214 protein-coding genes, 6 tRNA genes, 1 other RNA gene and 2 pseudogenes are annotated in these 224,350 nt (G+C 64.0%); 134 read left to right on the forward strand and 89 right to left on the reverse strand.

Annotation, left to right across the window (positions count from 1 at the left end; translation table 11 throughout):
• Positions 1–261 precede the first annotated feature (261 nt).
• The 3 genes from tauA to FB598_RS09735 are packed head-to-tail and all read left to right on the forward strand — an operon-like array spanning position 262 to position 2,947.
• Entirely contained in the window at positions 262–1,257 is a 996-nt protein-coding gene (tauA, locus tag FB598_RS09725) for a taurine ABC transporter substrate-binding protein (RefSeq protein WP_141914908.1), read from the forward strand.
• Complete coding sequence (locus tag FB598_RS09730) at positions 1,254–2,078, forward strand: taurine ABC transporter ATP-binding protein (protein ID WP_141914906.1); 825 nt, start codon at positions 1,254–1,256, stop codon at positions 2,076–2,078. The genes tauA and FB598_RS09730 overlap by 4 nt, the downstream gene beginning before the upstream one ends.
• A complete protein-coding gene (locus FB598_RS09735; protein WP_141914902.1) occupies positions 2,075–2,947 on the forward strand; it encodes an ABC transporter permease subunit in 873 nt (290 codons plus the stop codon). The genes FB598_RS09730 and FB598_RS09735 overlap by 4 nt, the downstream gene beginning before the upstream one ends.
• Here the strand turns inward: FB598_RS09735 and FB598_RS09740 are convergent.
• Positions 2,922–3,806 carry a LysR substrate-binding domain-containing protein gene (locus FB598_RS09740; protein ID WP_141914898.1) on the reverse strand — a complete coding sequence of 295 codons (885 nt, stop codon included), beginning with the start codon at positions 3,804–3,806 and terminating at the stop codon, positions 2,922–2,924. The genes FB598_RS09735 and FB598_RS09740 overlap by 26 nt on opposite strands.
• 76 nt (positions 3,807–3,882) lie before the next feature.
• Between FB598_RS09740 and FB598_RS09745 the strand changes: the two genes are divergently transcribed.
• The gene (locus tag FB598_RS09745; RefSeq protein WP_141914894.1) at positions 3,883–4,902 is read left to right on the forward strand and encodes an MFS transporter; all 1,020 of its coding nucleotides are present in this window, start codon (positions 3,883–3,885) and stop codon (positions 4,900–4,902) included.
• Positions 4,903–5,057: 155 nt separating this feature from the next.
• Positions 5,058–5,213, forward strand: a complete 156-nt coding sequence (locus FB598_RS20715) for a hypothetical protein (protein ID WP_183405753.1) — start codon at positions 5,058–5,060, stop codon at positions 5,211–5,213.
• A gap of 21 nt (positions 5,214–5,234) precedes the next feature.
• Here FB598_RS20715 and epsC read toward each other — a convergent pair whose 3' ends face one another.
• Positions 5,235–6,173 (reverse strand): serine O-acetyltransferase EpsC, encoded by a 939-nt coding sequence (epsC, locus tag FB598_RS09750; protein ID WP_141914891.1) that lies wholly within the window; start codon positions 6,171–6,173, stop codon positions 5,235–5,237.
• Between the two features lie 367 nt (positions 6,174–6,540).
• On the opposite strand from epsC, the gene FB598_RS09755 reads away from it, so the two are divergent.
• Complete coding sequence (locus FB598_RS09755; RefSeq protein WP_141914888.1) at positions 6,541–6,777, forward strand: hypothetical protein; 237 nt, start codon at positions 6,541–6,543, stop codon at positions 6,775–6,777.
• Between the two features lie 35 nt (positions 6,778–6,812).
• Here the strand turns inward: FB598_RS09755 and FB598_RS09760 are convergent, their stop codons facing one another.
• Together FB598_RS09760 and FB598_RS09765 are read right to left on the reverse strand one after the other, a co-directional pair.
• Positions 6,813–8,543, reverse strand: a complete 1,731-nt coding sequence (locus tag FB598_RS09760) for a chloride channel protein (RefSeq protein ID WP_141914885.1) — start codon at positions 8,541–8,543, stop codon at positions 6,813–6,815.
• A gap of 209 nt (positions 8,544–8,752) precedes the next feature.
• Positions 8,753–10,498, reverse strand: a complete 1,746-nt coding sequence (locus tag FB598_RS09765; RefSeq protein ID WP_141914882.1) for an acid phosphatase — start codon at positions 10,496–10,498, stop codon at positions 8,753–8,755.
• Between FB598_RS09765 and FB598_RS09770 the strand changes: the two genes are divergently transcribed.
• Positions 10,497–10,703, forward strand: a complete 207-nt coding sequence (locus FB598_RS09770) for a hypothetical protein (protein ID WP_141914880.1) — start codon at positions 10,497–10,499, stop codon at positions 10,701–10,703. The genes FB598_RS09765 and FB598_RS09770 overlap by 2 nt on opposite strands.
• 271 nt (positions 10,704–10,974) lie before the next feature.
• On the opposite strand, the gene FB598_RS09775 is transcribed toward FB598_RS09770, so the two are convergent.
• On the reverse strand, positions 10,975–11,700 hold the full coding sequence (locus FB598_RS09775) for a Pr6Pr family membrane protein (protein ID WP_141914877.1): 726 nt from the start codon (positions 11,698–11,700) through the stop codon (positions 10,975–10,977).
• Between the two features lie 847 nt (positions 11,701–12,547).
• Between FB598_RS09775 and FB598_RS09780 the strand changes: the two genes are divergently transcribed.
• Positions 12,548–13,075 (forward strand): polymer-forming cytoskeletal protein, encoded by a 528-nt coding sequence (locus FB598_RS09780; RefSeq protein ID WP_141914873.1) that lies wholly within the window; start codon positions 12,548–12,550, stop codon positions 13,073–13,075.
• Between the two features lie 256 nt (positions 13,076–13,331).
• Positions 13,332–14,201, forward strand: a complete 870-nt coding sequence (gene purU, locus FB598_RS09785) for a formyltetrahydrofolate deformylase (RefSeq protein ID WP_141914870.1) — start codon at positions 13,332–13,334, stop codon at positions 14,199–14,201.
• Between the two features lie 174 nt (positions 14,202–14,375).
• Here the strand turns inward: purU and FB598_RS09790 are convergent, their stop codons facing one another.
• The 8 genes and pseudogenes from FB598_RS09790 to FB598_RS09825 all read right to left on the reverse strand — a co-directional run bounded on the left by FB598_RS09790 (position 14,376) and on the right by FB598_RS09825 (position 23,220).
• Entirely contained in the window at positions 14,376–16,016 is a 1,641-nt protein-coding gene (locus FB598_RS09790; RefSeq protein ID WP_141914868.1) for a fatty acid--CoA ligase, read from the reverse strand.
• Positions 16,017–16,173: 157 nt separating this feature from the next.
• The gene (locus FB598_RS09795; RefSeq protein WP_183405752.1) at positions 16,174–16,482 is read right to left on the reverse strand and encodes a copper-binding protein; all 309 of its coding nucleotides are present in this window, start codon (positions 16,480–16,482) and stop codon (positions 16,174–16,176) included.
• Positions 16,483–16,509: 27 nt separating this feature from the next.
• Positions 16,510–16,980, reverse strand: coding sequence for a DUF411 domain-containing protein (locus FB598_RS09800; protein ID WP_141914865.1), 471 nt, complete (start codon positions 16,978–16,980; stop codon positions 16,510–16,512).
• A gap of 63 nt (positions 16,981–17,043) precedes the next feature.
• Positions 17,044–17,556 (reverse strand): plastocyanin/azurin family copper-binding protein, encoded by a 513-nt coding sequence (locus FB598_RS09805; protein WP_183405751.1) that lies wholly within the window; start codon positions 17,554–17,556, stop codon positions 17,044–17,046.
• A gap of 50 nt (positions 17,557–17,606) precedes the next feature.
• Positions 17,607–18,962 (reverse strand): annotated as a pseudogene (locus tag FB598_RS09810) (multicopper oxidase family protein).
• Entirely contained in the window at positions 18,959–20,344 is a 1,386-nt protein-coding gene (locus FB598_RS09815) for a TolC family protein (RefSeq protein ID WP_141914862.1), read from the reverse strand. Before FB598_RS09815 ends, FB598_RS09810 begins: the two are co-directional and overlap by 4 nt.
• 83 nt (positions 20,345–20,427) lie before the next feature.
• Positions 20,428–20,880, reverse strand: coding sequence for a hypothetical protein (locus FB598_RS09820; RefSeq protein WP_141914860.1), 453 nt, complete (start codon positions 20,878–20,880; stop codon positions 20,428–20,430).
• 24 nt (positions 20,881–20,904) lie between these two features.
• A complete protein-coding gene (locus FB598_RS09825; protein ID WP_141914858.1) occupies positions 20,905–23,220 on the reverse strand; it encodes a heavy metal translocating P-type ATPase in 2,316 nt (771 codons plus the stop codon).
• Positions 23,221–23,303: 83 nt separating this feature from the next.
• Here FB598_RS09825 and cadR point away from each other — a divergent pair, with 83 nt between their 5' ends.
• Entirely contained in the window at positions 23,304–23,756 is a 453-nt protein-coding gene (cadR, locus tag FB598_RS09830) for a Cd(II)/Pb(II)-responsive transcriptional regulator (RefSeq protein WP_141914857.1), read from the forward strand.
• Positions 23,757–23,820: 64 nt separating this feature from the next.
• On the opposite strand, the gene FB598_RS09835 is transcribed toward cadR, so the two are convergent.
• The 4 genes from FB598_RS09835 to FB598_RS09850 all read right to left on the reverse strand — a co-directional run bounded on the left by FB598_RS09835 (position 23,821) and on the right by FB598_RS09850 (position 28,715).
• Positions 23,821–24,717, reverse strand: coding sequence for an alpha/beta fold hydrolase (locus tag FB598_RS09835; RefSeq protein WP_141914856.1), 897 nt, complete (start codon positions 24,715–24,717; stop codon positions 23,821–23,823).
• 152 nt (positions 24,718–24,869) lie between these two features.
• A complete protein-coding gene (locus FB598_RS09840) occupies positions 24,870–25,847 on the reverse strand; it encodes a Gfo/Idh/MocA family protein (RefSeq protein WP_141914855.1) in 978 nt (325 codons plus the stop codon).
• Positions 25,844–26,269: a Cu(I)-responsive transcriptional regulator gene (cueR, locus tag FB598_RS09845; protein WP_141914854.1), complete on the reverse strand. Its 426-nt coding sequence runs from the start codon at positions 26,267–26,269 to the stop codon at positions 25,844–25,846. Before cueR ends, FB598_RS09840 begins: the two co-directional genes overlap by 4 nt.
• A gap of 4 nt (positions 26,270–26,273) precedes the next feature.
• Positions 26,274–28,715: a heavy metal translocating P-type ATPase gene (locus FB598_RS09850; protein WP_141914852.1), complete on the reverse strand. Its 2,442-nt coding sequence runs from the start codon at positions 28,713–28,715 to the stop codon at positions 26,274–26,276.
• A 168-nt stretch (positions 28,716–28,883) separates the two neighbouring features.
• On the opposite strand from FB598_RS09850, the gene FB598_RS09855 reads away from it, so the two are divergent.
• Positions 28,884–29,084, forward strand: coding sequence for a heavy-metal-associated domain-containing protein (locus tag FB598_RS09855; RefSeq protein ID WP_141914850.1), 201 nt, complete (start codon positions 28,884–28,886; stop codon positions 29,082–29,084).
• 167 nt (positions 29,085–29,251) lie between these two features.
• Here the strand turns inward: FB598_RS09855 and FB598_RS09860 are convergent, their stop codons facing one another.
• From FB598_RS09860 to FB598_RS09870, 3 genes are read right to left on the reverse strand one after another with little or no spacing between them, the layout of a single operon-like run.
• Positions 29,252–30,421, reverse strand: a complete 1,170-nt coding sequence (locus tag FB598_RS09860) for a VWA domain-containing protein (RefSeq protein ID WP_141914847.1) — start codon at positions 30,419–30,421, stop codon at positions 29,252–29,254.
• 19 nt (positions 30,422–30,440) lie between these two features.
• A complete protein-coding gene (locus FB598_RS09865) occupies positions 30,441–31,028 on the reverse strand; it encodes a GNAT family N-acetyltransferase (RefSeq protein ID WP_141914845.1) in 588 nt (195 codons plus the stop codon).
• A gap of 24 nt (positions 31,029–31,052) precedes the next feature.
• Entirely contained in the window at positions 31,053–31,919 is an 867-nt protein-coding gene (locus FB598_RS09870; protein WP_141914843.1) for a MoxR family ATPase, read from the reverse strand.
• A 243-nt stretch (positions 31,920–32,162) separates the two neighbouring features.
• On the opposite strand from FB598_RS09870, the gene FB598_RS09875 reads away from it, so the two are divergent.
• The 3 genes from FB598_RS09875 (at position 32,163) to FB598_RS09885 (ending at position 35,438) form a co-directional block, all read left to right on the forward strand.
• Complete coding sequence (locus tag FB598_RS09875) at positions 32,163–34,412, forward strand: site-specific recombinase (RefSeq protein ID WP_141914840.1); 2,250 nt, start codon at positions 32,163–32,165, stop codon at positions 34,410–34,412.
• 334 nt (positions 34,413–34,746) lie between these two features.
• The gene (locus FB598_RS09880) at positions 34,747–35,067 is read left to right on the forward strand and encodes a cytochrome c (RefSeq protein ID WP_141914837.1); all 321 of its coding nucleotides are present in this window, start codon (positions 34,747–34,749) and stop codon (positions 35,065–35,067) included.
• 14 nt (positions 35,068–35,081) lie between these two features.
• Positions 35,082–35,438 carry a cytochrome c gene (locus FB598_RS09885; protein WP_141914835.1) on the forward strand — a complete coding sequence of 119 codons (357 nt, stop codon included), beginning with the start codon at positions 35,082–35,084 and terminating at the stop codon, positions 35,436–35,438.
• An 84-nt stretch (positions 35,439–35,522) separates the two neighbouring features.
• Here the strand turns inward: FB598_RS09885 and FB598_RS09890 are convergent, their stop codons facing one another.
• Together FB598_RS09890 and FB598_RS09895 are read right to left on the reverse strand one after the other, a co-directional pair.
• Positions 35,523–35,954: a DUF1841 family protein gene (locus FB598_RS09890; protein WP_141914832.1), complete on the reverse strand. Its 432-nt coding sequence runs from the start codon at positions 35,952–35,954 to the stop codon at positions 35,523–35,525.
• A 32-nt stretch (positions 35,955–35,986) separates the two neighbouring features.
• Positions 35,987–36,220: a hypothetical protein gene (locus FB598_RS09895; RefSeq protein ID WP_141914830.1), complete on the reverse strand. Its 234-nt coding sequence runs from the start codon at positions 36,218–36,220 to the stop codon at positions 35,987–35,989.
• A gap of 73 nt (positions 36,221–36,293) precedes the next feature.
• Between FB598_RS09895 and FB598_RS09900 the strand changes: the two genes are divergently transcribed.
• Positions 36,294–37,490 carry a branched-chain amino acid ABC transporter substrate-binding protein gene (locus tag FB598_RS09900; protein ID WP_255515759.1) on the forward strand — a complete coding sequence of 399 codons (1,197 nt, stop codon included), beginning with the start codon at positions 36,294–36,296 and terminating at the stop codon, positions 37,488–37,490.
• Positions 37,491–37,526: 36 nt separating this feature from the next.
• On the opposite strand, the gene nth is transcribed toward FB598_RS09900, so the two are convergent.
• Positions 37,527–38,177 (reverse strand): endonuclease III, encoded by a 651-nt coding sequence (gene nth, locus FB598_RS09905; RefSeq protein WP_141914825.1) that lies wholly within the window; start codon positions 38,175–38,177, stop codon positions 37,527–37,529.
• 76 nt (positions 38,178–38,253) lie between these two features.
• Positions 38,254–38,970: an electron transport complex subunit RsxB gene (rsxB, locus tag FB598_RS09910; RefSeq protein ID WP_141915025.1), complete on the reverse strand. Its 717-nt coding sequence runs from the start codon at positions 38,968–38,970 to the stop codon at positions 38,254–38,256.
• A 303-nt stretch (positions 38,971–39,273) separates the two neighbouring features.
• Between rsxB and opgC the strand changes: the two are divergent.
• Positions 39,274–40,410: pseudogene (gene opgC / locus FB598_RS09920) on the forward strand (OpgC domain-containing protein).
• Positions 40,411–40,489: 79 nt separating this feature from the next.
• Here the strand turns inward: opgC and FB598_RS09925 are convergent.
• The 3 genes from FB598_RS09925 to fdxA all read right to left on the reverse strand — a co-directional run bounded on the left by FB598_RS09925 (position 40,490) and on the right by fdxA (position 43,633).
• Positions 40,490–41,725 (reverse strand): polyhydroxyalkanoate depolymerase, encoded by a 1,236-nt coding sequence (locus FB598_RS09925; protein ID WP_141914819.1) that lies wholly within the window; start codon positions 41,723–41,725, stop codon positions 40,490–40,492.
• Positions 41,726–42,087: 362 nt separating this feature from the next.
• Positions 42,088–43,161, reverse strand: a complete 1,074-nt coding sequence (locus FB598_RS09930) for an NAD(P)/FAD-dependent oxidoreductase (protein ID WP_141914817.1) — start codon at positions 43,159–43,161, stop codon at positions 42,088–42,090.
• A 148-nt stretch (positions 43,162–43,309) separates the two neighbouring features.
• A complete protein-coding gene (fdxA, locus tag FB598_RS09935; protein ID WP_050467130.1) occupies positions 43,310–43,633 on the reverse strand; it encodes a ferredoxin FdxA in 324 nt (107 codons plus the stop codon).
• Between the two features lie 390 nt (positions 43,634–44,023).
• Between fdxA and FB598_RS09940 the strand changes: the two genes are divergently transcribed.
• The 4 genes from FB598_RS09940 to FB598_RS09955 all read left to right on the forward strand — a co-directional run bounded on the left by FB598_RS09940 (position 44,024) and on the right by FB598_RS09955 (position 49,244).
• Positions 44,024–45,268: an ABC transporter substrate-binding protein gene (locus FB598_RS09940; protein WP_255515760.1), complete on the forward strand. Its 1,245-nt coding sequence runs from the start codon at positions 44,024–44,026 to the stop codon at positions 45,266–45,268.
• Positions 45,269–45,448: 180 nt separating this feature from the next.
• The gene (pncB, locus tag FB598_RS09945) at positions 45,449–46,624 is read left to right on the forward strand and encodes a nicotinate phosphoribosyltransferase (protein ID WP_141914816.1); all 1,176 of its coding nucleotides are present in this window, start codon (positions 45,449–45,451) and stop codon (positions 46,622–46,624) included.
• 169 nt (positions 46,625–46,793) lie between these two features.
• Positions 46,794–48,206, forward strand: a complete 1,413-nt coding sequence (locus FB598_RS09950; RefSeq protein WP_141914815.1) for a sodium:proton antiporter — start codon at positions 46,794–46,796, stop codon at positions 48,204–48,206.
• A 57-nt stretch (positions 48,207–48,263) separates the two neighbouring features.
• On the forward strand, positions 48,264–49,244 hold the full coding sequence (locus FB598_RS09955; protein WP_141914814.1) for a D-glycerate dehydrogenase: 981 nt from the start codon (positions 48,264–48,266) through the stop codon (positions 49,242–49,244).
• 110 nt (positions 49,245–49,354) lie between these two features.
• Here the strand turns inward: FB598_RS09955 and FB598_RS09960 are convergent, their stop codons facing one another.
• Both FB598_RS09960 and FB598_RS09965 read right to left on the reverse strand, forming a co-directional pair.
• A complete protein-coding gene (locus tag FB598_RS09960; RefSeq protein WP_141914813.1) occupies positions 49,355–49,612 on the reverse strand; it encodes an acyl-CoA-binding protein in 258 nt (85 codons plus the stop codon).
• A gap of 20 nt (positions 49,613–49,632) precedes the next feature.
• Positions 49,633–49,989 carry an FKBP-type peptidyl-prolyl cis-trans isomerase gene (locus FB598_RS09965; RefSeq protein ID WP_141914812.1) on the reverse strand — a complete coding sequence of 119 codons (357 nt, stop codon included), beginning with the start codon at positions 49,987–49,989 and terminating at the stop codon, positions 49,633–49,635.
• Positions 49,990–50,242: 253 nt separating this feature from the next.
• Here FB598_RS09965 and FB598_RS09970 point away from each other — a divergent pair, with 253 nt between their 5' ends.
• From FB598_RS09970 to FB598_RS09990, 5 genes are all read left to right on the forward strand, one after another.
• Positions 50,243–51,226: a cytochrome D1 domain-containing protein gene (locus tag FB598_RS09970; protein WP_141914811.1), complete on the forward strand. Its 984-nt coding sequence runs from the start codon at positions 50,243–50,245 to the stop codon at positions 51,224–51,226.
• Between the two features lie 26 nt (positions 51,227–51,252).
• Positions 51,253–52,101: a polysaccharide deacetylase family protein gene (locus FB598_RS09975; protein ID WP_141914810.1), complete on the forward strand. Its 849-nt coding sequence runs from the start codon at positions 51,253–51,255 to the stop codon at positions 52,099–52,101.
• A gap of 47 nt (positions 52,102–52,148) precedes the next feature.
• Entirely contained in the window at positions 52,149–53,135 is a 987-nt protein-coding gene (locus FB598_RS09980; RefSeq protein ID WP_141914809.1) for a sterol desaturase family protein, read from the forward strand.
• A complete protein-coding gene (locus tag FB598_RS09985) occupies positions 53,135–54,001 on the forward strand; it encodes an EI24 domain-containing protein (protein WP_141915019.1) in 867 nt (288 codons plus the stop codon). The genes FB598_RS09980 and FB598_RS09985 overlap by 1 nt, the downstream gene beginning before the upstream one ends.
• A gap of 100 nt (positions 54,002–54,101) precedes the next feature.
• On the forward strand, positions 54,102–54,908 hold the full coding sequence (locus tag FB598_RS09990; RefSeq protein ID WP_141914808.1) for a molybdopterin-binding protein: 807 nt from the start codon (positions 54,102–54,104) through the stop codon (positions 54,906–54,908).
• A gap of 435 nt (positions 54,909–55,343) precedes the next feature.
• Here FB598_RS09990 and FB598_RS09995 read toward each other — a convergent pair whose 3' ends face one another.
• Positions 55,344–55,907, reverse strand: a complete 564-nt coding sequence (locus tag FB598_RS09995; RefSeq protein ID WP_141914807.1) for a phasin family protein — start codon at positions 55,905–55,907, stop codon at positions 55,344–55,346.
• 509 nt (positions 55,908–56,416) lie between these two features.
• On the opposite strand from FB598_RS09995, the gene FB598_RS10000 reads away from it, so the two are divergent.
• Together FB598_RS10000 and FB598_RS10005 are read left to right on the forward strand one after the other, a co-directional pair.
• Complete coding sequence (locus tag FB598_RS10000) at positions 56,417–57,274, forward strand: histone deacetylase (protein ID WP_183405784.1); 858 nt, start codon at positions 56,417–56,419, stop codon at positions 57,272–57,274.
• Positions 57,275–57,310: 36 nt separating this feature from the next.
• A complete protein-coding gene (locus tag FB598_RS10005; RefSeq protein ID WP_141914805.1) occupies positions 57,311–58,210 on the forward strand; it encodes a DMT family transporter in 900 nt (299 codons plus the stop codon).
• A 5-nt stretch (positions 58,211–58,215) separates the two neighbouring features.
• On the opposite strand, the gene FB598_RS10010 is transcribed toward FB598_RS10005, so the two are convergent.
• Positions 58,216–59,037, reverse strand: coding sequence for a helix-turn-helix transcriptional regulator (locus tag FB598_RS10010; RefSeq protein WP_141914804.1), 822 nt, complete (start codon positions 59,035–59,037; stop codon positions 58,216–58,218).
• A gap of 155 nt (positions 59,038–59,192) precedes the next feature.
• Between FB598_RS10010 and FB598_RS10015 the strand changes: the two genes are divergently transcribed.
• Entirely contained in the window at positions 59,193–59,954 is a 762-nt protein-coding gene (locus FB598_RS10015) for a class I SAM-dependent methyltransferase (protein ID WP_141914803.1), read from the forward strand.
• Between the two features lie 365 nt (positions 59,955–60,319).
• Positions 60,320–61,441 (forward strand): D-alanyl-D-alanine endopeptidase, encoded by a 1,122-nt coding sequence (gene pbpG / locus FB598_RS10020; protein WP_141914802.1) that lies wholly within the window; start codon positions 60,320–60,322, stop codon positions 61,439–61,441.
• 130 nt (positions 61,442–61,571) lie between these two features.
• Here the strand turns inward: pbpG and FB598_RS10025 are convergent, their stop codons facing one another.
• Positions 61,572–62,363: an IclR family transcriptional regulator gene (locus FB598_RS10025; RefSeq protein WP_141914801.1), complete on the reverse strand. Its 792-nt coding sequence runs from the start codon at positions 62,361–62,363 to the stop codon at positions 61,572–61,574.
• 427 nt (positions 62,364–62,790) lie between these two features.
• Here FB598_RS10025 and FB598_RS10030 point away from each other — a divergent pair, with 427 nt between their 5' ends.
• The 13 genes from FB598_RS10030 (at position 62,791) to FB598_RS10090 (ending at position 74,663) form a co-directional block, all read left to right on the forward strand.
• Positions 62,791–63,807, forward strand: a complete 1,017-nt coding sequence (locus FB598_RS10030) for a sulfate ABC transporter substrate-binding protein (RefSeq protein WP_141914800.1) — start codon at positions 62,791–62,793, stop codon at positions 63,805–63,807.
• A 109-nt stretch (positions 63,808–63,916) separates the two neighbouring features.
• On the forward strand, positions 63,917–64,507 hold the full coding sequence (gene ssuE / locus FB598_RS10035; protein ID WP_141914799.1) for an NADPH-dependent FMN reductase: 591 nt from the start codon (positions 63,917–63,919) through the stop codon (positions 64,505–64,507).
• Positions 64,508–64,630: 123 nt separating this feature from the next.
• Positions 64,631–65,617, forward strand: coding sequence for a sulfonate ABC transporter substrate-binding protein (locus FB598_RS10040; RefSeq protein ID WP_141914798.1), 987 nt, complete (start codon positions 64,631–64,633; stop codon positions 65,615–65,617).
• A 59-nt stretch (positions 65,618–65,676) separates the two neighbouring features.
• Entirely contained in the window at positions 65,677–66,843 is a 1,167-nt protein-coding gene (gene ssuD / locus FB598_RS10045; protein ID WP_141914797.1) for an FMNH2-dependent alkanesulfonate monooxygenase, read from the forward strand.
• A 7-nt stretch (positions 66,844–66,850) separates the two neighbouring features.
• Positions 66,851–67,708 carry an aliphatic sulfonate ABC transporter permease SsuC gene (gene ssuC, locus FB598_RS10050; RefSeq protein WP_141914796.1) on the forward strand — a complete coding sequence of 286 codons (858 nt, stop codon included), beginning with the start codon at positions 66,851–66,853 and terminating at the stop codon, positions 67,706–67,708.
• A 202-nt stretch (positions 67,709–67,910) separates the two neighbouring features.
• Positions 67,911–68,750 (forward strand): ATP-binding cassette domain-containing protein, encoded by an 840-nt coding sequence (locus tag FB598_RS10055; protein ID WP_141914795.1) that lies wholly within the window; start codon positions 67,911–67,913, stop codon positions 68,748–68,750.
• Between the two features lie 100 nt (positions 68,751–68,850).
• Positions 68,851–69,066, forward strand: a complete 216-nt coding sequence (locus tag FB598_RS10060; RefSeq protein ID WP_006464491.1) for a molybdopterin-binding protein — start codon at positions 68,851–68,853, stop codon at positions 69,064–69,066.
• An 86-nt stretch (positions 69,067–69,152) separates the two neighbouring features.
• Complete coding sequence (locus FB598_RS10065) at positions 69,153–69,983, forward strand: EAL domain-containing protein (RefSeq protein ID WP_141914794.1); 831 nt, start codon at positions 69,153–69,155, stop codon at positions 69,981–69,983.
• Positions 69,984–70,051: 68 nt separating this feature from the next.
• On the forward strand, positions 70,052–70,660 hold the full coding sequence (locus FB598_RS10070; protein ID WP_141914793.1) for an alpha/beta hydrolase: 609 nt from the start codon (positions 70,052–70,054) through the stop codon (positions 70,658–70,660).
• Positions 70,661–70,853: 193 nt separating this feature from the next.
• On the forward strand, positions 70,854–71,744 hold the full coding sequence (cysT, locus tag FB598_RS10075) for a sulfate ABC transporter permease subunit CysT (protein ID WP_141914792.1): 891 nt from the start codon (positions 70,854–70,856) through the stop codon (positions 71,742–71,744).
• A 1-nt stretch (position 71,745) separates the two neighbouring features.
• Positions 71,746–72,645, forward strand: a complete 900-nt coding sequence (gene cysW, locus FB598_RS10080) for a sulfate ABC transporter permease subunit CysW (RefSeq protein ID WP_141914791.1) — start codon at positions 71,746–71,748, stop codon at positions 72,643–72,645.
• Between the two features lie 12 nt (positions 72,646–72,657).
• On the forward strand, positions 72,658–73,737 hold the full coding sequence (locus FB598_RS10085; protein WP_141914790.1) for a sulfate/molybdate ABC transporter ATP-binding protein: 1,080 nt from the start codon (positions 72,658–72,660) through the stop codon (positions 73,735–73,737).
• Positions 73,734–74,663, forward strand: coding sequence for a CysB family HTH-type transcriptional regulator (locus tag FB598_RS10090; protein ID WP_141914789.1), 930 nt, complete (start codon positions 73,734–73,736; stop codon positions 74,661–74,663). Before FB598_RS10085 ends, FB598_RS10090 begins: the two co-directional genes overlap by 4 nt.
• A 100-nt stretch (positions 74,664–74,763) precedes the next feature.
• Here FB598_RS10090 and FB598_RS10095 read toward each other — a convergent pair whose 3' ends face one another.
• The 3 genes from FB598_RS10095 to FB598_RS10100 form a co-directional block, all read right to left on the reverse strand.
• On the reverse strand, positions 74,764–75,246 hold the full coding sequence (locus FB598_RS10095) for a GNAT family N-acetyltransferase (protein WP_141914788.1): 483 nt from the start codon (positions 75,244–75,246) through the stop codon (positions 74,764–74,766).
• A 133-nt stretch (positions 75,247–75,379) separates the two neighbouring features.
• Positions 75,380–75,556 (reverse strand): hypothetical protein, encoded by a 177-nt coding sequence (locus tag FB598_RS20720; protein WP_183405749.1) that lies wholly within the window; start codon positions 75,554–75,556, stop codon positions 75,380–75,382.
• Between the two features lie 276 nt (positions 75,557–75,832).
• Positions 75,833–76,678, reverse strand: coding sequence for a M15 family metallopeptidase (locus FB598_RS10100; RefSeq protein ID WP_255463903.1), 846 nt, complete (start codon positions 76,676–76,678; stop codon positions 75,833–75,835).
• 104 nt (positions 76,679–76,782) lie between these two features.
• Here FB598_RS10100 and FB598_RS20915 point away from each other — a divergent pair, with 104 nt between their 5' ends.
• Positions 76,783–77,157 carry a hypothetical protein gene (locus FB598_RS20915; protein ID WP_255463902.1) on the forward strand — a complete coding sequence of 125 codons (375 nt, stop codon included), beginning with the start codon at positions 76,783–76,785 and terminating at the stop codon, positions 77,155–77,157.
• Positions 77,158–77,531: 374 nt separating this feature from the next.
• Here FB598_RS20915 and FB598_RS10110 read toward each other — a convergent pair whose 3' ends face one another.
• Positions 77,532–78,344 carry a phosphodiester glycosidase family protein gene (locus FB598_RS10110; RefSeq protein ID WP_141914787.1) on the reverse strand — a complete coding sequence of 271 codons (813 nt, stop codon included), beginning with the start codon at positions 78,342–78,344 and terminating at the stop codon, positions 77,532–77,534.
• Between the two features lie 422 nt (positions 78,345–78,766).
• Between FB598_RS10110 and FB598_RS10115 the strand changes: the two genes are divergently transcribed.
• From FB598_RS10115 to FB598_RS10145, 7 genes are all read left to right on the forward strand, one after another.
• On the forward strand, positions 78,767–79,888 hold the full coding sequence (locus FB598_RS10115) for a branched-chain amino acid ABC transporter substrate-binding protein (RefSeq protein ID WP_141914786.1): 1,122 nt from the start codon (positions 78,767–78,769) through the stop codon (positions 79,886–79,888).
• Between the two features lie 98 nt (positions 79,889–79,986).
• Positions 79,987–80,913 carry a high-affinity branched-chain amino acid ABC transporter permease LivH gene (gene livH / locus FB598_RS10120; RefSeq protein WP_141914785.1) on the forward strand — a complete coding sequence of 309 codons (927 nt, stop codon included), beginning with the start codon at positions 79,987–79,989 and terminating at the stop codon, positions 80,911–80,913.
• Between the two features lie 31 nt (positions 80,914–80,944).
• Positions 80,945–82,171 carry a high-affinity branched-chain amino acid ABC transporter permease LivM gene (locus tag FB598_RS10125; protein ID WP_141915010.1) on the forward strand — a complete coding sequence of 409 codons (1,227 nt, stop codon included), beginning with the start codon at positions 80,945–80,947 and terminating at the stop codon, positions 82,169–82,171.
• 8 nt (positions 82,172–82,179) lie between these two features.
• A complete protein-coding gene (gene livG, locus FB598_RS10130) occupies positions 82,180–82,956 on the forward strand; it encodes a high-affinity branched-chain amino acid ABC transporter ATP-binding protein LivG (protein WP_141914784.1) in 777 nt (258 codons plus the stop codon).
• Positions 82,956–83,660 (forward strand): ABC transporter ATP-binding protein, encoded by a 705-nt coding sequence (locus FB598_RS10135; protein WP_141915012.1) that lies wholly within the window; start codon positions 82,956–82,958, stop codon positions 83,658–83,660. Before livG ends, FB598_RS10135 begins: the two co-directional genes overlap by 1 nt.
• Positions 83,661–83,814: 154 nt before the next feature.
• Entirely contained in the window at positions 83,815–84,648 is an 834-nt protein-coding gene (locus tag FB598_RS10140; RefSeq protein WP_255463901.1) for a transporter substrate-binding domain-containing protein, read from the forward strand.
• A gap of 116 nt (positions 84,649–84,764) precedes the next feature.
• Complete coding sequence (locus FB598_RS10145) at positions 84,765–85,010, forward strand: hypothetical protein (protein ID WP_141914783.1); 246 nt, start codon at positions 84,765–84,767, stop codon at positions 85,008–85,010.
• A 137-nt stretch (positions 85,011–85,147) separates the two neighbouring features.
• On the opposite strand, the gene FB598_RS10150 is transcribed toward FB598_RS10145, so the two are convergent.
• On the reverse strand, positions 85,148–85,924 hold the full coding sequence (locus FB598_RS10150) for an IclR family transcriptional regulator (protein ID WP_141914782.1): 777 nt from the start codon (positions 85,922–85,924) through the stop codon (positions 85,148–85,150).
• A gap of 258 nt (positions 85,925–86,182) precedes the next feature.
• On the opposite strand from FB598_RS10150, the gene FB598_RS10155 reads away from it, so the two are divergent.
• The 8 genes from FB598_RS10155 (at position 86,183) to FB598_RS10190 (ending at position 93,719) form a co-directional block, all read left to right on the forward strand.
• Positions 86,183–87,016 (forward strand): ABC transporter substrate-binding protein, encoded by an 834-nt coding sequence (locus FB598_RS10155; RefSeq protein WP_183405747.1) that lies wholly within the window; start codon positions 86,183–86,185, stop codon positions 87,014–87,016.
• 110 nt (positions 87,017–87,126) lie between these two features.
• Positions 87,127–87,825, forward strand: a complete 699-nt coding sequence (locus FB598_RS10160) for an amino acid ABC transporter permease (protein WP_141915004.1) — start codon at positions 87,127–87,129, stop codon at positions 87,823–87,825.
• Position 87,826: 1 nt separating this feature from the next.
• Positions 87,827–88,531: an amino acid ABC transporter permease gene (locus tag FB598_RS10165; protein WP_141914781.1), complete on the forward strand. Its 705-nt coding sequence runs from the start codon at positions 87,827–87,829 to the stop codon at positions 88,529–88,531.
• On the forward strand, positions 88,531–89,259 hold the full coding sequence (locus FB598_RS10170) for an amino acid ABC transporter ATP-binding protein (protein WP_141914780.1): 729 nt from the start codon (positions 88,531–88,533) through the stop codon (positions 89,257–89,259). Before FB598_RS10165 ends, FB598_RS10170 begins: the two co-directional genes overlap by 1 nt.
• A 59-nt stretch (positions 89,260–89,318) precedes the next feature.
• Positions 89,319–90,521: a pyridoxal phosphate-dependent aminotransferase gene (locus FB598_RS10175; RefSeq protein WP_141914779.1), complete on the forward strand. Its 1,203-nt coding sequence runs from the start codon at positions 89,319–89,321 to the stop codon at positions 90,519–90,521.
• A 27-nt stretch (positions 90,522–90,548) separates the two neighbouring features.
• Positions 90,549–91,235, forward strand: coding sequence for an RraA family protein (locus tag FB598_RS10180; protein ID WP_141914778.1), 687 nt, complete (start codon positions 90,549–90,551; stop codon positions 91,233–91,235).
• A gap of 3 nt (positions 91,236–91,238) precedes the next feature.
• A complete protein-coding gene (locus tag FB598_RS10185) occupies positions 91,239–92,276 on the forward strand; it encodes an amidohydrolase (protein WP_141914777.1) in 1,038 nt (345 codons plus the stop codon).
• Positions 92,277–92,342: 66 nt separating this feature from the next.
• Positions 92,343–93,719 carry an MFS transporter gene (locus tag FB598_RS10190; protein ID WP_141914776.1) on the forward strand — a complete coding sequence of 459 codons (1,377 nt, stop codon included), beginning with the start codon at positions 92,343–92,345 and terminating at the stop codon, positions 93,717–93,719.
• A 69-nt stretch (positions 93,720–93,788) separates the two neighbouring features.
• Here FB598_RS10190 and FB598_RS10195 read toward each other — a convergent pair whose 3' ends face one another.
• Both FB598_RS10195 and metG read right to left on the reverse strand, forming a co-directional pair.
• Entirely contained in the window at positions 93,789–94,268 is a 480-nt protein-coding gene (locus tag FB598_RS10195) for a GNAT family N-acetyltransferase (RefSeq protein ID WP_141914775.1), read from the reverse strand.
• Positions 94,269–94,307: 39 nt separating this feature from the next.
• On the reverse strand, positions 94,308–96,371 hold the full coding sequence (gene metG / locus FB598_RS10200) for a methionine--tRNA ligase (RefSeq protein WP_141914774.1): 2,064 nt from the start codon (positions 96,369–96,371) through the stop codon (positions 94,308–94,310).
• 174 nt (positions 96,372–96,545) lie between these two features.
• Between metG and apbC the strand changes: the two genes are divergently transcribed.
• The 9 genes from apbC (at position 96,546) to FB598_RS10245 (ending at position 101,581) form a co-directional block, all read left to right on the forward strand.
• Positions 96,546–97,634, forward strand: coding sequence for an iron-sulfur cluster carrier protein ApbC (gene apbC / locus FB598_RS10205; RefSeq protein ID WP_141914773.1), 1,089 nt, complete (start codon positions 96,546–96,548; stop codon positions 97,632–97,634).
• A gap of 82 nt (positions 97,635–97,716) precedes the next feature.
• Positions 97,717–98,142, forward strand: coding sequence for a DUF4399 domain-containing protein (locus FB598_RS10210; protein WP_183405746.1), 426 nt, complete (start codon positions 97,717–97,719; stop codon positions 98,140–98,142).
• Positions 98,143–98,292: 150 nt separating this feature from the next.
• Positions 98,293–99,693, forward strand: a complete 1,401-nt coding sequence (gltX, locus tag FB598_RS10215; RefSeq protein WP_141914772.1) for a glutamate--tRNA ligase — start codon at positions 98,293–98,295, stop codon at positions 99,691–99,693.
• A gap of 85 nt (positions 99,694–99,778) precedes the next feature.
• A tRNA-Ala gene (locus FB598_RS10220) sits at positions 99,779–99,854 on the forward strand.
• Between the two features lie 69 nt (positions 99,855–99,923).
• A tRNA-Glu gene (locus FB598_RS10225) sits at positions 99,924–99,999 on the forward strand.
• A gap of 61 nt (positions 100,000–100,060) precedes the next feature.
• Positions 100,061–100,136: transfer RNA gene (locus tag FB598_RS10230), tRNA-Glu, on the forward strand.
• 257 nt (positions 100,137–100,393) lie between these two features.
• Positions 100,394–100,469: transfer RNA gene (locus tag FB598_RS10235), tRNA-Ala, on the forward strand.
• 70 nt (positions 100,470–100,539) lie between these two features.
• Positions 100,540–100,615 (forward strand) — tRNA-Glu (locus tag FB598_RS10240).
• A gap of 174 nt (positions 100,616–100,789) precedes the next feature.
• On the forward strand, positions 100,790–101,581 hold the full coding sequence (locus FB598_RS10245) for an enoyl-CoA hydratase-related protein (RefSeq protein WP_141914771.1): 792 nt from the start codon (positions 100,790–100,792) through the stop codon (positions 101,579–101,581).
• 31 nt (positions 101,582–101,612) lie between these two features.
• Here the strand turns inward: FB598_RS10245 and FB598_RS10250 are convergent, their stop codons facing one another.
• The 6 genes from FB598_RS10250 to FB598_RS10275 form a co-directional block, all read right to left on the reverse strand.
• Positions 101,613–102,482, reverse strand: a complete 870-nt coding sequence (locus FB598_RS10250) for an SDR family oxidoreductase (RefSeq protein WP_141914770.1) — start codon at positions 102,480–102,482, stop codon at positions 101,613–101,615.
• 51 nt (positions 102,483–102,533) lie between these two features.
• A complete protein-coding gene (locus FB598_RS10255; RefSeq protein WP_255463900.1) occupies positions 102,534–102,836 on the reverse strand; it encodes a 4Fe-4S binding protein in 303 nt (100 codons plus the stop codon).
• Between the two features lie 2 nt (positions 102,837–102,838).
• Positions 102,839–103,180, reverse strand: a complete 342-nt coding sequence (locus FB598_RS10260) for a hypothetical protein (RefSeq protein ID WP_370454707.1) — start codon at positions 103,178–103,180, stop codon at positions 102,839–102,841.
• The gene (locus FB598_RS10265; RefSeq protein WP_141914769.1) at positions 103,180–103,740 is read right to left on the reverse strand and encodes an RNA polymerase sigma factor; all 561 of its coding nucleotides are present in this window, start codon (positions 103,738–103,740) and stop codon (positions 103,180–103,182) included. Before FB598_RS10265 ends, FB598_RS10260 begins: the two co-directional genes overlap by 1 nt.
• 191 nt (positions 103,741–103,931) lie before the next feature.
• A complete protein-coding gene (locus tag FB598_RS10270; RefSeq protein WP_141914768.1) occupies positions 103,932–104,513 on the reverse strand; it encodes a DJ-1/PfpI family protein in 582 nt (193 codons plus the stop codon).
• Positions 104,514–104,607: 94 nt separating this feature from the next.
• Positions 104,608–105,525, reverse strand: coding sequence for a LysR family transcriptional regulator (locus FB598_RS10275; protein ID WP_141914767.1), 918 nt, complete (start codon positions 105,523–105,525; stop codon positions 104,608–104,610).
• A 227-nt stretch (positions 105,526–105,752) separates the two neighbouring features.
• Here FB598_RS10275 and FB598_RS10280 point away from each other — a divergent pair, with 227 nt between their 5' ends.
• The 3 genes from FB598_RS10280 to mmsB all read left to right on the forward strand — a co-directional run bounded on the left by FB598_RS10280 (position 105,753) and on the right by mmsB (position 109,483).
• A complete protein-coding gene (locus FB598_RS10280; protein ID WP_141914766.1) occupies positions 105,753–106,982 on the forward strand; it encodes an ABC transporter substrate-binding protein in 1,230 nt (409 codons plus the stop codon).
• Between the two features lie 79 nt (positions 106,983–107,061).
• The gene (locus FB598_RS10285; protein WP_141914765.1) at positions 107,062–108,570 is read left to right on the forward strand and encodes a CoA-acylating methylmalonate-semialdehyde dehydrogenase; all 1,509 of its coding nucleotides are present in this window, start codon (positions 107,062–107,064) and stop codon (positions 108,568–108,570) included.
• A 10-nt stretch (positions 108,571–108,580) separates the two neighbouring features.
• Positions 108,581–109,483, forward strand: a complete 903-nt coding sequence (mmsB, locus tag FB598_RS10290; RefSeq protein ID WP_141914764.1) for a 3-hydroxyisobutyrate dehydrogenase — start codon at positions 108,581–108,583, stop codon at positions 109,481–109,483.
• Between the two features lie 213 nt (positions 109,484–109,696).
• On the opposite strand, the gene denD is transcribed toward mmsB, so the two are convergent.
• Positions 109,697–110,671, reverse strand: coding sequence for a D-erythronate dehydrogenase (gene denD, locus FB598_RS10295; RefSeq protein ID WP_141914763.1), 975 nt, complete (start codon positions 110,669–110,671; stop codon positions 109,697–109,699).
• 155 nt (positions 110,672–110,826) lie between these two features.
• On the opposite strand from denD, the gene FB598_RS10300 reads away from it, so the two are divergent.
• A complete protein-coding gene (locus tag FB598_RS10300) occupies positions 110,827–111,651 on the forward strand; it encodes a FadR/GntR family transcriptional regulator (protein WP_141914762.1) in 825 nt (274 codons plus the stop codon).
• A gap of 92 nt (positions 111,652–111,743) precedes the next feature.
• Here the strand turns inward: FB598_RS10300 and FB598_RS10305 are convergent, their stop codons facing one another.
• Together FB598_RS10305 and earP are read right to left on the reverse strand one after the other, a co-directional pair.
• Positions 111,744–112,319 carry an elongation factor P gene (locus FB598_RS10305; protein WP_141914761.1) on the reverse strand — a complete coding sequence of 192 codons (576 nt, stop codon included), beginning with the start codon at positions 112,317–112,319 and terminating at the stop codon, positions 111,744–111,746.
• A 114-nt stretch (positions 112,320–112,433) separates the two neighbouring features.
• Positions 112,434–113,621 (reverse strand): elongation factor P maturation arginine rhamnosyltransferase EarP, encoded by a 1,188-nt coding sequence (gene earP, locus FB598_RS10310; RefSeq protein WP_183405745.1) that lies wholly within the window; start codon positions 113,619–113,621, stop codon positions 112,434–112,436.
• Between the two features lie 169 nt (positions 113,622–113,790).
• On the opposite strand from earP, the gene FB598_RS10315 reads away from it, so the two are divergent.
• Entirely contained in the window at positions 113,791–114,264 is a 474-nt protein-coding gene (locus FB598_RS10315; protein WP_255463899.1) for a MarR family winged helix-turn-helix transcriptional regulator, read from the forward strand.
• Between the two features lie 209 nt (positions 114,265–114,473).
• Positions 114,474–114,908, forward strand: coding sequence for an organic hydroperoxide resistance protein (locus FB598_RS10320; RefSeq protein ID WP_141914759.1), 435 nt, complete (start codon positions 114,474–114,476; stop codon positions 114,906–114,908).
• 106 nt (positions 114,909–115,014) lie between these two features.
• Here FB598_RS10320 and FB598_RS10325 read toward each other — a convergent pair whose 3' ends face one another.
• The 8 genes from FB598_RS10325 to FB598_RS10360 form a co-directional block, all read right to left on the reverse strand.
• Positions 115,015–115,530, reverse strand: a complete 516-nt coding sequence (locus tag FB598_RS10325) for a DUF2867 domain-containing protein (RefSeq protein WP_141914758.1) — start codon at positions 115,528–115,530, stop codon at positions 115,015–115,017.
• Positions 115,531–115,585: 55 nt separating this feature from the next.
• Entirely contained in the window at positions 115,586–115,750 is a 165-nt protein-coding gene (gene cydX, locus FB598_RS10330; protein WP_141914757.1) for a cytochrome bd-I oxidase subunit CydX, read from the reverse strand.
• Positions 115,751–115,774: 24 nt separating this feature from the next.
• Complete coding sequence (gene cydB / locus FB598_RS10335; RefSeq protein WP_141914756.1) at positions 115,775–116,914, reverse strand: cytochrome d ubiquinol oxidase subunit II; 1,140 nt, start codon at positions 116,912–116,914, stop codon at positions 115,775–115,777.
• Between the two features lie 30 nt (positions 116,915–116,944).
• Positions 116,945–118,570: a cytochrome ubiquinol oxidase subunit I gene (locus tag FB598_RS10340; protein WP_141914755.1), complete on the reverse strand. Its 1,626-nt coding sequence runs from the start codon at positions 118,568–118,570 to the stop codon at positions 116,945–116,947.
• A complete protein-coding gene (gene cydP, locus FB598_RS10345; RefSeq protein ID WP_255463898.1) occupies positions 118,554–118,859 on the reverse strand; it encodes a cytochrome oxidase putative small subunit CydP in 306 nt (101 codons plus the stop codon). The genes FB598_RS10340 and cydP overlap by 17 nt, the downstream gene beginning before the upstream one ends.
• Positions 118,860–118,861: 2 nt before the next feature.
• A complete protein-coding gene (locus FB598_RS10350) occupies positions 118,862–119,488 on the reverse strand; it encodes a GbsR/MarR family transcriptional regulator (protein WP_255463897.1) in 627 nt (208 codons plus the stop codon).
• A 432-nt stretch (positions 119,489–119,920) separates the two neighbouring features.
• On the reverse strand, positions 119,921–121,384 hold the full coding sequence (locus FB598_RS10355; RefSeq protein ID WP_183405744.1) for a heavy metal sensor histidine kinase: 1,464 nt from the start codon (positions 121,382–121,384) through the stop codon (positions 119,921–119,923).
• The gene (locus FB598_RS10360; RefSeq protein ID WP_141914754.1) at positions 121,381–122,052 is read right to left on the reverse strand and encodes a heavy metal response regulator transcription factor; all 672 of its coding nucleotides are present in this window, start codon (positions 122,050–122,052) and stop codon (positions 121,381–121,383) included. Before FB598_RS10360 ends, FB598_RS10355 begins: the two co-directional genes overlap by 4 nt.
• Before the next feature lie 202 nt (positions 122,053–122,254).
• On the opposite strand from FB598_RS10360, the gene msrP reads away from it, so the two are divergent.
• The 4 genes from msrP (at position 122,255) to FB598_RS10380 (ending at position 126,483) form a co-directional block, all read left to right on the forward strand.
• A complete protein-coding gene (gene msrP, locus FB598_RS10365; protein WP_141914753.1) occupies positions 122,255–123,223 on the forward strand; it encodes a protein-methionine-sulfoxide reductase catalytic subunit MsrP in 969 nt (322 codons plus the stop codon).
• Between the two features lie 12 nt (positions 123,224–123,235).
• Complete coding sequence (locus FB598_RS10370) at positions 123,236–123,925, forward strand: sulfite oxidase heme-binding subunit YedZ (RefSeq protein WP_141914752.1); 690 nt, start codon at positions 123,236–123,238, stop codon at positions 123,923–123,925.
• Between the two features lie 79 nt (positions 123,926–124,004).
• On the forward strand, positions 124,005–124,709 hold the full coding sequence (gene msrA / locus FB598_RS10375) for a peptide-methionine (S)-S-oxide reductase MsrA (RefSeq protein WP_141914751.1): 705 nt from the start codon (positions 124,005–124,007) through the stop codon (positions 124,707–124,709).
• Between the two features lie 61 nt (positions 124,710–124,770).
• Positions 124,771–126,483: a lipopolysaccharide assembly protein LapB gene (locus tag FB598_RS10380; protein ID WP_141914750.1), complete on the forward strand. Its 1,713-nt coding sequence runs from the start codon at positions 124,771–124,773 to the stop codon at positions 126,481–126,483.
• A 25-nt stretch (positions 126,484–126,508) separates the two neighbouring features.
• On the opposite strand, the gene FB598_RS10385 is transcribed toward FB598_RS10380, so the two are convergent.
• The 3 genes from FB598_RS10385 to FB598_RS10395 form a co-directional block, all read right to left on the reverse strand.
• Positions 126,509–126,976 carry a GDP-mannose mannosyl hydrolase gene (locus FB598_RS10385; RefSeq protein WP_141914749.1) on the reverse strand — a complete coding sequence of 156 codons (468 nt, stop codon included), beginning with the start codon at positions 126,974–126,976 and terminating at the stop codon, positions 126,509–126,511.
• Positions 126,977–127,083: 107 nt separating this feature from the next.
• Positions 127,084–127,159, reverse strand: a tRNA-Lys gene (locus FB598_RS10390).
• Between the two features lie 145 nt (positions 127,160–127,304).
• Positions 127,305–127,580 carry a hypothetical protein gene (locus tag FB598_RS10395; RefSeq protein WP_141914748.1) on the reverse strand — a complete coding sequence of 92 codons (276 nt, stop codon included), beginning with the start codon at positions 127,578–127,580 and terminating at the stop codon, positions 127,305–127,307.
• Between the two features lie 57 nt (positions 127,581–127,637).
• On the opposite strand from FB598_RS10395, the gene FB598_RS10400 reads away from it, so the two are divergent.
• Positions 127,638–127,985, forward strand: a complete 348-nt coding sequence (locus FB598_RS10400) for a hypothetical protein (protein WP_141914747.1) — start codon at positions 127,638–127,640, stop codon at positions 127,983–127,985.
• A 32-nt stretch (positions 127,986–128,017) separates the two neighbouring features.
• Here FB598_RS10400 and FB598_RS20725 read toward each other — a convergent pair whose 3' ends face one another.
• Both FB598_RS20725 and FB598_RS10405 read right to left on the reverse strand, forming a co-directional pair.
• Positions 128,018–128,173: a hypothetical protein gene (locus tag FB598_RS20725; RefSeq protein ID WP_183405743.1), complete on the reverse strand. Its 156-nt coding sequence runs from the start codon at positions 128,171–128,173 to the stop codon at positions 128,018–128,020.
• Positions 128,174–128,232: 59 nt separating this feature from the next.
• Complete coding sequence (locus FB598_RS10405; protein ID WP_141914746.1) at positions 128,233–129,051, reverse strand: spermidine synthase; 819 nt, start codon at positions 129,049–129,051, stop codon at positions 128,233–128,235.
• A gap of 182 nt (positions 129,052–129,233) precedes the next feature.
• Here FB598_RS10405 and FB598_RS10410 point away from each other — a divergent pair, with 182 nt between their 5' ends.
• From FB598_RS10410 to FB598_RS10425, 4 genes are all read left to right on the forward strand, one after another.
• Entirely contained in the window at positions 129,234–130,049 is an 816-nt protein-coding gene (locus FB598_RS10410; RefSeq protein ID WP_141914745.1) for a MetQ/NlpA family ABC transporter substrate-binding protein, read from the forward strand.
• Positions 130,050–130,096: 47 nt separating this feature from the next.
• The gene (locus FB598_RS10415; protein WP_141914744.1) at positions 130,097–130,339 is read left to right on the forward strand and encodes a hypothetical protein; all 243 of its coding nucleotides are present in this window, start codon (positions 130,097–130,099) and stop codon (positions 130,337–130,339) included.
• A gap of 127 nt (positions 130,340–130,466) precedes the next feature.
• Positions 130,467–130,724, forward strand: a complete 258-nt coding sequence (locus tag FB598_RS10420) for a type II toxin-antitoxin system Phd/YefM family antitoxin (RefSeq protein ID WP_141914743.1) — start codon at positions 130,467–130,469, stop codon at positions 130,722–130,724.
• Positions 130,721–130,987 carry a Txe/YoeB family addiction module toxin gene (locus tag FB598_RS10425; protein WP_141914742.1) on the forward strand — a complete coding sequence of 89 codons (267 nt, stop codon included), beginning with the start codon at positions 130,721–130,723 and terminating at the stop codon, positions 130,985–130,987. The genes FB598_RS10420 and FB598_RS10425 overlap by 4 nt, the downstream gene beginning before the upstream one ends.
• Positions 130,988–131,041: 54 nt before the next feature.
• On the opposite strand, the gene FB598_RS10430 is transcribed toward FB598_RS10425, so the two are convergent.
• On the reverse strand, positions 131,042–131,596 hold the full coding sequence (locus FB598_RS10430; protein ID WP_141914741.1) for a DNA-deoxyinosine glycosylase: 555 nt from the start codon (positions 131,594–131,596) through the stop codon (positions 131,042–131,044).
• A 170-nt stretch (positions 131,597–131,766) separates the two neighbouring features.
• On the opposite strand from FB598_RS10430, the gene FB598_RS10435 reads away from it, so the two are divergent.
• From FB598_RS10435 to FB598_RS10445, 3 genes are all read left to right on the forward strand, one after another.
• Positions 131,767–132,516, forward strand: coding sequence for an SDR family oxidoreductase (locus FB598_RS10435; RefSeq protein WP_141914740.1), 750 nt, complete (start codon positions 131,767–131,769; stop codon positions 132,514–132,516).
• 41 nt (positions 132,517–132,557) lie between these two features.
• Positions 132,558–133,001, forward strand: a complete 444-nt coding sequence (locus tag FB598_RS10440) for a DUF962 domain-containing protein (RefSeq protein ID WP_183405742.1) — start codon at positions 132,558–132,560, stop codon at positions 132,999–133,001.
• A gap of 207 nt (positions 133,002–133,208) precedes the next feature.
• Positions 133,209–133,661, forward strand: coding sequence for a glycine zipper 2TM domain-containing protein (locus FB598_RS10445; RefSeq protein ID WP_050466195.1), 453 nt, complete (start codon positions 133,209–133,211; stop codon positions 133,659–133,661).
• Between the two features lie 275 nt (positions 133,662–133,936).
• Here FB598_RS10445 and FB598_RS10450 read toward each other — a convergent pair whose 3' ends face one another.
• From FB598_RS10450 to FB598_RS10470, 5 genes are all read right to left on the reverse strand, one after another.
• Positions 133,937–134,545: a GNAT family N-acetyltransferase gene (locus tag FB598_RS10450; RefSeq protein WP_141914739.1), complete on the reverse strand. Its 609-nt coding sequence runs from the start codon at positions 134,543–134,545 to the stop codon at positions 133,937–133,939.
• Positions 134,520–135,044, reverse strand: coding sequence for an FUSC family protein (locus FB598_RS10455; RefSeq protein WP_141914738.1), 525 nt, complete (start codon positions 135,042–135,044; stop codon positions 134,520–134,522). Before FB598_RS10455 ends, FB598_RS10450 begins: the two co-directional genes overlap by 26 nt.
• 72 nt (positions 135,045–135,116) lie before the next feature.
• A complete protein-coding gene (locus FB598_RS10460; protein ID WP_141914737.1) occupies positions 135,117–135,503 on the reverse strand; it encodes a DUF1090 domain-containing protein in 387 nt (128 codons plus the stop codon).
• A gap of 158 nt (positions 135,504–135,661) precedes the next feature.
• Positions 135,662–137,572, reverse strand: coding sequence for a molecular chaperone HtpG (htpG, locus tag FB598_RS10465; protein WP_141914736.1), 1,911 nt, complete (start codon positions 137,570–137,572; stop codon positions 135,662–135,664).
• A 126-nt stretch (positions 137,573–137,698) separates the two neighbouring features.
• Complete coding sequence (locus tag FB598_RS10470) at positions 137,699–139,225, reverse strand: PLP-dependent aminotransferase family protein (protein ID WP_141914735.1); 1,527 nt, start codon at positions 139,223–139,225, stop codon at positions 137,699–137,701.
• A 151-nt stretch (positions 139,226–139,376) separates the two neighbouring features.
• Between FB598_RS10470 and FB598_RS10475 the strand changes: the two genes are divergently transcribed.
• The 7 genes from FB598_RS10475 to FB598_RS10505 all read left to right on the forward strand — a co-directional run bounded on the left by FB598_RS10475 (position 139,377) and on the right by FB598_RS10505 (position 144,683).
• A complete protein-coding gene (locus FB598_RS10475; RefSeq protein WP_141914734.1) occupies positions 139,377–140,417 on the forward strand; it encodes a threonine dehydratase in 1,041 nt (346 codons plus the stop codon).
• The gene (locus tag FB598_RS10480; RefSeq protein ID WP_141914733.1) at positions 140,414–140,776 is read left to right on the forward strand and encodes a DUF2917 domain-containing protein; all 363 of its coding nucleotides are present in this window, start codon (positions 140,414–140,416) and stop codon (positions 140,774–140,776) included. The genes FB598_RS10475 and FB598_RS10480 overlap by 4 nt, the downstream gene beginning before the upstream one ends.
• A 1-nt stretch (position 140,777) precedes the next feature.
• A complete protein-coding gene (locus FB598_RS10485) occupies positions 140,778–141,374 on the forward strand; it encodes a LysE family translocator (protein ID WP_141914732.1) in 597 nt (198 codons plus the stop codon).
• Positions 141,375–141,407: 33 nt separating this feature from the next.
• Positions 141,408–142,328 (forward strand): DMT family transporter, encoded by a 921-nt coding sequence (locus FB598_RS10490; RefSeq protein ID WP_141914731.1) that lies wholly within the window; start codon positions 141,408–141,410, stop codon positions 142,326–142,328.
• 196 nt (positions 142,329–142,524) lie between these two features.
• Positions 142,525–142,983 carry a RidA family protein gene (locus tag FB598_RS10495; protein ID WP_141914730.1) on the forward strand — a complete coding sequence of 153 codons (459 nt, stop codon included), beginning with the start codon at positions 142,525–142,527 and terminating at the stop codon, positions 142,981–142,983.
• A gap of 163 nt (positions 142,984–143,146) precedes the next feature.
• Positions 143,147–144,343, forward strand: coding sequence for a PLP-dependent aminotransferase family protein (locus tag FB598_RS10500; RefSeq protein WP_141914729.1), 1,197 nt, complete (start codon positions 143,147–143,149; stop codon positions 144,341–144,343).
• 10 nt (positions 144,344–144,353) lie between these two features.
• Positions 144,354–144,683, forward strand: coding sequence for a DHCW motif cupin fold protein (locus tag FB598_RS10505; protein WP_141914728.1), 330 nt, complete (start codon positions 144,354–144,356; stop codon positions 144,681–144,683).
• Positions 144,684–144,988: 305 nt separating this feature from the next.
• Here FB598_RS10505 and FB598_RS10510 read toward each other — a convergent pair whose 3' ends face one another.
• Both FB598_RS10510 and FB598_RS10515 read right to left on the reverse strand, forming a co-directional pair.
• Complete coding sequence (locus FB598_RS10510; protein ID WP_141914727.1) at positions 144,989–146,131, reverse strand: MBL fold metallo-hydrolase; 1,143 nt, start codon at positions 146,129–146,131, stop codon at positions 144,989–144,991.
• Positions 146,132–146,438: 307 nt separating this feature from the next.
• Positions 146,439–146,822 carry a tautomerase family protein gene (locus FB598_RS10515; RefSeq protein WP_141914726.1) on the reverse strand — a complete coding sequence of 128 codons (384 nt, stop codon included), beginning with the start codon at positions 146,820–146,822 and terminating at the stop codon, positions 146,439–146,441.
• A gap of 190 nt (positions 146,823–147,012) precedes the next feature.
• Here FB598_RS10515 and FB598_RS10520 point away from each other — a divergent pair, with 190 nt between their 5' ends.
• On the forward strand, positions 147,013–147,858 hold the full coding sequence (locus tag FB598_RS10520; RefSeq protein ID WP_141914725.1) for a LysR family transcriptional regulator: 846 nt from the start codon (positions 147,013–147,015) through the stop codon (positions 147,856–147,858).
• A gap of 15 nt (positions 147,859–147,873) precedes the next feature.
• On the opposite strand, the gene FB598_RS10525 is transcribed toward FB598_RS10520, so the two are convergent.
• Both FB598_RS10525 and FB598_RS10530 read right to left on the reverse strand, forming a co-directional pair.
• Positions 147,874–148,326: a carboxymuconolactone decarboxylase family protein gene (locus tag FB598_RS10525; protein WP_141914724.1), complete on the reverse strand. Its 453-nt coding sequence runs from the start codon at positions 148,324–148,326 to the stop codon at positions 147,874–147,876.
• A gap of 106 nt (positions 148,327–148,432) precedes the next feature.
• Positions 148,433–149,884, reverse strand: a complete 1,452-nt coding sequence (locus FB598_RS10530; protein ID WP_141914723.1) for a PLP-dependent aminotransferase family protein — start codon at positions 149,882–149,884, stop codon at positions 148,433–148,435.
• Positions 149,885–150,013: 129 nt separating this feature from the next.
• Here FB598_RS10530 and FB598_RS10535 point away from each other — a divergent pair, with 129 nt between their 5' ends.
• From FB598_RS10535 to FB598_RS10545, 3 genes are all read left to right on the forward strand, one after another.
• Positions 150,014–150,499: a GNAT family N-acetyltransferase gene (locus FB598_RS10535; RefSeq protein ID WP_141914722.1), complete on the forward strand. Its 486-nt coding sequence runs from the start codon at positions 150,014–150,016 to the stop codon at positions 150,497–150,499.
• Entirely contained in the window at positions 150,496–151,113 is a 618-nt protein-coding gene (locus FB598_RS10540; protein WP_141914721.1) for an FMN-dependent NADH-azoreductase, read from the forward strand. The genes FB598_RS10535 and FB598_RS10540 overlap by 4 nt, the downstream gene beginning before the upstream one ends.
• A gap of 149 nt (positions 151,114–151,262) precedes the next feature.
• Entirely contained in the window at positions 151,263–151,718 is a 456-nt protein-coding gene (locus tag FB598_RS10545) for an Hsp20 family protein (protein ID WP_141914720.1), read from the forward strand.
• Between the two features lie 172 nt (positions 151,719–151,890).
• Here FB598_RS10545 and FB598_RS10550 read toward each other — a convergent pair whose 3' ends face one another.
• The gene (locus tag FB598_RS10550; RefSeq protein ID WP_183405741.1) at positions 151,891–153,591 is read right to left on the reverse strand and encodes a ShlB/FhaC/HecB family hemolysin secretion/activation protein; all 1,701 of its coding nucleotides are present in this window, start codon (positions 153,589–153,591) and stop codon (positions 151,891–151,893) included.
• A 271-nt stretch (positions 153,592–153,862) separates the two neighbouring features.
• Here FB598_RS10550 and FB598_RS10555 point away from each other — a divergent pair, with 271 nt between their 5' ends.
• The 6 genes from FB598_RS10555 (at position 153,863) to FB598_RS10580 (ending at position 163,996) form a co-directional block, all read left to right on the forward strand.
• A complete protein-coding gene (locus FB598_RS10555; RefSeq protein WP_183405740.1) occupies positions 153,863–161,326 on the forward strand; it encodes a hemagglutinin repeat-containing protein in 7,464 nt (2,487 codons plus the stop codon).
• A gap of 7 nt (positions 161,327–161,333) precedes the next feature.
• Positions 161,334–161,714: a hypothetical protein gene (locus FB598_RS10560; protein WP_141914718.1), complete on the forward strand. Its 381-nt coding sequence runs from the start codon at positions 161,334–161,336 to the stop codon at positions 161,712–161,714.
• 279 nt (positions 161,715–161,993) lie between these two features.
• On the forward strand, positions 161,994–162,623 hold the full coding sequence (locus tag FB598_RS10565) for a hypothetical protein (RefSeq protein WP_141914717.1): 630 nt from the start codon (positions 161,994–161,996) through the stop codon (positions 162,621–162,623).
• 198 nt (positions 162,624–162,821) lie between these two features.
• Complete coding sequence (locus tag FB598_RS10570) at positions 162,822–163,016, forward strand: hypothetical protein (RefSeq protein WP_141914716.1); 195 nt, start codon at positions 162,822–162,824, stop codon at positions 163,014–163,016.
• Between the two features lie 41 nt (positions 163,017–163,057).
• Positions 163,058–163,426, forward strand: a complete 369-nt coding sequence (locus FB598_RS10575) for a hypothetical protein (protein WP_141914715.1) — start codon at positions 163,058–163,060, stop codon at positions 163,424–163,426.
• Positions 163,427–163,516: 90 nt separating this feature from the next.
• Complete coding sequence (locus FB598_RS10580; protein ID WP_141914714.1) at positions 163,517–163,996, forward strand: hypothetical protein; 480 nt, start codon at positions 163,517–163,519, stop codon at positions 163,994–163,996.
• A gap of 134 nt (positions 163,997–164,130) precedes the next feature.
• Here FB598_RS10580 and parC read toward each other — a convergent pair whose 3' ends face one another.
• The 7 genes from parC to FB598_RS10615 form a co-directional block, all read right to left on the reverse strand.
• Complete coding sequence (gene parC / locus FB598_RS10585) at positions 164,131–166,446, reverse strand: DNA topoisomerase IV subunit A (protein ID WP_141914713.1); 2,316 nt, start codon at positions 166,444–166,446, stop codon at positions 164,131–164,133.
• 50 nt (positions 166,447–166,496) lie between these two features.
• The gene (locus FB598_RS10590) at positions 166,497–168,497 is read right to left on the reverse strand and encodes a DNA topoisomerase IV subunit B (protein WP_141914712.1); all 2,001 of its coding nucleotides are present in this window, start codon (positions 168,495–168,497) and stop codon (positions 166,497–166,499) included.
• Positions 168,498–168,747: 250 nt separating this feature from the next.
• A complete protein-coding gene (locus tag FB598_RS10595) occupies positions 168,748–170,100 on the reverse strand; it encodes an amidase (RefSeq protein ID WP_141914711.1) in 1,353 nt (450 codons plus the stop codon).
• Between the two features lie 104 nt (positions 170,101–170,204).
• On the reverse strand, positions 170,205–170,882 hold the full coding sequence (locus tag FB598_RS10600) for a DUF2848 domain-containing protein (protein WP_141914710.1): 678 nt from the start codon (positions 170,880–170,882) through the stop codon (positions 170,205–170,207).
• A gap of 92 nt (positions 170,883–170,974) precedes the next feature.
• On the reverse strand, positions 170,975–172,291 hold the full coding sequence (locus FB598_RS10605) for an MFS transporter (protein WP_141914709.1): 1,317 nt from the start codon (positions 172,289–172,291) through the stop codon (positions 170,975–170,977).
• Positions 172,292–172,665: 374 nt separating this feature from the next.
• The gene (locus FB598_RS10610) at positions 172,666–173,601 is read right to left on the reverse strand and encodes a LysR family transcriptional regulator (protein ID WP_141914708.1); all 936 of its coding nucleotides are present in this window, start codon (positions 173,599–173,601) and stop codon (positions 172,666–172,668) included.
• Between the two features lie 87 nt (positions 173,602–173,688).
• Positions 173,689–173,889, reverse strand: coding sequence for a hypothetical protein (locus FB598_RS10615; protein WP_141914707.1), 201 nt, complete (start codon positions 173,887–173,889; stop codon positions 173,689–173,691).
• 128 nt (positions 173,890–174,017) lie between these two features.
• On the opposite strand from FB598_RS10615, the gene FB598_RS10620 reads away from it, so the two are divergent.
• The 12 genes from FB598_RS10620 (at position 174,018) to FB598_RS10675 (ending at position 189,179) form a co-directional block, all read left to right on the forward strand.
• Complete coding sequence (locus FB598_RS10620) at positions 174,018–174,971, forward strand: MurR/RpiR family transcriptional regulator (RefSeq protein ID WP_221292287.1); 954 nt, start codon at positions 174,018–174,020, stop codon at positions 174,969–174,971.
• Positions 174,968–176,002 (forward strand): isoaspartyl peptidase/L-asparaginase family protein, encoded by a 1,035-nt coding sequence (locus FB598_RS10625; protein ID WP_141914705.1) that lies wholly within the window; start codon positions 174,968–174,970, stop codon positions 176,000–176,002. The genes FB598_RS10620 and FB598_RS10625 overlap by 4 nt, the downstream gene beginning before the upstream one ends.
• A gap of 26 nt (positions 176,003–176,028) precedes the next feature.
• Positions 176,029–177,882 (forward strand): dipeptide ABC transporter ATP-binding protein, encoded by a 1,854-nt coding sequence (locus FB598_RS10630; protein WP_141914704.1) that lies wholly within the window; start codon positions 176,029–176,031, stop codon positions 177,880–177,882.
• Positions 177,883–177,971: 89 nt separating this feature from the next.
• Positions 177,972–179,543, forward strand: coding sequence for a glutathione ABC transporter substrate-binding protein GsiB (gsiB, locus tag FB598_RS10635; RefSeq protein ID WP_141914703.1), 1,572 nt, complete (start codon positions 177,972–177,974; stop codon positions 179,541–179,543).
• A 136-nt stretch (positions 179,544–179,679) separates the two neighbouring features.
• The gene (gene gsiC / locus FB598_RS10640) at positions 179,680–180,600 is read left to right on the forward strand and encodes a glutathione ABC transporter permease GsiC (RefSeq protein ID WP_141914702.1); all 921 of its coding nucleotides are present in this window, start codon (positions 179,680–179,682) and stop codon (positions 180,598–180,600) included.
• A gap of 50 nt (positions 180,601–180,650) precedes the next feature.
• Positions 180,651–181,547 carry a glutathione ABC transporter permease GsiD gene (gsiD, locus tag FB598_RS10645; RefSeq protein ID WP_221292303.1) on the forward strand — a complete coding sequence of 299 codons (897 nt, stop codon included), beginning with the start codon at positions 180,651–180,653 and terminating at the stop codon, positions 181,545–181,547.
• Positions 181,547–182,581, forward strand: coding sequence for a P1 family peptidase (locus FB598_RS10650; RefSeq protein ID WP_141914700.1), 1,035 nt, complete (start codon positions 181,547–181,549; stop codon positions 182,579–182,581). Before gsiD ends, FB598_RS10650 begins: the two co-directional genes overlap by 1 nt.
• 20 nt (positions 182,582–182,601) lie before the next feature.
• Positions 182,602–183,450: a M55 family metallopeptidase gene (locus FB598_RS10655; RefSeq protein ID WP_141914699.1), complete on the forward strand. Its 849-nt coding sequence runs from the start codon at positions 182,602–182,604 to the stop codon at positions 183,448–183,450.
• A 925-nt stretch (positions 183,451–184,375) separates the two neighbouring features.
• Complete coding sequence (locus tag FB598_RS10660) at positions 184,376–185,863, forward strand: SulP family inorganic anion transporter (protein WP_141914698.1); 1,488 nt, start codon at positions 184,376–184,378, stop codon at positions 185,861–185,863.
• 162 nt (positions 185,864–186,025) lie between these two features.
• Complete coding sequence (locus FB598_RS10665; RefSeq protein WP_141914697.1) at positions 186,026–187,006, forward strand: fimbrial protein; 981 nt, start codon at positions 186,026–186,028, stop codon at positions 187,004–187,006.
• A gap of 173 nt (positions 187,007–187,179) precedes the next feature.
• Positions 187,180–188,238, forward strand: coding sequence for a fimbrial protein (locus FB598_RS10670; RefSeq protein ID WP_183405840.1), 1,059 nt, complete (start codon positions 187,180–187,182; stop codon positions 188,236–188,238).
• A gap of 278 nt (positions 188,239–188,516) precedes the next feature.
• A complete protein-coding gene (locus FB598_RS10675; protein ID WP_183405839.1) occupies positions 188,517–189,179 on the forward strand; it encodes a DUF1120 domain-containing protein in 663 nt (220 codons plus the stop codon).
• 189 nt (positions 189,180–189,368) lie between these two features.
• Here the strand turns inward: FB598_RS10675 and FB598_RS10680 are convergent, their stop codons facing one another.
• The 5 genes from FB598_RS10680 to FB598_RS10700 all read right to left on the reverse strand — a co-directional run bounded on the left by FB598_RS10680 (position 189,369) and on the right by FB598_RS10700 (position 196,872).
• Positions 189,369–189,872 carry a DUF1993 family protein gene (locus FB598_RS10680; RefSeq protein ID WP_141914694.1) on the reverse strand — a complete coding sequence of 168 codons (504 nt, stop codon included), beginning with the start codon at positions 189,870–189,872 and terminating at the stop codon, positions 189,369–189,371.
• A 52-nt stretch (positions 189,873–189,924) separates the two neighbouring features.
• On the reverse strand, positions 189,925–191,454 hold the full coding sequence (locus tag FB598_RS10685) for an efflux transporter outer membrane subunit (RefSeq protein WP_370454669.1): 1,530 nt from the start codon (positions 191,452–191,454) through the stop codon (positions 189,925–189,927).
• A gap of 18 nt (positions 191,455–191,472) precedes the next feature.
• The gene (locus FB598_RS10690; protein ID WP_141914693.1) at positions 191,473–194,697 is read right to left on the reverse strand and encodes an efflux RND transporter permease subunit; all 3,225 of its coding nucleotides are present in this window, start codon (positions 194,695–194,697) and stop codon (positions 191,473–191,475) included.
• An 80-nt stretch (positions 194,698–194,777) separates the two neighbouring features.
• The gene (locus tag FB598_RS10695) at positions 194,778–195,989 is read right to left on the reverse strand and encodes an efflux RND transporter periplasmic adaptor subunit (protein ID WP_141914692.1); all 1,212 of its coding nucleotides are present in this window, start codon (positions 195,987–195,989) and stop codon (positions 194,778–194,780) included.
• Between the two features lie 10 nt (positions 195,990–195,999).
• Positions 196,000–196,872: an alpha/beta hydrolase fold domain-containing protein gene (locus tag FB598_RS10700; RefSeq protein ID WP_255464009.1), complete on the reverse strand. Its 873-nt coding sequence runs from the start codon at positions 196,870–196,872 to the stop codon at positions 196,000–196,002.
• A gap of 306 nt (positions 196,873–197,178) precedes the next feature.
• Between FB598_RS10700 and FB598_RS10705 the strand changes: the two genes are divergently transcribed.
• The 4 genes from FB598_RS10705 to FB598_RS10720 all read left to right on the forward strand — a co-directional run bounded on the left by FB598_RS10705 (position 197,179) and on the right by FB598_RS10720 (position 200,960).
• Positions 197,179–198,198: a LysR family transcriptional regulator gene (locus FB598_RS10705; RefSeq protein ID WP_141914690.1), complete on the forward strand. Its 1,020-nt coding sequence runs from the start codon at positions 197,179–197,181 to the stop codon at positions 198,196–198,198.
• Between the two features lie 27 nt (positions 198,199–198,225).
• Positions 198,226–198,522 carry a hypothetical protein gene (locus FB598_RS10710; RefSeq protein WP_141914689.1) on the forward strand — a complete coding sequence of 99 codons (297 nt, stop codon included), beginning with the start codon at positions 198,226–198,228 and terminating at the stop codon, positions 198,520–198,522.
• Positions 198,523–198,830: 308 nt separating this feature from the next.
• Positions 198,831–199,835: an AraC family transcriptional regulator gene (locus tag FB598_RS10715; protein WP_141914688.1), complete on the forward strand. Its 1,005-nt coding sequence runs from the start codon at positions 198,831–198,833 to the stop codon at positions 199,833–199,835.
• A gap of 117 nt (positions 199,836–199,952) precedes the next feature.
• Positions 199,953–200,960 (forward strand): aldo/keto reductase, encoded by a 1,008-nt coding sequence (locus FB598_RS10720; protein WP_141914687.1) that lies wholly within the window; start codon positions 199,953–199,955, stop codon positions 200,958–200,960.
• Between the two features lie 72 nt (positions 200,961–201,032).
• On the opposite strand, the gene FB598_RS10725 is transcribed toward FB598_RS10720, so the two are convergent.
• From FB598_RS10725 to FB598_RS10735, 3 genes are all read right to left on the reverse strand, one after another.
• Positions 201,033–201,362 carry a hypothetical protein gene (locus FB598_RS10725; protein ID WP_141914686.1) on the reverse strand — a complete coding sequence of 110 codons (330 nt, stop codon included), beginning with the start codon at positions 201,360–201,362 and terminating at the stop codon, positions 201,033–201,035.
• Between the two features lie 282 nt (positions 201,363–201,644).
• Positions 201,645–202,397, reverse strand: coding sequence for an HpcH/HpaI aldolase/citrate lyase family protein (locus FB598_RS10730; RefSeq protein WP_141914685.1), 753 nt, complete (start codon positions 202,395–202,397; stop codon positions 201,645–201,647).
• A gap of 182 nt (positions 202,398–202,579) precedes the next feature.
• Positions 202,580–203,845 carry a D-amino acid dehydrogenase gene (locus FB598_RS10735; protein WP_141914684.1) on the reverse strand — a complete coding sequence of 422 codons (1,266 nt, stop codon included), beginning with the start codon at positions 203,843–203,845 and terminating at the stop codon, positions 202,580–202,582.
• A 242-nt stretch (positions 203,846–204,087) separates the two neighbouring features.
• Here FB598_RS10735 and rnpB point away from each other — a divergent pair.
• An RNA gene (rnpB, locus tag FB598_RS10740) (RNase P RNA component class A) lies at positions 204,088–204,421 on the forward strand.
• Positions 204,422–204,537: 116 nt separating this feature from the next.
• Positions 204,538–205,689, forward strand: a complete 1,152-nt coding sequence (locus FB598_RS10745; protein ID WP_141914683.1) for an enoyl-CoA hydratase/isomerase family protein — start codon at positions 204,538–204,540, stop codon at positions 205,687–205,689.
• Between the two features lie 92 nt (positions 205,690–205,781).
• On the opposite strand, the gene FB598_RS10750 is transcribed toward FB598_RS10745, so the two are convergent.
• Both FB598_RS10750 and FB598_RS10755 read right to left on the reverse strand, forming a co-directional pair.
• Positions 205,782–206,258 (reverse strand): nuclear transport factor 2 family protein, encoded by a 477-nt coding sequence (locus FB598_RS10750; RefSeq protein WP_141914682.1) that lies wholly within the window; start codon positions 206,256–206,258, stop codon positions 205,782–205,784.
• A gap of 332 nt (positions 206,259–206,590) precedes the next feature.
• A complete protein-coding gene (locus FB598_RS10755; protein WP_006465510.1) occupies positions 206,591–206,875 on the reverse strand; it encodes an HU family DNA-binding protein in 285 nt (94 codons plus the stop codon).
• Positions 206,876–207,574: 699 nt separating this feature from the next.
• Here FB598_RS10755 and mraZ point away from each other — a divergent pair.
• From mraZ to ftsA, 14 genes are all read left to right on the forward strand, one after another.
• Positions 207,575–208,003, forward strand: a complete 429-nt coding sequence (gene mraZ, locus FB598_RS10760) for a division/cell wall cluster transcriptional repressor MraZ (protein WP_141914681.1) — start codon at positions 207,575–207,577, stop codon at positions 208,001–208,003.
• Positions 208,004–208,014: 11 nt separating this feature from the next.
• Positions 208,015–208,980 carry a 16S rRNA (cytosine(1402)-N(4))-methyltransferase RsmH gene (gene rsmH / locus FB598_RS10765; RefSeq protein ID WP_141914680.1) on the forward strand — a complete coding sequence of 322 codons (966 nt, stop codon included), beginning with the start codon at positions 208,015–208,017 and terminating at the stop codon, positions 208,978–208,980.
• Positions 208,977–209,249: a cell division protein FtsL gene (gene ftsL, locus FB598_RS10770; protein ID WP_141914679.1), complete on the forward strand. Its 273-nt coding sequence runs from the start codon at positions 208,977–208,979 to the stop codon at positions 209,247–209,249. Before rsmH ends, ftsL begins: the two co-directional genes overlap by 4 nt.
• Positions 209,246–211,024, forward strand: coding sequence for a penicillin-binding protein 2 (locus FB598_RS10775; RefSeq protein WP_141914678.1), 1,779 nt, complete (start codon positions 209,246–209,248; stop codon positions 211,022–211,024). Before ftsL ends, FB598_RS10775 begins: the two co-directional genes overlap by 4 nt.
• The gene (locus FB598_RS10780; protein WP_141914677.1) at positions 211,024–212,559 is read left to right on the forward strand and encodes a UDP-N-acetylmuramoyl-L-alanyl-D-glutamate--2,6-diaminopimelate ligase; all 1,536 of its coding nucleotides are present in this window, start codon (positions 211,024–211,026) and stop codon (positions 212,557–212,559) included. The genes FB598_RS10775 and FB598_RS10780 overlap by 1 nt, the downstream gene beginning before the upstream one ends.
• Positions 212,556–214,025 carry a UDP-N-acetylmuramoyl-tripeptide--D-alanyl-D-alanine ligase gene (gene murF, locus FB598_RS10785; protein WP_141914676.1) on the forward strand — a complete coding sequence of 490 codons (1,470 nt, stop codon included), beginning with the start codon at positions 212,556–212,558 and terminating at the stop codon, positions 214,023–214,025. The genes FB598_RS10780 and murF overlap by 4 nt, the downstream gene beginning before the upstream one ends.
• 1 nt (position 214,026) lies before the next feature.
• Positions 214,027–215,196 (forward strand): phospho-N-acetylmuramoyl-pentapeptide-transferase, encoded by a 1,170-nt coding sequence (gene mraY, locus FB598_RS10790; protein WP_141914675.1) that lies wholly within the window; start codon positions 214,027–214,029, stop codon positions 215,194–215,196.
• 86 nt (positions 215,197–215,282) lie between these two features.
• Complete coding sequence (gene murD, locus FB598_RS10795) at positions 215,283–217,334, forward strand: UDP-N-acetylmuramoyl-L-alanine--D-glutamate ligase (RefSeq protein ID WP_141914674.1); 2,052 nt, start codon at positions 215,283–215,285, stop codon at positions 217,332–217,334.
• A complete protein-coding gene (gene ftsW / locus FB598_RS10800) occupies positions 217,331–218,605 on the forward strand; it encodes a putative lipid II flippase FtsW (protein WP_141914673.1) in 1,275 nt (424 codons plus the stop codon). Before murD ends, ftsW begins: the two co-directional genes overlap by 4 nt.
• Complete coding sequence (murG, locus tag FB598_RS10805; RefSeq protein ID WP_141914672.1) at positions 218,602–219,684, forward strand: undecaprenyldiphospho-muramoylpentapeptide beta-N-acetylglucosaminyltransferase; 1,083 nt, start codon at positions 218,602–218,604, stop codon at positions 219,682–219,684. Before ftsW ends, murG begins: the two co-directional genes overlap by 4 nt.
• A 106-nt stretch (positions 219,685–219,790) precedes the next feature.
• A complete protein-coding gene (murC, locus tag FB598_RS10810) occupies positions 219,791–221,215 on the forward strand; it encodes a UDP-N-acetylmuramate--L-alanine ligase (RefSeq protein ID WP_141914671.1) in 1,425 nt (474 codons plus the stop codon).
• A complete protein-coding gene (locus FB598_RS10815; RefSeq protein WP_141914670.1) occupies positions 221,212–222,213 on the forward strand; it encodes a D-alanine--D-alanine ligase in 1,002 nt (333 codons plus the stop codon). The genes murC and FB598_RS10815 overlap by 4 nt, the downstream gene beginning before the upstream one ends.
• Positions 222,214–222,237: 24 nt before the next feature.
• Positions 222,238–223,008, forward strand: a complete 771-nt coding sequence (locus tag FB598_RS10820) for a cell division protein FtsQ/DivIB (protein ID WP_141914669.1) — start codon at positions 222,238–222,240, stop codon at positions 223,006–223,008.
• A gap of 10 nt (positions 223,009–223,018) precedes the next feature.
• Entirely contained in the window at positions 223,019–224,251 is a 1,233-nt protein-coding gene (ftsA, locus tag FB598_RS10825) for a cell division protein FtsA (RefSeq protein ID WP_141914668.1), read from the forward strand.
• Positions 224,252–224,350 lie beyond the last annotated feature (99 nt).

Below are 224,350 nucleotides of genomic sequence, written 5' to 3' on the forward strand. Positions count from 1 at the left end.
CGAAGGGGCTGGGTAGTTGCGGTCGCCTTTCTTTGCTTACTTTCTTTGGCGAAGCAAAGAAAGTGAGCGGCTGCCGGGCCGCCCCCGGCGCTCCGCTCCGACCGGAGAAAGATAAGCATAGAGCCAGTACACCGACCAGCAGCAAGATCAGACTACCCAATCCCCCCTCAAAAAAAACGCATAAGCATCCATAGAAATATTCGTGTCTCAAGAAAAGCCGCCTTCCTATACTGGAATCCCCAAAATCCACCAGAACAAAAAATGAAGAAATTCCTGAAGACCCTGGCAATCTCAGCCACGCTGCTGGCAGCGACCAACGCACTGGCCCAATCGAAAGAGGTCGTCATCGCCTACCAGGACATGGTGGTGCCATGGCGCTACGCCCAGGATGCGCAGGCGCTGGAAAAGAAGACCGGTTACAAGGTGAGCTTCCGCAAGCTGGCCAGCGGCGCCGACGTCATCCGCGCGCTGGCTTCGGGTTCGGTGCAGATCGGCGAGGCCGGTTCGGCGCCGATCGCTTCCGGCTTGTCGCAAGGGCTGGATATCCAGCTGTTCTGGATCCTCGACAACATCAACGACGCCGAGGCGCTGGTGGCGCGTAACGGCAGCGGCGTCAATTCGCTGGCCGATCTGAAGGGCAAGCGCCTGGCGGTGCCGTTCGTGTCGACTTCGCACTTTCACACCTTGCTGGCGCTGGAAAACGCCAAGGTCGATCCGCGCGGCGTGAAGATCGTCAACCTGCGTCCGCCCGAGATCGCGGCGGCCTGGGAACGCGGCGACATCGACGCTACTTTCATCTGGGATCCGGTGCTGGCCAAGGCCAAGAAGAATGGCGCCGTGCTGACCACCTCCGGCAAGATCGCCCGTGAAACCGGCAAGGCCACCTTCGACGGCATCGTCGTCTCCAGGGCATTCGCCAAGGACAACGACGCTTTCCTGACCGAGCTGGTCAAGGTGCTGGCCGAGACCGACGACAACTACCGCAAGAATAAGGCTGCCTGGAGCGCCGACTCGCCGCAGGTGAAGGCGGTGGCCAAGTGGTCCGGCGCGGAAGCCGCCGAAGTGCCGGCCAGCCTGGCGCTGTATGAATTCCCGACCTTGCAGCAGCAGGCGTCGGCCGAGTGGCTGGGCGGCGGCGCGGCCAAGTCGCTGGCGGCTACCGCGGCGTTCCTGAAGGGCCAGGGCACCATCCAGAACGTGTTGCCGGATTATTCGGCTGGCGTCAATGCCACCTGGGTACGCAAGGCGGCGCAGTGAGCCATTGCGCTCCCTTGAACGCCGGCCAACCCGCCGGCGGACGGATCGAAGCGCACCGCTTGTCGGTGCGTTTTGCGTCTGCGCGGGCGGACGATCCGCTGGCGTTGGCTGGTGTCGACTTGTCCATCGCGCCGGGCGAATTCGTGGTGGCGCTGGGGCCGTCCGGCTGCGGCAAGACCACCTTGCTCAATTGCCTGGCCGGCTTCATCGGGCCTTCGCAGGGAGAGGTGCTGCTGGATGGCGAGCCGGTGGCCGGACCCGGCCCGGCGCTGGGTGTGGTGTTCCAGAAGCATGCGCTGATGCCGTGGCTGAATGTGGCGGATAACGTCGCGCTGGGTTTGCGCTTTCGCGGCCTGGGGCGTGCCCAGCGGCTGGCGGTGGCGCAGGAGAAGCTGAAGCTGAAGCTGGTCGGGCTGGAGCGCCATGCGGCGTCGCCGGTGTACCAGCTCTCGGGCGGCATGCAGCAGCGCGTGGGCATCGCCCGCGCATTGGCCAACGATGCGCGCGTGCTGCTGATGGACGAGCCGATGGGCGCGCTCGATGCGCTCACCCGCGAATCGGTGCAGGAGTTGCTGGCGCAGCTGTGGGCGCGGACCGGCAAGACGGTTTTCTTCATCACCCACAGCGTCGAAGAGGCGCTGTTCCTCGGTAGCCGCGTGATCGTGATGTCGCCGCGACCGGGCCGCATCGAACATGATTTCGCATTGCCTTTCCTGCGCCGCTATGTCGAGAGCGGCGACGCGCGCGCGGTCAAGTCGTCGCCGGAGTTCATCGCCTGGCGCGAGCGGCTGCTGCAACTGGTCCAGGGAGGCAAGCCATGAGCAATGCCAATATTGTCGCCCGGGATATCGCCGTCGCGGACGGTAGCCGGCAGGCCATCCCCGCGGCATTGCCGCCGGCGCGCACCTATCCGCGCCCCGGCAGCGGGCCGACGACTGCGATCACCGCGGTTACCGTGATCGCATTGCTGCTGGGCTGGTGGGGCGTGACGGCCGCCGGCCTGATCGCGCCGCTGTTCCTGCCGCCGCCATCGGCGGTGTGGCAGGCGGCGGTGCAGGCATGGGAAGGCAATGTGCAGGGCGGTTTGCCGCTGCTGCAGCATATTGCCTGGAGTTTGTGGCGGGTGTTCGGCGCCTTCCTGCTGGCGGCCGTGACGGCGGTGCCGGTGGGCTTGCTGATGGGCAGCAGCCGGGTGGCGCGCGGCATCGTCGATCCCTTGCTGGAGTTCTACCGGCCGCTGCCGCCGCTGGCTTACCTGCCGCTGATCGTGATCTGGTTCGGCATCGACGAGACCGCCAAGCTGCTGCTGATCTACCTGGCCTGCTTCGCCCCCATCGCGGTCTCTACCCGCGCCGGCGTGGCCGGGGTGCCGGGCGAGCAATTGCATGCCGCGCTGTCGATGGGGGCCAGCCGCTGGCAACTGCTGCGCCACGTGATCCTGCCGGCGGCATTGCCGGACATCCTGACCGGCTTGCGCATTGCCATCGGTTTCGGTTGGACCACGCTGGTGGCGGCAGAGATGGTGGCGGCCACGGCGGGCCTGGGCCAACTGGTGCTCAATGCGTCGAACTTCCTGCGCACCGACGTGGTGGTGATGGGGATCGTGCTGATCGGTTTGATCGCTTACCTGTTCGACCTGGCGATGCGGCGCTTGTCGGATGCGCTTACCCCGTGGCGGCAGCACCGCTGAGCCACTTGGCGAACAGTTGCGCTTCGGCGCCGGCCTGCTGGCTGATGCCGAGATAATAGGGCGCCAGCGGCATGCGCATCTCCGGCAGCGGGCAGACCAGCCGTCCGGAGCGCAGGTCGTTGTCGGCCAGCGAGAGCGGCGACAGCGCCAGCCCCAGGCCATCCACCGCCGCCTGCAACACGAAGTGCAGGTGGTCAAAATGCAGCATGGCCTGCGCGCGCGAGCGCTTCAGGCCGGCATGCTTTTTCCAGTCGTCCCAGTCGCGGCTCCTGCTGCGCGAGAGCAGCAGCGTATGGCCGCCGATGGCGCGCACGTCGGGCAGCGGGGCGTTCTTCAGCAACGCGGGCGAGGCCACCAGCAGCAGTTCGTCTTCGAGGAAGCGTTGCATCTTCAGCGTTTCCGGCCAGTTGGTCTCGCCGCGCCGGATGGCGATGTCGAACGGCGAGGGCGCGCGGCCCACGGCGGCCACGCTGGTGACCACCTGCGGTTCGATGCCGGGATAGCGTTCGACGAAGCCCGAGAGGTGCGGGATCAGCCAGCGCACCGCGAAGGAGGGACGCACGTTGATGCTCACCGAGCGCGTCGGCGCATCTCGCATCACGCGGCGCGCGGCGGTGGCCAGCATCTCCAGCGCCGGGCTGGCTTCTTCGAAGAACTGGCGGCCGCGCTCGGTCAGCGCCACCTGGCGGATGCGGCGTTCGAACAGCGGCATGCCGAGGTAGTCTTCGAGGTTCTTGATCTGGCGGCTGACGGCGCCGTGAGTGACGTTGAGTTCCTGCGCCGCCAGCGTGAAGCTCTGGTGGCGCGCGGCCGAGAGGAAGGCGCGGATGGCGTTGAGCGGGAGGGTGAGGTCGGCCATGCGTCAGATTTTATCACGCATGGATGGAATTAATATCGTTTGTCAGGCTGCCGTCGCGCCCCGCATGATGGCGTCCATGACTTCTCCCGAACTTCGCCAGGCCGACCTCGATTCGCGCCATGCTGCGTTCTCGCTGTCGGCCGCCTTGCCCTGCGATATCGTGCTCTACCTGCTGCTGCCGATGTATGCGGAGCAGTTCCATGTAACGCTGGCCGAAGTCGGGTTGCTGCTGGCGGCCAACCGCCTGGTGCGTATCGCCGGCTATCGCTGGGTGGCGCGTTTCTATGCCCAACGCGGCGACCGGCCGACCTGCACGCTGGCGGTGTGCGCCGCCATCCTGTGCGCATTCGGTTACACCGTGGCCAGCGGCTTTTGGGCCTTGCTGCCGCTGCGCCTGTTGTGGGGCATGGCGTTCGCCGGGCTCAACCTGTCGACCCAGGCCATGTCGACCGCCAACCCGATCGGCGCGGCGCGCCGTTCCGGCCGTTCGCGCGGCGTCATCGCCATCGGCCCGATGCTGTGGCTGCCGCTGGCGGCGCTGCTGGCCAGCCATTACGGGCCGCGCATGGTGTTCGCGCTGGTGGCGCTGACCGCCACGCTCGGCTTGCTGGCCGCGCGCCGCCTGCCGGCCCACGCTTATCCGGAACCGCCGGCGCGGCGCTGGAAGCTGCCCAATGCGCTGGACTGGTGGTCTTTCCTCGAAGGCCTGACGCTGGACGGCTTGTTCATCGTCGGCCTGTCCTACATGAGCAAGCAATCGTTTTCCGAACATGCCGAGCTGATCGCCGGTGTGCTGATGGCCTTGCGCTATTTCGGCGAGATCGTGTTGAGCCCGCTGGGCGGCTGGCTGGCCGAACGCTTCGGCGCGGTGCGGGTGCTGGTGGCGCTGTCGCTGGCGACTTGCGCGGCGCTGGTCGGTTTCGGCGGCGGTGCGTTGTGGCTGTTCGCCGGGCTGGGGCCGATCCTGGCCGGCCTGCTGCTGCCTGTGATGTCGTCGCTGTGGATCTACAGCCTGGCGGCATCCGCGCTGGCGCTGGCGGCCTTGGCTTGCGCCCGCGAACCGGCGCCGGCCAAGGCGCAGGTCGCTGCCGAATAGTCGGGTCTGATATGCAGGTGTTATACGCACGGCGGATATGCATGTGCGGATTGCTTCGTTCCGGCCGGAGCGGGGCTTGGCTAGGATGGCGCACATAGCCTGCCGCATTCATGTTCCCATTCCCCGGCGGCGGCCTCACGACATCCGGAGCCAGCATGACCGACCATTACCTTCATCAGGAACTCGGCCCTATCGCCATCGAACCGCTGCAGCCGACCGAGCGGAAGCTTATCGGCGCGGTCTTCTTCCTCGGGCTGGCATTGCTGGGCGGCCTGTTCTTCCTGCAGCGCTGCTTGCCGCTGGCCGGCTGAGCGCCGGCCGCGATTGTATTTTTACAGTTTGCTGCACTCGCTGAGCATTTCCGCTTGCGAGACATTGCTGCCCGGCGGCACGCTGTGCGTGAGCCAGACATTGCCGCCGATGACCGAGCCCCGGCCGATGGTGATGCGGCCCAGCACGGTGGCGCCGGCATACACCACCACATCGTCCTCGACGATGGGATGGCGCGGGATGCCCTTCACCAGGGAGCCGTCGGGCTCCGACGGAAAGCGCTTGGCGCCCAGCGTGACGGCCTGGTACAGGCGCACGTTGCGGCCGATGATGGTGGTCTCGCCGATCACCACGCCGGTGCCGTGGTCGATGAAGAAACTGGGGCCGATCTGCGCGGCCGGGTGGATGTCGATGCCGGTCGCCGAATGCGCGATGTCGGCCACCAGGCGCGCCAGCAGCGGCGCGCCCAGCTGGTGCAGCGCATGCGCCAGGCGGTGGTAGATGATGGCGGTGGTGCCGGGATAGCACAGCAGGATTTCCGAAATGCTGGAGGCGGCCGGGTCGCCATGGTAGGCGGCCTGGATGTCGCTGACCAAAAGGTCGCGGATGGCCGGCAGCTGGTGCGCGAAATCGCGCGTGATGACGGCCGCGCGGCTGCGCAGCTCGGCTTCATCCTGCGGCTCGTCGGAGGCGAAATAGAGTCCGCGGCGCACCTGTTCCTTCAAGACGCACAGCGCGGCATTGAGCTGGCTGCCGACGAAATAGTCGATGGTCTCGTCGGACAGGTCGGTGTGGCCGTAATGCGTGGGGAACAGCGCCGCCTGCAGGTTCTGCAGCAGCTTTTGCATCGCTTCGCGCGAGGGCAGTTCGCGGATTTCGCCGCGGTAGCGGATCTTGTTGGTGACTTCGCGCGAAGTGCGCAGGCCGGCGACGACAGCCGACAGGCCCAGCCCCGCGGTATCGGCCAGGGCGCTCAGTTCGGGGGTGTTCGAGGTATCCATGCCGGCATGCTATCAAAAATGCGCAAGCAGTGTCGGCGGCCGCAAAAAAACGCCGGCAATGGAGGGCGGGAGCGGGGCGCAGGGGGCAAGGGAAGACGGGGAGCGATTCGCGGCGCCCAGTCCTATCTGGAAAGTGGCGCCGCTCTGTGAATCAACTCTGGGACGACTATACCGGGTAGCGCAAAGTTACGCCAATGCCATTTGGAAATATCCATATGCGGCCGATGTTTTTTTCCTGACAATTACCCCCCTGGCGGTTTCGATGCCTGCCTGACAAGGGCGCGGAAATTATCGCCCCGATCGCGTTTGCACCCTCTGTTCGTTCGCGATTTTTGCGCCGTATAATGCAAGGTCGCGAAAGTTGCTCATGGAAAACAAGAAAATACATTCGCTTACCTACGCCGCGCAGTATCGGGATTTCGATATCAGTATCGTTGGCCTCCAACTGGCCGACGGCTGGCGCTTGTCCGTGCAGATCAATAAATGGGGGCGCCCGCCGATGGCGCTCTGGCGCGACCGCGACAATGTCTATCCCGATTTCAATTGCGCACGCACCGCGGGCCTGCAGTGGTCCAAGGAATTCATCGACGGCAGCATGCGCTGAACGCCGGGATCGGTCATCGACCGTGTCCCTCCCGCTCAGAATCCCAGCAGTTTTTCCCTTACCGACTCTTCTTCGGCATGTGCGCTGCTGGCGCGCGCCAGGTCCGACAGCGAGAGGATGCCGACCAGTTTCATGTGCTTGCGGTCGGCCACCACCGGCAGGCGTCCGACCCGCAGGCGGGCCATCGCGCCGGCGGCGGTGCGCGCGCTCATTTGCGGCAGCAGGAACGGTTCGCCGGCGGTTGCCGGCGGCGCCAGCAGTTCGCGGCAAGGTTGTGCCGGGGCAGCCTGCTCCAGGGCGCGCAAGGCCAGCATGCCGGCCAGCCGGCCCTTGTCGGTAACCGGGTAGTAGCGGTGCGCATGACCGCCGCTGCGGCACAGCGCCAGCGCATCGGCTGCGTTCATGCCGATGTCGATGCCTTGCGGCGCGCGCGTCATCAGGTCATCCACATGCTGGCGTTCGAGCGGGTCGATGCCGTATTCGCGGTGCACGTGCAGGCCGCGGCGCGCGATCTTCTCGGTCATGATGGAGCGCTTCATCAGCAGCACGTTCACGCCGTAGGCGACGGCCACGGTGGTCATCAGCGGCAGCAGCGCTTCGCCGGCATGCGTGAGGCCGAAGGCGAACACGATGGCCGTCAGCGGCGCGCCCAGCACGCTGCCCAGCACGCCGGCCATGCATACCAGGGCCCACAGTTCGGGCGAGCCTCCCGGCAGCCAGGGGGAGAGCACCAGGCCGAGGCCGGCGCCCATCATCAGCAACGGCGCCAGCACGCCGCCGGAGGTGCCCGAGCCGAGCGCGATGAGCCAGATGACGGCTTTGACCGCCAGCAGCGCCAGGGCGGCCGACAGCAGCATGTGGTGATGCAGCAGGTCGGCGATCACGTCATAGCCGACGCCCAGCGCGCGCGGCTGCAGCCAGCCGCCGATGCCGACTGCCGCGCCGCCGATGGCCGGCCACCACATCCAGTGCAGCGTGAGCCGGTGGAACCAGTCTTCCACCCGATACAAGGCCAGCGTCAGCGCGGCGGCCAGCACGCCGCTGGCCAGCCCGGCGGCGATGCAGGAGGCGAAGGCGAGGGCGCCCGGCGCGGCGACCTGCATGGCGAACAGCGGGCCGGCATCGAGCGCCAGCGGCCGCAGGAAACCGGCCACCGCGCAGGCCAGCGCCACCGGCAGCAGGCTGCGCGGCTTGAGTTCGAACAGCAGCAACTCGACCGCCAGCAGGACCGCCGCCACCGGCGTGCCGAAGATGGCCGTCATGCCGGCGCAGGCGCCAGCCACCAGCAGGGTCTTGCGTTCGGCTGCGGTCAGGTGCAGGAACTGCGCCAGCAGCGAGCCGATCGAGCCGCCGGTCATGATGATCGGCCCTTCGGCGCCGAACGGGCCGCCGCTGCCGATGACGATGCCGGAAGACAGCGGTTTCAATACGGCGACCCTGGGCGACATGAGGCTCTTGCCGAACAGGATGGCCTCGATCGCTTCGGGGATGCCGTGGCCGCGGATCTTTTCGCTGCCGTAGCGCGCCATCAGGCCGACGATCAGGCCGCCGGCGATCGGCAGGAAAATGGCGGCCCAGCCCAGCGTATGCATGGCCGGAGAGGCGCCGGGGAAGGAGAAACGCTGGAAGTAGAACAGGTTGGTGAACAGCGCGATCAGCTTGAGCAGCATCCATGCCGCGCCGGTGCTGAGCGCGCCGATGCACAGCGCGATCGCGGAAATATAGAGCAGGCGGTTATCCGCCGTGTAGTCGCGTTTGTGTTTCATGGCGGGTTGGGGGGCTTGCCCATTCATTTTTCAAATGGGTAGCCTGTGGATTGGGATAAACGGAGAATATATCATAATGTGATATAAATTGAGAGGCGCCAGGATGCAGATGTTGCGCGAAGCCGCGCCAGCCAGGTTTGGGCCGGGGCAATGAAAAACGCCGCCGCGATATTCTCGGGGCGGCGTTTTTCATGGAGGCGGCGTATCGATCAGGACTTGAACTGCAGCGCGTTGGTCAGGTCGCCCATGGGTTTCTGGCCGCGCGCGATCATGGCGTCGTCGCGCTGTTTCAGCCCATCCAGTCTTTCCAGGCCGAAGGTGCGGGTGATCAGGCGCAGGATGGAGGCGGTGTCGTACACGGTATGGTCGACGCTGCCCTTGCGGGCGAACGGCGACACCACCAGCGCCGGCACGCGCGTGCCCGGACCCCAGCGGTCGCCCTTGGGCGGCGCCACGTGATCCCACCAGCCGCCGTTTTCATCGACGGTGATGACCACCACCATGTTCTTCCATTGCGGGCTGGCTTGCAGGCTCTTGACGATGTGCGCGATGTGGCGGTCGCCGGAGGCGACGTCGGCATAGCCGGCGTGCATATTGAGGTTGCCCTGCGGCTTGTAGAAGGTCACCGGCGGCAGGCGGCCGGCTTCGGCGTCGGCCAGGAAGCGGTTGGTGCGCGCTTCGTCGCCCAGGCCGCCGTCGCGCAGGCGCTTGTTGCGTTCGGCCGGGTTTTCCGGGCCCAGGTTCTTGAAGTAGTTGAACGGTTGGTGGTGGTACTGGAAGTTGGGGATCTTGGGAATGCCCTTGGAGTCCTTGAACTCATCCAGCGTGGCCTGCCAGGCGCCGGCGTACCAGGCCCAGTCGATGCCTTTCTTGCCGAGCTTGTCGCCGATGTGTTCGTGCGTCTGCGGCACCAGCACGCTGGGCTGGTTGGGTTCGGCGTAGGCCGGGTTGTTGCGGTCGCGGGTCCAGGTCGGCCAGTACGGCGGGGCCATGGTGTTGACCGCGTAGCCGTCGGGCGTGAGCGCGCTCGGGCCGAACTTGGGAGCGCCTTGCAGGGCGCTGGCCGGGCTGCCTTCGGCGGGCGCCAGCTCGGTGCCCAGCGGATCGTTGTTGACGGTCTTGGCCACCTGGGTGCGCGCCACCGAGTCCATCACATTCGGATAGTAAGGGGCGGTCGCGGCGATCAGGTAGTGGTGGTTCAGGAAGGACCCGCCGAAGGCGCCCTGGAAGAAGTTGTCGCACAGCACGAATTCGCGCGCGATATCCCACAGGCGCAGGTTGTATCTGGTATCGGCGTAATGGCCCATCACCAGGCCGCCGGAGTCGGCCCAGGCGGCGAAGCCGTCGTTCTTGCCGCCGTTGATCTGCATCTGGTTCTGGTAGAACACGTGCCACAGGTCGCGCGTGACCAGGCCCAGCGGCAACGCTTCGCCTTGCGGTCCCTTGAGCGCGAAGGGCGCGTTGGGCAGGTTGCTCTGGTACTGCTTGCCGGCTGCATAGGTCACGCCTTCGACGACCTGCTCCTGGGCCAGCACGCCGTTCCAGACCGGCGGCAATTGCTTCAATACGCTGCCGTCGCGGTCGCGCTGGGTATAGTCGGCGGGCTTGAGGCCGGATAAGGGCCTTTCGACGCCGGGGAAGTCGCCGAACAGGTTGTTGAAGCTGCGGTTTTCGGCGTAGATCACGACGATGGTCCTGACGTTGTCGCGCAGGGCCCGGTCCAGCGCGGCGGCGTCGGCCGGATTGCCGTTCGGGTATGGCACGCCGCCGCTTTGGCCATCGGTGGCGCAGGCGCCCAGGGCGCCGCCGGCGCCGAGGGCGGCCATACCGCCCATGCTGCCCAGGAAGCGGCGGCGGCTGTTGTTTGGCGGGGTGGTGGATGCCGTGGCGGCGTCCTGCTGTTCGGGAATAGGCGGATTGCTGCCGCCACGGGCGGACTCGTCGTGGATGCTCATGGGTGCTTCCTATTGGATATTGTTGTGGATGATGGCGCGGAACGGGAGGAGGATAGCGCGGCCGTATGACAGGAATGTGTCTTTTCAGGGCCGCGCCTTGGGAGACGTCGGGCGGGACGGCGGGGAGGGGCTCTGGGAGGGCGGCGCCAAGGCGCGCGGAGTCGAAGAAAAAAAAGGTAAATACGGCGGCGTTGCCATCATTTGATGGGACAGGGCAATTACAATCGCCCCACTTGCATAGGCATTAACGGACGCCGATTGGACAAGGCCGCGTGGGAATGCAGTCTTGTTGCGTGAGCCGCCCGGCTCGCGCGTGCGCCGCCGCTACTGATGGCAAGCATCGATTTCAAGGAGAATCCATGCTGCTCAAGACTTTTCAATATATCGTCATTGCCGCCGGTTTCGGCGCCTGCATGCTGTTCATGCTGCTGCTGGCGCTGACCGAACCGCTGGTCTGAGCGCCGGCCGGGCTTTCTTCATTTGCGCAGGAAGGCCGGCTTGCCGGAACGGTTGACCACGATGAACAAGGCCATCAACGCCAGGAACCCTGCGAACAGCAGGCTGGAGTTGAGGATCACGCGCGGGTATCCCAAGGTATTGACGTTGATGAAGGGATAGGGATAAAAGCCCGACAGGGCGCCGCGCCACAGCGTGATGAGCAGGTAGCCCAACGGATAGGCCAGCCACAGCAGGGATTTCTTCAGCGAAGCCTGGAATACCGGCACAAAGAAAATCCAATAGACGATCGCCAACAGCGGCACCACCGTGTGCAGGCTTTCGTTGACCAGCGAGCGGAACCCGGTGGGCGCCCATAGCTGGCGCAGCAGCAGGTTATAGGCGATGCCGACGAAGGTCAGGTAGGCCACCACGGCCGAGATCACCGAGGGCTGGCGAAAGAAGCGGCTGACCGGCGTCTTCAGCGACAGCGCCAGCGAGGTGAAGCACAGCGCCCCCAGCAGGATGGTGAGGTTGGTCAGGTACATGGTGAGCCGGTCCAGCCCGTCGAGCACCCCGCCGCCGTGCGCCAGCAGGCGGCCGAAGGTGATGTCGGTCTGCGCTACGAAGGCGAACCAGCTGATGGCGGCGATGACCGCCGCCAGGACGCGGGCGGCATTGGAGGTGCCTGCGGCGGGGAAGATGTTGGAGCCGAAGGAGTCCAGCGACTCCTGCGAGTGCTGCGAAGGGATCTGGCGATGGTTCATGGCATGGTCCGGGAGATGGCGTTGGCGTTGCGGTGCAGCCGATGCCGGGCAAATGGCGGTGGCACGATCGCTGCATCATAAAGCGGTTTGGCCGCGCGCGCAGGCCGCATGACATTCATTTTCATCGCTTACAACGTGTCACAGAATCCGGTGCGCCCGGTCTTGCTCCACGGCCGGCGGCCGGCATGCAAATCGCGCCGCAGGGATATCTTCGGCCATGCCGGATCGAAGCCAGTTTTTTGGGGGCGCGCAGATGCCGCGGGCCCGGCCGGGGATTGCCGCCCGCATGCGCCGCCGGAGAAACCCGGATCGTCCGCAACGCCGCTGGAGATGCGTGTCCGCAGGCATGGCGTGTCGCCTGCAGGCGACGGTTTTTCCCTCCAACTGTTACATCTTTTTTAGTTACAAGCGACGCGGAAATATAAATAATTTGCGGTGCGCCCATCGCGCAGATTTCGGCAGTGTCGCCTTCGTGAAGCGTCTGGACTTCACTCCATTTTTTACCTTCCCGTTCATCGTGCGACACCGGCGAGGATGGCGTTCGCGATGCGCTTCTGCGCGAATGTGGAACAGCGTTTTGCTGTTACAAAATTCTAGTGAACTTTCGAAAAGGTACTTTGCCGAACCGCACAGGTTTCTTGCATGGCAAGCATTTCCGGCATACCGCCGGCGCCCTGCAAATTCATGAACCTGTTTGTGCCGCGACGCGCATCTGTTATCCGGACCCGGGCAGAAGGTCTTTCGAATCCGCACGGCATCTGCATGCGAACCACTCGATCCACATGCGCGCCGCCTTGTTTCTTTCGTGCTTCCCGTTTTGCACGCTCTTTCAATTTCAGGAGATCACATGCTTCGCTCAGAATCCCTCTTCGGCAAACGTGAAACCAATTCGACTAATTCCCCTTTCAGCAATGCCGGCAGCACCGTCTCCCATCCTTCGGGCAGCGCCGTCTCCAGCGTGCAAAAAACTGGCCAATATCCTGCCTCGGCCAGCACCGCGGCGCCCGCCGGCGAAGAAGCCGGCAGCAAGCTTACCGTCGGCCCCAACATCAAGGTCAAGGGTGAGATCGAAGACTGCGACACGCTGGTCGTCGAGGGCCGCGTGCAGGCCACCATCAATTGCCGCGTGGTGCAAATCGCCGAGCGCGGCGCCTTCAAGGGCTCGGCCGAAATCGACCTGGCCGAGATCCGCGGCGAATTCGATGGCGACCTGACGGTGCGCCAGAAGCTGGTGATCTACGCCAGCGGCAAGGTCACCGGCAAGATCCGCTATGGCAAGCTGGTCATCGAAGAGGGCGGCCAGCTGTCGGGCGACCTCCAGGTCGGCGGCCAGGAACAGAAGGAATTGCTGCAGGCGGCCGTCAAGACTGCCTGAGCGCTTTTGCCGGCGCGAGGCCGGGCGTCGCCCAGGCGGCGTCATTTTTGTTTCTTGTTTGAAATATTTGGCGCGAATGGCCCGGAAAACCGGGGCATTCGCCCTTGTATTGCCATAAAAGAGGGTGGAATTTTGTCTGTATGGGCTCGCCATGCGACAATAGCGCCTTTCGTCTTTTTGCCGGCAAAGGAAGCGCCGGCAGCGGCTTGCCGGATCATCCGCGCGGCTGGACGTTGGCGTCTTTCAGTTCATTCTCATGGCTCACCCGGAATACATCCTCACCCTGTCCTGCCTGGACCAGCGCGGCATCGTGCATCGCGTCTCGGGCTTTTTGGCCGACCACGGCTGCAATATCATCGACTCCGCCCAGTTCGGCGACGGCCAGTCCAAGCTGTTTTTCATGCGCGTGCATTTCGCTTCGGAAGACGCGGCGATGAGCGATGCCCAGCTGCGCACCGATTTCGGCGTGCTGGGCGACGCCTTGCAGATGAACTGGCAACTGCACGACGCCGCCAAGAAACCGCGCGTCATGCTGATGGTGTCCAAGATCGGCCATTGCCTCAACGACCTGCTGTTCCGTTACAAGAGCGGCCTGCTGCCGGTGGAGATTCCGGCCATCGTGTCCAACCACACCGATTTCTACCAGCTGGCCGCCAGCTACAACATTCCCTTCCACCATCTGCCGCTAGCCACCGGCGCCTCGGCGCAGGCCAAGCGCGCGCAGGAAGAGCGCATCATGGAAATCGTCAACGCCAACCAGATCGACCTGGTGGTGCTGGCGCGTTACATGCAGATCCTGTCGCCCGAGATGTGCGAAGCCCTGCGCGGCCGCGCCATCAACATCCACCATTCCTTCCTGCCCAGCTTCAAGGGCGCCAAGCCGTATTACCAGGCGCATGACCGCGGCGTGAAGCTGATCGGCGCCACCGCCCACTTCGTCACCAGCGACCTGGACGAAGGCCCGATCATCGAGCAGGGTGTCGAGCGCGTGGACCATTCCATGGGCCCGGACACGCTGACGGCGATCGGCCGCGATATCGAGTCGGTGGTGCTGGCGCGCGCGGTGAAGTGGTTCACCGAACATCGCATCCTGTTGAACGGGCATAAGACGGTGATCTTCAACTGATCGCCTGAGCTGGTCCGCCACGCAAAAACGCCGTCCGGCCCGCAAGCCGAACGGCGTTTTTATTTGCGGCTATTTTCTCCGTCGTCCTGACGAAAGTCAGGACCCAGCGTGGTTCAACCGCCGGCGCGGCATCACAAACGCCGCTGGATCCCGGCCTTCGCCGGGATGACGCATTCAGGAAGCAGGATATTGTTCCCGCATCGCCCGCTTGTTGAGCTTGCCCACGCTGGTGCGCGCCAATTCCGTAACGAACTGTACCCGATCCGGCACCCCGTAGCGCGAAATCTGGCTGCTGTCGGCGGCGGCCAGCACGTGGTTGCGGATGTCGTCGGCCGTCACCTTGCCGGCCGCCTCCGGCTTGAGCACCACCAGCGCCACCGGGCGCTCGCCCCATTTGCCGTCCTGGATGCCGATCACCGCGGTTTCCGCCACGCCCGGATGGCGCGCGATGATCTCTTCGATCTGCAATGACGACACCCACTCGCCGCCGGTCTTGATCACGTCCTTGATGCGGTCGGTCACTTGCAGGTAGCCGCGCCGGTCGATGTGGCCGATGTCCTGCGTGTGCAGCCAGCCGCCGCGCCACAGCTCTTCCGAGGCTTCCGGCTGGTGCAGGTAGCCTTGCGTGAGCCAGGGCGCGCGCACCACCACTTCGCCGGTGCTGCGGCCGTCGCGCGGGCAGTCGCGCATGTCTTCGTCGACCGTGCGGATCGCCACCAGCGGCAGCGGCCGGCCGGTCTTGACGCGCAGCGCGGCATCGGTCTCGCCGCCGAGCTCATCGGTGGGCACATGGGCCAGCGTCAGGATGGGGCAGGTTTCCGACATGCCGTAGCCGGTGAAGACATCGATGCCGCGCTCGCGCGCGGCCTGGGCCAGGCTGCTGGTCATGGCCGAACCGCCGATGATCATCTTCCAGCCGGACAGGTCGGCTTCCTGCGCCGCCTCGCAGCCCAGCACCATCTGCAGGATGGTCGGCACGCAGTGCGAGAAGGTGACTTTCTCGCGCACGATCAGGCGGCAGATGGTGTCCGGCACATAACGGCCCGGATAGACCTGCTTGAGCCCGGCCATGGTCGCCACGTAGGGCAGGCCCCAGGCATGCACGTGGAACATCGGCGTCAGCGGCATGTAGACGTCGTCGCGGTGCAGGCGGCCCTGCTGCGGCGCCAGCGCCAGGCCGGCGGTCGCGCCCAGCGTGTGCAGCACCAGCTGGCGGTGGCTGAAGTAGACGCCCTTGGGCAGGCCGGTGGTGCCGGTGGTGTAGAAGGTGGTGGCGCGCGCGTTCTCGTCGAAGTCGGGGAAATCGTAGGCGGCTTCGGCTTGCGCCAGCAATGCCTCGTATTCGCCGGCGAAGCCCGGGCCATTGGGCGGCGGGGTGCCGTCGTCGGTGATCAGCACGCAGCGGGTAAGCGTGTTGAGTTCGCCGCGGATCTGCTTCAACACCGGCATGAAGTCGGAATTGACCAGCAGCACGTCGGCCTGGGCGTGGTTGAGCGTATAGGCGATCTGCTCCGGCGACAGGCGCACGTTCACCGTCTGCAGCACGCAGCCCATCATGGGGATGGCGAAGAAGCATTCCAGGTAGCGGTGGCTGTCCCAGTCCATGACGGCCACGGTATCGCCCGGTTGCAGGCCGATTTCCTTCAAGGCATTGGCCAGGCGCTGCACGCGGCGGTAGAACTCGGCATAGCTGTGGCGGCGCTCGCCGTACACGATTTCCTGGTCGGCGGCGGTAGCCAATGCGCTGTGCAGCAATTGCTTGATCAGCAGCGGGTAGCCGTAGGCCGATGGGGTGGTGCCGATGGGGTGGGTCATGCCGTTCTCCTTTGGTTTCCCTGGCGCCGGGCCGGGACCTGTTCTTGGAATATAAGCGTCAGATGATAACGCCAACGGCAGCCCCGGATTGTCAGGCCGGCGACGAAATTTGCGGGCGGCAACGGTTCCCGGCCCCGCCGGGAACCGTTGCCGCGGGTCATTCTCGCGGCGCCAGCGAGGTCACGGTCAGCGCGCCATCCACGCGCTGTGCGGTGAAGTTGACCTTGTCCCCTTCGCGGGCCTTGGCCAGCAGTTCCGGCGCGGCGCGAAACACCATGGTCATCGGCGGCATCTCCAGGTTGGGAATCTCGGCGTGGCGGATGGTCAGCTTGCCGGCGCCGGCGTCGACCTTGCGAATCTCGCCCTGCACTTGCGGCGCGGCGTCCTGCGCCAGGGCGCCAAACGCGGGCAGCGCGAGCGCCGCGGCCAGCAGCAGGCGGGAGATGGTGGGGATAGCGGTAGGCATGGGATCCTTTCGTTGATATCCGGACGATCAGCCGGGGATGGCTGGGTAACGGCGATAGGTGGATGTCGAACCGTCGGCGGCCACCAGCAGCACGTCATACGCGGCGCGCGCCTGCGGGTTGCGCGGGTCTTCCATGCCGGGCGAGCCGGCTGGCATGCCCGCCACGGCCAGGCCGATGGCGCGCGGCTGGTCCTTGAGCAGGCGCAGGATGTCGGCGGCCGGCACATGGCCTTCGATCGCATAGCCTGCCACCTGCGCGCTGTGGCAGGAAGCCAGCCGATCGGGCATGCCGAAACGGCGGCGGTAGACGCCGGTATCGTTGACGTCGTGGCTGGCGACATCGAAGCCGGATGCCTGCAGGTGCGCCACCCACTGGCTGCAGCAACCGCAGTTGGCGTCCTTGTAGACGGTGATGCGCGGCCGGGATTGCTGCGCATGCGCCAGGGCGGGCAGCGCCAGGGCCGCCAGTGCGGCCAGGTTGAAGTGTCGTCGTTGCATGTGGTTCTCCTTTGGATTTGGGGGGATTAGGGCCTGTTAACATTTAATCTGCGAGAACAGGCCCTAGTGCTGGCGGGCAGCGGCAACCGTCACGCTGCCTTTCATGCCGGCATCGTAATGGCCGGGTTGCAGGCAGCCGAAGGGCACGGCGCCGGCACGGTCGAATTGCCACACAAGCTCGCCGCGCTGGCCGCCGTCCAGCGTAACCTGGTTGGCGTCGGCATGCTCCATGTCGGGGTTCTTCAGCATCGCCGCGTAATGGGCCTTGAGGTCGTCGGCGCTGCCCAGCACCAGCTCGTGCCGCAGCTTGCCGCTGTTGGTGACCACGAAGCGGATGGTTTCGCCTTGTTTCACCTGCACGCTGGCGGGCGAGAAGCGCATGCCGTCGGTCATGTCCACCTTGACGGTGCGCGCAGCGGCGCCGGGCTTGCCGGGGCGGCCGATGGCGGCATCCCCGGCCTCATGCCGGTGCGGGGCGTGCTCCATGCCTTGCATGCCGGCGGCCAGCGAGGGCAGGGTTGCGGTTGCCAGCAGGGTTGCGGCCAGCAGGCGAGTGGTGGGGGTCAGGCGTTTCATCATGTTTCCTTTCTGTGATTATCGGTTCAATGCATGTCATGGGGAGGCATTCAGTGCCCGTGGCCGGGTTTCGTTGCCGGCGCGTGGTCCGGGGCGTGATGCGGAGGCGGCGGCGCGCCGCCTTTCCATTCGTAGGCCACACTGCCGGCCGGCGCCCGGTACCAGCCGGGATCGCGGTAATCGCCGCGCGCCAGGTTCTTGCGCACCTTGACGGTGCTGAACATGCCGCCCATCTCGATGGCGCCGTAGGGGCCGTTGCCGGCCATCATCGGCAATGTGTTCTCGGGCAGCGGCATTTCCATGCCATCCATCGAGCCGCCCTTGTCGCCCATGGCCATGTAGTCGGGGATCAGCTTGGCTATCCTGGCGGCGAGGCCGGACTGGTCGACCCCGATCATGGTCGGCACGCCGTGGCCCATGGCATTCATCGTGTGGTGCGCCTTGTGGCAATGCAAGGCCCAGTCGCCTTCCTCGGTGGCGTCGAACTCGATGGCGCGCATCTGGCCCACGGCGATGTCGGCCGACACCTCCGGCCAGCGCGCGGCCGGCGGCGTCCAGCCGCCGTCGGTGCCGGTGACGGTGAACTCGTGGCCGTGCAGGTGGATCGGGTGGTTGGTCATGGTCAGGTTGCCCACGCGGATGCGTACGCGGTCGTTTTGCCGCACCACCAGCGGGTCGATGCCGGGGAAGGCGCGGCTGTTCCAGGTTCACAGGTTGAAGTCGAGCATGGTGCTGACCTTGGGCGTGGCCGCGCCCGGCTCGATGTCGTAGGCGTTGAGCAGGAACACGAAGTCGCGGTCCACGCGCATGAAGTCGGGATCCTTCGGATGCGTGACCCAGAAGCCCATCATGCCCATGGCCATCTGCACCATCTCATCGGCGTGCGGGTGGTACATGAAGGTGCCGGCGCGGCGCGCGGTGAACTCATAGACGAAGGTCTTGCCCGGCGGGATGCCGGGCTGGGTCAGGCCGGCCACGCCATCCATGCCGTTGGGCAGGCGCTGGCCGTGCCAGTGCACCGAGGTCGCCTCGGGCAGCTTGTTGGTGACGAAGATGCGCACCCGGTCGCCCTCGACCACCTCGATGGTGGGGCCGGGGCTCTGGCCGTTGTAGCCCCACAGGTTGGCCTTCATGCCCGGGGCGATCTCGCGCACCACCGGCTCGGCCACCAGATGGAATTCCTTGACGCCGTTCTTCATGCGCCAGGGCAGGCTCCAGCCGTTCAGGGTCACCACCGGCTGGTAGGGGCGGCCGCCGGTGGGCGCCAGCGGCGGCTGGGTCTGCGCGCTTTGTTGCAGCGGCGCTTCGGGCAGGCTGGCCGCGCCGGCGCGGCTGACGGCCGATGCCGTCACCGCCAGGGCCGAGCCTTGCAGGAAGGCGCGGCGGCTGATGTTGGTATCGTTCATGGTTGCTTTCCTTGTTGTGGAGCGGCGGTAGCGGCGGGGCCGCCCAGCGCCAGTTGCAGGCCGGCGTCGGCGATCCAGAAATCGCGCTCGGCCTCGATGGCGGCATTGACCGTGGCGGCCTGTTCGCGGGCATCGGCCAGCAGCTCGAACACGCTGATGAGCATGCCGTTGTAGCGCAGCAGGGTTTCATCGGAGACCTGGCGGCGCAGCGGCACGATGGCGTCGCGGTAACGGCGCGCCAGCGCGAAGGCATCCTGCCGTTCGCGCCAGGCCAGGCGCACCTGCGAGCGGGCGTCGAGAGCGGCGGCGGCCAGCTTGTGGGCGCTTTGCATATAGATCGCCTCGGCCCGGGCCACGCGCGCCTGGCCCCAGTTGAACAGCGGAATCTCGATGTCGACCTGGTAGCCGATCTCGGGCGCCTTGCCGCTCTCCGAGGTGCGCAGTGCGCCCAGGTCGAGCACGTTGATGAAGCGGGTGGCGCGCGTCAGTCCCAGCGAATCCTGCAGGCCGGCCACCTCCAGCCGGGCCGCCTGCACATCGAGACGCTGTTCCATGGCCCGGCGTTCGATATCGGCCGCCGTCTCGATCTGCGCAGGCAAGTCGGGCAGCCGCTGCGGCAACGCGAAAGCGGGGGCCATGCCCAACAGGCGCGCCAGCGCTTCCTTGTCCTGCAGCGCCTCGCGCCGGGCGCGCGCCAGGCGGGTCTGGGCGTCGGCGTAGAACAACTGCTCGCGCGCGGCATCGAGCTTGCTGAGATTGCCGCGTCCGGCCATCCTGGCGGCCAGCTCATGCGCGGCTTCGGCGGCCTGGTTGACTTGCTCCTGATAGGCCAGGCCCTGTTGCGAAGCCAGCGCCCGGTAATAGGCCTGGCGCGTTTGCGCGGCGGTACGCAGCAGCTTGTCGGCCAGCAGCAGGCGCACCTGGTCGAAGCGGCGCGCCTCGATGCGGGAGGCGGCCGGCATGGTGAAGAGCTTCATCAGCGCCAGCGACAGGCTGCGTTCGATCTTGATGTCGCCGCCGGCATGCGTGCGGGCGAACGAGAAGCCCGGATTGGGCAGGCGTCCGGCTTGCACCAGGTCGGCTTCGGCGATGCCGAGTTCGGCGAAGGCGGCCTGCAGGTCGGGGTTGTTGATGAGCGCGATCTGCACCGCGTCGTCGGCGCTGGCCAATTGCCCGGCTTGCAATAGCCGGGCGATGCGCGTTTCGCTGCGCCGGGTATCGTCGTCCGTGCGGTTCCAGGCGGGCGTGGCGCCGAGCTTTTGCGCGGCGATGTCCTGCACTCGGCCGAAGCCGCCGTCCGGAGACAATTGCGCACAGCCGGCCAGCAGCGCGCACGCCGCCAGCACACCCGTGCGCAGGGGGAAGGAAACCAAGGGGATCATGTAATCCTCGTCTGATGATGAACGTCATTCGCCGCGCGGCGGGCGCGGCGGGGCAGGCGTACCCGCGGGCACGCGTTCAGCGATCAGATCGAAGCAGGAGGGCGGTCGGGATTTTCCGGCAGGTAGCCGACGAAGCCGGTGGCCGGCAGCGCGATGAATTCGCGCGAGGGAAGATCGGGGGCGGGCGGCGCGTCCAGCGCCAGCGGCAGTACCGCGCCGGTGGTGCAGGCGGCGCAGTAGCTGCAGGAAGCGTTCTTGTGCTGGGCGTGGGGCGCGTCGTGCGCGGGCGCCGTATTGGCGACTGCATCGGCAACCGCATCGACAACCAGCTCGGCTTGCGCATGCTGGCCATGCCGGTGCGCCGTCGCCTGCGCATGCTCGCCCTGTTTCATGGCGTGCGCCGCATGCGCGCCGTGCCCGGCGGCAGCCGTTTGCAGCATGACCGGCGCGCAGGCTTGCAGCACGGCGGCGAACCCCTGGACGGGGATCGCCAGCGCCAGCAGCCACAGCAGGAAGATTTTCGCGCGCAGGATCATGGCGGCAAGTATAGCACCGGGCGCTTACGCGACCCGCGACGGCACCCCGCGCACCAGCCGCAGGCCGTTGAACACCACGATCAGGCTGGCGCCCATGTCGGCGAACACCGCCATCCAGAGCGAGCTCATGCCGGCCAGCGCGAGCGCCAGGAACACCGCCTTGATGCCCAGCGCGATGGCGATGTTCTGCACCAGTACCGCATGCGCCTTGTTGCTCAAGCGGATGAAGTCGGGGATCTTGCGCAGGTCGTCGTCCATCAGCGCGACATCGGCGGTTTCCAGCGCCGTGTCGGTGCCGGCCGCGCCCATGGCGAAACCGATCCGGGCGCGCGCCAGCGCCGGCGCATCGTTGATGCCGTCGCCTACCATGCCGACCTCGCCATATTGCGTATCCAGCGCTTCGACAGCCTTGAGCTTGTCATCCGGCAGTTGGTCGCCGCGGGCGTCGTCGATGCCGGTCTGGGCGGCGATGGCTTGCGCGGTATGCGGGTTGTCGCCGGTCAGCATGACCACGTGCACGCCCAGTTGCTGCAGGTCGGCGACCGCCTCGCGGCTGCTCGGGCGTACCGTGTCGGCCACCGCCACCAGCAGTTGGGGCTTGGCGCCACGGCACAGCAGGGTGGTGGTCTTGCCCTGCTTCTCGAAGGCTTGCAGGCGCGCTTCCAGTGCCGGGCTGCACATGCCCAGTTCATGCACCAGGCGATGGTTGCCAAGATGGTAGAGCTCGCCGCCGATGCGCCCCCGTACGCCGCGTCCGGCCAGCGCTTCGAAGTCGCTCACCTCCAGCGCGGCGGCGCCTTGCCGGGCGGCGATGGCGCGCGAGACCGGATGGTCCGAGCGCGCGGCCAGCGAGACGGCCAGTTGCAGCAGCGCGTCCTGGTCGGCGGAAGGGGCGAGCGACACCACGTCGGTCACCGCCGGCTTGCCGAAGGTGATGGTGCCGGTTTTGTCCAGCGCCAGCGCGCGCAGCTTGCGGCCCTGTTCCAGATAGACTCCGCCCTTGACCAGGATGCCGTGGCGCGCCGCCGCCGCCAGCCCGCTGACGATGGTGACCGGGGTCGAGATCACCAGCGCGCAGGGGCAGGCGATCACCAGCAGCACCAGCGCCTTGTACAGCCAGGGATGGAAGTCGGCGCCCAGCAGCAGCGGCGGCAGTACCGCCACCAGCACCGCCATGGCGACCACGGCCGGGATATAGACTTGCGCGAAGCGGTCGACGAAGCGCTGGGTCGGCGCGCGCTGGCCTTGCGCCTGCTGCACGCTCTTGACGATGCGCGACAGCGTGGAATCGCCCTGGGCGGCGGTGACGCGCAGCACGAACGCGCCGTGCTCGTTGATGGTGCCGGCGAACACCGTGTCGCCCGACTGCTTGGCGACCGGGATGCTTTCGCCGGTGATCGGCGCCTGGTTGATGCTGGTTGCGCCTTCGGTGATCACGCCATCGAGCGGCACGCGTTCGCCCGGCGCCACGCGCACGATGGCATCTATCGCCACCTCGCGCGCTGGCGCGCTGGCCCAGCTGCCGTCGGCGCCGCGCACGGTGGCGAGGTCGGGCGACATCGCCATCAGGCCGGCGATGGCGTTGCGCGCGCGCTCCAGCGACAGCGCCTCGATCATCTCGGCCAGCGTGAACAGCACGATCACCACCGCCGCCTCGGGCCACTGGCCGATCACGGCCGCGCCGATGACCGCCAGCGACATCAGGAAATTCATGTTGAGCGAGAAGTTGCGCAAGGCGATCCAGCCCTTCTTCAGCGTACCCAGCCCGCCCAGCGCAATGCCCAGCAGGGCCAGCGCGATCACCGGCAGCGAACGTTCGTCGCCGCTGGTCCAGGCCACGATCTCGGAACCCAGCGCGGCGATGCCGGCCAGCCCCAGCAGGACCCAGCGGCGCGCCGGGATGCGGTAGGCCGCGGCCTGCTCGATGGCGCCGGCCTGCGCGGCGGAGGCGTCCAGCGAGTCGGACTTGACCGCCGGCAGCATGTCCAATGCCTTCAGGGTGGCGACGATGGGCGCAATGGACGGCAATTGGTGCTGCACCGTCAGTTCGCGCTGGATCAGGTTGAATTCCAGCGCGCCGACGCCGTTCATCTGCCCCAGCCGCTCGCGGATCAGCTTTTCCTCGGTGGGGCAGTCCATCTTCTGGATGAAGAACACCGCCTCTTCGGTGTCGCCCGCCAGGCGCCGGGCCGCCGGCATTGCCGTTTGCAGCGCCGCGTGCGCGTGGCCGCCGCAACAGCTGCCGCCGCCGTCGGCATGCGCATGGCTGTGGTCATGATGCGCGTGATCATGGTCATCATGGTCATGACTGTGGTGGTGTCCATGCTGGTGTGCGGCCATCGGGTTTTCCTTTTCTCCAGTGCAGCGGATTGGTTGACGGGTTATATTAGAAACCCTGGAGTAACTACAAGGTCAAGCGCACCATGGATACACTGAAAATTGGCGAACTGGCAACGCTGGCCGATTGCCCGGTCGACACCATCCGCTATTACGAGAAGGAAACCCTGCTGCCCGAGCCGACCCGCTCGCAGGCCAATTACCGGTTGTATGGCGCGCGCCATGTGGAGCGGCTGCAATTCATCCGCCACTGCCGTTCGCTGGACATGACGCTGGATGAGGTGCGCGAGCTGCTGCGCCTGCGCGATGCGCCCGAGCAGAATTGCGGCGAGGTCAATGCCTTGCTGGACAAGCACATCGGCCACGTGGCCCAGCGCATCGAACAATTGAAAGCCTTGCAGGGGCAATTGCACATGTTGCGTGCGCAATGCGACGCCGACCAGCCGGCGCGCGACTGCGGCATCCTGCAGGGATTGGCGAATCTGCCCGACGATGTGAAGCCGGCCAATCTCGGCAGCCACGGCGGCGGCTGCCACTGACCGGCGGGCATGGCGGGCCGGGGGCGGCGTTGCGCCTGCTTGCCGTACCTTGGTACTGTCTGCGTCAGCGCGCCAGCCAGGCCATCACTTCCGCGATCACTTCGTCCGGCTTTTCCCGCTGCGGAAAATGGCCGGCGCCATCGATCACCACGCGGCGATAACCGTTTCCGAACAGCTTGTCCTTGCCTTCCGAGGTCGAGGGATGGTTGGCGCCATCCTCGCCGCCATGCAGCATCAGGGTCGGCACCATGATCACGGGTGTTTGCGCCAGCGCGGCCTCCAGCCCGGCATAGGCCGGATCGCCTTCAGCGAAGCCCCAGCGGTGGCGGTAGGAGTGCAGGCAGATATCGGCCCAGTCGGGATTGTCGAAAGAAGCCGCAGTGTTGGCGAACTCGCTGTCGGCGAACGACCACGACGGCGACCAGGTGGTCCACATGAAGCGGGTGAAGGCGCGGCGGTCCTGTTTCAGTTCGTCGGCCCCGCGCGGCGTGGCGAAGAACCAGTGGTACCAGTAGTTGCGCGATTGCTGCAGCGACAGTTTCTGGCCGGCGGTATTGGTGCCCCAGCCGACCGAGAGGGTGATGCAATGGCTGATGCGCTCCGGCGTCTGCGACGCGGCAATGTAGGCGGCGCGTGCGCCCCAGTCGTGGCCGATCAGCGCGTAGCGCTGCAGTCCCAGGGCGTCGGCGAAGGCCATCAGGTCAGCGCCCAGCGCGGCCAGCTGGCCGCTGCGCGGAGTGGCGTCGGACAGGAAGCGGGTCGGCCCATAGCCGCGCAGGAACGGACGGATCACCCGATAGCCCGCCGCGCGCAAGGGGTGCAGGAGGTGGTCCCAGGTGCGCACATCGTCCGGCCAGCCATGCACCAGCACCACGGCGGGCGCATCGGCCGGGCCGCTTTCTTCAAAGGCGATGCGCAATGTGTCGGTGTCGATGAAACTCAGGTGATTGCTTTGCGGCATGGCAGGCGTTCTCCGATGGATGCAGCGATATTCGCTGTAGTGGCCGAGGATCTCAGGTAAATCATCGCAGCAGTGCCGCACCGGGACAATGTAAAAAAACCGGGCCAGGATGAAATTTCCTCATGCCAGGCGCGGCATGCCAGTCATTGCCGTCAGCCTGCAATCTTGCCCAGGATGCGATCCATCATCCATGCCGTCTGTGCGGCGCTGTCGCCGCAGGAAGGATGGCGCGCGCCGCCGGCGAGGTGCGCGCGCATGTTGGCGACGTGGTGTAACTGGATGTTTTCCGGATGGGGGATCTCCAGGCGTTCGATGCCGTCGGCAGTGGTCAATTGCAGCGCTTGCTCTTCAAATACCGAGAACGCGATCTTGCCCGCGCTGCCGGTGATTTCCACCCGGTCGGCGCGCTCGAAGCTGCCGAAGTGCCAGCTCCCGCTGCCGGTCACCCCCGACGCGTAGCGCCAGCTGGCGACGACGGCATCGCATGCGCTATACAGGCCCTGCTGGTTGGCGCTGTTGCCGCAAGCCTGTGCGACTTCGCCGAAGAAGTGGGAAAACAGGTTCAGGCCGTGGCTGGCCAGGTCGTCGAAATAACCGCCGGGCGCAATGCGCGCGTCGGTGCGCCAGCGGTAAGTACGGTTGAGGTCGTCCGCGGCCGGGGGCCGCGCCAGTTGCCAGTGGAGATGGCGCGGCGTGCCGATGCGGCCATCTGCAAGCCATTTCCGGACCTGTTCGAAGCGCGGCAGCGAGCGCCGGTAGTAGGCCACGAACAACGGCAATCCGGCCTGCCCGAATGCCTCGACCATGGCCAGGCATTCGGCGTGGCTGGGCGCCATCGGCTTTTCGACGCAACAGGGTTTGCCGGCGGCGGCCACCTTCAGCGCGTAATGCAAATGCGTGTCGGGCGGCGTGGCGATGTAGACGGCATCGATATCGGCATCGGCGATCAGCGCATCGGCGTCGTCGAACCAGCGCGGCACGCCGTGGCGGCGCGCATAGTCGGCCGCCAGCGCCGCGTCGCGCCGCATGACGGCGGCCAGTTCGAAGCCGGCTGTCTTCTGGTAGGCCGGGCCGCTCTTGCGTTCGGTGACGGCGCCGCAGCCGATGATGCCCCAGCGCAGCGGCTTCATGCGGCGGCCTTGGGTGCGTGTGCGCAGGAGCCGTCCCCGGCGCCCAGCGCATCGAGGATGGGGCAGTCGGGCCGGTGGTCGCCGTGGCAATTGCGCGCCAGCGTTTCCAGTGTCGATTTCATCGCCTGCAGTTCGCGGATGCGCTGGTCGAGTTCGCCGATATGCGCCTCGGCCAGTTGCTTGACCTTGCGGCTGGAACGCGACTGGTCCAGCCACAGGCCGATCAGGTCGGCGATCTGCTTCATCGAAAAGCCGAGCAGGCGCGACTGGCGGATGAAGCGCAGCAGGTGCACGTCGCGCTCGCGGTAGACGCGGTAGCCGGCATCGGTGCGCCCGGCCTTGGGGATCAGGCCGGTCTCTTCGTAATGGCGGATCATCTTGGCACTCACGCCCGAGGCGTTGGCGGCTTCTCCGATATTCATGATGTCATTCCTGATGAGGTTTCCAGCGGCGCAGCAGCAGCGCGTTGCTCACCACGCTGACGCTGGAGAAGGCCATGGCGGCGCCGGCCAGCATCGGGTTGAGCAGCCCGAAGGCCGCCAGCGGGATGCCGACCAGGTTGTAGATGAAGGCCCAGAACAGGTTCTGGCGGATCTTGCCGTAGGTGCGGCGCGAGATGTCGATGGCGTCGGCCGCCAGGCCGGGGTCGCCGTGCATCAGCGTGATGCCGGCCGCCTGCATGGCGACATCGGTGCCGGTGGACATGGCGATGCCGACATCGGCCGCCGCCAGCGCCGGGGCGTCGTTGATGCCGTCGCCGACCATCGCCACCACGGCGGGCTTGCCGCCGATGCCGTGCTGCGCGCGCAGCGCGTCGACGGCCTGCGCCTTGTCGGCCGGCAGTACCTCGGCGCGGAAGTCGTCGATGCCGACCTGCGCCGCCACTTGCTGCGCGGCGCCGCGGTTGTCGCCGCTCAGCATGACGGTGGCGATGCCCAGTTGCTGCAAGGCGTGTACGGCGGCGGCGGCGCCCGGCTTAATCTCGTCGCCAAAGGCCAGCAGGCCGAGTACCTCGGCGCGGTCGCCATCCTTGCGCGCCAGCCAGGACAGCGTGCGGCCTTGCTGCTGGAGCGCGTCGGCGCGTGCTTGCAGCGCTTGCGTGGAGGCCTGCAGTTCCTGCATCCAGCGGCTGCTGCCCAGGCAATACCGATGGCCATCGACCACACCTTCGATACCGCGTCCGGCCACGCTGCGCACTTCGGCCGCCTGCAGATGCGGCAGGCCGGTTTGTGCCGCCGCAGCATCGACGACTGCGCGGCCCAGCGGGTGCTCACTGCCGGCCTGCAGCGCCGCCGCCAGCGCCAGCAGTTGCGCATCGTCCTGCGGCGCCTGCCATTCGGTCAGGCGCGGCCGGCCCACGGTCAGCGTGCCGGTCTTGTCGAAGGCGACAACATTGATGCGGTGCGCGATCTCCAGCGCCTGCGCATCCTTGATCAGGATGCCGTGGCGCGCGGCCACGCCGGTGCCGGCCATGATCGCGGTCGGCGTGGCCAGCCCGAGCGCGCAGGGGCAGGCGATCACCAGCACCGCCACGGCATTGAGCAGCGCCTGTTCCCAGTCGCCGCCATACAGGCCCCAGCCGATCAATGTGATCAATGCCAGCACCAGCACGGCCGGCACGAAGACGGCGCTGACCCGGTCCACCAGCCGCTGGATCGGCGCCTTGGCCGCCTGCGCCTGTTCCACCATGCGCACGATCTGCGCCAGCACGGTCTCGGCGCCGATGGCGCTGGTCTCGACCAGCAGCAGGCCATCGGCATTGATGGCGCCGGCCGATACCTTGTCGCCGGGTTGCTTGTCTTGCGGGCGGCTTTCGCCGGTCAGCATGGATTCATCCAGGTGGCTGCGGCCTTCGCGCACCACGCCATCGACCGGCACGCGCTCGCCGGCGCGCAGCACCACCAGGTCGCCGACCCGTACTTCGGCCAGCGGCACGTCGACATCGCGTCCGTCGCGGCGCACGCGGGCGCTGTCCGGGCGCAAGGCGTTCAGGGCGGCGATGGCGTCGGCGGTCTGGCGCTTGGCGCGGGTTTCCAGCCATTTGCCCAGCAGCACCAGCGTGATCACCACCGCCGCGCTTTCGAAGTAGAGATGGGGCGCGGCCATCGCGTGGCCGGGGATGGCTTGCGCGCCCAGCCATTGGTACAGCGACAGGCCGTAGGCGGCGCTGGTGCCCAACGCCACCAGCAGATCCATGTTGCCCGTGAATGCGCGCAGCGCACCCCAGCCGGCGCGGTAGAAGCGCCAGCCCAGCCAGAACTGCACCGGCGTGGCCAGCAGCCATTGCCACAGCGGCGGCAATTCCAGCCGGATGCCGAACGGCATCAGCAGCATCGGCAGCACCAGCGGCAGCGACAGGGCGGCCGACAGCGCCACCGGCCACCAGGAGGGCAGGGCGGCCTTGGGAGCGGGTTGTGTACTTGCGGCGCCGGCCGGCGCATGGGCCTTGGCCTGGTAGCCGGCTTTTTCGACGGCGGCGATCAGGGCCGGCAGCGCGACCGCGCCCAGCGTGGCGACGCTGGCGCGCTCGGTGGCCAGGTTGACGCTGACCCCGGCCACGCCCGGCACTTTCTTTAATGCCTTTTCCACACGCGTGACGCAGGAAGCGCAGCTCATGCCGCCGATCTCGAGCTCGGCATGGCCGGCCTTGACGCGGTAGCCGGCCTTTTCGACCGCCGCCGCCAGTTGGGCCGCATCGACATCCGTAGTGGCTTGCGCGGTGGCGCGTTCGGTGGCCAGGTTGACAGCGGCATCGGTCACGCCGGGGACGGCGCGCAGGGCTTTCTCGACGCGGTTGACGCAGGAAGCGCAGCTCATGCCTTCGATGTCGAGGCTGAACTCGCGGGCAGGGGCGGTGGTGCTTGTCATGGCGAAGGCTCCGGAAGGATGGTGGACATGACGCCATCATCATCCTTCCTATGATAGGAAGGTCAAGCGGGATTGTCGCACGGATGCGAAAAATCGGTGCTTGACCTTGCCATGGCAGGAAGGTTTAAGCTTGTGGACATACCATCCACCGATTGAAAGGAGTTCGCCATGAGTACCGTTTTCACCGTCAACGACATGACCTGCAACCACTGCGCGAGTGTCATTACCAAGGCCGTCAAGGATGTCGATGCCAACGCCAGGATCGACATCGCCGTGGCAGAAAAGCGCGTGGCCATCGACAGCGCGCTGCCGGCGCAGGAGTTTGCGGAAGCGATTGCGGAGGCGGGCTATACGCCGGTTGCTGCCTGATTGCAGTGGCGGGAAGAGACATTTTGCTTAAACAAGCCGTCATCCCGGCGCAGGCCGGGATCCAGCGGCGTTTGCCGTATTTCTCCAGCCATTGGCACGACACTGGATCCTGACTTTCGTCAGGATGACGGCGCGAGAGGGATTGAGGTCGGCGAATACGACAGAGCTTATTTGCTCAACAACCGCATCGCCCGCTCCAGCCCGTCGATGGTGAGCGGGAACATGCGCTCGTTCATCAACTGGCGGATCAGCGCGATCGACTGCCGGTATTGCCATAGCCCTTCCGGTTCCGGATTGAGCCAGGCGAAGTGCGGGAAGGTGGCCGTGAAGCGTTGCAGCCAGACCGCTCCCGCCTCGGCGTTGTTGTATTCCACCGAGCCGCCGGGTTGCGCCACTTCGTAAGGGCTCATGGTGGCGTCGCCGACGAAGATCAGCTTGGTGTCCGGCGTGTACTTGCGCAGCACGTCCCAGGTCGGGAAGCGTTCGGCGTGGCGGCGCCGGTTGTTCTTCCACAGGTAGTCGTAGACGCAGTTGTGGAAGTAGAAGAACTCCATGTTCTTGAACTCGGCGCGCGCGGCCGAGAACAGTTCCTCGGTACGCGCGATGTGGTCGTCCATCGAGCCGCCGACGTCGAACAGCATCAGCACCTTGATGTTGTTCTTGCGCTCGGGCTGCATGCGGATGTCGAGATAGCCGGCATTGCTGGCGGTGGCGCGGATGGTGTCGTCCAGCGCCAGTTCCTCTTCCAGCCCTTCGCGGGCGAACTTGCGCAGGCGGCGCAAGGCCACCTTGATGTTGCGCGTGCCCAGTTCGCGTTCGCCGTCGTAGTCCTTGTACTCGCGCGCATCCCATACCTTGACCGCGCTGCGGTTCTTGCCGACCCCGCCGATGCGGATGCCTTCCGGGTTGTAGCCGCCATGGCCGAAGGGCGAGACGCCGCCGGTGCCGATCCATTTGCTGCCGCCTTCGTGGCGCTCCTTCTGTTCATCCAGCAATTGCTTCAGGCGTTCCATCAGCTTGTCGTAGCCGAACTTCTCGATGGCCGCTTTCTGTTCCGGCGTCAGTTCGCGCTCCAGTTTTTTGAGCAGCCATTCCAGCGGGATCTCGGGCTTCTTCTCGAACAGGGTTTCGACGCCCTTGAAGTAGGCGCCGAAGGCGCGGTCGAACTTGTCGAAGTTGGCTTCGTCCTTGACCAGGGTGAGGCGGGAAAGATAGTAGAACTCATCCATCGACGGCGCGATGACCTGCTTGTCCATCGCTTCGAGCAGGGTGAGGAATTCCTTGATCGAAGCCGGCACGCCGGCGTCTTTCACGGTAAAGAAGAAATCGATCAGCATCGACGTCGGCCGCGGGCGTTCAGCGCCCCAGCTTGTACTGCAAGTGGCGCCGCACGGAGGGCCACTCGGATTCGATGATGGAAAACACCACGGTATCGCGCAGCGAGCCGTCCGGCATGCGCATGTGGTTGCGCAAGATGCCGTCCTGCTTGGCCCCCAGGCGGGCGATGGCGGCGCGCGACTGCTGGTTCATCCAGTGGGTGCGGAATTCGACGGCGATGCAGTGCATGTCTTCGAAGGCGTGCGTGAGCATCATCAGCTTGCATTCGGTATTGATGCCGGTGCGCTGGGCGCTGGCGGCGTACCAGGTGGAGCCGATTTCGACGCGGCGGTTGGCGGCGTCCGCATTCATGTAGGTGGTCATGCCGCACAGCGCACCGGTGTCGTTGCGCCGGATCACGAAGGGCAGCATGCTGCCTTGCTGCTGCAGGAGCAGGCGGCGCTCGATCTCGGCGCGCATGTTCTCCGGCTTGGGGACGGAGGTGTACCAGAGCTTCCACAGCTTGCCGTCGGAGACCGCGGCGATCAGGGCGTCGTGGTGTTCGAGGGAAAGCGGTTCGACATTGGCGAAATGGCCTTTGAGCGTGATCGGCGAGAGGAATTGCATGGCGTCTCCGGGGCGGGTGGCAAGCTAGCGGTTGTTGCGCGACATGAACACCAGGCGCTCGAACAGGTGGACGTCCTGTTCGTTCTTGAGCAGCGCGCCGTGCAGCGGCGGCACGGCGGCCTTGCCATCCTGGCTGTGCAGCGCCTCGGGCGGGATATCTTCTGCCATCAGCAGTTTGAGCCAGTCGATCAGTTCCGAGGTCGACGGCTTCTTCTTCAGGCCGGGCACGTCGCGCACTTCATAGAAGCTCTGCAGCGCCTGCGCCAGCAACTCGCGCTTGAGGTGCGGGAAGTGCACGTCGACAATCTGCTGCATGGTGTCCTTGTCGGGGAACTTGATGTAGTGGAAAAAGCAGCGGCGCAGGAAGGCGTCGGGCAATTCCTTCTCGTTGTTGGAGGTGATTACCACCAGCGGCCGGTGCCTGGCCTTGACCATTTCGCGCGTTTCGTAGACGTAGAACTCCATCCGGTCGATTTCGCGCAGCAGGTCGTTGGGGAACTCTATGTCGGCTTTGTCGATCTCGTCGATGAGCAGCACCACCGGTTCCGGCGAAGTGAACGCCTGCCACAGCACGCCCTTGACGATGTAGTTGTGGATGTCCTTGACCCGTTCGTCGCCCAGTTGCGAATCGCGCAGGCGCGAGACCGCGTCGTATTCATACAAGCCTTGCTGCGCCTTGGTGGTGGACTTGATGTGCCATTGCAGCAGCGGGCGATCCAGCGCCGCCGCCACTTCCTCGGCCAGCATGGTCTTGCCGGTGCCGGGTTCGCCCTTGATGAGCAGCGGGCGCTGCAGCGTCAGCGCGGCATTGACGGCCAGCTTGAGGTCGTCGGTGGCGACGTAGGTGGCGGAGCCGGCAAAGCGTTGCGGGCGTGCGGAATGGTCGTGCATGGGCGCGGTCCTTGGCGAGGTCTCGATTGTCGGGCCGCGCCGTCCTGTGCATGATGGGATGCAGGCAGGCGGCGCGATGATGTGGTTCTGTGCGGCCAATTTCCTGCACAGGGTGCTGCAGCGCAAGACATCGGCTTGTCAATTTGAACGAGTATAAGGGAAAACCCCGCTTGGCTCCGCGGGTTGAAATTTGCGGATTCGCCCTTATTTATGGGTTCCGCATGCATAACGCTGACAAGACACATGAAATTCCTGTTCTTCAAAATGCTGGTGGTGTGGAGACGCCTGCGGCACGGCATGCAGGCACGCTACATGGCCCGCCATGATGCCGGGTTGCAACTCGACAGCTTGATGCGTCGCGCCGATCCGGCCTCGGCCTGGCATGAGCGTGCCAACTGGCTGATCGATGTTGCCGAGTGGCTGCGCCACCGGCCCGCGGTGTCGCTGCTGGATCGCCAGGCCTGGGGCAAGGTCCGCAGCCAGCGGCTGGCGTTCATGCTGGACTGGCTCGACCAGCACCGCGAGGTGCGCCGCAACGTGCAGAATGCGATGCAAAAGACCCTGCGCGAGGCCAACGGGCCGGAGCTGTTTTCCACCACCGGCCTGCCGCATGAGCCAGGCTTCTTCGGCGAACTGGCCGAACGACTGGCGCGCATGGTCCTGCCGCGCCATCTGTCCCCGACCGACCTGTCTTCGCTTTTTACCGCGCTGTTTCCCGATCCGGACGATGCCAACTGGCTGCTGGAACTGGACAATGAACTGCTGGTGCGGCTATGGAAGCTGCTTGCCGACGACGGCATTTCGCACATGTACTGGCAGCAGATCGAAGAGGCTATTACCTACCTGACCACGACGGTGATCGCCGACGGCATCAGCCCGGCCTTCCGCCAGCGCCTGGAACCCAAGATGCCGATGCGCGCCACGCCTTTCCTGGCGCTGCGGCGCGAGATCGAGGCGTGGCTGCGCGCCAACCCCTACGACCCGGCCGCGCTGCGCAGCGTGCGCATGCTGGTGGCGGTGTGCCATGCGCAGACCGACCGCATCTATGCCCACCTGGACGAATATGGCGTCTCGGTCAGCCTGGTGTACCGCATCGAGCGCATGCGCGCGCACCTGCAGCGCATCGGCCGCCTCATCGATGTGCGCGCGGCCGTGCCCGGCGAACCGGGGGCGGGGCGCGTGCAGCTGTTGCTGGCCGACCTGATTTCGGCGCACCACAACCGCGGTTCGGTGCGCGGCCTGATGCGCCGCAGTTTCGCGCTGCTGGCGCGCAAGATGGTCGAGCGCAACGCCAACCACGGCGAACATGCCATCGCGCGCGACGCTGCCGGCTACCGCAAGGTGCTCAGGGGCGGCCTGCTGGGCGGCGCGGTATTGGCCGGCACGGCGCTGCTGCAGATCGGGGTAGCCAGGCTGGGCACCGCGCATTTCTTCGAGGGCGCGCTGGCGTCGCTCAACTACGCGGTGAGCTTCCTGCTGATTGCCGCCGCAGGCGGTGTGCTGGCTACGCGCCAGCCGGCCGTGACGGCGCCGGCGCTGGCCTCGCGCATGGGCGAACTGGATGCCGATGGCATGCGTAGCCTGATCGCCGAAGCGGGCTTGCTGCTGCGTTCGCAATCGGCGGCCATCTTCGGCAACCTGTTGGCGGTGGCGCCGGTGGCGGCCCTGGTTTGCGCGGCCGGCTGGTTCCTGTTCGGCGTGGTGCCGATGAGAACCGGGCAGGCGCATGCCGAGCTGGCTTCCCTGTCGCTGGTCGGCCCCACGCCGCTCTATGCCGCGCTGACCGGTGTGCTGCTGTGGCTGTCGAGCCTGGCGGCGGGGTTTGCCGACAACTGGTTCGCCTTGCGCCGCGTGCGCGAAATCATGTCCCACCAGCGCCGCCTGGTGCATGCGCTCGGCCACTTGCGCGCCGAGCGTTGCGCGGCCTGGCTGGAACGCAATGTCGCCACCATTTCCGGCAGCGTGGTGCTGGGTTTGCTGCTGGGAATGACGCCGGTGCTGGCGGAATTCTTCGGCCTGCCGCTGGAGGTGCGCCAGGTGACGCTGGCCGCCGGCACCTTGGCGGCGGCGGCATTCAGCCTCGGCTGGCAAGCGTTGGTCACGCCGGAATTCTGGCTGGCCGCCGGCGGTGTGGCCATCAGTGCGTTCTTGAGCGTGGGCGTGGCGTTCGGCTGCGCATTGGCGCTGGCCTTGCGCGCGCGCGACGTGCCGCGCCGCATGCGGCGTTTGGTCCAGAGGGCGGTGTTGCGCCGCTTCGTCACTGCGCCGGCATTCTTCATCTTTCCCGAACGCGCCGGGGCGGGCGCCGATGCGGCGGTGCACGATGAGGAAGACAGTGGCGAGGATGAGGATGGAAGCAACGGCGCAGACGATGGCGGCGGGGCCGCGGCCGATATCGCCGACGGCGCGCAAACACTGGCCGAATGGCCTGGCGAGAGCGCCCGCGACAGCGAACGCAGCGTCCATCCCGAGGGGTTGCGGCGGCACGGATGAGTATTGATTGATTGCCAAGAATATACCCGTCATATTGCAGTGCATATATTGGGGTATTTCCTGCAAGCCCGCTCCAGGCGGGCTGTTGCGCCGATTTGCAGGGCGCCCGGGCGACGCCTATTGATGAAATGAGTTCTAGGTTAGAATCGAACGGTTTTTTGCGTAAGCAGGGGGAGTGGAGAGACACGCTTAAGCCGAAAGAACGGTTGAGCCACAGTAAAACAGCCAAACCTGCCGAACCAGTGTGCAAATGAACCTGTAAGACAAATTGCCGCCGGTTGCAAAAGATTCGTTTCGGAACCAGCTCTAAGTCCAATTTACTTACCCTGCGAACATGAAAAAACACCTCGTGCTTCTTGCCTTCCTTGGCGTTGTCGGCAGTGTGTCTGCGGCGGACATCGTCGGTAATGCCAAGGCTGCTGAAAATAAAGTGTCCATGTGTATCGGATGCCACGGCATCCCCGGCTACAAAGCCTCCTTCCCCGAGGTCTACCAGGTGCCCATGCTGGGCGGTCAATCCCCCAAATACATCGAAAATGCGCTGCGCGCCTACCAGAAGGGCGAACGCAGGCATCCATCGATGCAGGGCATTGCCGGCAGCCTGTCGGACCAGGATATTGCCGACCTGGCCGCCTATTATTCGCAGCAGAAGTGAGGGGGACGCACAAGATGAAAAACATTCTTACCCAGATGGCCGCGGCGTTGGCCGTATTGTCCGCCGTTGCCTTGCCGGCCCGGGCCGCCGACCTTGTTGCCGGCCGCGCGCTGGTCGAGAAGTACAACTGCGCTTCTTGCCACGGCAAGGACTACAACTCGCCGATCGATCCTTCCTATCCGAAGCTGGCCGGCCAGCATGAGGATTACCTCAAGCATGCGCTGATGGCGTACCGCCGCGGCGACACCGCCATGAACGGACGCACCAACGCCATCATGGCGGCGCAGGCCAAGCCGCTGACCGATCGGGATATCCAGAATATCGCCGCCTACCTGCATAGCCTGCCGGGTACGCTGGTGCTGCGCAAGTAAGCGGGCAATTGCTGGCGCCCCATGAAAAAGCCACGCGATACAGCGTGGCTTTTTCGTCTGATCGCGATGGCGCCGGCAGTCAAGTCAGGTTTGCGCGCGGCGCCTGATGCTGTCGATATAGGCTGCGCCATCGGGAGGCAGGCCGTTGCGCTGGGAATTCCAGATCATCTGGCCCAAGCATTCCATGATCTCGTGATGCGCCTCATGTTCGGAACCGCGGCGCTGCGCCAGCATCTGGAAGGCGGCGCGGATGCCGGGCGGCTGGTCGATGGAAATCTGTTCGGTAATCGAGAGATGCATCGACAGGTGCAGGAAAGGGTTGGACTGGCCGCGCTCGACCGAATAGTCGGTGGCGATGGCCTGTTCGACGTCGCCCAGCGCCTCTTCATATTCCGGATGCTGGATGATCCAGTCGCGTGCGATCGCTTCGAGCGGGGTCAGGACTTCGTGGCTGCGGTGCTTGCGGTAAGCGTCGCAGAAAAAGCGGCGGACATCGTGCTGGGAGGGGGTGAACATGATGCGGGGAAACGAAAATTCAAACCTCTATTTTACGCCGCATCGCGCCGGGCTTCAGGATCGCCATGCGCAGGCGGGCGCATGAGGCGATCATCGCCGGCCACCACGGCGGGATTGTCTTGAAGTAATATTGTTGCCGGGAACCAAAAGAGCGCATTGCGCCAAACATCGCGGGCATCAACGCCCCATGCTTCATCGGTGAAATGCGTCCTGCTTGTCAGCAGAACCCGGCCGGCTGGGCCGGGCACAAAGAGGGGAAATCGCATGCGTCCTGCAGGCAGTTTTTTACCGTACCTCCGTTTTCCGGGCCGTTTTCATTTTCGTCGTGTCGCGCTTGTCGTGCTGGTTGCGGCAGGGGCATTGGCCGCAGGCGCCGGGCAGGCCAAGCCGGCCGCGGCAAAGAAGGCCGCTGAGCAGCGCGAGGCGCCGGCGGCAACGGCGCAAGCCGCCGACGACGAGGGCGCGATACTGCCGGTCGGCTTTGCCGGGCCGTTGTCGGGCCCATCCGCGGGCGTGGGCAAAAGCATGCTCAACGCGGTGCGGCTGGCGCTGGACGAGGCCAACCGCCGCGGCGTGCGCATCGCTGGCAAGAATTACCGTTTCAAGCTGGTGGCGCAGGACGACCGCGCCGATGCCGCCACCGCCGAATACGTCGCGCGTTATCTGGTGAGCCAGCATGTGGTGGGCGTGGTCGGCCACTGGAACAGCGGCGCCAGCCTGGCGGCGGCGCCGGTATACCACGCGGCCGGCGTGGCCCAGATATCGCCCGCGACCATGAGCCGCAAGTTCACGGCCCAGGCCTATCCGGGCGTGTTCCGCACGATTGCCAACAACGACGCGGTGGGCCGGTTCTCCGCCGAATACGCGGTGCAAAAGCTGGGGGTGAAGACGCTGGCCACCATCGACGACCGCACGCCGTTCGGCCAGGGGCTGGCCGAACAGGTCGCCCGGACTGCGCGCGACCTGGGCATCAAGGTGATCGGCAGCTATTCGGTGAGCGACAAGACCTCGGATTTCAACGCGCCGCTGATCGAAATGCGCAAGCGCAATCCCGACCTGATCTTCTTCGGTGGCCTGGACTGGCAGGCCGGGCTACTGGCCAAGGCCATCAAGCGCCTGAAGATCGATAGCCGGCTCATGGCCTCGGCCGGCACGGTAGGCCTGCCCTTCCTGATGCAGGCCGGCGCCGATGGCAATGGCGTGCTGGTGCTGGAGCCGGGGCCGTCGCTGGAGAAGATGCCGGGCTGGAAATCGTTCCGCCAGCGTTACGGGCAGAACTTCGATACCGATATCGACCTGTACGCCACCTTCGCCTATGACGCCGCGCAGGCGCTGGTCAATGCCATCGGCCAGGCCGGCAGCGCCGAGCCATCCGCCATCGTGCAAGCGCTGCATAAGCTGCGCTTCAATGGCGTGAGCGGCGCCATCGCCTTCAACGAGGAAGGCGACCTGCTCAACCCGATATTGACCATGTATGAGGTGCGGGAGATGCGCTGGGTGCCGGTGCTGCAGATCAATGGCGAGGCGGCGCGCTGAGGCGCAGCATTTGTCCGCCGCGCCTGATATGGCGGCCTATACGCCCTTTTGCGGCAGCGGCGTCTTCTGCTTGAACTCGCACAGGTCGGCGATCACGCAGTTCCAGCATTGCGGCTTGCGCGCGATGCAGGTGTAGCGGCCATGCAGGATCAGCCAGTGGTGGGCATCCTGCAGGAACTCCGGCGCCACGAACTTCATCAATTTGCGTTCCACCTCATCCACATCCTTGCCCGGCGCCAGGCCGGTGCGGTTGGAGACGCGGAAGATATGCGTATCGACCGCAATGGTCGGATGGCCGAAGGCGGTGTTCAAGACCACATTGGCGGTTTTGCGGCCTACGCCCGGCAAGGCTTCCAGCTCCTCGCGCGTTTGCGGCACCGCGCCGCCGTGCTGCTCGATCAGGATGCGGCAGGTTTCGATCACGTTCTTGGCCTTGGTGCGGAACAGGCCGATGGTCTGGATATAGGGGATCAGCTTGTCCACGCCAAGCTTGTAGATTTTCTGGGGCGTGTTGGCCACCGGGTAGAGCTTGCGTGTGGCCTTGTTGACCGAGACATCGGTGGCCTGGGCCGACAGCAGTACCGCGATCAGCAGCTCGAACGGTGTGGTGTATTCCAGCTCGGTGGTCGGCGTCGGATTGGCCAGGCGCAGGCGTTCGAAGATTTCGCGGCGTTTGCTCGGGTTCATGGATGTCGTTTTTCTTGTGGCGTTGGTCGGCGGTAAAAAACGGGAAACTGGAAACGGGAAAGCGAGCCGCAAGGGCTCAGGACTTGCCTGCCTGCTCCTGTTCGGCTTGCAGTTTTTTCAGGCGGGCGCGCTCCAGCGCCGCCTGGATGATGGCCTTTTTGCGCGCCTGCTCGGCTTGCTGTTCGGGCGTGCCGGTTTCGGCGGCTGCCACTTCCTTGAGTTTGGCGGCGGCCTTGGCTGCGAGGCGGGCGTCATTTTCCGCCTTGTCGCGCTCGAGGCGGATGCCGCGCCAATCGTGGCGCGCGCGTGCGGCGTTCGCCTGCGCTTGCGTCCAGGCCTGCCAGCCGGTGCGCCCCGGTGTGGCCTCTTCCATGGCGATGCAGTCGACCGGGCAGGGCGCCACGCACAGTTCGCAACCGGTGCAGAGGTCGTCGACCACGGTATGCATCTGCTTGGCGGCGCCGACGATGGCATCTACCGGGCAGGCCTGGATGCACAGCGTGCAGCCGATGCAGGCCTGCTCATCGATCACCGCCAGCAAGCGCGGCTGTTCCCGGCCATTGGCCGGATTCAGCGGGAGGAGCGGTTGGCCCAGCAATTGCGCCAGCCGGGCAATGCCCTCGGCGCCGCCGGGCGGGCACTGGTTATAGGCGGCGCGGCCATCGGCGATCGCTTCGGCGTAGGGGCGGCAGGCCGGATAGCCGCACTTGGTGCACTGGGTTTGCGGCAGCAGGTCTTCGATCCGGTCGGCAAGATCGGGCAGGGCAGGCGGTGTGGTGGCGGATGGCGGCACGGCGAGGCAGTTTGGCAAACAACGCAAAGGCCACATTATCCGGGGAAACCGGCGCGAAGTCATGCCGTCCGACAGTCGTTTCCTGTGCCGCAGCAATCCATTTGCCCGACAAGCCGTTTTGCCGCCTTGCAGGAGGGGAAGGCGAAATGCCTTGCAGGCGCCCCCGGCTCTTAGAACGGCTTGTTATTAGGGCGAATTTCGGCTGAACTTCGACGCGCCGCAGGTATCCATTTTCCGTACCCGGATGCGCGGCACGGCATCCGTTCTCCAACCACATCGGCATGGCCCCGGCCAGAGCGCATCATGATCAGGTTCCCACATCCGACGGCAGGCGGACGCTCCCTCGAAGTCGACTTCTTCCGCGGCGTGGTGCTGCTGATGATCGTGGTGGACCACATTTCGGGCAGCATGCTGGGCCAGTTCACCTTGCAGCGCTTCGCCATCTTCGATGCCACCGAGGTATTCGTCTTCCTGGCCGGCTACGCCACTGCCGCCGCCTATACCGCCATCGCCGCCGAGAAGGGCGATGGGGCCGCGCGCTGGCGCTTCCTGCGGCGCGGCTGGCAGCTCTACCGTTCCTTCCTGCTGACGGTGGCGCTGATGCTGGCCATGGGCCTGCTGTTCACCGCCTAGCGACTGCATGCGCCCACGGTCGAGTACACCGATATCGGCACCTTCATCGACGAACCGCTGCAGATCGGCATGGAGATGATCCGGCTGGCGCGCCAGCCTTACCTGTCGAGCATCCTGCCGATGTACATGCTGTTTGCGCTGGCCTCCCCGGTGATCGTGCCGTCGGTGCGCCGCCGGCCCTGGCTGGCGGTGGCGGCCAGCCTGGCGTTGTGGGGCGTGGCGCCGCTGCTGGCGCCATTGCTGCCGGCGGTGTCGTCCACCGGCTGGACGTTCAATCCCTTCGCCTGGCAATTGCTGTTCGTGATCGGCACGGTATGCCGCCTGCATCCGCTGAAGAGCTACCAGCGCGAAGATGCCGACGCCGTGCTGCGCCGGCGCAAGCTGACCCGGATTGCCGCGGCGGTGGCGGCGGTTTTCCTGTGCGTGCGCATGTTCGTGGAGTTCGATCCGGGGCCGGTCTTCAAGCAGAACCTGTCGTCGCTGCGCGTGGGCAGTTTCATGGCGGTGCTGTGGCTGGTGGCGATGATGGTGCGCCAGGGCTGGATCCTGCAATTGGCCCAGCGCCTGCCGCTGGTGGTCACGGTCGGCCGCAACGGGCTGGCGTGCTTTGTCTCGGGGACGATGGTTTCGCTGCTGGCCGATATCCTCCTGTATCTCGCCACCGGCGGCCAGCCGGGCAATTGGTCGGGACTGATGGCCGATCTGGCGGCCATCGCCGCGATGCTGGCCATCGGCGTGCTGGCTCAGGCCTGGAAGGATTACCGCCGCGCCAGGCAACGCCGCGCGCATGGCCTGCACGCGCATTGAAGCGGGTGTGCAAGAAAAGAGCCGGCGCCGCCATGACAGCGGAGGCCGGCTCTTTTGCCGTACTTGCAGATCTGCCGGATCAGGCCTTGCTGCGGATGAACTCGGCGATCTTGGGACAGACGATTTCGCGCCAGCGGCGGCCCGAGAAAATCCCGTAGTGGCCGGCCTTGGGCACGGTGAAGTGCTGCTTGCTGGCCTTGGGGATGCCGCTGCACAGTTCGTGCGCCACTTCGGTCTGGCCGGAGCCGGAGATGTCGTCCAGCTCGCCCTCGATGGTAAACAGGGCCACCGACTTGATGTCCTGCGGCCGCACCGGCTTGCCTTCGATCTTCCAGGCGCCGCGCGCCAGGTCGAAATCCTGGAACACGATCTTGATGGTTTCGAGGTAGAACTCGGCCGGCATGTCCAGCACGGCGTTGTACTCGTCATAGAACTTGCGGTGCTCCTCGGCCGAGGCGTCGTCGCCGTCGCGCAGGTGCATGTAGAAGTCCCAGTGGCTTTGGGCGTGGCGGCGCGGGTTCATCGCCACGAAGCCGGCATGCTGCAGGAAGCCCGGATAGACCTTGCGGCCGAAACCGGGGTAGTTGGCCGGCACGCTGTAGATGACGGTGTTTTCAAACCACGCATAGGGCTTTTCGGTGGCCAGGTCGTTGACGGCGGTAGGCGATTTGCGGGCATCGATCGGGCCGCCCATCATGGTCATGCTCTTGGGCAGCTTGGGATCGTTGTCGCTGGCCATGAGCGCAATGGCCGCCAGCACCGGCACGGTCGGCTGGCACACCGAGATCACGTGCACGTCCGGGCCCAGCAGGCGGATGAAGTCCTGCACATAGTAGACGTAGTCGTGCAGGTGGAAGTCGCCTTGTTCGACCGGGACCATGCGGGCGTCGGTCCAGTCGGTGATGTAGACGTCATGCTGCTGCAGCAGTGCGCGCACGGTTTCGCGCAGCAGGGTGGCATGGTGGCCGGACAGCGGCGCCACCAGCAGCACGGTCGGCTGCTTGAGCGCGGCGATCTGGCGTGCGCCCAGATCCTTCCTGAAATGGATCAGGCGGCAGAAAGGCTTGGTCTCGACCACTTCCTCGACGATGCCGGTGGGCTTGCCGTTGACTTCCACTTCATGGATGTTGAACTGCGGTTTTTCGTATTCCTTGGACAGGCGGTACAGCAGCTCGTAGCCGGCGGCGATGCGCTGCGAGAAGGGCGTGTGGGCGAGCGGGGAAACCGGATCGGAAAACAGTTTTGCCGAGGTTTCCGCCCATTGCATCATCGGGTTCAGAAACGCGCGGTTGAATTCATGCAATTGATAAAGCATAGCTGACCTTTATACAAGCGCTGGCTGGCCTCGCCGCCCGGCAGACGGAGCGCATGGCGCCCCTGGTGGCGGATTGGCGCGGGAGCAAGCATGTGCAACAAACGTTTGGCGATGGTTTTGCGATGACGAAATGCATGAGATTGTATTTTGTCAACATTGTCCATGTTGCGACGCAGTAGCATAGCACGCTTTATTCAGGGGTCTTTATGCTGGTAAGACCAAATACAGAAAACCCGAATGAAAGTCTGGCCGGCAGTGAAAGATTCGCGGCGCGGAAATGAAAAAAGCCCCCGCATGGCGGGGGCTTGGGAGGTTCCTTGCCCTGGACAACGATAGGAAAGGCCTGGCGCGGCCGCTCCGGTTCAGTCGAATACCGGGGTTTCCACGCCCAGGATCTTGTGCAGCTTGGGCGAGGTGGTGGTGTACTGCATGTGGATCTTCTTTTCCGGAAAGATGTAGGGCGCAGCGCCGAAGGCGGCCAGCGCGGCTTCGTGGAAGCCCGACAGGATCAGCTTCTTCTTGCCCGGATAGGTGTTGATGTCGCCCACGGCGAAGATGCCCGGCACGTTGGTCTCGAACTTCTCGGTATCGACCACCTTCAACTGCTTGCGCTCGATGTCCAGGCCCCACTCGGCGATCGGGCCCAGCTTGGGCGACAGGCCGAAGAACACCAGCAGCATGTCCAGCGGCAGGCGGCGGGTGACGCCGTCGGCGCCGGTGACCTTGACCTCGGCCAGCTTGCCGTCCTTGATCTCGGTGCCGGTGACCTGGCCGACCAGGAACTGCATCTCATACTGTTCGCACAGTTCCTTCATCTTGGCCACCGATGCCGGCGCGGCGCGGAATTCTTCGCGACGGTGCAGCAGGATCACCGACTCGGCCTTGCCGACGAAGTTCAGCGCCCAGTCCAGTGCGGAGTCGCCGCCGCCGCAGATGACGATGTTCTTGCCTTCGAACTTCGCGGGATCCTTGACGCGGTAGAACACTTGCGAGCCCTCGAACTGCTCGATGCCTTCGACCTTCAGCGTGCGCGGCTGGAACGAGCCGACGCCGGCGGCGATGAAGATGGTCTTGGTGATGAATCGGGTGCCGGTGGAGGTCTCGACGTCGAAACGGCCGTCTTCGCGCTTTTGCACCACGGTTACTTCCTGGCCCAGGTGGAAGGTCGGCTCGAACGGTTCGATCTGCTTCAACAGGTTGTCGGTCAGTTCCTGGCCGGTGCAAACGGGCACGGCCGGGATGTCATAGATCGGCTTGTCCGGATACAGCTCAACGCACTGGCCGCCCACCACCGGCAGCGAATCGATCACATGCGCCTTGATTTCCAGCAAACCGAGTTCGAACACCTGAAAGAGGCCGACAGGGCCGGCGCCGATGATGATGGCATCGGTTTCGATGGGGCCTTGGGCAACCGCACCCTTGACGTTGTTTTCCATGATTTTCCTGATATTCCTGTTCAATTATCTGAAAGCAAAATGCAAGCGGTTGCGCATCTGGCTGGCGGTGAAGAGCCTGGCTGGATGCGCAACCGCATGCTGGAGCTGCTAAAGGCGCTGCTGTTCTATCCTGAAGCGTCGCGAACGATCAGCGTTGCAGGTATTGCAGCTTGTCGGTCTTGTCCTTCCATTCCTCGGCCTCGGCCAGCGGGGCCTTGGTCTTGGTGATGGACGGCCAGTTGCGGGAGAGGTCGGCGTTGAGCGCGATGAATTGCTGCTGGTCGGCGGGCACGTCTTCTTCCGCGTAAATCGCGTTGACCGGGCATTCTGCGACGCATACCGCGCAGTCGATGCATTCGTCCGGATCAATCGCGAGGAAATTGGGGCCTTCGCGGAAGCAATCCACCGGGCAAACATCCACGCAATCCGTGTAGCGGCAACGGATGCAGGAATCGGTGACAACGTGGGTCATAACTGTCCTATCTGTAAATATTCTTAAAACCGATGGCTAACTGCGCCGCAATTGATGGCAATATGGCACGGTTAAAATCATTCTGCGGCTGGTTGGCGCCATACCGGTCCTCGCTGTTTCCGATGCCGTTTCCGGCGGCCGAAAATCCCGTGCACAGCCTGCTGCAAAGCCTTGTATTTTAAGGTAATTCGATTTTTCCCACAAATGAGGCTTATACAGATTACGTATAAGTAAATAAACAATGCAGCGATAGCAAAAGCCGCCGCCAATGCCGGTCGCACGCCGCCGTAAGCAGGTTCCCGGGCCGTTTTGGCCGGGTTGCCGGAGGGTGCGGGCAGGGCGGGGCAGCACGCTGATGAACCGCCCGATTCAAGAAAAGGATGTCCCGGCGTGAACGCTGAACAGCCCAAACAAGCATATCGTTTCCGATTTTCCTCCCGGCTGGCCGGCCTGGCCGCGGCCGTCGCCTTGCTCCTGGCCCCGGCCGCAGGCGCCGCCGAGGCTATCCGCATTGGCGAAATCAACAGCCACAACAGCCTGTCGCCGGTCGGCCAGGCCTACCGCAACGGCCTGGCGCTGGCGCTGGAAGAAATCAATGCCGGCGGCGGCGTGCTCGGCCGGCCGCTGGAACTGGTGGCGCGCGACGACGACGGCGATGCCGACCAGGCCGCCCGCAACGCCCGCGAGCTGGCGCGCGACCAGCATGTCGCGGTGCTGACCGGCACCATGCTGTCCAATGTCGCGCTGGCGGTCGCGCGCGAGGCCGCGCGCAGCAAGACCGTGCTGGTGGTCGGCGATGCCTTGTCGGACGCCATCACGCTCGACAAGGGCAATCGTTACACCTTCCGGGTACGGCCTTCCACCTACATGCAGGCCGCCATGCTGGCCGAACAGGCGGCGCGCCTGCCGGGCCGCCGCTGGGCGGTGGTGGCGCCCAACTATGAATACGGCCAAAGCGCCGTGGCCAGCTTCAAGCTGTTGCTCAAGCAGGCGCGCCCGGATGTCGAGTTCGTCAACGACCAGTGGCCGGCGCTGGGCAAGATCAAGGCCGACGATGTGGTGCGGGCGATCCGCCAGGCCCGGCCGGACGCCATCTTCAACGCCACTTTCGGCGACGACCTGCAAAAGTTCGTCCAGGCCGGCAACCGCCAGCAGTTGTTTGCCGGCACGCGCGTGGTCTCCATGATGTCGGCCGGCGCCCAGAGCCTGGATCCGGCGCAAAGCGAAGCCATCCGCGACTGGATCGCCATCGGCTATCCCTGGGACCAGATCGCCACGCCCGAGCACCAGCGCTTCCTCGAGGCTTACCTGAAGAAGTTCAACCAGCGTCCGCAACTGTCGTCGGTGTTCGGCTACACCACCATGATGGCCATCGCCGCCGGCCTGAAGAAGTCCGGCGCCGCCGACGGCGATGCGCTGGTCGATGCGCTGCGCGGCCTGCAGCTGGAGTCGCCGCTGGGGCCGATCGCCTTCCGCGCGCTCGACCAGCAGGCCACGATGGGCGCCTTCGTCGGCCAGGTATCCCAGAAGGACGGCCGCGGCAGCATGAGCAACTGGCGCTATCTCGATGGCGCCGCCTACATGCCCAATGCCGTCTATGTGCGCAGCCGCCGTCCCGGCGCGGCCATGAAATAGGATTCGGGCAGGCAGGATCCGGGCAGGCAAAAGCCCCCATGCGCTGCGGGGATTCGGTTCTTTCGATCCGGGTTAAGATAGCGGCCACGGCGCAATCCGGCCCATGCAGGGTTGGAAACCTGTCCAGGTTCCGCCGGTCATCAACACATCAGCATGCGGCCGCGGCCGCATCGGAATTTCATGATCATCACTTCCTTACTCGATACCGATCTGTACAAATTCACGATGATGCAGGTGGTGCTGCATCATTTTCCCGGCGCCCAGGTCGAGTACCGTTTCAAGTGCCGCAACGAAGGCATCGACCTGACCCCCTACGTCGACGAGATCCGCGCCGAGATTGCCGCCATGTGCCGGCTGCGTTTCAAGGAAGAGGAACTGAACTACCTGCGCAGCCTGCGCTTCATCAAGAGCGACTTCGTCGATTTCCTCGACCTGTTCCACCTCAACGAGAAATACATCACGGTGCAGCCGGCCGCGTCCGGCAACGGCGAGATCGAGATCAGCGTCAAGGGGCCGTGGCTGCACACCATCATGTTCGAAGTGCCGGTGCTGGCCATTGTCAACGAAGTCTATTTCCGCGATACCCAGCGCTCGCCCGACCTGGCCGAAGGCCGCGAGCGGCTGCGCAAGAAGATCGCGCTGATCACCGGCGACAGCGAACTGGCCGGCTGCAACATCGCCGACTACGGCACGCGCCGCCGCTTCTCGCGCAGCTGGCATGCCGAAGTCATCGCCGAGATGAAGCAGACCATGGGCGCCCACTTCGCCGGCACCTCCAACGTCATGTTCGCCATGCAGCACGACCTGACGCCGCTGGGCACCATGGCGCATGAGTACCTGCAAGCCTGCCAGGCGCTGGGCCCGCGCCTGCGCGACTCGCAGACCTTCGCCTTCGAGATATGGGCGCGCGAATACCGCGGCGACCTCGGCATCACGCTGTCCGACGTGTATGGCATGGACGCCTTCCTGCGCGACTACGACATGTATTTCTGCAAGCTCTTCGACGGCGCCCGCCACGACTCGGGCGACCCGTTCGAATGGGGCGAGCGCCTGATCCAGCACTACCGCGACAACCGCGTCGACCCCGCCGGCAAGGTGCTGGTGTTTTCCGACAGCCTGGATTTCGACAAGGTGCGCGCGCTCTACCTGCGCTTCAAGGACCGCGCGCGCGTGGCCTTCGGCGTCGGCACCAACCTCACCAACGACCTCGGTTACACGCCGCTGCAGGTGGTCATGAAAATGGTCCGCTGCAACGGCCAGCCGGTGGCCAAGCTGTCCGATACGCCTTCCAAGAACATGTGCGACGACCTGGCCTATGTGAATTACCTGCGGCAGGTGTTCGAGATCAAGGGCTGAAACCGGGGCAGGGCATCCGCCCCGCGGCAACCACACTTGAAAGTTTTTTGATCCAGCCCCGGTTCGCCCGCGGCCATCGGTTCGGCTGCTATAGTGTGGCTCCGCCGGTCGCGGTCGAATCCGTCCGTCCCGGCGCCAGAACCTGTTCACTACACTGCCGGGACGACATTTGCAGACCAGAGCCTTTGCGATCGCCGCTGCCGCTTTCGCCACGCCATCGTTGACGTTCGCCGCCGACCTCGACGGCGCCGCCTTGTCCGTCGCCTGGGCATTGCCGTTTGCCGGCGTGCTGCTGTCGATCGCATTGCTGCCGCTGTTGGCGCCGGCATTGTGGCACCACCATTTCGGCAAGATCGCGGCCGGCTGGGCGCTGGCCTTCTTGCTGCCTTTTGCCGCCGCGGCGGGCGCGCATGCGGCGCTGGCGGTGACAATGCATGCGCTGCTGGCCGAGTATCTTCCCTTCATCATCCTGTTGACCGCCTTGTTCACCGTGGCCGGCGGCATCTGCGTGCGCGGCAACCTGCGCGGCACTCCCGCGCTCAATACCGGGCTGCTGGCCTTGGGCACGCTGCTGGCCAGCGTGATGGGCACCACCGGCGCCGCGATGCTGCTGATCCGGCCGTTGATCCGCGCCAATGACAATCGCAGGCATGTGGTGCATGTGATCGTATTCTTCATCTTCCTGGTGGCCAATGCCGGCGGTTCGCTCACGCCGCTGGGCGACCCGCCGCTGTTCCTGGGTTTCCTCAAGGGTGTCGATTTCTTCTGGACCGCGCGCCATGTTTTCCCGCACATGGCGTTGCTGTGCGTGGCGTTGCTGGTTATCTTTTACTTCCTTGACCGCCATTACTTCCTGAACCGGGAAGAGTGCAAGCCGGCCGACGCCGATCCGACGCCGGATTCGCCGATCCGCTTCGAAGGCAAGTTCAATTTCGTGCTGCTGGCCGTTATCGTGGCGCTGGTGCTGATGAGCGGAATCTGGGCGCCGGGCATGGCCTTCGAGGTGCTGGGCACGCCGCTGGAGTGGCAGAACCTGGCGCGCGACGCGGCGCTGGTCGGGGTGATATTGCTGTCGCTGAAACTGACGCCGGCGGCGGCCCGCGCCGGCAACGAATTCAGCTGGGGGCCGATGCTGGAGGTGGCCAAGCTGTTCGCCGCCATCTTCCTGACCATCGTGCCGGTCATCGCCATGCTGCGCGCCGGCGAGCAGGGCGCCTTCGCGGCGGTGGTGCGCGCGGTGACCGGCCCCGACGGCCGGCCCAACGACGCCATGTATTTCTGGATGACGGGCCTGCTCTCGTCCTTCCTCGACAACGCGCCGACCTACCTGGTGTTCTTCAACACCGCCTCCGGCGATGCGCGCGAGCTGATGGGGGCGATGGCGTCGACGCTGGCGGCGATTTCCGCCGGAGCCGTCTTCATGGGCGCCAACAGCTACATCGGCAATGCGCCCAACATGATGGTCAAGGCCATCGCCGAAGAGCGCGGCATCCGCATGCCGTCCTTCTTCGGCTACATGGCGTGGTCTTGCGGCATCCTGGTGCCGTTGTTTATCGTCATGACCTTTATCTTTTTCATTTAGGGCCCGGCATGCCATCCGCAGCGGGCTGAACCACCACGAACAAGCAGGGAGACTGCCATGAAACAAAAGATCTTCGTATCCCGCGCCATTTTCCCCGAAGTCCTGGCGCGCCTGGAGCAGCATTTCGATGTCGAATCGAACCAGGAAGACCACATCTTCGGCGCCGACGAACTGCTGGCCAAGGCCAAGGGCAAAGATGGCTTGTTCACCACGCCCAGCGAGCCGGTGACGGCCGCGCTGTTCGCCGCCAATCCGCAGTTGAAGGCCGTGTGCAACATGGCGGTGGGCTACAACAACATCGACATCGCCGCCGCCACCCAGGCCGGCGTGATGGCGACCAATACGCCCGATGTGCTCAATGAAACCACCGCCGACTTCGGCTGGGCGCTGATGATGGCGACCGCGCGCCGCATTACCGAGTCCGAGCATTTCCTGCGTGCCGGGCAATGGAAGAAGTGGAGCTATGACAGCTTCGTCGGCCCCGATGTGCATGGCGCGACGCTGGGCATCATCGGCATGGGCCGCATCGGCCAGGCCATCGCGCGCCGCTCGCTGGGATTCGACATGCAGGTGCTGTACCACAACCGTTCGCGCCTGAAGCCCGAGCAGGAAGCGCATGCCAACAACGCGCAATATGTCGGCAAGGAAGAACTGTTGAAACGCGCCGACCATGTGGTGCTGGTGCTGCCGTATTCCAGGGAAACCCACCACACCATCGGCGCGGCGGAGCTGGCGCTGATGAAGCCCACCGCGACCCTGACCAATATCGCCCGCGGCGGCATCGTCGACGATGCGGCACTGATCGAGACGCTGCGCGCCGGGCGCATCGCCGCCGCCGGCGTCGACGTGTTCGAGAACGAACCGGCCTTCAAGCCAGAATTCCTGTCGCTGACCAACGTGGTGCTCACGCCCCATATCGCCAGCGCATCGACGCCGACCCGCCTGGCCATGGCCAATTGCGCGGCGGACAACCTGATCGCCGCCTTGTCGGGCCGCACGCCGCCCAACCTGCTCAATCCGGATGTCGCCAAGTCCTGATACGCATTGAATCGGACCGGCATGGAAAACGGGCGCGCTTGCATGGCAGGCGCGCCCGTTTCGTTTGCTTCGCTTTACGCACTCCGGCCGTGATGGCGGAACTGCGGAAATCAACCCTTCAAGTCATTGAACAGGTCGATGTATTGCTGTTGCGCATCGGCTTGCGCGGTGCCCTTGAGCGCGGCCCACGCATCGTATTTGGCGCGCGCCACGAAGTCGGTCATGCCGGGGCGTTCGCCGCTCACATCGCCGTTGCTGCCTTGCTTGTACAGGCCGTACATCTTCAGCAGCGTCATGTTGTCGGGACGTTCGGGCAGGCTCTTGGACTGCGCGACCGCGGCTTCGAATTGCTCTTGCAGGGTGCTCATCGCCGTCTCCTCCGGGCCGTTCAGACGGCCAGCAGTTCGACTTCGAAGATCAGCGTGGCGTTGGGCGGAATCACGCCGCCCGCGCCGCGCGCGCCATAGCCCAGCTCGGCCGGGATGATCAGCTTGCGCACGCCGCCGACCTTCATGCCTTGCACACCTTCGTCCCAGCCCTTGATCACGTGGCCGGCGCCCAGCGGGAACGCGAACGGGTCGTTGCGATCCTTGCTGGAGTCGAATTTGCTGCCGGCGCTGCCGTCGGCGTTTTGCAGCCAACCGGTGTAGTGCACGGTGACGTGGCTGCCGGCCTTGGCTTCATCGCCCGAACCGGCGGTGATTTCTTCGTATTGCAGCCCGGAAGCTGTGGTGACTGTAGACATCGTGTTCCTTTCTGGATGGAGGGGATTGCGGTCGATTCGGCCGCAGCGGGCAGCCCTTTTTCCTTGGTCTGGTGGGGGCTGCCAGCCGCTCCGGCTGCGGGAGTCGACCGGAACGGCAGGCAGTGTAAACCAAAACCGGGATTTTTTTCAGAATGCGTCAGCCCGCTGTCAGCCGGATCGTATTTGCATGCGTTAAGGTGGCTGGACGTGCCTTCCGCACGATGAGATCAGGCTTTTTTGTGTAAAGTTCGTCATGTTGCGTCGATTTAGTCAACTTTTTTCTGTTTTTCTCCGCGCAGCATGCCTTTCGGCCATCCTGGCGGCTTCCGCCCAGGCGAACGTGGTCGTGGTGCTCAATTCCGGCGATGCTTCGGTTTCGCTGCTGGATCAGACGACTCACAAGGAAATCTCCACCTTCTCGGTCGGCAAGGAGCCGCACCACCTGATGGCCACGCCGGACAACAAGTCCCTGATCGTCGCCAGCGCCACCGGCAACCAGTTGCTGTTCCTCGATCCCAGGACCGGCGAAGTCCAGCGCCGCCTGCGCAATATCGTCGACCCTTACCAGATCGGTTTCTCGCCGGACCAGAAATGGTTCGTCGCCACCGGCCTGCGCCTGGACCGCGTCGACGTCTACAGCTATGACGGCACCGACCTCAAGCTGTCCAGGCGCATCCCGCTGGCCAGGACGCCCAGCCACATCGCCTTCGACAGCGGCAGCACCACCGCCTTCATCACCCAGCAGGGCAGCGACCAGGTCAGCGCCATCGACCTGGCCACCCAGCAGGTGAAATGGACCCTCCCGGTCGGCAAGCTGCCGGCAGGCATCATGATGACGCCCGACAACAAATACCTGCTGGTGGGCATCATGGGCAGCGATTATGTGCAGGTGATCGACTGGCGCACCCAGAAACTGGTCAAGCAGATCAAGACCGGCGCCGGCGCCCACAACTTCCGCGCCCAGGGCGACAAGCGCTTTGTCTATGTCTCCAACCGCGTCGCCAACAGCATCAATGTGATCGACATGCAGACGCTGGAAAACGTCGGCGTCATCAAGGTGCCGGGCGGCCCCGACTGCATGGAAGTGACCGACGACGGCAAGACCATGTGGGTTACCCTGCGCTGGATCAAGAAGGTGGCGGTGATCGACCTGGCCAGCCGTTCGGTCACCAAGGTGATCCCGGTCGGACGCTCGCCGCATGGCATCTACCTGTATAACCGTGCGCCGGATGTCTGAGCGCATGGCCTGAGTGTGGCGGCCCGATGAAATATTCTTTTTCCCAAAGACAACTCAACGGCCTGGTCCTGGGCGCCATCCTGGCGGCCGGCCAGGCCTTTGCACAAGCGCAGCAAGCGACCCAGGCACCGGCCACGGCCGCCGCTTGCAAAGGCACGATTTACCTGACCTTCGATACCGGCAGCCAGTCGCAGGCCGAACTGATCGAGCAGACGCTGCTGCGCCACCATATCAAGGCCACCTTTTTCCTGGCCAACGAGAAGACCATCCGCGGCGACTATTCCCTGGATCCCGGCTGGCAACCGCTCTGGAAGCGCCTGGCCGAAGAGGGGCATGCTTTCGGCACGCATACCTTCGACCATGTTTATGTAGTACGCGACTTGCCGGGCGGTAAAATCGAAGTGCGCCCGCAGTTCGGCGCCCAGGCAGGCCGCAAAGAGCAGTGGACGCCGGCGCAGTACTGCGAAGAAATGCAGCGCGTGGACCAGCGCTTCGAGGCGCTGACCGGCCGCAAGCTCGATCCGCTGTGGCGGGCGCCGGGCGGCAAGCTCACGCCGAATTTGCTCAAGGCCGGCCAGGCTTGCGGCTATGCGCACGTGGCATGGGCGCCGGCCGGTTTTTCCGGCGATGAACTGCCCAGCGACAAGTTTCCCAATGAGATGCTGCTGAAGAAGGCGCTCAACGGGCTGAAGGACGGCGATATCTTCCTGGCGCACATGGGCATCTGGTCGCGCCGGGATGCCTGGGCGCCGGCCGTGCTGGAGCCGCTGGTCACGGGGCTGGAACAGAAGGGGTTTTGCTTTGCCACGCTGCGCGACCATCCGGCTTACCGGCATTTGTTTGCCGGGGCGGGGAACGCGCCACGGCGTCCCTGATCGAAACGGGGCCGCAGGATACGATACCTATCGGATAAGACAGATTCATGATCCAGACCATTGCAGACCTCTTTGCCGCCGTCCAGGGCTGGCTGTTCGAAACCATCGTGCAGCCGCTGGTGTTTTTCATCGGCATGGGGGAGTTCGTCGAAGACGCCTTTACCGGCACCGAGTGGGTGCTGGTCGGCATCTGCGAACTGGTGATCCTCTTTCTCATCCTGCGTCCGCTGGAATCGATGATCCCGGTGCACAAGATCACCGATCCCTACGCGCGCTGGAACGATTTCATCTACACCGTGCTGCAGCGCCTGGGCGTGATCCCCATCCTCGCCTTCCTGCTGCTCGACCCGACGCTGTCGTACGCGGCGGAGATGCTGCACCTGGAGGGCTGGGGCACCTTCAACCTCGACCAGATCTGGCCGGGCGTGACCGACCGCGCGCTGGTCAGCTTCCTGCTCTACCTGGTGGCGCTGGACCTGTGCGAATACGCGTATCACTGGGCCCAGCACAACGTACGCTGGATGTGGGCGCTGCATAGCCTGCACCACAGCCAGCAGAACATGAACCTGTGGAGCGACGACCGCAACCACGTGCTGGACGACCTGGTGCATGACATCTTCCTCGGCTTGGTGGCGCTGCTGATCGGCGTCGAGCCTTCGCAATACATCCTGCTGGTGTCGCTGTCGCGCATGCTGCAAAGCCTGCAGCATGCCAATGTGCGCATCCATTTCGGCCGCATCGGCGACCGCCTGCTGGTGTCGCCGCGGTTTCACCGGCTGCACCACGCCATCGGCATCGGCCACGAAAGCCGCGGCCGCAACTCGCTGGGCGGGCATAATTTCGCCGTGCTGTTTCCGGTGTGGGACATGTTGTTTCGCACCGCGCATTTCGGCGAGGGCTTTGCCCATACCGGCGTGCGCGACCAGTTGCCGCCGCCCGCCGGGAAAGGCCGCGACTACGGACGCGGCTTCTGGATGCAGCAATGGCTGGGCATCAAGCGCCTGGTCGAATTCTCGCGCAGGAAGGCGCGCTGATGCGGCTGCTGCTGTCCTCGTTCGGGCGCGCGCTGCTGTCGCAGCTGCACATCCGCATGCTGCTGCTGACGGTGCTGCCGTTCGTGTTCTCGGTTTGCATCTGGGCGGTCGGCCTGTGGCTGGCGCTGCAGCCGATGATCGACTGGCTGCAGGACTACTTCGTGGTCCACAGCATGTTCGGCATCGCCGGCTCCGTGCTGAGCTGGTTCGGCATGGGGGCCCTCAAGACGGTGATCGTGCCCATGCTGGCGATGTGGGCGCTGCTGCCGCTGATGATCCTGACGGCGCTGGTCTTCGTCGGCCTGTTCACCATTCCCGCCATCGCCCGCCATATCGGCTCCCGCCATTACCCGCAGCTGGAAATGCGCCGGGGCGGCAGCTGGTGGGGCAGCCTGTGGACTTCGCTGTGGTGCTTCGCGGTGTTCGTGGTCGGCTGGCTGGTGACGTTGCCGGTGTCGCTGATTCCGCCGCTGGCTTTCGCCGTCCACCCTTTGCTGTGGGGCTGGCTGACCTATCGCGTGATGGCTTACGACACGCTGGCCGACTATGCCAGCGCCGACGAGCGCCGCACGGTGTTGCGCCTGCATCGCTGGCCGTTGCTGGTGATCGGCACCATCGCCGGTGCCATGGGCGCCGCGCCCACGCTGTTGTGGCTGGGCGGGGCGTTGTCGGTGATCTTCTTTCCGCTGCTGGCCGCCGGCGCGATCTGGCTGTACGTGCTGGTGTTCGTGTTCACCGGGCTGTGGTTCCAGTACTACTGCCTGGAAGCATTGCAGCGTTATCGCAGCGGGCAGCCGCCGGACGATCCGGGCGGCGCTGACCTGATCCGGCCGGCGGCGGACGTCATCGATGCCGGGCCGCGCTGAGCGGCGCATCCTTGTCCCGATGCCCCTCGCCGTCGGCGTGTATCGGGGGAATCGGGCATAATCCCCGGAGTTTGATCAACCCCACTGGCAGAGCGGACTCATGGCATTCGGACTCATCATCATCGGCGACGAAATCCTTTCCGGCCGCCGCATCGACAAGCATTTCCCCAAGGTGCTCGAACTGTTGTCCGAGCGCGGCCTGCAATTGGGCTGGGCGGAATACGTGGGCGACGAACCGGAGCGCATCACGGCCACCCTGAAGCGCACGCTTGCCACCCGCGACATCGTGTTTTGCACCGGCGGCATCGGCGCCACGCCGGACGACCACACGCGCCAATGCGTGGCGGCGGCCCTGGGCGTGCCGCTGGCCCTGCATCCGGAGGCCAAGGAAAAGATCCAGGAGCGCATCGCCGACATGTCGCGTGAAACCGGCATCGCGCCCGACTACGACGCGCCGGAAAACCTGCACCGCCTGAAGATGGGCGAATTCCCGCAGGGCGCCTCCATCATTCCCAATCCTTACAACAAGATCCCGGGATTCTCGGTGCGCAACACCAGCGGCGAAGGGGCGCATTATTTTGCCCCCGGCTTCCCGGTGATGGCCTGGCCGATGTTCGAATGGGTGCTGGAGAGCAATTACGCCGACCTGTTCCACCGCCGCGCCTGGGCCGAACGGTCGATGCTGGTGTTCGAGTCGGCCGAATCGACGCTGACGCCGCTGATGGAACTGATCGAGGCGCAATTCCCGCTGGTCAAGGTGTTCAGCCTGCCGCACGTGGGCGACGAGAAGACGCGCCGCCACATCGACCTTGGCGTCAAGGGCGACCCGCAACAGGTCGAACCGGCGTTCGAGAAGATGCAAGAGGGCTTGCGCCAGTTGAAGGCGGAATTCCAGTTGAACAGCTAAACCAGTTGAACAGCTAAACACTTGTCCACGCCCTCATTCGGGGGCGTTCAATTGCCAGGCCCGGTTGGCAGGAAGGCGGGGCCGATTCATCTCCCGGCCGCGGTTTGGCATGGGCGTTCATCCCACACCACGGATAAAAAAATGCCCCGGCGGCGCCGAGGCATTTAACGGTATCGTAGGAGGAATCGGATACCGAGGAGACAATCTTTTCACGCCGGCCCGGCGGCGGTTTGCCATGCGGGCCATTCACTGCCGCCGGTTGGCGCATGCACGCGGAATCGACTGGTTTGCCGTATCGGCCATTCCCTGCAGGCGATGAACCTGTGGGCAACTGCGCAAATCGGGTAAAAGAACTAAAAAGCGAACCGGCCAAGCTTCATCATAGACAAAAACTTCTTGTTCGGCTCGCGTTTTTGGCGCGCCGGCTCGCAGGGCTTATTTCCTGGTGGTCTTGGTTGCTTTGGTGGTGGCCTGCGATAGTTGGTCTACGGCATTGGCGACGTTGGCTTCGACCACTTCGGCGGCCTGCTTGGCGCTTTTGGTGAACTGCTCATAACCGGCATTGAGATTGCCGATCGTCGATTTCAGCAGGGAAATGGCTTGTTCGGAGCCGGCCGGCGCGTTCTTGGCAGCCTCGTCGATCAGCGAGATGACTTTGCGGTTGACTTCGGCGATCTGGGCCTCGGCGGTCTTGGTCAGCTCGGCCTGGGTGCTGGAGAAGATGCTGCTCAGGTGGCGGCCGTAGGCGACGGATTTTTCGACTGCCGGCTGGGCCTGGGCGGAAGACAACGAGAAGAACTCCTGCGGATCCTTGGCGGCAAACAGTTTCTGCGCGGTGGCCTGGCCTTCTTCCAGCGAAGATTTTGCCGCTTTCAGGTTCAGATCAACCAGTTTTTCCACGCCTTCAAAGGTCTTGCTCGCCAATTGGCTGAACAGCGCGATCTGGGCTTCGACATTGGCTTTGGCAGCGGCAGAAAATTGTTCGGTGTAGGTGGTCATGTTGGTACATCCTTCGGTTTGATGGGTTGATGAAAAGGGCGGTGACGAAAGGACTCTGACTACAGTGATTGCTTACGGACCGATCTGAACTGGGGGGAAGGGTTCTCCGATGTAATTTCTTATTTGAATATGATGCGTTGCACAAAACGATTCTAGTTTAAAAGGACGCAAAGTCAATGACTTTCATGTCATGGGAATCATGATTGTTGGCATGTGATGACTCACGTTTCTTCAGTGGTGTTACCAGTGAGGAAGAGCTCAAAAAAATTAGATTCCGGCGCCGAATATTTGAGTGGCTGGAATCCATCTTTTGCTCGACTTGGAGGCATTTGCTCATCGGTGGAGGTGCTACCATCCTGCATCGCATCATTGGCGCATCCGGGGCTTCGCTTCCTTGGCATTGCTTGCGCCTTTGTTTTTCTGCCTAACTGTTTTCCTGGAAATCCGGTTTGAAAGCTTTCTACAGCGACCACTTCGTCCTGCCATTGCCGCCCGGCCACCGCTTCCCCATGATCAAGTACCGCATGATCCGCGAAGGCGCGGCGCGGGCGGTGCCGGGGCTCGAGTTTCATGAAGCCATGCCGGCTTCCGACGGTGAACTGGCGTTGGCGCACCATCCCGATTACGTCGCGCGTGCCAGCCGCGGCGAGCTGAGCGCCGCCGAGCAGCGCGATATCGGTTTTCCCTGGACGCCGCAGATGGTGGAGCGCTCGCGTCGTTCGTCGGGCGCCACCATCGCCGCTTGCCGCGCCGCCTTCAGCGAGGGCATTGCGGTCAACCTGGCCGGCGGCACCCACCATGCCTATGCCGACCGCGGCGCCGGCTTTTGCGTGTTCAACGACTCGGCCATCGCCGCACGGCTGATGCAGGCCGAACGGCGCGCTGCGCGGGTGGCCATCGTCGATCTCGATGTGCACCAGGGCAACGGCACGGCATCGATCCTGGCGCGCGACGATTCGGTATTTACGCTGTCCCTGCATGGGGAAAACAACTACCCCTTCGAGAAGGAGCGCAGCGACCTCGACGTGGCCTTGCCGGACGGGGTGGGGGATGACGACTATCTGGCCGCGCTGGCGACGGCGCTGCACAGGCTGCAGGCGGAGTTCGCGCCGCAGTTGCTGATCTACCTGGCCGGGGCCGATCCCCATGAGGGCGACCGGCTGGGCAAGATGAAGTTGAGCATGGCCGGCTTGGCGGCGCGCGACCGGGCGGTGTTTTCGTTTTCCCGCCAGCACAAAATCCCGGTTGCGGTTACGATGGCGGGCGGTTACGGCCGAGACATAGAACAGACAGTGGCCGTCCACATACAAACGATAAAACTCGCCAAGCTCCATGCCATTGACTGGAACAATGGATGCGGCGACTGAGACCGCGCACAGGCGCGGCCGATCCTGGAAGAACAAATGACGCACTCCGCCGCCGGCAGCAGCCGGCAAAAGCAGGTCTTGCTGAGCCTGGTCCCCCTGGTGTTCGTATTGATCTGGAGCACCGGCTTCATCGTGGCCAAATTCGGCTTGCCATACGCGCCGCCGCTGACTTTCCTGCTGCTGCGTTTTGTCGGCGTGCTGGCGGTGCTGTTGCCGCTGGTGTGGTTGTTCCGCGCGCCCTGGCCGCACGGCCGCATCCGCCATGTGGCGGTGGCGGGCGTGCTGCTGCAGGCAGGCTACCTGGCGGGAGTGTGGTGCGCGATCAAGATCGGCATGCCGGCGGGATTGTCGGCCCTCATCGTCGGGCTGCAACCGATCCTCACCGCGTTCGCCGCGCCCTTGCTGGGCGAGTCGGTGCGCAAGCGGCAATGGCTGGGCCTGCTGCTGGGCCTGTGCGGGGTCGGGCTGGTGGTCGCCAACAAGATTTCGCTGATCGGGCTGTCGGGCGCCAGCATCGCGCTGTGCGTATTCGCGCTGGTCTGTATCACGGCGGGCACCTTGTACCAGAAACGCTACTGTTCCCATTTCGATCTGCGCACCGGCACCGCGATCCAGTTCCTGGCCTCGGCGCTGGTGGTACTGCCGTTCGCCGTCGCCGTCGAAGGGCTGGACTGGCGGCTTAGCCAGGTATCGTGGACGCCGCAATTCGTCGGCGCCTTGCTGTGGTCGATATTGGCGCTGTCGATCGGCGCCATCTTCCTGCTGTTCGCGCTGATCCGCCGCAGCGCCGCCACCAGCGTCACCAGCCTGCTGTACCTGACGCCGCCGACCACCGCCGTGATGGCCTGGCTGATGTTCGGCGAAGCCTTCAGCCTGGTCGGCGCGCTGGGCATGCTGATCGGCGTGATCGGGGTTGCCTTCGTGGTGCGCAAGTAGGGCAGTCAGTCGGCGCCGGCGCTGTCTGTCATCAGCGGCATCAGCGTCACCAGTTTCAGGTCCGGCCGGTTGGCCACGCGGAAGTTGACCTGGCGATAGCTCAGTTCGCCCAGTTGCGGATGGTGGAAGCGGCGTTCTCCGCCTTCGCGTTCGACCACGTCCTGCAGGCGCCAGGCGCGCTTGAAAAGCGCATTGTGCGCCGACAGTTCTTCCACCATCGCCGCCACTTGCGGGTCGTCCAGCAACTGCGCGCAATCGGCGCGGAATTCGGCCACCACGCGGCGCGCGCGTTGTTCCCAGTCGGCGGTCAACTGGCGCGCCTGTTCCGTGCAGAACATGAAGTGCAGCAGGTTGCGGTTGCCCGCGCGGGTATCTAGCCAGCCGGTGAACAGTTTGCGCGCCGCCGGGTTCCAGGCGACCGCGTTCCAGTAACGGTCCATCAGATAAGCGGGCGCGCGGACATTGCGCACCACCTCAAGTATTTCGGGGGCGATCACCGATTCGTCGCCATGCTCCGGCAAGACCGGATCCTTTTTTCCCGCCAGTTCGAACAGGTAGGCGCGCTTGGCGCGCGGCAGGTGCAGCGCTTCGGCCAGGCGCGACAGCGCCTGCGGCGACACCGAGTCGGTGCGGCCCTGTTCGATCCAGGTGTACCAGGTCACGCTGATGCCGCACAACTGGGCCACTTCCTCGCGCCGCAGGCCGGGCGTGCGGCGCCGTCCGCCCAGCGAGATTTGCGGCAGGCCGGCTTGCGCAGGCAGCGTCTGTTCGCGTTGGGTCTTGATGAATTCGCCGAGGGCGCGGCGTCTGGCGAGGTCGTTATCCATGCGGGTTTGCGGTCGATGAAGGCGTGGAAGGATTGTTGCGCAGCGGCGAAACTATTGCTTTGGGTAATAGTATAAATGCCTAACTTGTAACAGGATAAAAAAAGTTTAGACTGGCTCATCTCATCCCACCACCGCAACAACAGGAGCCAAAGCAAATGCGTAGCCATCAGGAAGTCGTGACAGAACAATTCGGATCCACCGCCGCCGCCTATCTCACCAGCGCGGTCCACGCGCAGGGCGCAGACCTGCAGGAGCTGGCGCAGATCGCCGCCGCCATTCCTGATGCGCGCGTGCTGGACCTGGGCTGCGGCGGCGGCCACGCGAGCTTCGCGGTGGCGCCGGTGGTGCAAAAGGTGATTGCCTACGACTTGTCGGCGCAAATGCTGGACGTGGTCGCCTCGGCCGCGCAAGAGCGCGGGCTGGACAATCTGGCCGTGCGCCAGGGCAGCGCCGACAAGCTCGATTTTCCCGACGCCAGCTTCGACCTCGTGTGTACCCGCTTCAGCGTGCATCACTGGCGCAACGTGCCGCAGGCCCTGCGCGAGGTGCTGCGCGTGCTCAAGCCGGGCGGCCGCTTCATCGTCATCGATACGGCCGCGCCGGCCGACGTGCTGGCCGATACCTATGTGCAGGCCATCGAGCTGCTGCGCGACACTTCGCACGTGCGCAACATCAGCCTGAATTCGTGGCGCAAACTGCTCGGGCAGGCGGGTTTTGCGATTGCCTCGGACAAGACCTGGAAGCTGCGCCTGGAATTCGACAGCTGGGTGGCGCGCATGCGCACGCCGGCCGGCAATGTGGCCGCCATCAAGGCGCTGTGGGACAGCGCGCCGCAAGAGGTGAAAGACTATTTCGCGCTGGATGGCGCCTATTCGTTTTCCATCGATGTCGCCATGCTGCAGGCGCGCAAGTCCTGATCGCCATCCGGCGGGGGTTTTTCCTGGGCTGCCCGTCAACGGCGCAGCCCATTTTGCCGTTATTGATCTGCCTTTTTGATGGGGATAGCGGTGCCCGGCAAAGTTTTACGCTGGTATGATGTCTCGGTTTTGGTACCGGTGCTGGCAAGCCTGCGAGTCAAAGGGGCGCAAAGAATCGTTGTAAATTCGCCGTAACCATCAGAAAAACATGGGGCTGCTCAGGGGAGAGGAGCCAGGCGACAAGTAGAAAGTCGTTTAATTATCGACGCTAACTACTTAATTCTCTTGCGGAATTTCTGCTTTTTGCTACACTGCCAACGTTTCTCTTATGTATTATCCGGGTTAATTTGGGGGGAGATCCACCTATGTTCAAATCAGCGCTGGCCGTTCTTACAACCTTATTATTCATCCACGCTGGTCTGGCTCCCGCCCATGCCCAGACAACCTCCGCCGCCAAAAAAACCGTCGTCAAGAAGGCCGCCGCCAAAAAAGTGGCCGCCAAACGCACGGTAACGCCCACCAAGACTGTCAAAACCGTCGCCCGAGGCTCGCTGAACAACCGCGAGAAACTGGTGCGCAAGGTCTCCACGGTCAAAGGCCGTCGCCATGTGAGCTACCAGCGCGTATCGGCTGCGCCGTCGATCCCGGCCGTGCCGCCGGTGATGACCGCGGGCGACCTGGCCGGACTGAACATGACGCAGGACCCGCTGGCGCTGCGTTCCAACGTCGCGCTGGTGATCGACCAGGCCAGTTCGCAGGTTCTGTTTGAAAAGAATTCCAACGTGGCGCTGCCGATCGCTTCGGTCACCAAGCTGATGACCGCATTGGTCGTGGTGGAAGCGCACATGAACATGGAAGAAGTGCTCACCGTCACCGACGACGATGTCGACCGCGAAAAGCACAGCAGCTCGCGCTTGCGCGTAGGCGCGCAACTGAGCCGCGACGACATGCTGCACATCGCCCTGATGAGTTCGGAAAACCGCGCCGCTTCCGCGCTCGGCCGCAACTACCCGGGCGGCCTGCCGGCCTTCGTGGCGGCGATGAACGCCAAGGCCCGTTCGCTGGGCATGCAGGATACCCATTATGTCGATTCGACCGGCCTGTCCAGCCAGAACGTCGCCAGCGCGCGCGACCTGGCCAAGCTGGTCGTGGCGGCCTACCAATATCCGGTGATCCGCCAGTATTCGACCGATTCCAAATACATGGTCGAGCCGAGCGGCCACGCGCTGCAGTACAACAGCTCCAACCGGCTGACGTCGAACAAGGACTGGGACATCGGCCTGCAAAAGACCGGCTTCATCAACGAAGCGGGCCATTGCCTGGTGATGCTGACCCGTATCGAAGGCCGTCCCATCGTGATGGTGTTCCTCGATTCCAAGGGGCGCCTGTCGCACGTGGGCGACGCCACCCGCATGCGCAAGTGGCTGGTGGAAGATGCGCCGAAGAACCTGACCCGCGTGAAGATGGTGCGTGCCGACCAGGGTTGATGCCCCCAGGTCTTGCCGCCGGCGCCCGGGCGCCAATAAAAAAGCGAACCGTATTAAATGGTTCGCTTTTTTTATGCCCGCGTTTATGCCCGCACGATGGAGGAGGGAAGCGGCGAAAGGATTGTTTCCCTCAGGCCCGGCCCCGACTGCTGTCGAATCCCAGTGCCGCGGAAATCTGGTTGGCGGTGCTGACCAGGTCTTCCACCCATTCCTCCTGCAGGCGATCGGCCGGGGCCGAAATCGACAGGCCCGCCACCAGCTTGCCGGAGTCGTCGCAGATGCCGGCCGCCATGCAGCGTACCCCCAGTTCCAGCTCCTCGTTGTCGCGCGCATAGCCGAGCGCGCGCACCATGGACAATTCGCGCTCCAGCTTGGAGAGGTCGGTAATCGAATTCTTGTTGTGGCCGGCCAGCCCGGTGCGGGTCGCATAGGCGCGCACCGCCTTGGGGTCGTCCACCGACAGGAACAGCTTGCCGGTCGAGGTCAGGTGCAGCGGCGCGCGGCCGCCGATGGCGCGTACCACCTGCATGCCGGAGCGCTCGGAGAAGGAGCGGTCGATGTAGACGATCTCGTCGCTCTGGCGTACCGACAGGTTGATGGTCTGGTGGGTCTTGCGGTGCAGGGCGCGCATGAAGTCGAGCGCGGCTTCGCGCACCGACAGGCGGCTCTTGACGATATTGCCCAGCTCCAGCAGGCGCATGCCCAGGCGGTAGGTGCCCGGTTCCACGCGGTCGACGAAACGCTTGACCACCAAGTCGTTGAGGATGCGGTGGGCCGTCGATGGATGCAGCTTGGTGGCGGCGGACAGCTCCTTGAGGCTGACCGGGTCGGGATAGGCCGCCAGCGCGTCGAGCAGCGATACCATGCGCTCGATGACCTGGATGGAAATGTTGTCCGTCTCGCCTGCCGCTTCTTTTTTCATGGTGCAGTCTGATGCGTTGCAATAGGACAGTTATACCACATTGTGAAAACAACAAAAAGTTCGGTCGTGCTTTTATAGGGGCGATTCACTCACCGGCTTCCGTGCAGGAGACATCTACGCTGGGCCAAGCCGGTCCGGCACCACCGTTCGCTCGCTCTCCGCTTTGACCTGGCCATCCGTTGCCCGTCGATGGGGGATGGCATCCAACGCCGCAACGGCGAAGGGTTTTCAGCCTGACATCATCATCGTCAGCGCTTGCTATCCGATTTGATATAAAGACGCCGCTCTTTATTCGGCGCTCCTGATCTTGCATATCTGTTTTTTGCATAACTAGAGAAGAAAGTATTCGTTCTTTTTTGGGAGGGCGCTCATTAACCTGTGCTCTCCAAACAAAAACGCATGAAGACAACACTCATTGGGAACGGATATGAAGCTCAAGAACATCATCAAGACGATTGCGGCCGCACTGGTGCTGGCGCAGGTTGCACATGTGGCCCAGGCGGCCGACATCTCGTTGCTCAACGTCTCTTACGACCCGACGCGCGAACTCTATGCCGACTACAACAAGGCCTTTTCCAAATACTGGAAGGAAAAGAGCGGCGACAACGTCACCATCAAGGCTTCGCATGGCGGTTCCGGCAAGCAGGGACGTTCGGTGATCGACGGCATCGATGCCGACGTGGTGACCCTGGCGCTGGCCTACGACATCGATGAAATCTCGGAAAAGGCCAAGCTGCTGCCGACCGACTGGCAAAAGCGCCTGCCGCACAACAGCTCGCCCTATACCTCGACCATCGTGTTCCTGGTGCGCAAGGGCAACCCCAAGCAGATCAAGGACTGGGACGACCTGGTCAAGCCGGGCGTTTCCGTCATCACGCCCAATCCCAAGACCTCCGGCGGCGCGCGCTGGAACTACCTGGCGGCCTGGGCCTACGGCCAGAAGAAGGGGGGCAATGAAGCCGCTGCGCGCGACTATATCTCCAAGTTGTTCAAGAACGTGCCGGTGCTGGATTCCGGCGCGCGCGGCGCCACCATCACCTTCGTCGAACGCGGCATCGGCGACGTCCTGCTGGCGTGGGAAAACGAGGCGCTGATCTCGCTCAAGGAGTGGGGCCCGGACAAGTTCGACATCGTCGTGCCCTCGGTTTCGATCCTGGCCGAACCGCCGGTGGCCCTGGTCGACAAGGTGGCGGACCGTCGCGGCACCCGCAAGGTGGCTGAAGAATACCTGAAGCACCTGTACTCGGAAGAAGGCCAGGAAATCATCGCCAAGAACTACTACCGTCCGATCGACCCGAAGATCGCCGCCAAGTATGCGTCGCAGTTCCCCAAGCTGAACCTGGTCACCATCGACAAGGATTTCGGCGGCTGGCAGAAGGCCCAGAAGGCGCACTTCGCCGATGGCGGCACCTTCGACCAGTTGTACGTGCCGAGCAAGAAGTGATTTGACCGCAAGCACATGCAGGCCGGCTGAGCCGGCCTGCCTGCCGAAGCAAGAAAGCAAAGCAAGCAAAGCAAAGCAAAGCAAAGCAAAGCAAATAAAGCAGACCGACATGACCATCCTGTTGCTGGCCGGCAGCCCCTCGGCGCCATCCCGTTCCACCCGCCTGTTGAACCACGTTGGCGATAAGCTGGTGCAGCTCGGCCATCGCTACGCGCGCCTGGAAGTGCGCGACCTGCCGGGCCAGGCCATCCTGCGCGCCGACTGGAACGACGCCCAGATCAAGGCCGCGCTGTCGACGGTGGAAGAGGCTTCTGCGGTCGTGATCGCCACGCCGGTCTACAAGGCCGCCTACAGCGGCATCCTGAAAGCCTTTCTCGACCTGCTGCCGCAGTTCGGCCTGACCGACAAGCTGGTGCTGCCGCTGGCCACCGGCGGCAGCCAGTCGCACATGCTGGCGCTGGACTATGCGTTGCGCCCGGTGCTGTCCTCGCTCAATCCCAAGCACGTGTTGCCCAGCATTTACGCCACCGAAGCCCAGGTCACCTGGAGCGAGGAAAGCGGACTGGCCCTCGACGCTCCCATCGCCGCGCGCGTGGAAGAAGGCGTGGCGCAGCTCTCGGCCAGCCTCCTGGCGCTGCACAAGGCGGCGCCGCAAGAATTCCGCGAAGTCCCGTTCTCGCAAGTGCGATGTAGCATTTGAGCGGCGCCCGAGGCGCGCCAACAGCAGGCGGCGAAGCAGCCGCACCGCAATCTCTTGACCCGATCAAACAACCGGCTGGTGCGGCGGAAGGCCGCCTGCACGCCCAAGCACTGGAGAGCACCCTTGAAAGCCTATAGCGACAAGAACATATCCCAACAACGCCGCGCCGCCCTGGCGCGTTTGTCGGCCGCCGCGTTGGGGGCGCTGGCGATTGCCGCCGGCGCCGTGACGAGCGCGCAGGCGCAGGAAGCCAAAGTGCTGCGCATCGGCTACCAGAAGGCCGCCAATACGCTGGTGCTGTTGAAGACGCACGGCACGCTGGAAAAACGCCTGCAGCCGCTGGGGGTGGAAGTGAAATGGGCTGAATTCGCCGCCGGTCCGCAACTGCTGGAAGCCTTGAATGTCGGTTCGGTCGACTTCGGCTATGTCGGCGAAGCGCCGCCGGTGTTCGCGCAAGCCGCCGGCGCCGATTTTGTCTACACCGCGTATGAGATCCCGACGCCTGACGCCGAGGGCTTGCTGGTGCCCAAGAATTCGCCGCTCAAGAGCGTGGCCGAGCTCAAGGGCAAGAAAGTCGCCTTCAACAAGGGTTCCGACGTGCACTGGCTGGTGGTGGCGTTGTTGAAGAAGGCCGGCCTGGCGTATAGCGACATCCAGCCGGTCTACCTGGCGCCGGCCGATGCCCGCGCCGCCTTCGAGAAAGGCGCGGTCGATGCCTGGGCCATCTGGGATCCGTTCCAGGCCGCCGCCGAGAAGCAAGTGGGCGCGCGTCGCCTGGCCACCGGCGTGGGCGCGGTGAATCACCACCAGTTCTTCCTGAGCGCGCGCGCCTTCGCCGCGAAGAATGCGCAGATAGAAAAAATCCTGCTGGAAGAAATTACCCGCGAAGGCCAGTGGGTGCGCGCCAATACCGCCCAGGCCGCGGCCCAGCTGGCGCCGATCCAGGGCCTGGATGCCGACATCATCGAAACCGGCCTGAAGCGCTACGCCCACATCTACAAGCCGGTCGATGCCGGCGTGCTGGCCGAGCAGCAGAAGATCGCCGACGCCTTCTTCGAACTCAAGCTGATCCCCAAGCCGCTCAAGGTCAGCGACGCCGTACTGAAATAAACGCAATCAATGAAATAAACAACGCGAGGCGGCGCAGGTCCGCCTCACAGGAGTCCCGCATGAACGTATTCTGGTTTATCCCCACCCACGGCGACAGCCGCTACCTCGGCACCTCCGAGGGCGCGCGTCCGGTCAGCCACGACTACATGAAACAGGTCGCGGTGGCGGCCGACACGCTGGGTTACGACGGCGTGCTGCTGCCCACCGGGCGTTCCTGCGAGGACGCCTGGGTGGCGGCCGCCAGCCTGATCGACGCGACCCGCCGCCTCAAATTCCTGGTCGCGGTGCGCCCCGGCCTGACCGCGCCGACGCTGTCGGCGCGCATGGCCGCCACCTTCGACCGGCTGTCCAACGGCCGCCTGCTGATCAACGTCGTCACCGGCGGCGATCCGGTCGAGCAGGAGAGCGATGGCGTGTTCGGCACCCATGCCGAGCGCTATGAAATCTCCGACGAGTTCCTGAAGATCTGGCGCGATGTGCTGGCCAAGACGCATACCGGCGGCGCCACCGATTTCGACGGCAAGCACCTTAAAGTCAAAGGCGCCAAGGCGCTTTATCCGCCGCTGCAAACACCTTATCCGCCACTGTATTTCGGCGGCTCTTCCGATGAGGCGATCGACCTCGCGGCGGAACAGGTGGATGTCTACCTGACCTGGGGCGAGCCGCCGGCGGCGGTGGCCGAGAAGATCGCCCGCGTGCGCGCACGCGCTGCCAGGGCGGGCCGCACATTGCGTTTCGGCATCCGCCTGCATGTGATCGTGCGCGAAACCAACGAAGCCGCATGGCAGGCCGCCGATGAGCTGATCAGCCGCCTCGACGATGAAACGATTGCCAAGGCGCAGGCCAACTTCGCGCGCATGGACTCCGAAGGGCAGCGCCGCATGGCGGCCCTGCACGGCGGCCGCCGCGACCAGCTGGAAGTCAGCCCCAACCTGTGGGCCGGCGTCGGCCTGGTGCGCGGCGGCGCCGGCACCGCACTGGTGGGCGACGGGGCGACCGTGGCGGCGCGCATGAAGGAATACGCCGACCTTGGCATCGATACCTTCATCCTGTCCGGTTATCCGCACCTGGAAGAGTCTTACCGGTTTGCCGAACTGGTGTTCCCGCTGCTGCCGCGCAACCAGCGCCAAGGGCTGCCGGGCTTCAACCTGACCGGCCCCTTCGGCGAGATCGTCGGCAATACCGAAGTGCCCAAGTCCGCGCCGGTGCGCGTGGCGGCCAGCTGAGGCAGCCATGACGAGCGCAACCTCCAATTCCGTGGTCGATGTCGCCGGCGTGCCGGCCGAACGCGCGGGCAAATCCAAGGGCCAGGCCAGCAGAGGCCAGGGCTGGCAGAACGCTGGCTGGATAGGCTGGCTGCTGCCGCTGGCGCTGGTGATCTGGTGGGAAATCGCGGCCCAGGCCGGCTGGCTGTCAAGCCGCATCCTGCCCGAACCGTGGGCGGTGCTCAAGGCGGTCTGGAACCTGTCGGCGTCCGGCGAACTGTGGCGCCACCTGGCCGTGAGCAGCGGCCGCGCGGCTTCCGGCTTTGCCGTGGGCGCCGGGCTGGGCCTGGTGCTGGGGCTGCTGTCCGGCAGCCTGCGCTGGACCGAACTGCTGCTCGACACTACCTTGCAGATGGTGCGCAACATACCGGCGCTGGCGCTGATCCCGCTGGTGATCCTGTGGTTCGGCATCGACGAGACGGCCAAGCTGTTCCTGGTGTCGGTGGGCGTGTTCTTCCCGGTCTACCTCAATACCTTCCACGGCATCCGTTCGGTCGACAAGGGGCTCATCGAGATGGCCAGGAGCTACGGCCTGTCGGGCTGGGCGCTGTACCGCGACGTGATCCTGCCGGGCGCCTTGCCCTCCATCCTGGTCGGGCTGCGCTTCGCGCTGGGGCTGGTGTGGGTGCTGCTGATCGTGGCCGAGACCATTTCCGCCCAGGCCGGCATCGGCTATATGACCATGAATGCCCGCGAATTCCTGCAGACCGACGTGGTGCTGGTGGGCATCCTGCTGTATGCCTTGCTGGGCAAGCTGGCCGACAGTGCGGCGCGTGCGCTGGAACGTTTCTGGCTGCGCTGGCATCCGGGCTATCAATCAACCTAGGCCCGGCAGTCGACCGCTTGCCATTTTCTGAGGATGAGCATGAAAACAATCTTTGGCAGTATCAATACAGTTAATACAGTTCTCTCCGGTGGTGAGAGCGCTATGCATGCGCCGCGTCGTCGCGCCTTGCCTGGCACGCCGATCACGGCGCCGGCGAATCCATTCAACTGCCGGATCTAGGTTGAACCCACAGGAGAACCCGATGCATATCCATGCGCAGGAAAATCAAGCAGTCAGCCGCACCGCCGCCGGCAACCGGGGCATCGGCATCCGCCTGCAGGCCTTGTCGAAGTCGTTCGGCGGACGCGAAGTCCTGCACGGCATCGACCTGTCGATCGAGCCGGGCGAGTTCGTCGCCATCGTCGGCCGCAGCGGCTGCGGCAAGAGCACGCTGTTGCGCCTGGTGGCGCAACTGGACGCCGCCAGCCAGGGCGAGGTGATCTACGGGCAAGGCCAGGGCGATCCGGAGATCCGCATCATGTTCCAGGACTCGCGCCTGTTGCCGTGGAAGCGGGTGCTGGCCAACGTGGCCCTGGGCTTGCCCAGGCAGGCCGCGCCGCAAGCCCTGCAGTCGCTGCGCCAGGTCGGTCTGGAGCAGCGCGCCGGCGAATGGCCGGCGGTGCTCTCGGGCGGGCAACGGCAGCGCGTAGCACTGGCGCGCGCCCTGGTGCACGATCCGCAACTGCTGCTGCTGGACGAGCCATTGGGCGCGCTGGATGCCTTGACCCGCATCGAGATGCAGCAACTGATCGAATCGATCTGGCAGGAGCGCGGCTTCACCGCCTTGCTGGTCACGCACGATGTGCAGGAAGCGATTGCCCTGGCCGACCGCGTGCTGCTGATCGAAGACGGCCATGTCGCGCTGGACCAGCGCATCGAACTGGCGCGTCCGCGTTCGCGCGGCCAGGCGCAGTTCGCGCTGCTGGAAGAAGCCATTCTGGCGCGTGTGCTGCGCCATCCCGGCAGCGAGCAGCCGGCCGCCGGGCAAGAGTTGGAACTGTTCGCGCCGCGCGGCGTGCAGCAGGTGCAATGGGCAGTGTAAGCGTTATCTGATCAACCGCATATCAAGCGAATATCAAGCGAATTTCAACCGTCGCGGCGAGGCAGGTGCCGGCGCCGCATCATCCACCAAGGAGCACAGCATGACCATCCAAGCCATCAACGTACGCAACCAGTTCAAGGGCAAAGTCAAAGCCATCATCGAAGGTTCGGTCGTGTCCGAAGTCGATGTCGAAACCCCGGCCGGCATCGTCACCTCGGTCATCACCACCCGTTCGGTGAAAGACCTGGGCCTGACCATCGGCAGCGAAGTCGTCGCCCTGGTGAAGGCGACCGAAGTCTCGATCGCCAAGCTGTAAGAGGTTCTCAGGTTCAACGGCGGCCGGCAGCCGCCGCATGCCGCTCCTTTGGCGGGGGCGGCGCATCTTTTCATGGAGCTGCCCGGATGACATCTCAGGCACTGGACGCTTATCTGGAGCGCCTCAACAAGGCGTCGCACACCGCGTCGAACGTATGGCTGGACGAGCAGCAGCGCGCGGTCGGACGCTATTTCAACACCTCGCTGACGTCGGCCTTCCAGCCGGTGCGGGCATTCGGCGACGGCGGCATCATCGCGTACGAGGCTTTCGCGCGCAGTTATTCCGGGTTCGATGACGGGCTGCATCTGTGGAAGCTGCTCGACCACGCCGCCAGCGATGACGAATCGGTGGAGCTGGACCGGCTGTGCCGCATGCTGCATGCGATCAATTATTACCGCCAGGCCAGTCCGGGCGGCGCTGCGCCCGAGCTGCACCTGTCGGTGCACGCGCGCCTGCTGGCGGCGGTCAACAGCAACCACGGCGTCGCCTACCGGCGCATCCTGTCGGTGCTGGAGCTGCCGCATGAGCGCATCGTGCTGCAACTGCCGGTGGTCACCCCCAACCAGCGCTGGTTGCTCAACTATGTGCTGGACAACTACCGCCGCAACGGTTTTCGTCTCGGGGTCTCGGCCAACAGTCCGCTGGAGGCGCTGGGGTTGCTGGACAAGGTGCGGCCCGACCTGATCAAGGTCGATGCCCGCGAACTGCCCGATCCCGACAGCGTCGGCCTGCTGTTGCTGCGCGCGGCGGAGCAGGGCGTGCGCGTCTTCTTCAAGCGCGTTGAAAACCGTGAGGTGTTCGACAAGCTGGAGCAATATGGCAGTGCGCTGGCCCAATCCATCCATGCGCAAGGCTACCTGTGGGATACCCCGGGAGCGCGCCTGCTGCCGCCGGGGGAGGGCGCACAGGCGGCCTGACCCAGGTTGCGGCTGTGGCATAGTGGACAGCCGCACTTCCATGTCCGCGACCCTTGCGCGAGGATTCCATGAACACATCGTTTTCCCGGCCCGCCACAGCTCCCGCCCCCGCCCATTTGGCGCGGCTGGCCGATTATCGCGTGCTGGTGGCGCCCGGCCTGCACGGCAGCGGGCCGGAGCACTGGCAATCGCGCTGGCAGCGGCTTTACCCAAACTTCGAGCGCGTCGAACAAACCGACTGGAGCCAACCCGACCTGCCGCGCTGGTCGCAGCGACTGGGCGAGGTGCTGGCGCAATCCGGGCGGCCGGCGGTGATCGTGGCGCACAGTTTCGGCTGCCTGGCTACGGTGCATCGCGCCGCCGCCTTGCAGGCGGAAGCCGGCTCCGCCTTTCCCATCGCGGCAGCGCTGCTGGTGGCGCCTGCCGACCCCGGCAAGTTCGAGGTCGGCGACGAGGTCAGCTATCGCCTGAGGTTTCCCGTCCTGGTGGTCGGCAGCGAAAACGATCCGTGGATGAGTGCGCCGCGGGCCCGGCAATGGGCCAAGACCTGGGGCGCGTCTTTCCATCAGGCCGGGGCCCTGGGGCATATCAATGCCGAATCGGGGCTGGACGACTGGCTGGCGGGGCAGGAGCTGCTGCTGGGCTTGCTGGAGCAGGTAAGGCCGTCAGGCTGGTGATCTGCGCCGATATTCCGGCATCACCATTTTCTTGCGGCAACTGCAATTCTCCTCGCGCATTCCTTTGTTCTTCCCCTTTGTCTTTATGCGGTTTTCGTCTAAAGGAATGCGAAAAATTTCGTTCTCTTTATAACTATCGGGTGCGATTATCGGCTCCCTATAGTCGCATTTGTAATAAAAAGAGAACGTCCCCATGACCGCTTCAACTGTACCCATTCCGGCGCCGCAGGCTGTTGGGGGGGCTTTCAAGCCCGCCCGGCCCACCCGCGTACTACCGGGATTTCGCCTGTCGCTGGGTTTCACCATCTTCTATCTGGCGCTGATCGTCCTGATCCCGCTGTCCGCGATTTTCCTCAAGACCTTCACCCTCACCTGGGACGGCTTCGTGCAAGCGGTGACATCGCCGCGCGTGATGGCTTCCTACCGCCTGACCTTTGGCGCCTCGCTGCTGGGCGCGGTGCTCAACGTGATATTCGGCGGCATCGTGGCCTGGGTGCTGGTGCGTTACCGCTTTCCGGGCAAGCGCATCATCGACGCCCTGGTCGACCTGCCGTTCGCGCTGCCGACCGCCGTGGCCGGCATCGCGCTGACCACGCTGTATGCGCCGAACGGCTGGCTGGGCAGCCTGCTGGCGCCGCTGGGCATCAAGGTGGCGTTCACGCCGCTGGGCGTGCTGGTGGCGCTGACCTTCATCGGTTTGCCGTTCGTGGTGCGCACCGTACAGCCGGTGCTGGAAGAAGCCGAGCGCGAGCTGGAAGAAGCCGCCGCCAGCCTGGGCGCCAACCGCTGGCAGACCTTCACGCGGGTGATCTTCCCGACGGTGCTGCCGGCGCTGTTGACCGGCTTCGCGCTGGCTTTTGCGCGCGCCACCGGCGAATACGGTTCGGTGGTCTTCATCGCCGGCAACATGCCGATGGTCTCGGAGATCACGCCGCTGTTCATCGTGACCAAGCTGGAGCAGTACGACTACGCCGGCGCCACGGCCATCGCGATGGTGATGCTGATCGTGTCGTTCCTGCTGCTGCTGACCATCAACCTGTTGCAAGCCTGGACCCGCAAGCGCGGCCAGGCGGAAAGGTCCTGACATGAGCGGAGCTGCAACTTCCATTGCCGCCGGCGCGATCAACCGCGGCGAGCCGCCGCTGACGCCGGGCGCCACGCTGGAGCCGTGGTGGGTGCGCGCCCTGCTGATCGGCATCGCGCTGGTGTTCCTGACGCTGTTCCTGTTCGTGCCGCTGGTGTCGGTGTTCTACGAGGCGCTGAAAAAGGGTTGGGATGTCTATGTCGCTTCCATCGTCGAACCCGACGCCTGGTCGGCCATCAAGCTCACGCTGCTGACCGCGGCCATCGCCGTGCCGCTGAACCTGGTGTTCGGCGTGGCCGCGGCCTGGGCCATCGCCAAGTTCGAGTTCCGCGGCAAGAACCTGTTGCTGACGCTGATCGACCTGCCGTTCTCGGTCTCGCCGGTGATCTCGGGCCTGATCTATGTGCTGCTGTTCGGCATGCAGGGTTATTTCGGCCCGTGGCTGCGCGAGCATGACATCAAGATCCTGTTCGCCGTGCCCGGCATCGTGCTGGCCACCGTGTTCGTGACCTTCCCGTTCGTGGCGCGCGAGCTGATCCCGCTGATGCAGTCGCAAGGCAACGAGGAAGAAGAGGCGGCGCTGGTGCTGGGCGCTTCCGGCTGGCGCACCTTCTGGCATGTGACCCTGCCCAACATCAAATGGGGTTTGCTGTACGGCGTGATCCTGTGCAATGCGCGCGCCATGGGCGAATTCGGCGCGGTGTCGGTGGTCTCGGGGCATATCCGCGGCGAGACCAACACCATCCCGCTGCAAGTCGAGATCCTTTACAACGAATTCAACATCACCGGCGCCTTCGCGGTGGCCTCGCTGCTGGCCTTCCTGGCCTTGGTGACGCTGGCGATCAAGAGCGTGGTCGAGTGGCGCATCCATCATCAACTGGCCGCCGGCAACCGCGAATAAGAGGAGCAGGACATGAGCATCGAAGTCAAACAGATCAACAAGCGTTTCGGCAATTTCATCGCGCTGGACAACGTCTCGCTGAATTTCCCCGCGGGCGAGCTGACTGCGCTGCTGGGGCCGTCCGGCTGCGGCAAGACCACGCTGCTGCGCATCATCGCCGGGCTGGAATCGCTCGACTCCGGGCAGGTGCTGCTGGATGGCGAAGACGCCTCGGCGCGCCATGTGCGCGAGCGCCAGGTCGGGTTCGTATTCCAGCACTACGCGCTGTTCAAGCACATGACGGTGTTCGAGAACATCGCCTTCGGCCTGCGCGTGAAGCCGCGCAGCCAGCGGCCCTCGGAAGCGGCCATCCGCGAGAAGGTCAAGAGCCTGCTGGAGCTGGTGCAGCTGGACTGGCTGGCCGACCGTTATCCGCCGCAACTCTCCGGCGGCCAGCGCCAGCGCATCGCCCTGGCGCGCGCGCTGGCGGTGGAGCCGCGCGTGCTGCTGCTGGACGAACCCTTCGGTGCGCTCGATGCCAAGGTGCGCAAGGAGCTGCGCCGCTGGCTGCGGCGCCTGCATGACGAACTGCATGTCACCAGCATCTTCGTCACGCACGACCAGGAAGAGGCGCTGGAAGTGGCCGACCAGGTGGTGCTGATGAACAAGGGGCGGGTCGAGCAGATCGGCGCGCCGGCCGAGGTGTACAACCAGCCGGCCTCGCCCTTCGTCTACGGTTTCCTGGGCAACGTCAACCTGTTCCACGGCCGCCTGCATGAAGGCGTGCTCGACACCGGCGCGGCGCGTTTCGAGGCGCCCGGCCACGGCGACGCGCGCGATGTGGCCGGCATCGGCTTCGTGCGTCCGCACGATATCGAGGTGGAGCGTTATTCGCCCGGCGCCGAGGGCATCGTGGTGCAACTGCGCCGTTCGCACGCCATCGGCCCGCTGGCCCAGTTGGAACTGGAGCGCGACGATAACGCGCAACTGATCGAGGCGGTGATTTCTAACGAACGTTTTTCCCAGTTGAACCTGAAGAGCGGCGATACCCTGGTGGTCAAGCCGCGCCGCTTGCGGGTGTTCGCCGACCAGGACGGAGGGCAGGCGCAATGAATTTCCAGCAACTGCGATCCATCCGCGAAGCCGCGCGCTGCGGCTTCAACCTGACCGAAGTGGCCAACGTGCTGTTCACCTCGCAGCCCGGAGTGTCGCGCCAGATCCGCGAGCTGGAAGAGGAGCTGGGGGTCGAGATCTTCGAGCGCAACGGCAAGCGCCTGACCGGGTTGACCGAGCCCGGCAAGGGCATCCTGGGCATCGTCGAGCGCCTGCTGCTGGAAGCCGAGAACCTGCGCCGCGCCAGCAAGGAATACTCCGGCGAGCAGAGCGGCACGCTGTCGATCGCCACCACCCACACCCAGGCGCGCTACGTGCTGCCGCGCGTGGTGCAGGCGTTCCGCACGGCCTTCCCGCAGGTGCGCATCGCGCTCCAGCAAAGCGCGCCCGAGCATATCGCCGAATGGGTGATTTCGGGCAAGGCCGACATCGGCATCGCCACCGAGGGCCTGTCGCAGTTCAAGGAGCTGGTGTCTTTCCCCTGTTATACCTGGAGCCACGTGATCGTGGTGCCGCAGGGCCATCCGCTGCTGGGACTGGAGCGGGTCGCGCTGGAAGACCTGTCGACCTGGCCGCTGATCACCTATGACGTCGGTTTCACCGGCCGCGGCCATATCGACGAGGCATTCCGCCAGGCCGGCATCGAGCCCGATATCGTGCTGACGGCGATGGACTCCGACGTGATCCAGCATTACGTGGCGCTCGGGCTGGGCGTGGGCATCGTGGCGTCGATGGCGGTGGACCAGGCGAAGCACCAGGATCTGCTGCCCATCAGCGCCTCCCACCTGTTCAAGCCGAACATTGCGCGGCTGGCGGTGCGCCGCGGCGCCTACCTGCGCGGCTATGCCTTCGACTTCATCCAGGAGTTCGCTCCGGAACTCAAGCGGGCCGACATCGTCAGTGCGCTCAACGAGGCCAGCGCATAGTATGACGAGCCGCTGAAAAAAAACGCCGCTGGCAAGGCGCGCCGACGCAGACAGTACGAAGGTACGGCAAGGAGGCGCAACGCGGCCAGCGACGTTTTTTTCAGCGGCTCTGAATAGATTTGCGATAGACGATGAAGCCGGAATCAACCGCCACCGTATCGTACAGGCGGCGTGCCGCGGCGTTGGTGTGGTGGGTGTGCCAGTAGACGCGTTCGGCGCCGGCTGTGGCGGCGCGCCGGTATAGCTCTTCGATCAGCGCCCGGCCCACGCCTTTGCCGCGCGCGGCTTCGGCTGTGAACAGGTCCTGCAGGTAGCAGGTTGGGCCGATCAGGATGGTGTTGCGGTGGTAAAGGTAGTGGGCAAGGCCCAGCAGGCGGCCTTGGCTTTCGGCCACCAGCGCGTGCACCGGCTCGGCCTCGTCGTGGATGCGGGCCCAGATGGTATTGGTGATGTCCAGCGGCAGGGCGGTCGGGCCGGAACGTCCGTAGAAGGCGTTGTAGTCGTCCCAGAGTATTTTCCATTGCGCGAAGTCTTCGCGCTGCGCTTGCCTGATCAAGACGCCTGCGGCCCCGGCTTGTTCCATGTCTTCTCCTGTCCCGTGGAAGGCACAGTATATAGACACGCGCCAGACACGCGCAGCACGTGAAAAAGCCCGGGGGCGATCGCCTCCGGGCTTTTTTGCATCCGGCGGATGCCGCAGGGACTGAGCTTGCGGCTTAAGCCTTGTTGACCTGGGAGGTCGAGGCGCTGCTGGCAACGGTATTGGTCGGCTGGGCCACCGGTTGGCTGGCCACCATCAGGTCGGCGAACGATACGCCGGACTTTTTCGCCGGCTGGGGCTGGGCCGCGTGAGCGCTTGCGTTATGGCTGGAAGAGACGGAATTGATCGGCATGGTGTTCATCCTCAGGAAAGCGTGTGCCACCGGGCCGCAAGAACCTGTTCATGATCTCATCGGGCCGTCCAAATGGCCTGAAATTCCATTTGGCTGATTCCCGCGGAGATGATGAACCGGTGCTAAGGCCCAGACTCGAATGTTGCCGGGAAAGTATAGGCGGGCCGGAGGCGGGCGTGACACGCCCGCCGCGCTTTTTAACCCAAACTTACACGCCTTTACGCTGGCGCGATGAGGCAAGGCAGGCGGCGCCCCGATGACAGCGGCGCGGCGTGCTCATTTGCGCAGGCGCGCTGCGCAGTTGTCGCGCAGCGCGATGTCTTCCGGCGCATCGTCATCGGCATCGCCGGCGTGGGCCGGCGCGCCTTGGCGTACGCAACTGCGGTAGCGCGCCACGTAGCGTTCGAACTCGGCGCGCGCCTGGGCGCGCGGCATGGAGGCCAGCTTGCGGATGAATTCGCGGCTGCCGATCTCGAAGTGCTGGTAGTCGATCGGCTCTTTCCAGTTGCCGCCCCAGACCAGGAAGCCGTGGTCGTAGAACACGCCGACCAAGTCCTCCGCCTGGCCGGGGCGCAGCGGCGCGCGCTGCAGGGAGTCCGCGCCGGCTTGCGGCGGCAGCACTTGTTGTTGCGGGCTGCCGGCCTTGCCCACATAAGGGTTTTGCAGGGGATTGATGTCGATTGCGGCGCCGTAGGCATGCTTGGACCAGGCGCCGCCGCCGGTCATGGGCCGGCCGTTGAAGGCGGAGGTGTTGTTGGCCGCCATCGACTTTTCATCGTCGCCGTCGAAATTCTCCAGCGGCATGGCGCTGGCCAGCGGCGTCGAGCGCAGCAGCAGTTCGCCGAACAGCGATTCGACCTGCGGGGCGACGGCGTCGAGCACCACCACCGAGCCGCTGCGCGTGGCGCCGTCGAAATCGGTGTAGTCGAAGCTGACCGTCGACAGGCGCGCGCAGGGCACGGGATTGGCCGGCGTGATCACATGGCGCGCTTTCATGGCGGCGCATTGCGCAGCGGAAACCGGGACGATATCGGCGTGCGCGGCCGGCGCGAAGGCGAGGCCGGCCAGCATGGCGGTCCACGCGCCGGCTCGGCTGATACGGGAGGCGATGATTGAGATCATAGGTCGCGATGATACGGGGTTTTTACGCCGATTTGAGCGGCCATGACGGTAAATTCCCCCTTGGATGGCTGACATGAATATGCGTCGTTCTCTGACAGGCGGGTATGGCTGAAACGGGAATAATTAAACCGTATTCGCTGATTGATGAAATGCGTTCCAAGATCAGGTTCCCAGATCAGAAGGAGTCGAATGTCGGCAAACCGATGAACTTCGGCAAATCCATCATTAACAACCTTTGGAGGCAAAATATGCTGATTCGCCACACACTCTTGGCTGCTGCCGTATTCACCACCGTTCTGGCCGGTTGCAACAAGCGCGACGAAGCGCCGGCCACGCCGCCGGCGGCAACTTCCCCGGCCGAGCCGTCCCCTCCACCGGCCAGCCCGGCGGCTCCAGCCGCTCCAGCTGCGCCATCTGCAGCGCCGCCGACTGACACGCCGCCAGCCCCGGCGGCCGGCGATAGCGGCGAAAAGAAGTAGGCCTGGAACGGCGCTTAGCGCCGCATGGCAAGTCCCATGCAGCGGGAACAGCGCTGCATACGCCGCGATGGCATGCCATCGCGGCGTTTTTCATTGGCCAGGAGAAAGCGCGGCGCCAGGTCGCGCGTACCCGGCATGGCCGGGCTTGACAGGGCGCGGCCATGCGGCGATGGCTGGCCGCAGAAGAGATCCGGGCGTCCGGCAAGCGCCGAAAATATCGCCGAACTTTTTTTTCAGGCCTTGACTCCTAGAGATGGTTGAACTGTTCCTTCAACCTCCCTCTTGCGAGGGAACTTGCCCGCGGTCATTTGCTGCGGGCTTTTTTTTGTCGGATCGCGCTCGCATGCAGGCCCAGCCTGGCCATGCCTGCGGCTTCATTGGGATGGCGGCTTTTTCATGACCGCGATCATCGCGCTGAAAGCCGGCCCTATATTCGCCTCCAGCGTGGGATACATGCGCGAGATGCTGCCGTCGAGATACAACGCATCGCTGCATTTGAGCTCGTCGCGCAGGAACACGGCGAAGTCGTAGAAGCTGATCGGGTTGCGCGCGATGGCCAGCGTCACCATTCCCTGCGCATCTAGGCACACGGCGTTGCGCACGACCGCGTTGGGCGAATTGGGATCGAAGCGCGGATTGATCTGGCCGGCCACGATCATCAGCGGCCCGGATTGCGTGGCGTAGCGGCTCAGCGTGCTCCAGCGCTCGGCCTCGGCTGAGAATGCCGAGGTTTCCACGATGTACGCCTTGTCTTCTCCCAGGATGAATACGCCATTGGGCTGCATGTAAAAGTTGCCGTAGGCATTCTGGCGCGTGTTGAGCTTGCGCAGTACGTTGCCGTTCTCGATGTACAGGCCCAGCGGTTGCAACTGCTTGTCGTAGATGCCGGCGTTGGTGGCGCACAGCATTTCCTGGTTTTGCGCGCGCAACAGGGTATCGAGCCGCGCGAAGGTGCCTAATGGTACGCCGGCCTCGTCCTTCCAGTAGGTGCGGATGACATCGGTGCGCGGGTCGGCGCGGCAGGCGCTGATGAAGGTTTGCCGGTATTGGTACTGTTTCAGGTCGGCCCCATGCGCCGGGTCCGGGCCGGCCAGGGCGAGGAGGGCGACGGCCAGCGGCAGGGCGAAAGGCAGGCTTGGGCGCAGACGGGGGCGGCGCAAGGTAAAGGGGAAAAAGGGAAAGCGCATCTGGTTGTGCAGGTCTGCCGGTTTGGCTCCCGGCTTGAACATTCACGGAAAGGGGCGGGGCCTCATTGTAAATGCCTCAGGAGAGGGGATGCCATAGGAAAAGTTCTGCCTTCGGCAACGTGCGGTGGGGCGGGCGTTTGCGGCGCAGGGCCGGCACGCCGATGTTGCGGTGCGGAGAGTGCCGTGATTTTCAAATCCAAATAAATAACGAACAAAACGTGTGAAAAATCAAATTTAAAGGGGTGGGAATGATGGGTTATGGCGATTTCTCAAAAAAAAGTTGTCGTATATGACGGCAGTGTTACACTCTGCCCCCATGTGCCGACCGGGGCCCGAAATAATAAGGGTCAGAGAATCGGCGCCCAATGTGCGCAAGCGTTTGCTGCCGCCCCTTGAAACGAAAATATCTGGAGGAAACGTCAATGAAATCCGCAAACCGTCTCACCAAGATCGCTCTGGCCGTCTCCGCAGTTGCCGCCTTTTCGGGCGTCGCGCACGCTGAAACCGTCAAGATCGCCATCGCCGGCCCGATGACCGGCGCCGTCGCCCAATATGGCGACATGGTCAAGGCCGGCGCGCTGACCGCCGTGGAGCAGATCAACGCCGCCGGCGGCGCCAACGGCAACAAGTTCGAAGTGGTGTTGATGGACGACGCCTGCGAACCGAAGCAAGCCGTGGCCGTGGCCAACAAGATCGTCAGCCAGGGCATCAAGTATGTGATCGGCCACGTGTGCTCGGGCTCGACCATCCCGGCTTCCGACATCTATGAAAACGAAGGCGTGGTGATGATCACCCCGTCGGCCACCGCGCCGCAGCTGACCGAAGCCAAGCCGCACAAGTACATCTTCCGCACCATCGGCCGCGACGACCAGCAAGGTCCCGCTGCCGCCCGCTACGTGATCGAGAAGTTGAAGCCCAAGAAGGTCGCCGTGCTGCACGACAAGCAGTCCTACGGCCAGGGCGTGGCGACTTCGGTCAAGACCGCGCTGGATGCCGCGAAGGTGCCTGTGGTGCTGTTTGAAGGCATCAATGCCGGCGACAGCGATTATTCCGCCATCGTCACCAAGCTCAAGTCGCAAGGCGTGGACTTCGTCTACTTCGGCGGCTACCACCCGGAAATGGGCCTGATCATGCGCCAGGCGCGCGAGCAGGGCGTCAAGGCCGTGTTCATGGGCCCTGAAGGCGTGGGCAACAAGGACATCACCGCCATCGCCGGCCCCGCTTCGGAAGGCATGCTGGTGACCCTGCCGGCCGACTTTGCCGCCGATCCGGCCAACGCCGCGCTGGTCAAGGCCTTCACCGCGCAAAAGCGCGACCCGAACGGCCCGTTCCAGATGCCGGCCTACTCGGGCGTGAAGATCATCGCCGACGCCATCGCCGGTTCCAAGTCGACCGATCCGACCAAGGTGGCAGCCTATATCCACGCCAACAGCTTCAAGACCCCGATCGGCACCGTGGAATACGACAAGAAGGGCGACCTGAAGTCGTTCAACTTCGTCGTCTACACCTGGCACAAGGATGCCACCAAGACCGAGGCGAAGTAATTTAGCGCTCTCGTTGGCGCGATCGTCCGACTTGACGTCAAACCGCGAAATGCCCCATTGCTGTCTGGATGGGGCATTTCCACATTTGGTCCCTTCCTATGAATGAATTGCTCCCACAACTGACCCAGCAGCTCGTCAACGGGCTCTCGCTGGGCGCGATCTATGCGCTGATCGCCATCGGCTACACGATGGTCTACGGGATCATCGGCATGATCAACTTCGCCCACGGCGAAATCTACATGATCGCGTCCTACGTCGGCCTGGTCACGCTGACGGCCATCGGCGTGCAAAGCGGCTATCCCTTGCCGCTGCTGCTGGGCGGCGCGCTGATCGTGTCGGTGCTGGTTACCGGCCTGTACGGCTGGACCGTCGAGCGCGTGGCCTACCGGCCCTTGCGCGGCGGGCCGCGCCTGGTGCCGCTGATCTCGGCCATCGGCATGTCGATCTTCCTGCAGAACTACGTGCAGATCGGCCAGGGCGCGCGCGACATGTCGGTGCCGGTGCTGATCTCCGGCGCCTTCGAGTTCCAGATGGGCAGCGACTTCACCGTCACCGTGCCTTACTCGCGCATGGTCATCGTCGGCGTCACGCTGGTGCTGATGGCGGCGCTGACCTTGTTCATCGCACGTTCGCGCATGGGCCGCGCCTGCCGCGCCTGCGCCGAGGACATGGGCATGGCCAACCTGCTGGGCATCGACACCAACCGCGTGATCTCCTTCACTTTCGTGCTGGGCGCGATGCTGGCGGCGGTCGGTGGCGTGCTGATCGCGCTGACCATCGGCAAGCTCAATCCCTACATCGGCTTCATCGCCGGCATCAAGGCCTTCACCGCCGCGGTGCTGGGCGGCATCGGCAGCATCCCCGGCGCCATGCTGGGGGGCGTACTGCTGGGCCTGGCCGAGACTTTCGCCGCGGGTTACCTGCCATCGGAATACAAGGACGTGGTGTCTTTCGGCCTGTTGGTGCTGATTCTCCTGTTCCGTCCCACCGGCCTGCTCGGCAAGCCGGATATCGAGAAGGTCTGAACCCATGGGCCGTAATCTCCAAGGAGGCATGATGCCTGTCACTTTCAAGAACGCCGTGGCGGCGGCGCTGGTTACCGCCATATTGACGATCCCGTTGCTGGGCATGCAATTGCGCTTCGAAGGCTATCGCGTGGTGTTGAATACCCACTGGACGCCGGTGCTGCTGGCCATGCTGGCGGTATTCCTGTTCCAGCTGGCCAAGCCGGCGCTGGCGCGCGGGCGTGCCGGCATCAAGCTGCCGGCCTTGCCGCGCATGCAGCCGCGCAGCCAGCGCATGGCCGTGTCGCTGTTGCTGCTGGTGGCGCTGGTGTGGCCGTTCTTCGGCTCGCGCGGCTATGTCGACGTGATGACGCTGGCGCTGATTTATGTGGTGCTGGGGCTGGGTTTGAATATCGTGGTCGGTTTCGCCGGCCTGCTGGACCTTGGGTACGTCGGCTTCTATGCGGTCGGCGCGTATACCTACGCGCTGCTGAACCAGTATTTCGGCTTGAGCTTCTGGGAATGCGTGCCGTTGGCGGCTGCCGCTTCGGCGACGTTCGGCTTCTTGCTGGGTTTTCCGGTGCTGCGCCTGCGCGGCGACTACCTGGCCATCGTGACGCTGGGCTTCGGCGAGATCATCCGCCTGCTGCTCAATAACATGACCAGCCTGACCGGCGGCCCGGACGGCGTTTCCGGCATCCCCAAGCCGACCGTGTTCGGGGTGGTGATGGCGCGCAATCCGGTGACCGAGGGCGGCACGACCTTCCACGAACTGCTGGGGCTGACCTACCAGGGCGGCCACATGGTGATCTTCCTGTATTTCCTGGCGCTCTTGATGGTGCTGTTCACCTATTTCGTCACCGGCCGCCTGTTGCGCATGCCGATGGGCCGCGCCTGGGAAGCCTTGCGCGAAGACGAGATCGCCTGCCGTTCGCTGGGCATCAACCCGACCAAGGTCAAGCTCTCGGCCTTCACGCTGGGTGCGGCCTTCGCCGGCCTGGCCGGTTCCTTCTTCGCGGCGCGCCAGGGGCTGGTGACGCCGGAGTCCTTCACCTTCATCGAGTCGGCGCTGATCCTGGCCATCGTGGTGCTGGGAGGCATGGGCTCGCAACTGGGCGTGATCCTGGCCGCCATCCTGCTGACCGTGCTGCCGGAACTGGCGCGCAGCTTCGCCGAATACCGCATGCTGATCTTCGGCTTGGTGATGGTGCTGATGATGATGTGGCGTCCCCAAGGGCTGCTGCCTGCCACCCGTCCGCATGTGGAGTTACCACAATGAATCAGGCAATGAACCAACCAGCCAACACCCTGCTGGACGTTGCCGGCCTGTCGATGCGCTTCGGCGGCCTGCTGGCCGTGGACGGCGTGTCGCTGTCGGTGATGGACAAGGAAGTCTTCGCCATCATCGGCCCCAATGGCGCCGGCAAGACCACCGTCTTCAACTGCATCAGCGGTTTCTACCAGCCGACCTCGGGCGACATCCGCCTGGCGGGCGCGTCGATCGCCCGCCAGCCCAGCCACCAGGTGGCGCAGCAGGGGCTGGTGCGCACCTTCCAGAACATCCGCCTGTTCAAGTCGATGACGGTGGTGGAAAACCTGCTGGTGGCGCAGCATCACCAGGTCAACACCAACCTGCTGTGGGGGTTGCTGAAGACGCCGTCGTATCGCAAATCGGAGAAGGAAGCGCTGCAGCGGGCGGCCTACTGGCTCGACCAGCTGGGCCTGACCGCGCTGGCCAACCGCGAGGCCGGAACCTTGTCCTACGGTTTGCAGCGGCGCGTTGAAATCGCCCGTTGCATGATCACCAAGCCGCGCCTGCTGCTGCTGGACGAGCCGGCTGCCGGCCTCAATCCCCAGGAGAAGCAGGAGCTGAGCCAGTTGATCGACCGCCTGCGCCGCGAGCATGGCGTGGCGGTGCTGCTGATCGAACACGACATGAGCCTGATCATGGGCATTTCTGACCGTATCCTGGTGATGGAGCACGGCAAGCCCATCGTCACCGGCACGCCGGAGCAGGTGCGCAGCGACGAGCGCGTGATCAAGGCTTACCTGGGAGAAGAATGATGCTGCAGTTTGAACAGGTGCATACGCACTACGGCGCCATCGAGGCGCTGCATGGCGTGTCGCTCAACGTCGACAGGGGGGAGATCGTCACCCTGATCGGCGCCAACGGCGCCGGCAAGACCACGCTGCTGATGACGTTGTGCGGCCGACCGCGCGCCTCCAGCGGCCGTATCCTTTTCGAAGGACGCGACATCACGCAATTGCCCACGCACGAGATCATGCGGCTGGGCATGGCGATCTCGCCGGAGGGGCGCCGCGTGTTCCCCAGCCTGACGGTGCTGGAGAACCTCAAGATGGGGGCGTTCTTCGCCAAGGACAGCGAAATCGGAGAGGGTATCGACTATGTCTTCGGCCTGTTCCCGCGCCTCAAGGAGCGGGCCGCGCAGCGCGCCGGCACCATGTCCGGCGGCGAGCAGCAGATGCTGGCCATCGGCCGCGCGCTGATGAGCCGTCCGCGCCTGCTGCTGCTGGACGAGCCGACGCTGGGCCTGGCGCCGCTGGTGATTGCGCAGATCTTCGAGATCATCCGCACCATCCGCGCAAGCGGGGTGACGGTGTTCCTGGTCGAGCAGAACGCCAACAAGGCGCTGGGCGTGGCCGACCGCGGTTATGTACTGGAAAACGGCCACGTGGTGCTGCACGACAGCGGCGCCAACCTGCTGGCCAACAGCGACGTGCGCAAGGCTTACCTCGGGCACGGCTGAGCGTCTCACCCGCGACAGCAAAAAAGCGCATCTCCGGATGCGCTTTTTTGCTGCCGGGCAATCCGCGCGATGGCCGGCCTGTTCTTTGCTGGAGGAATGGCATCCGGGTTTGTTTCACGCTATGCTCTCGGTTCATTTCAGGGAGAAGCAGGCAATGATTTCGGGGCGCATCAAGAAACCTGGCATGGGCGCGGCGGCATTGGCTGCCTTGCTGGTTTTTTCCGCTGCGGCGCATGCCGATCGCCTGGCCGACATCAAGGCGCGCGGTTCGCTGATCTGCGCCACGTTGCCCAACAACGAGCCGCTTGCCTTTACCGATCCGTGGACGCACCAGGTGGTCGGCTTCGACGTCGACATGTGCAGCGCCGTCGCGCGCGAACTGGGCGTGAAGATGTCGCAAAAGAGCGTAACAGTGGCAGAGCGCCTGCCGGTGCTGATCCAGGGCGATGTCGACCTGGTGGTGGCGGCGCTGGGCTATACGCGCGAGCGTGCCCGCCAGATCGATTTCACCGCCGCCCACTACCAGAATCCGATCCGCGTGATCGTGCACAGCGACTCCGGCATCTCCAAGATGGCCGACCTGGCCGACAAGCGCATCAGCGCCAACCGCGATTCCACGCCGGAGCAGGCGGCGCGGCGCATGCTGCCCAAGGCCACTGTCCAGGTCTATCCGGATACGTCTTCGGCTTTCCTCGCGCTGGCGCAGAACAAGGTCGACGGCCTGGCCTTGTCGCAGCCGTCCGGGATCCGTTTCGTCAGCGAGTCCGACGGCAAGTTCCGGTTCGTCGATGGGACGCTGCTATGGGAGCCGACCGCAATGGGCGTGAAGAAGGGCGAGCCGGCCTTGCTGGCCGCGGTCAATGCCGCGCTGGTCACGCTGGAGAAATCGGGCGAGATCGATGCCTTGTGGAACAAGTGGTATGGCCCCAAGAGTAAATTCAACATCCCGCGCGAGAAGAAGCTCACGCCCATCTCCGCCTTTCAGTGACGGCATCCGCGCGGGCGCGGGATGGCGGCAGGCCGTCCAGTGCAATTTCATATCGACGAACTATGATGTAAGGAGTCGGTAACTCGCAATGTTCGTCGTTCGACGAGATGGAGGCCATGATGACCGCGCACGAAGCCTTGACGTTGCAGATGCTCGAATGGATACAGGCGCGGCCGCATCTTTATGCGGACGTCCTGGAGGTATGGCGAACCACTTGTCCGCGGCTTTCCATCTGGGAAGATGCCTGTGCCGATGGCCTCATTGAATGCCCACAAGGATATGCCGGGCCCGTGGCCGTATCGGCGAAAGGCCGGACATTGTTGTCGGCAAGCCGTCTCGGGAAAGCCTGTCTGGCGCGCTAGCCGGGCAGGCAGCTTGCGTATTGGCGACCAGCGGCGACCAGCGCGTCTCGCCCCCCGGCCTGCACCGGCTTGGGAAAATATTCCTCAGCGCAGCGGGGCGCTTTGCCCATCCGCGCAACCGTCCCGTCCCGCCAACCTTATTGCACAGCCGCTTCGTTGAAGATGTCCGGAGACGGGTTATGGTAGACCTGCGGCGTTGCGCCCAGGCGCACGGACAATTCCTGCGCCAGCACCAGCAGCTTGCCGCGCAGCACCTCGCTGGCGGCCGGATCGAAGCGCAAGGACAGGCCGAAGATGGTCATCGCTCCCACCAGCGTATTGCCGGGGCCGAACACCGGCACCGACATGGAAGAGGAGAGCGGGTTGTTGATTCCCACCGAGATGCACACATAGCGCCCGCCCGAGCGCGCCGCATTGCCCGGCACCGAAAAGAAGCGCAGCACCTGGGCGCTGGAAGTCTGGTCGATGGCAAACAGCGAACCGGCCTTGACCGTAGCCTTGACCGACTCCGGCGATTCGGCCGCGTACATGCATAGCCGCTGGTCTTGCTGGCGGATGTAGAAGGCGGTGCTTTCGCCGGTTTCGCGCACCAGCTTTTCCAGTGCGGGCACGATGAAGTCGGCGTAGTTGAAGCGGGCTTCGAAGGCTTTGCCCAACTGGTAGGCGCGCGGCCCCAGCTGGTAGGTACTGTCGGCGCGCTGCACCACGTAGCCGGCCTTGATGAAGGACATCATGTAGCGGTGGATCACGCTCTTGAACAGGCCCGTGTGCTGTTCCAGTTCGGTCAGCCCGAGCGGGCCGGAGGCGTCGATGAAGGCGTTGAGGATCGCCAGGGTGCGCTCGGCGCCAAGCACGGTACGGTCGGGGGCGACCTCTTTTTCCTTCTTCGTCGCTGTCTCTTTCTCTTTTTTCATAAAACGTTTTCGATTTTCCGTGATGCGGCGAGGGTATCACCTTTTTTTGCATTGATGCGTCGCACCAAAAAATATCTCGCCGCAGGTTTTCCTTGCACCGGAAACAGGCCTTTCCCACCCTCCGATACGATTTTTGCACTGCCGCGAAGCATTTTTAAGTGCATGAAAAATAAGGAGAAATTATCCTTGTTTTAAAATCATAACGACATTATGATTTATTTTAATCGAATTCGTTGTTCAACCCGGAAAGGATAGAAAATGACTTTGGCGCACATCAAGAAGACCGGCCTGGCCATTGCGGCAGCCGCTGTGACACTGGTTTTCTCCAGCGCGGCGCATGCCGATCGCCTGGCCGACATCAAGGCGCGCGGTTCGCTGATCTGCGCCACGCTGACCAGCAGCGAGCCGCTGGGCTATCCCGATCCCGCCACCCGCCAGGTGGTCGGCTTCGACGTCGACATGTGCGCCGCCGTGGCCAAGCAGTTGGGCGTGAAGCTGGAGCACAAGGGCATCTCGGTCGAGGCCCGCATTCCGGAACTGACGCTGGGCCGCGTGGACCTGGTGGTGGCCGCGCTGGGCTACACCAAGGAGCGCGCGCAGCAGATCGATTTCACCTCGATTCACTACCAGACCCCGATCAAGCTGATCGCGCACAGCAACGCCGGCTTAAACAAGATCGAAGACCTGGCCGAAAAGCGCATCAGCGCCAACAAGGGCTCCACTCCCGAGCTGTATGCGCGGAGCATGTTTCCCAAGGCCACCATCCTGACTTTCCAGGACACCCCGGCGGCCTTCCTGGCGCTGGCGCAGAACAAGGTGCAGGGCCTGGCGCTGTCGCAGCCGTCCGGCATCCGCTTCGTCAACGAATCCGATGGCAAGTACAAGTTCCTGGACGGCGCGCTGGCCTGGGAGCCGACCGGCATGGGCGTGAAGAAGGATGAGCCGGCCTTGCTGGCAGCGGTCAACGACGCGCTCGACAAGCTGGAGAAATCCGGCGAGACCGATGCCCTGTGGAGCAAGTGGTTCGGCCCGAAAACCAAGTTCAACATCCCGCGCGAGAAGAAGCTCACGCCGGTCTCCGCTTTCCAGTAAGCCCTCACCGTTTCGCATGCGCCCCGACAGATGCCTGCCGATGGCATCGGCGGGGGCGGCTCCGCCCCTTTTTCCGGGGCGGCAAGATGCATCAGCAAGAAAGCGACCTCATGCTCAATCTGGATTTCAGTACGGTATTGCACGGCCAATACCTGGACTGGCTCATCAGCGGCGCGCTGACCTCGCTGTGGCTGTTCGCCGTGGCCTGGATCTGCGCCTTCGCGCTGGCCGTCATCCTGGTGGGACTGCGCGCCCTGGCGCTGCCGCCGCTGGAGTGGCTGATCTCGGCCTACGTCAATTACCACCGCAACGTGCCCGGCCTGGTGCAGATCTTCGTGTGGTACTTCGGCATCCCGGAGCTGCTGCCTGAATCGGTGACCGGTTTCATCAACGACCACAACGGCGAGTTCATCTTCGCGCTGATCGCGCTGGCGCTCAATTCGGCGGCCTACATGTCGGAAGACCTGCGCAGCGGGTTGCGCTCGGTGGCGGCCACGCAGATGGAGGCCGCGCGCGCGCTCGGCCTGTCTTACCTGCAGGCGATGCGCGACGTGCTGCTGCCGCAGGCGATCCGCGTTTCGGTGCCGCCGCTGGTGAACCAGTCGCTGTCGCTGTTCAAGTCGACCAGCCTGGCCATGGCCATCGGGGTGGCCGAAATGACCTATTCCAGCCGCCAGATCGAGAACGAGACCTATCGTACCTTCGAGACCTTCGCGCTGGCGTCCGCGTTCTACCTGCTCGTGTCGTGGGCCATCATGGCGTTCGGCGCGTACTGCAACAGCAGGCATCTGCAAGCCAAGGAGCGCTGACATGGGCGACCTCTACAACATCATCGCCACCTACGGCGTGCAACTGCTGATCGGCGAGTTCCCGCACGGGCCGCTGGGCGGCCTGGCGCTGACGCTGATCCTGGCCATATCCGGCCTGGTGTGCGCCTTCCCGCTGGCCGTGCTGTTCGGCATCGCCCGCACCAGTGCGATCCGGGCGGTCGCGCTGCCGGCCGCGGCCATCGTACACACGCTGCGCGGCCTGCCGGTGCTGATGCTGATCTTCTGGGCCTACTTCATCGTGCCGCTGCTGACCGGCAAGTCGATCTCCGGCACCACCACCGTGATCTGCGCCTTGGTGGCCTACGAGGTGGCATTCCTGGGCGAAGTGGTCAAGGCCGGCATCCAGGCAATACCGAAAGGGCAGGTCGAGGCCTCGCGCTCGCTGGGCATGGGGTACTTCAGGACGCTGCAGGAGGTGGTGCTGCCGCAGGCGCTGTTCAACATGATCCCGAGCATCCTCAACCAGTTGATTTCGCTGATCAAGAACACTTCGCTGGCCTACATCATCAGCGTCAACGAGCTGACCTACGCGGCCTACCAGGTCAATGCGCAGTTGCTGACCAAACCGTTCCAGGTCTACTTCCTGCTGGCCATGACCTATTTCGTCCTCTGCTACTGCCTGAGCGCGGCGGTCGGCCTGGCCGAGCGCCGCATCAAGCAAAAACGTCAATTCAGGAGCGTGTGATGATCCGTTTCAACAATGTGAACAAGTGGTATGGCGACTATCACGCCCTGCGCAACATCAACGAGGAAATCCGGCGCGGCGAAGTGGTCATCGTGTGCGGTCCCTCGGGCTCGGGCAAGTCGACCCTGATCCGCACCCTCAACCGGCTTGAGCCGATCGACGACGGCCAGATCTATATCGACGGCCAGGACGTGCACGCCGGCGGGGTCGACATCAACCAGTTGCGCAGCCGCATTGGCTTCGTGTTCCAGTCGTTCAACCTGTTCCCGCACATGAGTGTGGCGCGCAATGTGATGCTGGCCACCATGCGGGTGCTGAAGCTGTCCGAAAGGCAAGCGCGTGAGCGCGCCATGAGCCTGCTCGACAAGGTCGGCCTGGCAGGCAAGGCCGATGCCTATCCCGGCCAGCTGTCGGGCGGCCAGCAGCAGCGCGTGGCGATCGCCCGCGCGCTGGCGATGAAGCCGCCGGTGATGCTGTTCGACGAGCCGACCTCGGCGCTCGACCCCGAAATGGTGGGCGAAGTGCTGCAGGTGATGAAGGGGCTGGCATCCGAAGGCATGACCATGGTGTGCGTGACGCACGAGATGGGGTTTGCCCGCGAGGTGGCCGACCGCATCGTCTTCATGGCCGACGGCCAGGTGCTGGAGCGCGCCAGGCCGCAAGACTTCTTCGAGCGCGCGCAGCATCCGCGGGCGCAGAAATTCGTGGCCGATATCCGCCACGCCTGATTCCCGACTTTCCCGACCAGGACGGCACGCCGTCCGCACGACAATACGCGAGACCACACATGGCATTCATTTCCGATTCACTTTCCCGCATCAAGGCTTCGGCCACCATCGCCATCAGCCAGAAGGCGCGCGACCTGGCCGCGCAAGGCCGCAACGTGATCGCCCTGAGTTCCGGCCAGCCGGACTTCGACACGCCCGACAACATCAAGCAGGCCGCCTATGCCGCCATCGCCCGCGGCGAGACCAAGTACACCGCCGTGGCCGGCATCACCGAACTGCGCGAGGCCATCGTCGCCAAGTTCAAGCGCGAGAACGGGCTCGACTACAGCGTGGCGCAGACCATCGTCTGCAACGGCGGCAAGCAGGTCATCGCCAATGCGCTCATGGCCACCATCAATCCCGGCGACGAAGTGATCGTGCCGGCGCCTTACTGGGTGTCGTATCCGGAACTGGTGGCGCTGTGCGGCGGCGTGGTGACATATGCGCGCACCACGCGTGCGGCCGGCTACAAGCTGCGCCCGCAAGATCTGGAAGCGGCCATCACCCCGCGCACCAAGTGGCTCATGTTCAACTCGCCCTGCAATCCCAGCGGCGCCGCCTACACGCGTGCCGAGCTGGAGGCGCTGGCCGGGGTGCTCAAGCGCCATCCGCATGTGTGGATCCTGTCCGACGACATCTATGAACACCTGGTCTATGACGGCTTCGAATTCACCACCCCGGGCCAGATCGCGCCCGAGTTGTACGAGCGCACGCTGACCATGAACGGCGTCTCCAAGGCCTACGCCATGACCGGCTGGCGCATCGGCTACGCCGCCGGTCCGCAGCAACTGGTCAAGGCGATGGAAAAGATCCAGGGACAGACGACCTCGGGGCCGGGTTCGGTCTCGCAATGGGCGGCGCTGGAGGCGCTCAATGGCCCGCAGGACTACATCCGCGACAGCCGCAAGGTGTTCCAGGAACGGCGCGACCTGGTGGTGTCCATGCTCAACCAGGCCGAGGGCATCGATTGCCCGGTGCCGGAAGGAGCGTTCTACGTCTTCCCTTCGTGCGAGCGCGTGATCGGCAAGCGCACAGAAGGCGGCAAGACCATCGCCACCGACGAGGATTTCGTCTCGGCGTTATTGGAAGCCGAGGGAGTAGCCCTGGTGCATGGCAGCGCCTTCGGCCAGGGACCCAATTTCCGCCTGTCGTACGCCGACGCCACCGAGCGCCTGCGCGAGGCCTGCAGCCGCGTGCAGCGTTTTTGCGCGAGCCTGCGCTGAACCGTCCATCGAAACAGGAGCAACGACATGACCGCAGGATTCCGTATCTTCGAACGCACCCGCAAGGCGGCTGCCGCCGACGTCGAGAAATTCGCCGCCATCCCGGTGGCCAACATCAGCGACTCGATGTCGCGCCTGACGGCTGCCGGCGCGCGCCTGCGTCCGCTGCATAGGGGCAGCAAGCTGGCCGGCGCCGCCATCACGGTCAGGTCGCGCCCCGGCGATAACCTGATGGTGCACAAGGCGCTGGACCTGGCCGAGCCGGGCGACATCGTGGTGGTCGACGCCGGCGGCGACATGAGCAATGCCATCATCGGCGAGCTGATGGTGGCGCATGCCATCCAGCGCAAGCTGGGCGGTATCGTCATCGATGGCGCCGTGCGCGACCTGGATGCGATCCGGGCCGGCAGTTTTCCGGTGTTCGCTGCCGGCGTCACCCACCGCGGCCCCTACAAGGACGGCCCGGGCGAGATCAACGTGCCCATCGCCATCGATGGCATGGTGGTCCGGCCCGGCGACCTGATGGTGGGCGACAGCGACGGCCTGTTGTGCGTGCCGTTGGAGGACCTGGCCGAGGTCTATGCCGCGGCCAAGGCCAAGAACGATGCCGAGGCCGCGCAGATGGCCGCCATCGCCGCCGGCTGCAGCGACCGCGCCTGGGTCGACGCCGCGCTGGTTCGCCTCCAGTGCGAGTTCGTCAAGGCGCGGGCCTGATCCATGGACGCACAGGAAACGACCGTCTCTCCCCACCTGCGCGTGCGCCAGGACTGGCTGGCGCGTACCGCGGAAGAGGCGCTGGAACCGGCGCTGCCCATCGTCGACGCCCACCACCATCTGTGGGACCGGCCTGGCGGCCGTTACCTGTTCGACGAACTGATGGCCGACATCGGCGCCGGCCACAACGTGGTCGCAACCGTTTTCGTGCAATGCCGCTCGATGTACCGCGCGCACGGCCCCGATGCGATGAAGCCGGTGGGGGAGGTGGAGTTCATCAACGGCCTGGCGGCGCAGTCGGCCTCCGGCATGTATGGGCCGGCGCGGGCTTGCGCGGCCATCGTCGGCTTTGCCGACCTGATGCTGGGCGAGGGCGTGCAACCGGTGCTGGAGGCCTTGCTGCACGCCGGCAACGGCCGCCTGCGCGGCATCCGCAACACCACCGCCTGGCATGCCGACCCCGCCATCCGCAGCAACCCGCTGCCGCCGCCGCCGGGCATGCTGGCCGATGCGCGCTTTCGCCAGGGCGCGCGGCTGCTGGCGAAATACGATCTGCCGCTGGATGTCTGGGCCTACCATACCCAGCTCGATGAAGTGCTGGCGCTGGCGCAGGCCTGTCCGGAGACGCGCATCGTGCTCGACCATGCCGGCGGGCCGCTGGGCGCCGGGCCTTACGCCGGCCGGCGCGAGGAAGTGCGGCGCGAATGGGAGGCCGCGATGCGGCGCATCGCCGCACAGCCCAATGTCTGGCTCAAGCTGGGCGGATTGGGCATGCCGGTAGGCGGCTGGGATTTCCACTTGCAGGAAGCGCCGCCGGCGTCGCAACAGTTGGCCGCGGCATGGCGGCCTTATATCGAGACATGCATCGGCCTGTTCGGCGCCTCGCGTTGCATGTTCGAGAGCAACTTCCCGGTGGACAAGGGCATGTTCGGCTACGTCAGCCTGTGGAATGCGTTCAAGCGGCTCACGCAAGGCTTCGGGGCGGCGGAGCGGGACTCGCTTTTCGCGGGGACGGCGCGCGAGGTGTACCGCATCGGCTGAACCGTCCGGTGATAGGATGGCGGCCTTTCGTCGCGCCTGCGGGCGCAGCCATACAGGAAACAAGACGTGCAAGCACAGAACGATACCGGCGCATGGCAGGATGCCGACGGCTTACCCGGCAGGCAACGCATCCTGGCCATCGCCACCGTGGTGCTGGCGGTGGCCATTGCGGTGATGGACGGTTCCATCGCCAACCTGGCATTGCCGGCCATCGCGCATGACCTGCGGGCCACCGATGCCGATGCCATCTGGATCATCAACAGTTACCAGATCGCCATGGCGGTGTGCCTGCTGCCGCTGGCGTCGCTGGGCGAAGTGGCCGGTTACCGCCGGGTCTACCTGAGCGGGCTGGTGCTGTTTACCGCCGCCTCGCTGGCGTGCGCCTTGGCCGGCGACATGCTGCAGTTAAGCCTGGCGCGGGTGCTGCAGGGCATTGGCGCGGCCGGCATCCTGAGCGTGAACACCGCGCTGATCCGCTTCATCTACCCGGCCCGGCTGCTGGGCCGCGCGATCGGCTACAACGCGCTGGTCGCCGGCACCGCCACCGCGCTGGGGCCGAGCGTGGCGGGTCTGATCCTGCATTGGGCGTCCTGGCACTGGCTGTTCCTGATCAATATCCCGCTGGGCATCGCCGCGCTGGCTATCGGCTGGAAGGCGCTGCCGTTCAATCCGCTGTCCAGGCGCAAATACGACCTGAGCAGCGCATTGGTGTGCATGGTGTTCGTCGGTTTGCTGCTGTATACGGTCGATGCCGTGGGCCATGTGCAAGGCTGGGGCGTGGTGGCGCTGTGCGCGCTGCTGACCGCGGCCAGCCTGGCGTTGCTGCTCAAACTGCAGTCCGCGGCGGCGCCCATGCTGCCGCTGGACTTGCTGCGCATCCCGCTGTTTGCGCTGTCGATCGGCACCTCGTTCTGCTCGTTCGCGGCTCAGATGGCTACCTTCGTGATGTTGCCTTTCATGCTGCAGAACCATCTCGGCATGAGTGCGGCGCATGCCGGCTTGCTGCTGACGGCGTGGCCGATCGCGGTGGCGCTGACCGGGGCGCTGGCGGGCAAGCTGTCGGACCGCATGTCGGCGGGATGGCTGGGAGGCGTGGGCATGGCAATCATGTGCGTCGGCTTGCTGTCGCTGCTGGCAGTGGAGCGCACGACATCGGATCTCGCGATCGTGTTGCTGTTCGCGCTCTGCGGTTTCGGCTTCGGCCTGTTCCAGTCGCCCAACAACCGCACCCTGATCAGTGCGGCCCCGCGTTCGCGCACCGGCGGCGCCAGCGGCATGCTCGGCACCGCGCGCCTGACCGGCCAGACGGTCGGCGCATCGCTGGTGGCGCTGATGCTGACGCTGTCATCCGCGCCGTATGCGCTGGTGTTATGGAGTGCGGCCTTGTTGGCCGGGATGGCTTGCGTGGTGAGCGTGTCGCGTATCCGCTATCACACGCGGTGAGGGCGCCGCGTCAAGCAAACGATCCTGCCAACGAACGATCCTGCGGATCGGCGCCGTTCCAGTGTTGCCTCAGTAGCGCATGACCCGGCGCATCACGATGGGCGGCGCATCGTTCGGATTGGCTCGGGTATATTCGAGCTCGGGGGCGATTTCGAAGCCGAAGGCGGCATACAGGTCGACCAGTTGCGCCTGGTCGGTGCGCACCGCCAGCCGCAGTTCGCGCACATCGGCGGACTGGGCGCGGTGGATCAGCGCTTCCATCAGGTGTTGCGAGAGGCGCTCGCCGCGGAAGGCGGGCGAGATGCCCATGCGGCGGATTTCCCAGACATCCCGTTCGGTGTCCAGCGGCAGCCAGCGCACCGAGCCGGCGGGGACTTCCCCGCGCAGCAGGATGAAGGCGCCGCCATGCTGCAGGTCTTCGATGACGTGGTCCGGTTCCTCGCGGTGGCCGGATGAGCTTGGGGCCACCTTGTTGGCCCAGCTGGTGCGGGTCAGTTCCGCGATCAGCAGGGCGTCTTCGGCGGTGGCTTCGCGTATCAGCAGTTCCATGGCGTGGTCCGGTCTTCCCGTATCGCAGACACTTGCCGGTCAGCGCACGCGCATGCCAGGTTCGGCGCCCGGCCACGGGTTGAGCACGTAGATGCCCGGATTGGCCTTTTCATCCTTGGCCGACGCCGCCAGCACCATGCCTTCGGAAATGCCGAACTTCATCTTGCGCGGCGCCAGGTTGGCCACCATCACGGTCAGCTTGCCGACCAGTTCTTCCGGCTTGTAGGCCGAAGCGATGCCGGAGAACACGTTGCGCGTCTTGCCTTCGCCGGCGTCCAGCGTCAGGCGCAGCAGCTTGGTCGAGCCTTCCACGGCTTCGCAGTTGACGATCCTGGCGATGCGCAGGTCGACCTTGGCGAAGTCGTCGATGGAGATTTCCGGGGCCAGCTCTTCGATGGCGCTTTCTGCTGCGGCCGGCGCGGCGGCGGCCGGCTCGGGCGCGTCGAACAGCGCATCCAGCATCTTCGGGTCGACGCGCTGCATCAGGTGCGCGTAGGCGTTGACGGCGTGGCCGTCGGCTAGCGGCGCATTGACGTCGCTCCATTGGAAAGGCTGCACGTTGAGGAAGGACTCCACCTGCGCGGCCAGTTGCGGCAGCACCGGTTTCAGGTAGACGGTCAGGATGCGGAAGGCTTCCAGCAGGCGGCTGCAGACTTCGTGCAGCTGCGCGTCGCGGGCGCTGTCCTTGGCCAGTTCCCACGGCTTGTTGGCGTCCACATAGGCGTTGATGGCGTCGGCCTGTTCCATTACCAGGCGCAGGGCCTTGCCGTATTCGCGTTGCTCGTACAGAGTGCGGATTTCAGCGGCCACGCCGCGCAGCCTGGCGAGGAAGGCGTCGTCGGCGGTGGCCCACTTGGTGGTTACCTTGCCGTCGAAGCGCTTGGCGATGAAGCCGGCCGCGCGGCTGGCGATGTTGACGTACTTGCCGATCAGGTCGGCGTTGACGCGCGCCACGAAGTCGTCCGGGTTGAAGTCGACGTCTTCCACCTTGGCGTTGAGCTTGGCGGCGATGTAGTAGCGCAGCCATTCCGGGTTCATGCCGATGTCGAGGTAGCGCAGCGGCGAGATACCGGTGCCGCGCGACTTGGACATCTTCTCGCCGCTGACCGTGATGAAGCCGTGGGCGAACACGTTGGTCGGCGTCTTGCGGCCGGCGAACTTGAGCATGGCGGGCCAGAACAGCGTGTGGAAATAGGTGATGTCCTTGCCGATGAAGTGGTACTGCTCGGTCTTGTCGTCGGCCATGAAGGCGTCGAAGTCGCGGCCGGTCTTGGCGAAGTAGTTCTTCAGCGAGGCCAGGTAGCCGATCGGCGCGTCCAGCCAGACGTAGAAGTACTTGCCCGGCGCGTCCGGGATCTCGATGCCGAAGTAGGGGGCGTCGCGCGAAATGTCCCAGTCGCCCAGGCCGCCTTCGCCGTCCAGCCATTCGCGGCACTTGTTGGCCACTTCCGGTTGCAGGCGGTTATTGTCCAGCGCCCATTCGCGCAGGAAGGCCACGCACTTGGGATCGGACAGCTTGAAGAAGAAGTGCTCCGACGACTTCATCACCGGCGTGGCGCCCGACAGGGTCGAATACGGGTTCTTCAGGTCGGTCGGCGAGTACACCGCGCTGCAGTTCTCGCAGGAGTCGCCGTACTGGTCCTTGGTGCCGCACTTGGGGCACTCGCCCTTGATGTAGCGGTCCGGCAGGAACATGTTCTTGACCGGGTCGTAGAACTGGTCGATGGTCTTGGTCGAGATCAGCTTGGCTTCGTCGCGCAGGGCGCGGTAGATCTCTTGCGACAACTGGTGGTTTTCCGGGCTGTCGGTCGAGCTCCAGTTGTCGAAGGCGATGTGGAAGCCGTCCAGGTATTGCTTGCGGCCGGCGGCGATATTGGCCACGAACTGCTGCGGCGTGACGCCGGCCTTTTCGGCCGCGATCATGATGGGCGCGCCGTGCGCGTCGTCGGCGCCGACGAAATGGACTTCATTGCCCTGCATTCGCTGGAACCGGACCCAGATGTCGGCCTGGATGTACTCCATGATGTGGCCGATGTGGAACGCGCCGTTGGCGTAGGGGAGTGCGGTCGTGACGAAGAGTTGGCGGGGTGCTGAAGTGCTCATTGGCAATGCTGGCTGTGCGGAAGTGAAAGGGGAAAAACGACCATTCTATCAGCCGCGGCGCCATGAGCGCAGAAGTTGCTTCTTTGGAAATGGGAATCGCCGGTTTGGCGGGCCGGGGGCAAGGCGTCCCGGGGCCGATTGGTTTAGACTTGCGGCATTCATGAAGGAGAATCAATGAGCATCACCGTGGAAGAAGTCAAGGCGGCCCTGTTGCAGGTGATCGATCCCAACACCGGGCGCGACCTCATCAGCGGCAAGGAAGCCAAGAACATCCGCGTCGAGGGCGGCCGCGTGCTGCTGGACGTGGAGCTGGGCTATCCGGCCAGGAGCCAGGTCGAGCCGATCCGCCAACTGGTGGCCGATGCGCTGGGCAAGCTGCCGGGCGTGGCCGGGGTCGAGGCCAACGTCTATTTCAAGATCGTCGCCCATGCGGTGCAGCGCGGCATCAAGCTGAAGAGCAACGTCAAGAACATCATCGCCGTGGCCTCCGGCAAGGGCGGCGTGGGCAAATCCACCACCGCGGTCAACCTGGCGCTGGCGCTGGCGGCCGAGGGCGCGCAGGTCGGCATCCTGGACGCCGACATCTACGGCCCCTCGCAGCCGATGATGATGGGCATTTCCGGCCAGCCGGAAACCAAGGACGGCAAGACCATGGAGCCGCTGGAGAACCATGGCCTGCAGGTTTCCTCGATCGGTTTCATGATCGATCCCGACGAGCCGATGGTGTGGCGCGGCCCGATCGTCACCCAGGCGCTGCAGCAGTTGCTGGACCAGACCAACTGGCGCGAGCTGGATTACCTCATCGTCGACATGCCGCCCGGCACCGGCGACGTGCAGCTGACCCTGTCGCAAAAGGTGCCGGTGACCGGCGCGGTGATCGTCACCACGCCGCAGGACATCGCGCTGCTGGACGCGCGCAAGGGCTTGCGCATGTTCGAGAAGGTCGGCATCCCGATCCTGGGCATCGTCGAGAACATGAGCATGCACGTGTGTTCCAACTGCGGCCATGCCGAGCCGATCTTCGGCGTGGGCGGCGGCGAGCGGATGTGCGCCGATTTCGGCGTCGATTTCCTGGGCGCCTTGCCGCTGACCATGGAGATCCGCCAGCAGACCGATTCCGGCACGCCGACCGTGGTGGCCGACCCGGACGGCAAGGTGGCGGAAATTTACAAGAACATTGCGCGCCGTGTCGCGGTCAAAGTGGCCGAGAAGGCCCGTGACATGACCAGCAAGTTCCCCAGCATCGTGATCCAGAACGACTGATACGACGGATGGCAAGACGGCGGTGCGGGCCATGGGAGGGAAACGTTGTTCCATCCATTTGAAAATGAAAAGGAGATTGCCCATGATTACCCATCGCCATCCACGCCTGCTCAAGAACGCATTTGCGGCTGCGCTGCTCATGGCCGGCTTGCTGTCGTCAGCCGCGCATGCCGCCGACAAATCGGTGTCCATCCTTGAGCCCAAGGATGGCGCCACCGTTTCCAGCCCGTTCAAGGTGAAGTTCGGCGTCACCGGAATGACCGTGCATCCCGCCAACGAAATCATCGAAGGCACCGGCCATCATCATCTGCTGATCAATCACGGGCCGATCAAGGAGGGCGAAGCCATTCCCATGGACGATACCCATTTGCACTACGGCAAGGGCCAGACCGAGGCCGACGTGACGCTGCCGCCCGGCCAATACAAGCTGACCGCCCAGTTCGCCAACGGCGCACACCAGTCCTATGGGCCGGCCATGGCCAAGACCATCAGTATCACGGTCAAGTGAGCGCGGGCAGGTTCGGCTGCATCCGGGCGGCCCGGCCGGCATGGCGTGGCCGCCTTCAAAGGCGGTAAAATACCGCTTTTCCGATTGACCACCTTTTACCGTTCGACGGCTTTGGCGTGCCAAGGCCGTTTTGGTTTTTACCTTCCGATCATGACCGCAACTACTGTCCGTACCCGTTTCGCGCCCAGCCCCACCGGCTACCTGCACCTGGGCGGCGCCCGCACCGCGCTGTTTTCGTGGGCCTATGCCCGCCGTTTCGGCGGCACCTTCGTGCTGCGCATCGAAGACACCGACCTGGAGCGTTCGACCCCGGAAGCGGTGCAGGCCATCATCGAAGGTATGCAATGGCTCGGCCTGGCGCATGACGAAGGCCCGTTCTACCAGATGAAGCGCATGGATCGCTACCGCGAGGTGGTGGCGCAGATGCTGGAGCAGGGCAGCGCCTATTACTGCTATTGCTCGCCGGAAGAAGTCGAAGCCATGCGCGAGCGCCAGCGCGCCGCCGGCGAAAAGCCGCGCTACGATGGCACCTGGCGCCCGGAGCCGGGCAAGACCCTGCCGGCCATCCCCGAAGGCCGCAAGCCGGTGGTGCGTTTCAAGAACCCGCTCGATGGCGAGGTCACCTGGAACGACGTGGTCAAGGGCCCGATCACGATTTCCAACCGCGAAATGGACGACCTGGTCATCGCCCGCCCGGACGGCACCCCGACCTATAACTTCTGCGTGGTGGTGGACGACTGGGACATGAAGATCACCCACGTCATTCGCGGCGACGACCACGTCAACAACACCCCGCGCCAGATCAACATCTTGAAGGCGCTGGGCGGCACGCTGCCGGAATACGGCCACGTGCCGATGATCCTGGGCGCCGATGGCGAGAAGCTGTCCAAGCGCCACGGCGCGGTCAGCGTGATGGACTATCCAGCGCAAGGCTACCTGCCGGAAGCGATGCTGAACTATCTGGCCCGCCTGGGCTGGAGCCACGGCGACGACGAGATCTTCTCGATGCAGCAGTTCTGCGAATGGTTCGACCTGGATCACCTGACCAAGGCGCCGGCGCAGTTCAACCCGGAAAAGCTGAACTGGCTCAACAACCACTACATCAAGCTGGCCGACAACGCGCGCCTGGCAACGCTGGCGCGGCCGCTGCTGGAAAAGGACGGAGCCTCCTTCGACGGCGCGCCCGACCTGGAAGCGGTGATCGGATTGCTGAAAGACCGCGCCAATACCGTCAACGAGATCGCGGCCGCGGCCCTGATGTTCTACCGCCAGCCGGCGCCGGAAGCGGCGCTGGTCGAGCAGCACATCACCGACGCCATCAAGCCGGCGCTGGCCGAATTTGCACAGCGTTGCGCCACCGTCGAGTGGACCAAGGAAGCGATCGCGCCGATGATCAAGGAAGTGCTGGCCGCGCACAAGCTGAAGATGCCGCAGCTGGCCATGCCGCTGCGCCTGATCGTGGCCGGGCAGTTGCAGACGCCGGCGATCGATGCCGTGCTGCAGCTATTCGGCCGGGAAACGGTGCTGGCGCGCCTGAACGGCTATTTTTGAGGCCTAAAAGATAAACTATTGGCCTATTTTTTAAAAAGATATTGTCTTTTGAAAACAGGTATTGCATAATCTCGCTTCTTCGCAAGGGGGTATAGCTCAGCTGGGAGAGCGCTTGCATGGCATGCAAGAGGTCAGCGGTTCGATCCCGCTTACCTCCACCAGCGACCCGCAGCAGTTTGGCGGTGATATTTCAAGCGAAGCTTGATTGAAGAAAAATGCAGTACCGGAATGTCCCCATCGTCTAGAGGCCTAGGACATCACCCTTTCACGGTGAGTACCGGGGTTCGAATCCCCGTGGGGACGCCAGATTTCATATCGGCGTTGCAATCGTTGTCACTCATGGCAACGCAGATAATTAGCAGTGTATGTCCCCATCGTCTAGAGGCCTAGGACATCACCCTTTCACGGTGAGTACCGGGGTTCGAATCCCCGTGGGGACGCCAGGTAAAAAAATAGTCCGCCGATGTGTGAGCTATTAGGTGCCTAGCGATGTACTGAGTACATCGCGTGGGGATTCGAAGGGATTCGCTTGCAAGCGAATCCGCGGCCTGCAGAATGTAGGCGAATCCCCGTGGGGACGCCAGGTAAAAAAATAGCCCACCGATGTGTGAGTTATTAGGTGCCTAGCGATGTACTGAGTACATCGCGTGAGGACATCAGAATAGTAGGAGCCCGCACCCAGCGGGCTTTTTACTTCGCCGGGGGTATAGCTCAGCTGGGAGAGCGCTTGCATGGCATGCAAGAGGTCAGCGGTTCGATCCCGCTTACCTCCACCAGCGACCCGCAGCAGTTTGGCGGTGATATTTCAAGCGAAGCTTGATTGAAGAAAAAATGCAGTACCGGAATGTCCCCATCGTCTAGAGGCCTAGGACATCACCCTTTCACGGTGAGTACCGGGGTTCGAATCCCCGTGGGGACGCCAGTAAAAAATAGTCCACACGATGTGTGAGCTATGAAAGACAAGCCCGCATCGCGGGCTATTTTTTTGCCCTCACACCACTGTCGCCGGCCCAACATTCTCCCCACAATTTTTGCGCTATCCTGCATAACACTTCACGCCCCTCCACAAGCGGCGCAACAAGAACCAGGAGCGCAAATGACAGAAGCAGCCAATCTCGCCATCGACAACCACGGCATCGCCACCATCACGCTGAACCGCCCCGATGTCCACAACGCCTTCGACGACAAGCTGATCGCGCACTTGATCGCCTTGATCGGTCAGGCGAAGGAAGATGCGCGTACCCGGGTATTGTTGCTGGCCTCGACCGGCAAGTCTTTTTCCGCCGGCGCCGACCTGGCATGGATGCGGCGCATGGCCGACGCCTCGCGCGAGGACAACCTGCGCGATGCGCGCAACCTGGCGCTGCTGATGGAAACCCTCAACAGCTTTCCCGCGCCCACCGTGGCCAAGGTGCAAGGGGCGGTGATGGGCGGGGGCGTGGGACTGGTGTCGTGCTGCGATATCGTGATTGCCTCCGAAGAGGCCTTCTTCGCGCTGTCCGAAGTCAAGCTCGGACTGGCGCCGGCGGCCATCAGCCCGTATGTGGTAGCCAAGATGGGCGTGTCGCAGGCGCGCCGCTACTTTGTATCGGGAGAACGCTTCTCGGCCATCCGCGCGGCCGCCATCGGCCTGGTGCATGAGGTGGTGCTGGCCGCCGAGCTCGACGCCAAGGTCGAGCATACCCTCGATGTCTTGCTGGGCAATGGCCCGCAAGCCATGCGTGCGGCCAAGCAACTGGCGCAGGTGGCCAATCCGCTGAAGGTCTCGCCTGAGCTGGCGCAATACACCGCCGGCGTGATCGCCGACTTGCGGGCTTCCGATGAGGGGAAAGAGGGCTTGCGCGCCTTCCTGGAAAAGGGCAGTCCGGCCTGGGCCATCAAGCGCTGAGAAAAGCGGAAAAGCTGAGAAAGAGCAGGCCCTAGGCTTCGGCCGCATCCAGCGGCCAGGCCAGCGACAGCGGCGTGAGCCGCAAACCGAATTCGGCAGCGGTGGCCGCCAGCGCCTGCGCGTCGCGCGGAGCGGCGATGCGCGCCAGCAGGTCGCGCACGGTGCATTGCAGGGATGAGCTGGCCAGCGTCTGCAACGACGCCGTGCGGATGGCCACTTCGGCGCCGTTGGCCAGCTTCGCCAATTGCGCCAGGCTGTGCTCTTCCGGGCCGCCCAATTCATAGATGCCGGGTTTTCCCGCGCCCAGCGCCGCCGATTCTGCCACCGTGGCGACATCGCCCAGGTTGATCGGGCGGCTGGTGCGCTCTTCGTCGCCGTACAGCACCACCGGCGCATCCGGCGCCTGTTGCAGCAAGGCCTGTTCGAAGGGCAGCGGCTGCGGACTGCCGCGCACCACCGGGCCCAGGCGGAAGATCACGCTGCCGGACAATTGCTGCAGCACCTGTTCGGCCATGCCTTTGGCCTTGAGATACCAGTTGTCGGAGGCGGCATCGGCCAGCAGCGACGAGAAATACACCACCCGCGTGCCGCGTGCGCCGACCGCCTGTGCGATGCGCCGGGCAGTGCCGACCATGCCGCTTTCATAGGCGTTCCAGTCATCGGCCCCGAATACCCCGGCCAGCAGCACCACCGCATCGGCCGCGGCGATGGCGTCGGCGCTGCGCGGATTGCAGGCCCAGTCGGAAACGACCTCGTCGGCCACCAGCGCGGCCGGCGTGCGCACCAGCGCGGTGGCATGGGCGCCCGAATCGCGCAGCAGCAACAGCAGCAGGCGGCCGGTCGGGCTGTTGGCGCCGGCGACGACAATGCGCGGGCGGCGCGCAGGTTGAGGCTCAAGCATGCTTCCTCCGGTCAGGATGAGGGGGGCGAGGGGGCTCACTGGGGATGCCGTTCAGCGCCGTATCAGCGTGATGGCATGTTCCGGGCAAGCCTTGACGCACAGGCCGCAGGCGCGGCAGGCATCGGCATTGGGCGTGTAGGCCACTTGCATGCCGTGCACCCGCAGTTTCAGGCGGTGGATGAGGCCGAGCGCGCTGAAGTCGGCAGCATCGATGCGGCGCACCTCGAACACGTTCTCCGGGCATACCGGCACGCAATCGGCCTTGCCTTCGCAACGCTTCAGGTTGACCTGCGGCACGATGATGCCGGGCGGCTGCTTGCAATTGGCCGCCTGCATCGGAAATGCGGCGTGCATGTTCATTCGCCCCTGCGGTGGCGGCCGAACATGCAGAAGCGCGATTCCAGCCGTTCGCGTTCTTCCGGCGTCATGGCCTGCCAGCGTGCGCGCATGCGGCGTTTCTTTTCATGCCAGCCGTGGCGGCCGCGAAAACCGCCGAACAGGATGCGGCACAGCACCAGCAATCCCAGCGCGCGCCAGAAACCGATCTCGGCGGCGCCCGGGAAGATGGGCGGCACCACCCAGTTCCACAGCAGCATCACGGCGCCGCCCAGGACGACAACGCATAGCGCCAGGCCGCACAGCTTGCCCAGCCAACCCATCCTGAAACGGCGCGGGGGCCCGATCCGATCCTGATCCATCACATCTCCAATTCATCATAAATTGCCTGCAGCCGCTCGCGCAGATGCAAGACCGCATAGCGCTTGCGCGCCAGCAAAGTGTTAAGGCTGGTGCCGCTTGCGGCCGCCATTTCCTTGAAGCTGATGCCGTCGAGCTCATGCGCGACGAACACTTCGCGTTGTTTTTCAGGCAGCTCGTCGAGCGCCTGTTGCAGGGTTTCCAGCAGCACCGAGCGGGCATACGCCGCTTCCGGGCCATCGCTGTTATCCGGCAAGACCAGGTCCAGCCGCCACGCGCTGTCGGCGGCATCGACATCCTCCGCCTCGCCGGCGTCGGCCAGCGGCGCTTCCTTCTTCTTGCGGAAGCGGTCGATGATGCGGTTGCGCGCCACCCGGAACAGCCATGCGCTGACCTGCTCGATCGGCTCGGGCAAACGATAGGCCTGGACGAACTCGTGGAACACATCCTGGAGGATGTCCTCGGCTTCGCCGGCGTCGGCGACCCGACGGCGGATGAACCCGCCCAGCCGCGTGCGCTCGCGCAGCACGGTGGCGGTGATCTCGCTGTCTTTGTCGTTCATCGCTTGGTGGTTGGAAATCGACTGCATGCCGGGAAGACGGATCGGCGGCGGGAATATTGTGGCCGGCGCGATGTTTTTTGCCGCCGGCCACAGGATTCTAAGACGGGCGCAGGGAAATTGCCTTGGATGCGCCATATGCCAACAAAAAAGCGCATCCGCCGGGATGCGCTTTTCAGGTCAGGGACGGCCGATCAGAGCTCGATCTTGGTGCCCAGCACCTTGAGGAACTGCGCCAGCCATGCCGGATGCGCCGGCCAGGCGGGGGCGGTCACCAGGTTGCCGTCGGTCACCGCGGCATCCACGGCGATGTCGGCGAACTGGCCGCCGGCCAGCTTCACTTCCGGCGCGCAGGCCGGGTAGGCCGACACTTTCTTGCCTTCCAGCACGCCGGCGGCGGCCAGCACCTGCGGGCCGTGGCAGACGGCGGCGATGGGTTTGTTTGATTTGGCGAAGGCTTGCACCAGTTCGATCACCTTCGGGTTCAGGCGCAGGTATTCCGGCGCGCGGCCGCCGGCCACCACCAGGGCGTCGTAGCCGGCCGCGCTGACTTCGTCGAAGCTGGCGTTGAGGGCGAAGTTGTGGCCTGGCTTTTCGGAATAGGTCTGGTCGCCCTCGAAATCGTGGATGGCGGTCTTGACCTTGTCGCCGGCCTTCTTGCCGGGGCATACCGCATGTACGGTGTGGCCGACCATCTGCAGCGCCTGGAAGGGCACCATGGTTTCGTAGTCCTCGGCAAAATCGCCGGTCAACAACAGGATTTTCTTCGCTGCCATGTTCATCTCCTGAAAGGGGAAGGGGTGAAGGCCGGTTGCCGAGCCTGCGCAAGCTCCCGGGCCGGTGGGAAAACCAATTCGGGGCGGTTGTCGTTCAGGACAGCCACCGCATCTGACGCGAGTCGCCCATCAAAAAATCCCGGTTCATTTCCACGCATTCGCGCAGGTAGCGCCACAAGGCCGAGACGCGCGCCACATGCCGCTGTTCGGCCGATGCTACCAGCCAGAAGGTACGGGTGATGGCAATCTCGCGCTCCAGCACCGGCACCAGCTGTTCCGACTGCTGGGCCAGGAAGCAGGGCAGGATGGCCAGCGAGCGGCCAGCGCAGGCGGCGGTATATTGCGCCACCACGCTGGTGCTGCGGAAGGCGCGGAAGGAATCGGGGGCGACCGTGTCCTTGTAGCGCAATTCCTCGCTGAACACCAGATCGTCAATGTAACCGATGAAGTTGTGCCGCTCCAAGTCGGCAATGCTGGCAATCGGTGCATGCTGCTGCAGGTAATCGCGGGTGGCGTACAGCTTCAGCACATAGTCGGACAGTTTGGTGACCACGTAATTGCCGGACAGCGGGCGCTCGATGGAGACGCTGATGTCGGCCTCATGCTTGGACAGGTTGACGAAGCGCGGCATCGGCAGCATGTCCACCGTGATGTGCGGGTTGCGCGCGCAGAAATGGGCGATATGCGGCGCCAGCACAAAGGTGCCGAAGCCTTCGGTGGCGCCCAGCCGCACCTGGCCCGAGAGCTTGCTGTTGTGCCCGCCCAGCTCTTCGGCGGCGGCGTAGACGGTGCTTTCTATCTTTTCGGCATATTCCACCAGCCGATAGCCTTCGGCGGTCAGCTTGTAGCCGTGGTTGTTGCGGTCGAACAATTGGCTGCCGACCTGTTCCTCGAAGCGCTTCATGCGGCGCGACACGGTCGAATGGTCGATGCCCAGCTTCTTGGCGGCATCCACCAGCCCCTGGCTGCGCGTGAGTTCGAGGAAGATCCTGAGGTTGTCCCAGTCCAGCATGCGGTCTCCTGGTATGGCTTGCGTCGTTATTGGTTTGGCCATTGTGTTGTGCACTGATGCAAAAGCATTTTGGATTTATGTTTATTGTATCGATATTAACGCACATGCAGAATAGGGCTTGCTGATGAGGAAGCCGGCTTTCCATCGGCAAGGAGGAGTACGGCACGACCCGGCGTCCATGCAACGCCAGGCGCAGCCGATAAAAACGACAACATCAAGGAGACAAAATGCGTAAGAACGTATTGGGCCGTTCTGTCATGGCCGCAGCAGTTGCCTGTGCGATTTCCCTGCTCGGGGTGTCTGTCCCGGCCGCGGCGCAAGACGCCAACACCGTCAAGATCGGCATCCTGACCGACATGTCCGGCCCGTATTCCGCCATGGGCGGCCAGGGCTCGGTAGTGGCCGCCAAGATGGCGGTGGAAGACTGCCTCAAGGCCGAATGCAAGGGGATGAAGATCGACATCCTGGCGGCCGACAACCAGAACAAGCCAGACGTAGGCGTGACCCGCGCCCGCGAATGGCTGGACCGCGACAAGGTCGAAGCCATCGCCGACCTGACCAACTCCTCGGTGGCGCTGGCGGTGCAGAAGCTGGTCAAGGAAAAGGGCGGCATCGCCATGTACAGCGGCCCGGCCACCGGCGCCCTGACCACCGCCGAATGCGCGACCAACGGTTTCCACTGGATGTTCGACACCTACTCGCAGGCGGCCGGCGCGGCGGCTGCGCTGACCAAGCTGGGCAACAAGTCCTGGTACTTCGTCACGGTGGACTACGCCTTCGGCCATTCGCTGGAGAAGGACGCCTCCGACGTGGTCAAGGCCAACGGCGGCACCGTGGTGGGTTCGGTGCGCCATCCGCTCAATGCTTCGGATTTCTCGTCCTTCCTGTTGCAGGCGCAGGCTTCCAAGGCGCAGGTGATCGGCCTGGCCGACGGCGGCACCGACGTGGTCAACGCCATCAAGCAGGCGCGCTCGTTCGCGGTGGGCGGCAAGGACCAGCGCCTGGTGGCATTGCTGGTGTTCCTGTCCGATGTCCATGCGCTGGGCTTGGAAGCGGCCCAGGGCCTGGTCTATACCGACGGCTTTTACTGGGACTACGACGAGCAGACGCGCGCCTTCTCCAAGCGCTTCGAGACCCAGTTCAAGAACAACAAGCCGACCATGGTGCAGGCCGGCGTGTATTCCAGCGTCTATCACTTCCTGAAAGCGCGCGCCGCCGCCAAGACCGCCGACTGGAAAGTGGTGTCGCAAAAGATGCGCGAGATCCCGATCTCCGACGTGGTCATGCGCAATGCCTCGATCCGCCCCGATGGCCGCGTGATCCACGACATGTACCTGTACCAGGTGAAGTCGCCGGCCGAATCCAAGGCGGCGTGGGACTACCTGAAGTTGCTGTCGGTGATTCCGGCGCAGCAGGCTTTCCGTCCGATGGACGCGGCTTGCCCGCTGGTCAAGTAACAGTTTTTCCTGCCGGGGTGGCGCCCCCCTCATTGCCGCGCCGCCCCGGTTTTTCTTTCTTATCTATGGAAACCGCATCATGAGCCAAGCCAACATCCCCAACGTTCCCCTTTATCTCAACGGCGAGAAGGTGCAGTCGACTTCCAAGGAGTGGCGCGACGTGCTCAACCCTGCAACGCAGGAAGTGGTGGCGCGCGTGCCGTTCGCCACCAGGGAAGAAGTCGACCGCGCCGTCGCCAACGCCAAGGAAACCTTCAAGACCTGGCGCAACACCTCGCTGGCGCAGCGCATGCGCATCATGCTCAAGTTCCAGCAGCTGCTGCGCGACAACATCGCCCCGCTGGCCGAGCTGATCACCCGCGAGCACGGCAAGACCCTGCCCGACGCCGAAGGCGAAGTCATGCGCGGCCTGGAAGTGGTGGAGCACGCCTGCTCGATCACCTCGCTGCAACTGGGCGAGATGGCCGAGAACGTGGCCGGCGGCGTCGACGTCTACACCCTCTACCAGCCGCTGGGCGTGGGCGCGGGCATCACCGCCTTCAACTTCCCGGTGATGCTGCCTTGCTTCATGTTCCCGATCGCGGTGGCCTGCGGCAACACCTTCGTGCTCAAGCCTTCCGAACAGGATCCGACCTCTTCGCTGTTCCTGGTCGAGCTGGCCAACCAGGCCGGCCTGCCGCCGGGCGTGCTGAACGTGGTGCATGGCGGCCCGGATGTGGCCAACATGATCTGCGACCATCCCGACATCAAGGCGGTCTCCTTCATCGGCTCGACCCATGTCGGCACCCACATCTACCGTCGCGCCAGCGAAGCCGGCAAGCGCGCGCAGTGCATGATGGGCGCCAAGAACCACTGCATCGTGCTGCCCGACGCACCCAAGGACCATGCCATCAACAACCTGCTGGGCGCGGCGTTCGGCGCGGCCGGCCAGCGTTGCATGGCCAACTCGGTGGTGGTGCTGGTGGGCCAGAGCCGCGAATGGATTCCCGAGATCGTCGAGCGCTCCAAGGCCATGAAGGTCGGCCCCGGCAGCGACCGCAAGGCCGATGTCGGCCCGCTGGTCTCCAAGGCCGCCAAGGAGCGCGTCGAACGCCTGATCGGCAGCGGCGTGGAGCAGGGCGCCAAGCTGCTGCTGGACGGCCGCAACTTCAAGGTGGCCGGCAGCGAGAACGGCAACTTCGTCGGCCCGACCGTGTTTACCGGCGTCAAGCCGAGCATGGACATCTACACCCAGGAAATCTTCGGCCCGGCGATGTGCATCGTCGAAGTCGATACGCTGGACGAGGCGATCGCCTTCATCAACGCCAACCCCAACGGCAACGGCACCTCGATCTTCACCAGCTCGGGCTATGCCGCGCGCAAGTTCCAGAACGAGATCGACGTCGGCCAGGTCGGCATCAACGTGCCCATTCCCGTGCCGGTGGCCTACTTCAGCTTCACCGGTTCGCGCGCCTCCAAGCTGGGCGACCTCGGTCCCAACGGCAAGCAGGCGGTGACCTTCTGGACCCAGACCAAGACCGTCACCTCGCGCTGGTATGCGCCGGATGAAGCCGCCGGCCAGGTCAACACCACCATCTCGCTGAAGTAAGGAGGCCGCCATGAGCGCCAATATCGCCAACGTTGTATTCATCGGCCTGGGCAACATGGGCTTGCCGATGGCGCAGAACCTGGTCAAGGCCGGCTTCTCGGTCAGCGGCCACGACCTGGTCAAGGCCAGCGTCGACAAGCTGGTGGCCGCCGGCGGCAAGACCGAAGCCGATTCCATGGCGGCGGTGGCCAAGGCCGATGTGGTCATCACCATGCTGCCGGCCAGCAAGCACGTCGAGTCGCTGTACCTGGGCGACAAGGGCTTGCTGGCCGCGGCCCGCCCCGGCGCCTTGCTGATCGACTGCTCCACCATCGCGCCGGAAGCGGCGCGCAAGGTGGCGGCAGCGGCCGGCGCCAAAGGGTTCGACATGCTGGATGCGCCGGTTTCCGGCGGCACCAACGGCGCCGCTGCCGGCACCCTGACCTTCATGGTGGGCGGCAGCAAGCAGGCGTTCGAAGCGGCCCAGCCTTACTTGCAGAAAATGGGCAAGGCGATCTACCACGCCGGCGAGAGCGGCAGCGGCCAGACCGTCAAGGTCTGCAACAACATGCTGCTGGGCATCCTGATGATCGGCACCTCCGAGGCGATCCGCCTGGGCGTGGCCAACGGCATGGACCCCAAGGTGCTGTCCGAGATCATGTCCAAGAGCTCGGGCCGCAACTGGACGCTGGAAGTCTATAACCCGTGCCCGGGCGTGATGGACACCGCGCCGGCGTCGAAGGACTATGCCGGCGGTTTCGGCGTCGACCTGATGTTGAAGGACCTGGGCCTGGCCGAGGAGAGTGCGCTGGCCACCGGCAGCGCGATCCCGCTCGGGGCGGCGGCGCGCAACCTGTATGACATCCATAGCAAGAACGGCGCGGGCAAGCTGGATTTTTCCAGCATCTACAACTTGCTGGGGAAGGTGAAGTAAGGATGTCCACGAAGTCTGTTTGATCTCCGAGGCGTTATTTTCAGCGCGGCTGCGGCCGCGCTTTTTTTTGCCTGCGTGGATGGCTCCCAATCTCGTCCTCCCGGCGAAGGCCGGGATCCAGTGTCTTTCGTTGTGCCTCAATGGCCGGTCAACGACGCTGGGCCCTGACTTTCGTCAGGGCGACGGAGCGTTGCCTGACCGGTCGGCGGTCGATTATTTCTTTACTTCATCTTCAATGTGAGCACGCACGATGTCGGCGAAATTGGCATCGGCGGTAAAGCCCAGCGCCTTGGCGCGCTTGGCTTCGAAGGCGCCCGGCCAGGAGTTGACGATACGCTTGATGGCTTCGTCTTCCTTCCATTCGATCAGCTTGACGACTTCGCGGCCGGCGACCTGTTCCAGCGCGTCGACCATTTCCTTGACGGTCACGCACAGGCCGTCGATCGACAGGAAGCGGGCCAGGCCCAGGTCGGCGCCATTGATTTCATGGCCGTGGATCAGGTTGGCGATGGCCTGGCGCGGCGACATCAGCCACATGCGGGTGTCGGGCGTGACCGGGCAGACCGAAGGCTGGCCGTTGAGCGGTTCGCGGATGATGCCCGAGGCGAAGCTGGAAGCGGCCTTGTTGGGCGCGCCCGGGCGTACCGAGATGGTCGGCATGCGCAGCGCGCGGCCGTCGATGAAGCCCTTGCGGCTGTAGTCGTTGACCAGCAGTTCGCCCATCACCTTTTGCGCGCCGTAGGAGCTTTGCGGCATCAGCAGGGTGTTGTCCGGCACCACGGCCGGCAGTTCGCCGCCGAACACCGCCACCGAGCTGGTGAACACCACGCGCGGCTTGGTGCCCAGCGCGCGGGCGCGTTCCAGGATGACGCGGGTGGCGTCGAAGTTGATCTTCATGCCCAGTTCGAAGTCGGCTTCGGCGTGGCCGCTGACGATGGCGGCCAGGTGGAAGATCGATTGCGTATCGGCGGTGATCGTGCGCTCGATCACGGCGGCGTCGGCGATGTCGCCGGTCACGGCTTCGATGCGCGGGTCGTTGAAGCCTTGCGCCGGCACCACGTCGAGCAGGGTGATGCGCTTGATTTCCTGTTGCTTGCCGTCGCGGCCGGTCAGGGTGCCGCGTTGCAGGAGCTGGCGCGCCAGGCGGCTGCCCAGAAAGCCGGCGCCGCCGGTGATGACGATATGCATGTGTTCTCCTCGTTGGTCTGGTAGTGGGGAGTGGGATATCCCGGTCTGGAAACTTGTGCCGGCCGTCGGGCGGCGGGCATCGGCAGCGATTATAGCAGAAGGTTGTCATACAACTTTTGGTGGCGATGCGGCCAAAAGCGGTATCATTGCGCGCCATGAACAAGCCCGATGCCAAGACTTCCACCGCTACCGCCGCCGCCACAGCCGCCGTTTCCAAACGAGGCAAGGGCACGTTGGCCGACCACGTCACCAGCGTGCTGGCGCAGCAGATCCGCGCAGGCGAGTTCGCGCCCGACGCGCGCTTGCCTTCGGAGATGGAGCTGACCGCGCGCTTCGCGGTCAGCCGCACGGTGATCCGCGAGGCGATCTCGCGCCTGAAGTCGGAGGGCCTGGTGGGTTCGCGCCGGGGCAGCGGTACGGTGGTGCTGGGCGCCAACCAGGCCACGCCGTTCCGGCTCGACATGCAGGTGGAGGACGTGCGCGATTCGATCCGGGCGGTGCTGCGGGTGATCGAGCTGCGGCGCGGGGTGGAAGGCGAAATGGCGGCGCTGGCCGCGCAACGCCGCACGCGTGCGCAAAACCTGGCGATCCAGCAGGCCTTGCAAGACATCGACCGGGCCGCGCAAGAGGGCCGGGATGGCGTGCCGGAGGACTTCGCCTTCCATGCCGCGATCTCCAATGCCGCCCACAATCCGCTGTATACCTCGCTGGTGCAGTTCCTGAGCCAGTTCCTGCATGCCGCCATCCGGGTGGCGCGCATGAACGAGGCGCGCCGCAGCGACTTCAGCCAGCAGGTGCGCAACGAACACGCGGCCATCGCCCAGGCCATCGCCGATGGCGACGCCGCGGCGGCGCGCGCGGCGGCCCTGCAGCATATGGAAAATTCGGCGCGCCGCATCCAGGCGGCCGATAGCGAATTCTGGGCCAGCGAAGGCGGCAAGGCGGCGCGCCATCTGGCGCAGGCCAAGCCGCAGGAGTAGGGCAGCGCTCGCCGCCCGGCTTGGGGCCGGCTTGGCGGGGACGAAAAAAAACGCTGCACGAGGCAGCGTTTTTTTATTGCATCGGCGGGGGATTAACCGCGGACAACCTTCTTGTACTCGTTGGTACGGGTGTCGATTTCGATGTCGTCGTCCTGGCTGACGAACAGCGGAACCATCACGACGATCTGGTTGGCTTCGATCGCGTTTTCGATCTTGGCTTCCTTCAGGACGTTGCCCGAGGTGTTGCCCTTGACTGCCGGCTCCGAGTAGGCAACCTTGCGCACGATGGTGGTCGGCATTTCAACCGAGATCGCCTTGCCGTCGTAGAACACGGCTTCGCACTGCATGCCGTCCTTCAGGTAGCCGATGGCGTCGCCCATGTTCTCGCCTTCGATTTCGTACTGGTTGTACTCTTCGTCCATGAAGACGAACAGCGGGTCGGCGAAGTACGAGTAGGTGACCGGCTTCTTGTCCAGCACCACGACGTCGAACTTGTCGTCGCCGCGGAATACGCTTTCCATAGGGGTGTTGGTCAGCAGGTTCTTCATCTTCCACTTGTAGGTGAAGCCGGTGCGGGAAGAGCCGTTGACGTCGGAACGCAGGACGATCATGGGCTTGCTGTCAACCATGATGATGTTGCCGACGCGGATTTCTTTTGCAAATTTCATAGCGGAGTGTCGTGAAAAGTAGGTTTCTTCAAACTGTCAGTAGCCCACTGGCACAAACTGCACCGCAAGCCCACGTACGATTGAATTTCAAAAAAGTTAGCCCGGTATTTTAACCTATTTTCCGGGCGCCTCTACTACCAGCCGGGCAGCGAACTTGAGCAAATTGGCGATGAAGTCGCCATTTGCCAACAACTTGCGCTGCCAGTCCCCGGCCGCCGCGGTGAGGGCCGGCAACTCGTCCTGCAGGGCTTGCCAGCTTGCCGTCCAGTCAACGTCGGGGTGGCTGGCGCCGTTCCAGGCGCGCGCGGCCTCGGCCAGGGCGGGCGAGGCCGGCGTGTAGATCTTCAGGAAAGCGTCGAGCTTGGTGTGGTGCAGGTTCTTGTCTTGCCGGTAGATATTCCAGATGAAGGGCTTGCCGGCCCATTGCGCGCGCACGAAGGAGTCTTCGCCGCGGACGAAGTTGAAGTCGCAGCTCCACAATAGCTTGTCATAGTCGGTCTGCGCCACGAAAGGCAGCACGCGTACCGTCAGGGCGTCGCGGGTGGCGGCCGCGCCGGCTTGCATCGGCGCGCCGAGGAAAGCCTCGACGGCGCTGCGCGCCACGCCCTCCGGCGCCAGGCAGGTGACGGCGCGCGGCGCCTGTTGCCAGGCGTCGAACAATGCCGGCAACGGGGCGTCGTCGTAGCAGAACATGGACACCTTCAGATTGGCTTGCTCCTGCGGCGTCACGCCCAGGCCGGAAAGGAAGGCGGTGGCCTGGTTTTCCCGCAGGAAGGTTTGCCGCCGGGCTTCCAGATCGGCTTCGAAGCTCAGCCCGCCGGTGCGTTCATTGAATCCGGGGAAGAAGAAATACTTGGTCAGCTTCAGCGAGCGATGCGGCGAGGGCAGGGTATGGCAGCCTTCCACCCATTGCTCGGCCGACAATCCCTCCAGGTTGAACCACACCGGCTTGACGGCGCGCAGCGCCATCGCTTCGACATAGGCCGGCGGAATCTCGCAGCCGAAGAACTCGATCACGATGTCGGGGATGTCGGCGGCCGTGAATGCGTCGTCCTGGCCGCGCCAGTGCTGCACGGTGACGCCGTCCAGTTGCTGCACCTCGGCGGCGGGATCGACTGGCGGCCAGATGCGCCTGAAACTGGCAAGGTCATCCACCCACAGCCGGACCGCGATGCCGTGCTCGCGCACCAACTGGCGGGCCAGGCGCCAGCAAATGCCGATATCGCCATAGTTGTCGACCACCCGGCAGAACAGGTCGAGGGTCTTGAGCGGGTTGGCAGGGACGGAAATGGCGTGAGGCATGACGAGGAAGACAGGGAATGCGGAGAAGTGCCGGAAAGCGCGAATGATACCCAAGTTGCGCGGTGCGCGCCGTTGTGTGCGAAAGCGGTTCGGCGGTGTCGAGCAACGACTTCAAGAATTTTATTTAAATTGCTTGCAATTTAATTTTGAGCTGTATATTATGCGCTGCATGGACAACGCCAACACACCGAAGCTGCCGGACGCGCTGATCGACGAAGCCTTGCTTCTCGACAACCAGCTGTGTTTCGCCATGTATTCGGCGTCCCTGGCGATGACCAAGGCCTACAAGAAACTGCTCGGCGCGCTGGACATCACTTATCCGCAATATCTGGTGATGATGGTACTGTGGGAAAAGGATCAGATCACCGTCTCCGAGCTGGGCAGCCGCCTGTATCTCGATTCCGGCACGCTGACCCCGCTGTTGAAGCGCATGGAAACCATGGGCTTGCTGCACCGGGCCCGCGACGCCGGCGACGAGCGGCGCGTGGTGGTGAGCTTGAGCGATGCCGGCCGCGCCTTGCGCGAGAAGGCCAAGGCGGTGCCGGTCCGGATGAGCTGCATGCTGCCGCCGCTGGATGAAGTGAAGAAGCTGGTTGGCGAACTCAAGGATGTGCGCAAGAATTTGCTGGATGCGGAAGAGTGAGCATCGGCATGGAAGGATGCGGCAGTGTTTTGGATTGTGTTAATTTGGTTGTTCACAATTTTATTGTAAATAATTTATTTGTTTTCTCAGTTGAATCTTAGTTGAACCTTAGTTGAATTTGACGCAGCGGTAACCCGGCGAATCTTTCGCCACCTCTTATCTCCAATCTCCAACGATTGGCATTAACCTGAAAACCGAAAGGAAAGAAAATGTCTTCCAACAAGATCGAAAAAGCCCTGTACACCGCAACTGCAACCGCAACCGGCGGCCGTGAAGGTTCCGCCAGGTCCTCCGACGGCGTGCTGGACGTCAAGCTGTCGACCCCGAAGGAACTGGGCGGCGCCGGCGGTCCTGGCACCAACCCCGAGCAACTGTTCGCAGCCGGCTATTCGGCTTGCTTCCTGGGCGCGCTGAAGTTCGTCGCCGGCCAAGCCAAGGTCGCCATTCCTGCCGACGCCAGCATCACCGGCAAGGTCGGCATCGGCCAGATCCCGGCCGGTTTCGGCATCGAAGCCGAACTCAACATCTCGCTGCCGGGCATCGACCGCGCCGTGGCGCAAGACCTGGTCGAGAAGGCGCACCAGGTGTGCCCGTACTCGAACGCCACCCGCGGCAACATCAACGTGACGCTGAACCTGGTCTGAGCCGTCTGCAAGCTGTCTTCTGCAGTAACAAAAAGCCCCGCGAAGCGATTCGCGGGGCTTTTTGCATGGCGCCGGCAATTGCGCGGCTGCGCGGAATGGGTGCGCCTTATTCCGGCATCTTTTCCAGCAGCGTACGCACGATGCGCCGGTGGAAAGGCATGATGACGGCCAGGTAGGCTTTGCCGGGCCAGCCCTTGGTGCGCACCACGGTGGTCGCGGTCAGCCATTGCGGCGCCTCGCCCGCAGAGCCGGATGACGATTTTTCTAGGCACAGGCGGAAATCCAGGTGGCGGTCGTCCATGCCCAGCAGCAGGTGCGATGCGTCGCCGTCCAGCACCGGAAAACCCGGCATCTGGTTATCCGCCTGCACTTCGCCGACCGCCAGTTGGGCGCCCTTGAGCCCGAACGGGGCCACCAGGCGGTTGCGCAGAGCCAGAAGCGCCGCGATCCAGGCCGGCTTGCCGCTCATCATGCGCGCGGCAATATCGGCGATCTGCCGCTGTGCCAGCGAGGCAGCCAGGGGAATGCGATAGCTGTCGGCGAAGTCGGCCCCGGGCAGCAGTTGCCAGTGGCGCGCTTCAGGGGCGATTTCAGCGGCCTTGCATGCAGGTGTTGCGTTCATCTTGCCTCCTGGCGAAAGATGGTGACGGAAAGGGCCGTCCAGGCTGGCGCCGGCCTCACTCCTTGCCGCGCCGCTCGCTATCGGCGGCGCTGGCGAAGCGCTCATGCGTTTCCTCGGCCTTGCGGCGGCCGAAGGCATAGTTCGCTTCCAGCCACATCACGTTGATGATGCCGAAGGCCAGCGCCAGGCCGATGCCAAGTATCCAGGCGAAATACCACATAGTGTTCTCCAGGTTGCGGCGCGTTCAGTACGCCGTGTGTTGGTTGTCGTGGATGTCTTTGAGCGTGACCTTGCCCTTGACCACGCGATATACCCAGCCGGTGTAGATGATGATGATCGGCAGGAAGATCACCACCATCCAGAACATCAGGCCCAGGCTCTTGTGGCTGGCGACCGCGTCCCACATGGTCAGGCTGCTCCTGGGATCGAGCGAGGACGGCATCACGAACGGGAACAGCGAGATGCCGGCGGTCAGGATGATGCCGGTCACCGACAGGCCGCTGGCGACGAAGGCCAGGCGCGGGCGACGTAGCAGCGCCAACAGTGCGGCCAATGCCGCGCCGGCCAAGCCCAGCGCCGGGAGCAGCCTGGTGGCCGGCCAGCGCGCGTAGTTGTCGAACCAGGCGCCAGCGGTGATTTCCACGGTCTTGGCCAGCGGCGTGAAGGCGCTGTTGACGTCCGGCATGGAGGTAATGCGGTAGCCCGGCAACTGCGCCACCCAGAAGCCGCCGGCGATAAACAGCAGCAGCGTGGCGATGGCGGCCACGATGGCGGTCTTGCGCGCGCGTTCGCCGACGGCGGCATCGGTCTTGACGCAGGCGAAGGCGGCGCCATGCATCAACAGCATGGCCACCGACAGCAGGCCTGCGAGCAAGCCGAACGGATTCAACAGGGCGAAGAAGCTGCCGGTGTATTCCACCCGCATGGTGTCGTCGTAGTGGAAGGGCACGCCCAGCAGCAGGTTGCCGAACGCCACCCCGCAGATCAGCGGCGGCACGACACCGCCGATGAACAGGCCCCAGTCCCAGGCGTTGCGCCAGCGCGGGTCGGCGACCTTGCTGCGGTAGTCGAAGCCGACCGGGCGGAAGAACAGCGAGAACAGCAGTATCATCAGCGCGATGTAGAAGCCCGAGAAGGCGGTCGCGTAGACCAGCGGCCAGGCCGCGAAGGTGGCGCCGCCGGCGGTGATGAACCAGGTCTGGTTGCCTTCCCAGGTGGGGCCGATCGAGTTGATCAGCACGCGCCGCTCGGCGTCGGTCTTGCCGGCGAAGGGCAGCATCATGCCGACCCCGAAATCGAAGCCGTCGGTCAGCGCGAAACCGATCAGCAGCACGCCGACGAAGGCCCACCAGATCAGCTTGAGTGTTTCGTAATCGAAGATCATCTTGCTTTCCTCATTTCTTGAGCGGGCGCGTCAGGCGGCGTTGCCGGAGTTGGCGTTGGGGTTGAGCGGCGGCGGCAGTACGGCGCTGTCATCGTCGGCGCAGCCCTGGGTTTCCCAGAAGTACTTGCCGGTATGCAGGCTGCTGGGTCCGATGCGCACGTATTTCACCATCAGGATCATTTCCACCACCAGCAGGAAGGTGTAGAACAGGATGAAGCCGGCCAGGCTGAAGTACAGGCTGCTCGGCTGCAGCGAGGACGCCGACAGGTGCGTGGGCAGGATGCCGGCGATGGTCCACGGCTGGCGGCCATATTCGGCCACGATCCAGCCCAGTTCGGCGGCGATCCACGGCAGCGGGATGGAGAACACCGCCAGCTTGAGCAGCCAGCGCTGCGGCGCCAGTTGCTTCCTGGCCAGGAACCAGACCGAGGAGGCGAAGATGAACAGCATCAGGAAACCGATCGCCACCATGCCGCGGAAGGACCAGAACAGCGGCGCCACCTTGGGGATGGTGTCGTCCACGGCCATGGCGATCTGCCCGGGCGTGGCGTCGACCACATTGTTGGTGTATTTCTTGAGCAGCAGGCCGTAGCCGAGATCCTTCTTGTGCTCATCGAAGGCGACGCGCGCGGCGTCGGACTTGTCGCCGGATTTCAGGCGCATCAGCGCCGCATAGGCCAGCATGCCGTTGCGGATGCGCGCCTCATGTTCCTTCTTCAGGTCCTTGATGCCGACCACCGGCTGGTCGGTCGAGCGGGTGGCGATCAGGCCCAGCACGTAGGGGATCTTCACCGCGTAGTCGGTGCGCTGTTCCTTGTCGTTGGGCAGGCCGAACAGCGTCAGGCCGGCCGGCGCGGGATGGGTGTCCCACTCCGCTTCGATGGCCGCCAGCTTGACCTTGTTGACTTCGCCCGCGGTGTAGCCGGATTCGTCGCCCAGCACGATCACCGAGAGCGTCGAGGCCAGGCCGAAACCGGCCGCCACCGCGAACGAGCGCAGCGCGAAGGCGGTGTCGCGCGCCTTGAGCAGGTACCAGGACGACACGCCCAGCACGAACATCGACGCCGTCACGTAGCCGGCGGCCACCGTGTGCACGAACTTGACCTGTGCCACCGGATTGAAGATCACCTCGGTCATGCTGACCAGCTCCATGCGCATGGTCTCGAAGTTGAAGTCGGCGCCGACCGGGTTGTTCATCCAGCCGTTGGCGATCAGGATCCACAGCGCCGACAGGCTGGAGCCAAGCGCCACCAGGAAGGTTACCAGCAAGTGCTGCTTGCGCGAGAGCCGGTCCCAGCCGAAGAAGAACAGGCCGACGAAGGTCGATTCCAGGAAGAACGCGGCCAGGCCTTCGATGGCCAGCGGCGTGCCGAAGATGTCGCCCACATAGTGCGAATAGTAGGACCAGTTGGTGCCGAACTGGAACTCAAGCGTAATGCCGGTAGCCACGCCCATGGCGAAGTTGATGCCGAACAGCTTGCCCCAGAAACGGGTCATGTCCTTGTAGATCGGGCTGCCGGTCATGACATAGACCGACTCCATGATCACCAGGATCCACGACAGGCCCAGCGTCAGCGGGACGAACAGAAAGTGATACAGCGCCGTCACGGCGAACTGCAGCCGCGACAGCGAAACGACTTCATCGATTGGAAGCATTGTTTACCTCGGAGGTGTTGGACGTTTCAGAGGAGAGAGCGGGAACCTGGGTATCCGGTGCGGCCGGCGCCAGCATGCGCGCCTCGACGCTGGCGGTGGGCATGCGCATGTGCTTGGCCTCGGGGTGGGCGAAGAAGGTCTTGGACAGGATGGTGATCAGCGCGATCTTGACGACCAGCAGCAGCGTGATTTCCGCGCCCAGCGGCAGCTGGGTCAGGCGCGGGATGCGAAGGCGGCGCAGGCCCGGCGGGCGCTGCTGGTCGGAGACGGATGGAGCAGGCCGGCGCATGGCTACTCCCTGCCGATCTTGTCAGTCTTGTCGTTTTTTTCCTGCGCGGCAGCGTCCCCGTCGGCGGCGCCGTCCTTGCCGCCGAAGCGGAACTTCTCGCGCACGTCCAGCAGCTTCTTGACCTTGGCGCCCATCTTCATCAACGACACCAGGGTCTCGGGCTGCAGGCGCTGCACCTCGTCGAACCATGAGCTCGACAGTTCGATCAGCTCATACATCTCGCGCATGCGCTTCTGTGCCGCCTTGTCGTCGGCACTGGCGGGCGCCTCCAGCAGCGCGTCGCGCAGCATCGAAAGAGTGGGCTCGATCTCGCGGCGGCGGCGCTCTTCCAGCAGCGCCTTGAAAATATCCCAGATATCGCCCGGCGGTTCGAAATACTCGCGCCGATCGTTGGGGCGGTGCAGCAGCTTCACCAGGCGCCAGGATTGCAATTCCTTCAGGCCCATGCTGACGTTGGAGCGCGAGAAGCTCAGGTAATCCGCGATCTCGTCGGCGTTGAGCGCGCGTCCGCTGATGTAGAGCAGCGCATAGATCTGGCCCACCGTGCGGTTGATGCCCCAGCGGCTGCCCATCTCGCCGAAGTGCATGATGAAGCGCTGCATCAGGGGGGTAAGGGTATGGGGTTCCATGACTCGTCTGCCTTTCTTATATTCTGAATTTTCAGTAATTACTGAAATTTAAAACAATTGTTGCGCCAGCTCAATAGCACGCGGCCATGGTTTTTCTGATAACAGTTATGCGATTTGGAAATGATTGCCTTCGGTGGCGAACCTGCAGGCGGCAACTGTCTGGCGGCAACGCTGCCGTTGCGCCAGACAGGCAAGGGGCATTCATTGCTCCGCCCGATTGCCTGCCGGGCGAGGTAGGCCTGCGGATGTCCCGGTGTTCGTATGCTGCTTGCGCCGCCTGATTGCCGCCTGATTTGCATTGCATGGCAGCATTTTCGCGCTTTTCTGTCCATGCAGAAGGCCGCGACGGAGGCCTGGCTTGATGCCAATCAAATAAACCCTACAAACCGGCGACAGGCGTTGCGCCTTGTCGTGGCGTAGCGATAACAGATCCTAGGCGGGTATCGAGGAGGGCGATGGCGCGGATGCCGGAGGGAAGTGCAGCGTGAAGCGTATCCAGCCCGGCTGCGGGCACTCCACCGTGGCCGTGCCCCGATGCAGCGCCATGATGGCTTTCACGATCGCCAGCCCCAGCCCGTTGGACTCGGTATAGGCGCTGCGCGAGCGGTCGCCGCGGTAGAAGCGGTCGAACATGCGCGCCATGGTGTGCGGCGTGGCATCGTCGCTGCGGTTTTCGACGATGATGCTGCTGCCGTTCCCGTCGCTGCGCGCGATGATGCGCACCGTGCTGTCTGCCTCGCCATAACGCACCGCGTTGATCACCAGGTTACTGACCGCACGCCGCCACATCACCAGGTTGGCGTGGCAGCTCCCCTCCGCTTCCAGCGCGAAGCGCATGCCGCGCTCGTCGGCGATGCCTTCGAAGTAATCGACGATCTTGCCCAACTCTTCCCGCAGCTCCAGCGCGGCGCAATCGACCGCCAGCGTGGCGTGGTCGGCCTGCGCCAGGAACATGATGTTCTCGACGATGCGTGAAATGCGCTGCAATTCTTCCACGTTCGATTCCAGCAACTGCTCGTACTCTTCCGGCGAGCGGCGCTGGCCCAGCGCCACCTGGCTCTGGCCCATCAGCACATTGACCGGGGTGCGGATTTCATGGGCCAGGTCGCCGGAGAATTGCGACAGGTGTTCGTAGCCTGCCTCCAGCCGATCCAGCATGGCGTTGAACGATACCGCCACGCGCCGCAGCTCTTGCGGCATGCCTTCCTGTTCCAGCCGCATCGACAGGCGGTCGGGCGTGATCTGCGCGGCGCGGCGGCTCATTTCCAGCAGCGGGCGCAAACCGTGGCGCAGCAGCAGGAAACCGAGCAGGGCGGTCAGCAGCACCGCGCCGGCGGCGGCGCCGGCGATGCGCCAGCGGTAGCTGCGCAGCATGCCGGCCTCCTGCACCATGACATAGGCGGCGACGATTTCGACCGTATCGGCATGGTCTTGCCCGCTGCCGACCTCGGCCAGCGCCGCCACCCAGCGGATGCGCACGCCGTCGGCGCGCACGGTGGTGAACAGGTCGGCCGCCGACAGCGGCGTGCCGACCGGGACGGGTTCCATCTCCGGCGGCACCAGGTGCTCGGGATTGCTCTGGATGAAGGGCGCTTCGCCGCGGCGGCGGAAGATGCGCACGTCCTGCTCGTTGCCCATCATGCTTTCGAACAGGGCCGGACGTTGTTCCATCTGCTCGACATTGTCGAGGTCGTGCATCAGGTTGCGGAAGTGTTCGACGCGGCCGGTCAGCGCCTGGTCGGCGCGCAGTTCCAACGCCTCGCGCACCGAACCGTACAGGTACCAGCCGAGCCCGGCCACCACCAGGCAGGCGATCAGCGCGAACAGGGCCGAGACGCGCAGCGTCAGCGTCCAGCCGCGGGCGCCGGAGCGGGGGGCTGAGATGGGAGCGCTCATGGGTTTTCCGAAAACATGTAGCCCACGCTGCGCACGGTGTGGATCAGTTTCTTCTCGAACGGCGCGTCGATCTTGGCGCGCAGGCGCTTGATGGCGACATCGACCACGTTGGTGTCGCTGTCGAAGTTCATGTCCCAGATCTGCGAAGCGATCACGCTGCGTGACAGCGCCTCGTCCCGGCGCTTGACCAGCAGATGCAGCAACATGAATTCCTTGTTGGTCAGCGCGATGTTGACGCCCTGGCGCGTGACCTTGTGGCGCACGTGGTCCAACTGCAGGTCGGCGATTTCGAGCACCTCGGCCTCGCGCACCACGCCGCGCCGCAGTAAAGTACGGATGCGCAGCACCAGTTCAGTGAAGGAGAATGGCTTGACCAGGTAGTCGTCGGCGCCCAGTTGCAGGCCGCGGATGCGGTCGTCGACGTGGTCGCGGGCGGTCAGGAACAGCACCGGCAGGTCGCGCTTGGCGCGCAGGGCGCCCATCACCTGCCAGCCGTCGATGCCGGGCAGCATCACGTCCAGCACCACCAGGTCGTAGTCCTGCTCCAGCGCCATATGCAGGCCGTCGGCGCCGTTGCGGGCGAGGTCGACCGCATAGCCGGACTCGCGCAGCCCTTTCCTGAGATAGTCGCCGGTTTTGGGGTCGTCTTCGATTACCAGGATGGCCATGCGCAAAAGCTCGTCGGATGCGGGAAAATGCTGGAGATTTTAGAGCGCATTCGATAAAACAGCGTGGTTTTTCTTCATGACAAAATTGTCATGAGATTGCCACCCGGATGTCATCGCGCCACACTTAGCATGGCCACACGTAGCAAAGCATTGCCCGATTGCCGCATTACCCAGCGCCAACCCATTTTTGAGCGAGAGTCCCATGCTGATCAAGATACGCCCCGACCAGATCGAGATACCTACCGCCTCGGAGATCACCCCCAGGGAGATCTACCTCGCGCGCCGCAGCTTCATGGCCAAGGTCGCGGCCGGCGCGGCGCTGGCCGGCGGCTGGGGCGCTTTTCCGCAAGCGTTCGCGCAGCAGGGCCGGAAGCTGCCGGCCAGGCTCAATAACGCCTACGCGGTGATGGACAAGCAGACCGCCTACAAGGACGCCACCACCTACAACAACTTCTACGAATTCGGCACCGACAAGGCCGATCCGGCCAGGAACGCCGGCACCTTGAAGACCAACCCGTGGACGGTGGATATCGAAGGCGAGGTCAAGAAGCCCTTCACGCTGGACCTGGAGGCGCTGCTGAAACTGGCGCCGCTGGAAGAGCGCGTCTACCGCCTGCGCTGTGTCGAGGGTTGGTCGATGGTGATCCCCTGGATCGGCTATTCGCTGTCGGCGCTGATCAGGAAGGCCGAGCCCACCGGCAACGCCAAGTATGTGGAATTCGTCACCCTGGCCGACAAGAAGCAGATGCCCGGCATCTCCGACCCCATCCTCAACTGGCCCTACCGCGAAGGCCTGCGCATGGACGAGGCCAACCATCCGCTGGCATTGCTGGCCTTCGGCATGTACGGCGAGGTGCTGCCCAACCAGAACGGCGCGCCGGTGCGCATCGTCGTGCCGTGGAAGTACGGCTTCAAGTCGGCCAAGTCGATCGTCAAGATCCGTTTCGTCAAGGACGAGCCCAAGACCGCGTGGAACATGTATGCGGCGCAGGAATACGGCTTCTATTCCAATGTCAATCCCAACGTCGACCACCCGCGCTGGTCGCAGGCCACCGAGCGCCGCATCGGCGAAGACGGTTTCTTCGCGCCCAAGCGCAAGACGCTGATGTTCAACGGCTACAACGACGTGGCCGGGCTGTACTCGGGCATGGATCTGCGCAAGTTCTTTTGAGCTAAGGTTCCCATGCAACTCGCTCCCTCCGCCCTCCGCAACCTCGCGCCGCGCACGGTCAACGTGTTGTGGTGGCTGTCCCTGGCGCTGGCCTTCGTGCCGTTGGCGCGGCTGGTGGCGCTGGGCTTTACCGGCGGGCTGGGCGCCAATCCGCTGGAGTTCATCACCCACAGCACCGGCGACTGGACGCTCTATTTCTTTTGCATCACGCTGGCGGTGACGCCGCTGCGCAAGATCACCGGCATCAACTGGCTGGTGAAGCTGCGCCGCATGCTGGGGTTGATGGCCTTCCTTTACCTGAGCCTGCACTTCACTACGTTTGTCTGGTTCGACCATTTCTTCGACCTTGGCGAGATCTGGAAAGACATCGTCAAGCGGCCTTTCATCACGGTGGGGGCGACGGCGCTGCTGCTGTCCATCCCGCTGGCCGCCACCAGCACCAACGGTATGGTGCGCCGCCTGGGAGGCAAGCGCTGGCAGCTCCTGCATCGCCTGATCTACCTCATCGTGCCGCTGGGCGTATTGCATTATTGGTGGGACAAGGCCGGCAAGAACCTGATCGCGCAGCCGCTGCTGTTTGCCGTGCTGGTGGGCGCGTTGCTGGCGTTGCGCCTGCTGTGGCGCCAGACGAAGAAAGGGCGGGAGAACGGGCGGGAGCAGGCCCCGGCGGCACAGGGGCCGGCTTCGGTGACGCGCTCCTGACCGAGCGTGGCGCGGTGCCGTTGACCGGCGCGTTTTGTTTTGATTTGAAGTCGACCTCACTTCCGTTGCGGAGAAAACCATGTCCATCCTGAAACCCGTCGCCATCGTATCGGCGGCCGCCGCGCTGTGCCTGGCGCTGGCATCCATGGCGCGCGTCAATGCCGCCGAACCCGCGGTTGCCGTGCCCGCCGCGGTCGGCAAGGCGCAGCTCTCCTCGACCGCGCAAAGCGAAACCATCGTGCTGGCCGGCGGCTGCTTCTGGGGCGTGCAGGGCGTGTTCCAGCACACCCAGGGCGTACTGCGCGCGCTGTCCGGCTATGCCGGCGGCAAGCGCGAGGCGGCGACCTACGAGATGGTCAGCAGCGGCGGCACCGGCCATGCCGAAGCGGTGCAGGTGACCTATGACCCGCGCAAGATCTCCTTCGGCCAGATCCTGCAGATTTATTTTTCGGTGGCGCACGACCCAACCCAGCTGAACCGCCAGGGGCCCGACCATGGCACGCAGTACCGTTCGGCCATCTTCACCGCCAGCCAGCAACAGCAGCAGGCGGCCGAGGCCTATATCGCCCAGATCAACGCCGCGAGGGTGTTTTCTTCGCCCATCGTGACGCAGGTGACGGCGTTGCAGGGTTTCTACCCGGCCGAGGACTACCACCAGGACTACGCCACCCTGCACCCCAACCAGCCCTATATCGCCTATAACGACCTGCCCAAGATCGCCAACCTGCAAAAGATGTATCCGGCCATCTACCGGGCCGATCCGGTCCTGGTGATGAAACGCTGACGCCGTCCATGTGCGCGGGGAAGGATGAGACAATACGGCGCATCGTATCGTCCGTCCCGCCATGAACCCGACCGAAACCCTGAGACAAGCCTTCCAGCTGTTCGAGCAAGAACATTACGCCGCCGCCGAGCAGATGCTGTTTGATCTGCTGGAGAGCGAGCCGGATCATGTGCAGGTGCTGCATCTGCTGGGCAGCGTGGCGGCGGCGCAAGCGCACTTCGAGGAGGCGGCCGTGGTGTTGCAACGCGCCTTGCGCCTGCTGCCGGCAAACGCCCGGGAGGCATTGCCGATCCGCTACAAGCTGGGCCGCGCCTTCTACGAACTGGGCCGGGTTGAAGACGCCTTCCTGTTGTATCGCGCGCTGATAGAAGCGGGCCACCGGATGCCCGAACTCTTTGTCGCCGCATCCGCCGCGCTGCAAGCGATGTCGCCCTCGGGCAAGAACGACGCGCAAGCCATTGCCTTATTGGACGAGGCCTTGCAGCTGCAGGCCGATGTGCCCGATACCTGGCACCGCAAGGCCATGCTGCACGAGCGCCTCAAGGACTGGCAAGCCGCGCGCGCCAGCGTGCAGCAGGCGCTGCGGCTGGACGACCGGCGCGCCGTCTACTGGCACGATGCCGGCGCGGCTGAGCACGCGCTGGGCGACTTCGACACGGCCCTCAAGTTCTACGACCAGGCGCTCATTCTCGATCCCGATTACGTCGATGCCCATGTCAGCCGCGGCACCAGCCTGGCGCGCCTGCGGCAATACGACGACGCCATCGACAGCTACCGCCGCGCGCTCAGGCTGAAGCCGGACGATCCCGAGGCCAAGCTCAACCTGGCGCTTTCGCTGTTGGTGCTGGGCCGTTTCGAGGAGGCCTTGCCGCTCTACGAATGGCGCTGGGAAGGGCGCAGCGCGGATCCCTACCGCCACGCGGCGATTCCCGCCTGGAACGGCGCCACGCCGCTGCGCGGCAAACGCATCCTGCTGTGGGCGGAGCAGGGCTACGGCGACATCATCCAATTCATCCGCTATGCGCTGCAGATCGCCGAGGCCGGCGCGCAAGTGGTGCTCGAAGTGCCGGCCAACCAGTTGCCCCTGCTGGCGAGCCTGCCGTCTTCCTCGCCATGGGAAACGGTGGCCATCGGCGAACCGGTGCCGCCAGTGGATTGCCAGTTGCCGATGATGAGCCTGCCGCTGGTCTGCAATACGCGATACGGCGATATTCCCGCCCCCGTGCCCTACCTGCATGCCGACGACGCGCGCAAGCAGGCATGGATGGCGCGCATCGATGCGCTGGCGCCGCGCACGCCGGGACGTTTGCGCGTGGGCGTCGTCTGTTCCGGCAACCCCGGCAATACCAACGACTATCGTCGCTCCATCCCGCTGCAGCAATTCGCGCCGCTGGCGCAGGCGCGCCAGGAGATCGATTTCTTCGCGGTTCAGCCCGACTTGCGCGAGACCGACGCCGCCTGGCTGCACAGGCAAGCGGGCTGGCACTGGCTGGGGCAGGGGATCGGCAATTTCAACGAAACCGCCGCCGTATTGTCCTGCATGGACCTGCTGATCACGGTAGACACCGCCGCCGCCCACCTGGCCGGCGCACTGGGCCTGCCGGTCTGGATCGCGCTGCCGTTCGCGCCCGACTGGCGCTGGTTCCTGAACCGCCACGATTCGCCGTGGTATCCCAGCGCCAGGCTGTTCCGGCAGCAGCAGGCCGGGCAATGGGGGGATGTGATGCTGGCGCTGAAGGCGGCGCTGGCCATTTCGGATTTTCCCGGCCGCTAAGGAGGACAGGGCGGGCCAGGGAGGCTTACAGTTTGTTGGCCGGCGCGTCTTCGAAGTAGCGCTTGGTGTTGACATGCACCAGCGGGCTTTGCATCAATTTATCCAGCGGCCACCAGCGCAGTTCCGAATGCTGGGCATCGGGGACGATGCGGCTTCCGGGCGGCAGGCTGCAATGGCATCCCAGCGCCACGTAGTGTGAGCCGAAGCCTTCGCGGCCCAGCGCATTGTCGGCATAGATATGGTCGAACGCGCCCGACAACTCCCAGCTTGCCGGTTCCACGCCGAGTTCCACCCGTGCGATGCGTCGCACGGCATCCTTCAGTGTTTCGCCTTTGCGGATACGCCCGCCGGGAACGAACCAGCAATCGCTGGCGGGGCGGTTGCGCCGGTAGCCGAGCAGGATCTCGTTGCGCTCATTGCGAACCAGCAAATCGATCGATACCAGCGGGGTGGATTGGATCACCAGGGCAAAATCGTCGGCACTGAGGTTCATGGTCGGGGCGCAAAAAGGGGGCTTGGAAAAAGGACGTGGAATGGGGACGTAGAATGGCCAAAACAGAAAAGCCTTCCAAAGGCATGCTTTGGAAGGCTTTGAAATTCTGGTGGGGCGTCACAGATTCGAACTGTGGACCTACGGATTAAGAGTCCGCTGCTCTACCAACTGAGCTAACGCCCCGTGCTGCACGTTGTTGCTCTGTGCTGCAAGAAAGGACGCATTATAGGTAGGGTTTATCAGTTCCGCAAGTTCTTTTTTCTTTTCTTCATCACTTTCTAGTTCATAGGTCGCAGTCAAGGCTGATTCTTTGACATCCAGACCCGTCTCACAGCACATTTGACCATGTAATACGGCTTGATGGCTTCTCCCTTACGCCATTTGCTAATAGCGCCTCACTTACCCCAAGAGGTTGAGCCATACGGGAATGACTATTGTCTCCGCGTGCGGCATTATAAAAATCAATGGCTATCAACATGGCAACCTCTTGTGCTTTTTCGCTAGCGTTATGCAGTCGTGATTCTTTTTTTAAGTTCGACGTTGGTATGCGTAAGGACTTTTCTTGGGTGGGAGCGACGCTATTCATGCGGTCGATATGGAACAAAAATGTTCTCCACATCCACTTATGGGCTCCTTCAATACTTCCTTACTGGAGCCACCTATGTCGAATTCGCTCACAATTCCTTTCTCATCCTCGCCTCTTGAGTGGGAGGTAACCAAGCATACGCAGGGCCAAAAAATGCAAAGTTTGTCCACCGACCAGCTATTGACGGATGCGATGAGTGCTGATGCGACACCTGATGGAAAGAGGATAGCTGGTACCGAACTGCAACGCCGTCTGGATAACGGTGAAATCGGGCAGGACCTGTCGGCGGCTGATAAAGAAGAGGTACAGAAGCTGCTTGACAGTATGAAAAATGGCGAACTCTCGCCGGATGGCGCACAACGCTTGCAGCAATTGCTGCAACCGACCGCGTTGTCATCGGGTGACAACGACGATATTCGCTGACAGCAGCGAGCCACATCAACTTTTGAAGCAAGCTAGCCTGCTTGATGCAGGCTGGTTCGCATTAGCAGCTTCAAAGAGCGGCTTTGCCCGTTGTTGCTCTGTCCTGCAAGCAAGGACGCAAGTGGGTTTTCATTGCTACGCAAGCCTTTTTCAAGAAATCTGAAAATAATGCTGGCCGCTTGTTGCATGTGCAATATCCGGCCGATCTTCGAGCAGGCTTTGCGTGCAGGCGTCGTCCAATCGTTCCTCAGATACCGCTCTTGATCCCGTTGACCCAGGACTTGGCCGGCAGCCTGGTCTGCGCTTCGATCTGCGCGGCGCGTTCGTACAGGGCCGGGAAGTCGAACTGACGCTGTCCCTTGAAGGCGAGCGCGACGACGTTGCCGTCATGGACTTCGGGCAGCGAAACCACCGTATCGAATGCGAATTCCATCGCCTTCAGGTTCCTGGCGTAGCTGGGATGGTCGCCGAACAGGTTGACCGTCATGACGCCGCCGGGGGCCAGGCTGTCGTAGCAGGCCTGGTAGAACTCCGGCGTATCGAGCACCGGGCCGCGCGCAGTGGCGTCGTAGAGGTCGACCTGCAGCGCATCGATGATGCCGTGCCCGGCCGCATGCAGGATGAAGTCCATGGCATCGCTTTCGATCAGCATCAGGCGCTCGTCGGGTTCGGGCAGCTTGAACATGCTGTGGCAGATGGCAACCACCGCCGGGTTCAGTTCCACCGCCGTCACTTGCGCCTGCGGGAATTCACGGTAGGCGAACTTGGTCAGCGCGCCGGTACCCAGCCCCAGCTGCACGATATGGCGCGGCGCCGGGTTGAACAGCATCCAGGCCATCATTTGCTGCGCATACTCCAGCTCGATCCAGTCCGGCTTGCGGATGCGCATGGCGCCTTGTACCCATTCGGTGCCGAAGTGCAGGTAGCGCACGCCATCCAATTCGGACAGCGTCACCGGCGCGAACCTGGGCGTGCGGGGTTTGGCGGCATCGGCGCCGAGGCGGCGGCGGTTGGGGCCGGCCTTGGTGTTGGCCTGGGCCTCGATGGATTTTCTTCTGATCAGCATGGTATGGAATCGGGTGATAGCGGTGCGGCCGGTACGGGTGCCGCCTGGAGGCGGAATGATACCTTGCCGGACGCCTCTGCCGCAGTTTTGCCGCGCTTCCCGCATATCGACATGCGGATTCATTCCTTCTTTCCGTGCCGGGCCTGTGTGACCATGCTGTCCTCATTCTTATCGGGGACATCATGCAATTGGCTGCAATCGCAAAACTGGCCGGCGCATTGGCCGCACTGAGCCTGGCGCTGGCGCCGCACACGGCATCGGCGCAGGACAAGACGAAGATCAAGGTCGGCATCTCGGTGGGTAATGCAGAGAGCACCTTCGAGGTGGTCAAGAAAGTCGCCGCGCGCGAAGGGCTGGAGATCCAGACCGTGGTCTTCAGCGACTACCTGCAGCCCAACGCGGCGCTGGCCGCCGGCGACCTGGACGCCAATGCCTTCCAGCACGTGCCTTATCTGGACAGCCAGATCAAGGCGCGCGGCTACAAGATCGTGCCGGTGGGGCTGACCATCACCGCGCCATTGGGCATTTATTCCAAAAAATACAAGTCGGTCGACCAATTGCCCAACGGCGCCACCATCGGCATCCAGAATGACCCGTCCAACGGCAACCGCGCGCTGCTGCTGTTGCAAAAGGCCGGCCTGATCAAGCTCAAGCCGGGGGCGGGCGAGAACGGCGTCAATGCCACCCCGCTGGATGTGGCGGACAACCCGAAGAAGCTCAAGCTGGTCGAACTCGACGCCGCGCAATTGCCGCGTTCGCTGGACGACCTGGCCGCCGTCTCGATCAATAACGACTACGCCTTCAAGGCCGGGCTGTCGCTGCAGAAGGACACCATCGCCGTGGAAGACCCGCGCGGCCGCTATGCCAACGTCATCGCCACCCGCGCCGAAGACAAGGACAAGCCCTGGGTCAGGAAGCTGGTGCAGGCCTACCAGTCGGAAGAGGTGCGCAAATTCATCGAAAGCGAATTCAAGGGATCGCTGGTGCCGGCGTTCTGAGAGTCCCTGGAGCGGGGCAGCGCCCTGCCCGAAAACATGCTGAAGCTTTGAAAGCGGCGCATTATCGATGCCGCCCGGCGGCAATCCGGGCGGCATTTTTTGATGCCGATCCGGCCGGCGGCCGGCTGCTCATATACACTTCGGCCATGCTCAAACCTCTTATTTTCTGCATCAAGCTGGCCATCGTTTTCGCCGCCATCGTCTTCTTCGGCAAGGCGGTGCAGTACCTCATTTTCAACGGCGGCTTTTCAGGCGAGTTCTTCGATTATGTGTTTTTCCGCAAGACCTGATCGGTCGTGCGCCTTGCCTGTGTGCAGGTTCCCGAGTCGCATCGAGCCGGCAGGACTCATGTGAACATGTACGTCTTTCTGTACATGTATTAAAATCCCGTCACTTGTACAGCCTATGGAGCGGCATATGCGCACCGTTCACTTTACCGATGCCCGCAGCAATTTGAAGAGTGTGATCGACCGCGTTGTTGAAGATGCCGATGTCACGCTGATTACGCGGCGCGATGCTCCCAATGCGGTTGTGATGTCGCAGGAGTATTACGACAGCCTCATGGAAACAGTGCATCTGTTGCGTTCGCCGGCGAATGTCGCCCACCTTGAGCGTTCGATCGGACAACTTCGCGAAGGCAGCGCCGTGGAGCGCACTATCGACGAAAGCCAATGAGCAGCCGACGCATATTGTTTACCGCTGAAGCCTGGGACGACTATCAGTACTGGCAGACGCAAGACCGGAAAACACTGAAGCGCATCAATCAACTGACCCGCGAGGCCCAGCGGACTCCGTTCGAAGGCATCGGCAAGCCGGAGCCGCTCAAGGCCAATCTGTCAGGATTCTGGTCGCGTCGCATCGACGATGTGAACAGGCTGGTGTATGAAGCCAAGGAAGGGCAGATCAATATCGTCTCTTGCCGCTATCACTACGAGTAAGCCTGCCGTTATTCACCGCCGCATCGCAATCGATAAAACGTGCCGTACGCCGCGCTAGCCGGGCGCTGTGTTCGAAGCGGCCAGCCGTCGCCATATTTCCAGTTTTTGCGCATACGACAGAGAGGCATGCGCCGGACTGCTCGACGGCAAAAGCAGAGTCCGGTATCGCAGCGCCCGTTCCCCCAAAGCCTTCATCCCGATCTTCGCCGCAGTGCCGCCATTGAATGCGACGGTGGTCAAGTCAGGCAAGGTATCGATGAGCGTCACCAGATCGTTCTGCGAATGTTCTCGAATCGCGCTATCCAGGCTGCCGATCCTGCGTGCATTGGCAATCACATCCCACAAACCGATGCGATGTTCCAACAAGACCGACAACCGTGTCTCATAATCCAGCCCAACCAGGTCGACGCCAATCGAATCCCCGACCAGCCGCCAAAATGCATTGCGCGGATGTCCGTAATACTGGCTGGCCGCCAGCGAAGCCATTCCCGGCAAACTCCCTAAAATCAGCGTGCGCGTATCGCGCGCCACCACCGGCGCGAAGCTGGCCAGCAGCGGATCGGCGGCGGTGAATTCGAGCGGTTGTGGTCCGGTTTTCCTGGTCGGCATGGTTTGTCCGGTCGGAGATGAAAATTATTTGACGGTGCGCCACAGGCAGCGAGGAGAGGCACAATGACGCGACATCGCCCAGGCGCCGCTTGCGGCAAAACAGCGATCTTAGCGTAATTGCCGCAGGCGCAATTGCCCCAACTTCAAGCAGACATTTCACGGAGGAAGACATGGCAGGAAAAGTCATCGTAGTGACCGGCGGCAGCCGCGGTATCGGCGCGGCTACGGCCAAACTGGCGGGGCGGCAAGGTTATGCGGTCTGCGTCAACTATGTGTCCAACCGCGACGCGGCCGAGGCCGTGGCCGACGAGATCCGCCAGGCCGGCGGCCGCGCCATCACGGTAGCGGGCGATGTGGCCAGGGAGGAAGACATCGTGCGCCTGTTTGCCACCGTCGACCAGGAACTGGGTCCGGTCACCGCGCTGGTCAACAATGCCGGCATCCTGGGCCACCAGTCGCGCCTGGACGACATGAGCGCCGAGCGCATCAACCGCGTGCTGGTCGCCAACATCACCGGCAGCCTCTTGTGCGCGCGCGAGGCTGTCAAGCGCATGTCGACCAGGCATGGCGGCAAAGGCGGCGCCATCGTCAACCTGTCGTCGATGGCGGCCAAGCTGGGCGGGCCGGGCGAGTATGTCGATTACGCCGCCTCCAAGGGCGCGATCGACGCCTTTACCATCGGCCTGGCCAAGGAAGTGGCGGCTGAAGGCATCCGCGTCAACGCCGTGCGTCCGGGGCTGATCTATACTGATATCCACGCCAGCGGCGGCGAAGCCGGCCGCGTCGATCGCCTCAAGGATGCCGTGCCGATGAAACGCGGCGGCACCGCCGAAGAGGTCGCCAACGCCATCCTGTGGCTGCTGTCGGATGAGTCGTCCTACGCCACCGGCACTTTTATCGACGTGTCCGGGGGGCGCTGATCCCCGCTGCATCGGCAGCATCCACCTCGCCGGAGGCCGGCATGAGCATCGTCACCCAGCGCCGTATCGACCAGTTGCTGTCGCGTTATGCCGAAAGCCACCGGCATCCGCTCAACGAGCGGATCCACTGCGTCTGCGTTCCTGCCATCGTGCTGTCGCTGCTGGGCCTGTGCTGGACGCTATCGCCGGCCGTGGCGCTGGTGGCGGCGGCCGCCGCGCTGGCGTATTACCTCAGTTTGTCGCCGCCGCTTGCCGCCGGCATGCTGGCCATGACGGCCGTGATGCTGGTGATCCTGGCCCGTTTGCCGGCGGGCGCGGTGTTGCCGCTGTCGGCGGCGGTCTTCGTGATTGCGTGGATAGGGCAGTTCGTCGGCCACAAGATCGAGGGCAAGAAGCCTTCCTTTTTCGAGGATGTGCGCTTCCTGCTGATCGGGCCGCTGTTTGTGCTGGGAGTGCTGTACCGGCGCTGGAACATCCGCTACTAGGGCCGCAATCCGGGCGCAATCCGGGGAAATGATGAAGAAAACAGGGGGAACGAAGCTATTGTAGTCCGGTCAACAACGGGTTTGTATTAATATGTCAAGCGTTGTTGGGTTGTTTGCCATACGGGAAATGGCGCGAATGTGCCAACCCTCAATCAGCAAGCAAAAAACAGCCCGATGACCGGGCGAATTTTCAGTTGGAGTGTCTGTATGAAGAAATTGCTTTTAATCGTTGCACTGAGCTCGCTGGCGGCCGGTTGCGCCTATACGCCGAACTCGGCCAGCGTCTATAACACCCGCCAGGCCCAGGGCGAGCAGACCGTTCGCATGGGCGTGGTGGAGTCGATCCGCAACGTGACCATCGACAAGGGCGCTTCCGGCGTGGGCACCCTGGCCGGCGGCGCACTGGGCGGCATCGCGGCCGGTTCCAACATCGGCGGCGGCAATGGCGCGCTGGCAGCCGGCATTATCGGCGCCCTGGCCGGCGGCATCGCCGGCAACCAGATCGAATCGCGCATGGCCAATCAGGCCGGCCTGGAAATCACCGTGCGCCTGGATAACGGCGAACTGCGCGCCATCACCCAGGATGCGGACGAGGCTTTCCGCGTCGGCGAACGCGTGCGTTTGCTGTCCAACGGCCGCACCACTCGCGTCACGCATTGATGCGCTGAGCCTCACCAGCTCTGCCTGAAAGCAGGGCTTCGATCCTAATGCCGTTCAGTTAAGCGCTGAACGGCATTTGTGTTTGTGGAGGTTTGAGGAGACCAGACTCCGTTCGCCCTGAGTAGCTGCGCAGCAGCGTATCGAAGGGCAGGCAAGGCCGCTGATGCTGGCGCGCTGGCTTCGATACGGCCCGAACGGGCTCGGTGATGAGTGGTTCAGAATGAGCTTTAACTGAACGACATCAGGACTTCGGTCCTGCTTTTTTCGTCCATTGTTCAGGTGTCGCCGATCGCGCCGCCATGCTTTTCGCGCTCCATCCATTGCGCGCGCGAGATCCGGTACAGGCGGTGCTGGCGCAGCGGGTGTTGCGCGGGCAGGCGCGGATGCGGGAAGTCTTCGCGCACATCGCAGTGCATGCCCAGCCGGCGCATGACCGCCAGCGAATTGAGGTTGGCGGGGACGGTGAAGGCGACGATTTCCGGCAGCGCCAGGGTATGGAAGCCGTAACGCAGGGCGCAGGCGGCCGCTTCGGTGGCATAGCCTTGCCCCCACATCGACGACGCCAGGCGCCAGGCTATTTCCACCGCCGGCGTGAAGTGGGCCTCGAAAGACACGTTGAGCAGGCCGACAACGCCCGCGAATTCGCTGATGCCCGGGATTTCCACTACCCACGGCCCGAAGCCGTATCGGTCGAAATGCACCTGGATGTGGTCGGCCAGCGCATCGCTGTCATCGCGCGCAAGCGGCGCGGGGAAGTGCTTCATGACCAGCGGATCGGCATTGATCGCGGCAAAAGGGGCGCGGTCGCCGGCGCGCCAGGGGCGCAGCAGCACCCGCGCACCCCGCAGCAATGCCGGGTCAGGCAGCGGGCGGCGCTTCGTCATGCTGTTGCCGGCGCTTGACCAGCCAGATATAGAGCACGGTTTGCAGCAGCGCCATCGTGCTGCCGACGATCACTTCTCCCACGCGCATGAAGGCCAGGTGCAGTTCCTCGTGCAAGCCGCTGCCGGTGAAGGCCGCCGACAGCAGGATCACCACCGTCGCCGGCCCCAGGCGCCAGTTGCTGGGATAGTTTTGCAGCAGCATCGCCACCACCACGGCGGCCGTCAGCGCCACCAGCATCGCCAGGAAGGTGGGGCCGAAAATGACCAGCGCGATACAGGAGACCACGCAGCCGGAAATGGTGTTGATCAGCCGGGCGCGGAAGTTGGCCTTGGCCACCGTCATATCGGGCTCGGTGACAATGATCAGCGAAATCATCGCCCAGTAGGGTTCCTGGATGCCGAGCGCGCGCAGCCCGTACCACAGGATCAGGCAGCCCGAGAGGATCTTGACCAGATAGACCAGGGCGTTCTTGCGCGGATTGATGAAGTTGAATTCCATGGTGCAGTTGCCAGGCATGCCGCCATACGGCGATGGCGTGCGCGGCTGCGCGTGGTTCAGCCGTTGTCAGTATTATTGCGAGAGTTTGTCGCGCGCGTCTTTCAGTTCCGCCTCGGCATCGTGCAGCTTCTTTTCCTGCTGGGCGATTTTCTTCGGCTTGCCCTTGGCTTTGGCCTTGTCCAGGTCGGCCTGGCGGGCTGCGACTTTGTCTTCCTTCTTCTTCACGTCGGCTTCGCGTTCGCGGCGCAAGCCTTCGTCGGTGCAGTTCGCTTCCAACTGCTGTTGGGCGATCTTCAGTTTAGCTTCCTGCGCCTTGTTGCCGTGCGCGCGCGCCTGTTCGAGCTGGGCCTGGACATCGGCCTTCTTGGCGGCGCAGCCGGTCAGGGCTTGCGCCGACACATGGCCGGCGGCAGCCAGGCCGACGATCAGGGAAAGCGACAAGGCGGGAAGTTTTTTCATGGAGGTCTCCGGATAATGGGGCGAAAGGGAAATGCCGTCCTACTGTATAGCGCATGCGTTGCCGAGGCAACCTGTGAAGGTTGCGTGCGGGAGAATGCGTCCAACCGACGAAAACGGCGGCCCGGGGGCCGCCGTTTCATGATGCCGGTATGGCGGGATTACTTCGATGCCATTCCCAGCAACATATCGTTCAAGCGCTTGACGAATCCCGACGGATCGCCCAGCGCGCCGCCTTCGGCCAGCAGGGCCTGGTCGAACAGCAGGTGCGACCAGTCGTCGAACCTGGCCTCTTCATACTTCAGGCGCTGCACCAGCGGGTGGTCCGGGTTGATTTCCAGGGTCGGCTTGGACTCCGGCGCGTTCTGGCCGGCCGCCTTGAGCATGCGCACCAGGTTGCCCGACAGTTCGTTCTCGTCGGCCACCAGGCAGGCCGGCGAATCGGTCAGGCGGAAGGTTACGCGCACGTCCTTGGCCTTGTCGGCCAGTACGGTCTTCATCTTCTCGACCAGTTCCTTGTAGTCGGCCTGGGTTTCTTCATGCTGCTTCTTCTCGGCTTCGTTTTCCAGCTTGCCGAGGTCGAGGCCGCCCTTGGCCACGGAAGCCAGTTCCTTGCCGTCGAAGTCCTGCAGGAAGGACAGCATCCACTCGTCCACGCGGTCGGTCAGCAACAGCACTTCCACTCCCTTCTTGCGGAAGATTTCCAGGTGCGGGCTGTTCCTGGCGGCCTGGTGGTTTTCGGCGGTGACGTAGTAGATCTTGTCCTGGCCTTCCTTCATGCGGCCGATGTAGTCGGCCAAGGAAGTGTTCTGGACATCGCTGTCATTGTGGGTGGAGGCAAAGCGCAGCAGCCTGGCGATGCGTTCCTTGTTGGCGGCGTCTTCGCCGATGCCTTCCTTGAGCACCTGGCCGAATTCGGTCCAGAAGCCGGCGTACTTGTCCTTCTGCGCCTGTTCGTCGCTGTTGGCCAGTTCTTCCAGCAGGCTCAGCACGCGCTTGGTCGAGCCTTCGCGGATGGCGCGCACGTCGCGCGACTCCTGCAGGATCTCGCGCGACACGTTCAGAGGCAGGTCGGCCGAATCGATCACGCCCTTGACGAAGCGCAGGTAGACCGGCATCAACTGCTCGGCGTCATCCATGATGAACACGCGCTTGACGTACAGCTTGATGCCGCCGCGCTTGTTGCGATCCCACATGTCGAACGGCGCGCGCGCCGGGATGTACAGCAGCTGGGTATATTCGCTGCGGCCTTCCACACGGTTGTGGGTATAGGCCAGCGGGGCGCCGAAGTCGTGCGAGATGTGCTTGTAGAACTCTTCGTACTGCTCGGGCGTGATGTCGGACTTGCTGCGGGTCCACAGGGCGCTGGCCTGGTTGACGGTTTCCAGTTCGTCCTTCTGGACGGTTTCCTTCTTCTCCTCGTCCCATTCCTCCTTGTGCATCAGGATGGGCAGCGAGATATGGTCGGAATACTTGCGGATGATCGATTTCAATTGCCAGGCGGAAAGGAACTCGTCTTCGCCTTCGCGCAAATGCAGGATGATGTCGGTGCCGCGGTTGGGCTTGTCGATCGCTTCTATCGAGAAGTCGCCCGCGCCTTCGGATTCCCAGCGTACGCCTTCATCGGCCGGGGTGCCGGCGCGGCGGGTCTCGACCGTGATGCGGTCGGCGATGATGAAGCCGGAGTAGAAGCCCACGCCGAACTGGCCGATCAGGGCCGCATCCTTCTGCTGGTCGCCGGAGAGCCGGGAGAAGAATTCCTTGGTGCCGGACTTGGCGATGGTGCCCAGGTGCGAGATCGCCTCGTCGCGGTTCATGCCGATGCCGTTGTCCGAGATCGTGATGGTGCGGGCGGCCTGGTCGAAGCTGACCTTGATCTTCAGTTCGGGGTCGTTTTCGAACAGGGCGGCGTTGTTGATGGCTTCGAAGCGCAGCTTGTCGGCAGCGTCGGAAGCGTTGGAGATCAGCTCGCGCAGGAAGATTTCCTTGTTGGAATACAGCGAGTGGATCATCAGTTGGAGCAATTGCTTGACTTCAGCCTGAAAGCCCATGGTCTGTTTTTCGGATGCCATGTTTCTTTATTTCCTTGTGATTAAAGCAAGTGGTTAGGGGAAGACAATCTTAACGGGGGCAGATATAGGGCGGGAAATGCGGTTTTCAACCGCATTTTCATGGATTTTTTGCATTCGTGGCGGGCGTCAGCGCCCCAGTTCGTGCTCCAGGAAACGCCAGATGCCCGGATCGGCCATGCTGGCCACATTGATGCGCATGCGCGTGGAGGGCAACTGGCTGGGCGAGAACAGGCTGCCCGGCGCCAGCAGGAAGCCTTGCTCCATCGCCTTCTCGGTCAGCACGTTGGTGTCGCAGTGCGTCTCCACCCACAGGAACATGCCGCAGGGCGGCGGTTCGCCCACATCCATGCCCAGTTTTTCGAGCTGGCGCACGACCTTGTCGCGGGTACTGTTCAAGCGTGCGCGCAGGCGTTCGGCATGCTTGCGGTAATGCCCTTCGGACAGGATCTTGTAGGCCACGCGCTCGCCGATCTCGCTGGTGGTCAGGGTCGACAGCATCTTGCGGTCGGCCAGGTGCCGCGCCAGTTCGGCCGAGGTGGCGATGAAGCCCACCCGCAGGTTGGCCGACAGGGTCTTGGAAAATCCCCCCAGGTAGATCACCCGGTGCAACTGGTCCAGCGCGGCGATGCGGGTGGCCGGCTGGACCGAGGAGCCGGGATGCATGTCGCAGTAGATATCGTCCTCGACGATGGTGAAGTCGTGCTCCTCGGCGATGCGCAAGACCTGGAACGCCTTGGCGGCCGACATCGAGGTCGAGGTAGGATTGTGCAGCACCGAATTGATCACGTACAGCTTGGGCTTATGCAGCGCCGCCAGCTCGGATAGCTTGGCGATGTCGGGCCCATCGGCCAGGCGCGGGATGCCGACTACCTTGGCGCCGAGCGCGGCGAAGGAGCCGAACATCAGGAACCAGGCCGGGTCGTCGACGAAGATCACATCGCCGGGACGCAGGAAATGGCGCGCGACGGTATCCAGCGCCTGCGTCACGCCCGCGGTCATGACGATTTGTTCGGGGCTGGCGGCGATTTCATGTTCGGCCAGTTTCAATTGCAATTGCTGGCGCAGCGGCAGGAAGCCTTGCGGCGTGCCGTAGCCCAGCAGCAGCGACTGGTTCTCGCGGCTGACGGCGCGCAGGGCGTTGGCGATCAGTTCCCCGTCCAGCCAGTCTGCCGGCAGCAGCCCGCCGCCCGGCATCTTTTGCGGCGGCATCTGGCGAAACATGTTGCGCACCAGCCAGACCACATCCAGCGCGCCTTCCGCATTCTCCTGGGCAATGGCCGCGCGCGGCGCGGCGGCGCTGAAATTGCCATGCATCGGGCCCACCGGCGAGCGCTCCCGCACGTAGAAACCGGAGCCGCGGCGCGACTCCAGGAAACCCTGCGCCACCAGCCGGTCGTAGGCTTCCACGACGGTAAAGCGCGAGACCTCGTGGGTGTCGGCGAACTGGCGGATCGAAGGCATGCGGGCGCCGGTGCGCAACAGCTTGTCGTCGATGCGCGAGCGGATGCCGCGCACGATCTGCTCCACCAGCGAGTCCCCGCTTTCGCGCGACAGCAAGGGCCAGCCGGGGGCGAGCGCGGCTTCGTTGCTGCCGGCATTGGCGGCCGGGGATGGCGGGGAAAGCAAGTTGGAGCGTTTCACTGTATTGGTCATTTTGCCGTGACAATATCCGGAGTTATTTGCTTAAGTGTATCGGTGCTGTACTGGTATTGTCGATTACGATGGCTTCCAATGCAAGGCTGATCGAAAGCAACACGGGAGCCTTGTCCAGCCATGCCACACGCCATTGCCAAGGAGACACGCCATGACCCACGCCGCCAACGAACTGCTGCCCAGCCGCGCCGAGATCGAGCAGGCAGCCCAGGTCGTCTATGGCGCGATGGCGCCGACGCCGCAATTGTCATGGCCGCTGCTGAACCAGGCGCTGGGCGCCCAGGTGTGGGTCAAGCACGAGAACCATGCGCCGACCGGCGCCTTCAAGGTGCGCGGCGGCATGGTCTACCTCGACAAGCTGGTGCGCGAACAGCCGCAAGTGCGCGGCGTGATTTCCGCCACGCGCGGCAACCACGGCCAGTCGGTCGGGCTGGCGGCCAGCCGTTTCGGCCTGCAGGCCACCATCGTCGTCCCGCAGGGCAACAGCCGCGAAAAGAACGCCGCCATGCGCGCCTTGGGCGTCGCGCTGGTCGAGCATGGCAGCGAGTTCCAGGAAAGCCGCGAACATGCCCAGCAACTGGCGCGCGAGCAGCAACTGCACATGATCCCGTCGTTCCACCGCGACCTGGTGGCCGGCGTGTCGACCTACTGGATGGAGCTGATGGCCGCCCAGCCGGAGCTGGACGTGGTGCTGGTGCCGATCGGCCAGGGCTCGGGCATGTGCGGCGCGGTGGCCGCGCGCAATGCGCTGGGGCGCAAGACGCGTGTGATCGGCGTGGTGTCGGCGCATGCGCTGGCGTACAAGCTGTCGTTCGAACAGGGAATAAAGGTCGAGTCGCCGGTGTCGACCCGCATCGCCGACGGCGTCGCCTGCCGCGTGCCTGATGAAGCTTCGCTGGCGGTGCTGCGGGCCGAGGTCGATGAAGTGATCGCCGTCACCGACGACGAAGTGATGGATGCCATGAAGATGTTCTTCATCGCCACCCACAACGTGGCCGAAGGCGCCGGCGCCTGTGCGCTGGCGGCCGCGCTGCAGATCCGTGCGCGCCTGCAGGGGCGCAAGGTCGGCGTGACGCTGTCGGGCGGCAATGTCGACCACGATGTGTTCGCCCGCGTGCTGATGCGGGAAGCCGCAACCGATGTGCATGCGATGGCGCAGGTGTTGCCATTGCGGCAGCGGAGGACGGCATGAACCGGCACGGCAATCGCACGCCGTCCCAATGGCTGCTGCAGCGCCGCCAGGTGCGCGCCACGCGGGTGGCGCAGGTGTGCACGCTGGAGGTGAGCCACGGCCGCGTGTGGGTCACGCAGGAAGGCCGCGCCGACGATTTCTGGCTGGAGTCGGGCCACAGCATGGTGCTGTTGCCGGGCGCGCTGGTGGTGATCGAGGCCGACCATATGTCCAGCCTGCGCATCGAACCGGTGCTGATGCAAACCGCGCGGGCCTGGCTGCACCTGTGCTGTGCCGGCGCGCGCGGACTGGCGGCGGCCCTGGGCGGCAAGTTCCGGCATAACGCATCGACCTTGCTGGGCAACGGGGAGGGGCGCTGACATGGACATGTTCCTGCCGTTGATGTCGTTCGCCTTCGTCTCGTCGATCACGCCGGGGCCCAACAACATCATGCTGACGTCGTCGGGCATCTGGTTCGGTTTCCAGCGTTCGGTGCCGCACATGCTGGGCATCACGTTCGGCTTCGGCGGACTGCTGGCCTTATGCGCATTCGGTATAGGCGCGCTGGTGATCGCCGTGCCGGGACTGACCTTCATCCTCAAGCTGCTGGGCTCGGCCTATCTGCTGTATCTCGCCTGGCAATTGCGCAACATGCGCGCGGCCGGCGGCGCGGGCACGGCGGTCCGGCCGATGTCGTTCTGGGGCGCGGCAGCGTTCCAGTTTGCCAATCCCAAGGCCTGGGTGATGGCCATTACCGGCGCATCGGCCTTCATGCCGATGCTGCATAACTATCCCGTGGGATTGGCGATCCTGCTTTACTGCCTGATTTTCTGCGCCATCAACCTGCCGTGCATTTCGGTATGGGCTGCTGCGGGCGCGGTGCTGCGGCGCTATCTCGACCAGCCGCTGTGGCGCACCGTGTTCGCGGCGACGATGGTGCTGCTGACGCTGTATTCGGCGCTGGCGATCTGGTTCTGAGCGGCAATCACCCATCGGAGAAGAGGCAAACACATGCAAGCGCAGAGCAACAGCGGCGGCGCGAAGCCGGCGGCGCCATCGGCAACGGGAAGCGAATCCAGGGGCATGTGGCTGGGGCTGGTCGGCGTGGCTATTTTCAGCCTGACGCTGCCGTTCACGCGCATCGCGGTGGCCGAACTCAACCCGGCCTTCATCGCTTTCGGGCGCGCGGTGGTGGCCGGCCTGTGCTCGCTGGCGCTGCTGGCCTGGATCAAGGCGCCGCGCCCGAATGCGCAGCAACTGCGGGGGCTGGTCATCACGGCGCTGGGCGTGGTGGTGGGCTTTCCCCTGTTTTCTTCGATAGCGATGCGCTATGTGCCGGCCTCGCATGGCGCCGTGGTGGTGGGGCTGCTGCCGCTGGCCACCGCCTTGTTCGGCGCGCTGCGTTTCGGCGAGCGTCCTTCGGCCGGGTTCTGGCTGGCGGCGCTGGCCGGCTCCGGCATCGTGATCGCCTTCGCGCTGCGCGCAGGCGGGGGCAGTTTCCACCTGGCCGATTTCGCCTTGTTCGCGGCGGTGGTGACGGCGGCCATGGGCTATGCCGAAGGCGGCCGCCTTTCCCAATCGATGGGAGGGCAGCAGGTGATTGCCTGGGCGCTGGTGATCTCGCTGCCGGTGATGACGCCGGTGTCGCTGTGGCTGGGCTGGCAATACGGCGTGGCGGCGTCGCCGGCGTCATGGGTCGCGTTCGCCTATGTCTCGCTGTTCTCGATGTTTATCGGATTTTTCTTCTGGTACAAGGGCCTGGCCCTGGGCGGCATCGCCCGTGTCGGGCAAGTGCAATTGTTGCAACCCGTCATGACCCTGCTGGGCGCCGCCGTCATTGCCGGCGAGACGCTGGATGCGAGCAATATGCTGTTCGCGCTGGCCGTGATCGCCGTGGTGGCCATCGGGCGGCGCATGGCGGTAAGGCAATAGCCTCGCCCTGGCCGAGCCGGGGCGTGCATTGCGGGGGCGTGCATTGCGGGGGCGTGCATTGCGAGTCGCCGTGACGCGCAATTGTCGGGCTAAAACCCCGGATATTTGAGATAATCGTGGTCTTATTTTTTCTTAATACGCAGAGCACGTGCGGCCTACCGGCAGGCATGGTGCGATGCAAAACAAGGAGTGCCGCATGTCCGTTTATGAAAAGCTGAAAGCACTGAACATCGAACTGCCTGCCGTGGCGACCCCGGCGGCGGCTTATGTGATGTATGCGCAAACCGGCAACACCGTTTTCCTCTCGGGCCACCTGGCCAAGAAGGACGGTCGTGTGTGGGTCGGACAGCTGGGACGCGACATCGGCACCGAAGATGCGAAACAGGCGGCACGCGCAGTGGCGATCGATCTGATCGCCACCCTGCAGGCGGCTTGCGGCGGCGACCTCACCCGGGTCAAGCGCATTGTCAAACTGATGAGCCTGGTCAACTCGACCGGCGAATTCATCGAACACCACCTGGTGACCAACGGCGCCTCCGAACTGATCGGTGAGGTCTTCGGCGAGGCGGGCAAGCATGCCCGTTCCGCCTTCGGCGTGGCGCAGCTGCCCATGGGCGCCTGCGTCGAGATCGAAATGATCGCCGAGATCGCCTGATCCGGCGCAACGATCGTTCATGCAGCAACCTGCTCCGGCATGAGAATCCGGACAGGTCGTTGACCCACCAGGTGGAACCCTGGACAGAACCAGCGACCGGGCCTGACATCGGCCCATCATTTTTTGCCGCGGCCGGTCGCCATCACATCACAGTAGAAACATCATGAAACTCGAAAATCCCGCTCCGCTGCAATGGCAGTTTTCCGACCGCGCCACCAAGATGCAAAGCTCGGCCATCCGCGAAATCCTGAAGGTGACGATGCGTCCCGACATCACCTCCTTCGCCGGCGGCCTGCCGTCGCCGCTGACCTTCCCGGTGGAACAGATGAAGGCCGCGTTCGACCGCGTGCTGTCGCAGCAAGGCAAGGTTGCCCTGCAATACGGCCCCACCGACGGCTACCTGCCGCTGCGCGAATGGATCGCCGGTTCGCTCTCCACCGACGGCGCCCAGATCCTGCCGGAGCAGGTGCTGATGGTCTCCGGCTCGCAGCAAGGCCTGGACCTGCTGGGCAAGGTGCTGGTCGATGAAGGCAGCAAGGTGCTGGTCGAGACTCCCAGCTACCTGGGCGCGCTGCAAGCCTTCGCGCTGTACGGCGCCAAGTTCGAATCGGTCCCCAGCGATGAGAACGGCCTGAAGCCCGAGTCCATCGAAGCCATCGCCGACGGCGCCCGCATGCTGTATTCGCTGCCCAACTTCCAGAACCCCACCGGCCGCACGCTGCCGACCGAACGCCGCATCAAGCTGGTCGAGACCTGTGCGCGCCTGGGCCTGCCGCTGATCGAGGACGATCCGTACGGCGCCCTGAGCTACCGCAATCCGCCGCTGCCCAAGATGCTGTCGATGAACCCGTCGGGCGTGATCTACATGGGTTCCTTCTCCAAGGTGCTGACGCCCGGCATCCGCCTGGGCTACGTGGTCGCTCCGCGCCCGCTGATCCTGAAGATGGAACAGGCCAAGCAAGCCACCGACCTGCACACCGCGCAACTGACCCAGATGGTGGTGTACGAGGCGATCAAGGACGGCTTCCTGGACCAGCACGTGCCGACCATCCGCAAGCTCTACGGCGACCAGTGCCAGGCCATGCTGGACGCGCTGCAGCAGTACTTCCCGGCCGGCTGCTCGTGGAGCAAGCCGGAAGGCGGCATGTTCGTCTGGGTGACGCTGCCCAAGCACATCGACACCGGCGCGCTGTTGAACGAAGCCGTCGAGCAAGAGAAGGTCGCCTTCGTGCCGGGCGCGCCGTTCTTCGCCAACACCCCGGAGAAGAACACCATGCGCCTGTCCTTCGTCACCGTGCCGCCGGAACAGATCCGCGCCGGCGTGGAACGCCTGGGCAAGCTGATCGCCTCCAAGCTGTAAGCGGCGGCCGATGAAAATCGACAACCTGCCGTTCGGCACCACCGACTGGAGCAAGATCGAGCCGACCGAGCATCCCGGCGTCACCGGCAAGGCCTTCTGGCGCACGTGCAAGTTCGGCGACGTCCGGGTACGCATGGTGGAGTACACGCCCGGCTACCTGGCCGACCATTGGTGCGTGAAGGGCCACTTCCTGCTGTGCCTGGAAGGCGAACTGCACACCGAGCTTGAGGACGGCCGCACCTTCGTCCTCAAGCCGGGCATGAGCTACCAGGTGGCGGACAACGCCGAGCCGCATCGGTCGTCCACCGAGGTTGGCGCCAGGCTGTTTATCGTCGACTGAATATCGTCGATCGGGTTTGTTGGCGGCATTCGAAAAACCGCATCGGACGAAAAATGCCGTTCAGTTAAACGCTGAACGGCATTTTTGTTTGTGGAGGCTTGTGGAGGTTTGTGGAATCCAGACCCCGTTCGCCCTGAGTAGCTGCGCAGCAGCGTATCGAAGGGCAGGCAAGACTGCTAACGCTGGCACGTTGGCTTCGATACGGCCCTGGCGGGCCTACTCAGCCCGAACGGACTCGGTGATGAGTGCTTCAGAATTAGCCTTAACTGAACGGCATTAGCGTCCAACAACGCGGTGCTTTTTCGTCAAGGCTCCAGCTTCAGCGTTTCGCCATGCTTGAGCGTGATGAACTGGTCGGCCGGGAGATGCGCTTCCTTCAGCGCCTCGGCCAGTTTTTGCGGCGGCTCGTCCAGCGGCTCGTCGGCCAGTTCGAAGGTCCCCCAATGAATGCCGATGGAGCGCTTGGCGCGCACGTCCTCATGAATCAAGACCGCCTGGGCCGGATCGACGTGCTGGTTCTGCATGAACCAGCGCGGCGCATAGGCGCCGATGGGAATGAGCGCCAGGTCGAAGCCGCCGAAGCGTTCGCCGATGTCGCGGAAATCCCCGGAGTAGCCGGTGTCGCCGGCGAAGTACATCGAATACGGCTCGCTTGGTTCGGCCGCCGGCGCGTCGCTGGTCGCCGGCGCCTTCAGGTTCTGGAACACCCAGCCGCCCCATAGCGTTTCAGAGCGGTCGAACAGGCCGCGCGCCGACCAGTGCGCGGCCGGGACGAAATAGATGTCCAGGCTGCCCAGCGACAGCTTGTCCCACCAGTCCATCTCGCGCACATTGGTGATGCCGATGCCGTTCATCCAGTCGCGCACGCCCAGCGGCACCAGGAACAGCGGCGGGCCGCCCGGTTGCAGGTTCAATTGCTCGACGCTGGCGCGATCCAGATGGTCGTAGTGGTTGTGCGAGATCACCACCACGTCGATGTGCGGCAACTCGGCAATCTGCACCGGCAGCGGCGCCTTGCGTTTGGGGCCGATGAAAGAGAAGGGCGAGGCGCGTTCGGAAAACATCGGGTCGGTCAGCACGTTGCGCCCGCCAATCTGCAGCAGCGCCGTGGCGTGGCCGATCCAGGTCACGCTGGGCGCCTGGCGGTTGGCCTTGAGCCAGGCCAGGTCGGGCTTGGCCAGCGGGAACTGGTAATCGTTGGCCGGCGGCTTGGGCAAGCCTGCGGTGATGCGTTCCCACTGCCACTTCCAGAACGAGGGGCGCGGCGGTTGCGGATAGTTGTTGCGGAAACCGGTTTCGGTACGGTTCGATTTGCCGGGATCGTAATACTTGTTGGAGGAAGAGCAGCCGGCCAGTGCGGTGGCCAGCGCCAGGGCGGCAATGATGGCCAGTCGGAACCGATGTGCGGGCTTGGAAGAATGGTCGTGCTGCAGCGGAGTTTGCGGCATGGAAAAGGCGCGGGCGGGATGGCGCGATCAATATCGATAGCAGATATCCTATCAGTTCAAGCTTATCCGGGCGCAGTGCAAAAAAGCCAGCGACCAGGGTAATGCCGTTCAGTTAAGCCGAAATTTCCCCGTCGCCCTGACGAAGGTCAGGGCCCGGCGTCGCTCAGCGACCGTTGATACACAACGAAAGACACCGGATCCCGGCCTTCGCCGGGATGACGATTTGCAGATGGAAGACTTGCCTGAACGTATTACGGCAACCGGAGCATGATGCCTGTAGTGACCGGCTTGTATCATGGGCAGGCGCTTACATCACATACTGCGCCAGGCCGTGGCCGAAGGACCAGTTGCCCTTGTCGCCTTCGACCAGGCTGATCATCACGTCCTCCGGCCGCACGCCGGGATCTTTCCCCAGCCTTTCCACGATGCGCGCGAACAGCGTGTTCTTCTGCGCCTGCGTGCGGGTATTGCTGACGGTCAGCTGGATCAGCACGAAACCGTCCGAACGTTCTATGCCCATGTAATTGCGGCTGAATACCAGTTCTTCCGGATCATGCTCGGTCAGCACCATGAAGCGGTCTTCTTCCGGCACGTTGAAGGTTTCGCGCAGCGCCTGGTAGATGTTGTCCAGGATGGCGGCGCGGTAGGCGCGCGGCTTGCCGCGCAGCAGGGATACTCGGACCAGGGGCATGACGATCTCCTTTTCAGATTTACCGATTTTCAGATGACGGGATGGCAAGTGGGGGCCAGCGGCCGGCGGACATGGGCGCTGTCTACGGGCCGATGAAAAGCATGCTACGCTCCGTCAATCATTTGTAAAATAACTTATTAAGTATTTCAATGATTTTATTTTTAAATCATTGGAAGGCAGAAGGAACCCCATGGAACGACCGCTCGACCTCGACGCCGTACAGGCCTTCGTCCTGGTGGCCGACCTGCAAAGCTTCACGCGCGCGGCGGAAGCGCTGGACAGCACGCAGTCGGCCGTCAGCCTCAAACTCAAGAAATTGGAACAGCGGCTGGCGCGCCGCCTGATGGAGCGTACCCCGCGTCTGGTGCGGCTGTCGGCCGACGGCCAGGCGTTCCTGCCGGCCGCGCGCGAACTGCTGGCCGCGCATGAGCGCGCGCTGGGCAAGCTGGCGCAGGGCGCGGCGCGTTTTTCGGTGGGCATCAGCGACCACGTGGCCGGCAGCGGCTTCGCCAAGGTGCTGGCCCAGGTCAACGGCTACGACCCGGGCGTGGTGATCGAGGCCCGGATCGCTTCCTCGCGCGAGCTCATGCAGCAATACGAGCGCGGCGAACTGGACGCGGCCATCGTGCGGCGCGAGCCGCAGGACGTCGGCGGAGAGCTGTTGATGGAAGAGCGCCTGGGCTGGTTCGCCGCCCCGCAAAGCAATTGCTGGTCGGGCGATGTCTTGCGGGTGGCCACGTTCTCGTCGTCATGCCGTATCCGCGAACTCTCGATTTCCCGGCTCGACGATGCCGGCATTCCGTGGGTGGAGGTGTTCGTGGGCGGCGGCATCCAGGCGGTGGGGGCTGCGGTCACAGCCGGGCTGGCGATGTCGGCGCTGCTGTACCGCACGGCGCCGGCCGGCGCCATCGACGTTGGCGCCCAGCTGGGCTTGCCGCTGCTGCCGCTGGCGCAGGTGATGCTGCATTCGCGGCTCAAGCAGGCGCGCACGCGCGAAGCGCTGCGCACCCTGGCGGCCGCGTTGAAAGCGGCCTGATCCTTCCGAGCCGGTTCAGGCCTTGGCTGCTTGCGGCGCCATGCGGCCGGAGATGGCCATGCGGTTGAGCGCATTCATCAGCGCGATGGCGATGGTCAGCTCGGAGAATTCCTTTTCGTTGAAATGGGCGGCGGCGGCTTGGTAGTCCGCGTCCGGCGCGGCGGTTTCGCCGATGCGGGTGACCACCTCGGCCCAGGCCAGCGCCGCCTGTTCGCGCGGCGAGAACAACGTCCCGGCCTCATGCCAGACCGGCACCAGCACCAGCTTGTCGACTGTCATGCCGCTCTTGAGCAGGTCGCGCGAATGCTTGTCGATGCAATAGGCGCAGCCGTTGATGAGCGACACGCGCAGGAACACCAGCTCCACCAGCTCGGCCGGCAGGCTGCAATCTTTCAGGTAATTGTTGGCGGCCAGCAGATGGTTGTAGGGTTCGGTGGCATTCTTGTACATGTCGATGCGCTTGCTCATGGCGGGACCTTTTCCTTGGTGTGATGGAGAGCCGCCATGATGCCGGCGCATGGCCCAGTCGGGAAGTGCCAAGAATCACTATTTCATATAGTCCATGAATGGCTTGTCAGAGCAGCGCAAGGATGCGCTTGGCCAGGTGCTGTGCTTGCCGCTGCGATGCGATATTGGTGAAACTCAGCATCAGCATCGGCGGCAGGCCCGGTCGGGTTTCCAGCACGCATTCGGACAGCGCGCGGCTGAACATGCCATCGGCGCGCATGCGTTCGGCCAGGGCGCGGTCGGAGCGGCGGCCGCGCAGGCGCAGCAGAAGGTGCATGCCGCCGGGCTGGGCCTCGACCTGCATGTACTTGCCCAACACCGCATCCAGCCCGGCGGCCGCCAGTTCGCGCCGTTCGCTGTAGAGGCGCCGCATGCGCTGGATGTGGCGGGCGAAATGCCCTTCGGCCATGAAGGCGGCGACGATGCCTTGCGTGAGCGCCGGGCTGCCGCCGGAGAAGCAGCGCGCGGTCTGCTCGAAGCGCGCCGCCTGCGACACCGGCGCCACCAGGTAGGCCAGCCGTATCGCCGGGAACAGCACCTTGCTGAAGGTGCCCGCATACAGCACGCGGTCGTCCCGGTCCAGGCTCTTCAAGGCTGGCAGCGGCCGGCTGACGTAGCGGTATTCGCCATCGTAATCATCCTCCACGATCCAGGCCTGATGACGCGAAGCCCAGTCCAGCAGTTCGATGCGCCGCTGCAGCGACAGCGTCACGCACAGCGGGCTGTGGTGGGCCGGCGTCACCACAGCGGCCCGCGCGCGCGGCGCCAGTTCAAGCCCGGAGCGTACTTGCAATCCCTCATGGTCGACCGGTATGCCTGCCAGCGTCATGCCGGCCTCGCGCAACAAGGCACCGGCGGGTGGATAGCCGGGATCTTCCACCCAGACCTGGTCGCCGGGCTGGAGCAAGGCGCGCGCGGCAAGGTCGAGCGAATCGCGGTAGCCGGCGGTGACGAAGACCTGCGCCGGCGAGCACACGATACCGCGCGACAGTTGCAGGTAGCGCGCGATCTCCACCCGCAGCACGTCCAGGCCGGCCGGCGGCGGATACAGCATGTCGGCCGGCTGGGTGGCGCGCACCGCACGCGCCGCCAGGCGTGCCCAGATCTTGCGCGGAAAGGCATCCAGCGCCGGCACGCCCATCTGGAAGGGGCGCAGCGCCGGGGCCGGAGCAGTGCCGCGCACGGCTGGCGCGGAATCATCGGGGGCAATGGAGGTGGGCAGGGCGGGTGCGGCGCCGGCGGTCACCGGGAGGGCCTTCAGCCCGCTTGCCACCACGGTGCCCGCCTGGCCGCGCGCTTCGATATAGCCTTCCGCCGCCAGCAATGAATAGGCGCTTTCCACCGTGCCGCGCGCCAGCCCCAGTTCGGCTGCCAGCGCCCGCGCCGAAGGAATGCGGTCGCCCGGTTCCAGCAGGCCGTCAGCCATGGCCGAGCGCAGGCGGGTGTAGATCTGGCGGTAATAGGGCTCGCCGGCAGCCGGGTTGAGCTGGAGGAAGTCATGCGTGGCGGTGGATTTCATGGCCCAGTTCGAATGTCGTTTCTTGGCACTGCCGATTATGCCATCCGAAAACTAAGATGGCGCCATTGCAGATCCAGGTATCCATACATCCACATATCCACACATCCAAAGAAAGCACTGAGAGGAACCATGAGCAAACGCCTGCAGGAACTGGCAAAAACACAATGGCGCATCGCCGACTCCGCGTTGCGCCATGCCGACGCCGACGATGAGCGGCGCGCCTGCTACGCCGTCATGCGCGAGCTGCGCCCGCATCTCGACAGCGAAGACGCGTTCATCGAACGCATCGGCCGCGCTGCCGACGAAAGCTATCGCATCTTGGCCGCCTGGGAAGGCGGCCAGGTCATGGCGCTGGCCGGTTACCGTTTCCAGGAGAACCTGGTGTACGGCAAGTTCCTCTATGTCGACGACCTTGTGAGCGCAGAACACGCGCGCGGCAAGCGCTGGGGCGAGCGTTTGCTCAAGGCGCTGGAGGCGGTCGCGGCGCAAGCCGGCTGCGCGCGCCTGGTGCTGGATACCGGCATGGCCAACGCGCTGGCGCAGCGCTTCTACTTCCGCCAGGGCCTGCTGACGGGAGCCATGCGTTTCGGCAAGGCCATCGGAGGCGCGGCATGAAGATCCTGCATATCTCGGCCAGCCCGAAGAGGGAAGGCTCCAGCAGCTGGTGGCTGTCGCAGCAGATTGTCGGGCGCCTGGCGCAGCGCGCGGGCCATGCCGCCGTCACGGTGCGCGACCTGTACGCGGACCCCATCGCCCACGTCGACGATGCCTACGCCGAAGCGCTGGGTTCGCCCGTCGGCAAGACGGATGAAGGCGCCGCCGGCGGCGCGCTGGGAATGTCGGAACAGCTGATCCGGGAGCTGGAGCTGGCCGACAGCGTGGTGATCGGCACGCCCATGCATAACTACACCGTGCCGTCCGCGTTGAAAGCCTGGATCGACCACGTGGTACGCGTGCGCCGCACCTTCGCCATCACGCCTGACGGCAAGGCCGGCTTGCTGCGCGACAAGCCGGTGTATGTCGGCATTGCCGCCGGCGGCAGGTTTTCCGGGCCATCGGCGCGCCAGGCGGATTTCCTCACGCCTTATCTGAAAGCGGTACTGGCCACCATCGGTTTGCATGACTTGCGGTTCTACAGCATGGAAGGCCTGGCCCAGGGCCCGGACGTTGTCGCCGCCGAACGGAAACGGATGGAACTGGTGCTGGGCGCGGCATTTTCAAGGGCCTGAGGCAATAAAAATATCGGTGAAAAATTCCTTGAAAAGCAAAAAGCGCGTCCCTAGATTCGGGAAGAGCCTGTTACGTTAAACAGGTTCCAGCAGATGCTCAAACGCGAGGTCTGCAACAAAAACATCGCTTACTTTGAAAGGATAGTTTTATGCGTACTTTTGACTTCTCCCCCTTGTACCGTACCGCAATCGGCTTCGATCGCCTGGCCCAGATGTTCGACAACGCCCAGCGCGCCGATCAGCCCAGTTACCCGCCGTACAACATCGAATTGGTGGCCGAAGACAAATACCGGATCACGATGGCCGTCGCCGGCTTTGCCCGCAGCGAAATCGAGATCGAAACCGAGAATGAAGCCCTGAAGATCGTGGGCCGCAAGCAGAAGGAAGACCGGCAAGTCAACTTCCTCCACCGCGGCATCGCCGCCCGCGATTTCGAGCAGCGCTTCCAACTGGCCAACCACATCAAGGTGGTCGGCGCGAGCATGGAAAACGGTTTGCTCAACATCGAACTGGTGCGCGAGATCCCGGAAGCGTTGAAGCCGCGCAAGATCGAGATCGGCGCTGCGGAAGACAGCGTCCAGCGCCTGGAGCGCGCTGCCGCCTGAACTGGCTCATCGCTGGCCGATGCCCAGTTGCAGAGTGCAGTAGGGCAAGTAGTGCAGTAGATGTAGCAGCACAGAAATAGTCGTAGTCATGGGAGGCCCGCGCAAGCGGGCCTCTTTTTTTGTGCCGGTTTTTGCGCCGGTTTATCCCGCTTGTCTCTGCCATCCCGCCGGCTCAGAACGTCCACAGCAGGCTGAAGCCACCGGTGACGCTGGCGGTGGTGAACCCTTCCGGCCTGACCAATGGCGTGGCAAGGAAAATATCGTACGACAGCTTGTAGACGGCGCCGCGCAGGCCCAGCGCCGTGCCGGTCAGGCGCTGCCCGGTCAGGAACTGGGCGGAGGGGCCGGCGACCGCGCCGGTATCCACGCCAAGGTATAACTCCTGGCCGCTCTGTCCCAGGCCCAGGGCGATTTCATTGCGCAGGAACCAGCCGCGCTCGGCCTGCAAGGTCAGGTCGCCATCGAAGCCCCGCACCGTATACCGCCCGCCGATGGAGAACTGGTCTTGCGGCGGCAGCGCTCCCCGGTTCCATTGGGCGCGTGCCGTGCCCGCGTAGCGCAAGGCCGCCGGGCCTAATTGGAACGGCACATTCAGCGAGGCATCGGCCAGGAATAATCCATAGCGGGTGCCGATCTGCGGCAGGTCGAATTCATTGACGGGTTCCGCGCCTTGCCGATCGAGGGAGCGCCGGTAGGCAAGGGTGGCATCGGCGGTGGCGTCGCCGATGAATTCGCGATGATTGATGCCGGCTTCCCAGGAAGTTGTGCGGCGTTGCTGTGGACCGATTTCGGTGTCGTCGATGGCGTTGTAGGACGTGCGCAGCAGGCCTTTCAGGTAGGTCGTGGTTTTGCGCACGCCATCGCGGTAGATCAGGCGGGAAAGCTTCAATTCGCTGGTTTCGGAACGGCCGCTGTAAATGAAATTCTCAAAGGCGCCGGCCACGGTCTGGTGATATTTGCTGCCCGACATGGTCGCAGAAAAAAGCCAGTAACCGAACGGCAGCGAATAATGCAAGGTGTAGCCATTGCTGCCTTCCTCGCCATAATGTCCCAGGCTGCGATTGACGCTTACGTAGAACAAATCGTTGAGCGTCCACCAGTTGTCATAAGCCAGCGTCAGCCCTGCCTGGTATTTCCCGGTTGCGCGCGAGCCGCCATCGTCCAGCGAGGCGGACAGCCGGAAGGGGAAAGCCTGCTGGTACTGGATCACCAGGTCGCTGTCGCCGGGCTGGGCATCCGCGCCTTCCGATGGCGTGATCTGGATGTCGGCTTGCGCGGTCGGCACGCGTTTGAAATTCTCCAGGCCTTGTTCGATATCGCGCAGATTGAGGATGTCGCCGGGATTGACCGGCAAGGCATTGCGCGCGGTGCCGCGCGGGTCGGCATCGGGCGCGAACCGTATGGCGCGCACCTTCCCGGGGAAGACGCTCAGCACCAGCCGCCCGCTGCGCAAATCTTGCGGCATCGCGACAATGCGCGTGGTGGTGTAGCCGCGCGCGATCACGGCATTTTGTACGCGCGCCAGCACAGTATTGACCCCCTTGCTGCCGAGACAGCGGCCGGATGCGCCATCCGGGCCGGTCACGCTGTCGAGCGCAAATCCGAAGCGCTCGGCAGCGGGACCTTCCAGCGTGACGGAAGAGACCAACTGGCATGGCTGCTCATGTTCCGGGAACACAGGCATCGTGCCTGCCGCTTCAGGCGGGGTAATGGGTTTTACATCAGGGCGAGTTTCCTGCTGTTGCCGCAGCACGCGCTCACGTTCGCGTTGCAATTGCTCCTGGTTGGCGGCGGTTTGCGCGAGCGCGGAGGCGCAGAGAAAGAAGGGCGAGGCTAACAGCGCAAGACGCGCGAGGGAAAGACGGGAAAGCATTTTTTAATTTTTATGCAAGAGATGTACTGTGGCGCAGCTGGAAAAAGTTGCTGGATAAAAACAACGTTGCGAAATACCTTCTTTAATTTTACTTTTTGGCAATAAAAAATTCTCGTTTCTCAAGAAAGTATACACATTAATCTTGACGTAAATTAACATCCCATCCCTTGAGAAGTTATTTGTTGCGATACGGCAATCGCGTCATGGCTCAGCGTGGGGCTGAAGCAGCGGACGCGAAGATCAAAAAAGAAAAAATCCAAGGGGTATCAGTTTGAACAGTCAGCGCTACAAGGTCGTCTTCAACCGACGCCGGGGCCAGTTCATGGCCGTTGCAGAAAACGCATCCACCATCAGCGGTACATCATCCACCCACTCTGCGAACCCTGCCGGCGTAGCCGCCGAGCTGCCTCGGGCGCTGCGCTTTTCGCTGCTTGCCGTGGCGCTGGCCATGTCGCTCAATACGGTGGTGGCGCATGCCCAGATCTATAGCGACCGCAATGCCCCGCGCAACCAGCAGCCGACCGTGCTGTCCAGCGGCAATGGCGTGCCGGTGGTCAACATCCAGACGCCCAGTAGCGCCGGCGTGTCGGTCAACGCCTATCGCCAGTTCGATGTGAACGCCAACGGCGCCATTCTCAATAATTCCCGCGGCGCTGTGCAGACCCAATTGGGCGGTTATGTGCAGGGCAATCCCTGGTTGGCCACAGGCACGGCCCGCGTGATCGTGAACCAGGTCAATTCAGCCAATCCCAGCTACCTGCGCGGCTATGTGGAAGTGGCCGGCGACCGCGCCCAGGTGGTGATCGCCAACCCGGCCGGCATCACCTGCTCCGGCTGCGGCTTCATCAACGCCAACCGCGCCACGCTGACCACGGGTACGCCGGTGATCTCTGGCGGCAGTCTGGAGGCTTATCGTGTGGCCGGCGGCGTGGTGACGGTGGACGGCGCGGGGCTGGACGCCAGCGGCAGCGACTACGCCGATATCATCGCGCGCGCGGTGCGCATCAACGCCGGCGTGTGGGCGCAGGATTTGAAGGTGTCGGCCGGCCTGAACACGGTCAGCGCCGGCCACGACCAGGTCACCCCCGGCGTGCCGCCCGGCGACGCGGCGCCGGCTGTGGCCATCGACGTGGCGCAACTGGGCGGCATGTATGCGCGCCATATCTACCTGGCGTCGACCGAGCATGGCGTGGGCGTGCGCAACCAGGGCATCATCGGCGCGGCGGCGGGCGACGCCGTCGTCACTGCCGACGGACGCCTGGAAAACAGCGGCGCCCTGACGGCCACGCAAGCGCTGACCATGCAAACTACCGGCGCCATCGCCAATACCGGCGGCATGGGCGCCAACGGCGCGGTGGCGCTCACCGCGGGTGCGCTGGACAACCGCGGCAGCATCAACTCGGCACAAGGCTCGCTCAGTTTTGCCAGCGACGGGCCGGCCATCAACCGGGGCCGCATCGAAGCAGCCCAGACGGTGTCGCTGGCCGCCGGCGGCATCGACAATAACGGCGGCGCGATCGGCGCCGCCAATATCGCCCTCGACAGCCGCCGCCAGGCCTTCAGCAACGTGCGCGGCAACATCGTGGCGCAAGACGGCCTGACGGTATCCAGCGGCAATCTGAACAACGACGCCGGCCTGCTGCAGGCCCTCGGCAACATCGCCATCGATGCCAACGGCCAGACCGTGGCGAATACGAACTCGGGAGCTACGCAAGGCATCATCGCCCAGGGCGCGCTGACCATGACCGCCGGCGCCGTCGTCAACCAGGGCGGCTACCTGGGCGCTGGCGGCAACCTGGCGATCGCGGCGGCGACGGTGGACAACAGCGCCGGCGTCATCGGCGCCAGCGCGCTGGCGACACTGGATGCCACGGACATCACCAATGCCGGCGGCAAGATCCAGGCCAAGGGCGGCCTCAGCATCAATGCCGCAGGCGGCACGGCGGACAACAGCGGCGGCTTGCTGCGCTCCGATGGCGCCGTCACGGTGCAGGCAGCCACGCTGCGCAACGACAACACGCAGGGGCAGGAGCAGGGCATCGAAGGCACAACCATCGCGCTCAACGCCCAGGACGTATCGAACCGCCAGGGCGCGATGCGCGCCGATGCCGCGCTCACGCTGGAGGCGCGCGGCCGCATCGATAACACGGCCGGCCTGCTGTCATCGTCCGGCCAGCTCGCCATCACCGACATGCAGGCCACGCAGGCCATGCGCACGCTGGCCGTGGACAACGCCGGCGGCACTATCGTCGCCGCCCGGCAGCTCGATATCGCCGCGCGCGCGCTGGCCGGCAACGGCAAGGTGCTGAGCCAGAAAGACCTGAACATCGCGCTGACCGATTCGATCGTCAACACCGGACAGATTGCCGCCAGCGGCGACGCCATCGTCTCCACCGCCGGCACCTTCGCCAATGCCGGGGCGGTCGCCGCTGGCGGCAAACTGGCGCTGACCGCCGCCACCATCGATAACCAGGCCGCCGGATCGCTGGTGGCCAGTACGCTCAACCTGAAGGCGACCGACGTCCACACCTTCACCAATCGCGGCCTGATCGATGGCGGCACGACGGTCATCGAAAGCAGCACCGTCAACAACATCGGCACCGGCCGCATCTACGGCGACAACGTGGCCATCGGCGCCGACGTGCTCAACAACGTGGCCGAAACGGTTGGCGGCGTGACCACGGCCGCGGTGATCGCCGCCCGCAACCGGCTCGACATCGGCGCCGGCGTCATCAACAACAGCGAACACGCACTGATCTATTCGGCCGGCGACATGGTCATCGGCGGCGCGCTCGACGCGTCGAAAAAAGCCATCGGCATGGCGCGCGAGATCAACAACAGCAGCGCCACCATCAACGCCGACGGTAACCTGACGATTGCCGCCAATACCATCAACAACACCAACGCGCATCTGGAGACCACCGACCAGGTCGGGCCGGGCAACCGCATCATCACGTATCGGCTGAACGGGTCTTCCAACCTGATCGACGGCAATTCGGCGCGGCTGGTCAATCTCGGCTCCGGCCAGGTGGTCGGCCCCTATAACTGGCGTGACATGGGCGATGAAGACAATTTCCGCCTGATCTTGCCATCGGATGCCTACCCCGTGGAGCGTTATGGACCTCCCTTCACTTATTCCAAAGGCGTCAAATACGGGGACAATGCCATTGCGCCAGCTTATGTGCCCGATTGGCAAGAGGGAAGCAATGGTGGGGAATCGACCATCACCTATCATCCGGCCATCATCAACTACGAGAGCAGCGACCGGATCTGGACGGTGATGGGCGTGACGCCGCCAGTAGACCCAGGGGCAGGGCCCGGGGGGCCACCACAGCCGGGCGAAATGTGCTACGACTCCTGCGTTTCCATCCCGGTTGATCCGGCGGAGTATGCAGCGTGGCAGTCTGCGTATGCAGCCTGGAAACCCCGATATGACGCATACATAGCCACCCTGCAGGTTCTGAACGACAAGATCGATGCGTTCAATAACAACGTACGCAGTCGTTCAGCCCGCGAATGGACCATCTACGACGGCACCGAGCAAATCACCCGCACCGTCGTCACCAAGAGCGACCCCGGCATGATCACCTCCGGCGGCAACATGACGCTGGCCGCCGGCGCGGTGAACAACTACGCCAGCCAGATCATCGCCGGCGGCACCGTGGCCGGCGACAGCGTCAACGGCACCGCGATCAATAACACCGGCCCGCTGGGCGTGCAGAGCGTGACCTCGACCGGCTCGGCCAGCTACACCTACATCAAGAGCCACACCTTCAGCGCCGACGACCGCCGCTACGACGACGCGCCTTACCAGTCGCAGACCATCGTCACCAATTTCCAGTTGGACATCACGCCCACCAGCGGCGCCGGGCCCAACCGCAACAATACGGTCAAGGCGGTAGCCGCCGCCGTCTCCGGCGCGTCGGGCCAGAGCGCCGCGGCGATCAGCATCCGCACCGCCAACCTCAACCTCGCGCTGCCCAACAACGCGCTGTACCGCATCGACACCGCGCCGGGCAACCGCTACCTGGTCGAGACCGATCCGCAGTTCACCAACTACCGCAGCTGGTTGTCCTCCGACTTCATGCTCAACCAGCTGCAAAGCACGCCCGACAGCACCATCAAGAAACTCGGCGACGGCTTCTACGAGCAGCAACTGGTGCAGCAGCAAATCCAGCAAGCCATCGGCCAGCGCTACCTGGCCGGCTACACCAGCAATGAAGCGCAATACATGGCGCTGATGAACGCCGGCGTGCAACAGGCCCAGGCCTTCAACTACACCGTCGGCGTGGCGCTGAGCGACGCCCAGATCGCGCAGCTCACAGCCGACATCGTCTGGATGGTCAAGCAGACCGTGACACTGGCCGACGGCAGCACGCAGGAAGTGCTGGTGCCGCAGGTCTACCTGCGCGCCTCCAACGTCCAGGTCACCGGCCAGGGCACGCTGATCGCCGGCAACGACGTAGCCTTCCAGACCGCACAAGACATCGTCAACAGCGGCGGCACCATCGCCGCGCGCCAGACCGTTTCGCTGGCGGCGGATAACATCCAGAACCTGGGCGGGCGTATTTCGGGGACGAATGCGGTGTTGTCGGCGGCGACTGATATCAACAACCTGGGCGGCGCCATTGACGGCAGCGATCGTGTGGTACTGGCCGCCAATGGTGACATCAACATCAACAGTACACGCGTCGAAACAGCCAATGCTGTTACGACCGGCGCCAACATCAGCCAGGTCGCCAGTGTCACCGGCAAGGATCTGACGATCGCGGCCGGGCGCGATCTCGTTGCTAACGCCGCCGTGATCGGGGCCACCGGCGATGTGGCATTGTCGGCCGGCCGCGACGTCAATCTCGGCACGGTCAACCAGGGCTACCGCCAGGAGATCAACTGGGCCAGCGACAGCGGCGCCTCGAACTGGATCGGTGCGCTGACCGGCCCGAACTTCGTCGACCAATCCAACGGCGCGCATGGTACGACCGAGAGCGGCGTAAACCGGGCCACCCTGAGCGCCAGCCAGGATGTAGCCACGCAGATCACTGGCAACAACGTCACCATCAATGCCGGGCGCGATTTGAACGCCCAAGGGACACAGGTCGTGGCCGAGGCCGCGCTGGCCGCCGCCGCCGGCCGTGACATCAACATCAGCACAGCCAACGAATCGGCCAGTGCGCGCGACCAGCACCAGCACAGCTCCAGCGGGATTCTTTCCGGCTCCACTATCCAGACGGACGACGCCAGCAGCTACAGCAACCAGATCGGTAGCACCTTCTCCGGCAACACTACCGTGCTGGCTGCAGGTCGGGATGCCAACATCACCGGCAGCGATGTGGTGTCCACTCAAGGCACGCAGGTCACCGCAGGCAATGACATCAACATCGTCGCCGCCACTGATACCAGCAGCGAGTCGCATTACCGAAAGGAAACCACTTCCGGGGTCTTCAGTGGTGGTGGGTTGGGTGTGACGGTGGGCAGCAAGATGCAAAGCAGCAATTTCGCCCATAACAGCAGCACCGAAAGCGCGTCGACTGTTGGCGCGACAGACGGCAACGTGGTGCTGGTGGCTGGCAACCGCTACAGCCAAATAGCCAGTAATGTCATCGCGCCCCAAGGCGATGTAGGCATTGTCGGCAAGCAGGTCGACATCCTTGCCGGCATCAATACCGAACAGAACATTCAGGAAACACTGTTCAAGCAACAGGGCGTGACGGTACAGGTCACTAATCCGGTGATTTCCGCTATCCAGTCGGTGATGTCGCTGCAGGAATCCAAGGGCAAGACCAAGAATGGACGCGCCAAGATGCTGGCAGATGCGGCTACTGCATTGACGCTGGCCAATGCCGCTGCGCAGGTTTCCGGCAGTGCCGCGCCGGCTGGAGGCATTGACCTGGCCATCTCGCTTGGCAGCTCAAGCAACCAGAGCAAGACCGTGCAAAGCAGCACCACCACGGCCGCATCGACGGTGGCTTCGGGAGGAACGACCACAATCGCTGCCACCGGTGCAGGCATGGACAGCAACCTGACGATTGTTGGCAGCGAAGTGACGGGTACCAACATCAACCTGATCGCCGACAATCAGATCAACTTGCTGGCCCAGCGCAACACCAACGAGGAACACAGCACCAACAAAGGCAGTTCGGCCAGCGTAGGCGTGTCCATCGGCACTTCCGGCGTGATGTTCAACGCCAGCGCCTCGGGCAGCCGTGGCAAGGGTGATGGCAGCGACAGCGACTATAGCAACACGCACATTACTGCCAACAACCAGCTGACCATGGCTTCGGGCGGCGACATGACGCTCAAGGGCGCGGTCGCTGCGGGCAACCAGGTGATCGCCAATGTTGGAGGGAACCTGAATATTGAGAGCTTGCAGGACACCAGTAACTACAAGAGCCAGCAGCAAAGCTTGGGCGGTAGTGTGTCGGTCGGTCTTGGAGGCGGTTTCTCCGGCAGCATCAGTGCCAGCCAGAGCAAGGTGGATGGCAACTATCAGAGCGTGATTGAACAAAGCGCCATCAATGCCGGCGACGGCGGATTTCAGGTCAATGTCGCCGGTAATACTGACCTCAAGGGCGCGAAGATCGCCAGCACGGATAAGGCAGTGGAAGAAGGCAGGAACCAATTCCAGACCGCCAGCCTGACGATGAGCGACATCCAGAACAAGAGCGAGTACAAGGCGGAGAGCCAGAGCGTCAGTGCTGGTGGCGGATATGGCGGTGGCAACATCGCCTTGAATGGAGTGGGCGTAGGTTGGGCCAATGAAAGCGGTAGTGAGGCCAGCATGACTAAGTCTGGCGTTTCCGGTATTGCTGGAGACGCCACTGTCAGAAGCGACAAGGACAGTAGCAATACGCTTGTTAAAAAATGGGACGGCCAGCAATTACAGGAAGATGTCGAAGCTCAGGCGAAAATTACACAGGAGCTCGTCAAGCAAGCATGGACCGCAACGATTAGTCGTGTCATCAAATCAGCGACAGCCGATAAGAAAATCCTGTTACAGAAATGCGATAGTGGAGGGCAAAATTGCCAAAACACGCAAGTGGATCTGGACGATATCAAAACTGTTGATGGAAAACTATACGTATATAACCATGGCATCATGAATACAGAAGAACAGGCCTTGGAAAATGCAGCCAAACAAAGCAGCGATGTAGCGAATGCGCAAGGCGTCTACGTGATTATCAATCCGTATACTGGCAATCCAGTGGCAGAAGTGCTCTATGCGGGATGGGACAAGCTCAATGAAGTGCTAGGCGCGGCGCTGCCGGTCAGTAACTCCAGCGAAGCCAATATTGACATACGCGAACAAGTAAAAGCACAAGGCGGTGTGGTAATTGAAGTCGATCATAGTCGTGGCAGTCTGACTAGCAGTAACGCGCTTGCAGAACAATTGAATCGGGGAGGCGTCGATGTGGCAATAGGCAGCGTAACCTTCAATGGCGCTGCGGCCAACGCTGAGCGTATGGCCAATCTCGTTGATCAAGCCACTGGCGGACAAGGTGTTGTATACCAATCCACGCACAAGAATGATCCGGTGGGAACCATGATCGGAGGGAATGAAGCGACGGGAGGAAATACAACGTCATTTCCTGATTCGCATGGGGCTTATACGGGGTATTTGCCGCCGGAAAGATTGACCAATGGCGACGTAAATCCTATTCGACTGAGAATAGATGAAATATGGGGCAAGGGAAAAATAAGTACGCCAATTTTAGTCTCACCGACACCTAACATGTGAGTAAAAGATGAATGTCGATAAGTTTTTAATTTTCGTGAGAAATGTAGTACTGCTACTGGCTTTAGGCAATATAAGTGGGTGTATCGCCGCCATCATGGATATGGATAAACCTATGGCACCACGTCGCCTAATGTGGGGGAGGGATAATATTTCAGTTGATCAAGTGGCCTCAGAGCTTAGGGATTGTGGGCGGAAAGTTGAGAAAGTAATGAACGGGTTGTCTTTGAAGGATCAATACAATGCAGAAGATGTTTGTATGCTGAAAAAGGGTTTCACGTTTATATCGACACCTAAAAGCTATCCAAATACTTGTTCATATCAGACTTTTAAAGACACTATCGGATGTAAATCTGCGCGTGGCGAATACAAGGTTGAATCTGATAAGTGAGATTAAGAAAGCTTGATTCACAGCCTCAAATATTCAAAAAATTTTCAGAAGGAAGATGGTGCTCAGTGGCGCTGGAGATGGTATTGGAAGAGGGGGAATCTACACGCTCAATGGCGAAATATCATATACGTTCGGGATCTTGCCGATTTTTATTTAGCTAGAAAACTTCGGATGACGCTTTGTATTTCCCCAGTTCCGGTGAAGCGTAGTTGTACACGTTGAAGGGCCGAGGAAAGGCAGAGGATTTTGTTATTTACAATGTACAGGAGTGTATCGAGAATGAAGTTGTTTCATCTGGTAGTCGCGTCGCCGTTCATACTTGCGGGTTGCGCATCCGTGGCACCTTATCAGGCGCCACAGTCCGGCGAGTCGAGTGCTTCCTTATCCATTGAGTTTGGGCGAGAAACAGGTGAAGTCGAAATGTCGTATGGGAAAAGTGATTCCGACGATTGCTTCGAATTTTCGGTTCTGCATGCGGTAAAGTATTCTCGTGCCGGCAATGAAAAAAAACAGCCGGTCAAGCAAGTTCTGATTCCCGCAAGCGGCCCTCAGGTACTTCGATACAAGAGAGTCGACTACAACGAATACTGCGAAATCAATTTGCGTTTCCTGCCGCAGCAGGGTGAGCAATATGTGCTTCGAACGGAGAACCGTTACCTTAAATCGGAAAGTGAATTGCCTGCTTTCTTTGGGGGCGGCGCCAAAAGACAATGCGTCGTTGAGCTATATCGTAAAGATGCGGGTGACGTCCTGAGTCTGGTGCAATTTGATCGATTACCAATCAAGCCAACACGCATGGGCTATCCTGGGTGCCCAAAAATTCTTACTAAAATGCGGTCAGCTTTCCTGGTTGGTAGCCAACAGCAATTCGATCTGGATACATCGGGAATCATGAGGCGCATACCGTGAAGGCGGAATAGACGGATCAAAGCGATCAACTCTATCGTTCTTGATAGTGAACTAAATGGGGCTTGGCAGTAATCGCGTGCCGCGAGTCCATAAAAGAACGGCTCCTGAATTTATCCGGAGCCGTTTTGCTAGGAAATCACCGGCAACAACATCACCATCAGCGTCGGACGCGGCCTGAATACCCAAGGTACGCAGGTAGTGGCCAAAGCCGCCCTTGCTGGTCGCGACATCAACATCAGCACAGCCAACGAATCGGCCAGTGCGCGCGACCAGCACCAGCATAGCTCCAGCGGGATTCTTTCCGGCTCCACTATCCAGGCGGACGACGCCAGCAGCTACAGCAACCAGATCGGCAGCACCTTCTCCGGCAGAACCAATTTACGGCTCCGGTGAAAATCAATAGTATTGATGCGAAATAAAGAAGGAGTGTGACAATGCGCAAGCTGGCCGAATTAGATGGTGAGTATGGCGGATGGCTGGAAATTGATCCGGTGAAGTTAAAGCGTGTTGCTATTGAATTCAAAGAATGGCTTTTGACTGTCGATCCGAATAACGATCCATTTGGATTTTTGAAATATGATCTGCCATTAGTTAATGCAGTATTAGATGGGGAATTGTCATTGCCGTATCACCACCCTAATCCTCATAATTGGGAAATTCGTGAAGGCGTATTAGACGGGTATGTGGAAATTTCAGCCCCTTTTTACAACACAATACGGGGGGCTCTTTATCAACCACCTGATGTAATAAAAAAAAATGGACGTTACTTCGCCTGGACCGAATTTGAAGACCCTGAAATTTAGATTTTTGAATTTCGGGAACGAATGCGGTGTTGTCGGCGGCTATGAGGAAACAGACGAAACAATCTTGCCGATCCGCTGAGCAGCATCGCCGTGCTGACGTTGGGGCGCCTGCTGATGGGGCCAGCCGAGAGCCTGTTCCTGACCGCCCCCATCGTCGGCATTCTTGCCGCCGGCGATGTGGAATGCGGTGCTCACGATTTTAAAGGCGGGAATGAAATGAAGAAGATGTTACACATTGGTGCGATTGTGGCGTTATGCACCTCCATTGCTGGCTGTGGTTTGCTATGTATTGGAGGGACAGCAACCTGTGGTTTAAGTGATGAAGCAACTTACAGATTGCTTCATCCCAAAACCTACGGCCAATATTGGGAAAAGCCTGGCGTAACAAAAGAGGAATGGCAGCGAGATTGGATGGCGTGTGGAGGAGGGCAAGATGGTCAATATGGCGTTTATAAAGTCCCAGGGATGCGCGACGTTGATTTTGATAGGGAGTATAAAAAAGAGCGTGAGAGACTAGACACTTGTATGCAACAAAAGGGCTACCAATTCGACAATACCAAGCCCTATTGATCCCGCAACACAGTGGCAATAATGTCCGCCCTGATCATCGCGGCCGGCCGCGATATCAACATCTAATTTAAGAAAAACGGCCCCTGAGATTGATTTAGGAGCCGTTTTTCATTACTGGGGTTGGGGACGTTCAATTACGTTTCGGCACGCAACCCCGCAGGCTTAAGCTTAGACTCCAACGCCTTCCCCTTACGCGCCCGCTTGCCGATATGCACGCCCAGCGCGGCCGCCGACAACGACACTTCCTGCGCCTTGCCGCCGCGGCCGATGCCGTAGACGACGACTCCCTTCTGGCTGATCGCTTGCGCGCCCAGGAGCTTTTCGTTCTTCTCCAGTTCCATTAGGTTCACGCCGCGTCCGCCGGAGGAGAGCGTCTTCATTTCGTCCAGGCCGAACACCAGCAGGCGGCCGTTGCCGGAGAGGCAGGCTACGGCGCCGGCGTCGGCTGCTACCGTGCGCGGAGCCAGGGGCAGGGCGCCTTCGTCCAGCGTGAAGAAGGCCTTGCCGCCCTTGACGCGGCCGAACATGTCGGAGGCCTTGGCGACAAAGCCCACGCCGGCGTCGGAGGCCAGCAGCAGCGTGGCGTCGGCCGGGCCGGCGTAGTAGTGCAGGATGTTGCTGCCGCTGGCCAGTTCGACCAGCGTGGTGACGGGCACGCCGTCGCCGCGCGCGTTGGGCAGGCCATTCACAGCGATCGTGTAGACCCGGCCGTTGGAGCCGAAGGCCAGTAGGTTGTCGACCGTGCGGCATTCGAAGGCGCCGTACAGGCCGTCGCCGGCCTTGAAGGTGAATTGCGCGGCGTCGTGGCCGTGGCCGGTGCGCGCGCGCACCCAGCCCTTTTGCGAGATGATCACGGTGACCGGTTCGTCGATCACCTTCTGTTCGAAGGTGGCGCGTTCGGCTTCTTCGATGATGGTGCGGCGCTCGTCGCCGTATTGCTTGGCGTCGCCTTCGATTTCCTTGATCACCAGCTTCTTCATCGAGGCCGGGTTGTCGAGCAGGTCTTGCAGCGTGCTTTTCTCGCCGCGCAGTTCGGCCAGCTCTTGCTGGATCTTAATCGCTTCCAGGCGCGCCAACTGGCGCAGGCGGATTTCCAGGATGTCTTCGGCCTGGCGGTCGGACAGCTTGAAGGCGGCGATCAGCGCCGGCTTGGGTTCGTCGAACTCGCGGATGATCTTGATGACCTTGTCGATGTTCAGCAGCACCGCTTCCCGGCCTTCCAGGATGTGGATGCGGTCGTTCACCTTCTGCATGCGGAATTGCGTGCGGCGGGTGACGGTCTCGAAGCGGAAGCCGATCCATTCGCCGAGGATGTCGGCCAGGCCCTTCTGGCGCGGGCGGCCGTCGCCGCCGATCATCACCAGGTTGAGCGAGGCATTGCTTTCCAGCGAAGTCTGGGCCAGCAGCGTGTTCATGAACTCGGTCTGGTCCTGGTTCTTGGACTTGGGTTCGAACACCAGGCGCACCGGGGCGTCGCGGCCGGATTCGTCGCGCACGGCGTCGAGCAGGCCGAGGATGGCTGCCTTTTGCGATTGCTGCTCGGGCGTGAGCGTCTTCTTGCCCAGCTTGACCTTGGGGTTGGTCAGTTCTTCGATTTCTTCCAGTACGCGCTGGGAGGAGACGCCCGGCGGCAGTTCGGTGATCACTGCCTGCCACTGGCCGCGCGCCAGGTCTTCGATCTTCCAGCGTGCGCGCACCTTGAGGCTGCCGCGGCCGCTCTGGTACATCTCGGCGATGGTGGATTGCGGCGTGATGATCTGGCCGCCGCCGGGGAAGTCGGGGCCGGGGATCAGCGCCATCAGTTCGGCATGGCTGATCTTCGGATTGCGGATCATCGCGACCGCCGCCCTGGCCACTTCGGTCAGGTTGTGCGAGGGGATTTCGGTGGCCATGCCGACCGCGATGCCGGAGGCGCCGTTGAGCAGCAGGAAGGGCAGGCGTGCCGGCAGCAGCTTGGGTTCTTCGGTGGAGCCGTCGTAGTTGGGCTGGAACTCCACCGTGCCCATGTCGATCTCGTCGAGCAGCAGCTTGCTGATGGGCGTCAGGCGCGCTTCGGTGTAACGCATCGCCGCAGCGCCGTCGCCGTCGCGCGAGCCGAAGTTGCCTTGGCCGTCGATGAGCGGATAGCGCAGCGAGAAATCCTGCGCCATGCGCACCAGCGCGTCGTACACCGACTGGTCGCCGTGCGGGTGCAGCTTGCCCAGTACGTCGCCGACCACGGCGGCGGACTTGCGCGGCTTGGCGGTGGCGTTCAGGCCCAGCTCGTTCATCGCGTACAGGATACGGCGCTGCACCGGCTTCTGGCCGTCGGCGACGTCGGGCAGGGCGCGGCCCTTGACCACCGAGATCGCGTAGTCGAGGTAGGCGCGCTCGGCAAAGGTCGACAGCGTCAGCGAGTCGCCGTCCGGCGGGGGCGGGGTCTGGTCAAACAGGTTGGCTTGTTCGGTCATGGAGCTTTGCTAGTAATCTGTGTTCGGTCGGTCATGTCGGGGCGGGGCGATCAGATATCGGCCTCGGCCTCATTGCCGTGTTCCTCAATCCATGCCCGGCGCGAGGCGGCTTCGCCCTTGCCCATCAGCATGGTGAAGCGCTCTTCGGTACTTTGCACGCCGGGTTCGCCAAAGCCGATCGGCAGCAGGCGGCGGGTGTCGGGGTTCATGGTGGTTTCCCACAACTGTTCGGCGTTCATCTCGCCCAGGCCCTTGAAGCGCGAGATGGTCCAGGCGCCTTCCTTCAGGCCGTCCTTGCGCAGCTTGTCTTCGATGGCCTCCAGCTCGCCGTCGTCCAGGGCGTACAGCTTCTGCACCGGCTTCTTGCCGCGCGCGGGGGCGTCCACGCGGTACAGCGGCGGGCGCGCCACGCAGATGTTGCCGTTTTCGATCAGCTTGGGGAAATGCTTGAAGAACAGCGTCAAGAGCAGCACCTGGATGTGCGAGCCGTCCACGTCCGCATCGGAGAGGATGCAGATCTTGCCGTAGCGCAGGCCGGTCAGGTCGGGCGTGTCGTTGATGCCGTGCGGGTCGACGCCGATGGCTACCGCGATGTCGTGGATTTCGTTGTTGGCGAACAGGCGGTCGCGTTCGGTTTCCCAGGCGTTCAGGACCTTGCCGCGCAGCGGCAGGATGGCCTGGAACTCCTTGTCGCGGCCCATCTTGGCCGAGCCGCCGGCGGAGTCGCCCTCGACCAGGAACAGTTCGTTGCGCGACACGTCGGAGGATTCGCAATCGGTCAGCTTGCCGGGCAGGACGGCCACGCCGGACGACTTCTTCTTCTCGACCTTCTGCGCCGAACGCAGGCGGCTTTGCGCCTGCTTGATGACCAGCTCGGCCAGCTTCTTGCCGTAGTCGACGTGATGGTTCAGCCACAGCTCCAGCGCCGGGCGCGAATAGCCGGCCACCAGGCGCACGGCGTCGCGCGAGTTCAGGCGTTCCTTGATCTGGCCCTGGAATTGCGGATCCAGCACCTTGGCCGACAGCACGAAGGACACGCGCGCGAAGACGTCTTCGGCCAGCAGCTTGACGCCCTTGGGCAGCAGCGAGTGCATCTCGGCGAAGCTCTTGACCGCCGAGAACAAGCCTTCGCGCAGGCCGGATTCATGAGTGCCGCCGTTGGAGGTGGGGATCAGGTTGACGTAGGACTCGCGCACCACGGCGCCTTCCTCGGTCCAGGCCACGACCCAGGCCGCGCCTTCGCCCTCGGCGAAGCCTTCGGCATCGCGGCCGGCGTACTGTTCGCCTTCGAACAGCGGGATCAGCGGTTCGCTGTTGCTGGACTGGGCCAGTTGTTCCATCAGGTAGCCGCGCAGGCCCTGGTCGTATTGCCAGGTCTGGGTATCGCCGCTCTTGGCGTTGACCAGCGTGACCTTCACGCCCGGCAGCAGCACCGCCTTGGAGCGCAGCAGGCGCTGCAGCTCGCCCAGCGGGATAGTGGGCGAGTCGAAATATTTGGGATCCGGCCAGACGGTGACGCGGGTGCCGGATTTCTTGTCGTCGCGGCCGGCCGGGCGTGACCGGAGTTTCTCGATCACGTCGCCGCCGGAGAAGGCCAGCGTGTGCACGGCATTGCCTTGCTCGTCCTTGCGCCAGACGGTGATTTCCAGGCGCGTGGACAGCGCGTTGGTGACCGACACGCCGACGCCGTGCAAGCCGCCCGAGAATGCGTAGGCGCCGCCCGAACCCTTGTCGAACTTGCCGCCGGCGTGCAGGCGGGTGAATACGATCTCGACGGTGGGCACCTGTTCTTCCGGGTGCCGGCCGACCGGGATGCCGCGGCCGTCATCCTCCACGGCGACGCTGCCGTCGGCGTTCAGGGTGACGATGATGCTCTTGCCGTAGCCGCCCAGCGCTTCGTCGGAAGCGTTGTCGATGACCTCCTGGATGATGTGCAGCGGATTCTCGGTGCGGGTGTACATGCCCGGGCGCTGCTTGACCGGTTCCAGGCCCTTGAGGACGCGGATCGATGATTCACTGTAATCGGACGGGGATGTTTTCTTGGTTGCCATGCAGGTGAGATTGGGTCTGGTCGGAGAGCGGCCGCAAATCAATGTGTAGCCAAAATGACAGCACATGCCGGCCTTGAGAACCTGTCAGAGAGCCTGCGGCATGCGGTGCCAACTGCGCATTCTAATGAAAATTGCGCCAAGCAGAAAATTGCTTTTTGGAAATGAGGTGTTTTGGCGGCCGGCGCGCGGCTGCGAGGGCGGTGCGCCGCCGTCGGCGGACGGCGGCGCGAGGGGAACTGGCGTGCGGGTATCAGGCAGCCAGCAGGCTTTCGACCGCCCGCGCGATCGACAGCAAACGGCGGTCCTGGCCGCCGGGCGCGGCCAGCGACAGGCCGACCGGCGCGTTGCCGGGCTGGTGGCAAGGCAGGGAGATGGCGCAGCCGTCGAGGAAGTTGATCAGCGTCGGGTTGCGCAGGATCAGGCCGTTGGCGGCGTAGTAGGCGTCGTCGCTGGCTTGCAGGTCGGCGATTTTGGGCGCCACGACCGGCACGGTCGGCATCACCAGCGCGTCGAAGCCGTCCAGTTGCGCTTCGGTGTTGGCGATCCAGCGGCGGCGGGCGTGGATCACGTCCAGCAAGTCGGCCGCGCCCATGTCCTTGCCGCGCAGGATGCGCGAGACCACGCGCTGGTCGTAGCCTGCCTTGTTTTCGGCGATCAGTTCGCGGTGCCAGGCATAGGCCTCGGCGGCGGTGAAGCCGCCCTTGGCGTTGATCGCGGCCAGTTCGCCGAAGGCCGGCAGCGGCTGCTCGACGATCACGGCGCCGGCGGCGGAAAGCTTGGCCAATGCTGCCCGGTAAGCGACCGCAACCTGCTCGTCCATGCCGTCCAGCACTACATTGGTCGGCGCCAAGAGGCGCAGGCCGCGCAGCGGATGGGGGATGGGGGCGGCGTAGTCTTCGCCGGACAGCACCGCGTCCATGATGGCACAGCACTCGACCGAGGCGGCCAGCGGGCCGATCGAATCCAGGTATTCCGACAGCGGCAGCACGCCTTTCATCGATACGCGCGAGGCCGTCGGCTTGAAGCCGGTCAGGCCGTTGAAGGCCGAGGGGATGCGCACCGAGCCGCCGGTGTCCGAGCCGATGGCGGCAAACGCCATGCCGTCGGTGACCGAGATGGCGGCGCCCGAGGATGAGCCGCCCGGGATGCGGCCGCCATCCACGTCGCGCTGCCAGGCATTCTTCGGGGTGCCGTAATGCGGATTGATGCCCAGGCCGGAATAGGCGAACTCGGTCATGTTGGTCTTGCCGATCACGATGGCGCCGGCGTTGATCAGGTTCTGCACCACTACCGAGTTGGCGGCGGCGGCCGGTTTGCCGCGCAACACCACCGAACCGGCCAGCGTGGTTTCGCCGGCCACGTCGAACAGGTCCTTGACCGAGACCGGCAAGCCATCGATAGGCGAGCGGGCAAGGCCGGCCGCGCGCAGCGTGTCGGACGCTTTGGCGGCGGCGCGCGCCTGGTTGGCATAGACGCTGGTGAACACGCGCGCGCCTTCGCCGTTGGCGTCGGCGATCTTGGCCAGCGCCTGTTCGGTCAATTCAACGGAAGTGGTGCGGCCAGCCGCGAGGTCGGCGGCGAGTCGGGAGAGTGTGGGGAGCATGGTCGGCATTGTCGTGCAGTCGATGGAGGGGGAGAGTGTAGCGCACCAGGCGGGCGGTCGTCCCCGCGCAAGCAGGGGCGACATGAATGGCACAGGGCGATGAATCAGGCCACTTCAGCCAGCGACTGCGCCACATAGGCGTGACGCAGCGAGCGGCCGCGGCGCGGGTCGAACAATTCCATGGTGAAGGAGGCCGCCGGGCGGATGCCGCCAATGGCGCCGACGGTGCCGCAGGTCATGCCGCAGCCTTCGGGCAGCACGGCGCTGCCGTCGGTGAAGCGGGCGATCAGGTCGGCCGGTGTGCGCAGCGAGGACAACGGCCCTTCCTGGTACAGCACGGTGGCGCCGTTTTCTTCGATCCAGGAGCGGATCACCAGCTCGTCCCAGTACTCGGCCACGTCGGCTAGCTTCCAGGCGCCGGTGCCGACCGGCTTGACGCAGGCCTGCTTGGAGAAGGCCACGCTGTGCGCTTCCAGCTTGCGGTCGGTGTGGTCGGAGGCGATCGAGACATACAGCTCGCCGCCGGCGTTGAAGACGAAGGTTTCGACTTCGCCGGAGGACTCAAAGCCCAGCACCTGCACGTCGTTGGCTTGCGTGAGCTGGTTGGCCGAGACGCGGTAGAACAGCGGCACCGCGCTGGGGCGCGAAATGCCCAGGGCTTCCAGTTCTTCGATGTGGTGTTCGATGGCGGCCATGTCGCGGCCGGCCCAGCCGGCGATGACCAGGGTGTGGATGTCGGCGCTCACGGCGCCGTCGTCGGGGAGGGAGAAAGAGAGCTTCATGGCGGTTGCTTCAATATTCAATAACGATTGCGTGAATCAAACGCCGGAACCGCGCGGTTCCGGCGGGGGAAAGCTGAAATGCGGGATGCGGCTTACTGCTTCTTGATGAACACCACCACCAGGAAGCTGGCGAGGAATTCGAGCGCGGCCACGAAGTACAGGCCGGAAGACAAGGAGCCGGTGCTGGTCTTGAGCGCGCCGATCATGTACGGCGCGACGAAGCCGGCCAGGTTGCCGATCGAGTTGATCAGCGCGATGCCGCCGGCGGCCGCGGTGCCGGCCAGGAACGCCCCGGGGATCGACCAGAACACCGGGAACGCGGCCAGGATGCCGATGGCGGCGACCGTCAGCGAGCACAGGGCGACGGCGGCGTTGCCCAGCGTCAGGCCGGTGGCCACCAGGCCGATACAGGCGATCAGCGTGGCGATGGCGCTATGCATGCGGCGCTCGCCGGTCTTGTCGGAGTGGATGCCGTTCCACACCATGGCCAGCGTGCCGGCGATGAACGGGATGGCCGAGATCAGGCCGATCTGCAGGTTGCCCTTGATGCCGATCTCCTTGATGATCGACGGCGCCCAGAAGGCGATGGTGGCGTTGCCGCTGACCACGCAGAAGTACACGGCGGCGCAGATCCATACGCGGTAGCTGGCGCAGGCGTCCTTGAACGAGAAGTGCTTGCCGGGGGCGCTGTTCTCGGCGGCCAGGGTTTGCGTCACGGCGACTTTTTCGGCGTCCGACAGCCACTTGGCGTTGGCCGGTTTTTCCGGGAGCCAGGCCAGTACCGCCAGGCCTGCCAGCAGCGAGGGAATGCCTTCGATGATGAACAGCCACTGCCAGTTGGCCAGGTGGCCGACGCCTTCCATGCCGCTCATGATGAGGCCGGCGATCGGGCCGCCGACCGCGCCGGCGATGGCGAACGAGGTCATGAACAGGCCGTTGACGCGGGCCCGGCGCTGGGCCGGGAACCAGTAGGTCAGGTACAGCACCACGCCGGGGAAGAAGCCGGCTTCGAACACCCCCAGCAGGAAGCGCAGGATGTAAAAGCTGGTCGGGGTGGTGACATAGGCCATCGCCATCGAGGCCAGGCCCCACAGGATGGTGATGCGCGCCAGCGTCTTGCGTGCGCCGATCTTTTCCAGCAGCAGGTTGCTGGGCACTTCGAACAGGAAGTAGCCGATGAAGAAGATGCCCGCGCCCAGGCCGTAGACGGCTTCGGAGAATTGCAGGTCCTGCAGCATCGACAGCTTGGCGAAGCCGACGTTGACGCGGTCGATCCAGGCCAGCACGAACAGGAAGACCAGAAACGGAATCAGGCGCCAGGCGATCTTGCGATAGGTGGCATCCATCGCGGATGGGTTGCAGCCGGCGCCCGATACCGGATCGAGTGCGGCTGATGTGGAATAAGACATGCATTACCTCCCTAATTATTGATGAGCCTCGGCCGGTTTGCGGCGGCGCGCGGGTGTCTGGACAGTGTGCGGAGCCGGTCGGGTTCTTGTGATTGCCAGGCGCATGCGATGGCGCATGGCGGGTGCCGGTCTTAATTCAGTATGGGGATGAGGGCGGGACGCTGTCCAACAAGAAAATCTGAACAGGATTGATTGAAAAATCTTATGAGCAAAAGCGGGGCGTGTTTGCGCCAATACCATGCACTCAAGCTGGATTATTTATCTCCGTCGCCCTGACGAAGGCCAGGACCCGGGGTCGTTCAGCGGCTGTTGAGGCACAACGAAAGATACTGGGTCCCGGCCTGCGCCGGGACGACGGATTTCGGATTGGCGATTCAGCCTGCCGCCAGGGGCGAAGGCAGGCGGGCGATCTCATGTCCCCAATTGAGTGCAAAGTCGGACGCCGTTTCCTGTGCGATGCGGGCCACGGTCTCGGTCAGCGGATTCTCATGGTCTGAGCGGAAGCAGGCGATCAGGGCCAGCGCCGGAAATTCGGTATCGACCCGCAGCAGGTGCAATATCTCTTCATTCAGCTCGCGCTGGATGATGGCCGGGGGCACCGCCGCGATGCCGAAGCCGTCGGTCACCAGCCGGATCATGGTCGCCACCGAGGCGATGCAGTTGATATGCAGGTTGCCGCGTTCGCTGCTGGAGAACATGCGCTCGATCACCGCATGCGGGCCGGAGTTGCGCGCGAAGCTGACCACCGGGAAGGCCGCCAGGTCGGACAGCGTCAGCGTCTCGCTGCCGATGTCGAGCTTGGGGCTGCCGACCCAGCGCATCGGGAACTCGCACAGCGCGATGTTGCTGACCTGCGGGCCGATCACCGGTTCGGCCTGCAGCACCAGGTCGAGGTTGCCTTTGCTGAACTGCTCGTGCAGGTGGATGGTGGTATCGCTGGCGATTTCGATCTGCAGGCGCGGGAAGGTCTTGTGCAGGCGGCCGAGGAAATCGGGAAACCAGCTATGGACGATCGATTCGATGACGCCGATGCGGATCACGCCGGTGTAGACCTGCTTGTCGGACATGTCGTCCTTCATCTCGCGCATGAGCTTGACCATGCGTTCGGCATACACCAGCGCCTTGCTGCCGTCGGCGGTCAGCGCCACCTCGCGCGCGCTGCGGTCGAACAGGCGCACGCCGAAGTCCTGTTCGAGCGAGGCGATGCGGCTGGAGACGGCGGCTTGCGTGGTGTGCAGGCGTTCGGCGGTGAGCCGGAAATTGCGCAGCCTGGCCAGCCAGACGAAGGTTTCTAGGAAGCGGATATTCATGGCGCTGGAGTTGGCTGGGTGAGGGGAAGGAGGGATGCGGGGCAGGCGAAATCGTTTTGCCGCCATGCGTCCGCAAAGGAGCGTATTTTATCCACTGCCGCTGGTTTTTGGATGTTCTCGTTTTTGGTGCGGCGCGATAGAAAAAGCCTCTATAACAGTGCATCTCGAAGGATTTTTAGGGTATTTCTGGTGCAAATATGGATATTCTGTTTTTGAAAGTATTTTTTCTTTACTCTCCAATAAAATGAAAATATATTTACATTTTTCTTGAGCGCCGGAGACGGCCATCTGCCTCCGGGCAAGTGGCCAGTAAATGGCGAGTAAGTGGCCGGTAAGTGGCCGGTAAGCGCCTCAAGGCATCGATAAAAACACTTTCATGGGGCAGGCGGACTGTGACGCAACAGCCGAAAAACATCATGCTGCAAGGCGCGGGCGCCGTGGCGCAGACCGTGGGCAAGCTGTATCCGCAATTGTCCAAGTCGCATCGCAAGACGGCCGACTATGTGCTGGGCAATCCCTTCCGCGCCGCCACCATGACCATTGACGAACTGTCGGAAGCGGCCGGCATCTCGGTCGCCACCGCCAACCGGTTCGCCCATGCGCTGGGCTTCGACGGCTACGCCTCGTTCCGCGCTGCGCTGGTGTCCGATTTCGCCACCACGCTGGCGCCGGTGGAAAAGCTGCGCAACGAAGTGCAGCGCCCGGCCACCAGCGCCGAGATCATGGCCGCCGCGTTCGAGAACGACATCCACAACATCGAGGCCACCCGCCGCATGCTCTCGCCCGCGCAGTGCGAGCAGGCGGTGGACATGATCCTGGCCGCCGAGCGCATCTTCATCACCGGCTTCGGCGCCTCCGCCTATCTGGCCGGGCTGATGGCGCATGCGCTGGAACCCTATGTGCGCACCGTGTCGTCGGTGGCGCTGGCCGGCGGGCCGTCGCAGGCCGGCCGCCAGTTCTTCAAGCTTGACAGCCGCGACCTGGTGATCCCGATGGTGTTTCCGCGCTATGCGGCCGACACTGTCTGGCTGACCCAGCGGGCGGTGGAGAAGGGCGCGAAAATCCTCGCCATTACCGATGTGCCGGGCTCGCCGCTGGCGCCGCTGGCCGATGTGACAATCTTCGCGCAGACCGACCGCAAGCTCTCGCCGACTTCCGATGCGGCGGCGCTGATCCTGATCCAGGCGTTGTGCGACGCGGTCGCGCATCGCGCCAGCCGCTCGGTGCAGGCGGCCTCGCAGATGGCTGAATTCGTGCTGCCGTGGCTGTACCTGCCGCAACAGCAGCGCCCGGGGACGACGCCGGTTGGCAAGTCCGCCAGGCCGGCAGGCAGAACTGCTGCCCAATCCAAAGGAAAGACGAAAGCATGAATACTCCGGTCATCGCCATCCACGGCGGCGCGGGAACGATTTCCCGCCATTCCCTCAGCGCGGAAGAAGAAGCGGGCTACCACCAGGCGCTGGCCGATATCGTCGCCGCCGGCCAGGCCGTGCTCAACGCCGGCGGTTCGGCGCTGGCGGCGGTCACCGAGGCGGTGCGCCTGCTGGAAGACTGCCCGCTGTTCAACGCCGGGCATGGCGCGGTATACACCAGCGAGGGCAAGCATGAGCTGGACGCCAGCGTGATGAGCGGCATCGACCTGGCCGCCGGCGCGGTGGCTTGCGTCACCCATATCCGCAACCCGGTGCTGGCCGCGCGCGCCGTGATGGAACAGAGCGAGCATGTGCTGCTGGTCGGGCAGGGCGCGGAATCCTTCGCGGCCCGGCATGGGGTGGAGATGGTCGAGCCCGGCTATTTCCATACCGACGCGCGCCATCAGCAGTGGCTGCGCGTGCGCGGGCAGGCCGGGGCGATGCTCGACCATGACGCCGCATCCTTCGCCTTCGCCCGGCAAGGCGGCGAGGGCGGCCATGAAGGCCGTGAAGGCGATCAGGAAAAGGCGCCGCTCGACCCCGACAACAAGTTCGGCACCGTGGGCGCGGTGGCGCTGGACAAGTTCGGCAACCTGGCCGCCGCCACCTCGACCGGCGGCATCACCAACAAGCAACCCGGCCGCGTGGGCGACTCGCCGTTGATCGGCGCCGGTTGCTATGCCTCCAATTCGACCGCGGCGGTATCGGCCACCGGCACCGGCGAGGCCTTCATGCGCGCGGCCGCCTGCTATGACGTGGTCGCGCGCATGGCTTATGCCGGCGACACGCTGCAACAGGCGACCGACAAGGTGGTATTCCAATTGCTGCCGATGATCGGCGGCCGCGGCGGCCTGATCGCGCTGGACGCGCAGGGCAACCTGGCGCTGCCCTTCAATACCGAGGGCATGTATCGTGCTTATGGGCGTGGAGAACTGGCGCCGGTGACGGCGATATATCAGTCCGAGCAGCCTGAGCAGTCCGGATGCTGAACGGCGCCGGGCGGGAGAAAACAGAAATGCAACAGCCACAACGCGTGCTGGACGTCAGCAACCTGAGCGTAAGCTTTTCCACCTCCGAGCGGACGGTGGAGGCGGTACGCGGCCTTTCATTCCATGTCGGCCGCGGCGAGACCCTGGCCATTGTCGGCGAATCGGGTTCCGGCAAGTCGGTGTCGTCGCTGGCGATCATGCGCCTGATCGAACATGGCGGCGGCAAGATCGTCCAGGGCGGCATGCAGTTCCTGCGCCGCAACGGCCAGTCGCTCGACCTGGCCCGTGCCGACAGCGCTACCATGCGCAGCATCCGCGGCGCCGAGATCGCGATGATCTTCCAGGAACCGATGACCTCGCTCAACCCGGTATTCACCGTCGGCGAGCAGATCGCCGAATCGATCCGCCTGCACCAGGGCAAAGGCCATGCGGCGGCGCGGGCCGAGGCGCTGCGCATGCTGGAGATTGTGCGTATTCCGGAGGCCAAACGCGTGTTGGGGCGCCATCCGCACCAGCTCTCGGGCGGCATGCGCCAGCGCGTGATGATCGCCATGGCCTTGTCGTGCAAGCCGTCGCTCTTGATCGCCGATGAGCCGACCACGGCGCTGGACGTGACCATCCAGGCGCAGATCCTGCAACTGATCCGTTCGCTGCAGGAAGAGATGCAGATGGGCGTGATCTTCATCACCCACGACATGGGCGTGGTGGCCGAAGTGGCCGACCGCGTGGTGGTGATGTGCCGCGGCGAGAAGGTCGAGGAAAACGAGGTGAAGAGCCTCTTTGCCGCGCCTGTTCATCCCTATACCCAAGCCTTGCTGGCGGCGGTGCCTCGCCTGGGTTCGATGCGCGGCACCGACAAGCCGCGCCGCTTCGGCATCGCCGCCGACGCCGAAGCACAGCCGCAAGCCATCGCCACCGAACTGCAAGGCCAGCAAGAGATCGCCGGGCAGCGCCAGCCGATCTTGAAGGTGCGCGACCTGACCACCCGTTTCGACGTCAAGAGCGGCATCTTCGGTCGCGTCAGGCAACGCGTGCATGCGGTGGAGAAGGTCAATTTCGATCTGTATGCGGGCGAGACGCTGGCCATCGTCGGCGAGTCCGGTTGCGGCAAGTCGACCACCGGGCGTTCGCTGCTGCGGCTGGTGGATATCGCCGGCGGCCGCGTCGAGTTCGGCGGGCGCGACCTGGCGCAATTGCCGCGCTCGGAGTTGCGCCACTTGCGGCGCGACATCCAGTTCATCTTCCAGGATCCGTTCGCCTCGCTCGACCCGCGCATGACGGTCGGCTATTCCATCATGGAGCCGCTGCTGGTGCATGGCATGAAGGAGGGCGCGCGCGAGCGCGTCGATGCCTTGCTCACGCGCGTAGGGCTGACGCCGGAACACGGCCAGCGCTATCCGCATGAATTCTCCGGCGGCCAGCGCCAGCGCATCTGCATCGCGCGCGCGCTGGCGCTGAACCCGAAGATCGTGATCGCCGACGAGTCGGTGTCGGCGCTGGATGTGTCGATCCAGGCGCAGATCGTCAACCTGATGCTCGATCTGCAGGCTGAATTGGGTATTTCCTTCATCTTCATCTCGCACGACATGGCGGTGGTGGAGCGCATCAGCCATCGCGTGGCGGTGATGTACCTGGGGCAGATCGTCGAGATCGGCCCGCGCCGCGCCATCTTCGAAAACCCGCAGCATCCGTATACCCGCAAGCTGATGGCGGCGGTGCCGGTGGCCGACCCGACCTTGCGCCAGCCGGGCAAGAAGCTGATGACCGACGAGATCCCCAGCCCGATCCGGATGGTGGGCGACGAGCCCAATGTGGCGCCCCTGAAAGAGGTCGCGCCGGGCCATTTCGTGGCTACGCATAGTATTGCCGGGGCTTTCTGATTGCCGGTAGTAGTGTTTGCAGTAAATGAAGTCATCCAAGTAGCGCAACAGGCAGTATCAACCACATAGTCACTGATCAGGAGAGACAGATGTCCGCAACCGCAAAAATGAAAGCCATGACCGCCGCCAAATGGCTGGCCATGGGCACCTTGGGTGCAGCCATGCAATTCGGCGCGGCCAACGCTTTTGCCGCCAAGACCGCGACCGTCGCGGTGGCTTCGACCTTCACCACGATGGACCCGTATGATGCCAACGACACGCTGTCGCTGTCGGTGACCAAGTCCTTCTACCAGGGCCTGTTCGGCTTCGACAAGGACATGAAGCTGATCCCGGTGCTGGCCGAAGGCTACCTGGTCAGCAAGGACGGACTGGAGTACACCTTCCGCCTGAAGCAAGGGGTGAAGTTCCATGACGGCACCATCTTCAAGGCCGATGCGGTGAAGGCCGTGTTCGACCGCGTCACCAATCCCGAGAACAAGCTCAAGCGCTATAACCTGTTCAACCGCATCGCCAAGACCGAGATCCTGAACGACTACACGGTCAAGGTCACATTGAAGGAGCCGTTCTCGGCCTTCATCAACGTACTGGCCCATCCCTCGGCGGTGATGATCTCGCCGGCCGCGCTGAAGCAGTACGGCAACAAGGACATCGCCTTCCATCCGGTCGGCACCGGCCCGTTCAAGTTCGTCGAGTGGAAGCAGACCGACTACCTGAAGGTGGCCAAGTTCGACGGCTACTGGAAGCAGGGCTACCCCAAGGTTGACGAAATCCTGTGGAAACCGGTGGTCGACAACAATTCGCGCGCGGCCATGATGCAGACCGGCGAAGCCCAGTTCACCTATCCGCTGCCGTATGAACAGGCCGACCTGCTCAAGAGCAAGGGCAACCTGGACGTGGTCGCAGGCCCGTCGATCATCCAGCGCTATATGTCGATGAACGTCAAGCAGAAGCCATTCGATAACCCGAAGGTGCGCGAGGCGATCAACTACGCCATCAACAAGCAGGCGCTGGCCAAGGTGGCGTTCAATGGTTACGCCGTGCCGATGGAGGGCGTGCTGCCGCAGGGCGTGGATTATGCCTACAAGACCGGCCCCTGGCCGTATGACGTGAAGAAGGCCAAGGCGCTGCTGGCCGAAGCCGGCTATCCGAACGGATTCGAGACAGAATTGTGGTCGGCCTACACCCACACGACTGCGGTGAAGGTGATCCAGTTCCTGCAGCAGCAACTGGCCCAGGTCGGCATCAAGACCAAGATCCAGGCCCTGGAAGCGGGCCAGCGCGTGGAGCGCGTGGAAAGCTGGCAGGATCCTGCCACTGCGCCGATCCGCCTGTTCTACGTCGGCTGGTCCTCCTCGACCGGTGAAGCCGACTGGGGCCTGCGTCCGTTGCTGGCTTCCGAATCATTCCCGCCGCGCCTGTTCAACACCGCCTATTACAAGAGCGACAAGGTCGACAGCGATATCGCCAAGGCGTTGACCCTGACCGACCGCAAGGAAAAGGAAGCGCTGTACAAGGATGCCCAGCAGGAAATCTGGAAGGATGCCCCGTGGGCCTTCCTGGTCACCGAAAAGCTGTTGTACGCACGCGCCAAGAACCTGAAGGGCATTTATGTGATGCCCGACCAGGCTTATGAGTTCGAGAACATCGAATTCACCAAGTAATGCCGCGTAAGCCAATGCGGTAACCGGTGCTGGATGGCTGCCATCCAGTGCCGGGACTTCAGGCAAGTGAGGGGCGAATGCCTCTCCCTCCTGTAACAAGCAGTATCCAAGGTTTCGATCCACCAGCGAGAGCTTCATGTTTTCCTATGTCATCAAGCGCCTGTTAGGCCTCATCCCCACGCTGCTGCTGGTGGCGGTATTGGTATTCCTGTTCATTCACCTGCTGCCGGGCGACCCGGCGCGGCTGGCGGCCGGCCCCGAGGCCGACGAGAAGACGGTGGCGCTGGTGCGCGCCGACCTCGGCCTGGACAAGCCTCTGCCTGAGCAATTCATCAGTTTCTTCGTCAATGCCGCCCAGGGTGACTTTGGCAAATCGATCCGCACCAAGCGCCCGGTTTCCGAAGAGATCGGCGCGCGCTTCTGGCCGACCTTGTGGCTGACGGTGGTGGCCATGGTCTGGGCGGTGCTGTTCGGCCTGGTCATCGGCATCTCATCGGCGGTGTGGCGCAACCAATGGCCCGACCGCTTGGGCATGACGCTGGCCGTATCCGGCATTTCCTTCCCGGCCTTTTCGCTGGGGATCCTGCTGATGCAGGTCTTTTCGGTGCAACTGGGCTGGCTGCCGACGGTGGGCGACGACACCTGGCGCCACTACATCCTGCCTTCGATCACGCTGGGCGCGGCGGTGGCGGCGGTGATGGCGCGCTTCACGCGTTCTTCCTTCATCGAGATCCTGCAGGAGGATTTCGTGCGCACCGCGCGCGCCAAGGGTTTGTCGGAGAAGGTGGTGGTCATCAAGCACTGCCTGCGCAATGCCCTGATCCCGGTGGTCACCATGATGGGCTTGCAGTTCGGCTTCCTGCTGGGCGGCGCGATCCTGGTCGAGGTGGTGTTCAACTGGCCGGGCATGGGGCGCCTGCTGGTGGACGCCGTCGAGATGCGCGACTATCCGGTGATCCAGGCCTCGATCCTGCTGTTCTCGCTCGAATTCATTTTCATCAACCTGGTGGTGGACGTGCTGTATGCCGTGATCAACCCCAGCATCCGTTTCAAGTGAGGTAAGCCGTGTCTCTGTCCAATGCTCCCATTTCCGAGACCGGCGCGCCGCTGCCGCCGCCCGACCCGTCGGCGGTGGCTGCCGTCTCCGGCCAGAAGATCCGCACGCCGTGGCGCGAGTTCTGGCGCAAGTTCAGGAAGCAGCACCTGGCGATGTATGCCGGCGGCTTCGTGTTGTTCCTGGTGCTGCTGGCGATCTTCGCGCCGCTGATCGTGCCTTTCGATCCGGAAAACTTCTTCGACTACGATGCGCTCAATTCGCCGCCGACCTGGACGCACTGGTTCGGCGTCGACGCGCTGGGGCGCGACATCTTCAGCCGCATCATCGCCGGCACCCGCATCTCGCTGGCCTCGGGTTTCCTGTCGGTGGCCATCGGCGCGGTGATCGGCACGGTGTTCGGCTTGCTGGCCGGTTACTACGAGGGCTGGTGGGACCGCATCACCATGCGCATCTGCGACGTGCTGTTCGCCTTTCCCGGCATCCTGCTGGCCATCGGCATCGTCGCCATCCTCGGCGGCGGCATGCTCAACGTTATCATCTCGGTCTCGGTGTTCAGCATCCCGGCCTTCGCGCGGCTGGTGCGCGGCAATACGCTGCAGTTGAAGAACCTGACCTATATCGAAGCCGCGCGCAGCATCGGCGCCTCCGACATGACGATCATGTGGCGCCATATCTTCCCCGGCACGGTGTCGTCCATCGTGGTGTATTTCACGATGCGCATCGGCACTTCCATCATCACCGCCGCCGGCCTGTCTTTCCTCGGCCTGGGGGCGCAGTCGCCCACGCCGGAGTGGGGCCTGATGCTCAATGAGTCGCGCGCCGACATGATCACGTCGCCGCATATCGCACTCTTCCCCAGCATCGCCATCTTCCTGACGGTGCTGGCCTTCAACCTGCTGGGCGACGGCCTGCGCGACGCGCTCGATCCCAAGATCGACCAGCGCTGATGGATGCGCCGCATATCGGCCGGCTCGCCGCCGGCCCGCGCAACAGCATCGCCGATGTCGAAGGCGTGACGGTCGGCCATTGCACGCTGGACGACGGGCCGGTGCAGACCGGCGTGACGGTGGTGTCGCCGCATGGCGGCAACCTGTTTGCGCACAAGCTGCCGGCGGCGGCGGTTGTCATCAACGGCTTCGGCAAGAGCGCCGGGCTGGTGCAGCTGGAAGAGCTTGGCACGCTGGAAACGCCGATCGCGCTGACCAATACCTTTGCCGTGGGGACCATCGTCACCGCGCAGATCCGCCATGCCCTGCAGGCCAATCCGGAGATCGGCCGCAGCCAGCCCACGGTCAACCCGCTGGTGATGGAATGCAATGACGGCTACCTCAACGACTTGCATGCCTTCGCCGTGCAGGAGGCGCATTTCCGGCAGGCGCTGGCGGCGTTGTCCGCTGACGTGCAGCAAGGTGCGGTGGGGGCGGGACGCGGCATGTCCAGCTTCGGCATGAAGGGCGGCATCGGCAGCGCTTCGCGCATTGTCGCCGTCGGCGCCGGCGACAATGCATTCACCGTGGGCGCGCTGGTGCTATCGAATTTCGGCAGGTTGCAGGATCTGATCCTGGACGGGCAGCCGCTGGGCCGCGCCTTGGCCATGGCCGTGGCCGAACCTGCGGAGCAGGCGCCCGAGAAGGGGTCCATCATCATGCTCCTTGCCACCGACGCGCCGCTCGACGGGCGCCAGTTGAAGCGCCTGTCCACCCGTGCCGGCGCCGGCCTGGCGCGTACCGGTTCGGTCTACGGCCATGGCAGCGGCGATATCGCGCTGGCCTTTTCCACCGCCCAGCAGATCGAGGCCGGCAACGAGTGCCTGAACATGGCGCTGCTGCCAGACCATCTGCTGGATCCGCTGTTCCATGCCGCCGCCGACAGCGTCGAGCAGGCCATTGTCAATGCGCTGTTCGCCGCGCAGACCGTGCGCGGCCGCGACGGCCGCGTGCGCGAATGCCTGCGCGAGCGGCTGGCGCGCCTGCCATCCTGATTGATTTTTCGGACTACATCATGCATACCGTCAAGCGCGCCAACATCCTGGTTTCGGTCGATATCGAAGGCGTTGCCGGCGTCTTCCATCCCGAGCAGACCCGTCCCGGCAATGGCGAATACGAACGCGCGCGGCGCTGGATGACCGAAGAGGCTAACGCCGTCATCCGCGGCGCGCTGGCTGCCGGCGCCACGGCCGTCAAGGTCAACGATTCGCACGGGGGCTTTCGTAACCTGTTGCCCGAGCTGCTGTTGCCGCAAGCGCGCATGGTGCTGGGCAAGCCGCGCGTGCTGGGCATGATGGGCGGCGTCGACCAGGAGGTCGATGCGGCGATGCTGGTGGGCTACCATTCGCGCGCCCAGGGGCGCGGCATCCTGGCGCACACCACCAACAGCTTCGCTTTCGCGCGCGTCTGGCTGGGCGGGCAGGAAATGGGCGAGGCCGGCTTGTACGGCGCCCTGGCCGGCGAGCATGGCGTGCCGGTGATCTTCGGCAGCGGCGACGATGCTTTTGTGGAAGAGAACCGGCCGCTGTTTCCGCATGCGGTATTTGCCGAAACCAAAAAAGCTTACGGCGCCAACAGCGGCGATACGCTGTCGCCCGCGCAATCCTGCGCACTGCTGGAAACGCGTGCCAAGGAGGCGGTGGCGCAATGGCTGGCGCAGCCATCGGCCATGCCGTCGCTGATCTTGCCCGGGCCGCTGCGTTGCCGGTTGCAGGCGCAGAGCGTGGCGCTGGCCGATCTGTTCAGCCAGTTGCCCATCCTCGAACGGGTGGATAACGTTACGGTGGAGTTTGATGCGCCTACGGCTGAATATGCGGTGCGGGTATTGAATAGTCTGTCGGCGATGTCGGCTATGTTGCGTTGAGTGGCGTTACTTTTTGCTTTGCGATGCCGCTGTGTGTTGGTGTACTGGCTTGATGTTTTTTGGGTAGTCTGCTCTTGCTGCTGGTCGATGTACTGGCTTTAGTCTTTTCTTTCTCCGGTCGAAGCGGAGCGCCGGGTGCGGCCCGGCAGCCGCTCACTTTCTTTGGCCCGCCAAAGAAAGTAAGCAAAGAAAGGCGGCCCCTAAGTGCCAGCCCCTTCGGGGTACCCGTTGGAGCGCCATGAAAAATGGGCGAGGCAGAGTCGCTACGCTCCGACTGCCTCGCTGATCCATTTTTAATGGCACTCCAACGGCTGGCCCACAAGGGGAGAAAACCTGAACGCCTCGCCTACGGCATCGGGCTTGGGAGGGGCGTTGCGCGTTGGCGCCATTCCTTGAACCAAGCTGGCCGCAAGCTTGGCGATGCCGAAGGCGAGCCGGTTACCGAGTCCGCATCTAACCAGCCGGCGGAGTGGGCAAAAAAATGGATCAGCAAGGCAGTCGGAGCGAAGCGACTCTGCCTTGCCCATTTTTTTGCCCACTCCGTCGGGGACCCCGAAGGGGCTGGGTAGTTGCGGTTGCCTTTCTTTGCTTACTTTCTTTGGCGAAGCAAAGAAAGTGAGCGGCTGCCGGGCCGCACCCGGCGCTCCGCTTAGACCGGAGAAAGATAAGCATAGAGCCAGTACATCTGCACGCAGCAAGACCAAGCTACCCAAATAAATAAACTACACGCTAGAGACTCTCTTTGGATGTGCATATTTATGGCGCATGCGCTCGATAGCCGTTGATGCACAATAAAAGCCGCTGGTTCTCTTATTGCGTTGCAGTAAAATGACGCCTTCATCGCATGCCGGCGACCGTCGGCTATGTTCTACACTGACCAGACCTACATCCGGCCCGCCATCCGCGGCAGGCCTTCGCCGCCGCCATGACCGATGCCGCCGTCTCATCCTCGCCCACTCCCTCACGCCTGCGCGACTTCCGCCAGAACACGCTGGCCGGCCTGACCACCGCCTTCGCCCTGGTGCCGGAGTGCATCGCGTTCGCCCTGGTGGCGCAGTTGAACCCGCTGATGGGGCTGTATGGCGCCTTTTTCATCTGCACCATCACCGCGCTGTTCGGCGGCCGGCCGGGGATGATTTCCGGCGCCGCCGGTTCGATGGCGGTGGTGATCGTGGCGCTGGTGGCGCAGCATGGGGCGCAATACTTCCTGGCCACGGTGCTGCTGTCGGGCCTGGTGATGGCGCTGTTCGGCGCGCTGCGCCTGGGCAAGCTGGTGCGCATGGTGCCGCATCCGGTGATGCTGGGTTTCGTCAACGGCCTGGCCATTGTGATCGCACTGGCGCAACTCGAACACTTCCGCCATGCCACCCCGACCGGCCCGGTATGGCTGCAAGGCACGCCACTGGCCATCATGCTGGGCCTGACCCTGCTCACCATGCTGATCACCTGGCTGTTGCCGCGCGTGACCCGCGCGGTGCCGCCGGCGCTGGCGGCGATCCTCGGCGTCGGCTTGCTGGTGCAACTGACGGGACTGCATACGCCGACGCTGGGCGACATGGCCAGGATCGCCGGCGGCCTGCCGCTGTGGCATTTCCCCGAGGTGCCGATGAACCTGGAGACCTTGCGCATCATCGCCCCGTACGCGGTGCTGATGGCCATTGTCGGCCTGCTGGAAACCCTGCTTACTTTCAACCTCACCGACGAGATCACCGCCAGCCGCGGCCAGCCTAATCGAGAATGCCTGGCGCTGGGCGCGGCCAATGTGGCGTCGGGCCTGTTCGGCGGCATGGGCGGTTGCGCCATGATCGGCCAGACCATGATCAACCTCGGCTCGGGCGGCCGTTCGCGCCTGTCCGGCGTGGTGGCCGGGGTGATGATCCTGATGTTCATCCTGTTCCTGGCGCCGGCCATCGAACGCATCCCGCTGGCCGCGCTGGCCGGCGTGATGTTCGTGGTGGCGCAGGAAACCTTCGCCTGGGGCTCGCTGCGGGTGCTGGGCAAGGTGCCCAGGAACGACGCCATCGTGATCGTCGCCGTGACCGTCATCACCGTCTTCACCGACCTGGCCGTGGCGGTGCTGTGCGGCATCGTGATCGCCGCGCTCAACTTCGCCTGGGAACATGCGCGCGAGATCCGCGCCGACGTGACCGACAATGCCGATGGCTCGCGCACCTACCTGCCGCACGGCACGCTGTTCTTCGCTTCGACTGCCCACTTCCTCGAACTGTTCGACCCGCAGCGCGATCCGCAGCAGGTCGTGCTGGATTGCCGCCATCTGCGGCTGGCGGACCATTCGGCGATCGCGGCGATGCAAACGCTGAGCGAACGCTATGCCAGGGCCGGCAAGGGCTTGCGGCTGGAATCCTTGTCCAGGCGTTGCCAGGCGCTGTTGCAGCGGGCCGGCGCAGCATAAGGAGATTCGTCGGCAAGGCCGGCCGTTCTTCCTTGCGTCGTTCGCCGGTGTGAACTTTGTCAGTGCCCGCCGCGCATTTGAGACTATTCCTATCGTGCCGCGCGGGCGTCTGGCCTAGACTGCGATCCTGTCGTTTATTTTCGCCGGGATCGGGACTTCGCCATGTTCATGTCATCTTTGGGGCGCCTGTTGCTGGTCGCGGCGGCGCTGTGTATGTGTTCTTTCACCGCGCGGGCGGAGTGTCGGCAGGCAGAGACTGCTAGTGTGATGGTGGACATTCCAAGAGAGGCCATATCGATACCGTCCAATGCCAAGGCGGGTGATGTCCTTTACGACCGGATCGTGCCGTTCCAGATTGTCTTCGGGCAAGCCCCGCTCCATCTGCAATGCTCCGGTCCCACGCCTAACTATCTGTTTTTATTCAACGATTGCACGAGCAAGATATGCATGACGGAGAATGCCTCCATGGGGATCACTGTCGACCTGGACCTACCCAATTATGAGCCCGGTTGGCAGCGGTACAGGCTGCCGGATGGCGACTTGTCAGAGCCGATCAATGTCAAGGCGCGGGTGCGGGTCCACGCGTTGAGGGATTCCAGGGGCCTCAACAGCGGCACCGTGTTCTACTATGGTCGCGGCCCTACGGCCATATCGGCGTGGCCCCCCATATCGAGCAGGGGAGCGACCGGTTGGTACTTCAGGACAAACGGTCTTTATGCGGTCCGAACGACCTGTGAGATGACGGCGCCCGACGTGGTCACCCTGCCCACAGTGGCGAGCAAGGAGCTGACGGGAATAGGTTCGACCGCCAAACCCAAGGACTTCAATATCACCCTCAATTGCTCCGGGGAGCGACAAGTATCCGACATTGGCGTTGCCTTCAGTCCGGCATATAGGCATCCTTCCGGTGCGCCGGGGGTGATCGCCACGGATATCGGGAACGGCAACGCCAACAACGTCGCCTTCCAGATCATCAACAAAACGACGCAAAGGCCGATCGAATTCGGCCAGCTTGAGCGAGGTACCCGAATGGTCAATGGCACCGCCCAGTACCCCTTCACCGTGCAGTACTACCAGACCGGCGCGACCATCGCGCCAGGGCCGGTACGCGGGCGTGTGGTGGTGAGGGTCCAGATGCAATAGCGGATCAGCGCGCGGTCGGGCCTCCTGGCCCTTTGGCGAACGGCTTGCTTCGGAAGAGGCGGGTCGTTTTCTTTTTACGGGTGCCGGTAGAGCGCATTGGGTTTGAGATTATTCTCATGGTGGGATGCGCAGGATATTTGGACAATCTAGGCTTTCCCAAGGAGCGAGTCGTGTTGTCCAAACCTAATCGCTTACCGGCCGCCATGCTGCTTCTGTTGACCGCCGGTTCCGCTTACGGTGCTTGCACTCTCGTGCGAGTGCCTGCCGATCAAGAAATCCAAGGCCAGGAAGTGATTTATACATTTCCGAATGGCCGTGTTTCGATTCCGCGCAATTTACCGGTCGGAAGCGTTATTGCGCGTGCGCCGATTCGCAGTATCACTAAAACTGGCCAGGCTTTGCAATGTCAACCGGGAGATCGCGTACGAGAGACTGTTAATGCGGCCACGGATACTCGTAATGATGGAATCAACGGCTATCTGAGAAGGGGAGACGGTTCCATGACCGATGCCGGAGTCGCTTATCGTGTCCTTCAATCCGACGGCAATCCTATGCAGTTGACCAGCGTTTCGGCGTGGCCAACGAATGGGGGGGCTTGGGGGTCATCAGCTGCGCTTGTCAGAAGATACGCTGCGGAAATCGTACTGGTGAAAACTTCGGATGTCGTCCATTCCGGGACGGTATTTCCGGCGGGACTCAAGCGGCGTATCAATGCTGTCGATTTTAACAATGCTGCCGGCGGCCGCCTGGTTGCGGCCACGATGACAACTACCAACAGCGTGACAATCGTGCCGCAGACCTGCGAGATGACATCCCCGGCAACGGTGTCGCTGGGCAATCACCGCAGAACGGCATTCACTGGCGTAGGCAGCACCACGCCGACCACCTCCTTCAGGATCAGCATTGACTGCACCGGCGTACAAACCGCCGTTCACATGACCATGAGCGATCCGAGCAATGTCGCCAATCGCAGCAGCACCTTGCCGCTGACGAGCACGTCGACCGCCTCGGGCATCGGCGTCCAAATATTGCGCGGTTCGACCGATACGCTGGTCAGTTTCGGCCCGGATTCCGCAGTCGCAGGCAACCCGAACCAGTTCAAACTGTTCGATGCGACTGCGGCTACTCCTACCCATATCGAGACTTTCAGGGCGCGTTACGTGCAGACTGCGGAGAAGGTAGAGCCGGGTACGGCTAATAGCGTGGTCACCATGACCATGTCTTATCAGTAGCATTGGGTGCAACAGCCGGCAGGGTGAATGCCGGTGCCGAGGTCAATTTCCCCTTTTTATTAATCACGCCATTTATTCAATCAATACCGAGCTCAGTGATGGCCGGCTTGTATCGGGATGATACAAGCCGGGGTTTTATTGTCTTTTTGAAACAAAAGACAAATGTTATTTGAGATTATTCTCATATGAATACGAGAAACGAATTGGCAAACTGAGGTCACTGCATCAAGTAAACGAAGTCCGCATATCGCGGGACTTTGCCCATGGGAGGGGCAACCATGAAAAAATCAATCGCCTTTATGTGCATCGGCATGCTGCTGTGTTCCGCCGCTGTATCGGCGGCGCCCAGTACCGAAGTAAAGGTCAGCGGTAAGGTGACTCCGGCCGCTTGTTCGCTCGAGATTGGCAATAGGGGTTATGTGGTCTATGGGCTGATTGCCAGTGCCAGCATCAACAAAACCTCCAATACGACATTGCCGACCCAGAGTGCAAGTTTCTCGATTACATGCGATCAACCGATAAGAATCGCGCTGTCCTTCACGGACAATCGCGCAGGCAGTAAGGTGCCGGGCCTGTTCCGGTACACCAATGCCGCGTATTCCGGCTGGTACGGGGATCAGGCGATGTATGGGCTGGGCACGGTTGGCAACAAGAATATCGGCGCTTTCCAATTGGGTCTTGCCAATGTCAGGCATGATCGCGGCAATACTTATGGGTTGATATCGACGTCGAGCGCGGCCGATGCCCACTGGGGTTATAACTCTACCAACCTGCTCGCCGCCGGCGAGTGGTATGGCTGGGGTGGCTCTACGGTAGCCCCCCTGAAAACCATCACGGGCGAGCTGACGGTGACACCGGTGTTGGAACAGGGCCAGAATTTGCCGACCGGCGAAGAAATCAACTTTGACGGTTCGGTCACGATGGAGGTGCGCTACCTTTGAGCGCGATGGCCGGGCGCGGTCATGGCGTGGTGTGGCAGGTAGGAACATCGGGACATTCCGCTTGCGCGGATGACGTCCGCCATCCGTTCGCCTTAAAAAAAGCCCGCCAACGGCGGGCAAGTACCACGGGAAATTGCTGAATCCGTCACGGCCCGCATCGCAGGATGCGGGCCGTTTCCTTTGTGCGGCCTACAGGCCGAGATAATCCATCTTGCCCAGCTTGACGCCCCGGTGGCGCAGGATGCCGTAGGCGGTGACGACGTGGAACATGAAGTTGGGCAGGCCGAACTGGGTCAGGTAAGCCTGGCCGCTCATGGCGTGTTCTTCGCCGCGCAGCATCATCTTGACCTTGCGTTCTTCCTGGCCGTCGATGGCGTCGGCCGGGATGCCTTCGAGGAACACGATGGTCTTGTTGATGCGCGCCTGCAGTTCGTCGAAGGTGATTTCGTCGTCCGGGAAGTTGGGCGCGGCCAGGCCGGACAGGCGGCTGGCGGTGGCCTTGGCGGTATCGCTGGCGCGCTGGATCTGGGCCGACAGCGGATACATGTCGTCGAACAGACGGGCACCGGTCAGTTCGGCCGGTTCCAGCTTGTGTTCGTCGGCGTGCTGCTCGGCCTTGTCGAGCAGGGTGGACAGGGTTTGCAGGCCGCGGATGAGGAACGGGATGCTGGCTTGGTGCAGGGTGATGGGCATGGCGTTTTTCCTTTCTGTGCTGCCGTCTCCGTTCTTACGGGGACGGCAGCGTTCATTTTGCGGATGACAATTGGGTGGCCGCGGGCAACTCGCCCCAGCCGCCGCCCAGGGCGCGGATCAGGTTGACGGTCGAACGCGCGCGTTCGCCATCCAGTTGCACCGAGACGCGTTGCTGCTGCAGCACGGTGCGGTCGGCGTCGATCACGTCGAAATAGCTGACCGCGCCTTCCCGGTATTGCGTGTGCGACAGCTTGGCGGCGCGCGCCGAGGCGGCCACGGCTTCGTCCTGCGCGCGGTTCTGGTCGCCCAGGATGCGCAGGTTGGCCAGGTTGTCTTCCACTTCGCGGAAGGCGTTCAAGACCGTGCCGCGATAGCTGGCGACCTGTTCCTCGTAACTGGCGCGGGCGCGGTCGACCCCGGCCTGGCGGCGGCCGCCGTCGAACAGCGGCATGCTCAACGCGGTACCCACCAGCGGGCCCAGCAGGAAGGTGCGGCTGGACCAGTTGAACAGGTCGCCCAGTTGGGCCGACTCGTAGCCGAGGCCGCCGGTCAGGTTCAGGCTGGGGAAGAAGGCCGATTTGGCCACGCCGACGCGGGCGTTGGCGGCGGCCATCGCGCGTTCGGCGGCGGCGATGTCCGGGCGGCGTTCAAGCAGCGCCGAGGGCAGGCCGGCCGGGATGCCGATCGAGATGCGCGTGAGCGGACGGGCCGGCAGCGAGAACTCGGCCGGCGTGCTGCCCAACAGGATCGCCAGCGCGTGCTCGGCGCTGGCGCGCTGGCGCATGATGCCGAGCGCTTCCGATTGCGCCGAGGCCAGTTCCGATTTGGCGCGCGCGACGTCGACCTCGCTGATGTCGCCCTCGTCGAAGCGGCGCTGCACCAGTTTGAGCGACTGGCCGCGCAGCTCCACGGTGCCGCGGTACAGCTCCAGCGCCGCATCCAGCTCGCGCACCTGGAAGTATTGCTGGGCGACGTCGGCCTGCAGCGCCAGCAGCACCGAATGGAACAGCGCTTCGCTGCGCTGGGCGTCGGCGGTGGCGGCATCGACGTTGGACGAGACGCGGCCGAACAGGTCGACTTCATACGACACGCCGACCTGCGCGCGGTACAGCGTGAACGGCTGCGTGTTGGCGTCGGCCGGCAAGCCTTGCGAAGCCGGGGAGGGCCGCTGGCGGGTGGCGCCGATGCCGGCGTCCACCTGCGGGAAGTAGCCCGAGCGCGCATCGCGGGTCAGGGCGCGCGCCTGGCCCAAACGGGCCGCGGCCGCCTTGAGGTCCTGGTTGGCTTGCTGGGCGCGCTCTTCCAGCGTGTTCAGGCTGTCGTCGTTGAAGATTTTCCACCATTCTCCGCGGGCGATGTCTTCGGCCGGCTGGGCCGCCTTCCATTGGCTGCCGTTTTCGCCGGCGGCTTCCTTGAAGGCGGCCGGGGTATCGACCGAGGGACGCTCGTAGGTCGGTGCCACCGAGCAGCCGGCCAGCACCAGCAGTGCGGCCAGCAGCGCGGAGCCGATCCGCGCCGGGCGCAGCAGGCGGCCAGCCAGGCCGAGGCCCGGGGCGGGGGAGTTCATGTTGATTGCATTCATTTTTCTACTCCAGAGAAATCAGCGGTCTTCCTGCGAACCGGGGGCGGCATGCGCGGCCTGCGGCACGTGCGAGCCGGCGGTCATCGGCGCCTCATGGTGCGAGGCCGAGTGCAGCTTGCGGCGGTTCAGGGTGCGCAGCAGCACGTAGAACACCGGGGTCAGGAACAGACCGAACAAGGTCACGCCCAGCATCCCGAAGAACACCGCGATGCCCATCGCATAGCGCATTTCCGAACCGGCGCCGGTGGAGGTCACCAGCGGCACCACGCCCATGATGAAAGCGATCGAGGTCATCAGGATCGGACGCAGGCGCAGGCGGCTGGCTTCGATCGCGGCTTGCACCGCGGTGCGGCCCTGCATTTCCAGTTCGCGGGCGAACTCGACGATCAGGATCGCGTTCTTGGCCGACAGTCCCACCAGCACCATCAGGCCGATCTGGGTGAAGATGTTGTTGTCGCCGCGGGTCAGCCAGACGCCGGTCAGGGCCGCCAGGATGCTCATGGGCACGATCAGGATCACCGCCAGCGGCAGGGTCAGGCTCTCATACAGCGCGGCCAGCACCAGGAACACCAGCAGCACGCTGATCGGGAACACCCACACGCCGGCATTGCCCGCCAGGATCTTCTGGTAAGTCAGGTCGGTCCATTCGAACTTGATGCCGCGCGGCAGGGTCGCCGCCGCCACGCGTTCGGCTGCGGCCTGGGCCTGGTCGCTCGAATAGCCCGGCGCCGGGCCGCCGTTGATGTCGGCGGCGGTATAGCCGTTGTAGCGCACCACCATTTCCGGGCCGAAGGTCTGCTTGACCTTGACCACCGACGACAGCGGCACCATTTCGCCGGCTTCGTTGCGGGTCTTCAGCTGCAGGATGTCGTCGGCCTTGGCGCGGAACGGAGCGTCAGCCTGGGCGCGCACCTGGTAGACGCGGCCGAAGCGGTTGAAGTCGTTCACATACAGCGAGCCGAGGTAGATCTGCATGGTGTTGAACACGTCGGTCACCGGGATGCCCAGTTGCTTGGCCTTGATGCGGTCGAGGTCGACGTCCAGTTGCGGCACGTTGATCTGGTAGCTGGAGAACATCGGGCCCAGCGCCGGTTCCTTGGCGGCGGCCTTCATGAACTCCTGCGCGGCTTTGTCCAGTTCGGCATAGCCCAGCGCATCGCGGTCTTCGATCTGCATCTTGAAACCGCCCAGCGTGCCCAGGCCCATCACCGGCGGCGGCGGGAATACGGCGGTGAAGGCTTCCTTGATGCCGCCGAACTTCTTGTTGAGCGAGGCGGCGATGGCGTTGCCCGACAGTTCCTTGGACTTGCGTTCCTCGAAGGGCTTCAGGCCCACGAACACGATGCCGGCCGAAGAGCTGTTGGTGAAGCCGTTGATCGACAGGCCGGGGAAGGCGATGGCGCTGTCCACGCCGGGTTCCTTCAACATGATGTCGCTCATCTTGCGCATCACGTCTTCGCTGCGGTCGATCGAGGCGCCGTTGGGCAATTGCGCGAAGGCCACCAGGTATTGCTTGTCCTGGCCCGGCACGAAACCGCCCGGCACGATGTAGGCGATGCCCACGGTGGCCGCCAGCAGTATCGCGTACACGCCCATGGTCGTGCCCTTGCGCTTGATCACGCCGGTCACGCCGCGGCCGTAGTTGTCCGAGGCGCGGTTGAAGAAGCGGTTGAAGCGGACGAAGAAGCCGCCCAGGAAACGGTCCATCACGCGGGTCAGCCAGTCCGGCTTCTCGCCGTGGCCCTTCAACAGCATGGCGGCCAGCGCCGGCGACAGGGTCAGCGAGTTGAAGGCCGAGATCACCGTCGAGATGGCGATGGTCATGGCGAACTGCTTGTAGAACTGGCCGGTCAGGCCGGTCATGAAGGCCAGCGGCACGAACACCGCCACCAGCGTCAGGGCGATGGCGATGATCGGGCCCGAGACTTCCTGCATGGCGCGGTAGGTCGCTTCGCGCGGCGAAAGGCCGGCGGAGATGTTGCGCTCGACGTTTTCCACCACCACGATGGCGTCATCGACCACGATGCCGATGGCCAGCACCATGCCGAACAGCGACAGCGCGTTGATGGTGTAGCCGAAGCCCAGCATCAGCGAGAAGGTGCCGATGATGGAGACCGGCACCGCCAGCAGCGGAATGATCGAGGCGCGCCAGGTCTGCAGGAAGATGATCACCACGATCACCACCAGCAGGATCGCTTCCAACAGCGTATGCACCACCGCTTCGATGGAAGCGCGCACGAACTGGGTCGGGTCATACACGATGCGGTACTGGACCGAGCTGGGGAAGTCGGCCGAGAGTTCCTTCATCGCCGCGCGCACCTGGGTGGACACGTCCAGCGCATTGGCGCCGGGCGCCTGGAAGATCGGGATGGCCACCGCCGGCTTGTTGTCCAGCAGCGAGCGCAGGCCGTATTCGGAGGCGGCCAGTTCCACCCGGGCGACGTCGCCCAGCTTGGTCACGGCGCCGTCGGGCGAGCCCTTGAGGATGATGTCGCGGAACTCGGCTTCGGTCTTGAGGCGGCCTTGCGCGTTCACGGACAGCTGCACCGGCACGTCGGGCGAACTGGGCGAGGCGCCGATCACGCCGGCGGCCACCTGCACGTTCTGCTCGCGGATGGAGCGGATCACGTCGGAGGCGGTCAGGCCGCGCTGGGCCACCTTGTTCGGGTCCAGCCACACGCGCATGGCGTAGTTGCCGGAACCGAACAGGCCCACTTCACCCACGCCCTGGATGCGCGCCAGGCGATCCTTGACGTTCAGGACCGCGTAGTTGCGCAGGTAGGTGGTGTCGTAACGGTTGTCGGGCGAGATCAGGTGTACCACCATGGTCAGCGTGGGCGAGGACTTGATGGTTGTCACGCCCAGCCGCTGCACGTCTTCCGGCAGGCGCGGCAGCGCTTGCGCGACGCGGTTCTGCACCAGCTGCTGGGCCTTGTCTGGATCGACGCCCAGGCGGAAGTTGACGGTGATGGTCAGGTTGCCGTCGCTGTTGGCCTGCGACTGCATGTACAGCATGTTTTCCACGCCGTTGATCTGCTCTTCCAGCGGCGAGGCCACGGTTTCGGCGATCACCTTGGGGTTGGCGCCGGGGTACTGCGCGCGCACCACCACCGAGGGCGGCACCACTTCGGGATATTCCGAAATGGGCAGCTGGAACATGGCCAGCACGCCGCCCAGCAATAGCAGTACCGACAGCACGCCCGCGAAGATCGGGCGGTCGATAAAGAATTTTGAGATATTCATGTTCAGGTTCCTTCAGCTTTTCTGGATGTCAAAGCTGTTGTTTTTCTTGAAAGCGATGGCACGGTTGGTCCGGGTCGGCCTCAGGCCTTGCCGCCGGCCGGCTGGGCCTGCGCGTCGACGGTCTTGGCTTGCGGCTGCATCGGCACCACGGTCGGCGCGATGGCGTCGCCCGGGCGGATGCGCTGCAGGCCGTTGACCACGATGCGCTCGCCGCTCTTGAGGCCGTTCTCCACCACCACCAGGCCATCCAGGCTGGCGCCGACGCGCACCTGGCGGTAGATGGCGTGGTTGTCCTTGTCGGCCACCATGACGAAACGCTTGTCCTGGTCGGTGCCGAGCGCCTTTTCATCGATCAGCACGGCCTCGTGCGGGGCGCCGCCGCCCAGGCGCACGCGGGCGTACAGGCCGGGGATCAGTTGGCCGTCGCCGTTATCGAACACGGCGCGCACGCGGATGGTGCCGGAGGCGGGATCGAGGCGGTTGTCCACCGAGCCGACCTTGCCCTGGCGCGAGTAGCCGTCCTCATTGGCCAGGCCGAGGTAGACCGGCACCGCGGTGCCGGCGGCGCGCGCCGGGTTGACGTACTTGAGGAAGCTTTGCTCATCGACGTCGAACGAGGCGTAGACCTTGGCCACCGAGACCAGCGTGGTCAGCGGCGCGTTGGCCGAACCGGGGTTGACCACGTTGCCGACCGTGACCTCGGCGCGCGAGATGCGGCCGGAGACCGGCGCGGTGATCTGCGTGTATTCCAGGTTCAGGCGGGCGGCGCGCACGGCGGCCTTGGCGGCCTGCACGCTGGCGGCGGCTTCGCGCGCGGCGTTCTGTTTTTCTTCAAAGTCGCGTTTGGCGATGGCGTTGTCGCCCAGCAGGCGCTGGCCGCGCGCCAGATCCGCCGAGGTATAGCCGGCACGCGCCTCGGCGCCGGCCAGCTGCGCTTCGGTACGGGCTACTTCGGCGGCATAGGGGCGCGGGTCGATGGTAAACAGCACATCGCCCTTCTTGACCAGGGCGCCATCCTTGAAGTGCACCTGGGTCAGCGTGCCGCCGACCAAGGGGCGCACCTCGACCCGGTCGACCGCCTCGATGCGGCCGGAGTAGGCCTGCCAGTCGATGATCTGCTTGCTGACCACTTCGGCCACATCGACCGGGGCAGCCGGCGGCGCGGCCGGGGCGGTGCTGGCGTTGGCCGAGATGCCGACGGCGGAAATGGCGCCGCCGACCGTCAGGGCGATGACGGCCAGCACGGTGGCGGTGAGGGCGTAACGGCGGCGTAGTGTAGTAGGAGTGTTCATGTTCTTGTCCTCAGAGAGTGGGAGATGGTTGAAGGTTGAACGGCGTATAGTCGGTGTCATTGCTATCGTCGCGATGCGCGCGGGCAAAGCGGCAGCGCAGGAAATTCACGATTTCCTTGAGCAGCGGGATATGGGTGCGCAGCGCGCCATGCGTGATGCCGCAAAAGCGCGACACCTGCGTATGCACGCCGGCGCGGATCAGGCCGGAGGCGTATTTCTCGGCTTCCGGGCACAGCACGTCGCGCTCGGCGGTGGCGATAAAGGCCGCCGGCAGGCCGGCCAGCCGGCTCACTTCCAGCGGCGCCGCATACGGGTGCAGGCGCTGCATGGTCTGCGGCAGGTACTGGCGATAGGAGGCGGCGCAGCGCTCGACGGTCAGGTCCGACTGCAGCCGCGCGGCGTCGCCCACCAGGCGCATGCTGGGGTCGAGCATCGGGCTGATCAGCACCTGCGCGGCCAGCGGCTTGGCGCAGCGGTCGCGCACCATCAGCGTCAGGCTGACCGCCAGGCTGCCGCCGGCGTCATCGCCGGCTACGACCATGCGGTCGACGTCGGCATTGAGTTCATCGGCATGCTTGCACGCCCATACCGCGGCGGCATAGGCATCTTCCGGCGCGGCCGGGAACGGCTTGGCCGGCGCCAGCGAATAACCCACCGACAGCACCACGCTGTCGCTGTAGCGGGCGATGAAGCTGGCCGGCGCATCGGCGTCGTCGAGCGAACCGCTGACGAAGCCGCCGCCGTGGAAGTACATCACCAGCGGCAATGGGGGGCGCTGGCCGGCGCCAGCTTTCTGTACCGGCTGGTACAGGCGCACCGGAATGCGCCCGAGCGGACCGGGAACGAAAAAATTGCGGATATCGAGGGAATGCGAGCCGTCCATGATGTGCGCCTGGGCCGAAGCCCTTTGTCGGAGAGTGAGGCGGATTGTGCGCCACAGCACGGTCTCAAATAAACTCATATAATCCAACAACACTGTTCGCCAAGTTCGAACAATCGTGGGGTCGATATTCGTCATAATTCGGCCCAGGATGAGGCTGGCGGCCAGGTCGAGCTGCTTGCCAAGCGGGTGTGAAAGCCGCTTCCAGCCTTGGGAGGCGACTGCCGCCTTATCTGTTTTCTGGTGAATTTTCTGGTTTTTGAGTCGGTTTCCGCGGCGATTTGGCTGCATGACCGAAAGGAGAGAGCAATGGACCGTTTCCAGGCCATGCAGGTGTTTACCGCCGTGGTGGATGCCAACAGTTTCACGCGAGCAGCCGATAACCTGAACCTGCCGCGCACCACCGTCACCACCATCATCCAGGGCTTGGAAAGCCTGCTGCAGGTGCGCCTGCTGAACCGCACCACGCGCCGCATCAGCCTCACGCCCGACGGCGCCGCTTACTACGAGCGCTGCGTGCGCATCCTGGGCGATGTCGAGGAAACCGAACAATCCTTCCGCAACGTCACGCGCGGGCCGCAGGGCCGGTTGCGCATCGACGTGCCGGCCTCGGTCGGCCGCCTGTTGCTGCTGCCCAACCTGTGCGACTTCTATACCAAGTACCCGGATATCGAACTGGTCATGGGCATGGGCGACCGCCCGGTGGACATGGTGCAGGAGGCGGTCGACTGCGTCATCCGCATCGGCGAGCTGCAGGATTCGTCGATGGTGGCGCGCCGTATCGGCACCTTCCAGACCGTGACCTGCGCCGCGCCGGACTACCTCGAACGCCACGGCGTGCCGCACACCCTCGAGGATTTGCAGCAGCACAAGTCGGTGCACTACTTCTCCAGCCGCACCGGCCGCACCATCGACTGGGATTTCGTGGTCGACGGCGTCACGCGCGAGGTCAAGATGGACGGCAAGCTGTCCGTCAATGACGGCGACGCCTATGTCGCTTGCGCGCTGCAGGGCTTCGGCATGGTGCAGGCGCCGCTGTACATGGTGATGCCGCACATCGAGGAAGGCCGCTTGGTCGAGGTGCTGTCGCAATGGAAGCCCGCGCCGCTGCCGATCTCGGTGGTCTACCTGCACAACCGCCATCTCTCGCCCAAGGTGCGTGCCTTCGTCGACTGGGTCGCCGAGCTGTTCTCCACCTGCCCGCTGCATCGCGCCTGCACCATGGGCATGGAAAAGGTCGAGGGCGAATGCCGCTTCGTCAGCAAGGACGAGGCGACCACCGTGCGCAACGTGGTCGCGCAGCACAACATCGCCGAAAGCGTGTTCTGACGCACGCGCGCACGCCAGCGGCGTGCGGTGGATCTCGCTGGGGCTGGGATTGTTCATCGCTGGCCTTTCTTTGTTTTTCTGTCCTGCGGGTTGCTCGCGCCGGCACTGTTCCCGCAGGCTGCGCGAGGCGGTCTGCATGGATCGGAAAGCGTCATCCCCGCCGGCGCGATGTCGGTGAGGATTCTGGAAAACGGGGTTGGTGAAGAAGCGGCGCGCTGGTCTGCGCCGGGTTTGCGGGTGCTGCTGGCGGCCTTGGGGCCGGGCTATCGCGTGGCTGCGGCGCTCGCCTCGGTGGCGGGCCGGCACGGTCTGCATCGTGAATAAAGGTGTTCTTGGCTTGGGGAGGATTATGCTGGATCGCAGCAAATCTTTCGTGCCGAAAGCTGCCGATTTCCTGCCCGATTCTACAAAGTCAGCGATGATTGGGCAGTTTTGCGGAAAAACCGCATAATGAGCCTGCTCATGTCCCCTGTATCAAATAAAGGCTTGGGCAAGCATGTTTTCCCTTGCCGCAGATCGCGAGCATACCTAATCCTGCTGATTTTTTGCCTATTCCTGCAATCTGTGTGGCGGAGAATCAGGCAAATCGGCGAATTGCGCTAAGCTGGTTCCCATCTGATACCGGAGCCGCCATGGACCTGAATGAACACGCCGTTTTCGAACCCGCCGCCGGCGCGGCGGGGGCGGAGCATGCCGCTGCGCCGGCGCAGCCGGACGATGGCGCGCGCTTCGATGCCATGCGGCACGAACTGCTGCAACTGATCGGGCGCTACACCGAAGGTATCGAAGGCACCCTGGAAACCGCCATCGAGGGCCTGGGCGTGCACCGCATCACCTGTCCGACCGGCCCTAAGCATGCGGTGCAAAAGCCGGTGTTCGCGGTCATCGCGCAGGGCTCCAAGCGTGTGCTTATCGGTGACGAGGTCTATGAATACGACCCTATGCATTACCTGGTGGCCTCGGTCGACCTGCCGGTGGTGGGCAAGGTGATGATCGCCAGTCCCGACGCGCCTTATCTCGGCCTGCGGCTGGAGCTGGATACGCGCGAGATCGGCGCCCTGATCGGCGATGAGGACCTGCCCCAGGCCGTGGTTGCCGATACCGCCGCGCGCGGCATGTACGTCAACCGCCTCGACGCCGCGCTGCTGGACGCGGTGCTGCGCTTGCTGCGCCTGCATGAGACGCCGCGCGACATTCCCATCCTGGCGCCGATGATACGGCGCGAGATCCTGTACCGCCTGCTGATGAACGGCCAGGGCGCGCTGCTGCGCCAGACCGTGCTGCAGGACAGCCAGATGAACCGCATCGCCAAGGCCATCCGCCTGATGAGGGATGGCTACGCGCAGCCGTTGCGGGTGGAAGACATCGCGCGCGACGTGCACATGAGCGTGTCTTCGTTGCACCACCACTTCAAGCTGGTGACGGCGATGAGCCCGCTGCAATACCAGAAGAACCTGCGGCTGCAGGAGGCGCGCAGGCTGATCCTGACCGCCGACATGAGCGTGGCGCTGGCCGCGCATACGGTGGGTTACGAGAGTTCCTCGCAGTTCAGCCGCGAATACAGCCGCCTGTTCGGCGCGCCGCCGCTGCGCGACAAGCGCCGCTGGCAGGAAGAGGAAGCGGCGGTTTCCCCGTAGTCCCCGGCCCGGCGCCTGCAGGCTCGGCGGCGCGGCGCTAGAATCCCTCCATGCGCCGGCACGGCGTCTGTGTCGTGCCGGCGTTCCTTATTCTCATTCCACCTGATTGGAGACAGCATGCAATATCGGCGACTCGGCAAGAGCAACCTCAAAGTCTCGGCGCTGTGCCTGGGATCGATGATGTTCGGCGACCAGACCGACATCGAAGAATCCGGCCGCATCGTCGCCTCGGCGCGCGAGCACGGCGTCAACTTCATCGACACAGCCGACGTCTACACCAAGGGCCGTTCGGAAGAGCTCGTCGGCCAGCTGCTCAAGGGCCAGCGCCAGCACTGGGTGCTGGCCAGCAAGCTGGGCAACCCGATGAGCGACGCGCCCAACGAGTCGCATTATTCGCGCAGCTGGATCGTGCGCGAGACCGACAACATCCTGCGCCGGCTCGATACCGATTACCTCGACATCCTCTACATGCACCGCGACTACCAGGATGAGAACCTGGAAGAGGCGGTGCAGTCGCTGGGCGACCTGATCCGCGCCGGCAAGATCCGCGGTTTCGGCGTGTCCAACTTCCGCGGCTGGCGCATCGCCGAGATCGTGCGCCTGTGCGAGAAGCATAATGTGCCGCAGCCGCTGGTGTGCCAGCCTTACTACAACCTGCTGAACCGCCAGCCGGAAGTGGAAATCCTGCCGGCCTGCGCCAACTACGGCCTGGGCGTGGTGCCTTACAGCCCGATCGCGCGCGGCGTGTTGACCGGCAAGTATGCGCCGGGGCAGCAGCCGCCCGAAGGCACGCGCGCCGGGCGCGGCGACAAGCGCATCCTGGAGACCGAGTTCCGCGAAGAGTCGCTGCTCATCGCGCAGAAGCTGCAGCAGCATTGCGCGGCGCGCGGCGTCAAGCTGGGACAGTTCGCCACCGCCTGGGTGCTGGCCAATGCGGCGGTCAGCAGCGTCATCGCCGGACCGCGCACGCTGGCGCAGATGGAAGATTATTACGATGCGGTCGAGCTGAAGATCAGCGCCGAGGAAGAAGCGCTGGTGGACAGCCTGGTGACGCCGGGCCATGCTTCCACGCATGGCTACAACGATCCCAACTATCCGTTCTTCGGGCGTCTGATGCGGGGATGAGGGGCAGGGACGGTCGTGCAAAAAGCCGCTGCAAGCAGCGGCTTTTTTGCGCGTGTTTGAGGCAGGCCGGCTTCAGGTCATGCGTTGCCTGATGGTGCGCCCCCGCTTTTTGGGTAACTCTGCCTGCACGTCGTCGCCCTCCGGGCGTTCGACGCTGCACAGGTGCAGCAGCATGAAATGGCTTTGCAGCGCCGCGTCGCGTTGCGGGCTGCAGGAGGCGGCGGCAGCAGCCGATGGCGCGGCCTCATCGGCAGCGGTTGCCGGCGTGACGAGTGCGGCTGGCGCCATGCCGTCGATGCTCTGTTTCCCGATAGGGGCCGTGTCGCCGGCGCCGGCCAGTCGCAGGCACAGCGCGGCGAGCATGATGCAGGCCGCCGCCAGCCAGGTGAAGTCCCTGTTCATGGCGCGCGCGATGCATGCGGCGCGTTGCCGCCAGGCGGCGATTGAGGATGGGTCGGAATGAAATGGCGATGTCGGCATGGTGGCTCCCCTGGCGGGAACGGATGCGCATCATCCATCCCCCGTTTCCGGAAAATTATCCGGCGGCGGGGGTGGGGTTCCTATAGGACGATTCTCAAATTAACTTTGCGCGGGGATCGTCATCCGGGGGATGGCGCCTTTCATCGTTTCAAGGACTTGCTTGCGGGCATTGTTCATGCCGATGTCGAAGAATTTTTGCCGGGTTCAGCGCAGCGCCGCGATCCGGCGGGCGGCTTCCGCCTTGAGCTGCTGGATGTCGGTGCCCGGGACCACCAGATCCATGCCCAGGGCCTTCATGCGCTGGGCCATGTCCATGGTGCCGGCGAAGATTCCCACATACTTGCCCAGTCGCTTGGCCAGCGCCACCAGCGAGCCGATGGCGTCGTTGAGTTGCGGCGCGTCGTAGGCGTCGGGCGCCAGGCCCATCTCGATGTTGAGGTCGGCCGGGCCGATGAAGATGCCGTCCAGGTCGGGCACGCGCAGGATCGCTTCGGCGTTGGCGAAGCCCTGGTTGGTCTCGATCATGGCCAGCGTGAGGATGGTGCGGTTGGCATGCGTGAAGTAGTCGCTGCCGCCGTACATGAAGCCGCGCGCCGGGCCGTAGCTGCGGCCGCCGCGCGGCGAGTAGTGGCAGGCGCGCACGAAGCGTTCGGCGTCTTCGGCGGTGTTGATCAGCGGGCAGATCACGCCGTAGGCGCCGGCGTCGAGCAGTTTGTTGATCTCGCCCAGGCCGTTTTCGGAGCAGCGCACCAGCGGCACGGCATCGGTGGTGGAGATCGCCTGCAGCATCGGCACCGCCGATTCGACCGAGAACAGGCCATGCTGCAGGTCCACCGTCACGGCATCGTAGCCGCTGTTGGCGACCACTTCGGCCAGCAGCGAATTGCCCATCGATACCCAGCCGCTCAAGGCCATGGTCTTTTGCGCGAACAGGGTGCGCAGCCGGTTTTCCCGCATGTTCAGTCTCCGTTGGTATGTTGTTCGTCAGCCGCCTTGATGGCATGGCCTTATGTTAACAGGCCCTGGATGCAACGGCGGTTCCGCGCCGAGCGCGGATGCCAGCGAAAATGGCGCGCCGCCAGCAGCGGTGCGCCATTGCGGGCCACGGTGAAAGCTTCTCAGGCGGGCGTGAAACTTCTTCAGCCTGCGAAGCGGAACGGCGCGGGGTCGATCGCCGGCTTGCGTCCGGCGATCTGGTCGGCCAGCAGTGCGGCGCTGCCGCAGGCCAGCGTCCAGCCCAGCGCGCCCTGGCCGATGTTGAGATAGAGGTTCTTGACCGGCGAGGGGCCGACCACCGGCACGCCGCTGGGGGTGGCGGGCCGGAAGCCGGTCCATGGCGACAGCGCGGCGTCTTCGCCCAGTGCGCAGGCCGGGAACAGTTCGCGCACGCCTTGCTTGAGTTCGTCGATGGCGCGCTGGGGGATGGAACGCTCCATGCCCACCAGCTCGACCCGGCCGGCCACGCGCAGGCGGTCGCCCAGGCGCGCGTAGACGATCTTGCGCGAGATGTCGGTGATCGAGACCTGGGGCGCGGCGTCGCGGCTGGCAGCATCCTGCAGCGGCACGGTGATGCTGTAGCCCTTGAGCGGGTAGAGCGGCAGCGACAGGCCGACGCGGCGCGCGAAGGCCGGGCTTTCGGGGCCGAAGCACAGCACGAAGCTGTCGGCCTCGATCCATTCGTCGCCGGCCTGCACCGCGCGCAGGGCGCCGCCGTCGGTGCGCACGTTGGCGACGTTGGCGTTGCCGATGAAGCGGAAGTTGGCGTCGGCCTGCATCGAGGCCACCAGGGCGCGGCAAAACTGCGGGCAGTCGCCGCTTTCTTCGCTGGGGGTGTAGACGCCGCCGGCCCAGTCGCGCGCGGAGTTGCCCAGCGCCGGCTCGATGGCGATGCAGCGCGCCGCGTCCAGCACTTCCTGGTGGCAGCCGAATTCCGACTGGAACCGGACCTGTTTGCGGGCGCTGTCCAGGCCGGCATGGTCGGTGTACATCACCAGCTTGCCGGAGGTCTGGTAGTCGAATTGCAGGTCCAGTTGCGCATTCCATTGCTTGAGCTGGTCGCGGCTGAAGAAGGCCAGTTGCAGCAGTTCGATGGTGGTGCGACGCACGCGCTCGGCGTTGCAGCAGCGCAGGAACTCGAACAGCCAGCGGTACTGGGCCGGATCGAGCGTGGGTTTGAAGGTCAGCGGGGAGTCGCTGCTGAACATGTAGTAGGCCCACTTGGACCAGACCGAGGGATCGGCCAGCGGCGCCACGTAGGAGTAGCTCAGTTGCGCGCCGTTGCCCAGGCTGGTGCCGTCGCCGGGATGTGCGCGGCCGTCGACCAGGGTGACCTGATGGCCGTCTTGCAGCAGGCGGTAGGCGGTGGTGACGCCGATTACGCCGGCGCCCAATACGCAGATATGCATGGTGTTGTTGATTGTTCGGAGTTGGTTGCGGATATCCCTGGCGGGAGGAGTGCGTCTGCCGCTACCCGGCATCATAGAGGGCAACTATACGAAGATTCGATGACAGTGTCATATGCATAATCGGCATGATCGCCGGCGCGCATGCCGCGGCGGCCGCACAGGCCGGTCTTGTGCGCGCGTGCAAAACGGTTTTGCGGGCGGCGCCCGCGGCGCCGGGCCCGTGCTGCGTTACAATAGCGGCCGATGCAGACCAGACAGCCGCTGGCCGCGTCCGCAAGGGCGCGGCGGGAGGAAGGTCCGGACTCCACAGAGCAGGGTGACGGTTAACGGCCGTCCGCCGAAAGCCGGCGCAAGCCGGTATAAGGCGAGGAACAGGGCCACAGAGACGAGCGTATTAAGTTACGGTGAAACGCGGTAACCTCCACTCGGAGCAATTTCAAATAGGCACGCGGTGATGCGGCTCGCGGAGCGTGCGGGTAGAAAGCTTGAGCGCCGGAGCAATCCGGCGCCTAGAGGAATGGCTGTCATAGCGGGCAACCGCCGTAACAGAATCCGGCCTACCGGTCTGCTTCATTGATTTCCGGATCCCTTCCGGCGCCACGTCGGAAGGGGTTGCAACGGCAGCTCCCAATAACAACACTGCGGCCCGTGAAGAGACTGCGGGTTCCGCGCGAGACACGTCAGGATCCCTCATGACCCAACCGGTTTTGTTTGAAGAACTGGCCACGCAGAACGGCCGCCGCATCGGCGTAGCCACGCTGGCTTCCGAAAAGACCCTGCACGCCATTTCGCTGGAGATGGTGAACCTGCTCACGCCGCAGCTGCGCCAATGGCAGGCCGACCCCGGGGTGGCGCTGGTGATCCTGCAGGCGCAGGGCGAAAAGGCCTTCTGCGCCGGCGGCGACTTGCAGCAGCTGTACCGCACCATGCGCGAGCACCATGCCTCGCCCGAGCGCGGCGACATCCGCGGCAACCGCTATGCCGCCGAATTCTTCGAGCATGAATATCGCCTGGATTACCTGATCCACACGTTCGACAAGCCCATCCTGTGCTGGGGCCACGGTATCGTCATGGGCGGCGGCATCGGCCTCATGGCCGGCTGCAGCCATCGGGTGGCGACCGAGAAGTCGCGCCTGGCGATGCCGGAGATCACCATCGGCCTGTATCCGGACGTGGGCGGCAGCTGGTTCCTGTCGCGCATGCCGGGCAAGACCGGCGTGTTCCTGGCGCTGACCGGCGCCTTGCTCAATGCCAGCGACGCGGTGTTCGCCGGCCTGGCCGATTACCGTATCGCGCAAGCCGGCAAGCAGTCCGTGTTCGATGCGCTGCTGGCGCAGCCGTGGGGCAGCGGCGACGACGCCGAGCTGCTGGACCGCACGCTGGCCGAGGCGCAGGCCGCCTCGTTGGGCGATGAGGCCATCGCCTTCGCGCCGTCCAACCTGCGCAGCCATTTCGACCGGATCGAAGCGCTGTGCCGCAAGCCGACGCTGCCCGAGATCGTCTATGCCATCCTGGCGATCCAGACCGACGACGCCTGGCTGCAAAAGGCCATCGCCACCCTGCGCGCCGGCGCGCCCGGTTCGGCCTGGCTGGGGTATGCGCTGCAAAAGCGGGTACGCCACCTGTCGCTGGCCGAGGTATTCCGGCTGGAGTTCGTGGTTTCGCTGCATTGCGCGACGCGGCCGGATTTTGTCGAAGGCGTGCGCGCGCTGATCATCGAGAAGGACCAGAAGCCGGCATGGCAACCGGCCACGCTGGCCGAGGCGACGCCGGCCTGGGTCGAGGGTTTCTTCGACGATCCGTGGAGCAAGGAGACGCATCCGCTGGCCGACCTTGGCGCCTGAGCCGTTCGGGCGGAGAGCGTCGAAAGAAGAACGCCGTTGCGCCGGGTCCGGTGCAACGGCGTTTTTGCTTTGGAAAGGCGGCGCCGCCGCCCTCAGAGACCCAGCTCGGACAGGCCGGGATGGCCGGCCGGGCGCGGGGCGGAGCGATCCCAGTGGAACTTGCGCTCGGCGGCGGCGATCGGCAGGTCGTTGATCGAGGCGTGGCGGATGCGCATCAGGCCGTTCTCGTCGAATTCCCAGTTCTCGTTGCCATAGGAACGGAACCAGTTGCCCGAGTCGTCATGCCATTCGTAGGCGAAGCGTACGGCGATGCGGTTGCCTTCATGGGCCCAGACTTCCTTGATCAGCCGGTATTGCTGTTCACGCGTCCATTTCTTCGTGAGGAAGGCGATGATCTCGGCCCGTCCGTTGACGAAGTCGGCGCGGTTGCGCCAGCGGCTGTCTTCGGTGTAGGCCAGCGACACCCGTTGCGGGTCGCAGGAATTCCAGGCGTCTTCGGCCGCACGCGCTTTCTGGATGGCGGTGTCGCGCGTGAAGGGAGGTAGAGGGCGTTGCGCGGGTGTGGTCATGGCAGAACTTCCTGTGGAGTGTCCGGCGGCGCCGGCATGGCTTGCCTGGATTGGCGGTGCGAATCGATTGTAGGGACGATGGCGGGACAAAGGCAACCGCAAGATCGGTCTTTTGCCGGATGGATGCGCTGTGCTTGGCGCGCGGGACGGCGGCTGTGCTTTCCTTGTTGTGCAACGGCTTGTGGCGCGGATGGTGCGCTACAGGCGTACAGGTCGGTGACGCGCGGGGCTTCGGTGTGGCGGGAGGGGTAGTGCGGAGGAGGTGCGGCGGGGGTGTCGCAGCATGCCATTTGAATGCCATGAACCAGGTTCATGGCATTCAAATTCGGGAATTATTTCTTCTTCTTGTTCACGGCTTCTTTGAAAGCCTTGCCAGCCGAGAACTTGACCGTGGTCGCTGCGGCGATCTTGATCTCTTCGCCGGTTTGCGGGTTACGGCCGGTACGCGCTGCGCGCTTGCCAGTCGAGAAAGAACCAAAACCAACCAATTGCACTGTATCGCCCTTGGTAACGGCCTTGATGATGTTCTCGATGACGGAGTCCAGCGCGCGCTGGGCAGCAGCCTTGGAGATTTCGGTGTCGGCGGCGATAACGTCAACCAATTCAGATTTGTTCACTTTAAAATTCCTTTCACTGTTAAGGTGCCGAGATTTTAGCACTGTAATACGGCGAATCAGCAAGCCCTATCTGCGTTTGAGCCGATTTGACTTGCGCGGATCGCCCTCGATTGAAAAATATCGATGCATTCAAACCGCTTTGTAAAAAACTGTCTTCGCTCGATATCTCCAAAACCGTGGATAGTAAAAGTAGCGCAGCGCTTTAGTCAAAATAAAAAATGGTGCTGATGGAATTTCGAGAACTAAAGCGCCCGCACAAAATCAATTCCGATTTTTCCATTGCTCGCAAAATCCATCCCGGCATCCGTTCGCCGAAGCGGTGCGTTCCGGGTTGCTCCAATCCGCTGCCGGCGGCCCGGTCATCGCGCGCAAATCCGCGTCGTTACGCAATCTTGTCGATAAACACATGTGTATATCTCAGGTTGCACATTCAATGTAAATCCTAAGTCCTTCATTTTTCTCGGGAAACTTCCTTAAACGGTGTTTTAAGGAAGTGCGCTAAGTCTTTGACTTTATTAGCAAAATCCCGGTTTTTTCCCTGGTATACCGCTTGACCTGTATTAGTGCATCCTCTAAAGTGGGCGGCAGTGTCAAAAAGTGTTTTTTTGTGGGAGATTTTGCGAATTTATTTGCATTCGACTCCTGTCTCAAAACACCCGATCAGCTATTTCACTCGCCGCGGCGAACAGGACCAACACAGTGTTTCAGGGCGCGTCAGCACTCAATCTCGATGCCAAAGGACGGATGACCATTCCGGCCAGGCATCGTGACGCCCTGATGGTGCAGTGCGAAGGGCGCGCCACGCTGACCCGCCATCCGCACGGCTGCCTGCTGTTTTTCCCGCGTCCGACCTGGGAAGCGCATCGCGAACAGATCGCCGCCTGGCCGATGTCGGCCCGCGCCTGGCAGCGCATCTTCCTGGGCAATGCTTCCGACGTCGAGCTCGACACCGCCGGCCGCATCCTGGTCGCGCCGGAGTTGCGCGCCGCGGTCGGCCTGCAGCGCGACGTGATGCTGCTGGGCATGGGCAGCCATTTTGAAATCTGGGATGCCGCCAAGCTGGCCGAGAGCGAATCGGCCGCGGTCGCAGCGGGCATGCCCGATGTGTTGAACGATTTTTCCTTCTGACGGCAGGCACGATGACATTGCAACCGGTGCCCGAGCTGCAGCACCGCACCGTGCTGTTGGAAGAAGCGGTCGATGCGCTGGCGATCGCCGGCGAACGCGCCGACGGCGTGTATCTGGACGGCACGTTCGGGCGCGGCGGCCACAGCCGCGCCATCCTGGCCAGGCTGGGCGCGCGCGGCAGGCTGATCGCATTTGACAAGGACCCGTTGGCCATCGCCACGGCGCAGCAGATTGCCGATCCGCGGTTCGAGATCGTGCACGACAGTTTCGCCACGCTGGACGAGGCGCTTGCCGCACGCGGCATCGCGCAGGTCGACGGGGTATTGATGGATTTGGGCATTTCGTCGCCGCAGGTGGATGACGCCGCGCGCGGCTTCAGTTTTCGCTTGGATGGCCCGCTGGACATGCGCATGGATACCACGCGCGGCGTGTCGGCAGCGGATTGGCTGGCAACGGCGGACGAACAGACGATTGCAAAGGTGATACGAGATTATGGGGAAGAACGGTTTGCTCTTCAGATTGCAAAGAAGATTGTTGCTCGCCGGGCAGTCGAGCCAATTTCAAGCACACGACAGCTTGCCGCGCTCGTGGCACAAGCCGTCAAAACCCGCGAGAAAGGCAAAGACCCGGCCACTCGTACCTTTCAGGCTGTACGGATTTTCGTCAATCAAGAGCTTGAAGAACTCGAAATAGGGCTGGAAAAGGCGTTTCGGCAGATGGCGCAGCACGGGAGATTGGTTGTGATCAGCTTTCACTCGCTGGAAGATCGCATCGTCAAGCAGTTCATGGCATCCAAAGCCCATGCGCCGCAGCCTGACCGCCGCCTGCCGATCCGCGCGGCCGACCTGCCGCGCCCGGCGGCGCGCCTGTTGGGGCGCGTCAAGCCGGGCGATGCCGAAGTGACGGCCAATCCGCGCGCCCGTTCGGCCGTGATGCGCAGCATCGAGCGCCTTGAAGCCGCAGGAGCCCAGCCATGACCGGGCGCCTGTGCATTCTCCTGACCGTCATGCTGGTGGGGTGCGCCCTGTCGGTGGTCAGCTCCCAATACAAGGCGCGCAGCCTGTTCATCGAGCTGGAACGCGCGCAAACGGCGTCGCGCCAGCTCGATGTCGATTGGGCGCAGTTGCAGTTGGACCAGTCCACGCTGGGCAAGAATGCCCGCATTGAAGAGCTGGCCCGGCGCGACCTCGGCATGGTGCCGCTGACGCCGGCCCGTACCCAATACCTCACCGTGGGGGGCAAATGACCCGCATGCCCCCGCGCACCACGCTCTCCGGCGGCCGTGTGGCCGCCTCCAAGGGGGTGGCGTTTTCTTCCAATCCGATCCTGCAGGTGAAGCTGCCGGCCTGGCGGTCGCGCTTCGTGCTGTTCGTGCTGTTTGTCGCCTTCGCGGCGCTGGCGGCGCGCGCGCTGTGGCTGCAGGGCGTATCGACCGATTTCCTGCAAAAGCAGGGCGCGTCGCGCTACGCGCGCACGCTGGAGTTGCCGGCCACGCGCGGCAAGATCACCGACCGCAACGGCCAGGTGCTGGCCTCGTCGGTGCCGGTCAAGGCGATCTGGGCCATTCCCGAAGACGTGCAGGCCGCGCCCAAGGACAAGCTGCGCGAACTGGCCAGGCTGCTGGAGATGAGCGACGCCGACCTGCGCAAGAAGCTCGATTCCGACCGCAGCTTCGTCTACCTCAAGCGCCAGGTGGAGCAGGACACGTCCGACAAGATCGTCAAGCTCGGCATTCCCGGCATCGAGACCCGCAAGGAATACAAGCGCTTCTACCCCGAGGGCGAGGTGATGGCGCACGTGGTGGGCTTCACCAACATCGAAGACGCCGGCCAGGACGGCATGGAGCTGGCCGCCCAGAAGACGCTGGCCGGCGTGACCGGCAGCCGCCGCGTCATCAAGGACCGCCTGGGCCGCATCGTGGAGGATATCGAGTCCATCCGCGATCCGCACGACGGCCGCGACCTGACCTTGTCCATCGACAGCAAGATCCAGTACATCGCCTTCACCCAACTGAAGGAAGCGGTCGACAAGTTCAAGGCCAAGGCCGGCGGCATCATCGTGGTCGATGCCAAGACCGGAGAAGTGCTGGCATTGGCCAACATGCCGACCTACAATCCAAATGACCGCTCGGTGCTGACCGGCGCGCAGTTGCGCAACCGCGTCGTCACCGACACCTTCGAGCCGGGCTCGACCCTCAAGCCGTTCACCGTGGCGCTGGCGCTCGATACCAAGCGCGTCACGCCCTCCACGGTGTTCCAGACCGCGCCCGGTAAGATGACCATCGGCACTGCGACCATCGGCGACTCGCATGCCCACGGTCCGCTGACGGTGGCGCAGATCATCGAGAAATCGTCCAACATCGGCACCGCCAAGATCGCGCTGCAAATGCCGCCGGAAGAGATGTGGGAAATGTTCACCACGGTCGGTTTCGGCCAGCAGCCTAAGTTCGGCTTCCCCGGTGCGGTAGCCGGCCGCGTGCGTCCCTATAAATCCTGGCGTCCGATCGAACAGGCCACGATGAGCTACGGCCACGGCATTTCGGTGTCGCTGATCCAGCTGGCCCACGCCTACCTGATCTTCGCCCGCAACGGCGACATCATCCCGCTGTCGTTTACCAAGGTGAACGATTCGCCGATCGGCCAGCGCGTGATCTCCGAAAACACCGCGCTGCAGATGCGCCGCATGCTGGAAACCGTGGTCGCCCCCGGCGGCACGGCGCCGCAGGCCCAGGTGCCGGGCTATCGCGTGGGCGGCAAGACCGGCACCGCCTACAAGATCGAAGGCGGCAAGTACGTGCGCAAGTACGTGGCCTCGTTCACCGGCATTGCGCCCATGTCCGATCCGCGCCTGATTATCTCGGTGATGATCGACGAACCTCAGGGCCAGCACTACGGCGGCCCGGTGGCAGGCCCGGTGTTCGCCAACGTGGCCGCCAATGCGCTGCGCGCGCTCAATGTGGCGCCGGACTCCAGCGTGACCAACATCATCATCCCCAAAGAACCGCTTGAGGAGAGCATGTAATGGCCCCGCAAGCGCCCGACATCAAGAACATCGTCAACTGGCTGCGCTCGGACGCGGCCATTGCCGCCGATGCGCAACTGACCGCGGACTCGCGCCGGGTGGCGCCGGGCGACGTGTTCTTCGCCTACGTGGGCGATGCCGACGGCCGCTCTTATATAGAGGATGCGGTCGAGCGCGGCGCCGCTGCCGTGGTCTATGAAGCGGCCGGCTTCGCCTGGCCGCAGCATCTCGGCGTGCCGGGCCTGGCGGTCGACGATCTCAAGGCATTGGCCGGCGACATCGCCGCCGACTGGTACGGCCATCCGGACCAGGACATGTTCATCGCGGCCGTCACCGGCACCAACGGCAAGACTTCCTGCGCCTGGTGGCTGGGCTCTGCCTTGTCGCGCCTGCCCGGCGCGGGCCTGGCGGGCGTGGTCGGCACCCTGGGCGTGGGCACCTTCCTCGGCGGCCGCGCCCAGGCGTTCGATGTCACCGGCTACACCACGCCGGACGCGGTGCTGTTGCAGCGTAATCTGGCGATCCTGGCCAAGGCCAAGGTCGGCGCCCTGGCCATCGAAGCCTCCTCGATCGGCCTGGCGCAGGGCCGCATGAACGGCATGCACGTGGATGTGGCGCTGTTTACCAATTTCACCCGCGACCATCTCGACTACCACGGCGACATGGCGTCCTATGAAGCCGCCAAGCGCAAGCTGTTCGAATGGGATGGGCTCAGGCATGCGGTGGTCAACCTCGACGATCCGATGGGCGTGCGCCTGGTGCCACTGGTGCAGGCGCGCCAGGTTGCGCTGATCGGCTATGCGCTGGAAGACAGCATTCACGGACCGGTCGCGGGGGTTCCTGTGCTGCGCGCCAGCGGCATCCGCAGCAGCCATGCCGGCACCGTGTTCCAGGTCGATTCGCCATTCGGCAGCGGCCAGGTCAAGACCCAACTGGTGGGGCGATTCAATGTCAGCAATGTGCTGGGCATCATGGGCGTGTTGCTGGCCAAGGGCCTGGCCTGGGATGCCGCAGTCGCGGCCGCCGGCGCCCTGAGCGCCGCTCCCGGGCGCATGCAGCAGTTCGGCGGGCCGGATGTGCCGCTGATCGTGATCGACTACGCACACACGCCCGACGCGCTCGACAAGACCCTGGCCACGTTGCGCCAGGTGGCGATCCAGCGCGGCGGCCAGCTGTGGTGCGTGTTCGGCTGCGGCGGCGACCGCGATCCGGGCAAGCGCCCGCAGATGGGCCAGATATCCGAGCAGGCCGACCATGTGGTGCTGACCAGCGACAACCCGCGCAGCGAGGATCCCAAGGCCATCATCGACCAGATTCGCGCCGGCATCAGCCGTATCGAGCCGGTGATCCTGGAAGACCGCGCCGGCGCCATCCTGTGGGCGATCCGCCATGCCACCAAGGCCGACGTGGTGCTGCTGGCCGGCAAGGGCCATGAGACCTACCAGGAAATCGCCGGCAAGAAGCTGCCCTTCCTCGATGCCGACCATGTCGCGCTGGCGCTGGCTGCGCGCTCGACCATGATGGGGGGCGCATGATGCGGTTCGCATTCAATCAGATGCTGGAGTGGATCCGCGCCGCCGAGGCGGCCGCTTCCGCGCACCATGTGCCGGCAGTGGCCAATGCCCCGGCCGGCGCGCTGGAACTCAACGACGTGGTCACCGACAGCCGCGCGGTCAAGCCCGGCAACGTGTTCGTCGCGCTGCGCGGCGAGCGTTTCGACGCCCATGATTTCCTCGATGCCGTGGTCGCGCAAGGCGCCGCCGCCGTGGTGGTCGAGCGCGTGCCGCCGGGTTTGTCGGTGCCGGCCATCGTGGTTCCGGATACGCGCGCGGCGCTGGGCCAGATCGCCCACGGCTGGCGTTCCTTGTATAAGGTGCCGGTGATCGGCGTGACCGGCAGCAACGGCAAGACCACGGTCAAGGAAATGATCGCCTCCATCCTGGCCGCCGCCTTTGGCGAGGACGGCTACCTGGCTACGCGCGGCAACTTCAACAACGAGGTCGGCGTGCCGCTGACGCTGTTCCGCCTGGCGCCGCCGCATCGCGCGGCCGTCATCGAGATGGGGATGAACCATCCGGGCGAGATCGCCGTCTTGTCGCGCATCGCGCAACCGACGCTGGGCCTGGTCAACAACGCCCAGCGCGAGCACCAGGAATTCATGGCCACGGTCGAGGCCGTGGCGCGCGAGAACGGCGCGGTGATCCGCCATTTGCCGGCCGACGGCGTGGCGGTGTTCCCGGCCGACGACGATTTCACGCCGCTGTGGCGCGAAGAAGCCGGCGCCCGTCGCGTGCTGACCTTCGGCTTGAGCCAGACCGCCGATGTCGGCGCCGTCTACCAACCCAGCGCCTTCGGCAGCACGCTGCAGGTGACGGTCAAGGACATCGCGGCGGCGCCGGCGCACTTCAAGGTGGAGCTGGCCGCGGTCGGCGAACACAATGTGCGCAACGCGCTGGCGGCGGCGGCTTGCGCGCTGGGTGCGGGCATCCCGGTGGATGCCGTGGCGCGCGGGCTGGAAAGCTTCGCTCCCGTCAACGGGCGCCTGCAGCGCAAGACTGCCAAAAGCGGCGCGCTGGTGATCGACGACACCTACAACGCCAATCCGGATTCGGTGCGCGCCGCCATCGATGTGCTGGCCGGCATCGACGGGCCGCGCGTGCTGGTGCTGGGCGACATGGGCGAGGTCGGCGACCAGGGGCCGCAATTCCACCGCGAGATCGGCGCCTATGCGAAGAGCCGCGGCATCGCCCGCCTGTTCGGCCTGGGCGAACTGATGCGCCACGCGGTGCAGGCATATCAGGAGACACCGGGCGAAGCGACGGCGCAGGCCGTGCACTACGCTGACATCGATGCGCTCAATACTGCGGTCGATCAAGCCGCGCTGCAAGGACTGGGCGCGAGCATTTTGGTAAAAGGTTCACGCTTCATGAAGATGGAGCGAGTTGTACAGCATCTGGTCAACGTTGAATCCGTCACGCAACATCAACAGGAGGCCCATTAGCATGCTGGTCTGGCTCGCTCAGAATTTTCAACAGGATTTCGGCTTCTTGCGCCTGTTCAGTTTCATTACTTTCCGCGCGGTGTTCGCTACGCTGACGGCCTTGCTGATCGGCATGATCGCCGGTCCGGCGGTGATCCGCATGTTGACGCGCATGAAGGTCGGCCAGGCGGTGCGCACCGATGGCCCGCAGACCCACCTGATCAAGTCCGGCACCCCGACCATGGGCGGCGTGCTGATCCTGATCGGCATCGGCGTCTCGACCCTGTTGTGGGCCGACCTGTCCAACCGTTTCGTCTGGATCGTGCTGATCGTCACGCTTGGCTTCGGCGCCATCGGCTGGGTCGACGACTACCGCAAGGTGGTGTACCGCGACCCGCAAGGCATGCGCTCGCGCGAAAAGTATTTCTGGCAATCGCTGATCGGCCTGGTGGCGGCGTTCTACCTGGCGTTCTCGGTGTCCGAAGTGAGCAACATGAAGGTGCTCGAACTGTTCGTGGCCTGGGTGCAGTCCGGCTTCAGCCTGGACCTGCCGCCCAAGGCCGACCTGATTGTGCCGTTCTTCAAGAGCGTGAGCTATCCGCTGGGCGTGTGGGGCTTCATCGCGCTGACCTATTTCGTCATCGTCGGCACCAGCAACGCGGTCAACCTGACCGACGGCCTGGATGGCCTGGCCATCATGCCGACCGTGCTGGTGGGCGCCGCGCTGGGCTTGTTCGCCTACCTGACCGGCAGCGCCAACTACGCCAAATACCTGTTCATCCCGCACATCCCCGGCGCCGGCGAATTGCTGATCTTCTGCGGCGCCATGGGCGGCGCCGGCCTGGCCTTCCTCTGGTACAACGCTTACCCGGCGCAGGTGTTCATGGGCGACGTCGGCGCGCTGGCGCTGGGCGGCGCGCTGGGCACCATTGCCGTGATCGTGCGCCAGGAGATCGTGCTGTTCATCATGGGCGGCATCTTCGTGGTGGAAACGCTGTCGGTGATGATCCAGGTGGCCTATTTCAAGTACACCAAGAAACGTTTCGGCGCCGGCCGCCGCGTGTTGCTGATGGCGCCGTTGCACCATCACTACGAACAGAAGGGCTGGAAGGAAACCCAGGTGGTGGTGCGGTTCTGGATCATCACCATGATGCTGGTGCTGGTGGGCCTGTCGACGCTGAAGCTGCGTTGAGTGGAGTGAAGATGGGGCGCACGGCGCCCTTGGCGGTTCAATGAAGTGATCGATGAGATCGAAGTGAAAGAAGTGGGCAGCAAACGATGAATTACTCGGGCAAACACGTACTGGTGCTCGGACTCGGCGAGTCCGGCCTGGCCATGGCGCGGTGGCTGGTCTACTGCGGCGCCGGCGTGCGCGTGGCCGATACGCGCGGGGAGGCGGCATTGGCCGAACGCCTGGCCGCCCTGCGCGCCGACGCGCCCGATGCCCAAGCCGTGCTGGGCCGCCCGTTGTCGCCCGAACTGCTGGACGGCGTGGATTTCGTCGCCGTCAGCCCCGGCCTGGCGCCGAACGGCGAACTGGCGCCGCTGATGCCGGCCATCGCCGAGCGCGGCCTGCCGTTGTGGGGCGAGATCGAATTGTTCGCCCAGGCGCTGGCCGCCTTGCGCGAAGAAACACTGTATAAGCCCAAGGTGCTGGCCATCACCGGCACCAACGGTAAGACCACCGTGACCAGCCTGACCGGCATGCTGTGCCAGCGCGCCGGCCTGTCGGTGCGGGTGGCGGGCAATATCAGCCCGGCCGCGCTGGACGTGCTGCGCGAAGCGGTGATCAAGGACAAGGTATTCCTGGCCGAACTGGCTGAGCAGGATGCCATCGCCGCCGCCGAAGCGGCACGGCAGGCCGAGTTGGCCGAGGTGGCTGCTCAGGAAGAGGCAGAGGCTGCCGAAGCTGCCCGGCGCAAGCAGGCCGAGGCGCGCATCGAAGACGCTGCGGCCAGCTCGGCCCCGGCTCCGGCTCCGGCTTCAGAAGCAACTCCGGAAGCAGCGTCGCCGGCCGCCAACGATGCGCAAATGGACATGGACATGCTGCCGCAGGATGGGCAGTCGGATGCGCCTGAACCGGCTGCCGCACAAGCGCTGCACGAAGAACAGGATACGCCCGCCACCGAAATCGGCGCGGGCGTCGAGCACCTGTCGTCGGAAGCCGCCAATGCCGGACAATCCGCAGACGCCGGCTGGCAAACAGATGCCGGCGGCAATGCGGCCGAGGCGATGAACCTGGACGATTTCATGGCGGTGTCGCGCACGGCCGAAGAGCATGCGCTGGCCGAAGTGCCGCCGCCTCCGCCGCCGGAACCGACCTACCGCGGCTCGATGCCGCAGGCCTGGGTGCTGGAGCTGTCTAGCTTCCAGCTGCATACCACGCACAGCCTGCAGGCCGATGCCGCCACCGTGCTCAACCTCACGCAAGACCATCTCGACTGGCACGGCAGCATGCAGGCCTATGCCGCCGACAAGGCGCGCATCTTCGGTGCGCACACCGTGCGCGTGCTCAACCGCGACGATGCGCTGGTGATGCAGATGGCCGATGCCGGCGCGCCGGTTTCTTCATTTGGGCTGGATGAGCCGTCCGCGCCGGACAGCTTCGGGCTGATCAACGACAACGGCATGCTGTGGCTGGCCAATGCCTTCGTGCATGAGGACGACGAGCAGCCGGAAGGCAAGCGCCGCCGCAAGCAAAAGGAACTGGCGCCGCCGCCGGTGACGCTCAAGCGCCTGATGCCGGCCGACGCGCTCAAGATCCGCGGCGCGCACAATGCGATGAACGCGCTGGCCGCGCTGGCCCTGTGCCGCGCCGTCGATTTGCCGATGGCTCCGCTGTTGCATGGCTTGCGCGACTACACGGGCGAACCGCATCGGGTGGAACTGGTGGCGGTGGTGCAGGAGGTCGAGTATTACGACGACAGCAAGGGCACCAACGTTGGCGCCACGGTGGCGGCCTTGAACGGGCTGGGCCTGGGCGGCCGCCCCAACCGCATCCTGCTGATCGCCGGCGGCGACGGCAAGGGCCAGGATTTCTCGCCGCTGGCGCTGCCGGTGGAGAAATACGGCCGCGCGGTGTTCCTGATCGGGCGCGACGGCCCGGCCGTGCGCGCGGCGCTGGCCGACACCGGCGTCGAATTGATCGATTGCGCGACCCTGGAAGAGGCTGTGCAAAAGGCGGGCGATATGGCGCGCGCGGGCGAGATCGTCCTGCTCTCGCCGGCCTGCGCCAGCCTGGATATGTTCCGCAACTACGCGCACCGGGCCGAAGTCTTCGTGGACTCGGTGCGTGAACTGGCGCTGTCGCGCGGCGAGGTGATCGCATGAAGCTCGGACTGTCGTCACTGCGTGGATTGCTGGGCAGCGTGAAGGAAGCTGCGCCGGCTGCCGCCGGCCGCCTCAAGGGCGGCGCGGGCGGCATCGGCGTACGTGGCGGCAGTGTCGGCTTCGAGCAGCGCTCGCGCATGATGGAGTACGACCAGCCGCTGATCTGGGTAGTGCTGCTGCTGATGCTGTTCGGCATGGTGATGGTGTATTCGGCCTCGGTGGCGCTGCCCGATTCGCCCAAGTACGCCGCCTATTCGAATTACCACTTCCTGGTGCGCCAGGCGATCTTCATCGTGATCTCGCTGGTGGCCGGCGCGCTGGCGTTCCGCGTGCGCATCGAGACCTGGCAGAAATGGGCGCCGTACCTGTTCGCCGGCACCCTGATCCTGCTGGTGCTGGTGCTGGTTCCGGGCGTGGGCAAGGGCGTCAACGGCGCCAAGCGCTGGTTGTCGTTCAAGGTGTTCAACTTGCAGCCATCCGAACTGATGAAGTTGTTCATCGTGCTGTATGCGGCCGATTACACGGTGCGCAAGCAGGCGGTGATGCACAAGCTGGTCAAGGGTTTCGTGCCGATGGCCGCCGCCGTCGGTTTCGTCGGCCTGCTGCTGCTGCTGGAGCCCGACCTGGGCGCCTTCGGCGTGATCGTCTGCATCGCCATGGGCATCCTGTTTTTGGGCGGCATCAACGGCGTTTGGTTCGGCGGCATCAGCGCCATGCTGGGCGGCGTGTTTACCCTGGTGATCGTGACTTCGCCGTGGCGGCGCGAGCGCATCTTCGCCTACCTCAATCCGTGGGAAGAAGAAAACGCGCTGGGCAAGGCTTACCAGCTGTCGCATTCGCTGATCGCCTTCGGCCGCGGCGAGCTGTTTGGCGTGGGCCTGGGCAGCAGCGTGGAGAAACTGCATTACCTGCCGGAAGCGCATACCGACTTCCTGCTGGCGGTGATCGGCGAGGAACTCGGTTTCGCCGGCGTGCTGGTGGTGGTGCTGCTGTTCTACTGGCTGGTCAAGCATGCCTTCGAGATCGGCCGCCAGGCCATCGCGCTGGACCTGACGTTCGCCGGCCTGGTGGCCAAGGGCATCGGCATCTGGCTGGGCGTGCAGGCTTTCATCAACATGGGCGTGAACCTGGGCCTGTTGCCGACCAAGGGCCTGACATTGCCGCTGATGAGTTACGGCGGTTCGGGCGTGCTGCTGAACTGCGTGGGCCTGGCGATCCTGTTGCGCATCGATTACGAGAACCGGGTGCTGATGCGGGGAGGGCGCTTATGAGCACACCCCGCAGACTGCTGATCATGGCGGCCGGCACCGGCGGCCATATCTTCCCGGGACTGGCGATCGCCGACACCATGCGCGCGCGCGGCTGGCAGGTGAGCTGGCTGGGCACCTCGCACGGCATGGAGCGCGACCTGGTGCCGCGCCACGGCGTCGAGATGGACACCATCGTGTTCGCCGGCCTGCGCGGCAAGGGGCTGATGCATACGGTCAAGGGCGCGTGGCGCATGGCGGCCAGCTTCTTCAGCTGCTTCGCCATCCTCGGCCGCCGCCGTCCGGACGTGGTGCTGGGCATGGGCGGTTATGTGACGGTGCCGGGCGGCGCCATGGCGCGCCTGCGCGGCAAGCCGCTGGTGCTGGTCAATGCCGATGCGGCGCTGCTGCTGTCGAACAAGACGCTTACGCCCCTGGCCGACCGCGTGCTGTTTGGCTTCCCGGCCGACTTCGGCCGCGCCGCCGGCAAGGCCGAGGTCACCGGCAACCCGGTGCGCAAGGAAATCATCGCGCTGCCGCGGCCGGCCGAGCGTTACGCCAGCCACAGCGGCCCGCTGAAGATCCTGGTGGTGGGCGGCAGCCTGGGCGCCAAGGTGTTGAACGACAACGTGCCGGCTGCGCTGGCCAAGTTGCCGCCGGAGCAGCGTCCGCAGGTCACGCACCAGTCGGGCAAGCAGCATATCGCCGCTTTGCGTGCCGCGTATGAGCAGGCCGGGGTGCGGGCCGAAGTGGTCGACTTCATCGACGACATGCCGCGCCGCTATGCCGAGGCCGACCTGGTGATCTGCCGCGCCGGCGCCATCACGGTGTCGGAACTGACGGCGGCCGGCGTGGCGAGCGTGCTGGTGCCGCTGGCGGTGTCGACCACCTCGCACCAGATCGACAACGCCAAATGGATGGCGCAGAACCGCGCGGCGATTCACCTGCCGCAACGCGAACTCACGGCCGACGCGCTGGCGGGTTTGCTGCAGAAACTGGACCGCGCTGCATGCCATGAAATGGCGCAGGCGGCGTACGAACAAGGCCGGCGCGACGCCAACGAGGCGATCGCGCGCGTGCTGGAAGGGCTGGTAACACCATGAAGCATCGCGTCAAGAATATTCACTTTGTCGGCATCGGTGCTGAGCCGCGCGGCCGCGCGGCGCTTTTTAGTTTTGGGCATAGCCGGTCCGCCAGCGAGTAAAGAACATGAAACATAGAGTCAAAAATATCCATTTCGTAGGCATCGGCGGATCCGGCATGAGCGGCATCGCCGAAGTCATGCTCAACCTTGGCTACGGCGTGTCCGGCTCCGATCTGGGCAGCAATGCCGCGACCCAGCGCCTGGCGCAACTGGGCGCCAGCATCCGCTATGGCCACGCGGCCGACAACATCGACGGCGCCGACGCCATCGTCACCTCCACCGCCGTCAAGGGCGACAACCCGGAAGTGCTGGCCGCGCGCAAGAAACACATCCCCATCGTCCCGCGCGCGGTGATGCTGGGCGAACTGATGCGCCTGAAGAAGGGCATCGCCATCGCCGGCACCCACGGCAAGACCACCACCACCAGCCTGGTGGCCAGCGTGCTGGCGCAGGGCGGTCTGGACCCGACCTTCGTCATCGGCGGCCGGCTGACCTCGGCCGGCGCCAACGCCAAGCTGGGCACCGGCGAATTCATCGTGGCCGAGGCCGACGAGTCGGATGCCTCGTTCCTGAACCTGACGCCGGTGATCGAGGTGATCACCAACATCGACGCCGACCACATGGAGACCTACAACCATGATTTCGCGCGCCTGAAGCAGGCCTTTGTCGAGTTCACCCAGCGCCTGCCGTTCTACGGCGTCGCCGTGCTGTGCCTGGACGATGCGCACGTGCGCGAGATCATGCCGATGGTGTCCAAGCCGATCCTGACTTATGGCTTCCATGAAGATGCCGACGTGCGCGCCATCGATGCCCGCGCGGTCGAAGGTCACATGGAATTCACGGTGGTCCAGGACGGCTACGCGCCGATGCAGGTGAGCCTGAACCAGCCCGGCATGCACAACGTGCAGAACGCCTGCGCGGCCATCGCCATCGCGCGCGAGCTGGATGTGGACGACGCCGCCACGCAAAAGGCGCTGACCGAATTCAACGGCGTCGGGCGCCGCTTCACCCGCTACGGCGAGGTGCCGCTGTTCGATGCCGAGGGCAAGCCGGCCGGCCATTTCACCCTGGTCGACGATTACGGCCACCACCCGGTCGAGACCGCCGCCACGATTGCCGCCGCGCGCGGCGCGTATCCCGGCCGCCGGCTGGTGCTGGCGTTCCAGCCGCACCGCTACACCCGTACGCGCGACCTGTTCGAGGATTTCGTCAAGGTGCTGTCGCAGCCCGACGTGCTGGTATTGGCCGAAGTCTACGCGGCCGGCGAAGCGCCCATCGTGGCGGCCGACGGCCGTTCGCTGGCGCATGCCTTGCGCGCGGCCGGCAAGGTCGAGCCGGTATTCGTCGACGACATCGCCGACATGCCCGACACCATCAGGAATGTGGTGCGCGACGGCGACGTGGTAATGACCATGGGCGCCGGTTCGATTTCCGCGGTACCTGGCCGCCTGACGGCAACGGCAACTGAAAAGAGCGAGGCAAGCGCATGATCGACCAGGCCACCATCAAGGGCTTCGGCCGCGTCGGCGTACTGTTCGGCGGCCGTTCGGCCGAGCGTGAAGTGTCGAAGATGTCCGGCAGCGGCGTGCTGCAGGCGCTACTGAGCCGCGGCGTGGACGCCCATCCGTTCGACCCGGCCGAGCGCAGCCTGGGCGCGCTGGAGGCGGAGAAGTTCGACCGCGTCTTCATCGCGCTGCACGGCCGCTATGGCGAGGACGGCACGATCCAGGGCGCGCTGGAGCAGATCGGCCTGCCTTACACCGGCCCTGGCGTGATGGCGTCGTCGATCGCCATGGACAAGGTGATGACCAAGCGCATCTGGCTGGGGCATGGCTTGCCGACGCCGCGCTTCGCTGTGCTGGACAAGGACACGCCGCGTGAAGTGCTGCGCACCGTGCCCGATGAGCTGGGTCTGCCGCTGATGCTGAAGGCGCCGCATGAGGGCTCGACCATCGGCATCGCCAAGGTCAACGGCTATTCCGACATGCAGTCGGGTTTCGAGATGTGCGCCAGATACGATGAGGTGGTGCTGGCCGAGGAGTTCATCCGCGGCCGCGAGCTGACGGTGCCGGTGATCGGCACCGGCCGCAACGCGCGCGCCTTGCCGGTGATCGAGATTCGCGCGCCGGACGGCAATTACGACTACCAGCACAAATACTTCACCGACGACACCAAGTATCTGTGCCCGGCGCCGCTGGACGAAGCGCTGACCCGCCGCCTGCAGGAGCTGGCGGTGCAGGCCTTCCATGCGCTGGGTTGCCGCGGCTGGAGCCGGGTCGACTTCATGCTGCGCAAAAAGGACGGCCAGGCCGAGCCGTACCTGCTGGAAATCAATACTTCACCCGGCATGACCGGCCATTCGCTGGTGCCGATGGCGGCCAAGGCGGTCGGCCTGAGCTATGAGGATTTGTGCTGCGAGATCTTGCAGCTGGCGGCGCTCGACATGACGCCCTCCAAGGACTGGACGCCGCAGGCGGACGGCCACTGAGGACGGATCGGAGAGCGCTGAACAATGTGGCAAGACGTCAAGATGCTCAATGCGGCCAGCAGCGCGCTGCTGGCGCTGGTGGTGCTGGCCTTGCTGGCGTCGGGCCTGTGGTGGGTGGCGCAGCGGCCGATGTTTACGCTGCACACCATCCGCATCGAGAGCGCCAGCGAGTTGCCGCTGGAGAAGGTGAATGCGTTGACGGTACGGGCCACGGCGCTGCCGCGGATCCACGGCAACTTCTTCACCACCGACTTGTCGGCGGTGCGCGCGGCGTTCGAGGCGGTGCCCTGGGTGCGCCGCGCGATGGTCCGGCGCGAATGGCCGGACCGGCTGGTGGTGAAGATCGAGGAACACAAGGTCCTGGGTACCTGGGGCGAAGATGGCAGGTTGCTGTCGCAGAAGGGCGATGTCTTTACCGCCAACCTGGCGGAAGCCGAGGATGACGGCGACCTGATGGAATTCGAAGGGCCGGACGGCAGCGAGAAGCAGGTGGTGGCGCGGTTGGCGCAGTTCCGCCAGTGGTTCGCGCCGATCAGGCTGGAACCGGAGGCATTGCACCTGTCCAACCGCTATGCCTGGACGGTGCGGATGGACAACGGCATGACGGTGGAACTGGGACGCGACCAGGGCGAGGCGGTGTTGAAGGAGCGCATCGACCGGCTGGTGGCGGTGTATCCGCAGTTGATGGAAAGGTTGCAGGGCAAGATCGAAAGCGTCGACATGCGCTATCCCAACGGGATGGCGCTCAAGGCGGATGGAACGGTGCTGGCGGCATTGAACGGAAAGAAAAAATAAGCGGAACGATATGACAAAAGACGCAAAGAACTTGATCGTCGGCCTCGACATCGGCACCTCGAAAGTGGTGGCGGTGGTGGCCGAGGTGCTGGCCGACGGCCGGCATGAGGTGATCGGCCTGGGCCAGTCCGAATCCAAGGGACTGAAGAAGGGCGTGGTCGTCAATATCGAAGCCACGGTCGAGTCGATCCAGCGCGCGCTCGAAGAGGCCGAACTAATGGCCGACTGCAAGATCAGAAACGTTTATACCGGCATCGCCGGCAGCCATATCCGCAGCTTCAATTCGAGCGGCATGGTGGCGATCAAGGACAAGGAGGTGACGGCGGCCGACGTCTCGCGCGTGATCGAAACCGCCAAGGCCGTCAACATCCCGACCGACCAGCAGCTGCTGCACACGGTGCCGCAGGAGTTCATCGTCGACAACCAGGAAGACGTGCGCGAGCCGATCGGCATGAGCGGCATCCGCCTGGAGGTGAAGGTGCACATCGTCACCGGCGCGGTCTCGGCGGTGCAGAACATCGTCAAGTGCGTGCGCCGCTGCGGCCTGGAAGTGTCGGACCTGATCCTGCAGCCGATGGCCTCGGCCGACGCCGTGCTGACCACCGACGAGCGCGAACTGGGCGTGGTGCTGGTCGACATCGGCGGCGGCACCACCGACGTGGCGGTGTTTACCGAAGGCGCGATCCGCCATACCGCCGTGATTCCGATCGCCGGCGACCAGATCACCAACGACATCGCGATGGCGCTGCGCACGCCGACGCTGGAAGCCGAGGAAATCAAGCTGCGCTACGGCGTGGCCAAGCAGATCCTGGTCGATCCGAACAATACGCTGGAAGTGCCCGGCCTGGGCGACCGCAATCCGCGCACGCTGTCGCACCAGGCGCTGGCGGCGGTGATCGAGCCGCGCGTCGAAGAGCTGTTCGCGCTGGTGCACCAGGTGGTGCGCGAGTCCGGCTACGAGGAAGTGCTGTCCTCGGGCATCGTGCTCACCGGCGGTTCGGCGATGATGCCGGGCATGACCGAACTGGCCGAAGACATCTTCCTCAAGCCGGCGCGCCTGGGCACGCCGGAATACAGCGGCCAGCTGGCCGACGTGGTGCGCAGCCCGCGCTACTCGACCGTGCTGGGCCTGCTGCAGGAAGCCAAGAAGCAATACCTGCGCGGCTACATCGTGACGCGCCAGGAGGGTTCGGTGAAGGCGGTTTGGCAGCGCATGAAGGAATGGTTCCTCGGCAATTTCTGAGGCGGCATTCCCAAGATGATTCAGGATGTAAAAGGTTGGGCGGCAAATGGGTTTTGACAGCAAAGTCAACGGCAGTACGGTTCAGGGAGTTTAGGTCTT

The organism is Herbaspirillum sp. SJZ106, from assembly GCF_006715495.1.
Classification (GTDB): domain Bacteria; phylum Pseudomonadota; class Gammaproteobacteria; order Burkholderiales; family Burkholderiaceae_D; genus Herbaspirillum.

What these genes read in the sequence shown, in the direction of transcription:
- tauA (WP_141914908.1), top strand. Translation starts at nt 262, where the DNA reads ATGAAGAAATTCCTGAAGACCCTGGCAATCTCAGCCACGCTGCTGGCA.
- FB598_RS09735 (WP_141914902.1), top strand. Translation starts at nt 2,075, where the DNA reads ATGAGCAATGCCAATATTGTCGCCCGGGATATCGCCGTCGCGGACGGT.
- FB598_RS09740 (WP_141914898.1), bottom strand. Translation starts at nt 3,806, where the DNA reads ATGGCCGACCTCACCCTCCCGCTCAACGCCATCCGCGCCTTCCTCTCG.
- FB598_RS09745 (WP_141914894.1), top strand. Translation starts at nt 3,883, where the DNA reads ATGACTTCTCCCGAACTTCGCCAGGCCGACCTCGATTCGCGCCATGCT.
- FB598_RS20715 (WP_183405753.1), top strand. Translation starts at nt 5,058, where the DNA reads ATGACCGACCATTACCTTCATCAGGAACTCGGCCCTATCGCCATCGAA.
- epsC (WP_141914891.1), bottom strand. Translation starts at nt 6,173, where the DNA reads ATGGATACCTCGAACACCCCCGAACTGAGCGCCCTGGCCGATACCGCG.
- FB598_RS09755 (WP_141914888.1), top strand. Translation starts at nt 6,541, where the DNA reads ATGGAAAACAAGAAAATACATTCGCTTACCTACGCCGCGCAGTATCGG.
- FB598_RS09760 (WP_141914885.1), bottom strand. Translation starts at nt 8,543, where the DNA reads ATGAAACACAAACGCGACTACACGGCGGATAACCGCCTGCTCTATATT.
- FB598_RS09770 (WP_141914880.1), top strand. Translation starts at nt 10,497, where the DNA reads ATGGGTGCTTCCTATTGGATATTGTTGTGGATGATGGCGCGGAACGGG.
- FB598_RS09765 (WP_141914882.1), bottom strand. Translation starts at nt 10,498, where the DNA reads ATGAGCATCCACGACGAGTCCGCCCGTGGCGGCAGCAATCCGCCTATT.
- FB598_RS09775 (WP_141914877.1), bottom strand. Translation starts at nt 11,700, where the DNA reads ATGAACCATCGCCAGATCCCTTCGCAGCACTCGCAGGAGTCGCTGGAC.
- FB598_RS09780 (WP_141914873.1), top strand. Translation starts at nt 12,548, where the DNA reads ATGCTTCGCTCAGAATCCCTCTTCGGCAAACGTGAAACCAATTCGACT.
- purU (WP_141914870.1), top strand. Translation starts at nt 13,332, where the DNA reads ATGGCTCACCCGGAATACATCCTCACCCTGTCCTGCCTGGACCAGCGC.
- FB598_RS09790 (WP_141914868.1), bottom strand. Translation starts at nt 16,016, where the DNA reads ATGACCCACCCCATCGGCACCACCCCATCGGCCTACGGCTACCCGCTG.
- FB598_RS09795 (WP_183405752.1), bottom strand. Translation starts at nt 16,482, where the DNA reads ATGCCTACCGCTATCCCCACCATCTCCCGCCTGCTGCTGGCCGCGGCG.
- FB598_RS09800 (WP_141914865.1), bottom strand. Translation starts at nt 16,980, where the DNA reads ATGCAACGACGACACTTCAACCTGGCCGCACTGGCGGCCCTGGCGCTG.
- FB598_RS09805 (WP_183405751.1), bottom strand. Translation starts at nt 17,556, where the DNA reads ATGAAACGCCTGACCCCCACCACTCGCCTGCTGGCCGCAACCCTGCTG.
- FB598_RS09815 (WP_141914862.1), bottom strand. Translation starts at nt 20,344, where the DNA reads ATGATCCCCTTGGTTTCCTTCCCCCTGCGCACGGGTGTGCTGGCGGCG.
- FB598_RS09820 (WP_141914860.1), bottom strand. Translation starts at nt 20,880, where the DNA reads ATGATCCTGCGCGCGAAAATCTTCCTGCTGTGGCTGCTGGCGCTGGCG.
- FB598_RS09825 (WP_141914858.1), bottom strand. Translation starts at nt 23,220, where the DNA reads ATGGCCGCACACCAGCATGGACACCACCACAGTCATGACCATGATGAC.
- cadR (WP_141914857.1), top strand. Translation starts at nt 23,304, where the DNA reads ATGGATACACTGAAAATTGGCGAACTGGCAACGCTGGCCGATTGCCCG.
- FB598_RS09835 (WP_141914856.1), bottom strand. Translation starts at nt 24,717, where the DNA reads ATGCCGCAAAGCAATCACCTGAGTTTCATCGACACCGACACATTGCGC.
- FB598_RS09840 (WP_141914855.1), bottom strand. Translation starts at nt 25,847, where the DNA reads ATGAAGCCGCTGCGCTGGGGCATCATCGGCTGCGGCGCCGTCACCGAA.
- cueR (WP_141914854.1), bottom strand. Translation starts at nt 26,269, where the DNA reads ATGAATATCGGAGAAGCCGCCAACGCCTCGGGCGTGAGTGCCAAGATG.
- FB598_RS09850 (WP_141914852.1), bottom strand. Translation starts at nt 28,715, where the DNA reads ATGACAAGCACCACCGCCCCTGCCCGCGAGTTCAGCCTCGACATCGAA.
- FB598_RS09855 (WP_141914850.1), top strand. Translation starts at nt 28,884, where the DNA reads ATGAGTACCGTTTTCACCGTCAACGACATGACCTGCAACCACTGCGCG.
- FB598_RS09860 (WP_141914847.1), bottom strand. Translation starts at nt 30,421, where the DNA reads ATGCTGATCGATTTCTTCTTTACCGTGAAAGACGCCGGCGTGCCGGCT.
- FB598_RS09865 (WP_141914845.1), bottom strand. Translation starts at nt 31,028, where the DNA reads ATGCAATTCCTCTCGCCGATCACGCTCAAAGGCCATTTCGCCAATGTC.
- FB598_RS09870 (WP_141914843.1), bottom strand. Translation starts at nt 31,919, where the DNA reads ATGCACGACCATTCCGCACGCCCGCAACGCTTTGCCGGCTCCGCCACC.
- FB598_RS09875 (WP_141914840.1), top strand. Translation starts at nt 32,163, where the DNA reads ATGAAATTCCTGTTCTTCAAAATGCTGGTGGTGTGGAGACGCCTGCGG.
- FB598_RS09880 (WP_141914837.1), top strand. Translation starts at nt 34,747, where the DNA reads ATGAAAAAACACCTCGTGCTTCTTGCCTTCCTTGGCGTTGTCGGCAGT.
- FB598_RS09885 (WP_141914835.1), top strand. Translation starts at nt 35,082, where the DNA reads ATGAAAAACATTCTTACCCAGATGGCCGCGGCGTTGGCCGTATTGTCC.
- FB598_RS09890 (WP_141914832.1), bottom strand. Translation starts at nt 35,954, where the DNA reads ATGTTCACCCCCTCCCAGCACGATGTCCGCCGCTTTTTCTGCGACGCT.
- FB598_RS09895 (WP_141914830.1), bottom strand. Translation starts at nt 36,220, where the DNA reads ATGCGATTTCCCCTCTTTGTGCCCGGCCCAGCCGGCCGGGTTCTGCTG.
- nth (WP_141914825.1), bottom strand. Translation starts at nt 38,177, where the DNA reads ATGAACCCGAGCAAACGCCGCGAAATCTTCGAACGCCTGCGCCTGGCC.
- FB598_RS09925 (WP_141914819.1), bottom strand. Translation starts at nt 41,725, where the DNA reads ATGCTTTATCAATTGCATGAATTCAACCGCGCGTTTCTGAACCCGATG.
- FB598_RS09930 (WP_141914817.1), bottom strand. Translation starts at nt 43,161, where the DNA reads ATGGAAAACAACGTCAAGGGTGCGGTTGCCCAAGGCCCCATCGAAACC.
- fdxA (WP_050467130.1), bottom strand. Translation starts at nt 43,633, where the DNA reads ATGACCCACGTTGTCACCGATTCCTGCATCCGTTGCCGCTACACGGAT.
- pncB (WP_141914816.1), top strand. Translation starts at nt 45,449, where the DNA reads ATGATCATCACTTCCTTACTCGATACCGATCTGTACAAATTCACGATG.
- FB598_RS09955 (WP_141914814.1), top strand. Translation starts at nt 48,264, where the DNA reads ATGAAACAAAAGATCTTCGTATCCCGCGCCATTTTCCCCGAAGTCCTG.
- FB598_RS09960 (WP_141914813.1), bottom strand. Translation starts at nt 49,612, where the DNA reads ATGAGCACCCTGCAAGAGCAATTCGAAGCCGCGGTCGCGCAGTCCAAG.
- FB598_RS09965 (WP_141914812.1), bottom strand. Translation starts at nt 49,989, where the DNA reads ATGTCTACAGTCACCACAGCTTCCGGGCTGCAATACGAAGAAATCACC.
- FB598_RS09970 (WP_141914811.1), top strand. Translation starts at nt 50,243, where the DNA reads ATGTTGCGTCGATTTAGTCAACTTTTTTCTGTTTTTCTCCGCGCAGCA.
- FB598_RS09975 (WP_141914810.1), top strand. Translation starts at nt 51,253, where the DNA reads ATGAAATATTCTTTTTCCCAAAGACAACTCAACGGCCTGGTCCTGGGC.
- FB598_RS09980 (WP_141914809.1), top strand. Translation starts at nt 52,149, where the DNA reads ATGATCCAGACCATTGCAGACCTCTTTGCCGCCGTCCAGGGCTGGCTG.
- FB598_RS09985 (WP_141915019.1), top strand. Translation starts at nt 53,135, where the DNA reads ATGCGGCTGCTGCTGTCCTCGTTCGGGCGCGCGCTGCTGTCGCAGCTG.
- FB598_RS09990 (WP_141914808.1), top strand. Translation starts at nt 54,102, where the DNA reads ATGGCATTCGGACTCATCATCATCGGCGACGAAATCCTTTCCGGCCGC.
- FB598_RS09995 (WP_141914807.1), bottom strand. Translation starts at nt 55,907, where the DNA reads ATGACCACCTACACCGAACAATTTTCTGCCGCTGCCAAAGCCAATGTC.
- FB598_RS10000 (WP_183405784.1), top strand. Translation starts at nt 56,417, where the DNA reads ATGATCAAGTACCGCATGATCCGCGAAGGCGCGGCGCGGGCGGTGCCG.
- FB598_RS10005 (WP_141914805.1), top strand. Translation starts at nt 57,311, where the DNA reads ATGACGCACTCCGCCGCCGGCAGCAGCCGGCAAAAGCAGGTCTTGCTG.
- FB598_RS10010 (WP_141914804.1), bottom strand. Translation starts at nt 59,037, where the DNA reads ATGGATAACGACCTCGCCAGACGCCGCGCCCTCGGCGAATTCATCAAG.
- FB598_RS10015 (WP_141914803.1), top strand. Translation starts at nt 59,193, where the DNA reads ATGCGTAGCCATCAGGAAGTCGTGACAGAACAATTCGGATCCACCGCC.
- pbpG (WP_141914802.1), top strand. Translation starts at nt 60,320, where the DNA reads ATGTTCAAATCAGCGCTGGCCGTTCTTACAACCTTATTATTCATCCAC.
- FB598_RS10025 (WP_141914801.1), bottom strand. Translation starts at nt 62,363, where the DNA reads ATGAAAAAAGAAGCGGCAGGCGAGACGGACAACATTTCCATCCAGGTC.
- FB598_RS10030 (WP_141914800.1), top strand. Translation starts at nt 62,791, where the DNA reads ATGAAGCTCAAGAACATCATCAAGACGATTGCGGCCGCACTGGTGCTG.
- ssuE (WP_141914799.1), top strand. Translation starts at nt 63,917, where the DNA reads ATGACCATCCTGTTGCTGGCCGGCAGCCCCTCGGCGCCATCCCGTTCC.
- ssuD (WP_141914797.1), top strand. Translation starts at nt 65,677, where the DNA reads ATGAACGTATTCTGGTTTATCCCCACCCACGGCGACAGCCGCTACCTC.
- ssuC (WP_141914796.1), top strand. Translation starts at nt 66,851, where the DNA reads ATGACGAGCGCAACCTCCAATTCCGTGGTCGATGTCGCCGGCGTGCCG.
- FB598_RS10055 (WP_141914795.1), top strand. Translation starts at nt 67,911, where the DNA reads ATGCATATCCATGCGCAGGAAAATCAAGCAGTCAGCCGCACCGCCGCC.
- FB598_RS10060 (WP_006464491.1), top strand. Translation starts at nt 68,851, where the DNA reads ATGACCATCCAAGCCATCAACGTACGCAACCAGTTCAAGGGCAAAGTC.
- FB598_RS10065 (WP_141914794.1), top strand. Translation starts at nt 69,153, where the DNA reads ATGACATCTCAGGCACTGGACGCTTATCTGGAGCGCCTCAACAAGGCG.
- FB598_RS10070 (WP_141914793.1), top strand. Translation starts at nt 70,052, where the DNA reads ATGAACACATCGTTTTCCCGGCCCGCCACAGCTCCCGCCCCCGCCCAT.
- cysT (WP_141914792.1), top strand. Translation starts at nt 70,854, where the DNA reads ATGACCGCTTCAACTGTACCCATTCCGGCGCCGCAGGCTGTTGGGGGG.
- cysW (WP_141914791.1), top strand. Translation starts at nt 71,746, where the DNA reads ATGAGCGGAGCTGCAACTTCCATTGCCGCCGGCGCGATCAACCGCGGC.
- FB598_RS10085 (WP_141914790.1), top strand. Translation starts at nt 72,658, where the DNA reads ATGAGCATCGAAGTCAAACAGATCAACAAGCGTTTCGGCAATTTCATC.
- FB598_RS10090 (WP_141914789.1), top strand. Translation starts at nt 73,734, where the DNA reads ATGAATTTCCAGCAACTGCGATCCATCCGCGAAGCCGCGCGCTGCGGC.
- FB598_RS10095 (WP_141914788.1), bottom strand. Translation starts at nt 75,246, where the DNA reads ATGGAACAAGCCGGGGCCGCAGGCGTCTTGATCAGGCAAGCGCAGCGC.
- FB598_RS20720 (WP_183405749.1), bottom strand. Translation starts at nt 75,556, where the DNA reads ATGCCGATCAATTCCGTCTCTTCCAGCCATAACGCAAGCGCTCACGCG.
- FB598_RS10100 (WP_255463903.1), bottom strand. Translation starts at nt 76,678, where the DNA reads ATGATCTCAATCATCGCCTCCCGTATCAGCCGAGCCGGCGCGTGGACC.
- FB598_RS20915 (WP_255463902.1), top strand. Translation starts at nt 76,783, where the DNA reads ATGGCTGAAACGGGAATAATTAAACCGTATTCGCTGATTGATGAAATG.
- FB598_RS10110 (WP_141914787.1), bottom strand. Translation starts at nt 78,344, where the DNA reads ATGCGCTTTCCCTTTTTCCCCTTTACCTTGCGCCGCCCCCGTCTGCGC.
- FB598_RS10115 (WP_141914786.1), top strand. Translation starts at nt 78,767, where the DNA reads ATGAAATCCGCAAACCGTCTCACCAAGATCGCTCTGGCCGTCTCCGCA.
- livH (WP_141914785.1), top strand. Translation starts at nt 79,987, where the DNA reads ATGAATGAATTGCTCCCACAACTGACCCAGCAGCTCGTCAACGGGCTC.
- FB598_RS10125 (WP_141915010.1), top strand. Translation starts at nt 80,945, where the DNA reads ATGCCTGTCACTTTCAAGAACGCCGTGGCGGCGGCGCTGGTTACCGCC.
- livG (WP_141914784.1), top strand. Translation starts at nt 82,180, where the DNA reads ATGAACCAACCAGCCAACACCCTGCTGGACGTTGCCGGCCTGTCGATG.
- FB598_RS10135 (WP_141915012.1), top strand. Translation starts at nt 82,956, where the DNA reads ATGCTGCAGTTTGAACAGGTGCATACGCACTACGGCGCCATCGAGGCG.
- FB598_RS10140 (WP_255463901.1), top strand. Translation starts at nt 83,815, where the DNA reads ATGATTTCGGGGCGCATCAAGAAACCTGGCATGGGCGCGGCGGCATTG.
- FB598_RS10145 (WP_141914783.1), top strand. Translation starts at nt 84,765, where the DNA reads ATGATGACCGCGCACGAAGCCTTGACGTTGCAGATGCTCGAATGGATA.
- FB598_RS10150 (WP_141914782.1), bottom strand. Translation starts at nt 85,924, where the DNA reads ATGAAAAAAGAGAAAGAGACAGCGACGAAGAAGGAAAAAGAGGTCGCC.
- FB598_RS10155 (WP_183405747.1), top strand. Translation starts at nt 86,183, where the DNA reads ATGACTTTGGCGCACATCAAGAAGACCGGCCTGGCCATTGCGGCAGCC.
- FB598_RS10160 (WP_141915004.1), top strand. Translation starts at nt 87,127, where the DNA reads ATGCTCAATCTGGATTTCAGTACGGTATTGCACGGCCAATACCTGGAC.
- FB598_RS10165 (WP_141914781.1), top strand. Translation starts at nt 87,827, where the DNA reads ATGGGCGACCTCTACAACATCATCGCCACCTACGGCGTGCAACTGCTG.
- FB598_RS10170 (WP_141914780.1), top strand. Translation starts at nt 88,531, where the DNA reads ATGATCCGTTTCAACAATGTGAACAAGTGGTATGGCGACTATCACGCC.
- FB598_RS10175 (WP_141914779.1), top strand. Translation starts at nt 89,319, where the DNA reads ATGGCATTCATTTCCGATTCACTTTCCCGCATCAAGGCTTCGGCCACC.
- FB598_RS10180 (WP_141914778.1), top strand. Translation starts at nt 90,549, where the DNA reads ATGACCGCAGGATTCCGTATCTTCGAACGCACCCGCAAGGCGGCTGCC.
- FB598_RS10185 (WP_141914777.1), top strand. Translation starts at nt 91,239, where the DNA reads ATGGACGCACAGGAAACGACCGTCTCTCCCCACCTGCGCGTGCGCCAG.
- FB598_RS10195 (WP_141914775.1), bottom strand. Translation starts at nt 94,268, where the DNA reads ATGGAACTGCTGATACGCGAAGCCACCGCCGAAGACGCCCTGCTGATC.
- metG (WP_141914774.1), bottom strand. Translation starts at nt 96,371, where the DNA reads ATGAGCACTTCAGCACCCCGCCAACTCTTCGTCACGACCGCACTCCCC.
- apbC (WP_141914773.1), top strand. Translation starts at nt 96,546, where the DNA reads ATGAGCATCACCGTGGAAGAAGTCAAGGCGGCCCTGTTGCAGGTGATC.
- FB598_RS10210 (WP_183405746.1), top strand. Translation starts at nt 97,717, where the DNA reads ATGATTACCCATCGCCATCCACGCCTGCTCAAGAACGCATTTGCGGCT.
- gltX (WP_141914772.1), top strand. Translation starts at nt 98,293, where the DNA reads ATGACCGCAACTACTGTCCGTACCCGTTTCGCGCCCAGCCCCACCGGC.
- FB598_RS10245 (WP_141914771.1), top strand. Translation starts at nt 100,790, where the DNA reads ATGACAGAAGCAGCCAATCTCGCCATCGACAACCACGGCATCGCCACC.
- FB598_RS10250 (WP_141914770.1), bottom strand. Translation starts at nt 102,482, where the DNA reads ATGCTTGAGCCTCAACCTGCGCGCCGCCCGCGCATTGTCGTCGCCGGC.
- FB598_RS10255 (WP_255463900.1), bottom strand. Translation starts at nt 102,836, where the DNA reads ATGCACGCCGCATTTCCGATGCAGGCGGCCAATTGCAAGCAGCCGCCC.
- FB598_RS10260 (WP_370454707.1), bottom strand. Translation starts at nt 103,180, where the DNA reads ATGGATCAGGATCGGATCGGGCCCCCGCGCCGTTTCAGGATGGGTTGG.
- FB598_RS10265 (WP_141914769.1), bottom strand. Translation starts at nt 103,740, where the DNA reads ATGAACGACAAAGACAGCGAGATCACCGCCACCGTGCTGCGCGAGCGC.
- FB598_RS10270 (WP_141914768.1), bottom strand. Translation starts at nt 104,513, where the DNA reads ATGGCAGCGAAGAAAATCCTGTTGTTGACCGGCGATTTTGCCGAGGAC.
- FB598_RS10275 (WP_141914767.1), bottom strand. Translation starts at nt 105,525, where the DNA reads ATGCTGGACTGGGACAACCTCAGGATCTTCCTCGAACTCACGCGCAGC.
- FB598_RS10280 (WP_141914766.1), top strand. Translation starts at nt 105,753, where the DNA reads ATGCGTAAGAACGTATTGGGCCGTTCTGTCATGGCCGCAGCAGTTGCC.
- FB598_RS10285 (WP_141914765.1), top strand. Translation starts at nt 107,062, where the DNA reads ATGAGCCAAGCCAACATCCCCAACGTTCCCCTTTATCTCAACGGCGAG.
- mmsB (WP_141914764.1), top strand. Translation starts at nt 108,581, where the DNA reads ATGAGCGCCAATATCGCCAACGTTGTATTCATCGGCCTGGGCAACATG.
- denD (WP_141914763.1), bottom strand. Translation starts at nt 110,671, where the DNA reads ATGCATATCGTCATCACCGGCGGCGCCGGCTTTCTGGGCAGCCGCCTG.
- FB598_RS10300 (WP_141914762.1), top strand. Translation starts at nt 110,827, where the DNA reads ATGAACAAGCCCGATGCCAAGACTTCCACCGCTACCGCCGCCGCCACA.
- FB598_RS10305 (WP_141914761.1), bottom strand. Translation starts at nt 112,319, where the DNA reads ATGAAATTTGCAAAAGAAATCCGCGTCGGCAACATCATCATGGTTGAC.
- earP (WP_183405745.1), bottom strand. Translation starts at nt 113,621, where the DNA reads ATGCCTCACGCCATTTCCGTCCCTGCCAACCCGCTCAAGACCCTCGAC.
- FB598_RS10315 (WP_255463899.1), top strand. Translation starts at nt 113,791, where the DNA reads ATGGACAACGCCAACACACCGAAGCTGCCGGACGCGCTGATCGACGAA.
- FB598_RS10320 (WP_141914759.1), top strand. Translation starts at nt 114,474, where the DNA reads ATGTCTTCCAACAAGATCGAAAAAGCCCTGTACACCGCAACTGCAACC.
- FB598_RS10325 (WP_141914758.1), bottom strand. Translation starts at nt 115,530, where the DNA reads ATGAACGCAACACCTGCATGCAAGGCCGCTGAAATCGCCCCTGAAGCG.
- cydX (WP_141914757.1), bottom strand. Translation starts at nt 115,750, where the DNA reads ATGTGGTATTTCGCCTGGATACTTGGCATCGGCCTGGCGCTGGCCTTC.
- cydB (WP_141914756.1), bottom strand. Translation starts at nt 116,914, where the DNA reads ATGATCTTCGATTACGAAACACTCAAGCTGATCTGGTGGGCCTTCGTC.
- FB598_RS10340 (WP_141914755.1), bottom strand. Translation starts at nt 118,570, where the DNA reads ATGCTTCCAATCGATGAAGTCGTTTCGCTGTCGCGGCTGCAGTTCGCC.
- cydP (WP_255463898.1), bottom strand. Translation starts at nt 118,859, where the DNA reads ATGCGCCGGCCTGCTCCATCCGTCTCCGACCAGCAGCGCCCGCCGGGC.
- FB598_RS10350 (WP_255463897.1), bottom strand. Translation starts at nt 119,488, where the DNA reads ATGGAACCCCATACCCTTACCCCCCTGATGCAGCGCTTCATCATGCAC.
- FB598_RS10355 (WP_183405744.1), bottom strand. Translation starts at nt 121,384, where the DNA reads ATGAGCGCTCCCATCTCAGCCCCCCGCTCCGGCGCCCGCGGCTGGACG.
- FB598_RS10360 (WP_141914754.1), bottom strand. Translation starts at nt 122,052, where the DNA reads ATGGCCATCCTGGTAATCGAAGACGACCCCAAAACCGGCGACTATCTC.
- msrP (WP_141914753.1), top strand. Translation starts at nt 122,255, where the DNA reads ATGCTGATCAAGATACGCCCCGACCAGATCGAGATACCTACCGCCTCG.
- FB598_RS10370 (WP_141914752.1), top strand. Translation starts at nt 123,236, where the DNA reads ATGCAACTCGCTCCCTCCGCCCTCCGCAACCTCGCGCCGCGCACGGTC.
- msrA (WP_141914751.1), top strand. Translation starts at nt 124,005, where the DNA reads ATGTCCATCCTGAAACCCGTCGCCATCGTATCGGCGGCCGCCGCGCTG.
- FB598_RS10380 (WP_141914750.1), top strand. Translation starts at nt 124,771, where the DNA reads ATGAACCCGACCGAAACCCTGAGACAAGCCTTCCAGCTGTTCGAGCAA.
- FB598_RS10385 (WP_141914749.1), bottom strand. Translation starts at nt 126,976, where the DNA reads ATGAACCTCAGTGCCGACGATTTTGCCCTGGTGATCCAATCCACCCCG.
- FB598_RS10400 (WP_141914747.1), top strand. Translation starts at nt 127,638, where the DNA reads ATGTCGAATTCGCTCACAATTCCTTTCTCATCCTCGCCTCTTGAGTGG.
- FB598_RS20725 (WP_183405743.1), bottom strand. Translation starts at nt 128,173, where the DNA reads ATGCAACAAGCGGCCAGCATTATTTTCAGATTTCTTGAAAAAGGCTTG.
- FB598_RS10405 (WP_141914746.1), bottom strand. Translation starts at nt 129,051, where the DNA reads ATGCTGATCAGAAGAAAATCCATCGAGGCCCAGGCCAACACCAAGGCC.
- FB598_RS10410 (WP_141914745.1), top strand. Translation starts at nt 129,234, where the DNA reads ATGCAATTGGCTGCAATCGCAAAACTGGCCGGCGCATTGGCCGCACTG.
- FB598_RS10420 (WP_141914743.1), top strand. Translation starts at nt 130,467, where the DNA reads ATGCGCACCGTTCACTTTACCGATGCCCGCAGCAATTTGAAGAGTGTG.
- FB598_RS10425 (WP_141914742.1), top strand. Translation starts at nt 130,721, where the DNA reads ATGAGCAGCCGACGCATATTGTTTACCGCTGAAGCCTGGGACGACTAT.
- FB598_RS10430 (WP_141914741.1), bottom strand. Translation starts at nt 131,596, where the DNA reads ATGCCGACCAGGAAAACCGGACCACAACCGCTCGAATTCACCGCCGCC.
- FB598_RS10435 (WP_141914740.1), top strand. Translation starts at nt 131,767, where the DNA reads ATGGCAGGAAAAGTCATCGTAGTGACCGGCGGCAGCCGCGGTATCGGC.
- FB598_RS10440 (WP_183405742.1), top strand. Translation starts at nt 132,558, where the DNA reads ATGAGCATCGTCACCCAGCGCCGTATCGACCAGTTGCTGTCGCGTTAT.
- FB598_RS10445 (WP_050466195.1), top strand. Translation starts at nt 133,209, where the DNA reads ATGAAGAAATTGCTTTTAATCGTTGCACTGAGCTCGCTGGCGGCCGGT.
- FB598_RS10450 (WP_141914739.1), bottom strand. Translation starts at nt 134,545, where the DNA reads ATGACGAAGCGCCGCCCGCTGCCTGACCCGGCATTGCTGCGGGGTGCG.
- FB598_RS10455 (WP_141914738.1), bottom strand. Translation starts at nt 135,044, where the DNA reads ATGGAATTCAACTTCATCAATCCGCGCAAGAACGCCCTGGTCTATCTG.
- FB598_RS10460 (WP_141914737.1), bottom strand. Translation starts at nt 135,503, where the DNA reads ATGAAAAAACTTCCCGCCTTGTCGCTTTCCCTGATCGTCGGCCTGGCT.
- htpG (WP_141914736.1), bottom strand. Translation starts at nt 137,572, where the DNA reads ATGGCATCCGAAAAACAGACCATGGGCTTTCAGGCTGAAGTCAAGCAA.
- FB598_RS10470 (WP_141914735.1), bottom strand. Translation starts at nt 139,225, where the DNA reads ATGACCAATACAGTGAAACGCTCCAACTTGCTTTCCCCGCCATCCCCG.
- FB598_RS10475 (WP_141914734.1), top strand. Translation starts at nt 139,377, where the DNA reads ATGACCCACGCCGCCAACGAACTGCTGCCCAGCCGCGCCGAGATCGAG.
- FB598_RS10480 (WP_141914733.1), top strand. Translation starts at nt 140,414, where the DNA reads ATGAACCGGCACGGCAATCGCACGCCGTCCCAATGGCTGCTGCAGCGC.
- FB598_RS10485 (WP_141914732.1), top strand. Translation starts at nt 140,778, where the DNA reads ATGGACATGTTCCTGCCGTTGATGTCGTTCGCCTTCGTCTCGTCGATC.
- FB598_RS10490 (WP_141914731.1), top strand. Translation starts at nt 141,408, where the DNA reads ATGCAAGCGCAGAGCAACAGCGGCGGCGCGAAGCCGGCGGCGCCATCG.
- FB598_RS10495 (WP_141914730.1), top strand. Translation starts at nt 142,525, where the DNA reads ATGTCCGTTTATGAAAAGCTGAAAGCACTGAACATCGAACTGCCTGCC.
- FB598_RS10500 (WP_141914729.1), top strand. Translation starts at nt 143,147, where the DNA reads ATGAAACTCGAAAATCCCGCTCCGCTGCAATGGCAGTTTTCCGACCGC.
- FB598_RS10505 (WP_141914728.1), top strand. Translation starts at nt 144,354, where the DNA reads ATGAAAATCGACAACCTGCCGTTCGGCACCACCGACTGGAGCAAGATC.
- FB598_RS10510 (WP_141914727.1), bottom strand. Translation starts at nt 146,131, where the DNA reads ATGCCGCAAACTCCGCTGCAGCACGACCATTCTTCCAAGCCCGCACAT.
- FB598_RS10515 (WP_141914726.1), bottom strand. Translation starts at nt 146,822, where the DNA reads ATGCCCCTGGTCCGAGTATCCCTGCTGCGCGGCAAGCCGCGCGCCTAC.
- FB598_RS10520 (WP_141914725.1), top strand. Translation starts at nt 147,013, where the DNA reads ATGGAACGACCGCTCGACCTCGACGCCGTACAGGCCTTCGTCCTGGTG.
- FB598_RS10525 (WP_141914724.1), bottom strand. Translation starts at nt 148,326, where the DNA reads ATGAGCAAGCGCATCGACATGTACAAGAATGCCACCGAACCCTACAAC.
- FB598_RS10530 (WP_141914723.1), bottom strand. Translation starts at nt 149,884, where the DNA reads ATGAAATCCACCGCCACGCATGACTTCCTCCAGCTCAACCCGGCTGCC.
- FB598_RS10535 (WP_141914722.1), top strand. Translation starts at nt 150,014, where the DNA reads ATGAGCAAACGCCTGCAGGAACTGGCAAAAACACAATGGCGCATCGCC.
- FB598_RS10540 (WP_141914721.1), top strand. Translation starts at nt 150,496, where the DNA reads ATGAAGATCCTGCATATCTCGGCCAGCCCGAAGAGGGAAGGCTCCAGC.
- FB598_RS10545 (WP_141914720.1), top strand. Translation starts at nt 151,263, where the DNA reads ATGCGTACTTTTGACTTCTCCCCCTTGTACCGTACCGCAATCGGCTTC.
- FB598_RS10550 (WP_183405741.1), bottom strand. Translation starts at nt 153,591, where the DNA reads ATGCTTTCCCGTCTTTCCCTCGCGCGTCTTGCGCTGTTAGCCTCGCCC.
- FB598_RS10560 (WP_141914718.1), top strand. Translation starts at nt 161,334, where the DNA reads ATGAATGTCGATAAGTTTTTAATTTTCGTGAGAAATGTAGTACTGCTA.
- FB598_RS10565 (WP_141914717.1), top strand. Translation starts at nt 161,994, where the DNA reads ATGAAGTTGTTTCATCTGGTAGTCGCGTCGCCGTTCATACTTGCGGGT.
- FB598_RS10575 (WP_141914715.1), top strand. Translation starts at nt 163,058, where the DNA reads ATGCGCAAGCTGGCCGAATTAGATGGTGAGTATGGCGGATGGCTGGAA.
- parC (WP_141914713.1), bottom strand. Translation starts at nt 166,446, where the DNA reads ATGACCGAACAAGCCAACCTGTTTGACCAGACCCCGCCCCCGCCGGAC.
- FB598_RS10590 (WP_141914712.1), bottom strand. Translation starts at nt 168,497, where the DNA reads ATGGCAACCAAGAAAACATCCCCGTCCGATTACAGTGAATCATCGATC.
- FB598_RS10595 (WP_141914711.1), bottom strand. Translation starts at nt 170,100, where the DNA reads ATGCTCCCCACACTCTCCCGACTCGCCGCCGACCTCGCGGCTGGCCGC.
- FB598_RS10600 (WP_141914710.1), bottom strand. Translation starts at nt 170,882, where the DNA reads ATGAAGCTCTCTTTCTCCCTCCCCGACGACGGCGCCGTGAGCGCCGAC.
- FB598_RS10605 (WP_141914709.1), bottom strand. Translation starts at nt 172,291, where the DNA reads ATGTCTTATTCCACATCAGCCGCACTCGATCCGGTATCGGGCGCCGGC.
- FB598_RS10610 (WP_141914708.1), bottom strand. Translation starts at nt 173,601, where the DNA reads ATGAATATCCGCTTCCTAGAAACCTTCGTCTGGCTGGCCAGGCTGCGC.
- FB598_RS10615 (WP_141914707.1), bottom strand. Translation starts at nt 173,889, where the DNA reads ATGGCCGTCTCCGGCGCTCAAGAAAAATGTAAATATATTTTCATTTTA.
- FB598_RS10620 (WP_221292287.1), top strand. Translation starts at nt 174,018, where the DNA reads ATGCTGCAAGGCGCGGGCGCCGTGGCGCAGACCGTGGGCAAGCTGTAT.
- FB598_RS10625 (WP_141914705.1), top strand. Translation starts at nt 174,968, where the DNA reads ATGAATACTCCGGTCATCGCCATCCACGGCGGCGCGGGAACGATTTCC.
- FB598_RS10630 (WP_141914704.1), top strand. Translation starts at nt 176,029, where the DNA reads ATGCAACAGCCACAACGCGTGCTGGACGTCAGCAACCTGAGCGTAAGC.
- gsiB (WP_141914703.1), top strand. Translation starts at nt 177,972, where the DNA reads ATGTCCGCAACCGCAAAAATGAAAGCCATGACCGCCGCCAAATGGCTG.
- gsiC (WP_141914702.1), top strand. Translation starts at nt 179,680, where the DNA reads ATGTTTTCCTATGTCATCAAGCGCCTGTTAGGCCTCATCCCCACGCTG.
- FB598_RS10650 (WP_141914700.1), top strand. Translation starts at nt 181,547, where the DNA reads ATGGATGCGCCGCATATCGGCCGGCTCGCCGCCGGCCCGCGCAACAGC.
- FB598_RS10655 (WP_141914699.1), top strand. Translation starts at nt 182,602, where the DNA reads ATGCATACCGTCAAGCGCGCCAACATCCTGGTTTCGGTCGATATCGAA.
- FB598_RS10660 (WP_141914698.1), top strand. Translation starts at nt 184,376, where the DNA reads ATGACCGATGCCGCCGTCTCATCCTCGCCCACTCCCTCACGCCTGCGC.
- FB598_RS10665 (WP_141914697.1), top strand. Translation starts at nt 186,026, where the DNA reads ATGTTCATGTCATCTTTGGGGCGCCTGTTGCTGGTCGCGGCGGCGCTG.
- FB598_RS10675 (WP_183405839.1), top strand. Translation starts at nt 188,517, where the DNA reads ATGAAAAAATCAATCGCCTTTATGTGCATCGGCATGCTGCTGTGTTCC.
- FB598_RS10680 (WP_141914694.1), bottom strand. Translation starts at nt 189,872, where the DNA reads ATGCCCATCACCCTGCACCAAGCCAGCATCCCGTTCCTCATCCGCGGC.
- FB598_RS10685 (WP_370454669.1), bottom strand. Translation starts at nt 191,454, where the DNA reads ATGAATGCAATCAACATGAACTCCCCCGCCCCGGGCCTCGGCCTGGCT.
- FB598_RS10690 (WP_141914693.1), bottom strand. Translation starts at nt 194,697, where the DNA reads ATGAATATCTCAAAATTCTTTATCGACCGCCCGATCTTCGCGGGCGTG.
- FB598_RS10695 (WP_141914692.1), bottom strand. Translation starts at nt 195,989, where the DNA reads ATGAACACTCCTACTACACTACGCCGCCGTTACGCCCTCACCGCCACC.
- FB598_RS10700 (WP_255464009.1), bottom strand. Translation starts at nt 196,872, where the DNA reads ATGGACGGCTCGCATTCCCTCGATATCCGCAATTTTTTCGTTCCCGGT.
- FB598_RS10705 (WP_141914690.1), top strand. Translation starts at nt 197,179, where the DNA reads ATGGACCGTTTCCAGGCCATGCAGGTGTTTACCGCCGTGGTGGATGCC.
- FB598_RS10715 (WP_141914688.1), top strand. Translation starts at nt 198,831, where the DNA reads ATGGACCTGAATGAACACGCCGTTTTCGAACCCGCCGCCGGCGCGGCG.
- FB598_RS10720 (WP_141914687.1), top strand. Translation starts at nt 199,953, where the DNA reads ATGCAATATCGGCGACTCGGCAAGAGCAACCTCAAAGTCTCGGCGCTG.
- FB598_RS10725 (WP_141914686.1), bottom strand. Translation starts at nt 201,362, where the DNA reads ATGAACAGGGACTTCACCTGGCTGGCGGCGGCCTGCATCATGCTCGCC.
- FB598_RS10730 (WP_141914685.1), bottom strand. Translation starts at nt 202,397, where the DNA reads ATGCGGGAAAACCGGCTGCGCACCCTGTTCGCGCAAAAGACCATGGCC.
- FB598_RS10735 (WP_141914684.1), bottom strand. Translation starts at nt 203,845, where the DNA reads ATGCATATCTGCGTATTGGGCGCCGGCGTAATCGGCGTCACCACCGCC.
- FB598_RS10745 (WP_141914683.1), top strand. Translation starts at nt 204,538, where the DNA reads ATGACCCAACCGGTTTTGTTTGAAGAACTGGCCACGCAGAACGGCCGC.
- FB598_RS10750 (WP_141914682.1), bottom strand. Translation starts at nt 206,258, where the DNA reads ATGACCACACCCGCGCAACGCCCTCTACCTCCCTTCACGCGCGACACC.
- rsmH (WP_141914680.1), top strand. Translation starts at nt 208,015, where the DNA reads ATGACATTGCAACCGGTGCCCGAGCTGCAGCACCGCACCGTGCTGTTG.
- ftsL (WP_141914679.1), top strand. Translation starts at nt 208,977, where the DNA reads ATGACCGGGCGCCTGTGCATTCTCCTGACCGTCATGCTGGTGGGGTGC.
- FB598_RS10775 (WP_141914678.1), top strand. Translation starts at nt 209,246, where the DNA reads ATGACCCGCATGCCCCCGCGCACCACGCTCTCCGGCGGCCGTGTGGCC.
- FB598_RS10780 (WP_141914677.1), top strand. Translation starts at nt 211,024, where the DNA reads ATGGCCCCGCAAGCGCCCGACATCAAGAACATCGTCAACTGGCTGCGC.
- murF (WP_141914676.1), top strand. Translation starts at nt 212,556, where the DNA reads ATGATGCGGTTCGCATTCAATCAGATGCTGGAGTGGATCCGCGCCGCC.
- mraY (WP_141914675.1), top strand. Translation starts at nt 214,027, where the DNA reads ATGCTGGTCTGGCTCGCTCAGAATTTTCAACAGGATTTCGGCTTCTTG.
- murD (WP_141914674.1), top strand. Translation starts at nt 215,283, where the DNA reads ATGAATTACTCGGGCAAACACGTACTGGTGCTCGGACTCGGCGAGTCC.
- ftsW (WP_141914673.1), top strand. Translation starts at nt 217,331, where the DNA reads ATGAAGCTCGGACTGTCGTCACTGCGTGGATTGCTGGGCAGCGTGAAG.
- murG (WP_141914672.1), top strand. Translation starts at nt 218,602, where the DNA reads ATGAGCACACCCCGCAGACTGCTGATCATGGCGGCCGGCACCGGCGGC.
- murC (WP_141914671.1), top strand. Translation starts at nt 219,791, where the DNA reads ATGAAACATAGAGTCAAAAATATCCATTTCGTAGGCATCGGCGGATCC.
- FB598_RS10815 (WP_141914670.1), top strand. Translation starts at nt 221,212, where the DNA reads ATGATCGACCAGGCCACCATCAAGGGCTTCGGCCGCGTCGGCGTACTG.
- FB598_RS10820 (WP_141914669.1), top strand. Translation starts at nt 222,238, where the DNA reads ATGTGGCAAGACGTCAAGATGCTCAATGCGGCCAGCAGCGCGCTGCTG.
- ftsA (WP_141914668.1), top strand. Translation starts at nt 223,019, where the DNA reads ATGACAAAAGACGCAAAGAACTTGATCGTCGGCCTCGACATCGGCACC.